The organism is Acidovorax radicis (assembly GCF_020510705.1).
Lineage (GTDB): Bacteria > Pseudomonadota > Gammaproteobacteria > Burkholderiales > Burkholderiaceae_C > Acidovorax > Acidovorax radicis_A.
Genome location: NZ_CP075184.1, coordinates 114773 through 345458, shown reverse-complemented (window position 1 = coordinate 345458; position 230686 = coordinate 114773). Strand labels below are relative to the sequence as shown.

Here is a 230686-nt window from a genome sequence, read left to right as displayed (position 1 = left end):
TGGAGCGCTGGCGCAACAGCCATGGCAACGAAAAAGGCGAGGTCACGCTGTGGCGCCACAAGGGCTGCAGCCAGTGCGAACAACATGGCTACCACGGGCGCCTGGGCATTCACGAGCTGATGCTGAGCAACGAGGCGATCCGCCAGCACATCCGCCGCCGCGCCTCGGCCTCTGACATCCGCCTCTCAGCCCTTGCCGACGGCATGCTCACCCTGCGCCAGGACGGCATCGAAAAGGTGCTGCAAGGCCTGACAGACATGTCCGAAGTGGTGGCCGCCACCAATCTCTGACCCTTCGCCCACTTTGCTTTGCGCATGCTGCAATACCTCACCGTCCCCGTTACCGCCTTTCAACAGAACGCCTCCCTGGTTTGGTGTGACGCCACCCAGAAAGCCGCCGTCATCGACCCGGGCGGCGACCTGGACAAGCTGCTGTCAGAAGCCAAACGCCTGGGCGTGCGCCTGGAGCAGATCTGGCTCACCCACGCCCACATCGACCACGCCGGAGGCGCGGGCGAACTGGCCCAACGCCTGCAGTTGCCCATCGTCGGTCCGCACCCGGGCGATCAATTCTGGATCGATGGCTTGCCCGAACAAAGCGCGATGTTCGGTTTTCCGCCCGCGCAGCCGTTCACGCCCACACGCTGGCTGGCGGACGGTGACCAGGTGCAGATCGGCAACGAAACGCTGAAGGTGCGCCACTGCCCCGGCCACACGCCCGGGCACGTGGTCTTTCACGCGCCGCAAATCGACCGGGCCTTTGTGGGTGACGTGTTGTTTGCGGGCAGCATTGGCCGCACCGACTTTCCACAGGGCAACCATCAGGACCTGATTGACAGCATCGTGCAGCGCCTGTGGCCCATGGGCGACCAGACCGTGTTCATCCCCGGGCATGGGCCAGAAAGCACGTTTGGGAGGGAGCGCCAGAACAACCCTTACGTGGGCGGCACCTAAGAACGTGTTCACGATCTAAGCCCCCAAAGCCGGATCACCGCAAGCGATGGCGCGCACCGGCCCACCTCGCCGCTGGCATCAGCGCCCACACAAGGCCTATGAAGGCCTCTGTTTTAGGGGCCAACGGGCAGCCCCATGCCTTCAAGGCACGCCATACGCCACCAACACCAGCCACATCGGGCGATAAAAGTGGGCGGGCTTTTCTAGAATGTCACATTCTGTTGCTTTCATCTTGCGGCGGCGCCTGCGCCTTTCGCTTGCACCCGACTCGAATGGAACATCCCGCATCCCCTCGCGCCCGCTCCCGGACCACGCCTCTGGCGCCACGGGCGTTCACCCTGCCACAGCGGGGCTCCAGCCTGGCGGGCAAGGCGTACTGGGCCATGGTGCAGCGGGTGGCGCTGACAGCTGCGGCCATCGACGCGGGCTACATCGTGCTGTTTCTGTGGCTGGGGTCGATGCCGCTGGCGGCGGTCAACCTCGTCAGCATTGCGATGTACCTCGCGGCATACAAGCTCATCCAGAACCGCTACAACATCAGCGCCCTGGCGCTGATCTGGCTGGAGGTGATCGCGCACTCGGCGCTGGGGTCGCTGCTCATTGGCTGGAACAGCGGTTTTCATTACTACCTACTGCTGTTCATTCCCGCCATCGTGATTGCCAATACCCGTGGCTTTGCGCTACCGGTGGTGGTGGCCTTGCTGGCTTATTACCTGGGCCTGCAGGAGCTGTGTGACCACCTGGCGCCGCTGGCGCCCCTGCCTGCGTTCAGCGTGAAGATCGTCAACTGGATCCACATCTGCATCGTGTTTGCGCTCTCGGCCGCGCTCGCCGCGTTCTATCGGCACACCATCCTGCGGGCCGAAAGCCGCTTGCGCAAACAGGCCACGCTCGACCCCCTGACCGGCCTGAGCAACCGCAGCCACTTCGAAGCGTTGGCCGCCCATGCGCTGATGCGCAGCCAGCGCGACGGCACGCCCGTCACGCTGCTACTGTGCGACGTGGACCACTTCAAACGCGTGAACGATCTGCTGGGCCACGCCGTGGGGGATGAGGTGCTGGTTGCCGTGGCCCACACGCTGAGCAGCAACCTGCGCGAGGGCGATGTGCTGGCGCGCTGGGGCGGCGAGGAGTTTCTGGCGCTGATGCCCGCCGCTGGGCGCGAGGCCGCGATGGCCACGGCAGAGCGCATTCGAGCGACCATCGAGCAAACACCTGTGCCTGTGGGCCAAGGCGCACCCGTCTCGCTCACGCTGTCATTCGGTGTGGCGCAGGTGCACGGCCCCGACGACTTGCAGGCCGCCACGGTGCGCGCCGACAAGGCGCTTTACCAAAGCAAACACGCGGGGCGCAATCGGGTGAGCCAAGGGTGAGTGAAGCCGCCCGGCGTTGCTGCGTGCACCCCCACGCTCTCGCTACACACAGAATGCGGGCGCCATCTGTCGTCAGCAAAAATCACAGTCAAAATAGGCTGTAGCGCTTACTCCATATGCGCAAGCAGCTATCAACTGCATAGCAAATGTTTACCCCTTGCGCCGCGCTGCCTCATACAGCCCCCGCACCCGGGGCACGTTCTGCTCCAGCTCGCGGATGCGCGCGGGGCCGGAGGGATGGGTGGACAAAAAGGCGAGACCGCCCTGTTTGCTCCCCGTGGCATTGCCCATCTTGTTCCACAGGCTCACGGCAGCCGAAGGGTCGTAGCCGCCGCGCGCGGCCAGCTCCAGCCCCACCAGGTCGGCCTCGCTTTCGTCAGACCGGCTGAACTGCAGCGACAGCAGTTGCCCGCCCAGGCTGGCGGCGGCATTGCCCAGATCACCCAGGCCCAAAAGCTGCGAACCCAGGCGCAACGCGAGATTGGTGCCCTGGGTCTTGGCGATGCGCTCGCGTGCGTGCTCGCGCAGGGCATGGGCCATTTCGTGCCCCATGACCATGGCGGTCTCGTCTTCGGTCAGCTTGAGCTGGTCGAGGATGCCGGTGTAGAAGGCAATCTTGCCGCCGGGCATGCAAAAAGCGTTGATCTGCTGGCTGCCAATGAGGTTGACCTCCCAGCGCCATTGGCGCGCACGCTCGTTCCAGGTGGATGCGAAGGGAATCAGCCGCTTGGCAATGGCGTGCAGGCGCTGCAGCTGTGGATGCCCGTCGGGCGCCAGCGCACGTTTGGCACGGGCCTGCTCCAGCATCTGCTGGTATTGCTGGGCAGCGGATTTTTCCAGCGTCTCGGCGGGCACGAGCTTGCGCAGGCTCGACGCGGAACCCACATCCACCTGCGCCCACACCGGTGCCGCAGCACTGGCGCCAGCGGCCAGCAAAAAAGCACGGCGCGCAGACCACGGGGCAGACCCTGAAGGGGAGGACGCGACACGGGGCGAGGGGCAGAGCAGACACATGCAGGAATAATAGACAAAAACCGCCCGCCCCCATGTCAGATATCTCCCCCAACCCCACCCCGTCTGCGCCCACGCGCACCCCCTGGCTGCAGACCCTGCGCGTGTACCTGGAGCCTGCCAGCCTGCGCATGCTCACGCTGGGTTTTTCCGCCGGGCTGCCGCTTTTGCTGGTGCTCGGCACGCTGAGTTTTCGTCTGCGCGAAGCCGGCATCGACCGCGGCACCATCGGGTACCTGAGCTGGGTCGGGCTGGCCTATGGCTTCAAATGGGTATGGGCGCCCCTGGTGGACCGGCTGCCCATCCCGCTGCTCACCCGGTGGATGGGCCGGCGCCGCAGTTGGCTGCTGCTGTCGCAGGGCCTCATCGTGGCCGGGCTGGTGGGCATGGCGCTGGCCGACCCGCGCATCACGCTGGGGCCCATCGTGTGGTGTGCGCTGGCGGTGGCGTTTGGCTCGGCCACGCAAGATATTGCGCTCGATGCCTTTCGCATTGAATCCGCCGACGCCAACCACCAGGCTGCGCTGGCCGCTTCGTACCAGACAGGCTACCGCCTAGCCATGATCTGGGCTGGTGCTGGGGTGCTGTGGATTGCGGCACGCGCAGAGGCGGCCCCTGCCATCGGGCAGGCTGTGGCCCAGGGCGCGGCGGCCTATCAGAACGGCGCCTGGCAGGCGGCGTACCTCACCATGGCGGCGTCCATGGCCGTGGGCGTGGTCACCGTGTTGTTCTCGCGCGAACCCGCGCGGGTGCAGCAGCCCCCGGCCAAAAACGCCACAGAGTGGCTCAAAGGCGCGCTGGTAGACCCGTTTGCCGACTTTCTAGGCCGCTACGGCTGGCACGCCGCACTCATCCTGGCATTGATCGCTGTCTATCGCATCAGCGACGTGGTGATGGGCATCATGGCCAACCCGTTTTATGTGGACATGGGCTTCACCAAAGACGAGGTGGCGGCCGTAACCAAGGTGTATGGCGTCATCATGACGCTGGTGGGCGCCTTCGTGGGCGGCGTGCTGTCGCTGCGTGTGGGCGTGATGCGCGTGCTGATGCTGGGCGCCGTTCTCAGCGCCGCCAGCAACCTGCTTTTTGCCTGGCTGGCCGGGCATGGGCACGACGTGACGGCGCTGATTGCCGTGGTGTCGGCCGACAACCTGGCCAGCGGCATTGCGTCGGCCGCGTTCATTGCCTACCTGTCGAGCCTGACCAACGTGAGCTACTCGGCCACGCAGTACGCACTGTTCAGCTCCATGATGCTGCTGCTGCCGAAGTTTGTGGCGGGCTTCTCGGGCGACTATGTCGATGCATTCGGCTATGCGCAGTTCTTTACGGCGACGGCCATGCTGGGGGTTCCGGTGTTGGTGCTGGTGGCGCTGGCTTCCAGAGTCAAAATGCCAGATAGCGCTCGATGAACATGCCGATAATGCTATTCATTTGATAGCATATGGATTTTGCCGGCGCGCGGGGTTTACCGCAACTTTACGGACGCTTCAACACAACGCGACGCCCACCGCCGAGCATGTCCCCTTGGCGAACCCGCCGGGCGAGGCGCAACACACCGCTGATGCCAGCCACCCGTTTCCCCTTACTACACTGCCCCCATGAGCTCGCAACTTTTGATGATCGAAGACGATGCCCGCCTCGCGCAGATGGTGGGTGAATACCTGGGCCAGTCGGGCTTGCAGGTCACCCATTGCGCAGACGGCAAAAGTGGCATTGACCAGCTGCAGGGGCCCGATGCCGGGCCGCTGCCTGATCTGGTCATTCTCGACCTCATGCTGCCCGACATGGACGGGCTCGAAGTGTGTCGGCGCATCCGCTCGCTGCAGGGCAACGCCGCGCAGGTGCCCGTGCTCATGCTGACCGCCAAAGGCGACCCGATGGACCGGATCATTGGCCTGGAACTCGGCGCCGATGACTATCTGCCCAAACCTTTTGAGCCCCGCGAACTGCTGGCCCGCATCCGCGCCATCCTGCGCCGGCGCACCGGCGGCGGTGCTAATACACCCGCCACGCAGGTCCTACGGTTTGGCACGCTGGAGATCGATCGCGATGCACGCGCCGTGACGGTAGCGGGCGAGCTGGCCGACCTCACCTCTTACCAGTTCGACCTGCTGGTGGCGCTGGCCGAGCGCGCGGGCCGCGTGCTCACGCGTGACCAGATCATGGAAGCCGTGCGTGGCCGCGAGCTGGAGGCATTCGACCGCTCCATCGACGTGCACATGGGCCGCATCCGCGCGGCTATCGAGCAAGATGCCAAAAACCCGCGCCGCATCCTCACCGTGCGGGGCGTGGGGTATGTGTTTGCAAAACAGCAGGATTGAGAGGGTTGCGCCCGTGACCCTGACCGTAACCCTGACCGCGACCCTGCTCAGCAGCCACCCCATGCCTTCAGCACGCCCGACGGCCCCATCTGCGCGCACTCCACACACCGTCGCAAACCGCTGAGATGTCCCTGTCCACCCCTTTTTCCCGCCGCCTTTATTTGCGCATCTGGCTCGCCGTGGTGGGCGGCATTGCGGTGCTGACGCTGACGGTGGGATGGGCCTGGCGCATCGCGGAGGAGCAAAAGGAAAAGGCGCAGACCACGCAGCCTTTTGTGCCACCCTCGCGCGAGATGGCGCTGCGCGACCCCGCCGGCAACCTGGTGTTGCGTGGCTCTGCCACTCGCCAGCCGACCGAGCCCGGCGAAGGCGCTGAATTTCACATCGAGTCAGAGTCTGGGCAAATCTTTACCCTGCAGATGGCGCCGCGCACGCCCCGGGGCGAACACGGCGGCGGCCGTCCCGGCGGGCCGAACCAGAGCGATGCTGCTTTCTGGACCCGGCCTCCGTTCGGTTTTCTGTGGTTGCTCGGCATCGTGGGGCTGGCGGTGGCGGTGGGCGTGTACCCCATCATCCGGCGCCTTACCTTGCGGCTGGAGGCCTTGCAGCGCAGCGTGCAAAAGTTTGGTGAAGGCGACCTCTCGGTGCGTGTGCCCGAGCACGGGCAGGACGAAGTGGCCGACCTCGCGCGCCAGTTCAATGCGGCGGCCGAGCGGGTCGAGACCCTGGTCAAGTCCCACAAGTCGTTGCTTGCCAATGCATCACACGAGTTGCGCTCGCCGCTCACGCGCATTCGCATGGGCATGGAGCTCATGAGTGGGCAACAGCCCTCCCCGGCGTTTCGCGCCGAAATTTTGCGCAACATCGCCGAGCTCGACCAGCTGGTGGACGAGATATTGCTGGCCAGCCGACTGGACGCACACGAAGCCGATGTGGGCACCGTGGAACGCGTGGACCTGGTTGGCCTGGCCGCAGAAGAATGCGCCCGCATCGACGCCGACCTGGACGTGGGCGCGAGCCCCGATTCGCTGGAAGTGCTGGGCGTGGCCAAGCTGCTGCGCCGCGCCCTACGCAACCTGCTGGAGAACGCACGGCGCTACAGCACGGGCGAGATCACCCTGGTTGTCCACCGCAGGCAGGGGCGCGCCGAAGTGCACGTATGCGACCACGGCCCCGGTGTACCTGCCGCCCAGCGCGAACGCATCTTCGAGCCCTTCTACCGCCTGCCTGGCGCCAGCGAACGCGCGGGCGGCGTGGGCCTGGGCTTGGCGCTGGTGCGCTCGATTGCAGGGCGCCACAAAGGCACCGTGCACTGCGCAGACCGCCCCGATGGCGCCAGCGGCGCGTGTTTTGTGCTGGCGTTGCCGCTGGCCCCTACGGTGCCAACCGCACCATCAACCCCAGCACCGCTTTAAGCGCCTGCGCAAAGATCTGCGCCGATTCAGCGACCAGATCATCAGAGAGACCTGTCGCAGCCGCTGCGGTGCTCCTGCGGGCGGTCTCAGCGCGCACGCAGTGGCCAGCGCCACACCATGGCCGCATACAACCCGGCGCCGACCACCAAGGCCGCTGCCGCAACGGCCAGCCCGTAGATGAACCCCTGGCTGGGGGTGATCGTGTGGCGCAGCATCCACGCCACCATGGGCGGGCCCACGATCTGCCCCACGCCGTAGGCGGCGGTGAGCAGGCCCGGAAAGCTGTCCCCCGCTGCCGGCCACACACGCCGCGCCTCTTGCAAGGCATAAAACGTGATCGCCGTGAACGGCAAACCCAGCAGCAGGCTGCCCAGCGCAAAACCCGCCGTGCCTGGCCACACCAGGCTGAGGGCAATGGCAGCGGCCTGCATCGCATAGGCGCCCAACAGCAGCCAACGCCGGTCCCACGCGGCGGGCGTGCGGGTGGTCAGCGCCGCCCCGATCGCCACGCCTGCGCCAAACAGGGGCCAGAACAGATCGGGCCACGGCGACCCCGCTGGCAGCGCTGCACGTGCAATCACCGGCAAAAACGTCGCCGTGACGATGTAACCCAGCCCGGCCAAACCGTAGGCCACTGTGAGCCCCGAGCGTGCCAAAACCCCTTGGCCCGGCGGCGCCATCGCGGGCGTCTGCGCCGCTGTGGCGGGTGTGGCGGGCGCCGCCCGGCCGCGCAGCACTGGCCAGATCGGCACACACAACGCGACCGACAGCAACCCGAAAACGGCCCAACCGGCCGCCGCAGGCCAGCCCCAGGCCACCATCGCGCTGGCCGACAGGCCCGAGAGCACGATGCCCAGCCCGGGGCCACAAAAAATCAATCCCCCCAGTGCGGGCTGGCCCAGCGACACCAGCCGCACCATGCACCACACCGATACGTTGAGGAACACCAGCGCGCTCGCCACACCCGCCGCAAAACGCAGCAGCGGCCAAGCCGCGGGCATGGGCAACGCCATGCCCAGTGTCAGCACCACCGTGGCGGCCAGCCCCAGGCGCGCCAGGCGTGCCGCGTGCCACACCTGGCGCACACGCGGTGCCACCCACGGCAACGCCATGCAGGCGAGCGCCCCCACCAGGTAGCCCACATAGTTCGCCGTAGCCAGCCAGCTGCCTCCCGCGAGGGTCACCACCCCGTCGTGCAGCATCATCGGCAGCAGCGGTGTGAAGGCGAAGCGCCCGATGCCCATGGCCACCCCCAGGGCGACCATACCCGCCAAGGCCACAGCCAGCGGCTGGCTCGACAGGCCCGTAGCGGCTTCGCTCAAGAACGCATTTTTTTCGGCGGCGGCGCCGGTGGGTGTTTGTGATTGCATGTCGGTGGGTCCGTACTATGATCCTATTTTAAGATTTATTTCAATTAAATCATCTTACACAGAGAACGATAATGGACCTCGCCGCACTGGATATCTTTCGGACCGTTGCCCTGGAAGGCAGCGTCACCCGCGCCGCCGAACGGTTGGGCCGGGTGCAATCGAACGTGACCACCCGGGTGCAGCAGTTGGAAGAACAGCTGGGCGCCCCCCTTTTCCTGCGCGAGGGGCGGCGCATGGTGCTCACGCCTGCCGGTGAACTGCTGTGCGGGTATGCCGACCGGCTGCTGGCGCTGGCCGAAGAGGCCCGCCAGGCCCTGCACCCCAGCGAGCCCAGCGGCCGCCTGCGCCTGGGGGCCATGGAGAGCACCGCTGCGGCACGCCTGCCGCACCCCTTGGCGCAATTGCACGCACAGTGGCCCGGCCTGGCTGTAGAGCTCAGCACCGCTCCCTCTCGGCAATTGGTCGAGCAGGTGCTGGCCCATGCGATCGACTGCGCGCTCGTGGCCTGGCCGCCACCGGGCCTGGACCCGCAAGCCCCCGTGGAGCATTCCGTGGTGTTCTCTGAAGCACTGCTGCTGGCCCTGCCCGCCAACCACCCACCAGTGCACGAGCCCGAGGATCTGCAACTGGACACCCTGGCCGCTTTTGGCAATGGCTGCACCTACCGCCGCGTGGGCGAAGCCTGGATGCAGCGGCGCAATGCCACGCCGCCCCAGGTGCTGGAGCTGGCCTCGTACCACGCCATCCTGGCATGTGTGGCGACGGGGCGCTGCGCGGCCGTGGTGCCGCAATCCGTCATTGATCTGATGCGGGAGCCGCCGGCCTTGCGCATGGTGCCGCTCGCGTCGTGCGACACGGTGCTGGTGCACCGGCGCGGCTATGCCTCGCCAGCCCTCACGGCGTTGCGCGCAGCGCTGCTGGCGCTACCTGCGCCACCTGCCCCCGCCCCAGCCCCAGCCGCTGGCCGCGTCACGCCCGCCTGATAACCCCCTCACCAAGGAGCCTTCCGTGTTGCCATCCACTCTCGTTGCCCGGTTGCAAATCACACTGCCCATCATCCAGGGCCCCATGACCGGCGCCGACACGCCCGCGCTGGCTGCGGCTGTGTCGCACGCTGGCGGCCTGGGCATGCTGGCCTCCGGCACGCGTTCGCCTGCCGCCATGGCGGAAGCAGCGGCGCAGGTGCGTCGCCAGACCGACAAGCCGTTTGGCATGAACATGTTTGTGCAAGCCACGCCGTCGCCCGACGACGCCACGGTGCGCGCCGCCCTGGAGCGCCTGGCGCCGCTGTATGCCGAGTTGGGCCTGGAGCCCACGGTGCCCGCGCAGTGGTGCGAAGATTTCGAGGCCCAGTTCGAGGCGCTGCTGGCAGCCCGCCCGGCGGTGGCAAGCTTCACCTTCGGCATCCTGAGCGCGGCCCAGGTCGAGCGGCTGCATGCCGCTGGCAGCTATGTGATTGGCACGGCCACCACGCTCGCAGAAGCCCGCGCCTGGGCGGCCGTGGGCGCGGACGCCGTGTGCGCTTCGGGCATGGAGGCGGGCGGTCACCGAGGCACCTTTCTGGGTGACTTTGTGGCCAGCATGGTGGGCACACTGGCGCTGGTGCCGCATTGTGTGGACGCCCTCACCATCCCGGTGATCGCGGCGGGCGCCATCATGGACGGCCGGGGCATTGCGGCCGCCCTCGCACTGGGCGCGCAGGCCGTGCAGATGGGAACCGCCTTCCTCGCCTGCCCCGAGTCCGCCATCGGTAGCGCGTACCGCGAAGCGCTGAACAACGCGCAGGCCACCGACACGCGCATCACCCGCATCTTCTCGGGTCGCCCGGCGCGCGGCATCGTCAACGCCATGATGGAGCGGCTGCAAGGGGACGAGGCTACCGTGCCCGCCTACCCGATTCAGAACGCATTGACCGGGGCACTGCGCCGCGCAGCGGCCCAGGCCGGGCGGGCAGACTATCTCTCGCTCTGGGCAGGCCAAGGCGTAGGCGCCGTGCGCCCCATGCCCGCAGCGGCGCTCATGCAAGTGCTGGCGCAGGAATGGCGCGCGGCCACCACGGCCCGCGCCACGTGAACGACCCCGTCCCGCGCCTTTGCTGAGCGAGCGGCCTCGCGCCGCCAAAACGATCCGGCACGCCTGGCGGCCAACGCCATGTCGGCACGCGGATGCCCGGGCGGGCAGCTGGTTGGTGGTGATCGGCAGACCGGCGTGCGCGACGCCGGACACCGGGAAAGCGGCCACCGACATGCGGCAGCACGGCTGCCGCGTTATTCTTCAAATTTGATAGCGCCTAGCGCTTTACCAGCAAGCGCTACAGGGCATTTTTATGCATATTCACCACCACCGCGTCTTGTCACGCGTGTGGCGCTGGCGAAAGCGCAGGTACACGTTGTCGTGGCCTTCTCGCTGCAGCCGATCAAAGACTTCCTGCACCACCAACCCGAGGGGATGCTGTGCGCACACCTCGTCCAGCCGCCAGCGCATATTGCGCAGCGTGTCATCCGTGCCGGCAATAAAAGCAGACAAACCATCAAACAGGTCTACACGGTGCGTGTGCAATGCCTTCAGGGCCTCGGGCTGATCAGGGGCAGCAGCCGCTTCAGGGCCCGACAAGAATCGCTCGGTCTCTTGAAGCTTGACGGTGTTGACCAATACAACCGCGCTCAGGGCCACGGCACGCAGCACCGGGTCCTGCGCGTGGTCCATGAACGTATCGCAGGCGGCCACGAGCCAGCGCAGGTCCAGCTGGGCGCACAGAAATTGCGTCTCGGCCAGCCACAGCCGCTCGAAACGCGCGTAATTGGCCCGAGTATCCGCCTCCCGGCGAATCAGCACGATGAGCTGCGCATGGCGGTACAGCAGCTCCGGCTGGCCCACGAACTCCCCACGCACGCGCATCAGGTGCTCGGGCAGATCGGGCGCCGAGCCGTGTGCATATACACGCTCCTGACCGTCCACGGCCGCCACCCGCTGGGTCTTGAGCGCATGCAGATCTTCGTGGTCCATCTCGGCGCCCAATGCACCAGCGCCAAAACGGCGCCGGTGGCGATTGAACGAAAACCATTTTTCAAAAGCGTTCTTGCGGCGTTTCATGGCGTGGCCCCGGTACGTTGCAAGGCAGCTCTCCACCCGCACAGCGTGCGCGTGCGAACTGGGCGCTGGGTCAGTTGTACGCTCGGGCTCGGGCTCGGGCTCATGGCTTTGGCCTCATGCCGTACCAGCGCAAAAACCGGTGTCTGCGCAGCCACCAGCCGCGCAGCAGGTAGGCGCGCGCCAGCGCCTGGGGCGCTAGCGGCGAGATGTCGCAGAAGTTCTGGCGCATGCGCGCGGCAATGCGCGAGGGGGCTTCGTCGGGTGTGGCGCCGCCCGAAGATCGGCACACATGGCGCAGCGCACCGATCAGGCTGCGCGCGGCCTGCTGCGCCAGCGCCAGGCGCACACCGGCATGGGTGTGGCACGGCGTCAGAGGCAATGCCTGCGCCAACGGGAGCAGCGCTGTGGACTGGTCGATCGCCTTGGGCAGACTCATGGTGGACAGAATGCTGCTGGCGCGCTGGCGGTAGGCCACCCAGGGCTGCGGTTCGTAATAAAAGCTCTGCGCGCGCAGGGCCATCAGTGGCATGGTCGCCATGTCTTCAAAATAACGGCCGGGCGGAAAACGCAGATCCTGCCCCCACAGCGCACGCAGCGAGATCTTCGACCAAGCGTGAAGTTGCCCCGTCGCCAGCATGCCCGCGACCAGCGTGCAGCGGTCGTTCACCAATTGCCTGGCCGGGCCCTGAAAGCTGCGCCGGTGACGCTCGCCGCGCAACCGGTGCTTGAACCGGGGGCGCTCGCGCCAGACGGAAAAGTCGCACAACACCACATCGGGAGCATGCGCCTGCACAATCGCGCGCAGACGTGCAATAGAGCCCGGCAAGAGCTTGTCGTCCGAGTCCAGAAACCACAAATAGCGGCCCTGCGCAGCGTCAATCAACGTGTTGCGCGCGGCGCTCAGGCCGCCGTTGCGCGCGTGCTGCAGCAATTGCAGCCGCCCGGGCCAGCGTTGGGCCAGTTCCTGCAACAGGGGCCAGGAGCCGTCGGTCGAGCTATCGTCCAACACCAGGATTTGTATGCCCGCATCATCGCCGGCCTGCTCGACAACCGAAGCCAGGCACTCGTGCAGATAGGGCTTCACGTTGTAGACAGGCACTAGGACGCTGAGCCAGACCATCAGCGGCCTCGCTCCACACCCTGCAGGGAAGACCACAACACGGCCACGTAGAACACGAAGCACATGATGCCGCTGTTGTGATTGAAAAATGGTTGCGACATGCCAAAGAACAGGTAGGCCACCGGCACCACACAGCCCATGACCCGCAGTGCCAGCGCATCGCGCCAAGGGGGCGAGTCCTCGGCGTAGCGGCTCAGCCGTGCGCGGCGGGGCCAGAACATGGCCAGCACCCAGGCAAAAAGCGCCGCCTGCAGCAGCACGCCCAGGATCCCGACCTTGACCCACACATCCAGGAAGTCGTTGTGGATCTGCGGGTAATGCATCATCTCCGGCCCATACTCTCCCGCGTCCACACGCCGCTGCATTTCGGCCACGAAGCCGTGCGCCCCCCAGCCCAGCCAGGGTTTTTGCGGTATGAGCTGGGCGACCAAGCCATATTGCGCAAGGCGCAGACCCAGCGACGTGTTCTCTTTGCCGGCTTCCACATACCCGGTGATCTCCGTCGTTGCCAGGTCAATGCGCTCTTTAAAGCGCGGTGTAAGGCCCAGCACCAGCGCCAGCACCACCAGCAGCCCCGCTGCGCCGGCCAGCAGCGGCACAAACAGCGGGCGATGCAGGCGCCAGACCAACAGCAGCCCCAGCGCCAGCACGCCGATCAGCGCCAGCCAGCCTCCGCGCGACTGCGACAGCAACGAGCCCGCCAGTCCGAGTCCGATCGCCAGCCCCATCACGGCGCGCCAGGGCTTGCCATACACGCGCCAGAACACCACCAGAGGCACGGCGGTCAGACAAGCCAGCAACAGGGACAGGTTGCCCCACTGGATGGTGTTGGTATAGCCCGTTGCACGCTCCATGCCCAAGCCCTGCGTTTGCCACAGCGCCAAAACCCCCATGCCGATACACCCAATGGGCAAGCCCAGGGTGAAGGCGCGCGGGCGCGGCGGATAGGCAACCGCAAAGAGCAGGCTCACCGCCCCGAGCAGCCATTTGAGGCCCTTATCCCAGTGGGCGGGGCCTGTGTCCAGCGACAGCAGAAACCACATGCCCCCCATGCCCGCTAATAGCAACGCCAGCCCCATGGTGGCGCCGTCGGGCTTGAGCCGCAGCCACACAGGGGCAAAACACAAAGCCCCCAACAGCAGCACCAGCGCGCCGTAGGAGTAGCCCGACGGCACCCACAGTGCCAGCGCAGGCAGCAGAAAAGCCGCCAGCGTGGTCATGTGGGATGGAACGGTCGCCCGTGTGATTGCTGTCGCCATTTGACTCATAGCCCGCATGTTTTCTTTTTTATATCTGCGCCCAACAGGGCGCGGTAGCGTAGCCACATGTGCTCACGGCCATAGGTTGACAGGGCACGCTGGCGCGCAGCCTGGCCCAAATACTCCGCCAGGGGCCAGTTTTGCAGGAGCCGGGCGATCGCGTCAGCAAGGGCCCCGGCATCGCCGGGTGGCACGAGCAGACCCGTGCGGCCGTTATCGATGACCTCGCGCACGCCCACCACATCGGTGCCGATACACGCACAGCCAGCAGCCATGGCTTCCACCAGCGCCAAAGGCATGCCTTCCCACCGGGTGGACAACACAAAAATCTGCGTCGCCGCCAGCCGCTGCGGCAGATCCGCCACATTGCCCAAAAAATGCACCTGCTCCTGCAGGCCCAGGTGCGCCACCTGGGCCTGGGCCTGGCGCTTCAGCCGCGCGTTGCCGGCACCGGCCAGATACAGGGTGGGGCTTACCCCCCGGGCGCGCAGCAACGCAAGCGCCTGGATCAGCGTGTCGTGGTCTTTTTGCCTCGCAAATCGCGAGGCCATGAGGATGCTGCCCGCACGGTCCTGCCAGTGCGCGGGCACCAGGCTGTCCGGAAAACGCTCCAGCGCGATCCCGTTGGGAATGGCCAGGCACTGCTGCGGCGCAAAACCCCGCTCGATCAGGCTGGTGCGCACGCCTTCGGACACGCCAATGCTGGCCTCGGTGTACGGCGCCAGCGCCAGCGCCTGCCGCAAGCGACGGGGGGTGTAGCGCTCGCGCGCGTTGTGCTCCACATGAAAGATGCGCGGCACGCCTTCGGCATGCGCGGCTTGCCGGCCCCAGATGTGGTCGCTGAAGCCGTGGGCAAACACCACATCGGGCGTCCACGCGCGGATGATCTGGCGGGTCTCCCAGACGGTCAGCGCGTGCAGCCAGTTGGAGACCACCTTGACCTGCAGGCCCTGGGCCTGGAGCGCGTGGACCCGCGCTGGCGACGTATTGCGCTTGCGCCGAAGCACCAGCAGCGTCTGCAAGCACGGGTCGCCCTGCGCGGCCAGACACAAATCGACCGCCACTTGCGTGGCACCCGAAAACCCGCCGGTGACGAAATGCATCACCCTCAAAGGCTGCCCCACCGCCTGCGTCAGCTCTCTGTGCGCAGCGTCGTTCACTGGATGTGTTTCATATGCCGCCCGCCGGGCACAACACCGTCTGCAGCGCGATCAATGCGCTCCCTGGACGACTTCCCCGGCCTTCAGGCGGTATTGCGTCCCGCAATAGGGGCACTTGGCCTCGCCGGTGTGGGCAATATCCAGATACACGCGGGGATGGGAGTTCCACAGCTGCATGCCAGCTTTGGGATTGGGGCAGAAAACACCGCCCTGTTCGGTCAGCTCTTTGGCGAGCAATTCAACAACAGCTTGGGACATGGTTCAGACCTTGGAGAGCCAGCGGGCGTATGCGGGGTTGCGGCCGTTCACGATGTCAAAGAACGCGTTCTGGATTTTTTCAGTGATGGGCCCTCGCGATCCGGCACCGATCTCGATGCGGTCCAGCTCACGGATAGGCGTCACTTCGGCGGCCGTGCCGGTAAAGAAGGCTTCGTCGGCGATGTATACCTCATCGCGCGTGATGCGCTTTTGCACAATCTCCAGGCCCAGGTCCTTGGCGATGTGGAATACCGTGTTGCGGGTGATGCCGTTCAGGGCGCCGGCCGACAGGTCGGGCGTATAGATCACGCCGCCCTTGATGACAAAGATGTTCTCGCCCGCGCCTTCAGACACAAAGCCGGAGCTGTCGAGCAGCAGCGCTTCGTCGTAACCATCGTCCAGCGCCTCCATATTGGCCAGGATGGAGTTGGTGTAGTTGCTCACCGCCTTGGCCTGCGTCATGGTGATGTTGACGTGGTGGCGCGTGTAGCTGCTGGTCTTGACACGGATGCCACGCTTCATGCCCTCTTCGCCCAGATAGGCGCCCCAGGCCCAGGCAGCCACCATCAGGTGGATCTGGTTGCCCCGGGGTGAAACACCCAGCTTTTGGGAGCCGATCCAGGCCAATGGACGCAAATAGCAGGATTCGAGCTTGTTTTCACGCACCACGGCCTTTTGCGCCTCGTTCACTTCTTCCTTGGTGAACGGAATCTTCATGCGCAAAATCTTGGCGCTGTTGAACAGGCGATCTGTATGCTCTTCGAGGCGGAAGATGGCCGTGCCGTTGGCCGTGTTGTAGGCACGTACGCCCTCAAAGGCGCCGCATCCGTAATGCAGGGTGTGTGTCAGAACATGGATCTTGGCATCGCGCCAGTCAACCATCTGGCCGTCCATCCATATCTTGCCGTCACGATCGGCCATCGAGGGAACTACGGGGCTCATGGGTATCCTTTGTTGCTGTAGGTCGCAAAACCGGGATTTTACGGGGCCTCGGGTGATTTACGCTCATCGGGCGTTGCGCCGTCAGCGTCGGGCCGGAAAAGCACCCACTTGACCAGCTTGCCCTGCCGAAACTCGCAGGTCACATGCGATTGTGTGCCGTCCGTCCAGCGATACACCTCGGGATCGGCGCCCTCTGGCGACCGCAGCTCGCCCAGCGCCTGCGTCATCGCCACCACATGCATCAGATTCACCCCCTCGGCAAGCCGTGCATTGAGCATGACGGCGCTGCCCACGTAGCCGATAGGGCGTTTGGCGGCTTTCTTCATCACGTTCACAAGCCGCGTGAAATGCAGCAGGGCCCACATGACCAGCCCGCCAGCGACCGCCGCCACGCCAGCCCACCCATAAGCGTAAAAACCAAACCCGATCAGAGCCACGCCCCCCAGGGGCAACAAGATATTGCGTAAATTCATGGCTCGATTGTCTTACGACGCGGTCCACGCGGTTGTGTGGGGATTGCGTAGATAGCCCGACATGGCACCTGCTCAGGCATGCCGCGAACCAGCGCCCCGCGAAAGGCCGCGCAGATAGGGCGTTCTTCAGCCGCCCCGGCCCGCATGGCCACGCCTTGCGCTGCCTTGCCGCGTAGACCACCGATCTGCACCACCCGCACAGAGGCCTCTTTGCAGGGAATCAACACGTTCTAATAGTGCCATTTCACCCACCACGCCTCCGCAGCCCAACCCATGCGCACAACACACCTCCTGCTCGCCACCCTGACCGCTGCGCTGGGCGCGCACTCCACCATCGCTCAGACCCTGTTCAAGTGCACGGACGACAAAGGACACACGACTTACTCCGACCGGGCGTGCCTGCAAGCTCCGCGCCCGAAAGCGCCCATGGCCCAGCGGCCTGTAGCATCTGCACCGTCTGCAGCAGCCAAGGCCGCGCCTGCCGTGACCCCACCAACCGCCGTTGCGGGCGGGAAGGTCGAGGGCAACGTCACCAAGCTCACGGTGGCCATCGTGGAAGGGGTGCTCCGGCGTGCGCTGGATCTGGGAGATCGGTCGGACCACCGGGCCCAATGTGCGCTGGCCGCGCCGGACCTGACCTTCAAGCTGACGGACCACAGCAGCAACCCTGCGAGCGTTTTTTCCGGCGGCCGCCGCGAGATCTGCGATCTGCAGCTGCAGTCCGCACAAGCCATGCAGGCGAGCGGCCTGAGTGCCTCCACCCGCCTTGGAAAAACCGATATTCGCATCAATGCCGACGGCACCCAAGCCGTCGCCAAGTCCGAAACGTCAACGGCCGTTTCCCTGCAGGGTCAGCAAATGATGACCCTGCATTGCACGCGCGAGGAGGTCTTCGGCATATACAGCGGCAGCGTCCTGTACCAGCGCGCCAACGCAACCTGCAGGCCGGTGGGCTGAGTCCCTGCTTCAGCCCAGACCGCGCACCACATTCATCGCCTCTTCCACCCGCTCCACCGCATGGATGGTGAGGCCCTCGATGGGCTTTTTGGGCGCGTTGGCCTTGGGCACCACGGCCACGCTGAAGCCCAGCTTGGCGGCCTCCTTCAGGCGCTCCTGCCCGCGCGGTGCAGGCCGCACCTCACCCGCCAGCCCCACTTCGCCAAACGCCAGAAACCCCCGGGGCAAGGCCTTGCCGCGCAGACTTGAGGTGATGGACAACATCACGGCCAGGTCGGCGGCGGGCTCGCTGATGCGCACGCCACCCACCGCGTTCACAAACACGTCCTGGTCCATGCAGGCCACACCCGCGTGGCGGTGCAGCACCGCCAGCAGCATGGCCAGGCGGTCTTTGTCCAGCCCCACACTCAGGCGGCGCGGGCTGGGGCCGCCGCTGTCCACCAGTGCCTGGATTTCGACCAGCAGCGGGCGCGTGCCTTCCAGCGTCACCATCACACAACTACCAGGCACGGGCTCGCTGTGCTGGCTCAAAAAGATCGCGCTGGGGTTGGTGACCCCCTTGAGGCCCTTTTCGGTCATGGCAAACACGCCAATCTCGTTGACCGCGCCAAAGCGGTTCTTGATGGCCCGTACCAGGCGGAACTGGCTGTGCGTGTCGCCTTCAAAATACAGCACCGTGTCCACCATGTGCTCCAGCACGCGCGGGCCGGCCAGCGCCCCCTCCTTGGTCACATGCCCCACCAGCACGATGGCCACGCCCGAGGCCTTGGCACAGCGCGTGAGATGGGCCGCGCACTCACGCACCTGGGCCACCGAGCCAGGTGCGGACGTGAGCTGGTCGGAATAGACGGTTTGTATCGAATCGATCACGGCCACCGCAGGTTGCATGGACTCGATGGTGGCCAAAATCTTTTCGAGCTGGATCTCGGCCAGCACGTTCACCTGGCTATGGTCCAGCCCCAGGCGACGGGAGCGCAAGGCCACCTGGGCGCCGCTTTCTTCCCCCGTCACGTACAACGTGGGCAGCCCGGCACGCTGCAGGGCATCCAGCGCCTGCAGCAGCAGGGTGGACTTGCCGATGCCAGGGTCACCGCCGATCAGCACCACGCCCCCTTCCACAATGCCGCCGCCCAGCACCCGGTCCAGCTCGTCAATGCCGCTGGGTGTGCGCTCGACATCGCTGGCCTCGATGGCCGACAGCGGCATCACCACCTGGGCCTGTGCCAGCCCCGCAAACTGCGAGCCGCTGTAGCGGTTTTTGCCCGGCCCGGCCTCGGCCACCGATTCGATCAGCGTGTTCCAAGCGCCGCAGGCCGGGCATTTGCCCAGCCAGCGCGGGCTGGTGCCGCCGCACTCGGTACAGGTGAACGTGGTTTTTTCTTTGGCCATGGCGATATGAAGGGGAAGCCCCGATGCAGGGGCAGCCGACTATAGCGGCCATGCCAGCACACGCCCGCCACAGCCCGTACGATGGCGGGCTTGGTAACGCCGCACGGAGCTCAGATTGCAGACACCCACCAACCGCTTCAAACAGGCCATGGCCCAGGGCCAGGCCCAAATCGGCCTGTGGCTCGGCCTGGCCGAGGCCTACAGCGCCGAAATCCTCGCCGGCACCGGCTACGACTGGCTGCTGGTCGATGGCGAACATGCGCCCAACGACCTGCGCTCCATCCTGCATCAGCTGCAGGCCATTGCCAGTGCGGCCAGCGCCCTGCCGCCCGGCGCGCAGGCACCCCACCCCATTGCGCGCGTGCCCGTGGGCGACACCGCGCTGATCAAACAGTACCTGGACATCGGCGCACAGACGCTGCTGGTGCCCATGGTCGATACGCCCGAGCAGGCGCAGCAGCTGGTGCGCGCCACGCGCTATGCGCCCGAAGGCGTGCGCGGCATGGGCAGCGCGCTGGCCCGCTCGTCGCGCTGGCAGGCGTACCCCCAGTATGTGCACGAGGCCAACCAGCAGATCTGCCTGCTGGTGCAGGCCGAAACGGTGGAAGCCATGGCCCACCTCGATGCCATCGCCGCCACGCCCGGTGTGGACGGGGTGTTCATCGGCCCGGCCGACCTGTCGGCCTCGATGGGACACCCCGGCAACCCGGGGCACCCGGATGTGCAGGCCGCCATCCACGATGGCATTGCGCGCATCCTGCGCGCGGGCAAGGCGCCGGGCATTCTGGCCACCACCGAATCGCAAGCGCGCCAGTGGCTGGCGGCGGGTGCGCTGTTTGTGGCCGTGGGCGTGGACACCATGCTGCTGACCAGCGCGGCGCAGGATTTGCTGGCGCGCTTTCGCAGCGCGACCGACGCGGCCCCCACCCGGCCCGCGGGCTACTGAATCTTTTTTCTTCCGGACCCAAGGACAGACATCCATGAAAGTTTGTATCTACGGCGCAGGCGCCATCGGCGGCTGGCTGGGCGTGGCCCTGGCGCAGGCGGGCCACCCGGTCAGCATGGTGGCGCGCGGCGACACGCTGCGCGCCCTGCAGGCCGAAGGGCTGCGCATGCGGCGCGCTGACGGCACCCTGGCGCAGGTGCCCGTCACCGCCCACAGCGACCCGGCCGCACTCGGCGTGCAAGACCTCGTCGTGGTCGCCGTCAAGGCCCCGGGCCTGCCCGACGTGGCACGCGCCATGGCGCCGCTGATCGGGCCCGAGACCATCGTGCTCACCGCGATGAACGGTGTGCCATGGTGGTTCCTCGACGGCTTTGGTGGCGCTGCGCAGGGCCATGCCCTCGAATCCGTGGACGCGGGGGGCGTGATTGCCAAAGCCATCCCTGCGCACAACGTGGTGGGCAGCGTGGTGCACACGAGCTGCTCGCTGGAGGCGCCGGGTTTCGCCCGCCAGCACTTCGGCAACCGCCTCATCGTGGGCGAGCCCGACGGCAGCCGCAGCCCGCGCCTGCAAGCGCTGGCCGAGACGCTGCAGCGCGGCGGCATCGATGTGGAGGTGAGCCACTGCATCCAGAAAGACATCTGGTTCAAGCTCTGGGGCAACCTCACCATGAACCCGATCAGCGCGCTGACCGGCGCCACGACCGACCGCATCCTTGACGACGACCTGGTTCTCGGTTTTGTGTCGGCCGTGATGCTGGAGGCCAAAGCCATTGGCGAAAAACTGGGGCTGCCCATCGACCAGCAGCCCGAAGACCGCCACGCCGTCACACGCAAGCTCGGCGCCTTCAAGACGTCGATGCTGCAGGACGTGGAAGCGGGCAAGCCCCTGGAGATCGACGCGCTGGTGGGCGCCGTGCGCGAGCTGGGCCAGATCACCCACACCCCCACCCCCCATACCGATGCGCTGCTGGGGCTGACGCGCCTGATGGCGCGCACGCGCGGCCTGTACTGATTTTTCAAGCCCAATCGGCTTACAGCGCTTATCCACCAATCGCAAATAGCTACCAATTTAATAGCAAACCAACCATGGCCACATCCTCTCTCACGCTTTACTACACCCCCGGCACCTGCGCGCAGGCCGTGCGCATCGCGCTGGAAGAAGCCGGCGCCCCCTACGAACTGGCCCGTGTGAATTTCGCCGCCGGCCAGCAACGCACGCCCGAATACCTGGCCGTGAACCCCAAGGGCCGCGTGCCCGCGCTGGCCACGCCCCACGGCACCCTGACCGAAACCCCCGCCCTGCTGGCCTATGTGGCACAGAGTTTTCCCGAGGCGCGCCTGGCCCCCACCGACGCACATGGCTTTGCACGTTTGCAGGAGTTCCACAGCTACCTCGCGTCCACGGTGCACATCGCCCATGCCCACCGCCCCCGCGCCAGCCGCTGGGCCGACGAGCCCGAGGCCCACGCCGCCATGCAGCGCAAGGTGCCGCAGAACATGACGGAATGCTTCAACCTCATCGAAAGCCACTACCTCGGCGATGGCCCCTGGGTGATGGGCGAGCAGTACACGGTGGCCGACGGGTATCTGTTCACCATCGGCACCTGGCTGCAAAGCGATGGTGTCGACATTGCGCAGTTCCCCAAGGTGCACGCGCACACGCTGCGCATGCTGCAGCGCCCCGCTGTGCAGCGCGCGCTGGCCTGAATTTTCTTGAGGCTAAACGTCCACGCAGCTAGAGTGCGCGGCTTGTCACACTGGCGCGGCACAGGCCAGCGCCGCCGCGCAAGGGCCGCCCCGCCGCGCTGGCGGCGTCCCCCTTCCCGAATTGCGCAGCAATTCGAGAGAAGGGGGAAGGCGCGAAGCGCCTCAGGGGGTTGTCACCCTCAGTTCACCTTCAGAAAACGCCAGTCGATGCGGTTGTCCGCACGGTGTGGCAGGTCCACCTTTTGGGTCGCGGCCCATGGAATCACCTGGTTGTACAGCGGGATGTGCGAGATCAGCGCGTGGTCTTCTACCAGGGCTTTTTCGATCAACCCGTTGCGCGTGCCCGCATCGGTTTCCTTCTTGATGCGCTCGATCAGGGCGTCCTGCTGCGGGTTCGAGAACCGCCCCAGGTTGAAGTTGCCATCGCCGCCCGCGCCGGGCGAGCGGATCAGCGACTGCAGCGAGTAGAATGCGTCAAACGTCGGCACACCCCAGCCCAGCAGGTAGATGCTGGCCTCGTTGCGCTGGATCATGGGGAAATAGGTGGCAAACGGCAGGGAGCGCAGCTTGGCTTTGACTCCCACCTTGGCCCATTGGGCTGCGATGGCCTGGCACAACTGCTCGTCATTGATATAGCGGCCCGCACTGCAGGCAAAGTCCACCTCGAAGCCTTGGAGGTAGCCCGCCTCGGCCAGCAGATTTTGTGCGGCCTTGGCGTCGTAGGGCCAGCGCACATCGGCCTTGGGCGTCCAGCCGTTGACCTGGTGCGCAATCAGCGTGCCGGTGGGCTGTGCCAGGCCACGCAGCACGACGCGCTGAATGGTGTTGATGTCAATCGCTTGGTACAGCGCCTTGCGCACCCGCACGTCCTTGAGCGGGTTTTTGCCCTTCACGTTCGAACCGGGCAACTCGTCGCGAAACTGGTCCAGGCCCAAAAAGATCGTGCGGTACTCGGCGCCTTCCAGCACCTTGAGCGTGGGGGTCTGGCGAATGCGCGCCAGGTCTTGCAGGCTGGGGTCGATCACAAAGTCGATCTCGCCCGACAGCAGCGCCGCCGTGCGCGTGGCGTCGGCCTTGATGGGGGTGTAGACGATCTCGGTCACGTTGGACGGGTATTTGCCCTTGCCCCACCAGTGGGGGTTGGGCTCCAGCACCGCGCGCTGGTCCGGCGACCACGACTTGAGCACAAAAGGCCCCGTGCCCAGCGCGTTGCGGTGGGCATAGGTTTCGTCTTTGTTCTTGATGTCCTTGGGCTCCACCGATTTGTTCTTTTCGGCCCAGGCGCGGCTCATGATGCGCAGCTCGGTGAGCTGGTTCACCAGCACCGGGTTGGGCACATTCGAAAAGAGGTCGATCGTGTGCGCGTCTACCTTTTCAATGCGGTCGATACCTTGGGCATAGACGGCGTAGTTGGAGTTTTTGTTCTTGGCGCGCTCCAGCGAAAACACGGCGTCATCGGCGGTGAACTCACTGCCGTCGCTGAATTGGACGCCCTTGCGCAAGCTGATGCGCAACTGCGTGGGACTGATGCGTTTCCACTCCGTGGCCAGCGAAGGCTCGGGCTTGAAGGTCTTGCTGTTGTATTCGACCAGGGTGTCGTACACGGCCGAATGCAGGGCGTTGTTCACGCCCACGTTTTGTGCATGGATGTCCCATGACGACACATCCACCGCCCGCGACCAGCGGAAGGTTTTGGACTGTACGGCCAACGGCAAGGCCATGGCCACAGCGGCCGCGAGCAAAAGGGTCTTGAAACGCATGAAGGAGTCACTCCAGATCAGTCAGCCCTCCACTATGTGCCAATTCGCTCTTTGAGGGAACGAACTTGTCTTTATTAGCTTAGAGCCTGTTTACGATCTAAAAACCATCACACCCGCCAACACCAGCATGGTCGCAGCGGTCACGCCGTCCAGCACCCGCCAGGCGCCCGGCGATGCAAACACCGGAGCCAGCCAGCGCGAGCCAAAGCCCAGCGTCAAAAACCACACGGCACTGGCCAGCGCACCACCGGTGGCAAAGGTGGCCCGGCCCCACACCGGGTACGGCGTGGCCATGGTGCCCAGCAGCAGCACCGTGTCCAGATAGACATGCGGGTTCAGCCAGGTGAGCGCCATCACCGTGAGCACCGTGGTGCGCAGGCTCGCGCCTGGCCCGTTGGCAGTCACCAGCAGATGGGCGGGCTTGAGTGCCCGGGCGCCGGCCTGCACCGCGTAGGCCACCAGAAACAGCCCCCCGGCCCAGCGCATGGCCTCGGCCCATTCGGGCCGCGCGGCCAACATGCCGCCCATGCCCCACACGCCCGCCTGCAACAGCACCGCATCCGACAACGCACACACCAGCACCACGGGCAGCACATGCTCGCGCCGCAGCCCCTGGCGCAGCACAAACGCGTTTTGCGCGCCGATGGCCATGACCAAAAAGGCGGTCGACGTGAACCCGTGAACGAAGGCGGTGGTGCTCATGGGCGGTGATTTTCAATCTCTCTACGCCGTCACGCCAGCTATACTTTTTAACCATCCGTCAGAATGGTTAACCCACCATGCCGCTCGACTCCGCCCAGCTCAACGCCTTTGCCGCCGTGATCGACGAAGGCAGTTTCGAGCGCGCTGCGGCGGTGTTGCATGTCACGCGCTCGGCGGTGTCTCAGCGCGTCAAGCTACTCGAAGAGATGGTGGGCCAGGTGCTCGTGCGCCGTGCCACACCCTGCACACCCACCGAGGCCGGGCAAGCGCTGTACCGGCATGCCCGCGAAGTCGCGTTGAGCGAAGCCGATGCGCTGGCCACCATCGGCGGCGGGCAGCGCCAGTCCACGCGGCTGGCCATTGGCGTCAATGCCGACTCGCTGGCCACCTGGTTTCCGCACGCCATGTCGCACGCCGCGCAAGGGCACCACATCACCTTCGATATCCATGTGGAAGACCAGGACCACTCGGCCAACCTGTTGCGCGAGGGCCGCGTGATGGCCGCCGTCACCGCCGACCCCCAGCCGGTGCAGGGCTGCAAGGTGTTGCCGCTGGGCACGCTGCGCTACCGTGCGCTCGCGAGCCCCGCCTTCCTGCAGCGTCACTTTGCAAAAGGCGTCAACGCCGCCGCGCTGGGGCAAGCGCCCATGCTGGTGTTCAACCGCAAGGACGCCCTGCAGACGCGGTTTGTGCAGCGCATCACGCGCCGCCCACTGGCGCAGCCTGTGCACTGGCTGCCCGAGGCGCATGCGTTTGTCATGGCCACGCGCGCAGGGCTGGGTTGGGGGATGATCCCCGACCCGTTGGCCGAGAGCGACCTCAAAGCCGGCACGCTGGTCGAGCTGATTGCCGGCAAACCCGTGGATGTACCGCTGTATTGGCAATACTGGCGCCTGAATGTGCAGGCACTTCATCACATGACGGGCGCCGTGCAGTCGGCGGCGGCGCAGGTGTTGTTGCCCTGATCTGCCGCACACCGGCCTGCGGCGTGCTCCGCCCCTGTCAATCCCTTATCGAAGGCCCAGCAACTCAGCCCAGGGCCTCGTGGTGGTCGGCCACGCCGCGTTTCCAGTACGAAGCGATGCGCATGTGTTTGGCGTCCACCCCCGGCTTGGCCAGCACGGCCGTGCGCACGGCCACCATGTCGGCACTTTCGCCAGCCGCCCAGATATAGCCCGCCCCTTGCGGCAGCACGAGGCTTTCCACGGCCTCAGGCAGGTGTGGCACCCATTGCACATCCAGCGTCGCCGCACTGGTCAGCGCGCGCCGGTCGCCCACGTGGCGCACCTGAATGCGCACCGTGGCGGCCGTGTGGGCAGGCAACTCGGCCAGGCGGCGGGCGATGGCAGGCAACGCGGTGTCGTCGCCGATAAGCCAATGCCAGTCAAAACCCATAGGCACCACCATGCTGCCACGCGGCCCGGCAATCCCCACCCATTGGCCGATGAACGCCGCCGCCGCCCAGTCGGACGCTGGGCCCGCGTCGTGCAACGCAACTTCGATGTCCAGCTCACCAGCGGCCGCGTCGAACCGTGCGGGGGTGTAATCGCGCAACACCGGGCGCGGCCCGGCAAACACGGGGCGGCCATCTTGAATCTCAGGCAGTTCGGGGCGCTCCAGGCCCGGCCGGGGCAGGATGAGCTTCACATGATCGTCAAACCCGGCGCTGACGAAACCATCGAGGTCGGGGCCTGCGAGGGTGAGCCGCACAAAGCCGGGGCTGATGTCGGTGCGGCGCACCACCTGCAGATGGCGGGCGCGCAAAGTGTGCCGAACCCGTTGGACAACAAGTTGGGAGGACGCAGAAGGGGTCGAAGGCGGAGGAGGGAAAGAAGATGTGTCCATGATTTAAAATGTTGATTTAATCAACCAATTATTTTCAAACAAGTTGATTTTGTCAACTTGTTTCACGCCATGAGCCCACGCAACCCCCGCGATGTTTTCGACGCCATGCACGACCTCATGCATGTGTACCGAGCGCACATGGTGCGCGCCATGGCCGCAGTCCACCCCGAGCTGACGCTCAATGAAGTGCGTGCGCTGTCCTTCATTGGCCGCCACCCCGGCGCCACCCAAAAAGAGCTGGTGGCCCACAGCGGCGCCGACAAAGCCCAGGTCGCACGGATGCTGGGCCTGCTGCAGGACAAGGGCTGGCTGGAGCGCGCGCCCCATGCCCAAGACAAACGCAGCCGCTGCCTAGCGCTCAGCCCCCAGGGCAGTGACTTGTACAAGGCATTGCGCGAATCACGGCAGGCATTGGCTGCGTCTGCGCTCAAGAACTGCGACAAAAATACCCAGGCGCAACTGCTGGCGCAGATCCAGCAGCTGCGCGACAGCCTGGATGCTCTGGACACATCGGGCGGGGCACCGTGCGCTGGCACACACCCGAGAGGTGACCACGGGAGCGGGCATTGATGCCACGGCACGCATCACCCTGGCAGACGCGTTGCAACGGATTTTTAGAAGAAAACGGGCTCTAGCGCTTATTGCACAAGCGCTAGCAGCTATGAAAAAATGAGTGGATTAGCGCCCCTGAATCGCCCGCACCGCCTGGGGCAAAGACTGCACACCGGGTAGAAAGTGGTCGATGGTGGCGCCCAGTGCCACGGCGCACACCAGCGCACCCAAGAGGGGTTTCCAGGTCAGGCGCACGGCAGCGCCCAGCCACCCGCCGCGCTCCATGCCCACCGCCGCGCGGGCCGTGACCACCGAGAACGCCAGCTCCACGGCCACGGCGAGCAACACGTCCCAGCCGAAGTACAGCATCGCCAGCGCACCGGCGCCCCCCACCAACAACACGCCCATCAGAAACACCGCCACCAGCGGCACCAGCACCACGGCGCCTTCATCGGCGCTGCCCGCAGCCTCCAGCGCGCCACCGGCCACGTCGCCAAGGTCTCCCAGACCGTCGCCAAAACCGCCCTCGGCCCCCGCGCCACCGAAGTCGCCACCGCCCGTGCGTGGCAGCGTGGCGCCCGAACCCCCACCCGGGGCCCGACCGGGCCAGACATCCGGCAGGTCCACGGACCCATCCCACTGCGCGCCCTCGCTGCGATGGCCGACCAGGCGCGCGGCCCACAGGCGCAGCACCAGCAGATAAGCGCCATAGCCCACACCCAGCGTGACCAGGTAGCGCAGCGCCAGTGAATCCACGCCCATCACCATCTGCAGGTGCGACGTGGCCCACATCAACGCCATCGTGAAACTGCCGATACACAGCCCGTGCCAGCGCAGGCTGTGGCGTGCCAGCAGGCGCTGGCGAAGGCCCGCAGCGGTGACCAACGGCGGGCGGGCTCGGCGCGATGAAGAAGCGGCTTTCATGGTGTTGTGATCCCCCCAAGGCGCCCACTGGCTGGGGTCCGCGCCATCGTAACGCGATGACACCTTAGAGCCTGTTTACGATCTCGCAGGAGCCGCGTTGGAACGCAATCGGGATGAGTGGATGCTTCGGGTGCGCCGCATGGGCTCATGCCCATGCAAGCAGCCGGGGCGTCCAATCGCCCGATTGCGCTCCAACCCTTCGGGCAGTGGTCTTTGCGGGCGGTCTGCGGCGTTGCGGCGCTTGTGAATAGCCATGCTATCCACTGCGCACCGCGCCTTGCATCCCATCCCGCAAAGACCGCTGCGCGACCCCTGGGAGATCGTAAACAGGCTCTAAGATCGTGAACACGTTCTTCTTATGACATGCGTCAGCAGCGGCACGATGGCCGCTTCCACACCGCACCGGTCGCGGGCATGATCGCGGCCATGGTGATTGCAGCCACCCTTCCCGCTCTCTCTGCCGAGCCCATGGCTGCGGCGCCCACGCCCATGCCGGCAGCGCCCCCCGCCATGCCGGGTTACCGCGCGATGTGGGTGGGTATCTGTCTCGAATTTCTGGAGTTCGCGGTTTTTTTTGCCGTGTACTTCAGCGCACGCTGGTTTCACCCGCAGGCCTTTCAAGCGGGTGCCGCACGGTTGTGGACGCTGGGCGGCGTGCTCATCACGGCGGCGATGGTGACCAGCGGCTATCTGCTGGTACGGGCGGTGCGCAGCATGCGCGCGGACCGGCGCACGCGCGCGATGGGCTGGCTGGCACTGGCGCTGCTGGTGGGCCTGGCCTACCCCCTGCTCAAGGCACTGGAGTGGCAATGGAACCGCGCACACGGCCTGAACGCGGGCTCGGGCATTTTTGTGGTCGTTTACTACTACCTCACGATCAACCATTTTGTGCATGCCTGCTGGGGGCTGCTCGGAATGGGGTGGGGCCTGCTGCGCCTGGGCACGGGCGGCTATTCAGCCAATGATTGCCGGGGCCTGGAGGCCCTGGCCACCTACTGGCACGCCACCGATCTGGTCTGGCTCATGCTCTTTGGCCTGTTCTACGCGTTCGCATGACCGCCGCACCCCGCATCCGCACACTTTGGGGCCGCCATGGCGCCACGCTGACCTGGTTGGCGTTGCTGGCGCTCACCGCCGCGAGCGTGGCCATGGCCGGCCATGCACAACACGGTGGCTCGCGCCTGTGGATGACCATCGCCGTGGCCGCCCTGGCGTGGACCAAGGGCTGGCTGCTGGTGCGCCACTATCTAGAGGCTCACCATGCGGGCCCGGTGTTTCTGCGCATCGTGATGTTGTTCGGCGCCCTGGCGCCGCTGGGGCTCATCGCCTGCGCGGTGCACGAGGCATTGCGGCACTGACGGGGCCGGGCCGGGCTGCGCCGGGCCGCAGCACAAAACCCGGCTTACACGCCCTGCGCCACTGGCACGCGCTGCGCCAGCGCGCACATCAACTCATACCCCACCGTGCCCGCCGCCCGGGCTACCTCATCGACGGGCAGCACGGTGCCATTGCTGGCGCGGCCCCACAGCGTGACCTCGCTGCCAAAACCAAGGTGGGTGCCGACCGCCATGCCGCTGGCGATGAGCGGGGTGAGGTCCACGGTGATCATGTCCATGCTCACACGCCCCACCAGGCGCGTGCGCACCCCGTTGACCAGCACGGGGGTGCCGGTGTCGCAGTGGCGCGGGTAGCCATCGGCGTAGCCGCAGGCCGCAATGCCAATGGTGAGCGGGCCGTCGGCCGTGAAGCGCGAGCCATAACCCACCGTGTCGCCCGCCTGCAAATGCTGCACCCCGAGCAGGCGTGTGGACAGGGTCATGGTGGGCTCCAGCGCCCAGTGCTGCGCGTCGCTTTCAGGAAAATCAGGCGCGCTGCCGTACAGCACGATGCCGGCGCGCACCCAGTCCGAGCGCAGCCGCGCATCGCCATGGTGGCGCAACGCCGCCGCGCTGTTGGCCACGCTGCGCTCGCCAGGCAGGTCTTGGGTGGTGGCGTTGAACGCATCGATCTGGTGGTCGATGCCCAGGGGCCCGTCCGCGTCGCTGAAGTGCGTCATGACCGAAATCTCGTCCACCTGCGTCAGCGCGTCGAGCCGTGCCCACGCGGCGCGGTAACTGCGGGGCGTGAACCCCAGGCGGTTCATGCCCGAGTTCATCTTGAGAAACACGCGATGGGGTACCTGGGTCTTGTGCGCCGCCAGCATGTCGATCTGCTCGTCGCAATGCACGGCATGCCACAGGCCCAGGCGCGAGCACAGCTCCAGGTCGCGCGCCTCGAACACCCCTTCGAGCAACAAAATGGGCCCGCGCCAGCCCAGGTGGCGAATGCGCTCGGCCTCGGCCAGGTCAAGCAATGCAAACCCGTCGGCACCGCGCAGCCCCTCGAACACCCGCTCAATGCCATGGCCGTAGGCGTTGGCCTTGACCACCGCCCACACTTTCGCATCAGGAACCGACTGGCGAACACGCCCCAGATTGTGGTGCAGTGCGGCAGTGTGGATGGTGGCGTGTATCGGGCGGGGCATAGGGTTTGACCAGATGAGAAGCACCGGATTTTCGCATCGTCGCCTTTTATCCGCGTGATATAACCGCCTGTCACTTGCTACGGTTACTCACATTTCACAGGGCATCAGCCGTGCTGATGCACCCACCAGCCATTCGATGAAGCGCGGTTTTTACACCATCATGTCGGCGCAGTTTTTCAGCTCGCTGGCCGACAATGCACTTTTCGTGGCCGCTGTCGAACTCCTGCGCACAGGGGGTGCCCCCGAATGGCAACGCGCTGCGCTGGTGCCCATGTTTGCGCTGTTTTATGTGATCCTGGCGCCATTCGTCGGCGCCTTTGCCGACGCCCTGCCCAAGGGCAAGGTGATGTTTGTCAGCAATGCCATCAAGATCGTGGGCTGCCTGATGATGCTGTTTGGCTCGCACCCGCTCATGGCGTATGCCGTGGTGGGCCTGGGCGCTGCGGCCTACTCACCCGCCAAATACGGCATCCTGACCGAACTGCTGCCCGCCTCGCAACTGGTCAAGGCCAACGGATGGATCGAAGGCCTCACCATCACGTCCATCATCCTCGGCGTGCTGCTGGGGGGTCAGCTGGTGGGGGCCTCCATCTCTCACTCGCTGCTCGCCATTGACCTGCCGTTGATCGACACGGGCATCGACACCGCGCCCGAAGCCGCCATTGCGTCGCTGATCATCGTGTACATCGTCGCCGCCTGGTTCAACACGCGCATTCCGCACACCGGGGTCGAGATGCGCCCGCTGCGGCAAGACCCCGAGCGCAGCGTCCTGAGCAACGCGCTGGCGCTGGTGCCCGATTTCTGGACCTGCAACCGCCGCCTGTGGAAAGACCGGCTGGGGCAAATCTCGCTGTCCACCACCACCCTGTTCTGGGGCGTGTCGGGCAATCTGCGCTACATCGTGCTGGCGTGGGGCGGGGTGGCCCTGGGTTACAGCACCACCCAGGCCTCGGCCCTGGTGGGCGTGGTGGCCATCGGCACGGCCGTGGGCGCGGTGGTGGCGTCCATGCGCATGCGCCTTGATGTGGCCACCCGCGTGATGCCGATGGGCATTGCCATGGGCGTGCTGGTGGTGTTGATGAACTTCATCAGCAACGTGTGGGTGGCCGTACCCTTCCTCATCCTACTCGGTGGGCTGGGGGGCTTCCTGGTGGTGCCCATGAACGCACTGCTACAGCATCGGGGCCACAACCTCATGGGGTCGGGCCGTTCGATCGCCGTACAGAACTTCAATGAACAGGCCTGCATCCTGGCGCTGGGCGCGTTCTACAGCCTGTCCACCCGGCTTGGCCTGTCGGCCTTTGGCGCCATCACCGTCTTTGGCATCGTGGTCGCCAGCATCATGTGGCTGATCCAGCGCTGGCACGCATACAACTGCGTGCACCACAGCGAAGAGGTCGAGCACCTGCTGCATATTGCGCGGCAGGATACGCACCACTGAAGCCCCCTGAGCGGCTGCGCCGCTTCCCCATTGGGGCACACCCGGTGGCCTGGCAGGGCCCGCTGCACGGGTGCACTGGCAGGGGAAGTCAGCACCAGTGTGGTTTGCCGCAGGCACCGTTTTACTACTATTTTTATAGCTGCCAGCGCTTACTCATTAATCGCTAGAGCCTGTTTTTCTTTGTAATGCAATCTCCTCTGCCCATCGCCGCCCTGCTGTTCAACGCCCTGGTCTGGGGCCTGGCCTGGTGGCCGTTCCAGCGCATGCACCAGGCGGGCCTGCACCCGTTGTGGGCCACGGCCTGCATGTATGCGCTGGTGCTTGTGGCCTTGCTGGCATGGCGCCCGGGCATCTTGCGCCAGGTGCGCCAGCACCCTGAGCTGTGGCTGCTGGCGCTGGCCTCGGGCCTGAACAACGTGGCCTTCAACTGGGCCGTGACCATTGGCGATGTGGTGCGCGTGATCCTGCTGTTTTATCTGATGCCCGCCTGGGCCGTTTTGTTGGCCTGGCGCATTCTGGGTGAGCGGCCCACACCTGCGGCGCTGTGGCGTCTGGCGCTGGCCTTCACGGGCGTGGTGCTGGTGCTGCTGCCCGAGGGTGCGCCCGCCACGCGCCTGCTGCAGAACCTGTCGCTGGCCGACGCGCTGGCCCTGTTGGGCGGCTTCATGTTCGCGCTCACCAACGTCACCCTGCGCCGCCTGCACACCGTGCCGGGGCCCGCACGCATGTTCTCGATGTTTGGTGGCTGCATGCTCATGGCGCTGGCCGTGGCTTGCATCGGCTTGCAAGTGGCCGTGGTGGAGCCCTTCCCCGCAGTCAACAGCACCTGGGTCGTCACCGGCCTGCTGCTGGCCGGGGTACTGATGCTGGGCAACTGGGCATTGCAATTTGGCGCGGCGCGCCTGGCGGCCGGCACCACCGCGCTGGTGATGCTGTCAGAAGTGGCGTTTGCCAGCGTGTCCTCCGCGCTGATGGGCGCATCCACCCTGGGCACACGCACCCTGCTGGGCGGGGCGCTGATCCTGCTCGCATCCTTGCTCGCCGCGCTGCAGTTCCGCCGCCGGGCCACCAGCGCCGCCAGCCACTGAGCGGCTGGCGCGCCCACCGCACCGTCGGTGCCCGGGTACCATGCGCCATCATTCCCCCTGGAGCGCGCGCCATGCCTGAGACCCTGTACGACTTTGAAGCCCTGCAGATGAACGGCCAGACCGTGCCCCTGTCGCACTATCAGGGCAAGGTGCTGCTGATCGTGAACACGGCCAGCGCTTGCGGCTTCACGCCCCAGTTTGGTGGGCTGGAAGAGCTGCACAAGCAGTACGCCGACCGGGGCTTGGTGGTGCTGGGGTTTCCCTGCAACCAGTTCGGTCGCCAGGACCCGGGCAGCAACGACGAAATCGCCAGCTTCTGCCAGCTCAACTACGGCGTGAGTTTTCCGATGATGGCCAAGATCGACGTGAACGGTGCCGACGCCTCACCCCTGTACAAATGGCTCACCGCCGAGGCCCCAGGCCTGCTGGGCAGCAAGGCCATCAAGTGGAACTTCACCAAGTTCCTCGTCGGCAAGGATGGCCGCATGATCCGCCGCTACGCGCCGCAGGACGCACCCAAGAAGCTGGCGGGGGATATTGAGGCGGCGCTGGCGGGTTGAGAGGGCACGGCCCCGTAGTGCGGCATCACTCGCGGGACAATGCGACGTCGGGGCTGTGAAACTCTTTTTACCAAGCTGGGCTCAACGGCTGTTTTCGGCCAGGAGCAGTCGGTGGCTCTTGGGTAAAGCGGACACTCAACGTTGGCGTTCAGCCGCCGTCGGAGATGGACGGCTGGAGCAGTGGGTTAGGTGGAGGGTTGCTCACGCTCCAAGTACTTCAGAAGAATGTCTCGGGTTAGAACCAGCATCTTCCAGCGCGTTGGTCCATCGGTCGGCTTTGCGTTGATCCAGTTTCCATGACGAACGGGATCAGCGTACACCTTTATGGTGTTGTCGATGCTTGCGCGATCTGTACCCAAGGCGTCGTGTAGAGGTTGCCAACTGTCCTTGCCGGTCTTGAAGGCAAATGCAGACTTGAGACTTTCAACAACGCGGAAGCAGTAGGTAGCGCAGTCAGTTGTGTCGTTGATAGCTCGCAGGTAGTCACGCAGTGCTAACCTGAAGAAGAGATCGTGATTCGCCAGTGTGAAAGCTCGATTGAAGACCGGACCATGTGGTTCAATTGCGAGCGTCTCGGTCGGCGATTCACCTGCGGGACGGACTCCAAATACATGCGGAGTTCCATCTTCCTCTGTAACTTGAATCAGTTCGACTGAGTAGCCTGAACCAAGCGAGAAGCCCAGCGCACCCACGACGATATGAGCAAAGTGCTCAGCAGCAATGTATGCGGTGATAAAGCCGTCGATTGACTTGAGATCTAGAAGTATGGTGACTTGGGATGAGTCACATTGCGCGACGGCCCGTCCATGATCGGGAATCTTCCATTCAATAGGACCGAAGCGAATACCTGCTCGCTCGGGGTGGATTCGACCAGTTGCAACGTATCGCATGAGACACCTAACGTAACTTAGACCGCATAACCTACGGGATAAACTGGACCGTGGGACACTCTGGACACTTGTTCCGCCAAGAAGTAGTTGCAGATTGGGCTGGAGGCATCAACTCAGCAAACTATAGGCTGACAGTGGACACCTAGACATCACGTTTTGAACTGTCAGGAAGCGGGTAGCATGTGAACGGCGGCTGTCCGGCATTATTGCCAATGGTCTGCTCAGGGCCCATACCCTTATTCCCGCGATTCACTCTTTCAGGAATTTACCGCGGCCCCTGGCGCAGTCGCGCATTCCGCTGATCGCCCCGCCATCTCCCCCTCCACCTTGCGCAGCAAGTCGGCCAGGGTCTTGCCGGGCTCCTGCCGAAACTGTTCGTCCAACACGCTGATGGCCGCAATGCGGTCGATGCGGAAGCCGCGAAAGTCATTGCGCAGCTCGCACCAGGCCGACAGCGTCCAGACCTTGCCCCAATAAAAGCACCCCAGCGGGCGCAGGCGGCGCACGCTCGCGCGGCCCTGCACGTCGGCGTAGTCGATCTGCACCACTTGGCGGCTGTGCACGGCTTCGCGCAGGGTTTGCAGATGGACCTGCACATGGGGCTCCAGCCCCACCGATGGGGCATACAGCGCCTGTGCCTCGGCGGCCACGCGGGCGGCCGGGGGCAACACCGACAGGATCTTGCCCAGGGCGGCCTCCACATCGCGCGCCATGGAGGTGTCGAGCCAGGCCTGGGCCAGCCGGGCCGCCGCCACCAGCGCGTTGGCCTCTGCCTGGCTGAACATCAGCGGGGGCAAATCAAAACCCGCACCCAAGCGGTAGCCCACCCCGGCCTCGCCTTCGATGGGGACGCCCTGGTGCTGCAAATCCGCCACGTCACGGTAGATGGTGCGGGGCGAGACCTCCAGCCGCTCGGCCAGAAAGGCAGCGGTGGTCAGGCGCCGCCCACGGATGAGCTGCACGATCTGGAACAGGCGGTCGGCACGGCGCATTGCAGGTTTCTAGGTTTTTAACGTTTTAGGCCTCTAGCGCTTATCCATCAAGCGCAAGCAGCTATCAAATAAAGAGTGAAAGAGGCGAGACATGTTCTGCCGGGGTAGCGTAACGGCTTCGGGCCGCACGGTGTGGCATGGCGCCGAACGGATGTATCGCCCAGGGCTTACACCACCAGAGCACGCCTGCAGCCGCAGACCGCTGCGGCATCAATCAAGCACACCGATGTGAATGGCCACCTTGTCGGGCCCCGTATACACCTCGAAATCGGTGCCAAAGCGGCGCTTGACGTGGGGATTCTGGGCAAAGTAGCGCCAGACATCCTTCCATGCCTCTATCACCGTCTGCGGCATCTCACCCTGGCCGACAAACACCAGGTAGTGCCCTGCCTGCACGTTCACCTGCACGGCCCCGGCCACCGGGGTGATGGGCGGCGGCACGGCGACGCCCGCGGTGACGTCAAACGCGCCGTGTTCGTTGGATTCGTAGCCGCTGTAGACCCCGAAGATGCGATCGTCTGCGGCGCCGCGCGCGGGCAGGCTGCGCTCCCAGCTCTGGCTGAAAAACCGCTCCCACAGGTCCCCAATGCGGGCCGTGGCAGGGTTCATTTCGTCGCTGTTGCGGGTGCGCACGGACAGGCCGGCGACGCTGAATGCGCCCATGTGGGTGCTGAAAGGTGAGGTCATCATGTGCAGGGCCCTTGCCGGTGGTTGGACGGTGAAGGTATGAGAACGTTGGTGTGGGCCGCGATAGTGCCGCCGCGCTACTGACAACCTCATGTCAGCAGGGATGCCCACGACCTGCACGCGCGGTGCATTCCGTGCGCCCGGGCAACCAGCCGGCGCGCGGCGCGCAGGCCAGCACACCGACGGTTTGGCCCTGCCCTCTGGCGAAGGCGCACGGGCATGCTGGCACACGGGCATACGGACACCCGGGCTGCCCTCAGTGAGCGGCAACGCACCCGACATCCGTGACGGGGGCACGTACCACCTCACCCGGCCTGGAAATCCCAGGCGCAAAAAGCACGGAGCCTGTGGAGCACGGCTGCGCGCAAGACGCTGGATCAGCGAGGCAAGGGAAAAGGGAGGGAAAGGGGGGGGAATGGCTGGCCGCGTCACGCGGTGGCCCAGCACGCACCGATGGGCTGCGGCATGCCGCAGCCCACGGCTCTGGCCAGCTCAGGCCTCGTCGGCAGGTGTTGCGGGCGTTGCGGCGACTTCAGTGGCGATTGCAGTGGCAGTTGTCGCTGCGGCCACCGCCGCCAGCTTGCGCGCACGCTCGATCTGTTGGCCCACCGTGCGGGCCACCATGCCGTACATGTCGGCGAAGGCCTCCAGCGTCTGGCCGCTGGCCTCAAACGCGCGCAGCAGCGCTTCGTCCTTGGCATTGCGGGCTGCCCACTCGGCAAAGGCCTCGTCGAGGATGGCATTGGCCGCCTCGTCGCGGCCTTGCACCAGCTCGGTGTAGGCCTCGCGCGTGAGGCCCGAGGCCTCGAACGCGGCCATCATGCGGTTGCGCAGCTTGGGCAGCAGGTCTTCGGTAGCGCGGGCCTTGCTGTGGCTCCTGCGGCGGTACACCTCCAGCAGCGCGTGGTGCACATGCTCGGGGGCCATGTCTTCCGCGGGCTGACCGGCCAGGTCGTGGCGCTTGTCGCCAGCGGCCACACTTTGCAGATAGCGCGTGGAGCGGGTGTGAATGCCCAGCGCCACCTTCAGCGCATCGCGCTTGAACATCTCGGGGTGTGCCGCCAGCAGATCTTGGAAGATGCCGCGTTTGAGAGGGCGGAACACCGCGCCAAACAGATGCGGGTACAGCGCGGCCAGCTGCTCCAGCGCCGGGTGCACGCGCTGGGGCGCGCGAGGGGCGCCGGGCGCCGAAGCATCCGCCACACCCGACGACGCCTGCTGCGCACCGGGATTGCGCCGGTTACGCCCACCACGGCGTGCACCGTCGGCACGCGGGCGGGGTGCGGCCCCATCCGTCGATGCGGCTTGTGCAGGTGCCGCTTCGGGCGCCTGTGCTGCTGCGCCAGAGGCAACCTCGGCGGAGGCAGGCGCTGCCAGCGGTGCGGCAGGGGCTGCGTTCGGTTGTTCTTGGGCGGACACAGAGTCGATCATGGGGGTGCGATTGGGGGGCAACAAAACCCTCAATCATGCCAGTGTTGGGCGCACACACTCCAAACCATGGCAATGCGCAGGCCATGGACTCACGCTTGCAGCGCCTCGTCCAGCACTTCAACCCAATGCCGCACGGGGATGCCCGTGCCGCTTTGCAGGTGCGTAATGCAGCCAATGTTGGCCGACAGGATCATGTCGGGCGGCTGTGCGCCAAAAGCCTCGCTCAGCCCCCCCAGCTTGCGGTCGCGCAGTTGGTACGAGAGCTCGGGGTTCAACACCGAATAGGTGCCCGCCGAGCCACAGCACAGGTGGGATTCGTTGCGCGCCGTGCGCAGCCTGAAGCCCAACTGGTTCAGATGCGACTCGACGCCGCCGCGCAGCTTCTGGCCGTGCTGCAGGGTGCAGGGCGGGTGGTAGGCGTACAGCGTGTCGGGCTGCTGCACGCGGCCTTGCAGCTTGTCGGCCAGCTCGGGCAGCATGGCGGGCAACAGCTCCGACAGGTCGCGCGTGAGGGCGCTGATGCGCTCGGCCTTGGCCGCGTACTGGGCGTCGTCCTTGAGGATGTGGCCGTACTCCTTGACAGTGACACCGCAGCCCGAGGCGTTCATGACAATGGCCTCCACGCCCTGCTCCACCAGCGGCCACCAGGCGTCGATGTTGGCGCGCATTTCGGCCTTGCCACCTTCCTGGTCGTTGAGGTGGAACTTCACGGCGCCACAGCAACCGGCCTTGGGCGCAATCACGGTCTGCACACCCACCGCATCGAGCACGCGCGCGGTGGCGGTGTTGATGTTGGGCATCATGGCGGGCTGCACACAACCGGCCAGCAACAACACCTTGCGTGCATGCTGGCGCGTGGGCCAGGCCCCCGACGGCTGGGGGGCAGGCACCTTGGCCTTGAGCGCGGCGGGCAGCAGGCCACGCACCAATTGCCCGGCTTTCATGGCAGGGGCAAAAAGCGGCGAGGGCAGTCCTTCCTTCAGCGCCCAGCGCAAGGTTTTTTCACCCAGCGGACGGGGCACTTTTTCATCGACGATCTTGCGGCCAATGTCTACCAGGTGGCCATATTCCACGCCGCTGGGGCAGGTGCTTTCGCAATTGCGGCAGGTCAGGCACCGGTCCAGGTGCCTCTGCGTGGCACGCGTGGGCTCGGCGCCTTCGAGCACCTGCTTGATGAGGTAGATGCGGCCGCGCGGGCCGTCCAGCTCGTCGCCCAGCAGCTGGTAGGTGGGGCAGGTGGCGGTGCAAAAGCCGCAATGCACACATTTGCGCAGAATGGCTTCGGCCTCGAGGCCATCGGCGCGGGCGGCGTATTCAGGGACAAGTTGGGTCTGCATGGGGCATGCCTGGAAAGAAAAGAAAACAAGAAAGGCGCCGGCTCAATGCGCGTCTGGCAACACGGGGGGCCGCGCCTTGCGCAATGGATGGCGCAGGCGCGCACGGTCAGCCCACAAAGGTGGCAGCGAAAAACCCAGCAGCAACAGCGCCAGAGGCAGCACAAACACAAAACCCACGTGTTTGAAGCCCGCCGCGCCCGCCACGCCACCCACCAGAAACATGCCCAGCAACCCGGCATACAGCCGCAGCCGCACATGGTTGGCATGCACCTGCGACTCCGGCGGGGCGCCGGTGCGGTTCCAGTAGAGCATCTTGCCCAGCTCGATGCCCACGTCTGTCACTATCCCCGTCATGTGGGTGGTGCGGATCTGCGAGGACGACATCTTGGTGACGGTGGCGTTTTGCAGCCCCATGATGAAAGAAAGCAGCAGCACCGTCATGGGCACGGCAAACGGGGTGGGCCAGTTGAGGGTAATGGCCCCCACCAGGCCAAACACCAGCATGAGCAGCGCCACCAGCAGCAGCGGCATGGCATAGCTGCTGTGCAGCTTGCGCTGGCGCGCCCAGTTGACCATGATGGCGGTAGTGGCCGCACCGCTGATAAATGCCAGCAGCGCCCCCAGCGCGCCCAGCACCAGCGCCATGTTGCCCAGCACCAGGTTGTCCGCCAGCATCGATACAAAACCCGTCATGTGCGATGTGTAGAGGTGTACCACCAGAAACCCGCCGGCGTTGACAGCCCCGGCGTTGAACGCGAGCAGCAACCCCAGCATGCGGTTGCTGGCCACAGTGCGGTGATGGCCGGTGAGATGGCGAAGGCGACGCATGCAGATGAAAGGCGGTTGAGCGAACGGTGGCGTTGCAGTGGAATGAAATGAAATGAAATGGAACGGAGGCGGTGACAGCCTACCCGCCGCGCTCCATGCGGCCGGGGTTGAAGATGCCCGCCGGGTCGAAGCTCTGCCTGAGCCGCGCATGGATCTGTCCCACGGCCCGTGATGCATGGTCAAAACCACCGCTAGCGCTTGATGCACAAGCGCTAGACGCTATAAAAACAGAAGCACTCCCACCCACAGCCTGCGCGGCCTTGCGCAGCTCCTCGCCAACGGATTCTGGCGCCTGCACCCAGCGCAGCGCTCCGTGCCACTCGACCAGCGGCTGCGCACCGTCGGGCAGGGCCAGCACCGGGGCCGTGGCGGGCACGGACAACCGCCACAGCGCATGGCCTGGCTGTGTGGCGCGGGCCGCAAACCAGGGCAACGTCTGCTCACGGCAGGCCGCCCAGTCGGGGGCCACGGTGGCGTTGTCCATGCGGGTGCCCCCCATCGTCCGGCAGGCAGCCTCTACCGCCGCCACCGCGCCACGAAGGCGCACATACAGCGTGCCGGCACCGGCACTGCCGTCCTGCACCCAGCAGCTCGCGTTCAGCGGCAGGGGTTGCCCGCCCCAGGCGTGCAGCTTGCGCAAGGCGTCGGCCTGGTTGCATTCAAAACGCAGCGTGGCCTCGGCGGGCGCGATGGGCAGCACCTTGAGACTGATCTCGGTGAGCAGGCCCAGCGTGCCCCAGGCACCCGCCATAAGGCGCGACACGTCGTACCCCGCCACATTTTTCATGACCTGGCCGCCAAAGGTCAGCAGCTCGGCACGCCCATTGAGCAGCGTGACACCCAGCAGGTAGTCGCGCACCGCGCCCACACTGGCGCGGGCCGGGCCTGACAAGCCGGCAGCCACCATGCCGCCCACGGTGGCCGCGTCTTCGGGGCCACGCGCAAAGTGGGGGGGTTCAAACGGCAGGCACTGCCCGTTCCCGGCCAGCACGGCTTCCAGTTCGGCCAGGGGGGTTCCGGCACGCACCGTCACCACCAGCTCACTGGGCTCGTAACTCACGATGCCGCTGAGGCCCCGGGTGTCGAGCACCTCGCCATGCAGGGCCAGCCCGTGGAAGTCTTTGGTGCCCCCGCCCCGGATGCGCAAAGGGGTCTGGTCGGCCGCAGCGGCGCGCACACGGTCAGCAATCGATGCAAGAGTGGAATCCATCTGCGCATCGTAGCGGCAGCGGCCGCAGGGCAGCCCGATACAGCGTGTGAATTTTTTGAACGCCCCCCGTGCAAATCGCTGTGGGCCGCGCAAGCAAACCCGCAGGGCCAACGTGTCTACGCAAAAAGGCCCGCCGTTGCCGGCGGGCCGAAACACCTGAAGGAGTAACTCGCTTGTTTTTGTTGCCACGCTGCGGTGCCACCAGACACCGCAGCACGTGGATGCCAGCGGTATCAGCGGTTGTACGCCGTTTCGCCGTGTGAAGTGATGTCCAGACCTTCGCGTTCCGCTTCTTCCGAGACACGCAGGCCCACCAGCAGATCGGCAATCTTGTAGGAGATGAAGGCCACCACACCCGACCACACGATGGTGAACAACACGCTCTTGACCTGGATCCACACCTGAGCGCCCATGGCAAAGGTGTCGGGGGTCAGGCCGCCGGTGCCGCCGAGGCTTTGCGACGCAAACACACCGGTCAGGATGGCGCCCAGAATGCCGCCCACACCGTGCACGCCAAACACGTCAAACGCGTCGTCCACATTGAGCAGGCGCTTCAAGCCACCCACACCCCACAAGCAGATCACACCAGCCAGCAGGCCGAGCACGATGGCGCCCATGGGGCCGACAAAGCCGGCGGCGGGGGTCACGGCCACAAGGCCTGCCACCGCACCAGAGGCCGCGCCCAACATGGATGCCTTGCCCTTGTGCAGGCCTTCACCGGCGATCCACGACAGCGTGGCTGCAGCAGTGGCCAGCACCGTGTTCACGAATGCCAGACCAGCGTTGGCGTTGGCAGCACCGGCAGACCCGGCGTTGAAGCCAAACCAGCCCACCCATAGCAGGGATGCACCCACCATGGTCAGCGTCAGGCTGTGGGGCGTGAGCGCCTCTTTGCCGAAGCCGATGCGTTTGCCCACCATGTAGGCACCCACCAGACCGGCGATACCGGCGTTGATGTGCACCACCGTGCCACCGGCAAAGTCCAGCGCACCGTCAGCACCCAGCAGACCGCCGCCCCACACGATATGGGCCATGGGCACATAGCTGAAAGTGAACCAGAGCACCGCGAAAATCAGCACCGCAGCGAACTTCATGCGCTCGGCAAACGAGCCCACCACCAGTGCAACGGTGATGGCGGCAAACGTGCCCTGGAACGCGAAGAACACATATTCGGGGATGGTGATCAGTGCACCAAAGGTCTCCTGGGTCACTCCCTTGAGGAAGATCTTGTCGAACCCGCCGAAGAACTTGCCCTCGCCAGAGAACGCCAGGCTATAGCCATAGATGGCCCACAGCAACGAGATCAGCGAGAAGATCACGAAGACCTGCACCAGCACCGACAACATGTTCTTGGAACGGCCCAGGCCGCCATAGAACAGTGCCAGGCCCGGGATGGTCATCAAGATCACCAACAAGGTGGAGGTCAACATCCAGGCGGTGTCGCCCGAGTCGATCTTGGGCACGGGGGCCGCAGGCGCAGCAACAGGGGCTGCCCCCGCAGGCGCCGCGACCGCAGCGGCAGGCGCGTCAGCAGCGGGCGCCGCGGTGGCCTCGGAGGCTGGGATGGCGGGGCTGACCGGGGTTTGGGCCAACACAGCCGAGCCACCCGACAGCAGACTCAGCCCCAGGATAAAGGAAGCAAGCAGTTTTTTCATGGCGTTTCTTCTCTTGTTTCGTGTGATGCGGCGGGCCCTTACAGGGCTTCCTTGCCGGTTTCGCCGGTGCGGATGCGCACCACCTGCTCCAAATGGGTCACGAACACCTTGCCGTCGCCGATCTTGCCGGTGCGTGCTGCGTTTTCGATGGCCTCGATCACGCGCTCGACCAGGTCGTCCGAGATGGCGGCCTCGATCTTCACCTTGGGCAAAAAGTCCACCACGTATTCCGCGCCGCGGTATAGCTCGGTGTGGCCCTTTTGGCGGCCAAAACCCTTGACCTCGGTTACCGTGATGCCTTGCACGCCGATGTCCGAGAGCGCTTCGCGCACCTCGTCCAGCTTGAAGGGTTTGATGATGGCTGTCACCATTTTCATTGGGAAATCCTCCGGTCGGGGCGCCGCTGGCGCCCATTGAGATACGACTGACGCAAAACGGGTTCAGGCAAGACGCTTACCCTGTGGGCACGCGCTTTGTGCATCCTTGTCGGCGTCAGTCCTGCGAGATTTACAGGGTTTTGGTCAGCGTGACGATCACGCGGGACTTGTTGATGGGACCGAAAAAGTCCTTCTTGTTGGCGCCCACAACGGCACCGCCCAGCGACAGGCCCGAGCCGAAGTCATAGGCCGCGCCCACGCTGTAATCCATGTAATTCGGCGCGGTGATGTCACTCGCAAACCGGGTGAAACCCACCGAGGCCTTCAGCGTGATGCTGGGCGCCACTTCCTGCGCAAACGCAAAGTTCAGATAGCCTGTGTTGCGCCCCTTGAAGCCTGGCCCCGCGTAGGCGAAGTAGTCTTTGGACAACGTGTGCGAATACTTGGCGGTCACGGGGCCGAAGGTGGCTGCGCCATAGGCCTCGGTGGTGTTGCCGTTGCTGTTGCCGGGGTAGATGTACGTCAGCAGACCGACATCCAGATCCGCCCCACCCGCCTTGAATTTGTAGCCGCCATACAGATCGGACTCGATGGAATTGCCCGACAGCCAGTCCACGCTGGAGTTCCAGTTGCCCACGTACCAGCCGGACTCTCCGAAGGCATAGTCAAACCCGCCTTGAATCGCTGGCTTGACGGTCTTGACCTTGGAAGTGTCCTGGTCCTGGCCACGGAACTTGTAGTTCGTAGTCAGGCTGATGTTGCCAGTGAGCTGGGCGCTGGCCAGCAGGGGAAGAGCTGCGACAAGGGCAACGCCCAGGGACTTGATGATGGCGTGGGTCATGATTCCTCCGGTGGACAAAGTAGGGATGACCGCTTTAAGCATGGACCGTGCCACACTGCATGGCGACCGCTCTTCGCCTTGTTGCGCCGAGTTACAACAAACGCCGGTACAGTCAGGCAACGCGGGCCCGCCACCCAGCACCCAACTGGTGCAATGCGTTGCCGGGACGCACTAAAAGCCCATAAAACGCACCCATCTGGGGAGAAACTACTTCATGAGTCTTGCTTTGGTGCAAAGTCGCGCGCTTGTGGGGCTGCAGGCCCCTGCGGTCACCGTTGAAGTGCACCTGGCCAATGGCCTGCCCAGCTTCACCCTGGTAGGTCTCGCTGAGGTCGAGGTCAAAGAAGCCCGCGAACGCGTGCGCTCGGCGCTGCAGAACGCGGGGCTGGAGTTCCCGACCAACAAGCGCATTACCGTCAATCTCGCCCCTGCCGACCTGCCCAAGGATTCCGGCCGCTTCGACCTCCCCATTGCCTTGGGCATCCTCGCGGCCAGCGGGCAGATCGATGGCGCGCAACTGGCGGGGTATGAGTTCGCGGGCGAACTGTCGCTGTCCGGCGAATTGCGCCCCGTGCGGGGCGCGCTGGCCACCAGCCTGGCGCTGCAAACGCAGCAGATCGACGCCCAACTGGTGCTGCCGCCCGGCAGCGCCGAAGAAGCGGCCCTGGTGCCCGCCGCCCAAGTGGTGCGCGCCTGCCATCTACTGGATGTGGTGCAGGCCTTTTTGCCACCGGGCAGCGTGGCTGGTGGCGATGCCGATATCCCCAACGACGGCTGGACACGGTTGCAGGCCACCCCCATGGCGGTGAGCAACACCGGCCCCGACATGGCCGACGTCAAGGGCCAGGCCGCCGCCAAACGCGCGCTGGAGATTGCGGCGGCGGGGGGGCACAGCGTGCTCATGGCAGGCCCGCCCGGCTCGGGCAAGTCGATGCTGGCGCTGCGTTTTGCGGGGCTGCTGCCTGCCATGACGGTCGAAGAAGCACTAGAGAGCGCGGCCATCGCCAGCCTGGCCGGGCGTTTCAGCCCCGACACCTGGGGCCGCCGGCCCACCGGAACACCGCACCACACCGCCAGTGCGGTGGCGCTGGTGGGTGGCGGCTCTCCACCCCGGCCCGGCGAAATTTCGCTGGCCCACCAGGGCGTGCTTTTTCTGGATGAATTGCCGGAATTCCCCAGGGCAGCGCTGGAGGCCTTGCGCGAGCCCCTGGAGACCGGGCACATCACCATTTCGCGGGCGGCGCAGCGGGCAGAGTTTCCGGCCCGGTTTCAGATGATTGCGGCCATGAACCCCTGCCCCTGCGGCTTTCTGGGCTCGCCCCAGCGCGCCTGCCGGTGCACGCCCGACCAGGTGGCACGCTATCAGGGCAAACTCAGCGGCCCGCTGCTCGACCGCATCGACCTGCATGTGGAAGTACCCGCCCTGCCGCCCGACCAACTGGTGCAGGCACCCGCAGGCGAGGCCACGGCCACCATGCGCGAGCGGGTGGAGCGTGCGCGGGCCCTGGCCATGGCCCGCCAGGGCAAAACCAACCAGGCGCTGCAGGGCCAGGAGATCGACGACCACGTGCACCTGGACGCAGCAGCGGCCAAGTTCCTCAACGTCGCTGCAGCGCGCCTGGGCTGGTCGGCCCGCAGCACGCACCGGGCGCTGAAGGTGGCGCGCACCATCGCCGACCTGGCAGGCGCGCCCACCACCGAGGTCAGCCATGTCGCCGAGGCGGTGCAATACCGCCGTGTGTTGCGTGCGCCGGGCTGAGATCGTGAACACGTTCTGAAGGCTGCTGCAGACCCGTGCGACCGGCCTGGTGTTGCCTGCGCGCCCGTGGCGGCCCTCACCCCAGGCTCAAAGAAACATGCCACCCGACGCTTCAATGCGCTGTGCGTTGACCCAGCGTGTGGCCGGTTGCAGCAGGGCTGCCACCAGCGGGCCAATGTCTTCGGGCTGGCCCACACGGCCCAGTGCGGTGTGGGTAGCCACGTAGGCATTGAGCTCGGCGTTGTCACGCACGGCGCCGCCGCCAAAGTCGGTTTCGATGGCACCAGGGGCCACCACATTCACGGCGATGCCGCGCGGGCCCAACTCTTTGGCCAGGTAGCGGCTCAGCACCTCGATAGCGCCCTTCATGGCTGCGTAGGCGCCGTAGCCCGGCAAGGCAAAACGCGCCAGGCCCGACGAAAAATTCAGGATGCGTCCGCCATCGTTCATCAACGGCAGCAATTGCTGCGTGAGAAAAAACACCCCCTTCAGATGCACATTCACCAGCGCGTCGAACTGCGCTTCGGTGGTGTCGGTGATCGGGGCATGCACGCCCATGCCAGCGTTGTTGACCAGAAAATCAAACCGCTCGCGTTGCCAGTGGGTCTTCAGGGCCTGCGCCAGCTCGCCGGCAAACCCCTCAAAACTGCGCACGTTGCCCACGTCCAGCGGCAGGGCCACGGCACGGCGGCCCAGGCGTTCGATCTCGGCCACCACGGTTTGCGCTTCGGTGGATTGCTTCAGATAGGTCAGCACCACGTCGATGCCGCTGCGGGCGGCGGCCAGTGCCGCGCTGCGGCCCAGGCCCCGGCTGCCGCCGGTAATGAGAACGATGGAGGCCACCGGATTTGAAGAAGTGGAAGCTGATGTCATGGCTGAATCCTTGGGGGTGTCATACGCCCGGCCACCCAACGTGGCCGGAACAGATGGGCACTTTATTGACATCCATCCACCGGATAAACAGCGCAAAATTGGATTGATTGTCCAATTATTGAAAACAATGAACCCTCTCGATCAGATGCAAATCTTCGCCCGCGTGGCAGAGCTGAGCAGCTTCACACAGGCGGCGCAGGTGCTGGGCATTCCCAAAGCCAGCGCCTCCCTGGCGGTGCAGCAGCTGGAGGCCCAGCTGGGCACGCGCCTGCTGCACCGCACCACGCGGCGCGTGCAGCTCACCCAGGACGGGCAGGCCTATCACGACCGGTGCAAGGACCTGCTGGACGATGTGGACGAGCTGCAAGCCATGTTCCACCAGCCCGAGGGCACGGCGCTGCGCGGCCGGGTGCGCATTGACATGTCTACGGGCGTGGCGCGCCACATGGTGTTGCCAGCACTGCCTGAACTGCTGCAGCGCCACCCGCAGCTGGAGGTGGAAGTGAGCAGCACCGACCGCCGCGTGGACCTGGTACGCGAGGGGTTTGACTGCGTGATCCGCGTGGGCCCGGTGGCCGAACCCGGGCTGGTGGCGCGGCCACTGGGCCATGTGCGGGTGGCCACCTGCGCCAGCCCCAGCTATCTGGCCCAAAGGGGCACACCGAGCACGCTGGACGACTTGGCGCAGCACGAACTGGTGCATTACGTAAGCACCCTGGGCACCCGCTCGGCAGGGTTTGAGGTGATGGAGGGCGGCAACGCCGCCTTCTTGCCCATGGCAGGCCGCGTCACCGTGAACAGCGCCGAAGCCTATCTGGGCGCCTGCCTTGCGGGGCTGGGCCTGATCCAGGTGCCGCTCCTGGGTGCACAAGACCTGGTGGAGCAAGGCCTGCTGGTGCCCGTGCTGACCGCACACCCTCCGCCGCCCATGCCCGTCACGCTGCTGTATGCCCACCGGCGCCACCTGCCCCAGCGGGTGCGGGTGGTGATGGACTGGCTCGCCAAGGTGGTTCAGGCTCGCCTGGTGTGAAGGTGGGGTGTCGCTTCGCTCACGGAAGCTCGCCAGGCCATGACAGACGAGGTGAGGTGAAGGGGAGCGGCGAAGGAGCTACCTTTTTGATAGCTACCCGCGCTAGATCAATCTCGCCTGCAGGCCAATTTCATTAAAATCGTCGCACGGGGTGCCTCTGCACCGCCGCCCCTTCAACCCCATGGCCCCCCGCACCCGTCTATTGCCCCCCCTTCCCCTGCCCGATGCCCCAGCGTGCGCGCAACCGGATGCTGTCGCGCCTGGCCAGTCGGTGGATGCGGTCAGCACCAGTTATCTGCGTACGCTGGTGGGCTACAACGCGCGCCGTGCATCGCTGTCCATCATTGACGTGTTCATGCAGCGCATGGCGGTGTATGGGCTCAAGGTGGTGGATTTTTCGGTGCTCTCGCTGGTGGCGCACAACCCCGGCGTTACGTCACGCCAACTGTGCGCCACGCTCAACGTGCTGCCGCCCAACATGGTGGGGCTGATTGCCTCGCTGGAGCGGCGCGGCCTGATCGAGCGCCGCCCCCACCCCAGCGACGGACGCGCCATGGGGGTGCACCTCACCCCTCAAGGCGTGGAGTTGACGGCACAGGCAGAGCAGACCGCCGCGCACCTTGAGGAAGACGCCACGGCCCGCCTCACGGCCACCGAGCGCAAGACGCTAATCCGCCTGCTGCAAAAGGTCTACGACTGACCAGGCGGCCGCAGCGGGCCTGGCTGTATCAAGCGGCAGCCACCGCCTGGGGCTTGTCCAGCCCCAGCAACCGCACCGCATTGCCCTTGAGGATGCCGGGCATGACCTCGGGCTTGAAGCCTGCTTCCTGGAAGTCCTTCATCCAGCGTTCGGGCGTGATGAGCGGGTAGTCGCTGCCGAACAGGATGCGGTCTTTGAGCAGCGTGTTGGCGTACTGCACCAGCTGCTTGGGAAAGTACTTGGGGCTCCAGCCCGACAGGTCGATCCACACATTGGGCTTGTGCGTGGCCACGCTCAATGCCTCGTCCTGCCACGGAAAACTCGGGTGGGCCATCACGATCTGCATGTCGGGGAAGTCGATGGCCACATCGTCCAGGTGCATGGGGTTGCTGTACTCCAGCCGCAAGCCGCCGCCGCAGCGCATGCCGCTGCCGATACCGCTGTGGCCGGTATGAAAGATGGCGGGCATGCCGTATTCGGCAATCACTTCGTAGATGGGCCAGGCCATCTTGTCGTAGGGGTGGTAGGCCTGCACCGTGGGGTGGAACTTGAAGCCCTTGATACCGAACTCTTCGATCAGGCGGCGGGCCTCGCGTGCGCCCATCTTGCCCTTGTGCGGGTCGATGCTGGCGAAGGCCGTCATCATGTCGCTGTTGGCCTTGGCGGCCTCGGCGATCTCTTCGTTGGGGATGCGGCGGCGGCCCATCTTGGACTCGGCGTCCACGGTGAACATCACCAGGCCAATCTTCTGCTCGCGGTAGTACGCCACCGTCTCGGCAATGGTGGGGCGGCGGCCGTTCTTGAAGTACTTGTCGGCGGCGCGGTCGTATTCCTCGCCGTAGTTGTCGAACGGGTTCCAGCAGCTCACCTCGGCGTGCGTGTGGATGTCGATGGCAATCAGATTGGCGTGGTCCATGCGTGTCTCCTGGGTTGGCTTGCTTTTGCGCCGTACTGTCCGTGATTGCGCACCACAGTACATGATGCAGATCAAGGGTAAGTACTGACGAAAAACAGAGCGTACTTGCTTGAATTGATTATGAACTATAACCACAATTCAACCATCTAGAAAGCCTTCATGATCCATCCAGACATCCATTTCGAGCTGCGCGGCGACGAGCAGGAAGTTGCCGTGATCCGCCTCACGCGCAGCGCCAAGCGCAACGCGCTCAACGACGGCCTGATCCTGGCGCTGCGCGACCTGTTCGAAAAAATGCCCGGCACCGTGCGTGCCGCCGTCATTGACGGCGAGGGCCCCCACTTCTGCGCCGGGCTCGACCTGTCGGAGCTGAAAGAACGCGACGCCGGCCAGGGCCTGCACCACTCGCGCATGTGGCATGCCGCGCTGGAGCGCGTGCAGTTCGGCCCCGTGCCCGTCATCGCCGCGCTGCATGGCGCCGTGGTGGGCGGTGGGCTCGAGCTGGCCAGCGCCTGCCACATCCGCGTGGCCGATGCATCCACCTTCTACGCGCTGCCCGAGGGCTCGCGCGGCATCTTCGTGGGCGGCGGCGGTGCGGTGCGCATCCCCAAGCTCATCGGCGCCGCGCGCATGACAGACATGATGCTCACCGGCCGCGTCTACAACGCGCAAGACGGCGAGAAGGTGGGCTTTGCCCAGTACCTCGTGCCCGAAGGCCAGGCGTTTGACAAGGCCTACGAGCTGGCCGTGCGCGTGGCGCAGAACGCGCCACTGACCAACTACGCCCTGATGCACGCGCTGCCGCGCATTGCTGAGCAGCCTGCCGACCAAGGCTTCTTCACCGAAGCCATGATGGCCGCGATTGCCCAGAGCGCCCCGGAAGCCAAGTCCCGCCTGGCCGACTTCCTCGAGGGGCGCGCCGCGAAGGTGAAGCCCGCCCCCTGAGCGGCAGCGCCGCGTCCCCTCCTCTCGCTGAGCGGGGATGGGGACGACGCCCTCGCCGCCGGGCAGCCCTTGCCAGGCGCCCGCGGGCCTGGGCCGCGCCCCACTCAAACGCAGCGCACTAGAACGATTTGGAGACAAGAACAATGACTGCCGCTATATCCACCGCCCGCTACCGCCCCGTGAGCTTCGGCGTGACCCGCGTCAGCCTGCGCGACGGTGCACCGGGCGTGCGTTACCTGCAGGCCAACCTGCCCCTGGGCGCCTTTGCCCGGCGCGTGACGGACTACCTGGTGCACTGGGCCGAGGCTACGCCCGACCACAGCTTTCTGGCGCGGCGCGAGCCACTGGGCGAGGGCAAGACAGGCGACTGGCAACACGTGAACTACGCCCAGGCACTCGACGCCGCGCGCAGCATCGGCCAGGCCCTGCTGGACCGGGGCCTGAACGCCGAGCGCCCAGTGGTGGTGCTGAGCGAGAACACTGTCGAACACGCGCTGCTGGCGCTGGGCTGCATTTACGCCGGTGTGCCCTACTGCCCCGTGTCGCCCGCCTACGCCACCGTAAGCCAGGACTACGACAAGCTGCGCCACGTCATCGACACCCTCACCCCCGGCCTGGTGTTTGCCGCCGACGGCGCACGCTACGGCAAGGCCATCGCAGCCACCGTGGCGGCCGATGTCGAAGTGATCCTGGCCCAGGGCGCGCTGGAGGGCCGCAAGGCCGGCACCTTCCAGAGCCTGCGCCACACCACCGCCACCCCGGCGGTGGACGCGGCCATGCACGCCACCGGCCCCGGCACCATCGTGAAGTTCCTGTTCACCAGCGGCTCCACCAAGATGCCCAAGCCGGTCATCAACACCCAGCGCATGTGGTGCGCCAACCTGCAGCAGATCACGCTGTCGCTGCCCGTGCTGGCCGAGGCCCCGCCCGTGCTGGTGGACTGGCTGCCGTGGAACCACACCTTCGGCAGCAACCACAACTTCGGCCTCACGATGATGCATGGCGGCACGCTGTACATCGACGACGGCAAGCCCACGGCCGCACTGATTGGCGAGACCCTGCGCAACCTGCGCGAGATCGCACCCACGGTGTACTTCAACGTGCCCACCGGCTTTGAAATGATTGCCGAGGCCATGAAGACCGACGCCCAGCTGCGCGCCAACCTGCTGTCGCGCGTGCGCCTGTTCTTCTACTCGGGCGCCGGCCTGGCCCAGCCCGTGTGGGACAGCCTGCACGCCACGCAAGAGGCCGCCATTGGCGAGCGCATCGTGATGTGCACGGGCCTGGGGATGACGGAATCCGCCCCCTCGGCCATGTTCTGCAACAGCCCCGACGTGCGCTCCGGCCACATCGGCGCGCCCGTGCCCGGCATGGTGCTCAAGCTGGTGGAGGTGGACGGCAAGACCGAGGTTCGCTACCGCGGCCCCAACGTCACGCCCGGCTACTGGCGCTCCGACGCCGCCACGCGCGACGCGTTTGACGACGAAGGCTACCTGTGCACCGGCGACGCCGTGAAGTGGATTGACGAGAACAACATCCACCGGGGCCTGGCGTTTGACGGCCGCATTGCCGAGGACTTCAAGCTCTCCACCGGCACCTTCGTGAGCGTGGGCCCCATGCGCGCCAAGATCATCGTGGCGGGCGCGCCCTACATCCAGGACGTGGTGCTCACCGGCCTGAACATGAAGGAAGTCGGCGCCCTGCTGTTCCCCTCCCCCGCCTGCCGCGCCGTGGCGGAAGCTGCGGGCCTGGGCCCGGACGCCCCCTGGGCCGACGTGGTGACCCACCCCGCCGTGCGCCAGCGCATCGAGGCCGTGCTGGACGGGCTGGCCCGCGAGGCCACCGGCAGCGCCAGCCGCGTGGCCCGCGCGCTGCTGATGGCCGAGCCGCCCTCCATCGACAAGGGCGAGATCACCGACAAGGGCTCCGTCAACCAGCGTGCCGTGCTCAAGCACCGCGATGCGCTCGTCACGGCCTTGCACGACGACTCGGCACCGGGCATCCTCAAGCCCGGCGCCTGAAACCCCACCCCGAACAGGACAGACCCACCATGCAGATTCAAGGACAAGCCGCCCTCGTGACCGGCGGCGCATCGGGCCTCGGCGAGGCCACCGCACGCGAACTCGCCCGCCTGGGCGCCAAGGTGGCTGTGCTCGACCGCAATGCCGAGTTGGCCGAAAAAGTCGCGGCGGCAATCAGCGCCGAATTTGGCAACGGCTGCGCCGTGGCCTGCCCCTGCGACATCACCGACGCCGCCAGCGTGACGGCAGCGCTGGAGAAGGCCGCCGCAGCCCACGGCCCCGCCCGCATCCTCATGAACGTGGCCGGCATCGGCAGCGCCAAGCGCGTGGTGCAGCGCGACGGCAGCGCGGCACCGCTCGAAGACTTTGTGCGCGTGGTCAATATCAACCTGATCGGCACCTACAACGTGAGCCGCCTGTTTGCGGCCGCCTGCAGCAAGCTGCCGGTGCTGGACAACGGCGAGCGCGGCGTGATGATGTTCACCGCCTCCGTCGCCGCCTTTGACGGCCAGGTGGGCCAGCAGGCCTACAGCGCATCCAAGGCGGGCCTGGCCGGCATGACGCTGCCCATGGCGCGCGACCTGGCACAGCACGCCATCCGCGTGTGCACCGTGGCGCCCGGCCTGTTTGCCACGCCGCTGATGAAGGAGCTGCCCGAGGCCGTGCAGCAGTCGCTGGCGGCCAGCATCCCCTTCCCGCCACGCCTGGGCAAACCCGAAGAGTTTGCCGAGCTGGCTTGCCATATCGTGACCAACGGCCACCTGAACGGCGAAGTCATTCGCCTGGACGGTGCCTTGCGCATGGCGCCCCGGTAAACAATCGGCGCCACACACCCATCAATAACAAGAGGGCGCGCAAGCGCCCCGGCTTGCCCCCCGAGATTTCCGTCAGACACACACCAGGAGACATCAGCATGACCACCACCCGCCGTCAATTTGTTCAGGCCCTTGGCGCCAGCGCCGCACTGGGCGCCTTCCACCCCTTTGCCGCCAACGCCCAGGTGGACCAGGTGAAGGTGTATTTCGGCTTCCCCGCCGGCAGCTCGGGCGACACCGTGGCCCGCCGCGTGGCTGAGAAGTGGGCCGGCAGCGCGTTCAGCAAGAACCCAGGCGTGGTGGAAAACAAGCCCGGCGCAGGCGGCCGCATTGCGCTGGAGACGCTCAAAGCTGCGCCCGCTGACGGCTCGGTGCTGGCCGTGGCGCAGGTATCGGCCCTGGCCAACTACCCGCACATCTACAGCAAGATGAACTACACCGACAAGGACTTCGCGCCCGTGTCGATCGCGGCCATCATGCACCACGGCCTGGCCGTGGGCCCCATGGTGCCCGCCAGCGTGAAGACGGTGAAGGACTTCCTGGCCTGGGCCAAGGCCAACCCCAAGGACGCCAGCTACGGCTCGCCCGGCGCGGGCTCCACGCCCCACTTTTTGGGCGCGCTGCTGGGCATCAACAGCGGCGTGGACCTGCGCCACGTGCCCTACCGTGGCTCCATCCCTGGCGTGACGGACGTGGTGGGCGGCCAGGTGGCTGCCATGGTCACGCCGCACGGTGACTTCATCGCCAACTACAAGGCCGGCAAGCTGCGCATCCTGGCCACCTCGGGCCCCAAGCGCTCCATCTACGTGCCGGATGTGCCCACGTTCGCCGAACAAGGCTTCCCCGAGCTGACCACCGAAGAATGGTTCGGCTTCTACGCCCCGGCCGCCACGCCCAAGCCGGTGATTGCGGCTGCCAACGCCGCCATCAACGCTGCGCTGAAAGAAAAGTCGGTCATCGACAGCCTGGCCATCGTGGGCCTGATGCCCCATGGCTCCACCCCTGAAGAACAGGCCCGCTGGCAAAAGGCCGAGTACGACAGCTGGGGTCCGCTGATCAAGAAGATCGGCTTCACCGCAGAGTCCTAAGCTCCCCCTGAGCGGCTTCGCCGCTTCCCCCTGAGGGGGACGCCACCCGTGGCCTGGCCAAGCCAGTTCCACGGTGGCACTGGTCTGGGCCACGCCCTGTGTTGCGGCCGGGGCGCAACACAGGGCGCTCTGCCCTCCTTGCAGCGGCCCACCCACCCGTTCGGGCTGAGCCTGTCGAAGCCAGGGCGCAAACAGCCGTCTTGCTTGCGCAGACGAAATTGAGAAGAAAACGGCCTCTGCCGCTTATGCAGCAAGCGCAAACAGCTACTAAATTGTGAGCAAACCATGCAAGCCCGCCAGACCCTTGCCGACATCCAGCACCTGCTGACCACTGTGCTGAAGGCGCCCACGCGCTGGCAGGGCCTGGCGCCGTTTGCGGATACCGATGGCGACCTGGCTGCCCAGGTGCTGGACGAGGCGGCCAAGTTTGTGGACAGCGCCATCGCCCCGCTGCAGCGCAGCGGCGATGAAGAAGGCTGCCGCTTTGATGCCGGGCGCGTGCACACCCCTGCAGGTTTTCGCGATGCGTACCAGGCCTTCTGGCAAGCAGGCTGGCCGTCGTTGTCATGCGCGCCCGAGGATGGCGGCCAGGGCCTGCCCGCAGTGCTCGAATGTGTGCTGTTTGAATGGCTGGCCGGTGTCAACCACGGCTGGACCATGGCGCCCGGCCTGCTGCACGGCGCGTACGAATGCATCAAGCACCACGCCAGCGACGCACTCAAGGCGCAGTACCTAGAGAAGGTCGCCACCGGCGAATGGCTGGCCACCATGTGCCTGACCGAAGCCCACGCGGGCAGCGACCTGGGCATGGTGCGCACACGCGCCGTAGAGCAGCCTGACGGTAGCGTGCGCGTGAACGGCAGCAAGATTTTTATCTCTGGCGGTGAACACGACCTGACGGACAACATCGTGCACCTGGTGCTGGCGCGGCTGCCCGATGCGCCTGCGGGGCCCAAGGGCCTGTCGCTGTTCCTGGTGCCCAAGGTGTTGGAAGACGGCACCCGCAATGTGGTCGTGTGCGAGCGCATCGAAGAAAAGATGGGCCTGCACGGCAGCCCCACCTGCGTGATGCGCTTTGACGACGCCACCGGCTGGCTGGTGGGCGAGCCCCACAAGGGGCTGAACGCCATGTTCGTGATGATGAACGCCGCGCGCCTGCATGTGGGCCTGCAAGGCATCGGCCTGCTGGAGGCCGCCTGGCAAAAGGCCAGCGCCTACGCCGCAGAGCGTCGCCAGATGCGCGCCCCCGGCGCCAAGGACACCAGCCTGATTCAAGACCACCCCGCCATCCGCCGCATCCTGCACACACAGCGCGCCTGGATCGACGGTGGCCGCGTGCTGGCCTACCACACGGCTTTGCAGCTCGATGTGGCCAAACACAGCACCGACGCGGGCGAACGCGCCGCCGCGCAGCGCTGGTGCGCGCTGGTCACGCCCGTGCTCAAGGCCGCGCTCACAACCGAAGCGTTTCACGGCGCCAGCGCCTGCCTGCAGGTGTTTGGCGGCCATGGCTATGTGCGTGAATGGGGCATCGAGCAGATCGTGCGCGACGCGCGCGTGGCCATGATCTACGAGGGCACCAACGAGATTCAGGCCATCGACCTGCTGGTGCGCAAGGTGCTGGCCGATGGCGGCCAGGGCCTGGGCGCGCTGCTGGGCAGCCTGCCCGGCGCGGCCCCCAGCGCCGCCGCCAGCGCGCGCCGCCATGCACTGGTGGAGATCACGCAGACCCTGGCGATTGCCGCCCAGTCCGACCCCGAACTGCCCTACTGGGTGGCCGACGACTACCTGCGCGCCGTGGCGCTGGTGCTGCTGGAATGGGCCTGGGCCCAGATCGGCGCCGCCCGCCCCCAACGCACAGAGCAGCCCACGGCCGCTACAGACCGTTGGACCGCACCCGCCCAGGCCTTCGCCCAGTGGGTGCTGCCCGAGTTCGACCTGCGCGCGGCCATCATCCGCCAGCGCATTGCCCAGGCGTTTGAATCATTGCCAAAAATGGCCGCTAGCGCTTTATAGATAAGCGCTGACAGCTATTGATTAAATAGCAAAAAGCCGAATCCTCGCTTGCCCTTCCGCAGCGTGCCGGGGCCGCATGGGGCGGCAGCGACTTGGCATCGCGGCACTTTTAGCTCCAAGTGGGGGGGATTGAAATTGCGAAGCCCGGCATATGCCGGGCTAATCTACGGACTACTTTGCAGGGCAGATTCAACCGGTCGATGCAACACATTCGCTGAACATCTCAGCGGGTGTGTGGAAGCCCAGCGTCTTGCGCGGCCTCTCATTCAATTGTCTCGCAATGGCGTTGAGCTGAAGCTGTGAGAGACCCGAGAGATTCATGCCCTTGGGCATGTACTGCCTGAGTAAGCCGTTCGTGTTCTCGTTGCTTCCCCGCTGCCATGGGCTTCGCGGGTCGCAGAAGTACACCTGGATGTCGGTAGCCATCGTGAATTGCTTGTGAGCATGCATCTCCGAGCCTCTGTCCCAGGTCAGTGACTTGTACAGTTCCTGCGGTAGCTTGCTGGCGCTCTTGATGAGTGCCTTGACGACCGACTGCGAGTCTTTGCCATTCAGCTTCACCAGCATCACGTATCGCGTTTGACGTTCAACCAGTGTCGCAATTTGGCTGTTGCCACTGCCAAAGACCAAGTCGCCTTCCCAGTGACCAGGCACTGCCCGGTCCTCGACGCAAGCGGGGCGCTCGCTGATCGAAACAGCGTCAACGATCTTTCCGTGAATTGCCGTCTTCTGTGTGTAGTGCCGTGATCGGCGCATTCCACGAGTGCGTCTGAGGTGCTCCAACAGCTCCTTCTTCAAGGCGCCACGCGCTTGAATGAACAGACTGCGGTAGATGGTCTCGTGTGACACGTGCTGGCTCTCGTCGCAAGGATAAGTTTGCTTGAGCCAACCTGCAATTTGCTCCGGCGACCACAGCATCCGCAGCTTGTGAGCCACGATCCGGGCCAATGCACGGTTCTGCCTGAGCTTGCAGCGCTTTGGGCGCTGCGCTCGATTCCAAGCCGCTTCATCTGCCTGAGTTGCACGGTAGCCATCACAGCCGCCATTGCGCTTGATCTCTCGGCTGATCGTCGACGGTGCTCGCCCGAGCCGCGTTGCGATGGAGCGAATCGATTCGCCTGACACCATCGCCCGCGAGATCTCCTCGCGCTCTGCCAACGTCAATGCAATTGCTGCACGTGATCGCTGCGCAGGCCGGAATCCGCCCGTCTCTGCAAGTATCCGATGGATCGACGAGTGGGCGCGATCAAAGAGCTTGCCGATCTCATGCAGCGTCCAGCCTTGCTTCCAGCGCTCCCACATCAGCGCCTTCTGGGTATCTGAATAGTAGATTCTTGGTCGCTGTTTCATCTGCAACACTCCTTGCGCCTACGCGGTGGTTAGTGTGTTGCATCGACCGGTTGAATCTGCCAGCGGGAGCGGACAGTGAAAGTCAATCGCTGAAAGACGGCTGATGCGCAAGGAGCGGTCCGCTTCCCGAGTCCGCTTTCAGTTCTGCACGCTGCGGCGGGATCAGTTAAGGCATGCAGCACTTTTTGTACTTAATCCCGCTGCCGCAGTGGCATGGGTCATTCCGTCCGAGCTTCATACGTCGCGCGTCTCGCACGAACTTTGGCAAGGCATCACGTACCTGTAGCGGTGCCTTCATGCCGGCCGTCAACTGTTCCATCTCATCTGATGCTTCCCATGGGAAGTCGAGCGTGACACCGAATTGGACGTCGCAAGCCGGACCGATAGAGATACCGAACCACCGAGGTGCCCGCAGCGCGTATTTCCGTCTCACACAGTGATTCTCTAGGGAGGCGACCGCTTCAACCGAAGGCTTCGGATTGCAATGGAAGGTGACTCCAGATGGGTCCGTGCTGGACGCTAGCGTGACGTCATGCCGCTTACCATCAGCCTGTGTTTTCCGAATGATTGTCTCGAGCAGCGAATGGACGTCTCTGCAAGAGTCCTCGGCCATTGACAACAAGTGGAAGCCAAGCTCCAGGGTTGCAGGGTCGGCCCGATCTTCAATCTGTTTGATGAGGCCCTCATAGAGGGTTCCGCGCATCTTCGTAAGGATGCCGGTCGGTGTGTCGGCGCCCGGCTGGTTGTCCCGTCGAACCATCATTGCAGCGTCCAGATCACGAGCAACCGAGTCATCGAGCACAACGAGGTCGTGCTCCCCATCGAGCCAGAGATTCTGCTGCAGGTGGTAGCCAAGTACGGTCAACTCGTGCCCACTCATCAACTTGTCGGTGACGTCGACGCGCAACTTGAGATAGCTAAGCAATCGCAGCGGGCTCGCCAACATCTCCGTCAGCGTGTCCAGTAGAAACACATCCATCACAAAGGGTGGTCGGATGACGTCGGTAGTCTTGAACTTCAGCGACTGCTTTACCTGGAACGCCAACGCTGGGTAATGGTCCGACACGAGGCTAACCAGGAATACCTCCTTGATGCTCTCCGGCAATGCGACCTCATTTCCTCCGTCATTGACCAACCGACATCCGCCCGCAAGCATCTCGTTCGCGCACAACCCTCCCTGGTCGTACGAGTCTTGGATAGCCGCGCCAAAGTCGGCTTTAAGTTGCTTATCGTTCCCCTTGCGGGCGGCGATCGTGAGCTTCTTCGCTTTCGCCTGCACGATGATGAGCCGATCTCCATAGATGACCAGAACATCCGCCTCTCCCGCGACATCCTTGCCACGAAACAGATTCACATTCGTGTGGACATGATGGCGCCCAAAAACTCCAGACAAGCGTCGCGCGGCGAACTGCTCAGTAAAGGCCCCACGATGCTTAGCAGCCATCGATCGGTAGGCCTTGTCTTCCAACATCCAGAAGAACGGGGATTCATACAGAGCTTCTAGTACAGCGTAGTGCGAGAACAAGAGCACAGTCCCGCGACCGGTTGGAAGCAGAGGCCAAGCGGCAACCTCATTGAAATCACCGGCCTCTTTGAACCCCGCGTTGTTCCCTGAGTACGTGAACGCGCGGAAGAAGGCATCCACCACCTCCTTGGCGACGCCACTATAGGAAATCACTTCCTCTTGAGAAAACTCAAACGCGGGTAGCCACGTTGCTGGGGGAGCCTTGGCTGCCCGTGACTCTACGAGCAGCCGTGTCACCTTCTGGTCCATCAGGTTGCACATGGTTCTTGCGACGGTTCGCGCCTGACCGCTAGTAAAGCCCTTGTTCTTGAGCATCCATTCGTCATCGGCACCGTACTTTTCAGGCACCAGGTCGCGGTATTGAAACGCATAGGCCGATTCGGTGCCATAGAAGATGGGTTCACGCATTCCGGGTCCGTGCCAAGGGTTAGGCCTGGCATCGCCAGACTTGGCTGCGTCAAACAGCGCCGAGAACATGGGGTAGGACATGGCGTTGTGCAGCTCTTTCATCAAGGCATCAGTGCGCTTGACGTAGCCCTGTATCACCTCGGGCCGCTGCTGAGCGACGTCAAGTGGCTTCTTTGCCATCAAACCGATGACCGTCGTCAGTTCCGTACGAATGAGGCGCTCTCTGCTGAAGAGCCAATCCATGTCCGCTGGCTTCAGCTTCCCCTGGATGTGAATGACGTTGTCCCGAAAACAGAGTTGTGCGACCGCGTGAGCAAACCCTGGTGATGCAGCTAACGCTTCAAGTTCTTCAAGAATCTGGATCTCTTCCCTCGGCTTCTTCATGACTCCCTCCCGTTTGGTGCGCTGACGTTCTGAAAGCTCATCACCGCGAGCCTCAATTGTCAGCTCTACGGCTGCTCGCGCTTGCAGTTCAGATCACCGCTCTGGGACAAAGCGGTCATTGGACGGAGCCACGGCGACGGCCAGCTACCAGCCTCAAGCTGTCGATCAGGCTTGGGCGAACGACATTGCTTTCCCCCAACGAGCCCGTGCGTTCTCTGGCGAAAACAGATATGCCCAATCCGTGTCCTGCAGCAATGGTAGTAGTCCAGCAAATCGGGAAAGGTTTGCAGCATGGCTGTCACCTCCCACGAGAAGCGCTGGGTCTTCCACACGCGTCCAGGGCTTTCTGCGAATACAGGTCTAGCCTGCTGCTGTCGCCGTTTTAGTCGGCGACTGGTGCGAGAGACTTTTCCATGTACGTGCAGATGATGAGCTGAATCCCCACCTCGTCTGACGCGCTCGACCCTCATCCGTTCGCGTGAGGCAGGCTGAAGCTTGGTGCGGTGGACCGCACCCGGCTCCGCACATCAACACGCCGCGACCCGCGTGACACCCTGCTGACACTCCGCTGTCAGCAACCCCCGCTCACCATAAGGGTTTCCTTTTCTTCACTCACACAAAGGAGCCCTTCATGAAAAACGCTATCACCTGGTTTGAAATCCCCACCACCCAGCTGGACCGCGCCCAGGCCTTTTACGAAGCCGTGCTGGGCCAGCCCCTGCGCCGCGAGAACATGGGGCCCAGCGAAGGTGCCGTGTTTGCCTACGATGGCGATGCAGACGGTGTGGGCGGTGCGTTGATGATGGGCCCGACAGCACCGCAGGTATCGGGCAGCGGCACACTGGTGTACTTGGACGCATCGCCCTCGCTCGACGCCGCGCTGGACCGGGTGGTGGCACACGGCGGCCAAGTGGCCCAGCCCCGCCAGGCGCTGCCACCGGGCATGGGGTTTTTTGCGCACATCCACGATCTGGATGGCAACCGCGTGGGTCTTCACGCACTTTTTTGAAGAAGGACAACCGCATGGAAACACAGGAACTGCACCGGGGCCGGCTGATTGACCACATCCAGCTCGTTGTGCGCGATCTGGCAGCCAGCCGGGCGTTTTACACGGCGGTGCTGGAGGCCCTGCAGGTGCCGATGGGCGGCACGGCAGATGACTACTTCTGGGCGGATGAGCTGTTCATCTCCACCGCCGACAGCGTGGCCGCGCAGGGGCATCTGACCGGGCGGCACCACCTGGCCTTCCAGGCGCAGGATCGGGCAATGGTGGACGCTTTCTACCGCGCCGCGCTGGCCCACGGTGGCACCGACAACGGCGCACCCGGCGAGCGCCCCTATCACCCCGGCTACTACGCTGCGTTTGTGCTGGACCCGGACGGCAACAACGTCGAAGCGGTGTTCCACGGTGACGCGCAGCGCAGTGCGGCTTCGGTGAAGATCACATTCTGAGGTGCGGTTTAGCCCGCCTTCGGCCGGGCAAGGCCGCGCAACGGGATAGGCGTGGAGAACACGATGGACGTGCGTGTTTCTCCATAGCCGTTGATGTCGCCCAGAAAGCGCTCCAGGTCGGGCAGGTCGCGCGCCACGACCTGCATCACATACGAGTCGTTGCCGCTGACGTGGTGGCATTCGAGCACCTGGGGTGACTGGCGCAGCTTGTCGATCAGCGCCTTCTTGCCGGGCTGCGACACGTTGATGCCCACCACGGCCCGCACGCCGTAGCCGACTTTGACGGGGTCGATGTCGGCATGCACACCGCGCACTACGCCCGCCTCTTGCAGGCGGCGCAGGCGCTCCAGCGTGGCGGGCACCGACAGGCCCACGGCCTCGGCCAGTTCCTTGAGCGAGGCGCGGCCATCGGCCTGCAGCGCGCTGATCAGGCGCCAGGCTTTGTCATCGACTTCCATAAAAGCCTTTATTGATCGACACAGAAAAAACCGAAACCAAATTCTGGAATCGCCGAATTTTCTGCATTCTCCACCGCCAGCCGCCGCCCTAGCATTGGTGCATGGACTTCACCTCAATCACCGTGTTTCTGCAAGCCGCCGTTATCGGCGTGCTCATCGCGGCCCCTGTGGGCCCCATTGGCCTGTTGACCATGCAACGCACCCTGGAGCGGGGCCTGGCGGCCGGGCTTGCCACCGGCCTGGGCGCGGCTGCGGCCGATGCGGTGTATGGCGCCGTGGGCGCCTTCAGCATGCGCTGGCTCATCGATGGGCTGACCCAGGCCAAGACGCCGCTGGCGCTGGGCGGCGGCGCACTGCTGCTGGTGCTGGCCTGGCGCACCTGGCACGCGCCGGTGGCCCACACCGCCGCACCAGCACGCGATGCGCGGGGGCTGCTGGGCCTGGCGGCCGGCACATTTGCACTGACGCTGGCCAACCCGGCCACCATCGTGTCGTTCATTGCGGTGTTTGGCTCGCTGGGCGGCGGCCGGCCCAGCCTACCGTCGCCGCTGTGGATGGTGGCGGGCGTGCTGGTGGGCTCTGCCGCCTGGTGGCTGCTGCTGACCGGCGCGATTGCTTACCAACGGCAGCGCTTTACGCCCGCCTGGCGCCAGCGCATCAACCGGGCGTCGGCCCTGCTGCTGGGCGGGTTTGCGTTGTGGCAGTGGGGGCAGCTGGTCTGAGAACGTGTTGGCGATCTCCCTGGGGTCGTGCGTTGCTGACAGGGATACTGCAAAGGTACTGACACTGCGGTGTCAGCAGCGCACCCGCACCATCGGTGGCTTCTATCCCCAGGAGCTTTTTCATGACCGACGCCGTGCTGCAACACACCCTTTGGACGGATGCCGAGCCTGCACGCAGGGACATGCCTATGTCGGCAGCGACCGCCGCCGCCACGGCGCGCCGCAACTGGATCGCCGTGGCCTGCGCCCAGCACGCCCGCAGGGGCTGCGCCACGCCCGGCGCGGGCTACATGCAGGTGTGTCATGGCAAGGCGACGCCGCTGCAGCGCATACGCCCCGGGGACCGCGTGGCGTATTACGCGCCTACCGTCACCCTGGGTGGCAAGGAGCGGCTGCAGGCGTTTGTCTCGATCGGCATCGTGCTACCCGGCGCGCCCTATGCGTTTGACATGGGCGGCGGGTTTGTGCCGTTCCGCAAGGACGTGGCCTATGTGCCCGCGCAGGAAGCTGCGATTGCACCGCTGCTGGACAGCTTCGAGTGGGTGGACGACCGCACGCACTGGGGCGGCAAGTTCCGCTTCGGGCTGTTCGCCGTCAGCGACCACGATATGCGGCTCATTGCGCAGGCGATGGGGGCGGATGCCGCATTGCTGCATCTGGCATAGCCACACGCCACCCTGCGGCAAACCCGGGCGCTCCCTTGCCCTTGCACCCTTGCTATAGGCGTCTCAAGGGGCCTACATCAAACGATGCAGCCCATCGATCAGCACACGGCCATCAATGCGTCAACAATTCTTCGTTGTGCTGCGGTGAGGGAGGCATAACCTTCGCGCAGCATCCGCAGCACGATCACGTGAATTTCCAGGTCGCCAGTGGGCATGGTGTTCTCCTTGGAGGAAAGTCTTCGGCCACCACGCGGGCAGGCCGACCGATCGGGGTGCATGCAGCGGGCCAGCAGACCCACCAGCACCCGGGCTTGCCCCACCCTGGAACAGGCCCGACACCACTGTGCCGACGTGGCGCGGGGGTGATGCGCCGATGTGGGGTGCAATGACGGCGCTGTTCGACGCTGCTAATGCCCAGGGGGGCGTCCACGGCCCGCAGGCGCGCGACTGCCGCGCCGCATTCTGGCCTTAATCACTCCTGTTTTTATAGCATTCAGCGCTTACCCATCAAGCGCTAACGATCAAAACACCCCATATCATCGATGCTCAGGCCCTGCGCGCACCCGCGCCAGGGCGCCCGGCAGGTCGTTCCACCCAGGCCGGCCCGGTGCATAGCGTTGGCGCATGTAGCCCGCCAACTCGGTGATCTGCGCATCGCTGAGCGCGTGGCCGAACGCAGGCATGAAGCCTATGTCCCGCCCGGCGGGCTCGCGGATGCCGTTCACGATGACCTGCAGCAGGTTGTCGGGCCGGTCGCTGTGCAGGTTGCTGTTGAGGGCCAAGGGCACATTCACGCCCAACAAGGTGGGGCCGTCGCCGTCGTGGTGGCAGGCAGCGCAGGCGCCATCGAACAGGCGCTGGGCCTGGCCGGGCTGTGGGGCCAGCGCGGCGGCACGGGCCACGGCGGCTTGTGCCAGCTGCTGGGGCTCGTCCGCAGGCTCATGGGCGGTGAACGACGCAAGATAGCTGGCCATGGCGCGGATGTCGTCGTCCGGCAGGTGCGCCAGCTCGCGCACCACCGGCGCCATGGGGCCGGATGCACTGCCGTGTTGCGGGCTGTGGCCATCGCGCAGGTAGCGGTACAGCGCATCGGCCGTCCAGGGCACCGGCGTTTTCGCCAGGCCAGTGAGCGCGGGCGCCTCCCAGCCATCCACCATCGCGCCCGACAGGAAGGCCGCACCACCCCACTCAGCCCCCAGCGCATTGCGCGGTGTGTGGCAGGCGCCGCAGTGGCCCACGCCCTGCACCAGGTAGGCGCCCCGGTTCCATTCGGGGGGGCGGGTGGGGTCGGGTTTGAACGGGGTGGCGTCATGGAACAGCGCGTTCCAGCCAGCCATCAGGGGCCGCACGCTGAATGGAAAAGCCAGCCTGGTTGGGGGCACCTCGGCGCGCACGGCGGGCTGGGCCATGAGATAGGCATACAGCGCGGTCAGGTCGTCGTCGCTCATCTTGGCGAACGACGTGTAGGGGAACGCGGGGTACAGGTGCTTGCCATCGCGCGAGATGCCTTCGCGCAGGGCACGCTGGAAGGCGCTGAACGACCACTGGCCAATGCCGGTCTCCGCATCGGGCGTGAGGTTGGTGGTGTAGACCTTGCCAAAGGGCGTGTCCATGCCGCGCCCACCGGTGTTGGGCGTGCCACCCGGGGCGGTGTGGCACACCACACAGTCGCCCGCCGCCGCCAGCAAGCGCCCGCGCTCAATGGTGGCGGCGTTGTACACCGACACGCTTGCCGTCTGCACCACGGGCGCAATGGAGGGGCGCCATCCCAGCAGCGAGGCCCCCATGGCAAAGACGCCAGCGAGCAGCGCCGCAGCACGCGCCCAGATGCCGCGGCGCAGGGGCCAGGGGGCATCGGCCGGCAGCGAGGGGGCTGGCAATGCAGGCGCAGGCAACACATCGGCCGGTGCCACAGGCGTGCCGCCAGCATTGCTACCCGCGTGGTTGCCCGTGCCGCCGTGGTGCCCCGTGGTGGCGGCCGCCCCTGCCTGCGTGAGTGGGCTCAAGCCCGCGCGCACCACCTCGGGGGTGAAGGGCGGCGCGCGAAACCGCACGCCCGTGGCGTCGAAGATGGCGTTGGCAATGGCCGCCGTGCCGGGCACCGACGATGATTCCCCCGCGCCCAGCGGGGCCTCATCGGGCCGGGGCATGTGCATGACCTCGATGACCGGCACCTCCCGAAAACTCAGGATGGGGTAGCTGCCCCATTCGCGGCTTTCCACGGACTGCTTGACCGGCTCGAACCGCACCTGCTCCTTGAGCGCGCGGCTGGTGGTTTGCAGCACGTTGCCATGCACCTGCTGGTCAACCCCTGCGGGGTTCACCAGCAAACCGGCATCGTGCCCCACCACCACCCGGCGCACATGCACCTCGCCCGTTTTCTTGTTCACGTCCACATCGGCCACCCAGGCGGACCAGGCGGCACCAAACCCCGGCCATTTGCTGTGGATGTAGCGGGCATAGGCAAAGCCCTGTCCGTGCAGCCAATCGCCGTCCGGTGCGTTGCCGCTGCACGGCCGGGGGGCCGTGTGGGGCACCCAGCCGGCCTTGTCGGCGGTGGCCTGCACCAGTTCGGCGGCGCGCGGGTCGTCGAGCAACTGCAGGCGAAACTGCACCGGATCAACCCCAGCGGCAATGGCCAGCTCATCCACATACGACTCGTGCGCAAACGAGTTAGGCAAGGCCGACACACCGCGCAGCCATGACGACCGCACGATGGGCGCCATGTCGTTGACGGCCACGCGCAGGTTGTCATAGGCGTAGGGCGGGCGCGCGGTGCGGTCGCCCATTTCGTAGGCCTGGGCGACGGGCTCGATGGTGCGCGTGAGCAGCAGCGCCAGCAGCGGGGCGCCGTTGGAGGGGTAGGAGGTCTCGAAGTCGTAGGCCGCCACGGAACCATCGCCGTTGAGCCCACCGCGCACCTGCATGAGCTGGGCAGCGCCCTTGGGCTCCCACCGGTGCTCTTGCTCACGCGTGAGCTGCACACGCACAGGGGCACCCACGGCGCGTGAGAGCAGCGCGGCGTCGGCCGCCACATCATCGGCCGCATTGCGGCCGTAGCAGCCAGCGGCCTCCATGCGGATCAGGTCCACGTCCACATCGGCCATGCCCATCAGGCGGGCCAGGTCCGCACGCAGTACATGGGGGTTCTGGGTGCCGGCCCACACGGTCATGCGCGGCTGGCCCGCACCATCGTCCCCCCGCCACTCGGCCACCGCGCACGAAGGGCCGATGGAGGCGTGCATCTGGTAAGGCCACACATAGGTGCGCGGCATGGGGTGCTCGGCACGTGCCAGGGCGGCATCGACATCGCCCTCGTCCACCAGACGCCGTTGTGTGAACGGGTTGGCACGGATGGCCTGGGCGATGGCCTCGGGGCTGTCCTGGCGCGGAAACCCGGGCCAGTCCCTCCACACGACATGCAGATCCTGCAGGGCCTGCTCGGCCTGCTCTTCACGCTCGGCCACGATGCCGACAAAGTCGCGGATGACCACCACCGCGCGGATGCCCGGGATGTGTGCAATGGAGCCCTGGTCCACCGACTCCAGCGTGTGGCCGATGAAGTCGCCGTGGTCGGCCCCGGCGTAAGGCGGGCGCACCACGCGGCCATGCAGCATGCCAGGCACACGCATGTCGTGCACGTACATCAGATCGCCGCGCACCTTGGCCGGAATGTCCACACGCGGCACCGACGTGCCCACCACGGTGTAGTCGCCTGGCGGCTTGGTGCGGGTGTTGTCATCGAGCTGCAGCACCTCGTGGCGGCCTTCGATCAGCGCGCCATAGGGCAGGCTGTGGCCGGGCTTGTCCGGATGACCTGCGGGGGTAATGGCCCGCACCACACCGCCTTGCAGCTGCAGGGCATCGGGTGCCATGCCCAGTTGCTGTGCGGCCTGCGCCTGCAGCCATTGGCGTGCCTGCGCCGCCGCCGTGCGCAGCGGCCTGGCATGGATCTGCAGAGACGCACTCGCAATGGTGGCGCCCTGGTTGGGTGCGCTGGCGGTATCGCCCAACACCATGTGCACCTGCGCCAACGGCACATCCAGCTCTTCGGCCACGATCTGCGCCAGGGCGGTGCGGATGCCGGTGCCCAGATCCACGTGGCCGTTGAGGGCCGTGACGCTGCCGTCATCCCACACCGCCAACAAAATCTCCAGCCCTTCAGCAGGATTGCCAGCCACCAGCACAGGCTGGCCCTTGACCGGGTTGGGCGCGGGCGGCGGGTTGCGCACCACCAGCAAGACGCTCTGCGCCGCATGAAAATCCGCACGCGTGTGCGGCATGCTGGCGCGCAATGGCCGCCCGGGGTCCACACGGGTCATGGCTGCGCCTCGCGCATCAACACCGCCGCGCGCAACACAGCGCGCATGATTTCCACGTGGGTGCCGCAGCGGCACAGGTTGCCAGAGAGCTCGCGCCGGATCGTGGCCTCGTCAGGGTCGGGGGTTCGTTCCAGCAAGGCCACGGTCATCATCACCATACCGTTCAGGCAATAGCCGCATTGCGCGGCCTGGGCGTCCACAAATGCCTGCTGCACCGGGTGCAACGCGGCCCCGGCACCCGCCGCCATGCCGCGTCGCGCAGGCAAACCCTCCAGCGTGGTGATGTCACGCCCGGCCACGCCGTCCGCCGGAATCACGCAAGCCCGGGCGGCCACCCCATCGACCAGCACGGTACACGCGCCACACTGGCCCAGACCGCAACCGAATTTGGGGCCGTTGAGGCACAGGTCGTTGCGCAACACGTGCAGCAGCGTGGCCGGTGCAGCGCCGTGGGCCGGCAAGGCGCATGCCTGGCCGTTGACCACTAGGCCCGGGCGGTGGGCTGCGCCGTTGCGCGGCAAGACAGCTTGCATGTTGAACACTCCGAAATCGGTGGCCACAGGAGCAGGGATGGGCTCGAAAAAAGCGGCAGGCAGCGGGCCGGATCGGCGGCTTGAACGCTTACACGCTCAGGTAGGCCCGGCGCACCTCCTCATTGGCCGCCAGATCGGCCATGGTGGCGTGGTAGCGGATCTGGCCCTTTTCCAGCACATAGGCGCGGTCGGACACCAGTTCGGCAAAGTGCATGTTCTGCTCGGACAGCAGGATGCTCACGCCTTGCTCCTTGAGCTCCAGGATCATGTGCGCCATCTGTTCCACGATCACGGGCGCCACACCCTCCGACGGCTCATCGAGCAGCACCAGATACGGGTTGCCCATGAGCGTGCGGGCCACGGTGAGCATCTGCTGCTCGCCGCCACTCATTCGGCCACCGGGGCGTTGGGGCATTTCGCCCAGGTTGGGGAAGAGCTTGAACAGGCGTTCGGGCGTCCACACCGGGGCGGCCGTGCCGTCGGGCCAGGTGCGGGCCGGCTGGCGGCCTACTTCAAGGTTCTCCATCACCGTGAGGTCGGTGAAAACGCGGCGGTCTTCGGGCACGAATCCCAGGCCCAGGCGGGCGGCGTCATGGGGGTCGCTTTTGGAGATGTCCTTGCCCATGAACTGGATCTGGCCCTTGCGCTTGGCCAGCATGCCCATCAGCGTCTTGAGTGTGGTGGACTTGCCCGCACCATTGCGCCCCATCAGCGCCACCACCTCGCCACGGCGCACGTCGAGATCCACGTCGTACAGGATTTGCGCCGCACCGTACCAGGCCTGCAGCCCCTTGGCCTGCAGCAGCACTTCTTTGGTTTCGCTTGTTGTCATGGTCATGCCGATTCCGCAGCGGTTGCGGCTTTCTTCTCAAACGTCTTGCCGGTGCCGAAGTACACCTCCTGCACCTTGGGGTGGTCGCGCAACTCCAGCGGCTTGCCCTCGGCAATGAGCCGCCCCCGCGCCAGCACGATCATGCGGTCGGCATAGGCAAACACCACATCCATGCTGTGCTCGGTGAACAGCACCGCCATGTTGCGATCCACCACCAGTTGCTTGGTCAGCGCCATGAGGTCATTGCGCTCTTTGGGCGCCATGCCGGCTGTGGGCTCGTCCATGAGCAGCAATTTGGGTGCATTGGCCATGGCAATGGCCAGCTCCACGCGCTTGACGTCGCCATACGCGAGCACGCTGCAGGGGCGGTCGGCCTGGGCCTTCATGCCCACCTGGTCGAGCAGCGCCAGGGCTTCGTCGCGTTGGTGGTCGCTGGCCGGCCGCCATAACGAGAACAAAAGTCGGTCGTGCGACAACAGCGCCATCTGCACGTTTTCGACCACCGTCAGCGATGCAAAGGTTTCGGCGATCTGAAAGGTGCGGCCCACCCCCATGCGCCAGATATCGCGGGGCTTGCGGCCTACAAGCTCCTGCCCGTCGAGCGTGATCGACCCGACATCGGCCGCCAGCTGGCCGTTGACCATGTTGAACGTCGTGGACTTGCCCGCACCGTTGGGCCCGATCAGCGCCAGCAGCTCGCCAGCGGCCAGCTCGAAGTGGATGCCGTCCACCGCCTTGACACCCCCGAACGCCTTGCCCAGGCCAGAAACTTTGAGCAGACTCATGGTGCCTCCTTGGATGAGCGCAGGTTGTCAAAGAGCTGTCGGATGCCGCCCGCGATGCCCTGCGGGAACAGCAACACCAGCAGCAAGATGATGCCGCCGAGCATGGCGCGCCAGTAGTCGGTGTTGCGCGCCACAGTGTCGTGCAGCCAGGTGAACGTCACCGCCCCCACCACCGGGCCCGCCAGCGTCTGGATGCCACCGAGCAGCACCATCACCAGGCCATCCACCGACTTGCCGACGGACAGGCTCTCGGGCGAAATGCTGCCCTTGGAGAACGCATACAATGCCCCCGCCAGGCCCGCCACGGTGCCCGAGATCACAAACGCCGCCCACTGCATGCGCTTGACGTCGATACCGATCGCGTCGGCACGCAGCACCGAGTCGCGCCCCGCCCGCAGGGCGTAGCCAAAGGGCGAATACAACACGCGCCGCATCCACCACACCCCAGCGCCCACCAGCACCAGCGTGAGCCAGTAGTAGGTGCGCTTGTCGCTCAGCCATTCGGCCGGCCACACGCCGGTCAGGCCGTTGCTGCCCCCTGTGAACGCATCCCACTGGTAGGTGATGGCCCAGGTGATCTGGGCAAAAGCGAGCGTGAGCATGGCCAGATAGACACCCGACAGGCGTACACAAAACCACCCATACACCAACGCACCCACCGCCGCCACCAGGGGCGCCGCGAACAACGCGACCTCCATGGGCAGCTGCAGCTGGCGCACCAGCAGCGCCGCGCCGTAGGCCCCCAGGCCAAAGTAGGCGGCGTGGCCAAACGAGTGCATGCCTGCGGGCCCCATGATGAAGTGCAGGCTGGCGGCAAACAGCGCGGCTATCAGCAGGTCGATCATCAGCACCAGCGTGTAGGGCGAATTGGCGGTGGCAAACGGCAGTGCCGCCAGCACCAACACCAAGACCGCAGCCACGGCAAGGTAAACCGGGCCCGAGCGCCGCAGCGGTGCTTCAGGCATGCCCACATAACGGCTGGGGGCCTGGGGTCGCCCGAACAAGCCCCAGGGGCGCCACACCAGCACGGCAGCCATCACCAGAAAATCCACCATCAGCGTGAGCTTGGAAAACGACACACTGATGCCAAAAATATCCACCACGCCCAGCCAGATACACACCGCCTTGATCTGTGCGATGAGCAAGGCAGCCACATAGGCGCCGGGCAGCGATCCCATGCCGCCCACCACCACCACCACAAACGCGGCGCCGATGGTGTTGAGGTCCATCTCCAGCGTGGCGGGCTCGCGCGGCAGTTGCAGTGCGCCACCCAGGCCCGCCAGCAAGGCGCCCAGGGCAAACACTGCGGTGAACAGCCATGCCTGGTTGACGCCCAGCGCGCTCACCATTTCGCGGTCTTGGGTGGCGGCGCGCACCAGCGTGCCAAAACGCGTGCGTGTCAGCAGCAACCAGATCAGCGCCAGCACGGCGGGGCCCACCACAATCAGGAAAAGGTCATAGGACGGGAACTGGCGCCCGAGGATTTCTACCGCCCCCCCCAGGCCGGGCGCACGCGGGCCCAACAATTCGTCGGGGCCCCACAGCCACAGGACGGCGTCCTTGATGACCAGCACCAGCGCAAAGGTGGCGAGCAGCTGAAACAGCTCGGGGGCCTTGTAGATACGGCGCAGCAGTACCACCTCGATGAGCGCACCGAGCACCCCGACAGCCACCGCAGCCAGCAGCAGCGCCGGCCAAAAGCCCAAGGTGCCACCCAGGCGCTCGACGAGGGTGTAGGCCATGTAAATGCCCACCATGAAGAACGAGCCATGCGCGAAATTGACGATGCGCGTCACGCCAAAAATCAGCGACAGGCCCGCAGCCACCAGGAACAGCGACGAGGCACCGGCCAGACCATTCAACAACTGGACAACAAAGCCTGAGAAGCTCATTCAGATTCCTCAATTGGGGGGGGCGTGGCCCGCTGTGCCTGCGACGAATTGCGGCACCACATGGTCGAATCCTGCGCAAAGCACCACCGGACCCAGCTCGGCGCCGGGGTGGTTGAGTGCAAAAGCGCACAGGCCGCTTAGACCGCTTAGACCGTTCAGTCGGCGGGACGGAGTTTTTTGACTTCTTCGTCGGTCGGCTGGAACTTGCTGCCATCAAGGTAAACGTAGTCCACCATGACACCCTTGCCGCCGTCGTTTTTCGTCTTGCCCACGTAGGCGCCCATGGTGGACTGGTTGTCCTGCGGGCGGTAGTGAAACTTGCCAAACGGACTCATCAGCTCCAACCCCTTGAAGGCGGCAATGAGCTTTTCGGTGTCGGTGCTGCCGGCCTTTTTGGCCCCTTCTGCAATCGAGTAGATGGCCGTGTAGCCCACCACCGAACCCAGGCGCGGATAGTCTTTGAACTTGGCCTGGTATGCGTCCAGAAAGGCCTTGTGCTCGGGCGTCTTCACACCGTACCAAGGGTAGCCGGTGACCACCCAGCCAGTGGGCGCTTCGTCCTTGAGTGGATCGAGGTATTCGGGCTCGCCCGTGAGCACGCTGACCACTTCGCGACCCTTGAACAGGCCCCGGGTATTGCCCTCACGCACGAACTTGGACAGGTCAGCGCCAAACAACACGTTAAAAATCGCGTCGGGCTTGGAATCTGCCAGGGCCTGCACCACGCTGCCGGCATCCACCTTGCCCAGCGGCGGGGCCTGCTCGCCCACAAATTCCACATCGGGTTGCGCCGCCTTGAGCAGCTGCTTGAACGTGGCGACCGACGACTGGCCGTATTCATAGTTGGGGTACACCACCGCCCAGCGCTTTTTTTTGAGCTTGACGGCCTCGGGCACGAGCATTGCCACCTGCATGTAGGTCGACGGCCGCAGGCGGTAGGTGTAGCGGTTGCCGCTGCTCCACACAATCTTGTCGGTCAGCGGCTCGGCGGCCAGGTAAAAGAACTTCTTTTGTTTGGCGAAATCGGCCAGCGCCAACCCGGTGTTGGACAAGAAAGCCCCCGCCAACACATCCACCTTCTCTCGCGAAATCAGCTCCTCGGCCACGCGCACGGCATCGCCCGGGTTGGCGTTGTCATCACGGCTGATGAGCTCAAGCTTCTTGCCATTGACGCCGCCTTTGGCATTGATCTCTTCAACGGCCATCTCCATGCCCTTCTTGTAGGGCTCCAGGAAGGCGGGCTGCGCCTTGTAGCTGTTGATCTCGCCAATTTTGATGACACCCTGCGCATACACAGGGGCCAGCGTGAGGGCCAGCGCGGCAGCCGCTGTGGCGCGCATGAGGTTTCGTCGCATCGTCATGGGGAAACTCCTGAAAAGTGGGTGGGCAGGGAGATCGTTGAGGGTGGGTGATGGTAGTGCGGTGCAACGCGCTGGCGCGGGCCGAAGGGCTCAGCGCAGCCCGTCCGCGCCCTGGATTTCAGAGGCCTTCAATCCCCCGACGCGAGCCAAAGGCCGTCCGCTGTCGGTCACGACGATGGCGACCACGATTTCATTGGCCCGGGGCGCATCGGCCACGCGTGCCTCCATGGCATCAAAGTGGCTGCGCACGTAAGCGGCATCCTTGTGGCCCAAAGGCACGTCGATGGAGGTGCCCAGGCCGCCGATCTTTTTGCTGGAGGGCACGAGCGCCGCCCCTTTTTCGACCGCCACACGCAGCGGCGCGCCCAGCTTGGGGTGCAGCAGCGCCGCAGCATGTTCAAGCTCGCCGGCCTCGCCCACGATAGCGGCCTTGCCGTAGCTTTGCGCCTGGCCCGGCTCGATGCCCAGGGCCTCGACACAACGGGCGCCCAGCAGCGCCCCCAGCTCTTCACCGATGGCCACCAGTTCATCGAGGTTCTCGACATAACGGCCCGCACACGGGTTTTCAATCACGGCCATGGCAAGCGCCTTGCGCGCAGGCGGCTGTATGTCACGTCCCATTTCCACGCGGACTTCGTCGGTCTGAACGATGATTTTCCGGATCTTGGCTGGCATGTGTGGCTCCTTGGCTTTTGTATGGGGGTTGTGGGCGACGCTCAGCGCAAGCCATCCCACTGGCTGATGTCTGCGGCCTTAAGCCCACCCACACGGGCGTGGATGCGTGCGCCAGTGGACATCGCGAGGATAAAAACAATCTCGTCGGACAAGGGCGCACCGGGCACCCGGACCTCGATGGCATCAAAGTGGCTGCGCACGTAGCTCGCGTTGATGTGGGTGAGCGGCACATCCAGCGCCGCACCGGGCGCGCCCACCTTCTTGGTCGATGGCACGATAGACAAGGCATTGGCCGGTTGCCCGGTCTTCTTCTCGGCCTCACCTTTGGCGTAGGCGTTGCGGTCGCCCTTCCAGCCCAGCAGTTCACGCATGGCATACCCCCCGGGCACATGCCACAGGGCCCCATGCTCCAGCTCACCCGCAGCGCCAATAATCGCGCCTTTGCCGTATGTCTCGATGCGCTCGGCAGGCACGGCCATGGTTTTCAGCAAGCGCCGCGCCATGTCCAGCCCCACGGGCTGCAAAGCGTCCATCATGGGAAGGATGTCGGGCTCATAGCGCCCGGCATAGGGATTGGTCAGCACCGCGCCGATGGCGCCACGCAGCAAAGGCACATCCGCCACGGGCCCGAACTCGTGCCTGATTTCTTCCACATGGGTAAAAACGCGTCGTATCTGGATCATGGTGGCAACCTGTGCAATTCGTTAAGCAAATACTGAACCAACTTCGGTACCGATGATGGAACCGGGCCACCCGGCTATCACCTGCGTGGCAACATTCTCATTCGCTGTTGTCGCCACCAGCTGCCCCTGGCAGGCGAGCAGCGCACACCACAACAAACCCCGGGACTGCAATTCTTGCGCTTTTTGCAACCCTTGCTGCAACGCCCGGCGCACCTGTGCATGGTGCAGCAGCGGGACATCCACCGTGACGGGGATATCCCCCAGGTCGCTGCCATCCCGCACTTGCCGTGCGGGCAGGCGTTGAATGCGAGGGTCGGCCACATCCACGGCATTGGCCACGATGGTGGCCGCTGCATCGGCCTCGGCCGCCGTGCGCGCCAGCACCGTCACGCTGTCGGCAATGCCCAGTGACTGGCTGCGCCCTCGCCAGCCACTGGTGGCCACCCCGCGCACCGGCATGGCGCTGGTGATGTGAATCTGGCCGTCCAGCAAGAGGCCGTCGCGCAGCTGCGTGGCGTCGAGGGCAGACAGGTCGCAATACACACCCACCGCCGCCGACTGCCCGGGCGCCAGATGCAGCGCAATATCCCCGCCATTGTTGACCCAGGCGCGGTCAATGCCCGCGCCCGCATAGCAGCCCAGTATCTCTTGCGCCACCGCCCCGGCCACGGCCGCCATGGGCGTGATGAATCCAGCGCGATAAGGCGCGCAGGCCGCCCACATGCGGCGCGCCACCACGCCGCGCAGACCACAAGGGCCACGCACTGGTGCGCGCAGGGCCGGCAGCTCGTCTACCAACTGTTGCAACAGGGCTGAGAAACGCAGCCACGCCTGTTCGTGACAAGCCGCCACCACCAGCGGCTCACCTTCGGCCTGAAGGATGAGATCGATGGGGCCATGCTGAAAATGCCAGCGGCCGCCGGGCAGCGTGTGACGGGTTGCATGCATACGAAGGCCCTGGCTCAACCCAACATCGGTGGTTGGCCCAATGGCCAGGGATTGCCCGACGGCAGTGCCTGCCAGACACGCGCCTGCGGCGCACCGTCGCTGTGCCATGCACCACGTTCAAGCACCTCGCGCAGCCCCCGGATCTGATGGACGTGCCCGCCCAGCGCCTCATAGTCTGCCCGCCGCATGCTGAACTCAATCGGCGCCACGATGGCAGGGGTGGGCACGGTGCCAAAACTGCTGTCAGGCATGCGCAGCACATCGGCCATCACCGTGATGCCGCCACCGGGCCAGACGTAAGCCGGGGCACCACCACAGGTCACGTTGACCAGTGCGTTCTTGATGGAGCGCGTGAGCAGCACCGGGTTTTCGGTCACCCCCGCCCGCAGGCTGCCACCGGCCCCACCCAGAAAAAGCACCGATGCCAGCGATGGTTCGCAGTTTTCACCAATGCGCTCCACGATGCGCCGCACTTCCAGTGGCATGTCGGTTTCAACAGGCGTGAGGTTGTCGTCCAGCACGTACCAGCTGGCGTGCTCGCCGGTGGTGGATGTCATGAGCAAACGCAGGCCGGGCCAGGCCACGGCGGCGTCCCAGCCATCGATGATGGCCAGCGGGTCTGCAATGTCGGTGCCGCCCCAGCCCGTGCCCGGGTTGGCCACCTGAAAATACCGCCCCGGCGTGGACTTGCGCCCACGCATCTGTATGCCCGAAGGCACCATGCCCAGGCAACGGCCCGCCTGGTGTTCGGTCAGCACGCCGGTGATGTGGTCGTCCACCACCACCACCTCGTCGGCGTGGCCATGGAACTGCCGCGCAAAAATGCCGATGGCAGCCGAGCCGCAACCCACGCGCATGCGCTGCTCGGCCACCCCATTGACAACAGGAGCCCGGCCCGCCTGAATGACCAACTGCGAGCCGCCGTCGATGGCCAACTCCACCGACTGCTTGTTACCCAGCAACTGCATCATCTCGGCGGTGATGCGGCCTTCCTTTTTGGTGCCGCCCGTGAGATGGTGCACGCCGCCCAGCGACAACATCTGCGAGCCATATTCAGCGGTGGTCACATGGCCCACCACCTCGCCCTTGCAGCGCACATTGGCCTGCTCGGCCCCGAGGAACCGGTCGGTATCGATCTTCACCTTGAAGCTGCAGTAGCTAAAGATGCCCTCGGTCACCACGGTCACCATGTCCACACCCTGCACCTGCGAGCCCACGATGAACGGTGCAGGCTTGTAGTCAGGGTAGGTGGTGGAAGAACCTACCCCGGTCACAAACACCTGATCGGCCAGCAACAGGTCACCCGACCAGGGCTGCGCAATGGCGGCAGGGCCAGCGGGCAACGCGGCATCGCCCCCCCCTTCCACCGTGCCGCCGCCTTCGCCCCCTGAAGCAGCCTGCACCGCACCCAGGGCGAACGGCACCAGCGTGGTCTCTGCCGCCTCCAGCGTTCTGCGCAGAAACACGACAGGGTCGAGCCGCACCAGCACACCGCCTTGGTTGGCATACCGGTCGCACGCGCCGACCCGGCCTTCCGATATCTGGCACAGAACCGGGCAGGCGTTGCACTCCACCTTGCTGGTGTGCATGCGCTCGTTGCGAGACAGAGCGCGCTCCAGCACCTGAGGCAACCCGGGGGCATCCATGCCCGGAAGTCCATCTGTTTTGGTGTGTTCAGTCATGGTGGCGGCCTGCTTTTTGCGGCTCTTGAAACGCTTGTACGGTCATGGCATTTTGTGTAGCATTCACTTAACTTAAATGTTGCGTTCACTACATTTGATGCCAATGTAGCGCAATCATTCATGGTCTGCAATGGTGTTTTTGCGCACCCAAAAATGGTGCAGAAGGAGCACGAAAATGAGGCGAATGGCTCACGCCATGTGCACTGTTTGTGGGCAGCCGGGCCGCCTTGGCATGGTCCCCAGCAAGGGGTTCACGGCACCCGCGAAATGCCGCCTTGGCGAGATGCGGAACAATGGAGGGTTGTGAGCCACAAGCTTTCCGGCCCCATCTCGCGCCATGAGACGCCTGAGAGACCGAACTTCAGCCAGTTTTTTGTTGTTTTCTTAACTTTGTCGACACCAGCACCATGAGCGCCTTTCTTGATGAACGCGTCCTGACTGTCCACCACTGGACAGATCGCCTTTTCTCCTTCACGACCACACGCGACACGGCCCTGCGCTTTTCCAATGGCCATTTCACGATGATCGGCCTGCGCGGCGAAACGGGCAAACCCCTGCTGCGTGCCTACAGCATCGTCAGCCCCAACTATGAAGAGCACCTGGAGTTCCTCTCCATCAAGGTGCCCGACGGCCCGCTGACGTCACGCCTGCAGCACATCAAGGTGGGTGACACCATCGTGGTGGGCAAAAAGCCCACCGGCACGCTGCTCATCGACTACCTGCTGCCCGCCAAGCGCCTGTACATGCTCTCCACGGGCACCGGTGTGGCGCCGTTTCTGAGCCTGATCCGCGACCCCGAAACCTATGAAAAATTCGAGGAAGTGATCCTGGTGCACGGTGTGCGCGAAGTGAAGGAACTCGCCTACTACGACTACATCACGCAAGAGCTGCCCAAACACGAGTTTCTGGGCGAGATGGTGAGCAAGCAGCTCAAGTACTACCCCACCGTGACACGTGAGGAGTTCAAGCACCAGGGCCGCGTCACCACCGTGATCGAAAACGGCCAGCTGGCGCGCGATCTGGGCCTGCCCGCACTGAACCCCACGGAAGACCGCGTGATGATCTGCGGCAGCCCGGAAATGCTGCGCGACCTCAAGCACATGATGGAAGAGCGCGGCTTCAACGAAGGCAACACCACCAAACCCGGTGACTTCGTGATCGAACGCGCGTTCGCGGAGCAGTGAACCCCGGCGGGCCCCACGCCTGAGGGCCCGCACCATCCACCAGGACCCGCCATGGCTGCCACACCCACCAGGACCCGGACAACGGCCGCCCCCTCCGCATCGGCTCGCAAAACGGGGGTGCGCGAGCAGGCGGCGCAGACCACGCGCGACAATATCCTGAAGGCCGCCACCAAGGTGTTCGCGCGGTATGGCTACGAAGGCGGCAGCGTGGAGAAGATCTCCAAGGCCGCCAAGTCGTACGACCGGATGATCTACTACTACTTCGGTAGCAAGGAAGGCCTGTTCATCGAGGTGCTTGAAGAAGCCTACCGCCGCATGAACGATGCCGAGTCGCGCCTGGACCTGGACACCGGCAACCCCCTCGAAGCGCTGCAGGCCGTCATTCGTTTTGTGGTGGGTTACTACCGCAAACACCCCGACTTCGTCACCCTGCTCAACACCGAAAACCTGCACAAGGGCAAACACATCGCCAAGTCGATGCGCGCCCGCGAATACTCGTCGCCGGCCATCGAGGTGATTCGCCGGGTACTGGACAGCGGCCAGGCACAAGGGGTGTTTCGCCAGGACATCGCGGCCCGTGACGTATACCTGCTGATTGCCGCCACGGGGTATTTCTACATGTCCAACCGGCACACGCTCTCGGCGTTTCTGGGCGAAGACCTGGAGGCACCCGAGGCGATGGCGAACTGGGAGCTGTTTGTCATCGACAGCGTGCTGCGCACGGTCGCCCCCGAACGCTCGCCGCCACGGCGCAAGGCGAACTGATCCCCCGTTTTCGGTAGTGGCCCGGCCAGGGCACTGCCAGTCACCCCACCCACGAGGAGAAACCATGGCAGAAGCAGCAGCAGGCGGCAAGTCGGGCAAGGTCGTCATCCAGAACATCGGCCTTTTATTGTCCGGTGACCTCGATCACCCGATTCTTGAAGCCGATACCATCGTGGTGAACGACGGCCTCATAGCGGCGGTGGGCCGCTACAAGGATTGCGACACCGAACACGCCAACACCGTGATCGATGCGCGCCAGACCTGCGTGGCACCCGGCCTCATCGACAGCCACGTGCACCCGGTTTTTGGCGACTGGACACCGCGCCAGAACCAGATCGGCTGGATCGACTCGACCATGAACGGTGGCGTGACCACCATGGTCTCGGCCGGCGAAGTCCACCTGCCCGGCCGCCCCAAGGACATCGTGGGCCTGAAGGCTCTGGCCATCACCGCGCAGCGCTCGTTCGACAACTTTCGCCCCGGCGGCGTGAAGGTGATTGCGGGCGCCCCCGTGATCGAAAAGGGCATGACCGAGCAGGACTTCAAGGACCTGGCCGATGCGGGTGTCACGCTGCTGGGCGAAGTCGGCCTGGGTTCCGTCAAGGCAGGCTACGAGGCCCAGCAAATGGTGGCCTGGGCGCGCAAGCATGGCATCCAGAGCACCATCCACACGGGCGGCCCGTCCATCCCGGGCTCAGGCCTGATCGACAAGGACGTGGTGCTCGAGGCCGATGCCGACGTGATCGGCCACATCAACGGCGGCCACACCTCGTTGCCCTGGAAGCATGTGTGCGAGCTGTGCGAGAAGTCGTCCCGCGCCATCGAGCTGGTACACAACGGCAACGAGAAGATCGCCATCCAGGCCGCGCGCGCCGCCATCGAGCTCAAGTGCCCGCACCGCGTGATCCTGGGCACCGACGGCCCGGCCGGCTCGGGCGTGCAGCCGCTGGGCATGCTGCGCATGATTGCGCTGATATCGAGCTTTGCCGACATCCCCGCCGAGCTGGTGTTCTGCTTTGCCACAGGCAACACCGCGCGCATCCGCAACCTGAACTGCGGGCTCATCGAAGTGGGCCGCGCCGCCGACTTTGTGTTCATGGACCGCGCCCAGCACACCGCCGGCGCCACGCTGCTCGAAAGTGTGCAGCTCGGCGACATCCCGGGCATCGGCATGGTGATGATCGATGGCTTGGTGCGCTGTGGCCGCAGCCGCAACACACCGCCAGCCACAGAGATCCCGGTGGTGCTGTAGCCCCGCGCTGCAGGCGCTCAGCACACCGCAGTCACCCACAAAAAAGGGCTCCAGGGTTGGCGCCCTTTTTTTGGAGGGGATGCGGGGCCGTGGCGGCACCCACACGGCGCAGGCCCCAGGGATCAGTAGGTATCTGCAACCCGCACGGCGCCAGGCTGGGCCTGCGTGTAGGACCCGGCACTGCGTCCGTCGCCGCCACCCTGGTCCACGCGAAAACCCTTGCCCTGCAGCACCACGGGCGTGCCCACGGCGGTGGGTTGCGCGCGCTGAAAGCGGCGCACCGATCCGTCGTCCATGCGCACCGACACCTCATACACCGTGTGGGTGCGCGTGCGCTGCTCCACCTTGTGGCCGACATACCCGCCACCGACCGCGCCCAGCAGCGTGGCCGCAGTGCGTCCGTTGCCCTTGCCCACTTGGTTGCCCACGACAGCGCCCAGGACGCCACCGGCGACTGCGCCCACGCCCGTGGCGGGGGCCGCCTGTTCCACTGCCTGCACCGACTCCACCCGGCCGCAGCTTTGGCACACCGGCGCTTGTGCACGCGCGGCTTGCATGGCCTGCGCGGGCGGCGCCCAGCCTGGCGACAGGCCCTGCCCCCCGGACTGTGTGCCTGCGCGTGAGGATGCCGCACCATTTGCTCCGTTATTGATAGCTGATTGCGCAGACTGCATAAGCGCTACAGGCCTTTTTTCATCAATAATTTGAGACTCGGGCGTGCGGGGTGCCAGGCTTGTTTGCGCGACCTGCACCGCCTCTGCTGCGCTGGCTGACGGTGGGCGCTGCTGCAGCACCAGCGTGGCCCCCAGTGCCAACACGCTCGTGCCCAGCACACCGATGGCGACCCACATCCATTTGAGGCTGTGGGCACCCGCCGGGGCGGCGGCCAAAGGGGTGGTCGGGGCGGTGCGGGGTTCTGTGGTGAGGTTCATGGTGGTTTTACTTCCCTGTTGTTGTGTGAGTGGCGCGAACGATCAGCAAACTGCCTAACGTGTCTAACGCGCGCGGTGGGTGCAAAGGTACACAGGCTGCGTCAACGCAGCGCCATCGCTTTGTAAGAGGGGGTAATCGTTTGGGGCCGCGTGGCAAGGCCCACGCCACAGCGGCAGGCGCAGTGCCGCCGACGCCAGCGCCTCGCGCCGCCCCCTATCGCGCGCCCCCACATTGGTTGCGAACATTTACAGCTCCCGCGCCTTCGGGTGCGGCGATACGGCCTCGAACGCCTGCGCGCAGCTAGCCGAAAAAAGCAGGATGGCCGACGAAAAATAGATCCACATCAGCAGCACCACCAGCGAGCCGGCCGCGCCGTAGGCCGACACCACGGCCGCCGTGGACAGATACCAGGCCAGCAGCTGTTTGCCCAACGTGAACAGCAGCGCACCCACCAGCGCCCCCATGACCAGGTAGCGCATGGAAGGCTTGGGGCCCATGCCGATGCGCATCAGCCCCACAAAAAGCGCCACCGCAAACCCAAAGGCCACGGCTTCATTGACGATTTGCAGCAGGGGGGCCAGCGGTGCAATGGACAAGCGCGATCCGGCCCAGCCGGCCAGCACATTGATCAGCGTTGAAAGCGCCAGCGACACCAGCAACAAGAATCCCAGTGCCAGCACATACGCCAGCCCACGCAGCCGCAGCGAGGCCATGCGCCACCAGGCGGCCCGTTGCTCGGGGGCTGCTCCATCGCGCCGCCACAGGCGCTCCAGGGCCGACTGCAGCTCGACAAACACCCCGGTGGCACCAGACAGCAGCACCACAAACCCCAGCATCGATGCCAGCCTGCCCTCGGCGGGCTCCCGCGCACTGGCCATGGCCTGGCGCACCACGTCGGCCACCTGTTGCCCCATCACCGACTGCACTTGCGAGACCAGGTTGGCCTCCAGATAGCTGCGATCCATCCACCAGCCCAGCACGCCCACCAGCAACAGCAGCAGCGGCGCCAGGCTCAACATGCCATAGAACGACATGGCCGCGCTCATGCGCAGGCCGTCGGCGTCCAGCCACATCTGCACGGCGCGCCAGAAAGGCTCCACCCACCGCCACAGGGGCATGAGCGGGCGGGAAAAACGCTGAAGAACGGGGGGCACAGTCATCGCACCACATTAACCCTTGCAGGCGTGATGGTCCATCCGCCGTTATCGCGGTCAGAGGTAGGCCCGATCCCACAACACCACCCGCAAATGCAAGTCGCAAGCCAACGGCAAAAAAGCGCCGGGCCATGCGCCATATCAATGCCGGGCTGTCGCGCAGGCGCCAGCGGCCCTCCGCCCATCGGCACGGCGAGTTTCGCAGGTGACAGCAACCGTTTTACAGGGCCTGCCGCGCCGCATAGCATGGGCTCCGATTCCCCGCACTGCCTTTGCACATCACGCCTGTTCAGACACCTGTTCACACGCCCCGCGTGCCGCCACCTCATGCATCACCGGCGAACGATGGCTCCCCAGCCCTTCTTTTCTTCTCATTTTTCACGAAAGCACTTTCCATGAGCGTCAAGCAACTCTTCGATCTCACCGGCCAGGTGGCCCTGGTCACCGGCGGCTCGCGCGGTCTGGGCCTGCAGATGGCCGAGGCGCTGGGCGAGATGGGCGCCAAACTCGCCATCACGGCACGCAAGGCCGATGAACTGGCCGAGGCCAAAAAACACCTGGAAGGCCTGGGCTATGAAGTGCTGACGGTGACCAACGATCTGCAAAAGACCGAAGACATTCCCGGCCTGGTGGACCAGGTCGTCGCTCGCTTTGGCACCATCGACATCCTGGTCAACAACGCGGGTGCGACCTGGGGCGCCAAGGCCGAGGACTACCCCGACGCTGCCTGGCACAAGGTGATGGACCTGAACGTGAGCGCGCCGTTTTTCCTGTCGCGCGAGGTGGGCAAGCGCTGCATGATCCCGCGCGGCAAGGGCTCGATCATCGTCACGGCCTCGGTGGCGGGCCTCAAGGGCACACCGCCGGGCATGAACACCATCGCCTACAACACCTCCAAGGCAGCGGCCATTCACTTCGCGCGGACGCTGGCGTCCGAGTGGGGTCACTACGGCATCCGCGTCAACGCGATCTGCCCCGGCTTCTTCCCCACCAAGCTCGCCAACGGCCTGATTGAAAAACTCGGCCCCGCCATGATCGAACGCACGCCGCTGCGCCGCATCGGCGGCGATGAAGACCTCAAGGGCACGGTGGTGTTCCTGGCATCCGCCGCATCGCGCCACATCACGGGCGAAGCCATCGTGGTCGATGGCGGCGCCAGTCTGATCTGACCACCCCGCACAACCCCACCCATTCCGCAGAAAGCGAACCCCCATGGATTTCACCTACCCCCCCAAGGTCGTCGCCTTGCAAAAGCGCTTGACGGCCTTCATGGACGAGCACATCTACCCGGCCGAATCGGTGTACCACCACGAAGTGGCCGCCAACCGCAAGGCCGGCAACGCCTGGCAGCCCACGAAGGTGATGGAAGAACTCAAGGCCAAGGCCAAGGCCGCCGACCTGTGGAACCTGTTTCTGCCGGAGTCGAACCTGGGCGCGGGCCTGACCAACCTCGAGTACGCGCCCCTGTGCGAAATCATGGGCCGCTCGCACATTGCGCCCGAGGCCTTCAACTGCTCGGCCCCCGACACCGGCAACATGGAGACGCTGGCGCGCTACGCCACGCCCGAGCAGCAACAGCGCTGGTTGCTGCCATTGCTCGACGGCAAGATCCGCTCGGCCTTTGCCATGACGGAGCCCGACGTGGCTTCGTCGGACGCCACCAACATCGAAGCCCGCATTGAACGCGACGGCGACCACTATGTGATCAACGGCCGCAAGTGGTGGACCTCGGGCGCGCCCGACCCGCGCTGCGAGATCCTGATCTTCATGGGCAAGACCGACCCCGACCATGCCAACCGGCACCAGCAGCAGTCGATGATCCTCGTGCCCATGGACACACCCGGCGTGACCATGGAACGCGCCCTACCCGTGTTCGGCTACGACCACGCGCCCCACGGCCACGGCGAGGTGAGCTTCGCGAACGTGCGCGTGCCGGTGGCCAACATCCTGCTGGGCGAAGGGCGGGGTTTCGAGATCGCCCAGGGCCGCCTGGGCCCCGGGCGCATTCACCACTGCATGCGACTCATCGGCGTGGCCGAGCGCGCGCTCGAGCTGATGTGCCAGCGCGCCCTGGGCCGTGTGGCCTTTCACCGGCCCGTGGCCGACCAGGGCGTGACGCGCGAACGCATTGCCAATGCGCGCATCCTGATCGACCAGGCGCGCTTCCTCGTGCTCAACGCCGCGCAGATGATGGACACGGTGGGCAACAAGGTCGCGCGCAAAGAAATCGCGATGATCAAGGTGGCCGCGCCCAGCATGGCTTGCCAGGTGATCGACTGGGCCATGCAGGTACACGGCGGCGGGGGCGTGAGCGACGACTTTCCGCTGGCAGCGGCCTACGCCCAGGCCCGCACCCTGCGGTTTGCCGACGGCCCGGATGAAGTGCACCGCAACGCCATCGCCAAAGACGAGCTGGCCCGCCACATGAAAAAGGGTTGAATACCCCGACGGATGACCGGGGCCGATGGGGGGCACGGGCGCATGACGCAGTCACGCAGTCACACAATGACCTCGGCCCTGCGCGCAGCCCCGCATTCCGCCATGCCCAGAGCCTGCACCCTTCACGGTGCACCCGCTTCCTATCCAACTTTCTCCACCTTTGCATGTCTGACCGCCACCTTGCCCACTGGCCCCCCGGGCTGTCACGCCACCTCACGCTGCCGCAGACCAACCTGTTCCACAACGCCGAGGTGTCTGCGGCACGCTACCCCGACAAGCCCTTTTTGGTGTTCTACGACACGCTGGTCACGTTCCGGCAGTTCCAGCAACAGGCCGAGCACATCGCGGGTTTTCTGCAGCAGGTGTGTGGCGTGAAGGCGGGCGACCGCGTGCTGCTGTACATGCAGAACAGCCCGCAGTGGATTTTGGCGTTCTACGGCATCCTGCGCGCCAATGCGGTGGTGGTGCCGGTGAACCCGATGAACCTCACCGACGAGCTGCGCCACTACGTACAGGACAGCGGCGCCACCGTGGCCTTTGTGCCTCAGGACCTGCATGCGCAGGCCCAGCCGCTGGTGGATGTGGCGGGGAGCGAAGGCACACTGCAGCACCTCATCGTGGCCGCGTACAGCGACTACCTGCAGGTGCCCACCGACCTGCCCGTGCCCGCTTTCGTGTCGGCGCCGCGCCAGGCCATTGATGCACCCGGCGTCACGCTGTGGAGCAACATGCTGGCGCAGCAGCGCACCCCCGGCCCCATCACCACCGGGCCCGACGACCTGTGCGTGATGCCCTACACCTCGGGCACCACGGGCCACCCCAAGGGCTGCATGCACACCCACCGCAGCGCCATGAGCACGCTGGTGGGCGGCGTGCAGTGGTTTTCGCGCACGCAAGACGCCACCTACCTCGCCGTGCTGCCGCTGTTCCACGTCACCGGCATGTCGGGCAGCATGAACGGACCGCTGTTCATCGGCGCCACCGTGGTGGTGCTGCCCCGCTGGGACCGCGACGCCACGGCCCAACTCATGCAGCGCTACCGCATCAGCATCTGGCAGGCCATATCGACCATGGTGGTGGACTTTCTGGCCAACCCGCGCATCGCCGACTACGACATCAGCAGCATCCAGGCCATACGCGGCGGCGGCGCGGCCATGCCCAAGGCCGTGACGCAGCGCCTGAAGGAGCTGACCGGGCTCGACTACGTGGAGGGCTACGGCATGTCCGAAACCATGGCCGCCACCCACATCAACCCGCCGCACCGCCCCAAGCCGCAGTGCCTGGGCATCCCTGTGTTTGACGTGGATGCGCGCGTGGTGGACCCGGCCACGTTCGCCGAACTGCCCCCGGGCGAAATTGGCGAGATCGTGGTGCATGGCCCGCAGGTCATGCAAGGCTATTGGAACAACCCGCAGGCCTCAGCCGACAGCTTTGTGACGCTGGACGGCAAGCGCTTTCTGCGCACCGGCGACCTGGCGCAGGTGGACGAGGACGGCTACTTCTTCATGGTGGACCGGCTCAAGCGCATGATCAATGCGTCGGGCTTCAAGGTCTGGCCCGCCGAGGTCGAGGCCATGATGTACGCCCACCCCGCCATCCAGGAGGTGTGCGTGATCGCCGCGCACGACGAGCGCCGGGGCGAAACGGTGAAGGCCCTGGTCGTGCTGCGCGACGCCTTCAAGGGCCAGGTGAGCGAGCAGGCCATCATCGACTGGAGCCACGACCACATGGCCGCCTACAAAAGCCCGCGCATCGTGCAGCTTGTGGACAGCCTGCCCAAGTCCGGCACGGGCAAGGTGCAGTGGCGTGAGCTGCAGGAGCAGGAGCGCAGCCGCGCCGCCAGTGCGTCGGCATGAGGCGCCCAGCCCGAAGTTCCTTCATATCGCTATTATTTTGATAGCTTCTTGTGCTTACCCTATTGCGCCAGAGGCCAAAAACACCTTAAAGCCTGTTCAAACCTTCGCTGACCCTCCATGAACCCCACCGCCCTCGCCCGCCTGCGCTCCGTGCTCCAAACCCATGTGGACCAGGGCCTTCTGCCCGGCGCCGTGGCGCTGGTGCACCACCGGGGCCATACCGTGCTGCACGAGGCCGTGGGCCACCAGCGCCCGCCCTCCACCGAGGCGGCGATGCCCGCGATGGCACCCGACACGGTGTTCCGCATCTACTCCATGACCAAGCCCATCGCCTCGCTGGTGGCGATGATGCTTATGGAAGAAGGCCGCCTGCTGCTGTCACACCCCGTGGCGCACTACCTGCCCGCGTTTGCCGGGCAGCAGGTGTTTGACCCCGCCACCGGCACCACCACACCCGCGCGGCGCGAAGCCACCGTGCACGACCTGCTGCGCCACACCGCCGGCCTGAGCTACGCCTGGGAGACCGGCACGGTGCCCGACGCCTACCGCACCGCCCGCATCGGCTCGCGCCGCCACAGCAATGCCGAGCTGGCCGCCGCGCTGGGCCCGCTGCCGCTGGTGCACCAACCCGGCACCTGTTGGGAATACAGCCGCGCCACCGACGTGCTGGGGGCCGTGCTGGAAGTGATCGAGGGCGAGAGCCTGAGCACCATCCTGCAACGCCGGGTGTTCGGCCCCCTGGGCATGCAAGACACGGGCTTTGCGGTGCCCGCCGCGCAGCAACACCGCCTGGCCGAACCCTTTGCGCGCGACCCGCAGACCGGGCTCAGCATGCCGCTGATCGACGTGACCGCCCTGTCCGCATTCGAGTCGGCCGGCGGCGGGCTCGTGTCCACCGCCAGCGACTACGCGCGTTTTCTGCAGCTCATGCTGGGCCGGGGCACAGCATCGGGGCCCAACGGCCCCGTGCGCCTGCTGGGCCGCGCCACCGTGGACTTCATGACCGCCGACCACCTGGACAATCTGCCCGTGGCGGGCGACATCCTGCCCACGGGCTACGGCTTTGGCCTGGGGGTGGCCGTGCGCACCGCCACGGGGCTGACCACACGCCCAGGATCGGCAGGGCACTACAGTTGGAGTGGCCTGGGCGGCACCTTCTTTTTTGTGGACCCTGCGGAAGACCTGTTTGCCATCCTGCTCACCCAGGCGCCCGGCCAGCTGCGGTATCTGTGCGAGCTGTACCCGGCGCTGGTGTATGCGGCGCTTCAATAGGACACCCCCCCTGAGGAGCTTCGCTCCTTCCCCCCGCTCTCGCGCTGCGCGCGGGCAGGGGGACGACGCCCTCGCTGCGGGGCGGCCCTTGCTCGGCGTCCCTCGACTGGGCAGCGCCAGTTGCAACCGCTGCGCATGGCAACGGGGGCACCGGCTTACACTCAACGCCCAGTCACGGCACGCGACACAGCCCCACCCGCAGTACGCAAGCCCGTCCCCCAGACCTCTTTTTTGAACCTATGCAGATTCGCTGCGCACTGGTCGGCATGCCCGGCTCGGGCAAATCCACCGTCGGCCGGCAACTGGCCCACCGGGCGGGTGTGCCCTTCATCGACCTGGACCACCGGCTGGAACAGACCCTGGGCACCACCATCCGCAGCTTTTTCGAGGCCGAGGGCGAAGCGCGCTTTCGCGACATCGAAGCCCAGGTGCTGGCCGACGTGGCCCGCCAGCCCGGCGGCATGGTGCTGTCCACCGGCGGCGGCGCCGTGCTGCGCCCCGAAAACCGCGAAGTGCTGCGCCAGTTCGGCAACGTGCTGTACCTGCGCGCCTCGCCCGAAGAAATCTACAAGCGCGTCAAACACGACAAGACCCGCCCGCTGCTGCAAGGCGGCAACCCCATGGACAAGCTGCGCGCGCTCTACGCCCAGCGCGACCACCTGTACCGCGAAACCGCCCATTACGTGATCGAGACCGGGCGACCCTCGGTGCATACGCTGGTCAACATGGTGATGATGCAGTTGGAGATGGCGGAGAGCGCGGGCGCGGGCGCTCCCGAAGCGCCCAGCCCCGGCGCCTGAGACCTCGCATTCACGGCTGCAGTGGGCGGGGCGTCTGCCTGCCGCAGGGGGCCCAAGGCTGGCGCCACCGCTTCATCGCCCCAAAATGCCACGCGGCGGCCCTCGCCGGGCCATCCCCAACACACGCAGGGCGCTATGCGGGCTGCCCAGGGGCCTCTGGGGCCTGCGCCCATTCCACGCGATTGCGCCCTGACCTCTTGCCCCGGTAGAGCGCGGCATCCGCTTGCTGCATGCTGGCGTCCAGCGCGTCCATGCTGGCAAAACTCCCGGTGAGGCCGAGGGTGACGGTGCATCGAATCGGTCCGTGCGGGCCGACTCCGGGAAATTCGCTGTGCTCAATCGCATCGCGCACACGCTCTGCCAGTTGCATGGCGCCAGCGCTGTCCGTGTCGAGCGCAATGACCACGAACTCCTCACCGCCCAACCGGCAGGTGAGATCGCCTTGGCGGGCCGTGCGTTGAATGATTGCGGCCACCGCGCGCAAAACGATGTCGCCCGCCTTGTGGCCGTAGGTATCGTTGATACGCTTGAAATGATCTATATCCACCATCAACAAGTGCGCCTTTGCTGCTGGGCGTGAGCGGAAATATGCATCCAGCGCATCCGCCAGACCGCGCCGGTTGAGCACCCCGGTGAGCGGGTCATGCACCGCCATGACCCGCAGATCATCCGTCAAGCGGTGCAGAACCAACCACACCACCGCCGGCGGAAGCACCGTCCCCAGGAACGACATGTAGATGTAGAACGCCGTCTGGAAGGGGTGACCCATGTCGAGGCTGTCCAGCCCGCCCGAGAGAATCAACACACACTTCGCCGCATTCATGGCACCGAGGCCACCGATCAGGGCGGCAAACACGGCCATCTCGGCACGCAGATGCCTCGCAAACGTGCGCATGCCATAGAGCAAGACCACCGCCATCACCACAAAGAGCAAGGCACATGCAGCGGCCAGCAATGCATAGCGGGCCTCCGATCCGAGCATTGCTTGCACCAACACCTGCGCTACGGTGTAGCCCCCGGCCAAGGCAAGCAGGGGGCGCACCACAGAAACCGGTCGATCAAAAAACCTGGCTGCGCCCAGCCCATAAGCCACGGGGGCGCACAGCGTCAGGGTGTGGTTGACGACGCTCATCAGCCCCCAGGTCCGGGGGGCGTCCAGAAGCTGCAACACGTAGGCCAAACCCAGCAAGAGACTGCCAATGGCAAAGACATCGGTACCCATCTTCCTGCCACGCAGCCGGGTGCTGATCAGCATGAACATCCCGCTAAAGCACAGAAGGTGCACGCAGAGCATGCCGAGGACAACAGTGGCAACCATGGATGAGCGCAAATGAAAAGGCAGCGGCGACGGCCGCAGATCCGCGGTGAGGGTGCCAAGGCGCGCCTGAGAGAAACCCCGATTAACGCTCCCAGAATGCAACAGCGCGAATCGCCACGCCAAGTGCGGCTGCAGCGCACGCGCTGCGCGATTCACACAACGGTTGCTTGGAGCGACAGGGATCCGTCGAGCGCGAATGGTAAGTGTGTGTAACACGCCCGTCAAGCCACGGTACGTGGGCTGCACACCAAGGGTTGTGGTTACTGCCTGAGCGCACCCATCAAGCGGGAGAAGCTATTGATTTGATAGCTTCATCCCTGAAGCGGCGCATGCAGCGCCATCAACCCCACCACCCAATCAATGAACACCCGCAACTTGGCGCTCACATGGCGTTGGGGTGGGTAGGCCACGTACAGGGGCATCGGCTCCAGCGTCCAGTCCTGCAGCAGGGGCACCAGTTCGCCGGTGGCCACATGGGGACGGGCCATGTAGTCGGGCAGCCAGAGCACGCCCAGGCCCGCCAACCCTGCGGCCAGGTAGGCGTTGCCGTCGTCCACCGCGCAGATGTCGTGGCCCTGGGCGCGCACGTGTTCGGTGCCACGGCGCATATCAAACGGCAGTGGCTGGCCCGTGCGCGCCCACAGAAACCCCACGGTGCGATGGTGCGGGCCTTCCAGCACCTGCGGGTGGTCCGGCATGCCAGCGCGCTGCAAGTAGCTGGGGGCGGCGTATACGCGCAACTGCAGGTCACCCACATGGCGCGCAACCAGCGAGGGATTGGTGATGGAGCCTCCGCGCACCACGCAGTCCACGTTGTCGCCAATCATGTCCACGGGGCGGTCGCTCACACCCATGTGGATGAGGATGTCGGGGTACTGCACGTGGAATGCGGGCAGCGCGGGGATGAGGACGAGCCGGGCCAGGGGGCTTGGCACATCCACCCGCAGGCGGCCGCGCGGCGCGCACGATGCTGCGGAGAGGCTGGTTTCGGCGTCATCCAGGTCGGCTAGCAAGCGCACCACACGTTCGTAGTACGCGGCGCCATCGACGGTGACTTGCACACGCCGTGTGGTGCGGTGCAGCAGCTTCACGCGCAGGCGGTCCTCCAGTTGCTGCACGAGCTGCGTGATGGTGGTGCGGCTCATGTGCAAGGTGTGGGCGGCCTTGGTAAAGCTGCCGGATTCCACCACGCGGGCAAAGGCCAGCATTGCGTCAAAACGGTCCATGGTGCACTTGTGTGGGAAGGCGCTTGGCGCCGATTGTTTGGATTCTAAAAACAGTGGTGGACAGGCTTGCCTGTTTATCCGGGCGGCGCGCGCTTCTACAGTGCCTTCATCGCATTTGATTGACGGACAGAAGGAGTTTTTGATGGCCCAACGTGATGTGGTGTTTCCTGCCGGGCGCCAGGCGCTGTATGAACGCAACCGCTATTCGCCGGCGGTTCGGTCCAACGGGTTTCTGTTTGTCTCAGGCCAGGTGGGCAGTCGCGAGGACGGCTCGCCTGAGCCGGACCTGAAGGCACAGGTCCGCCTGGCGTTTGTCCACCTGAACGCGGTGTTGCAGGCTGCGGGGTGCACGTTTGACGACGTGGTGGATGTAACGATGTTCGTGGTGAACCCCGAGGCGAATTTCGAGGCGGTGTGGAGCATCGTGCCCGAGTTCTGGGGCGAGGCGCCCTACCCCACGCTCACCGGCATTGGCGTGACGTGGCTGTATGGGTTTCAGTTCGAGATCAAGGTGATTGCGAAGCTGCCGTAACTCGGCGGAAGACGCGGCTCTGGCAGAAACCAAAAGGCGCATCCGCAGAGCCATTTATCAAGCCAAATTGGCCTTAAGCGCTTTATTGATAAGCGCCAACAGCTACACAATCAATAGCATCACAGAATAGGCGCCAGCAGCCGCGCCAACACCGCCTCATCCATGCCCCGGCGTTCGGCCATGTCGTGCAGCTGGTCCTCACCAATCTTGCCCACGTTGAAATACACGCTGTCCGGGTGGCCGATGTAGAAGCCGCTCACGCTGGCGGCGGGCATCATGGCCAGGCTTTCGGTGAGTTGCATGCCGATGTCTTCGCACTGCAGCACACGAAAGAGGTCGGTCTTGGCACTGTGGTCGGGGCAGGCGGGATAGCCGGGCGCTGGGCGGATGCCTTGGTATTTCTCGGCAATCATGTCGGCGCTGCCAAGATTTTCGTTGGCGGCGTAGCCCCACAGGTCCGTGCGCACGCGCTGGTGCAGGCACTCGGCAAAGGCCTCGGCCAGGCGGTCGGCGAGGCTCTTGAACAGGATGGCGGAGTAGTCGTCAAAGGCGTCGATAAAGGCCTTCTCGCGCTTTTCCACTCCCAGGCCACCGGTCACGGCGAACATGCCGGCATAGTCGGCAATGCCGCTGCTTTTGGGGGCCACAAAGTCGGCGAGGCACCGGCTGGGGCGCGTCACGCCGTCGATGACGTGTTTCTCGGCCTGCTGGCGCAGGCCATACCAGGTCATGGCGACCTCGGTGCGCGATTCGTCGGTGTAGAACTCGATGTCGTCATCGTTGACGGAATTGGCGGGGTACAGCGCCAACACACCCGACGCCGTGAGCCAGCGGCCTTCAATGATTTTTTTCAGCATGGCCTGGCCGTCGGCAAACACGCGCGTGGCCTCTTCGCCCACGATCTCGTCTTGGAGGATGGCGGGGTACGGGCCGGCCAGGTCCCAGGTCTGAAAGAAAGGGCCCCAGTCGATGTATTTGGCCAGCTCGGCCAGGTCGAAATTACTGAACACCCGGCGGCCCAGCGCGCGCGGCACAGTGGGCTGGTAATGGCTCCAGTCCACCGGGGTCTTGTTGGCGCGGATCTTGGTCAGGGGCCACAGCGGGGTCTGCTTTCTGTTGGCGTGCTGGGTGCGCACCTTGTCGTAGTCGGCGTTGACCTCTGCCACGTAGCTCTCGACGCCATCGCCCAGCAGGCTCTGCGCCACGCTCACGCTGCGCGAGGCGTCGGGCACATAGACCACGGGGCCTTCGTAGTGCGGGGCGATCTTGACGGCGGTGTGCACACGGCTGCAGGTGGCGCCGCCGATGAGCAGCGGGATTTTCTTGATGCGAAAGTGCTCGTCCTTCTGCATCTCGCCCGCCACGTACTGCATCTCTTCGAGGCTGGGGGTGATCAGGCCTGACAGGCCCACGATGTCGGCCCCTTCGACCTTGGCGCGTGCCAGGATCTCGTGGCAGGGCACCATCACGCCCATGTTCACCACTTCGAAGTTGTTGCACTGCAAGACCACGGTGACGATGTTCTTGCCAATGTCGTGCACGTCACCCTTGACGGTGGCGATGATGATCTTGCCCTTGCTGCGCACGTCGCGCCCGGCGGCTTCGTCCTGGCGTTTTTCTTCTTCGATGTAGGGAATGAGGTGGGCCACGGCAGACTTCATCACGCGGGCGCTTTTCACCACCTGGGGCAAAAACATCTTGCCGGCGCCAAACAGGTCGCCCACCACGTTCATGCCGTCCATGAGCGGGCCTTCAATGACGTGCAGCGGGCGGCCGCCCTTGGCCAGGATGGCGCGGTAAGCCTCTTCGGTGTCTTCGGTGATGAAGTCGGTGATGCCATGCACCAGCGCGTGCGACAGGCGCTCACCCACGGTCTTGGGGTGCTCGGGCGTTCCGCGCCATTCGAGCTTCTTGCTCTCGTCCTTGGCGCCGCTCTTGGCGGTTTCGGCGATCTCCACCAGGCGCTCACCCGCGTCGGGGCGGCGGTTGAGCACCACGTCTTCCACACGCTCACGCAGCACGGGCTCCAGGTCGTCGTACACGCCCACCATGCCCGCGTTGACGATGCCCATGTCCATGCCCGCCTGGATGGCGTGGTACAGGAACACCGTGTGGATGGCCTCGCGCACCGGGTCGTTGCCGCGGAAGCTGAACGACACATTCGACACGCCGCCCGACACCTTGGCCCCCGGCAGGTGCTGCTTGATCCAGCGCACAGCCTCGATGAAGTCGACCGCGTAGTTGTTGTGCTCTTCGATGCCGGTGGCCACGGCAAAGATGTTGGGGTCGAAGATGATGTCTTCGGGCGCAAAGCCCACTTCATCGACCAGGATGCGGTAGGCGCGCTCACAGATCTCGATCTTGCGCGCATAGGTGTCGGCCTGGCCTTGTTCGTCGAACGCCATCACCACGGCCGCCGCCCCATAGCGCTTGACGAGCTTGGCCTGGCGCTTGAACGCCTCGACGCCTTCTTTCATGCTGATGGAGTTGACGATGCCCTTGCCCTGGATGCAGCGCAGCCCGGCCTCGATCACCTCCCACTTGGAGCTGTCCACCATGATGGGCACACGCGCAATGTCGGGCTCGGACGCGATCAGCTGCAGAAAACGCACCATGGCCGCCTTGCTGTCGAGCATGGCCTCGTCCATGTTGATGTCGATGACCTGCGCGCCGTTCTCGACCTGCTGGCGCGCCACGGCCAGGGCCTCTTCGTACTGGCCGTTCAGGATCATGCGCGCAAACGCCTTGGAACCCGTGACGTTGGTGCGCTCGCCGATGTTGACGAACAGGCTGCCCTCGCCAATGGAGACGGGCTCCAGGCCGGACAGCTTCATGGGGGGGGGAGATACAGCGGACAAAACAGCAGACATAAGGCTCACCTGCGCAATCGGTTATTTGAAACAGGTGAGCGTCGTTCAATCGTGGCGGCCAAATCCTGCCCGAGCCTGACGGCACCGCCGAAGATGGTCGGCGGGCGTTGCAACGCTCCTCGGGGGGACGGCGGATTTTAAGGGAATGCAGAACCATGCCAGCGCCCCGCCTGCATAAGGCCCTGCGCGCGCCGTTGTTCGACGCTGCCCGGTTGCGCCGCAGTCGCTGCGGGTTCTCTTAGCCGTTTTCACCCACTCCGCTTTGATCGCCCAGCGCACGCAGTTTGCGATAGAGCGTGCGGGTGCTGATACCCAACGCCCGCGCCAGCTCCTGGCGTGTTGCGGCCGTGGTGCTCAGGGCCAAGCGCAGTGCCGCGTCTTCCACGCTGCGCAGCGTGGCATCGCGCCGTGCGTGGGATGCGTGAGGCCCGGCCGCGCCCTGGAATACCCCCACAAGCGCCTGTGCACCGCTGCCGTCGAAGGCATCGAAGGCGAGCGACCGTTCGATGGTGGGCGCGGTCACGATGGCGCCGTCTGTCAGCAGGGCGGCGCGCTCCAGCACGTTGCGCAGCTCGCGCACATTGCCCGGAAAGGGATGTTGCGCCAGGCGGCGCATGGCGGCGGGGGCCATGGCGAGCGCGCGGCCTGGTGCCACGCGCTCGAGCAGGGCGTGGGCCAGCAGGGCGATGTCTTCGGCCCGGTCACGCAATGCGGGCAGCAGGATAGGGAAGGTGCTGAGCCGGTAATACAGGTCTTCGCGAAACCGCCCCTCGGCCACCATGGCCTTGAGGTTGCGGTGGGTCGCGGCCACCACACGAATGTCCGCGCGGCGCAGCTCGGTCTGCCCCACGCGGCGGTAGGTGCCGCTTTCGAGCAGGCGCAGCAGCTTGACCTGCATGGTCATCGGGATGTCGCCCACTTCGTCCAGAAACAGGGTGCCGCCATGCGCGGCCTCCACCAGCCCGGCCCGCGCGGCGTGAGCGCCCGTGAAGGCGCCTTTCTCGTGGCCAAACAGCTCGCTCTCGAACAGGGTCTCGGGCAGGCTGGCGCAGTCCACAGCCACCAGCGCACGGGAGGCCCTGTGGCTCGCCTGGTGCACGGCCCGCGCCGCCAGCTCCTTGCCTGTGCCGGACTCGCCCAGCAGCAACACGCTGGCCTGCGATGGGCCCACGCGGGCGATGAGCTCCAGCACCGCCTGGAATGGCGGCGAACGCCCGATCATCCCCTGCGCGTCTGCCCTGCTCTGGGCGATAGGCAGGGGCTCCATCTTTTCCAGGAAATAGCTTGGTTGGCCGCGCGCGTCACGCAGCGGCACCAGCTCGATCTGCACATAGTCTTCGCCCCTCGGCGTGTGGTGCAGGTGCAGCACACGCTCGCGTTGCCCGCTCAACACGGAGCGGGCCAGCGGGCAGGTCTCGCCCGCCTGGTCGCAGGGCACCGGTGAGTGGTGCGACACCTCGTGGCAGGTGCGCCCAACCACCGGCGCCCCTTGTCCAAACTGGCGCCGGTAGGCTGCGTTGGCGGCCACGATGCGGTACTGGCGGTCGAACAGGATGTGGGGCTCGGGCAAGGCGTCGAGGTAGGCGGTGAGTTCGGGCAGCGCGGGGCTGCCGCTATCGGCGGGTAATGGGGCAGAGATCATGAAGACGGAGCCTGAGAGCAGCGCCCCAGGCAGGGACCGATGGCTGCGATGCGGGTGGCGGTAGTGCCCCCGTGGTGAGATGCCGGGTCGTGCATGTGCCATATCGTGACACCAATGGCATATGTTGTCACCCATCTGGCACCCATTTGGCCTGATGCCCGGCCACCAACCGCGGTTAAGTGCTTGTTTTCACAGGCTTTTTTTACTTGAGCGAGATGCCCGTGGGCTGGCACGGGTCTTGAGTTGCAGCAAGGCATGCACGACCTTTCGGCCATGCAACCCACTTTGCCCAGGAACCCGCCATGACCACCACTGCAATGCCCAGCCCCCATCTACCAGGCGCCCCTGACGCAAAAGACGTGCAGCGCACCCCCAACAAACCCCACGGCCCGCCCCACGCCGATATGGAACGCCGCAACCTCATCCAGGCGACGGCTGCGGCCGGTGGCGTCGCGGCGCTGGCGATGGCCGTGCCTTTTGTCTCCAGCCTGGCACCCAGCGAGCGCGCCCGCTCCTTGGGCGCGGCCATTGAGGTGGACATTGCAGACCTCGCCCCGGGTGAAACGCGCACGGTCGAATGGCGCGGAAAACCCGTCTGGATCGTGCGGCGCACGCCTCAGATGCTGCAAGCGCTGGAAGGGCATGACACGGAGCTTGCAGACCCCCGGTCTGCCAAAGACCAGCAACCAGCCTACGCGCGCAACGCGCAGCGCTCCATACAGCCGGATGTGTTTGTCGCCGTGGGCATCTGCACGCACCTGGGCTGCTCACCCACGCAAGTGCCACTGGGTTCGGCGCAACCGGGGCTTGGCGAGAGCTGGCCGGGTGGCTTCTTCTGCCCGTGCCATGGCTCCACGTTTGACAACGCCGGACGCGTGTACCGCAACAAACCAGCGCCTACCAACCTGGAGGTGCCGCCGCACCAGTTCATCACCGCCACCCAACTGCGGATCGGTGACGACAACAGCGCTTGACGAAGCGGGGGGCTCGCGGGCCGCGCCCCCGCCGCACCCCGGTGCCCCCTGCAACACATTGCACCTTCTCGCCCCCACACCCTGAAACGATGGCCCCAATGCCTGCCACCCTAAAGCCCCCCGCCCCTGCGCCCACCATCGACACAGCGGGCCCCGCAGCCGCCCCACCAGACGACTACATCGACCTGTACGCAGCCCACCAAAAGATCTATCCCCGCTCTGTGGATGGTGTGTTCGCGCGGCTGCGCTGGGCCATGGTGTTTCTCACGCAGATCGCTTTTTATGGGCTGCCATGGTTCGAATGGGGCCCACGGCAAATGGTGCTCTTCGACCTCGGTGCGCGGCGGTTTTACCTGTTTGGACTGGTGTTGTATCCCCAGGATTTCATCTACCTCACGGGCCTGCTCATCATCTCGGCGCTGTCGCTGTTTTTGTTTACCGCCGTGGCCGGGCGGCTGTGGTGTGGGTTTGCGTGCCCACAGACGGTGTACACGGAGATTTTCATGTGGCTGGAGCGCCGCTTCGAAGGCGACCGCAGCGCTCGCATGCGCCTCGACAAAAGCCCCTGGTCGCTGGACAAACTGTGGCGCAAGGCGGGCAAACAGGTGTCATGGCTGGCCGTTGCCGGCTGGACGGGGTTCACCTTCGTCGGTTACTTTGTGCCGATCCGGCTGCTGGGTGCCGAGCTGCTGGCGTTGCACGGCTCCTGGCAATTGTTCTGGGTGGGGTTCTATGGTTTTGCCACGTATGGCAATGCAGGCTACATGCGCGAGCAGGTGTGCAAATACATGTGCCCCTATGCACGTTTTCAGAGCGCCATGTTCGACAAGGACACCCTCATCGTGACCTACGACACCGAGCGCGGCGAACCGCGCGGCGCACGCAGCAAAAAAATGGATCCGAAGGCACTGGGCCTGGGCGACTGCATTGACTGCTCGTTGTGTGTGCAGGTATGCCCCACGGGCATCGACATCCGCAACGGCCTTCAATACGAATGTATCGGCTGTGGGCAGTGTGCGGACGCCTGCAACACCGTGATGGACAAGGTGGCCTACCCCCGTGGCCTGATTCGCTACACCACCCAGACCGGCATCGCGCAGCACCTGAACCCGTGGCAGATTCTGCGGCGCGTGTTTCGCCCCCGTGTGCTCGCCTACAGCGCCGTGCTGACTGCGCTGTGTATTGCCATGCTGGCCAGCCTGGTCACGCGCACGCCGCTGAAGGTAGACGTGGTGCGTGACCGCGCCGCCCTCTCACGCCTGGTGCCCGGCGGGCAGTTGGAAAACATCTACCGCCTGCAGATCATGAACGCCACCGAAAGCAGCGCGCGTTACCGCATCAGCGCACGGGGCCTGGACGGCCTGCACGTCGCATCGGACGCCGAGGTGGACATCGGCCCCGCCGAATCCCGCTGGGTGCCGGTGCGCCTGCAGGTGCCCGATGGCGCAGCCCCCGCGGGCTCGCACAGCGTGTATTTCGATGTACAGGCGCTCGGCAGCCAGGCCCAGGTGTCCGAGAAGTCGGTGTTTATCGTGCCGCGATAGGGCGCAGAGAGCGCGCGGAAACGGCATGCGCAGCGCTCGGCGGGCCAAGAGCCCTGCGGGGTGGCGGTATGTGCCGCTGTGCGGGCATGCGCGCACCCCAGCCCCCAGCTATGCGGCCTGCGCCGACGCTGGCAGGCCAAACACGCGGTCAAACCCCCAGTTGAAGACAAAGGTGTAGCAAAGAAAAAAAACAATCAGCGCCAGGTCCATCACAAAGGCGTCCCACAGGCTCACCTTGAACCACCAGGCAAACAGCGGCACCAGCGTGAAGACCAGCCCGCCTTCAAACCCGACGGCATGCGCAATACGGCGGCGCACGGAGCGGCCGCGCACGGCCTGGCGCGACTCCCAGCGCTCGAAGGCCCAGTTGAACAGCAGGTTCCAGACCACCGCCACGGCCGAGGCGGCCACCGACGCGACGCTGGAGTGCGCAGGGCTCTGCCCGGTCAGCACCGCCAGCCCCCAGGTCGCCACCGCGATGGCGATCAGCTCGTACAGCGTCACATACAGCACGCGGCGGCGCACGCCCTGCAGACCGATGGCGGCGGGGGATGGGGATGAAGAAACGGGCAGGGTCACAGGCGAATTCACGGTCATGGCGGCACTTTATGTTCACTTGACTGATATATAAAGTCAGCTTGTTTCAGATTTATTGATAGATTGGCAGGCCATGGCCTTTTCTTCTGACAGCGTGCAGGTGTTTTTGGCCGCGCTGGACCACGGCTCCTTCTCGGCCGCCGCGCGGACGCTGTCGCGGGTGCCTTCGGCGGTGAGCATGACCATCGCCCACCTGGAGGCCGAACTGGCCGTGCAGCTGTTTGACCGCAGCGGGCGCGAGCCACGGCCCACCGCTGCGGCGCGGGCACTGGAGCCCCAGGCGCGGCTGCTGGCCGGGCAACTGCAACAGCTCAATGCCCAGGCCCTGGCGCTGACGCAGGGGCTGGAAGAGCGCCTGACCCTGGCGATTGCGCCCGAGCTGCTGGCCTCGCGCTGGACAGCGCCGCTGGCCGCACTGGCGCATGAATACCCGCTGCTGCAAGTCGAGGTGCTGACGGCCCCGCAGGTGGACGCGCTGGCCCTGCTGCACAGTGGCCGTGCCCAACTGGCGCTGGTGTTTGAGCGCCCCAGCATCGACGGGCGCGAAGGGTTTCAGGAAGTGGGCACCGAAACCCTGGTGGCCGTGATTGCACCCGACCACCCCGTGCTGGCCGCCGCGCGCCAAGCCGCCCAGGCGCGCGGCGAGGCCCCCGCCAGCGCCATGCTGCGCGAGGAGCACCTGACCACCACGCGCCAGATCGTGGTGGCCAGCCGCGACCTGGCGCAGACCGACCCGCGCTTTGTGTTTGCCCGCCACCACTGGCGCACCGACAACCACCTGGCCGCGCTGGGGCTGATCGAGGCGGGCCTGGGCTGGGGCTGGCAGCCGCGCGCGCTGGTGCAGCCGCGCATCGCTGCAGGCACGCTGGTGGAAATGCCGTTCGAGAACCTGAGCAACGGCGCTGCGCTGTGGGTGGACGTGGTGTGGTCCAAAGAGCGCCCGCTGGGCCTGGGCGCGCGGCGCTTTGTGGCGCTGATGGAAGGGGCGGCAGCACCCGGGCTGCAGGCTTGACGCCAAGTCCAGGGCCAGTTGCCCATCGGCGCTCAAACACATCAAAAGCAAATACGAATTAGTTGCATTTACATAGATAATGGCGGCCCTTGCCTTTTTTAGGCCCGCCTCGGCGCGCAGACTGCCGTCCGGCGCGGCCTGTTCACTGTCCCATCACCATGCAACCCCTGATTCAACGGCCCGTACGTCGCCCTCGCCTTTCGGCTATTGCCTACCCCAGCCTGGTGCTGTGCGCCCTCACCACGACAGCGGCGCTGGCACAGTCGACAACGACCGACCCAACACCCGCGGCCCCTGCCGAGGCCAGCCCCGCCTTGTCTGAAGTGCAGGTGCGAGAAACCTCGGGCAGCAGCGGCTACCAGGGCGCGCAGCGCAACACCGCCGCCACCCGCTCCGACACCCCGTTGCTGGAAACGCCCCAGGCCGTGCGCGTGGTGCCCCAGCAGCTCATCGAAGACCTGGGCGCCCGCCGCCTGGCCGACACGGTGGACTTTGTCAGCGGCATCACCCGCCTCAACGACTTTGGCGGCACCTGGGACAACTTCGCCATTCGCGGCTTCAGCAACACCGATGGGGGCAGCCTGCTCAACGGCTTTGCGTCGGGCCGGGGCTATGGCCCGCAGCGCGATGTGGCCTCGGTCGAGCGGGTGGAATTCCTCAAAGGCCCGGCCGCCGCCTTGTATGGCAGCAGCGAGCCCGGCGGCACCCTGAATGTGGTGACCAAGAAACCCCAGTTCACCGCCGCGAACAAGGCGGGCGTGCAGGTGGGCGCGCTGGGCTATCGGCGTGCCACGCTCGACAGCACCGGCCCGCTGGGCACCGACGTGGCCTACCGCCTGAACGTGGCCGCTGAAGACGGCGCCAGCCGCACCAGCCTGGTGGACAACCGCAAGATGGTGGTGGCCCCGGCCATCACCTGGAACCTGGGCCCCAACACGGTGCTGAACTACGAGGCCGAGTTCATCCGCATCCGCACCCCGCTGGACCGGGGCATCGTGCAGGTCAATGGCAACGCAGGCGCGCTGCCGCGCGACCGCTACCTGGGCGACCCCAGCCGCGACAACCTGCACGTGAACGGCGACACGCACCAGTTCACGCTGGACCACGACCTGGGCCAAGGCTGGCGCACGCGCGTGGGCGCCTCCTACCGCGAGACCGACCTGTACGGCGAGGCCGTGGATCTGACCGGCACGCTGCAAGCCGATGGCCGCACCCTGACCCGGCGCGACAGCTGGCGCAGCCTGCCTTCGCGCGACACGTCCGTGCAGGCCGAGGTGGAGGGCAAGCTGCAGACCGGCGGCCTGCGCCACACCGTGCTGGCGGGCGTGGAGTCGTGGCGGCTGTTCATGGGGCAGGACATTCGCTATTCCACCCTGGCCAGCCAGCCGTTTGCCATCGACATTAATAACCCCACGTACGGCCAGGCCCCCGGCAACCTGACCCCCGGCTTTGACACCCGCGACCGCCAACGCGCCACGGGCCTCTTCGTGCAAGACCAGATGGACCTGAGCGAGCGCTGGAAGCTGCTGGCCGGGGTGCGCTTTGACCGCTACCACCAGGACTACGAAAACCGTCTGAACAACACGGTGCAGACCCAGTCGCACTCAGCCGCCACGCCGCGTGTGGGGGTGACGTACCTCGTCAACGACCGCACCTCGGTGTATGCGTCGGCCGGGCGCTCGTTCCGCCCCAACACGGGCGCCGACGAGAGCGGTCGCGCGTTCGACCCACAAGAGGGCAAAGCCTTTGAGCTGGGGGCCAAGTGGCAGTCGGCCGACCAGCGGCTGAACGGCTCGGTGACGCTGTTTGACATCCGCAAGACCAACGTGCTGACCCGCAGCCCCACCAACGCCAACTACAACGTGGCCGCAGGCGAGGTGCGCAGCCGGGGCCTGGAGGCCGACCTGGCCGGGCAGATCGACGCCCACTGGCGCATGACGGCCAACCTGGCCTACACCGACGCCGAGGTGGTGCGCGACAACAACCCCGCGCTGCTGGGCAAACGCCTGCTGAATGTGCCGCGCGTGAGCGCCGGGCTGTTCGCCATCCGCGAAGACCAAGCCCCCTGGGGTGGCCGCTACGGCATTGGCGGCGGGCTGGTGCATGTGGGCGAGCGCACCGGCACGGCCACCGACACCTACCGCCTGCCCGCCTACACCACAGCGCGCATCACCAGCTACTGGCAAATCGACAAGCGCACACGCCTGACGCTGGACGTGCACAACCTGTTCGACAAGACCTACTACACCGCCTCGTGGGGCAACCTGACGGTGATCCCCGGCCTGGGCCGCCAGGTGGTGGCCGGGGTGCAGGTGGCCTTCTGAGCGGCACAGGCCGAGCTATAGGCAAAAAATGCTGCTAGCGCTTATTCAACAAGCGCCAGGAGCTATGTTTTTAATAGCACTCAAGGACATGGATGCCCGGTGAAGGACTCGGCTGGTATCGTGGCGCAAACGCCTCTGCCAACCCCACACCGGAGAACCCCATGCCCTTACCCCATGCCCATGACGCCCTTTGGGGCGCCGTCCGCCACAGCCTGGCCCCACGCTGGGCACCCTGGCAGCCCGAGCCGGGCAAGCCTTTTGCGCTGGATGCCATCGACACTGGCGCCAAGCCCTTTTCCACAGGCAGCAAGGCCGAAGACAAAGCGGCCGTAGAGGCCCTGGCCGTGGAGCTGGATGGCCTGCAAAACCTGTTTTACGCCGACAAGCGCTACAAGCTGCTGGTGGTGCTGCAGGGCACCGACACCTCGGGCAAGGACGGCACCATTCGCGGCGTGTTTGGCCGCATGAGCGCTTTGGGCGTGCACACCGTGGGCTGGAAAGCGCCCAGCGAAACCGAGCTGGCGCACGACTACCTTTGGCGCATCCACCAGCAGGTGCCGCAGGCGGGTGACATCACCGTGTTCAATCGCAGCCACTACGAAGACGTGCTGGTGCCGGTGGTCAATGGCTGGATCACGCCCGCCCAACACCAGCAGCGGCTGGCACACATCAACGACTTTGAGCGCATGCTCTGCGAGACGGGCACCATCGTGCTCAAGTTTTTGCTGCACATTGGCTTTGACGAGCAGCGCGCGCGGCTGCAAGAGCGCCTGGACGACCCGGCCAAACACTGGAAGTTCAGCATGGGCGATATCGAGGTGCGCAAACAATGGACCGAATACCGCCGCGCCTACGGCACCCTGCTGGCCGCCACCCACACGCCCTGGGCACCGTGGACCATCGTGCCGGCGGACTCGAAGACCCACCGCAACCTGATGATTGCCACGGTGCTGCGCGCGGTGCTGCAAAACCTCAACCTGCGTTACCCCGAGGGCGATGCCGCGCTCAAAGGCTTCACCGTGGTGTAGGAGCCTGCCGGGCTCCTAGCCACGCCTGGGCGGCCCTGCGGGCACCCGTTTTTTTTACAACTGCTGCCCGCAGTGTTCGCAGAACCGGTCGTCCTTTTGCACCGCTTGCGAACACCGGGGGCAATGTGCTGTGGCGTGCGCCGCCGCCGCTGAAGGCATCTCGGCGGCAGTGGCCGCAATGACCGCAGGTGCCGCACTGGGGGCAGTTGCCATGGGCTGCGTGGAGTGGGCCTGGGCTGGGGACTGGGCTTTTTCCTTCATCTCGGCCACTTTGGCGTTGACTTCGCTGAGTGTCTTGTCGGTGGTGCTGCGGATGCGGCCCAGATCGACCTTTTCAGAAAACTCGCACCAGGTCAGCACGCCCACCATCAGCGGCAGCAAAAACACAAAGGCCATCGCCGTGACAAAAACGAGCGCATAACCAATGCCAGCGCCCAAGAAGTGCCCACCGCCGTAGCCTCCCATCAGGGCGCCCATGTCAAACCGCACGCCCATGCCCATCCCGATGATGGGGCCGCCAATGGCGGCCACGATGGCGCTGGCAATAGCGACCAGGCCAAACAGCATGGCGGCAAAAATGCCGGACAACAACAGGCCGCCAATGATCTTGCCGATGGCGGCAAATGGGTGGTTGCGGGTAATGCTCCAGGTGATCGACAGCGCATGCATGACACGCTCGCCGTCCCAGATCGCCGGCCCCACGATAGAACCCGCCACGTAGTTACCCAGCAACGCCAGCGCCACGGCCAGCACCAGCACCGGGATCGCCACCACCAGCAGCAGTGGGCCAATGCCTGGCAACTTGCACACCAGCAGCACCAGTGCGGCCCCCAGCAACACGGCGCCATACAGCAGCAGCATCAACAGGCCCGCACCCAGCAGCTTGGGCAAGCTGAACAGCCCGGCCACAAAGTAGCTGGGCACGCCGCGATAGGGGCGCGCCCGCGCTAGGTCGGTCAGGCACACGCCAGCGCCGCTGGTGCCCGCGAGCACCACGACAAACGCGGCCAGCCCCAGCAGCACTGAAAAAATCACCGACACCTGGCCGAGCATGCCACCCAGCGCCGCCAGCAGTGCCGCGCCGAAATAGGATGCGCCCATCACCGACACGGCCTGCCAGCAGGTCAGCGCCTCGGGCAGCCGAAAGATCGAATAGGGGTTGTCGGTGGCCAAAAGCCTGTCGTTTGTTGTCATGGTGTATCCCTCTCTTTGTTGGCAGTTATTTGGTAGCTATTTGGTCGATATCGCTCGCTCAGTGGCCCGCTGGGCATTCCGGGATGCGCCCCCAGGCATCACCGCAGAAGTTTTGGCGGGTGCGCGCCAGGCAGTTGCCGCGCGAGAGTTCATTGCTCATGGCGGCGCACTGCGCCAGGGCACCCCGCAAGTGGGCCACGGGGTCTGCAGGCGGCTGCGGCGCGCGCGCGGCGGGGGGCCATGGAGCATCGTCTTGCCGCGACGACAGGGCGGGTGCTGTGGGTGCCGGTGACGGTGCGGGCGCCGCATCGGGCACACGCGGCACGGTCACCGGGGTGAACGCAGGCACCGGTGCAGAAGGCGCAGGGGCAGAAGACGCAGGGGCCACCGCAGAGGCCGGCTGGGCGGGCGTGGATTCGAGCACCTCCTCCACGGGCTCGGCGCGCCCGGTGGCACCCTCGGAGGGTGCCGCCCCGTCAGTGGCGGTTGGCGCCGATGGCGCAGTGGCAGGGGCCTGGCTGGCGTCGGTTGCCAGGGGTGCGGCCTGTTCGGGCACGGCCACCACAGGCGCCGGGCCCTGGGGCTTTACCCAAAAGAACCAGCCCAACAGACCAGCGATCACCAGTAAGGACGCCACCACGCCCACATACACACCCACCGGCCGTGCGCGGGCCGCGTGGGGCGGTGCATCTTCAAACATGAACTGCATGGGCTGGGGCTGCGGGCGGGGTGCAGGGGCCGGCGGCAGCGCCGGGGTGGGCTGCGTTTCGGGCTCTGGCTCTGGTGCGAGAGCGGCTTCCGGCTCTTGTGCGGGCTCTGGCAGGGCTGCGGGCTGCGGGGCCAGCTCAGGCGGCGGGGCAACCACAGGTGGTGGAGCGAACACCGGCGCTGGCGCGGCCGCAGGCACAGGCGCCGCAACCACCGCCGTTGCGGGCGCGGCCAAGGGCCCCTCCGATGTCGCGTCCAACGGCGCGGCGATTGGCGTCTGGCCATCGGCAGCCATCGGGAACCGGTGCCCGCACTGCACACAAAAACGCGCGCCTACCTTGTTGCTGGCGCTGCACTGCGGGCAGTTCTGCACCAACGCGGCGCCGCAGGCGGTGCAGCAACGGGCCGTGTCGCGGTTGGCGGTATGACAGGCTTGGCATGTCACGCTCATGGCTCTCCCTCCCTCATTGATTGGACTGTCTGGATTGTTGTGTTGCTTGCACCTGGCCACCGGCGGCACCGTTGCGCGGGCGCCCTCCCCGGGCGCTGCTGCACCGAGCCGATGGCCTGGGTTACACACTCTCTTTGGGGCGAAGTCTAGAGGCAATCAGGCCCGGCGCGACAGGCATCTGGCCGCAGGTGTTGCGCTGTGAACGCCTGCAGCGCGCCGCCGGCCTGTCATTTTATGGTTATGCGATAGATGCATAACACGCAAACAAGGCGGCCTTGGACACGCTCAATGCCGAGGAATAAGCTGTGCGACCTGACCTGATCCCCCAAGGAAACTCACCATGTCGCAACCCGTCGGCACCCCTGCCGCACCCTCCCACCCCCTGCCCTCCCACCCCCTGCCCTCCTACCTGCAGGCCGACCACCTCGGCCCCTGGGGCAACTACCTGCAGCAGGTAGACCGCGTCACCCCTTACCTGGGCAACCTGGCGCGCTGGGTGGAAACGCTCAAGCGCCCCAAGCGCATCCTGATCGTGGACGTGCCGATCGAGCTGGACAACGGCACCATCGCCCACTACGAAGGCTACCGCGTGCAGCACAACCTGAGCCGTGGCCCCGGCAAGGGCGGCGTGCGCTTTCACCAGGACGTGACGCTGTCCGAAGTGATGGCCCTGTCGGCCTGGATGTCGGTCAAGAACGCTGCGGTCAACGTGCCTTACGGCGGTGCCAAGGGCGGCATTCGCGTGGACCCCAAGAAGCTCTCTCTGGGTGAGCTGGAGCGCCTGACGCGCCGCTACACCAGCGAAATCGGCCTGCTGATCGGCCCCTCCAAAGACATCCCCGCGCCCGACGTGAACACCAACGGCCAGATCATGGCCTGGATGATGGACACGTATTCGATGAACACCGGCGCCACCGCCACAGGCGTGGTCACCGGCAAGCCCGTGGACCTGGGCGGCTCGCTGGGCCGTGTCGAGGCCACCGGCCGCGGCGTGCACACCGTGGGCGTGGAAGCCGCCAAGCTGACCGGCTTGGCGCTGGACGGCGCCCGCGTGGCGGTGCAGGGCTTTGGCAACGTGGGCGGCATCGCCGCCAAGCTGTTTGCCGAAGCAGGCGCCAAGGTGGTGGCCGTGCAAGACCACACCGGCACCATCTTCAACAGCAAGGGCCTCGATGTGCCCGCACTGCTGGCCCATGTGAAGACCCGTGGCGGCGTGGGAGGCTTTGCTGGCGCCGACGTGATGAAGGCCGAGGAGTTCTGGGGCGTGGATTGCGAGATCCTGATCCCCGCAGCTCTGGAAGGCCAGATCACCAAACACAACGCAGGCCAGATCAAGGCCAAGCTCGTGATCGAAGGCGCCAACGGCCCCACGACCACCGAGGCCGACGACATCCTGCACGACAAGGGCGTGCTGGTGCTGCCCGACGTGATCGCCAACGCGGGCGGCGTGACGGTGAGCTACTTCGAATGGGTGCAGGACTTCTCCAGCTTCTTCTGGAGCGAAGACGAAATCAACGCCCGCCTGGTGCGCATCATGCAAGAGGCCTTTGCGGGCATCTGGCAAGTGGCGCAAGAGCACAAGGTGAGCCTGCGCACCGCCACCTTCATCGTGGCCTGCCAGCGCATCCTGCACGCCCGCGAAATGCGCGGGTTGTACCCATAAGCTCTGCGCAAACACGCTGCATAGCCTTCGCAACCGCCGGCCCATCACGCCGGTGGCCTGCCCCCAAAACCGCCAGATGCCGTGACCCGGCCCTGGCGGTTTTTTGCATGGCGAAGCGCGCCGGGCCGCGCAGCTCAGGCCAGCGGCACGGGCCCCACCGGTTCAGGCGGCAGCACGCCGCGCATTACCGAGCAAAACGGCTGCACGCACGCAGCCCGCGCGGCATACGGGCAGCCCACGGTTTCGCACAGGCCCGATGCGCCATTGCGCGCACGCTCATCCTCGCGCGGCACCTGGCCGCTGGCTTGCAGCACGGCCATCTGCGTCCATGGGTCCAGGCGCCCCGTGGCCTGCTGCAGCATGTCGCGGCCGTACACCGTGGCGGCCAGTTGCGGCTGCAGGTCCAGCACCAGCAACGCACTGGTGCGCGGCGCGGCGGCATCCATGCCCTGCAGCACCAAGGCCATCACGCCCGACTGCAGCGCCTGCCCGCCCCCGGCGAAAGGCACCTGCAATGCGCCCGCTGCACTGGACTGCGCCACCACCGCGCCAGCCGCTGGCGGTGCCTGGGCTGCCAGCCAGGGCACCGGCGCGCGCAAAGTCATCGCCAAGCCGCGCTGCCCCTCGGGCGTCAACACCACGCCTTGGCGCACCAGCCAGGTCTGCAGCGGCGACTGGTCGGCATCCAGCGCGCCGCTTTCCAGCGCCTGGGCCATGCCGATGGGCCACGGCTGCGCGGCCACCACACGCTGCGGCACCCCGGCCTGGGCCGTGACCTGCGCCACCAGCGCGCTGACCAAACGCAGCAGCGGTGCGCTCAGGCCCGATGCGGGCCATGCCGCCCCGCTGGCCGCCGTCGCCGCCGATGCGCCGGTGCTGGTGGGCGCCGCCGCCGGTGCACCCGGCAACGCGCCATCCCCCCGCGAGCCCTGCAAGCGGCCATCAGCCACGCTGCCCCGGCGCGGGTCAAAGCCCGCCGCCAGTTGCTCGCGTGCCTGGGGTGAAAAGCTGGCCTCGTCGGCCGGTGTGGGCAGCGGCCCGGCGGGTGGACTGGGTGAGTTGACCGAGGGCGGCGGCGCGCTGGGATCGGCCACTGGCAACGGCGCAGGCGCAGCGACAGGCTTTTGTTTGTCCAGCCCCGACAACGCCGATTGCCGCTGCAATGCCGCCTCGGCCAGGAACTGGGCGACGGGAGGCAGGGTGCTGCGGATGGGGTCGATGGGGAGGGACATGCGGAGTGAGAGGGGATGCGGGATTCTGGAACGATTCCGGTGACGTGAACAGGTTGACACTATGCGGGCGGTGCGTCTCACCGGGCCGATCTGGGGCTCACACAAGTCAAGCTATGGCAATGCGGCTTCGCGAGCTATAGTTTTGCCAAACTTTGTGCACGGTTACGTTGAAATTTCAATGCGCAATGCTTGGACCGCAAATATTGATTGCCATCAATTCTTGGCGAGCCAAAGAATATGCGGCAATTCTGCGGAACACAGATACCCACGATCATGGGGAAAGCGAACACATGAACTCTTCCGAGTACGCCAGTCACCCTCTTCGCAATTTGCTTGAGCGACTGACCGAATTACGAAAGTCGACGGAATTCACTGACCCTGATTTGCTAAGCAATGATGCGAGCGCAACCGCGCTTGAGACAACATTCGCTACTGTTGCAGTTGTCTGCTCAATGCTTGAAAGAACCCCAGCGCTACTGGTTAGCGAGTACGGGCTGACACAACTGCAGAACAGTTTCCAATCCATATTTAACGAGTTAACGCACTACCAATCTAATAGGAACCACGGGCACATCCAAAACGCGAAGGCTCAGATCGAACAGGTTGTGATGTCGCAGCTTTGGGCGTTCGGACCTATTCCGACAGCAGGAGACTTTGATCAATCCGATCTTGTTGAGGTAGTCAATCAAGCGACTCAGACTGCGCGGGATGCCGTACGGCAGTTAGTTGTGGAACGTGATAGCTTGCGTACGCGCCAAATGGATCTGACTCAGCAGGTGCTCAACGCAGAGGCCAAGTTGGAGAGCCTCAGCGAGACCGTCGCCAAGCAAAAAGCTGAAGCCGTGTCAGTAGTCGCTGTCGTACAGCAAATGTACGCAGAAAAGGAAGCAGAACGAGTCGCTGCATTTTCAACAATGCTGCAGGATCTTCGAGCTGACTTCTCCACCCTGCAAACTGACTCGGAGAAAACTCAGTCTGAGCGGCTCGATGCATTGCGGACAAGCCAAGAAGAAGCCGCGCGAATAGTTCAGGTGGTGGGCAATACCGGTATCACAGGGAACTACCAAAAGATTGCGAATGTGGAAGGGGCGCAGGCGGATATTTGGAGATGGATGACGATTGCGTTTTTTTCCGCAGGCATTGTTATAGCGGTAGCTACGTTCTGGAAATTTTGGCACGAGCCCTTCTCCCCCGAAACAGCATGGTCAGTTCTTATACGGCTTATGTACGCCATCGTCATTGCGACGCCTGCTTGGTATACAGCCAAGGAGTCAGCTAGACACCGCTCAAGCGCTGACCGCGCGCGACAAACAGAACTTGAGCTTGCGTCCCTTGGACCTTTCATCGAACTGATGCCCGACGATAGAAAACATCAAATACGCGAGGAACTAACCAAACGCTACTTTGGAAATCAACCGCCTGAGCACACCGCTGAGCCGCCAATAAGCATTCAGAAACTGAGTGACCTAGCCATCGAACTCATGAAAGCGGCGAAAAAATAATACCTCGGCCACGAGCTTACGTAGCCACCACAACTTCAGCTTCTGGCAATGCAGCCTGCCCCTCAACCACCCGCGCCAACAACGCCCCGCTGTACCGCCCAGCCAACTGAATCCACACCCGCACCGGATTCCCCTGCGCCACCTGAACGCTCTGGCCGAGCACGTCACGCATCTGCTCCAGCCGCACCGTGATATTCCCACTCGGGTGCACCACCTCAATCAGGTCGCCCACGGCAAAGTGGTTCTTGGTTTCCACCAACACCCAATCGCCTAACAGGCCCACATCGGCCTGCCCCTCGGCACCCAGCACCTCGCCCACATACTGGCTGCGCTGCGTTGCCGAGTGGCCGTTGATGTAGTTCTGGTAGTCGTTGCTGGGGCGGCGCTCCAGCAGGCCGCCGGTGTAGCCGCGGTTGGACAGGCCTTCCAGCTCAATCAGCAGCTCGGGGTTGAAGGGGCGGCCGGCCACGGCGTCGTCAATCGCGCGGCGGTAGACCTGGGCGGTGCGGGCCACGTAGTACAGGCTCTTGGTGCGGCCTTCGATCTTGAGCGAATCCACACCGATCTGCGTGAGGCGGGCCACGTGCTCCACCGCGCGCAGGTCCTTGCTGTTCATGATGTAGGTGCCGTGCTCGTCTTCCATGATGGGCATCATTTGCCCGGGGCGGCCGGCCTCTTCGATCAGGTAGACCTTGTCGGCCTTGGGGTGGCGCTCGCCGTTGCCGGTGGTCGATGCAAAGGCCTGCTCGGCCTTTTGCTGCGCGGCCTCGAAGTTGAAGTCGCCTTCCATCTTCTGCGCAATGGCTTCGCCGGTGGTGGGGTCGATGTCGGCGTCGTGCGTGGCGTAGTTCCAGCGGCAGGCGTTGGTGCAGGTGCCCTGATTGGGGTCGCGGTGGTTGAAGTAGCCGCTGAGCAAACAGCGGCCCGAGTACGCGATGCACAGCGCGCCGTGCACGAACACTTCCAGCTCCATATCAGGGCATTCCTGGCGGATCTTTTCGATCTCGTCCAGGCTCAGTTCGCGCGAGAGGATGATGCGCTCCACACCCATCTTTTGCCAGAACTTCACCGCCGCCCAGTTGGTGGTGTTGGCCTGCACTGAGAGGTGCACCACCTGCTCGGGCCACTTTTCCTTGACCATCATGATCAGGCCCGCGTCGGCCATGATGAGGGCGTCGGGTTGGCAGTCGATCACGGGCTCGATGTCGCGCAGGTAGGTGCGGATCTTGTCGTTGTGCGCAATCAGGTTGCTGGTCACAAAGAACTTCTTGCCGCGTGCGTGCGCCTCATCGATGCCTTGCTTGATCTGCTCCAGGCGGAACTCGTTGTTGCGCGCGCGCAAGGAGTAGCGCGGCTGGCCGGCGTACACGGCGTCGGCGCCAAAGTCGTAGGCGGCGCGCATCTTGTCAAGCGAGCCAGCGGGCAGCAGCAGTTCGGGGGCTTTGAGGATGGTCATGGGGTGGCCCAATCTAAAAATCGTCGGTGTCAGGTTCAGCGGGGCATGGCGGGCATCAGCGGCAAGCCCGCGAGCATGCCCACGGCCTGCGCGGGCAATTCTTCGGCGTCAAAGGCCTTGTCGCCATCGGCGTCGGCCACGCCGTTGGGTACCAACCCCTTGAAGTCGAACTGGCGCGGGTCCATGAAGTGCGAAGGCACCAGGTTGCGCAGCGCCACGGCCATGTTCTCGATGCGGCCAGGGTAGAGCTGCTGCCAGTCGCGCAGCATCTGGCCGATCTGCTTGCGCTGCAGGTTCTCCTGGCTGCCGCACAGGGAGCAGGGGATGATGGGGAAGTTGCGGATGTCGGCCCAGCGCGTGAGGTCGTCTTCGGCCACATAGGCCAGGGGGCGGATGATGAGGTGGTCGCCCCGGTCGCTTTGCACCTTGGGCGGCATGCCCTTGAGCTTGCCGCCAAAGAACATGTTGAGGAAGAACGTCTGCAGCATGTCGTCGCGGTGGTGGCCCAGGGCGATCTTGGTGGCACCCAGCTCGTCGGCCACACGGTAAAGGATGCCCCGGCGCAGGCGGCTGCACAGGCTGCACATGGTCTTGCCCTCGGGGATGTGCTCCTTGACGACGCTGTAGGTGTCCTGCGTTTCGATGTGGAAAGGCACACCCACCTTCGTCAAATACTCGGGCAACACATGGGCCGGAAAGCCGGGCTGCTTCTGGTCGAGGTTGACGGCGATCAGCTCAAAGCGGTTGCCGTTGCGCTGCTGCAGCATGCGCAGCACGTCGAGCAGGCCGTAGCTGTCTTTGCCGCCCGACACACACACCATCACCTTATCGCCGTCTTCAATCAGGCCAAAGTCGCCAATGGCCTGGGCCACCTGGCGCACCAGGCGCTTTTCGAGCTTGAGCGCGGCGTGGGCGGCGGCTTTGTCAGCGGCGGTGTCGTCGGCAGCAGGGGCCGTGTCAGCAGGCGAGATGGCGTGGTCGATCATGGTGGGCTGCCTGGGACGGCACAGGGTTGCCGCACATCAATGCAGCTTTATTGCTATTAATTAGATAGCTTGTAGCGCTTGACCATCAAGCGCTACAAGCCAATTTTCCTACAAACCATTCACTCACCGCGATTCCCCTCTCCTCGGATGCACGTTGCACGCCGCATCACGCTCGAAACTGGCGTGACCCAAGCCAGCGGCCACCGCGCAAGGGCCGCCCCGCCGCGCTAGTGGCGTCCCCCTTGGGGGAAGGCGCCGCAGGCGACTCAGGGGGGCCGCTACTCTAGGCTTCTGCGGGGTAAAACATCTTGCGCGTGGGCACGTTCTCCACCGCACGGGCGATGGCGCCGATGTGGTCGGGCGTGGTGCCGCAGCAGCCACCCAGAATGTTGACCAGCCCCTCGGCCGCGAACTCGTGCACCAGGCGGCTGGTGATCTCGGGGGTCTCGTCAAAGCCGGTGTCGCTCATCGGGTTGGGCAGGCCGGCATTGGGGTAGCAGCTGATGAACGTGTCCTCGGCCACACGGTTCAGCTCCTGAATGTAGGGGCGCATCAGCGTGGCGCCCAGGGCGCAGTTCAGGCCAATGGCCAGGGGGCGCGAGTGGCGCACGCTGTGCCAGAAGGCAGTCACGGTCTGGCCGCTCAGGATGCGGCCCGAGGCGTCAGTGACGGTGCCGCTGATGATGAGCGGCAGGCGCTGGCCGCTGTTCTCAAAGAATTCATCGATGGCGAACAGCGCGGCCTTGGCGTTCAAGGTGTCGAAGATGGTCTCGACCAGCAGCACGTCGGCCCCACCTTCGACCAGCGCTTCGGTCTGCTCGTAGTAGGCAGCGCGCAGGGTTTCAAAGTCGATGTTGCGGGCGCCGGGGTCGTTCACGTCGGGGCTGATGCTGGCCGTCTTGGGCGTGGGGCCCAGGGCGCCGGCCACAAAGCGGGGCTTGTCGGGCGTGCTGTATTTGTCGCAGGCGGCGCGTGCCAGCTGGGCCGATTTGAGGTTCATCTCGCGCGCCAGGTGGGCCATCTTGTAGTCCTCCTGCGCGATGGTGGTGGCGCCGAAGGTGTTGGTCTCGATGAGGTCGGCGCCTGCGGCCAGATACCGCTCGTGGATGTCACGGATCACATCGGGCCGCGTGATGCTGAGCAGCTCGTTGTTGCCCTTCACGTCGCGCGGAAAGTCCTTGAACCGGTCGCCCGCGCCATCGGGCCCGGTGTAGCCCTCGCCCCGGTACTGCGCCTCGCCCAGCTTGAAGCGCTGGATCATGGTGCCCGTGGCGCCGTCGAGGATGACGATGCGTTGGGCGAGGATGTCGGGCAATTGCGCGGCGCGGGTGTAGTGGAGGGCTTGCATAGCCCGCTATTGTAAGAAGCCGGGCTGCGCGGGCCGCTGGGCCGGTGCCCGATCAGGGCCAGCCAACGGATGACCCACAGCGACAAGGTGTACGGCGACCGCTGGTTGGCCCGCCGCGAGCGCAAGCCCTTAGCCACCATGGGTTTGCCACGGTTTGCCCCCGTTTGCCGCAACCCACGCGCGGCGCCAATGGCCCCTAGCCCTGGTCCCTGCGAGAGCCCATGGACCAAGCGCCGACTGACGCGCCCCGTCAGACCAACGCTGGGGCGCGACAGGCCGCTCGCCCCCCAGCGCCGCCCTGCTTTGTGGGCACAAAAGTGGGGCTTTTCCAAAGGCAAAGCGATTCGCTCCCAAACCCTAGGTACACATCGCGGCAGGCTTGGCTATGGTGGCTTCCATGCACCAAGACATTGAACAGCTGCTGGCGCAGCCCTTCGGATCGCTGCCCGAACTGATTGCGCAGCAAGCCGTGCACCGCCCGCACCACACCGCCCTGGTCCTAGACGGGCGCAGCCTCGACTTCACCGCCTTGTGCACCGGCATGGACCGCGTGGCCACCAGCCTGCAGCAGGGCGGCCTGCGGCCCGGCGACGTGGTGGCCCTCTGCGCCGGGACCTCCATCGAATATGTGCTGGCTTACCTGGGCGCTTTGCGCGCTGGCGTGGCCGTGGCACCGCTGGCGCCATCGGCCACGGCCGAGCACCTGAGCGCCATGCTGGACAACTGCGGCGCGCGCCTGGTGCTGCGTGACCGCGAGGTGGCCGCGCAATGGCCGCTGCACGCGGGCGCCGCACTGCGCTGCGTGGCGCTGGACGATGCGCCCGAGGCGGGCGAGCCCTGGTCTCTGTGGCTGGCCCCCGGGAATGCGGCGCCCGCACCCATAGCCCCCGCGCCCGACTGGCCGTTCAACGTGATCTATTCCTCGGGCACCACGGGCGTGCCCAAGGGCATCGTGCAATCCTGGGCCATGCGCTGGGCCCATGTGCGTCGCGCCGTCATCAATGGCTACGGGCCCGATGCCGTCTCGCTGTGTGCCACGCCACTGTATTCCAACACCACGCTGGTGGCGGCGCTGCCCACACTGGCGCTGGGCGGCACGCTGGTGCTGATGCGCAAGTTCGACGCCGCGCGCTACCTGGCGCTGGCCGAGCAGCACGGCGCCACCCACACCATGCTGGTGCCCGTGCAGTACCAGCGCCTCATGGCCTGCCCGGATTTCAACCGCACCGACTTGAGCCGGCTGCAGCACAAGTTCTGCACCAGCGCGCCTTTCAGCGCCACGCTCAAGGCCGAGGTGCTGCGGCGCTGGCCCGGCCGGCTCATCGAGTACTACGGCATGACCGAGGGCGGCGTGCGCTGCGAGCTGCACTGCCATGACCATCCGACCAAGCTGCACACCGTGGGCCGCCCCGGTGAGGGCGCCGACATCCGCTTCATCGACGAGCAGGGGCGCGAGTTGCCGCTGGGCGAGCAGGGCGAAATCGTCGGCCGCTCGGCCGGCATGATGAGTGGCTACTACCGCCTGCCCGACAAGACGCGCGAGGCCGAGTGGTTTGACGCAGAAGGCCGGCGCTACATCCGCAGCGGCGACGTGGGACGGCTGGATGCGGACGGCTTCATCGTGCTCGGCGACCGCAAGAAGGACATGATCATCACGGGCGGCTTCAACGTCTACCCAAGCGATATCGAGAGCGTGCTGTGCCAGCACCCGCAAGTGGCTGAGTGCGCCGTGGTGGGCGTGCCTTCCGAGCAGTGGGGTGAGACCCCCGTCGCCTATGTGGTGCCGCTGGCGGGCACGCAGCCCACGGCCGCAGAGCTGCGCGACTGGCTCAACGCCCGCGTGGGCAAGACCCAGCGCGTGGCCGACTTGCAACTGACCGAACGCCTGCCGCGCAGCGAGATCGGCAAGGTGCTCAAACGCACGCTGCGCGAGCAGTACCTGCAGACCACCCCCGTGAACGACTGACTTTTTCCCCACCCCGATCAGGAGACCGCCATGCCCATGCCCCACTCCACCCGGCGGCGCCGCGCCGTGCTTGCCACCCTGACGCTGAGCGCCACCGCCCTGCTGGCGCCCGCAGCCCAGGCCGCAGACCCCTGGCCCGCCAAGCCCATACAGCTGGTGATTCCCTACCCACCCGGCGGCAGCGCCGACCTGCTGGGCCGGCCGCTGGCCATGCAGCTGCAGCAGCAGCTGGGGCAGACCGTGGTGCTGGAATACAAGCCCGGCGCGGGCGGCACGCTGGCCTCGCAGTATGTGGCGCGGGCCAAGCCCGATGGCTACACCGTGCTCATGGTGCTGGCCGCGCATGCCATCAATGACAGCCTTTACCCCAAGCTGCCTTACGACACGCGCAAGGACTTCGCGCCCGTGTCGTTGGTGGCCAACCTGCCCATGGTGGTGGCGGCCAGCGGCAAGCTGCCTGCCCGGAACATGCAGGAACTGATCCAGGCGGCGAAGGCAGCGCCGGGCAAGCTCACCTTTGGCTCGGCCGGCAACGGCAACACCGGGCACCTGGCCGCCGAGTATTTCAGCAGCATCGCGGGGGTCAAGATGACGCATGTGCCCTACAAGGGCAGCGCTGGCGTGGTCAATGCCATGCTGGCTGGCGACATCGACCTCACGTTCGACAGCATTTCCACCTCCATGCCACACATCCGTGGCGGGCGCATGCATGCGCTGGCCGCCACCAGCCCGCAGCGCTCGGCCCTGGCGCCCGAAGTGGCGACGGTGCAGGAGCAGGGCATCGCCGGCTTCGACGTGACCGGCTGGTATGCGCTGATCGCACCGGCCGGCACGCCGCCGGAGATCACCCAGCGCCTGAGCCGCGAAATCGCCACCGCACTGCGCCAGCCCCAGCTGCAGGCGCAGATGGCCGCTGGCGGCTACGAACCCGTGGGCTCCACGCCCGAAGCGCTGCAGGCGCATATCGAGCGTGAGATCACACGCTGGGCCGCCGTGGTCAAGTCCACGGGCGCAAAAGTGGATTGACCCCCCTGAGCCGCTATGCGGCGAGGCGGCCCTTGCGCGACTGCCCGCCGCCTGGGCCGTGCCGTGCGGGCCCGCCATGAACAACTGACAATCCACGCCATGCAGCACCCGTCCACCGATCACGACAACATCCCCGCCAGCCCCTTCGTCGGCGAAGCCCCCGACATGTTCTTCGGCTTGCCCATGGCCATGGCCCGCGCCATGGCGCTGCGCGGCGAGCGCATCGGCAACGACATGGCCCAGGTGCGCATGGGCTTCCAGGCGGACCAAGCCAACAGCCGTGGCGAGGTCCACGGCGGCTCGATTGCCACGCTGCTGGACTGCACCTTGGCTGCGGCCGCACGTGCGCACGACCCGGCCGCGTATGGGGTGGCCACCATCGACCTGACGCTGCACTACGTCGCAGCGGGCACAGGGGATTTGATTGCCACCGCGCGTTGCGAGCGGCGCGGGCGCTCCATCAGCTTCGTGCGCGGCGAGGTGCGTGCCGAGGACGGCACCCTGGTGGCCCTGGCCACCGGCAGCTTCAAGCTGATGGCACGCCAGCCAGCCCCTGCAAGGGCGTAGGCGCCGCCACTTCGCTCTTGGCGTTGTGCCTTCGCGCGCACTGCAGCGTACAGCGCGCTAAGCCGTGGGCCACGCTGCGACAGCGCTTGGCAACGCATGCGAAACGTCAGCCCTGCATCCGTCCAATGGCCGGCAGACCGCGCCGGTGGATGCCCCGGAGCGGACCTCAACCGGCCTGTGGCAGCCTCCCTTTGAGGGGAGGCACCACAGACGATTCGGAATGCTTTAGCTGGGCTGCACGCCTGCGGCCTGCAGCAAGCGGCCCCAGATGGGGCCTTCCTGAGCCCATAGCTTGGCAAAGCCCTGCGGCGTGTCGTCATCTACCGGCACAAAGCCCGCGGCAATGATCCGGGCCGTGCCCTCACGGCTGGCCACGGCCTCGTTGGCGGCTTCAGCCCATTGGCGAGCCACCTCGGCCGGCATGTTCTTGGGGCCGGCGATGGCCAGCCAGCCCACGATGGACAGCGCATCGTGCTTGTATCCGGCTTCGATGAAGGTGGGAACATCCGGCAACAGGGGAACACGGCGAGGGCCGGTGACGGCCAGGGCGCGCAGCTTGCCCGCGTCGATATGGGGCTTGAGGTTGACCATGCTGCCCATGCCGATCTGGATCTGCCCGCCCAACAGGTCTTGCACCATGGGCGCTTCGCCCTTGTAAGCCACATGGGTCATGCCAGCGCTGGCCACCTCGCTGAGCGTGGTGCAGGCCAGCTGACCATGCGAGCCGATGCCGTAAGAGCCGTAGGACAGCTTGCCCTTATGGGCCTGTATCCAGGCCATGAACTCCTGCAGGTTCTGCGCGGGCGTGTCGGCCGCGACCACCAGGGCAATCGGTGCCAGGCACACGCGCACCAGCGGAGTCAGGTCGGTCAGCGGGTCGTAGGGCGTCTTTTTGTACAGGTACTTGTTGGTCAGCATCGACGAGGTGGTGCCCAGCAGCGCCGTCATGCCGTCGGGCGGGGACTTGGCCACCGCATCGCCAGCGATCAGGCCGGCCGCACCCGGTTTGCTATCCACCACGACCGGTTGGCCGAAGCGCTGCGCCATGCGCTCGCCCAGCACGCGCGCAATGACGTCGGTGGCACCGCCGGCAGCAAAGGGCACCACCACCCGCACCGGGCGGGTGGCGAAGCGGGCCTGCGCCTGCGCGTGGAGCGGACCAATGGCGGCTGCGCTGGCCGCTACCGCCAGCAGCTGGCGCCGGCTCCATCCAAGGGGGTGGGCTTCGTGGGTCATCGTGCTTTTCCCTGCATGGGGTGGTGGGGTGGTCGGGGCTCAGTCCATCGAGATCTTGGCCGCCTCGGCCACGCTCTTCCAATGCGCGGCATCCTTGTCGATCTGGGCCTTGAACTCGTCGGGCAGCGAGCCCACGGCAATCAGGCCCATCTCGGTCAGGCGCTTGTTCAGCTCGGGGGTCTTGACTATTGAACTCACCTCGGCGCCCAGCTTGTCCACGATGGCCTTGGGCGCCGTGGCGGGCAGGAACATGCCGAACCAGCCATTGGCCTCCAGGCCCGGGTAGCCCGCCTCGGTCATGGTGGGCACCTGCGGCAGGGCCGGATGGCGCTGGGCGCCGGTCACGGCCAGGATGTTGATCTTGTCGGACTTGATGTGCGGGTAGGCGGCCGTGGCATCGACGAAGGCCAGCGTCAGCTGCCCGCCCAGCATGGCTGCCATCTCGGGCCCCGAGCCCTGGTAGGGGATGTGGGTGATGTCGATGCCGGCCTTTTGCTTGAAGCGCTCGCCGTTCATGTGCGACGAGGTGGCGTTGCCATAGGTGCCGTAGTTGAACGTGCCGGGCGCGGCCTTGGCCTTCTGAACGAACTGCTCGAGCGTGGTCACGCCCGAGCTGCGCGGCACCATCAGCAGGTCCGCCGACTTGGCCACCTGCGACACCGGGGCCAGGTCGCTGAGCTTGTAGGGCACCTTCTTGTACAGCGCCGGGATCTGCACCACGGTGGTGATGCCCATGAGCACGGTGTAGCCGTCGCCCGGCGCCTTGGCCACGGTGTCGTTGCCCAGTATGCCGCTGGCGCCGGGCTTGTTCTCCACCACCACCGCCTGGCCCCACCGCTGGGTGAGTTGCGTGCCAATCAGGCGGGCAATGATGTCGGTGCCACCGCCGGCCGGGTAAGGCACGATGAGCCGGATGGGTTTGCTGGGGTATTGGTCCTGCGCCTGTGCGCCGCTGACGCCGCAGGCAGCGGCCAGTGCGATCAGGGGTAGCCAGTGGCCCAGGGTCTTGCGCCGGGTGAATGCCATGGTGATGTCTCCTTGAAGGTTGTGTAGGGAACGGATGGCTCGGGCTACAGCGTGCGGGCGATGATTTCCTTCATGATCTCGTCGCTACCGCCGTAGATTCGTCCGATGCGCGCATCGGTCCAGGCGCGGCCCACCTGGTATTCGGTCATGTAGCCGTAGCCGCCATGCAGCTGCAAAAACTCGTCGAGCAGGCAGTTTTGCAGCGCCGTGGCATTGAGCTTGACCATGGCGGCGCGCTCGGGCGTGAGCGCGCGCTGGAGGTGCAGCGCGATGCAGTCGTCCACAAACACACGCAGCATGGTGGCCTGGGCCTTGGCCTCGGCGAGCTTGAAGCGCGTGTTCTGGAACTCGAACACCGTCTGGCCAAAGGCCTTGCGCTCGCGGGTGTAGTCCACGGTCTTTTGCAGGAAGGTCTCGATGCACATGGCCGCGCGCACTGCCACCACCAGGCGCTCCTGTGCCAGCTCGTGCATCAGGTACTTGAAGCCCATGTTCTCTTCGCCCAGGCGGTTGTCCACCGGCACCTGGACGTTGTCGAAGAACAGCTCGGAGGTGTCCTGCGCCATGAGGCCGATCTTCTCGAGCTTGCGGCCCTTGCTGAAGCCAGGTGTGCCCTCCTCCACCACGATCAGCGACACGCCCTTGGCGCCCAGCTCGGGTGCGGTCTTGGCCACCACGATGACGAGCTCGCAATTGATGCCGTTGGTGATGAAGGTCTTGCTGCCGTTGAGGACGTAGTGGTCGCCCCCGCTGCTCTTGACCAACGTGGCCGTGGTGCGCACCGACTTCAGATCGCTGCCCGCGCCGGGCTCGGTCATGGCGATGGCGCCGATCAGCTCGCCCGCTGCCATCTTGGGCAGCCAGCGGTCCTTTTGCGCCGTGCTGCCATAGGTGTTGATATAGGGCGCGACGATGTCCGAGTGCAGCGGAAACCCCAGGCCGGTGGCCCCCGTGCGGCCCACTTCCTCGATCAGCACGGCCGCGTGGCCGAAGTCGCCGCCGCCGCCATAGGGCTCGGGCAGCATGGTGTTGAGCAGGCCCTCGCGGCCGGCCTTGCGCCACACCTCCTTGGGCACGATGCCCTGGCGCTCCCACTCGGCATGAAAGGGCACGACTTCCTTGTCGAAGAAGCGCCGCACCTGCTCGCGGAAATGCTCGTGGTCTTCGCGGTAGACGGTGCGCTGGATCAGGTCTTGCATGGTCAGTGTCTCAAGAAATAAAGGTCAAATATGGCTCTGGCGCTTACCTGTAAATCGCTGACAGCTATGGTTTCAGGAGTCACGCAGGGCAAACCCCGCCTGCGGCTCGTCGCGAAAGCGATCCTTGAGCGCGCGGCGCAGCAGCTTGCCGGTCTCCAGGCGCGGCAGGGCGTCGACGAACACCATGCGCTGGGGCAGCTTCATGCGCGCCAGCACTTCGGCGGCCTGGGCGGCGATGGCGCGGGCCGTTGCGAGAGAGCCGTCCGCCCCCAGGCGCAGCACCACAGCCGCCAGGGGCTGCTCGCCAAAGTCGGGGTGGGGCACGCCCACCACGGCCACCTCCTGCACGTCGGGGTGGCGCATCAGTGCGTTCTCGATCTCCTGCGGGTACAGGTTGACGCCGCCCGAGAGGATCAGGTCGGCCCGGCGGTCGCTCAAATACAGATAGCCCTCGGCGTCCACATGGCCGATGTCGCCGTAGGTGATCCAGCCGCGCTCGTTGATGGCCTGGCGGGTCTTCTCGGGGTCGTTGAGGTAGCTGAACTGGCCGCCGCCCGAGAAGTACACCTGGCCGATCTCTCCCACGGGCAGCTCCTGCCCGGCGTCGTCCACGATGTGCAGCTGGCCCGTGGTGGGCCGGCCCACCGAGCCGGGGCGCAAGCGCCATTCCTGCGACGAAATCATCGTGGTGCCGCAGCCCTCGGAGCCCGCGTAGTACTCCATCAGGATGTCGCCCCACCAGTCGAGCATGGCGTGCTTGACATGAACGGGGCACGGTGCGGCGGCATGGATGGCCACGCGGTGGTTGGACAGGTCGTAGCGCCGCCGCACCTCCTCGGGCAGCTTGAGCATGCGGCCGAACATGGTGGGCACCCACTGGCTGTGGGTGACGTGGTGGCGCTCGATGAGGCCCAGGGCGGTTTCGGCGTCAAAGCGCTCCATGATCACGGCCTGCCCCCCCAGCTCCAGCACGCGCAGCGTGTAGCGCAGCGGCGCCGCGTGGTACAGCGGCGCGGGCGACAGATACACGGTGTGCTCGTCCATGCCCATGAGGCGGCCCGTGCCCAGCGCCTCGGGGTCGGTCTGGCCGCGCAGGTGGCTGGGCTGCAGGGGCTTGAGCACACCCTTGGGCCGGCCCGTGGTGCCCGATGAATACAGCAGGTCACGCCCCAACGGGCGGTCTGCAAAGTCGGCCGGCAGGCCCTGCAGGGCCTGCAGCGCGGCCTGCAGCGACTGGGCCTGCGGTGTGGCGTCGTCCACGGTCCAGCATGGCAAGGGGTGGGCCGCCTGCGACTCCGCCAGCTGGGGCAAGGTCTTGTGCGATGCCACCACCAGCCGCGCACCGCAGTCCTGCACGATGTAGGCCACCTCGGCCGGCATCAGGTGGGTGCTGAGCACGGCGGCATATAGGCCCGCCCGCCGGGCCGCCAGGGCCAGCGCCAGGATCTCGACGCGGTTTTCCAGCACCACCGCGAAGCGCTCGCCCGCCTGCAGCCCCTGGGCATGGAGCCACTGCGCCATCTGCAAGGCGCTGCGCGCCACTTCGCCAGCGGTGTAGTGCGTGCCGGTTTCGGCCATGACCAGTACCACCCGCTCGGGAGCCGTCGCCGCGCGGCCGAAAAAGTCCTGCATACCTGTCACCTGTTGCTCCCTGGCAAGACGCCGTGGTGGAGAAGTCCACCCAAAAGCAAAATGCCTGTCTCACAAAACCGATGTGTTGGCGGATTTTTTCAGGCTGACACGCTAAAAAATACCGGGTAAACACGGCCTTTAACACAAACTAACGCGGGCAAAATCATTTTTAATGGATCATTAGTCTCATAAACACATGGAGTGAGTATGAATATTCCTGTCATCGTCGATGCCATCCGCAGCCCCATGGCCCGGGCCAAGCCCGATGGCGCACTGGCCGAGGTCCATCCCGTGGACCTGCTCTCGCAGGTGCTGGAGCAACTGGTGGCCCGCAACAAGCTCGACCCCGGCACCGCGGACGACGTGATCTGCGGCTGCGTCAGCCAGGCGGGCGAGCAGGCAGGCACGCCCGGGCGCCTGGCCTGGCTGGCCGCCGGTCTGCCCGCGCATGTGCCTTCCACCACCATCGACCGCAAATGCGGCTCCAGCCAGCAGGCCGTGCACTTTGCGGCCCAGGCCATCATGGCGGGCACGCAGGACATCGTGATCGCCTGCGGCGTGGAGTCGATGAGCCGCGTACCCATGGGCAGCTCGCGCATGGGCAAGAACACCACCGGCCCGCGCTTCGATGCGCGCTTCGCCCCCGGCCTGGTGGGCCAGGGCGTTTCGGCCGACCTGGTGGCCGCCCAATGGGGCCTTTCGCGCGCCGATCTGGACGCCTATGCCGTGCGCTCGCACCAGCGCGCCCATGCCGCGCAGTCGGGCGGCGGCTTTGCACGCGAGATCGTGGGCATAGCCACCCCGGCCGGCCGCGTGACGCAGGATGAGACGATCCGCGCCGGCACCACGGTGGAAAAGCTCGCGGGCCTGAAGGCCGTGTTCGAGAGCGAGGAGCTGTCCGCGCGCTTCCCGCAGATCCAGTGGGCCACCACGGCCGGCAACGCCTCGCAGATGACCGACGGCGCCAGCGCCATGCTCATCATGAGCGAGCAGCGTGCCCAGCAGCTGGGCCTGCGCCCGCGTGCGCGCTTCGTGGCCTTCGACGTGGTGGGCGACGACCCGCTGTACATGCTCACCGCCCCCATCCCAGCCACGCAACGCGCGCTGGCCAAGGCCAGGATGAAGCTGGACGACATCCACCACTACGAGATCAACGAGGCCTTTGCCTCGGTGCCTCTGGCCTGGCAAAAGGAGCTCAAGGCCGACGGCGAGCGCCTGAACCCGCGCGGCGGCGCCATTGCCCTGGGCCACCCGCTGGGCGCCTCGGGCATCCGCCTCATGACCACCATGCTGCACGCCCTGGAAGACAGCGGCCAGCGCTACGGCCTGCAGTCCATGTGCGAAGCCGGCGGCATGGCCAACGCCACCATCATCGAACGCCTGTAACTATCAATTCAATAGCTGCTTGCGCTTGATGGACAAGCGCTAGAGGCCAAAAAGGAAAGAATCATGAAGCTGCAACAAGGAATGACCGCCCTCGTTACCGGCGGCGTCTCGGGCCTGGGCGAGGCCTCGGCCATCGCGCTGCTGGAGCGTGGCCTGAACGTGGTGGCCGTGGACCTGAACGACGAACGCGGCCAGGCCATGGAACAACACTACGCAGGCCGCCTGCGCTACGTGAAAGCCGATGTGGCGGACGCCGAGCAGATGGCCCAGGCCATTGCCGCGGCCGAGGCCTTTGGCAACTTCCGCGCGCTGGTGCACTGCGCGGGCATCGGCGGGCCGGTGCGCCTGATCGAAAAAGATGGCAGCCCCGGTTCGCTCGAAAAGTACATCAACATCATCCGCGTCAACCAGATCGGCAGCTTCAACACCCTGCGCCTGGCGGCCGTGAGTATGGCCAAAAACGAACCGATCGACGGCGAGCGCGGCGTGTGCGTGCTCACCGCGTCGGTGGCGGGCTACGAAGGGCAGATCGGCCAGATCCCCTACGCCTCGTCCAAGGCGGGCGTGATCGGCATGACCATCGTGGCCGCGCGCGACCTGGCGTCCAAGTTCATCCGCGTGTGCACCATTGCCCCCGGCCTGTTTGACACGCCCATCCTGGCCAAGCTGCCCGAGAACGTGCGCCAGTCGCTGGCCGCCTCGGTGCCCCACCCGGCACGCCTGGGCCACCCCAGCGAGTACGCGCTGACTGCCCTGCACATCCTGGAGAACCCCATGCTCAACGGCGAGACCATCCGCCTCGATGGGGCCATTCGCATGGCACCGAGGTGACAACCCCCTGAGGCGCTACGCGCCTTCCCCCTTCTCTCTGCGCGCTTCGCCCTCCGGGAAGGGGGACGCAGCCAGCGCGGCAGGGCGGCCCTTGCGCGGCTGCCTTGGTCTGGGCAGCGCCAATGTCAGAGGTCGGGGCTACGCAATGCGGTGAACAACGCCGCGAAGCACTGAAAGGATTTTTTGATGGCATCCACGGTACTGGTCGAAGTGCGCGGCAACGTGCAAATCATGACGCTGAGCAACGCCGAGGCACGCAATGCCGCCACGCTGGAGATGGCCGAGGCCATGGTGGCCGCGCTCGATGCGCTGGACAGCAACCCGGCGCTGCAGGTAGGCATCGTCACCGGCGCGGGTGGCACCTTCTGTGCGGGCATGGACTTGAAGGGCTTCCTGCAGGGCAAGCGCCCGAGCATCGCCGGGCGGGGGTTTTGTGGCCTCACGCAACAGCCGCCGCGCAAACCGCTGATCGCCGCCGTCGAGGGCTACGCGCTGGCCGGTGGCTTCGAGCTGGTGCTGGCCTGCGACCTGATCGTGGCCGCCCGTACGGCCAAGTTCGGCCTGCCCGAGGTCAAGCGGGGTTTGGCGGCCACCGCTGGTGGCCTGTTGCGCCTGCCCAAGCGCCTGCCCTACCACGTCGCCATGGAATGCATCCTCACCGGCGACATGTTCGGCGCCGAGCGCGCCCAGGCCCATGGCCTGGTCAACCGCCTGGTCGAGCCCGGCCAGGCGCTGGACGCCGCCCTGGAACTGGCCCAGACCGTGGCAGCCAATGGCCCGCTGGCGCTGATCGCCAGCAAGCGCGTGGCGCAAGAGTCGGCCGACTGGCCGCAGGCCGAGATGTTTGACCGCCAGGCCGTGATCACCGCGCCGGTATTCGCCTCGCAAGACGCACGCGAAGGGGCCACGGCCTTTGCCGAAAAGCGCCCGCCTGTCTGGCAAGGTGTTTGATGAAATAAGAGGCTCAAACGCCCGTCCATAAAGCGCAATACGCTATTTATTCAATAGCAATTGACAGCCCAGCACTACCAGGACCGAAGGAGACAAAACATGCCTTTCCACCATCACCGCCAAGCGCTGCGCCTGGCGGGCGCTAGCGCCCTGCTGGGCCTGGCCGCGCTGGCGACGTCGCAGCCCGCCCGGGCCGACGCCGCGTGGCCCACGCGTCCCATCACCTTCGTCGTGCCCGGTGCGGCCGGCGGCACCACCGACACGCCTGCACGCTTCATGGCACAAAAGCTCAGCGAGCGGCTGGGCCAGCCCATCGTGGTGGACAACAAGCCCGGCGCGGGCGGCTCGTTGGGCAGCAGCCTCGTGGCGCGCTCCCAGCCTGACGGCTACACCGTGCTGGTGGGCAACACCGGCTCCAACGCCATCAATTACACCGCCTACCAGAAGCTCCCCTACAAGGCCGAGGACTTCATTGCGTTGACCGACATGATCTCGTTCGCCAACGTGCTGGTCGTGCCGGTGAAGTCGCCCATCAAAAGCCTGAAAGACCTCGTCGCCGCCGCCAAGCGCGAGCCGGGCAAGCTGGCGTTTTCGTCTGCGGGCGTGGGCCAGACCACGCACCTGATGGGTGAGCTGCTGCGCCAGAGCGCGGGCGTCGATGTGGTCCATGTGCCCTACAAGGGCTCCGCCCCGGCCACCATGGCCATCGTGGGCGGCGAAACGCAATTCATGTTCGACAACCTCACGGGATCGCTGGGCCACGTCAAGGACGGCAAGCTGCGCGCGCTGGCCGTGACCGGCGCCACGCGCGAGCCCGAGCTGCCCGACGTGCCCACCATGGCCGAGCTGGGCATGAAGGACTTCGACAAGGTGGGCTGGATGGGCTTTTTCGTGCCCGCCAAGACGCCACCGGCGGTGGTGAAGAAGCTCACCGACAACCTCATCGCTGTGTTGCAGGACCCGGCCGTGGTCCAGCGCTACCGCGAACTCGGTGGCCGCCCCGGCGGCATGGCGAGCGAGCAGTTCTCGAAGATCGTGGAGCGCGACCGCCAGGACTGGGGCGACTTGATTCGCAGCCAGAAATTGCAACTGGATTGAGGACACACCATGCACATCCCCCCAACCTTCGCAGGCCGCCACGTGTTCGTGGCTGGCGGCAGCAGTGGCATCAATCTCGGCATCGCCCAGGCGTTTGCCCGCGCGGGCGCCCATGTCACCGTGATGAGCCGATCGCCCGACAAGGTGCAGCAGGCGGCCGACGGGCTGCGCGCGCTGGGTGCGCAGGCGCTGGGCATCAGCACCGATGTGCGCGACCCGGTGGCGGTGGAAACCGCGCTACGCCAGGCGCATGCGCAGTTCGGTGACATCGATGTGCTGGTCTCGGGCGCTGCGGGCAACTTCATTGCCCCCGCCAAGGACTTGTCGCCCAACGGCTTCAAGACCGTGATCGACATTGACCTGAACGGCACTTTCCACGTGTTGCGCCTAGCCTATCCGATGCTGAGGAAGCCAGGTGCCAGCGTCATCAACATTTCGGCGCCACAGGGCGTCAACCCCACCATGTACCAGGTGCACGCCTGCGCGGCCAAGGCCGGCATCGACATGATGACGCGCGTGCTGGCCATGGAATGGGGCGAGGCAGGCGTGCGCGTGAACGCCATAGCGCCCGGCCCCATTGCCGATACCGAAGGCATGCGCCGGCTTGCGCCCACCCCTGAGGCGCTGGCCAACGCGGTCGCCACCGTGCCGTTGCAACGCATGGGCACGCTGGAGGACATTGCCCACGTGGCGCTGTTCCTGTCGTCGCCGCAGGCCAGCTTTGTGACGGGCGCCGTCATCCCCGTGGACGGTGGCTCATCGCTGCACGGTGGACGCGACATGCGCGCGTCCTATGTGCCCCGGAGCGCGGCATGACCACAAGCTATGAACGCATCGCTTTCGAGGTGCAGGACGGCGTGGCCACGCTGACCCTGAGCAACCCCGACAAACGCAACGCCTTCGACCCCGCCATGCGCGGTGAGATGGCCGAGGTGGTGCGCCAGGTGCAGGGCGACCCGGCCATTCGCGCGCTGGTGCTGACGGGCGCGGGCGCACATTTCTGCTCGGGCGGCGACCTGGGCAACATAGCGGCCAGCGGCCTGGACAACGGTGGCTGGCGCCGCCGCCTGACCAGCCTGCACGACTGGCTCAAGGACCTGATGCTGCTGGACAAGCCGGTGGTCGCGGCCGTGGATGGCGCGGCCTATGGCGCGGGCTTCAGCTTGGCGCTGGCGGCCGACTTCATCATCGCCAGCACACGCGCGCGCTTTGCCATGTCTTTCATCCGCATGGGCGTGGTGCCGGACTGCGCGGCGTTCTATACCCTGCCGCGCGTCGTCGGCGTGCAGCGTGTGCGTGAGCTGATGCTGTCGGGGCGCGAGGTGTCTGCGCAGGAAGCGCTGCGGCTGGGCATTGCCTTTGAACTGGCCGAACCCGAGGCACTGCAAGCACGCGCCCACGTGATCGCGCACAGCTTTGTAAACGCCTCGCCGGTGGCGCTGAGCCTGATCAAGCGCTCGCTGAGCCTGACCGCCAGCGACCTGCCTTCGCTGCTGGAGCAGGAAGCCAACGCCCAGGCCCTGGCCATGGGCACGCCCGAACACCGCGAGGCCGTGCACTGCTTTCTGGAGAAAAAACCGCTGCCCTTTCAGTGGCCGCAGGCGTGAGAGCGTGGGCTGCCAATGAATCAAGCGAAAATCAGCGGTTTTTCGAGGTCCATGTGAACGTGAACGCAGATCCAGACGGCAAATTGGTCAGCGCCCTGGTGCGCGGCGTTTCCATATTGCGGTGCTTTTCGAACAAATGCCAGGAGCTCAGCGCCAAGGAACTGATGGACCTGACCGGCCTGCCCAAGCCCACGCTGTTCCGCCTCACGGACACCTTGTGCGAGTTGGGCCTGCTGCGCTACTCGGAGCGGCTGTCCAAGTACGTGCCCGGGCTGGGCCTGCTCGGCCTGTCCTCGCCGGTGCTCACCCGCCTGGCCCTGCGGCAATTCGCCCGGCCGCAGATGCAGGCGCTGGCCGACCTGACCGAGGGGCAAGTGCAGCTGGCGGTGGGCTTTCGGCGCGAGCTGTGCCTTGTGGAGCAGGCCAACAGCCTGGGCAACCCCATCTTCCGGCCCGAGGTGGGCGTGCGCACCTCGCTGTCGCGCACCGCCTCGGGCCGCGCCTATCTGCTGGGCCTGCCCGATATGGAGCGCAACGCCTACCTGCGCGACCTGCGCGCCACAGACCCGCAGCGCGCCGATTGGCTGGATCAGCGGCTCGACGATGCACGCCACGATCTGGCCGCGAACGGCTTTTGCCGCAGCCACGGCGACCTGCACCGCGAGCTGGAGTCGATCGCCGTGGCCATGTCCAAGCCGCAGGACGGCGAGCTGTGGGTGTTCGCCGTGACGCTGCCCGTCTACAGCCCCCTGTGCGGCAAGCTGGAGACCGAGGTCGGCCCGCGCCTGCGCACGCTGGTGCGGTCGGTAGAGAGCGTGCTTGGGACCTCGGGCCTGTCGTGACGCGCCCTCTCCAGCAACACACAACACAACCGAAGGAGACATCGTGAAGGTTCTGGACAGCGTACGTGTGCTGGAGATTGGTGGCCTGGGGCCGGGGCCGTTTTGTGCCATGCACCTGGCCGACCTGGGGGCGGATGTGATCTCGGTGGTGCGCGAGGCCAAGGGCAAGACGCCCACGGGCCCGCTGCTCAACCGGGGCAAGCGCTCGGTGTTCGCCGACCTCAAGACCGAGGGGGGCCGCCAGCTGGTGCTGGCGCTGGTGGCCGAGGCCGATGCGCTCATTGAGGGCATGCGCCCCGGCGTGATGGAGCGCCTGGGCCTGGGCCCCGAGGAGTGCCAACGCATCAACCCCCGCCTGGTGTACGGGCGCATGACCGGCTGGGGCCAGAGCGGGCCGCTGGCGCCGCGTGCCGGACACGACACCAACTACGCCGCCGTCAGTGGCGCGCTGTGGGGCTGCGGCCCCTTTGACGCGCGGCCCGTGTCGCCCTTTGCCGTGCTGGGCGACATCGGCGGCGGTGCCCTCTACCTGATGACGGGGCTGCTGTCGGGCATCGTGCAGGCGCGCGCCACGGGCCGCGGCACGGTGGTGGACGCGGCCATCGTGGACGGCTCGGCCCACATGCTGAACCTGATGCTCAGCGCGCGCCAAAATGGCCTGGTGGCCGACGTGCGCGGGCAGAGCATCCACGACAGCGCGCCGTTCTACGACACCTATGTCTGCGCAGACGGCAAGCACATCACCATCGGCGCCCTGGAGCCGCAGTTCTACGACGTGCTGCTCGATGCGCTGGGGCTCGCGGCAGATCCTGATTTCGTGGGTGCGCAATGGGACAAGCCCGTCTGGCCCGTGCGCCGCGCGCGCCTTGCCACCCTCTTCCTGGCGCAGCCACGCGCGCACTGGCAGGCGCTGCTGGAGCCCACGGATGCCTGCTTTGGCGCCGTGCTCAGCCCCCTGGAGGCCGCGCAGCACCCCCACATGCGTGCGCGCGGCGTGTACGCCGAACACCAGGGCGTGCTGCAGGCCACCCCCGCACCGCGCTTCGATGGCGCGGCCTATACACCCGCAGACGCCTGCCTGCCGGGCGCGCACACGCAGGCGATCATGGAAGGGCTGGGCCAGGCTGGCGCGCAGGCGGTGTGGCGGCAGCGCTCAGCACCCTAGGCAGCGCGGGGCAGCGCAAGGCAGGCTCCCCGCCACGGTGTGCCCATCAACGCGGGGATTCAACGTGGCTTTAACAGCGGCGGCGCTGGCAGCAACCGAAACGCCAACGAGGCCAGCGCGAGCCAGGCGGCAATGGCCAAGAGCACCACACGGTAAGGCTCCATGCCCCGGGCCCCGGCCCAAGCGCCCAGTGCGCCCGTCACCGATTGCATCAGGGCCACGCCCAGGAACATGGCCATGGTGAAAAGGGAGAGCGCACGCCCGGTCAACTCGGGCGGATAGGACGACCGCGCATCGCTGTATTGCAGGATGCTGTAGCCGGAAAGCAGCCCCATCAGAATCATCAGCGCCACGGTGGCGCCACCGTGGTGCAAAAAGGCCATGACCGCAAACAGGCTGGCCATCAACAGCGAGGCGTTGCCCACCCAGGCCCGGCGCCGATGCATGCCCGGGTCCATGCGCCCGAACACGGCCGGCGTGAACAGGGCGATCAACGACAGCGCCAACGCCACGTTGCCGCTGTCGAGCAGCGAGAAGCCAAAGCGATCCATCAGCAGCGGCCCCAGCCACAGGCCGCGCAGCGACAGGAAAGCCGCGTAACACGACATGCCCAACACGATGACGCCCCAGGTGTGGGGCAAGGTAAGCAGCGCGGCAAAGCCCGCCAGGGCCTGCCCCCAGCTTTCTGGGGCGCGCGGCGGGGCGTCAGGGTGCACAGGCTCACGCACCAGCGCGAAGATCAGCAGCCACGACAGCGCGCTCAGCGTGGAGAGCACGCCGAAACCCGCGCGCCACCCCCAGTGCTGCACCACCCAGGCCAACGGCGTGCCGGTGAACAGCAGGCCCAGGCCGCCCACCCCCATGGACATGCCCGAGAAAAAAGCAAACCGCTCGGCCGAAAAATGCCGGGCAATGAACAGCGTGCAGGCCACAAAGGCCGGCGAATAGCCAACCCCGATAAGCACCTGCCCGGCCATGAGCCAGCCGTAGCTGGGCGCCAGGGCCGACAAGGCGGCGCCAGCAATGCCCAGGGGCGCAGCCGCAAGCACCGTGCGGCGCAAGCCGTAGCGGTCCAGGCCAATGCCCATGAGCAATTGCGCCACGCCAAAGGACAGGCCGAACAGCCCCGCAAATGCGCCCAGCGATGAGGCCTGCAGGCCGAAATCCACCTGCAGGCCCTGGGCCACGATGGAGGTGGTGGTGCGGTACGCCTGGCTCAGTGCAAAGCCCGACAGCAGGGCCAGCAACATCACCCAAAGAGGTTGCGCGGGGGACGGTTTGACCGTGGAGGAAGTGGACGTTGATGGCATGGAGTGATTGTGCGGGCGCGGGGTGCGGTCTGCGGCTTCGCGCTGCCTTGCGCACACGCGGTATGCACTTGCGCGCTTTGGCCGGTTTCAGCGAAAGGCCAGGCGCTGCTGCGCGCGGGCGTGGCGCTGCAGGGTGTGCTGCGCCTGCGCCAGCACCGGCGCATCCACCATGCGACCGTCAAGCACGCAGACGCCGCCACCGGCCTGCTGCAGCGCCTGCTGCACGCGCAGCGCGTGGGCCACGGCCGCTTCGTCGGGGTCGAAGGCGGCATGCAGCACCGGCACCTGTGCCGGGTGGATGCACAGCTTGCCGCCAAAGCCCATGCGCCGGGCGCGCTCGGCGTCGCGGGCCATGCGCTCGGGGTTGCGCGTGTCCACCGTCACGCCGTCAAGGGGTGCGGCCAGCCCCGCGCGGCGCGAGGCGAATACCAGGGCCAGGCGCACGGGCAGCAGTTCTTCTTCGGTGTCACCACAGGCCATGCCGGCATCGACCTGGAAGTCCAGGTGCCCGAAGGCCAGGCGAACCACCTGCGGCGCGGCCGCCAGCGCGTCGGCGGCGGCAAGACCCGCCACGCTTTCCACCAGTGGCACCAGGGCCGCCTGCGGCCCACCCGCCTGGACCACAGCCTGCAGCGTTGATGCGCGCTCGGCCTTCGGCACCACGGCACCGGCAAGTCCCTGCGCCGTGAGTTGCGCCAGGGCCTGCAGGTCGGCAGCAAACCACGGGGAACCCTCGCTGTTGATGCGCACCAGCAGGCGCGCACGCGCCGATTTCTCCAGCGTGCCCACGGCCTGCGCCAGTGCGGCACGGGCGCGTTCCTTGTCGGCGGGGGCCACGGCGTCTTCCCAGTCGGCGATCACCACGTCGGCGCCGCTGGCCAGGGCCTTGGGTAGCCGCTCGGGCTGGGTGGCGGGCACGAACAGAAAGGAACAGGCCTGGGCCATCGAATCAAACATGGAGGCTTTCTTTTTTGGAAAACGGGGGTCACGCCAGCAGCGTTTGCACGCGCGGCCACTCCTGCACCCGCCACAGGTGCTGCACGGCGGCCTCGGCCTGCACGGCAGGCACCGCGCCGCCATAGGCCGCCAGGCGCAAGGCCTTGGCCGTGATTTCCTCGCGCGACAGGGTGTTGCCGGGATCGCCCTTGGGCTCGTCCACCCGGCCGTGCAGCATGCGGCCGTCGGTCGTCTGCACGGTGACCTTGCCGATCCAGCGCTGCGGGTAGGCGCCGTCCACCTCGGGGTCCAGCTCCATGCGCACCTTCTCGCGCAGGGCCACCGTGTCCGGGGCCAGGAACTGCGCGTCGAATTCGGTCAAACCCGCATGGCCAAAACGCGCCGCCAATGCCAGCACCGTACCCATGGAGAACTTGCTCTGGTGCACCGTGGCGGGCGAGACCACCGGCCCCAGCACGTCGATGGCGCCCTGGTGCACATGGCAGACCACCTGCGCGATGTCGGCGGGCGCCAGGCCGTGCTCGCGCATGACCTGCTGCAGCGCGTCGGCGGCCGGGTGCGTGTGGCGGCATGAGGCATGCCATTTGAACGACGTCTCGGCCGTGGCCCAGCGCCTCACCTTTCCACCCTCCAGCCCGTCCGTCAGCCTGGCCGGGTTGGCATCGCTGGACATGCCCGCGGCCATGCCCTGCGGCCCGGTGAAGATGTCCTGCGCACCGGTGAAGCCGTCCTTGGCCAGGTAGGCGGCCATCAGCCCCGCTGCGGCGGCGTGCGCGGTGTGCAGCTGCTTGCTGTCGGCTGCGGTGCGCAAAAATTCCCACAGCCCCGCCGACTGCGTGCCGGCCGAGCCAAACGCATGCTGCATCTGCGCGGGCGTCAGCTCCAGCAGGCGGCCCACGGCGGCGGCGGCGGCCAGCGTGCCGGCCGTGGCCGTGGTGTGGAACACCTTGTAGTGGCTACGGCCCAGAAATTCGCCCACGCGGATGCCCACCTCGTAGCCCGCCACGCAAGCGGCCATGAGCTGCGCGCCGCTGGCGCCAATGCTTTGTGCCACGGCCAGCGCGGGCGGGAACACTACGGCCGCCGGGTGGAACACCGAGCCGTTGTGCACATCGTCCTGCTCGGCCACATGCGCGGCGGCGGCGTTGGCCAGCGCAGCCATCATCGGCGAGCTGCTGGCACCGCGACCAATGACTTCGCTGGGGCCCGAGGCCGGGCCCTGCGACAGCGCAAAGCGCGCGATGCTGGCCACGGGCCGCGCCTGGCAGCCGGCCAGCACCGAGCCGAACCAGTCCACCCACAGGTCTTCGGCGCGGCGCTGCACGGGTGCGGGCACGTCGCTCCATTGCAGCGTGGCGGCCAACTGGGCCAGAGGGTGGATGGCGGCTTGGGTTTCTTGCTTCATTGAGGGCTCCAGGGCAGGCAGGAAAAGCGCTGCCAGCTATGTTTTTTGAATCAGAGGGGTTGGGGCGCCTGCAGTGCGTCGATCTGCTCGGCGCTCCAGCCCAGCTCGGCCAGGATGGCGGCGTTGTGCTGGCCCACAGCGGGCACGGCGTCCATGCGGTAATCGAACGCGCTGTTCACACCCGGTGGCAGCAGCGCGGGCACCGCGCCCGCAGGCGTGCCCACGCTGCACCAGCGCTGGCGCGCGACCAGCTGTGGGTGCGCCCACAGGTCGGCCATGTCGTTGACGCGCGCGTTGGCGATGCCGGCGGCGTCCAGACGCTCGACGACCTGGGCGGCGCTGAGCGTGGAGAACGCTTGCAGGATCAGCGCCTGCAGCGCGTCGCGGTGGGCGTTGCGCTGGCCGTTGGAACAGAAGCGCGCGTCTGTGGCCACCTCGGGGCGCTGCAGCACGGTGTCGCAAAAGGCCTTCCACTCGCGCTCGTTTTGCAGGCCCAGCATCACCGTCTTGCCATCGCCCGCCACGAACGGCCCATAGGGGTAGATGCTGGCGTGCGATGCGCCGGTGCGCGGCGGCGGGGGCGCGCCGTCGTAGGCGTAGTACATCGGGTAGCCCATCCACTCGCCCATGGCTTCGAGCATGGACACGTCAATATGGCTGCCCTCGCCCGTCTTGCCGCGCAGCAGCAAGGCCGACAGGATGTTGGTGTAGGCATACATGCCTGCGGCAATGTCGGCCACCGAGATGCCGGATTTGGAGGGCGTCTCGGGCGTGCCCGTCACGGACAGAAACCCTGCCTCGCTCTGGATCATCAGGTCGTAGGCCTTCTTGTCGCGATACGGCCCGTCGGCACCATAGCCGCTGATGTCGCAGACGATGAGCCGAGGGTTGTGGGCCTTCAGGGCTTCGTACGACAGGCCCATGCGCGCGGCCGCGCCGGGCGCCAGGTTCTGCACCAGCACGTCGGCCGTCTTCAAGAGCTGCAGCAGCGCGGCCTTGGCCTGCGGCTGCTTCGCATCGAGCGCCAGGCTCTCCTTGCTGCGGTTGATCCAGGTGAAGTGCGACGACTGGCCCCTCACGCGCTGGTCGTAGCCACGCGCGAAGTCGCCGCTGCCGGGGCGCTCGACCTTGATGACGCGCGCACCCAGGTCGGCCAGCTGGCGCGTGCAAAACGGCGCGGCCACCGCGTGCTCGAGCGAGACGACGGTGATGCCGTCGAGGGGGCGGGTCATAAAAGGCCTTTGCTCGGTTTCAGAAGGAGCGTGGAAGCCCGAGGATATGCTCGGCCACGTAGCTGTAAATCATGTTGGTCGATATCGGCGCCACCTGGTACAGGCGCGTTTCGCGGAATTTGCGCTCGATGTCGTATTCGCATGCGAAGCCAAAGCCGCCGTGGGTCTGCAGGCAGACGTTGGCGGCCTCCCAGCTGGCCTTGGCCGCCAGGTACTTGGCCATGTTGGCCTCGGCGCCTGCGTTCTGGTGGGCGTCGATCTTCTCGCAGGCCTTCCAGCGCATCAGGTTGGCGGCTTCCAGCTCGATGAAGGCATCGGCAATCGGGAACTGCACGCCCTGGTTCTGGCCGATGGGGCGGTTGAACACCACACGCTCCTTGGCGTACTTGGTGGCGCGGTCGATGAACCAGTAGCCATCGCCAATGCACTCGGCGGCAATCAGGGTGCGCTCGGCGTTCAGGCCGTCCAGCAGGGTCTTGAAGCCCTTGCCCTCTTCGCCCAGCAGCGCGTCCTCGGGGATTTCGAGGTTGTCGAAGAACAGCTCGTTGGTCTCGTGGTTGACCATGTTCAGGATGGGGCGCACGGTGAGGCCGTTGCCAATCGCCTGGTGCAGGTCGATCAGGAAGCAGCTCAGGCCGTCGGAGCGCTTTGTCACCTGGTCGGCAGGCGTGGTGCGGGCCAGCAGAATCATCAGATCGCTGTGCTGGATGCGCGAGATCCAGACCTTTTGCCCGTTGATGACCCAGCGGCCGTCCTTCTTCACCGCCGTGGTCTTGAGCTTGGTGGTGTCGCTGCCGGTGGTGGGCTCGGTCACGCCCATGGACTGGATGCGCAACTCGCCCGAGGCGATCTTGGGCAGGTACTTTTGCTTTTGCGCCTCGCTGCCGCTGCGCACGATGGCGTTCATCACGTACATCTGGCCATGGCAGGCGCCGGAGTTGCCGCCGCTGCGGTTGATCTCTTCCATGATGACCGAGGCCTCGGCCATGGTCAGGCCCGAGCCGCCGTATTCCTGCGGGATCAGCGCGGCCATCCAGCCGGCCTTGGTCAGGGCATCGACAAACGCCTCGGGGTAGCCTCGGGCCTCGTCGACCTTGCGGAAATATTCGTCGGGGAACTGGGCACAGAGGGCGCGCACGGCGTCGCGGATTTCCTGGTACTGGTCGGGCTGGTGGATCATGGTGGTTTTCAAGTGTTTTTGGGCTCTAGCGCTTTCGTAGCAAGCGCTAGCAGCTATTGATTTGGTAGTTTTCAGGCCAGCGTGGCCGTGCCCTGCATGGTCAGCCAGCCCTCGTGGTCCTGGGCCCACAGCTCCACGGTCTTGCCGTCGGCCGATGGCTTGCCGTGCACGCTGAAGGGGTGCAGATCGAAGGTGGGGCGCACCGCGCGGAAGTCGAACGTGGCCACCTGCACGCCGGGCAGACTGCGACGCAGCAGGTCCAGCAGCAGCGTGGCGATCAGCGGGCCGTGCACGATCAGGCCGGGGTAGCCCTCAACCTCGGTCACGTACTTGCGGTCGTAATGGATGCGGTGGCCGTTGAAGGTGAGCGCGGAGTAGCGGAACAGCAGCACGTCGTCGGGCACGATGGTGCGCGACCAGGCGGCCTGGCCGTCCAGGGGCGGCTTTTGCGGTGCGGGTGCCGGGTCACCGGGCTGGGCAGCACTGCGGTAGACGATGTCGTGCTCTTCGGTCAGCGCCAGACCCTGGGCATTGCGGTATTGGTGCTCCACCAGCACAAAAAGCAGCTCGCCCGTGCGCCCGGCCTTGTGCTTGACCGACTGAATGGTGGACGTGCGCTGCACCTCCTGGCCCACGCGCAGCGGGTTGGCGCCATCGCCCTGCATTTCCCAGCGCAGGCGCCCGCCCGCCCACATGCGGCGCGGCAGCGGCACGGGTGGCAAAAAGCCCCCGCGCTTGGGGTGGCCGTCGGGGCCGATCTCGCTTTGCCGGGCGTGCGGCAAAAAATACAGCCAGTGCCACAGCGGTGGCAGGGCGGTGCCAGCGGCGGGCGCCGGGTCGTCACGGTCCAGCGTGGCCGACAGCGCCGCCACGGGCATCGCCGTGAGGGTGTCGCCCAGGGTTTCGCTTTGGCCCTGCCAGGTCTGCAGGTGCGCGAGCAGGGCGTTGTCAATGGTGGGTTCTGTCATGGTCGCCATCGTGCGGGCTGGCGGTCGGCGGTGCAATCCGCGTTTGTGGAAGCGTGTCTTCGGCGCCCATGAAGCCCCTGCCCTTGCGCGACTGCTTTCATGCGGCCAAAGCCCGCCCTCTTGATTGCCGAATAGCGCACCGGGGCCTTTGCGTTCATGCTCGCAGCCATTGATTTCCATATCGCTAACGAAGGACGACAAACATGACGCAGAAGATGGTGCAGGACAAGGTAGTGGTGGTCACGGGGGCTGGCGGCGGCATCGGGCGCGACATGGCGCTGGCCCTGGCGGCGGCCGGCGCCAAGGTGGTGGTGAATGACATCGGGACCTCCACCACGGGCGAAGGCACCGACGCCGGCCCCGCGCAGAAGGTGGTCGATGAGATCAAGGCCGCTGGCGGCCAGGCCGTGGCCAACATGGACAGCGTGGCCGAGTCTGCTGCCGCCGGCCGCATCATCCAGTGCGCGCTGGACCACTTCGGCCGCATCGACGGCGTGGTCAACAACGCGGGCATCCTGCGCGACCGGTTCTTTCACAAGATGAGCCTGGACGAGTGGGACGCCGTGATCAAGGTGCACCTGTATGGCAGCTATTTCATGGCGCGCGCCGCCGCCAACCACTTCAAGGAACAGGAGAGCGGTGCCTTCGTGCACATGACCTCCACCTCGGGCCTGATCGGCAACCTGGGCCAGGCCAACTACAGCGCCGCCAAGCTGGGCCTGACGGCCCTGTCCAAGAGCATTGCGCTGGACATGCAGAAGTTCAACGTGCGCTCCAACTGCATCGCGCCGTTTGCCTGGAGCCGCATGATCGGCTCCATCCCCACCGACACGCCCGAGCAGCAGGCGCGCGTGGCCAAGATCCAGCAGATGACACCCAACAAGATCGCGCCGCTGGCCGTGTACCTGCTGTCCGACCAGGCCAAAGATGTGAACGCCCAGGTGTTTGCCGTGCGCAACAACGAAATCTTTTTGATGAGCCAACCGCGCCCCCTGCGCTCGGTGCACCGCAGCGAGGGCTGGACGCCCGAGTTCATCGCCGAGCACGGCATGCCGGCGCTCAAGGCCTCGTTCGTTCCCATGGACCGCTCGGCCGACGTGTTCAGCTGGGATCCGGTGTAGCAGAAGCAACCCCCTGAGGCGCTGCGCGCCTTCCCCCTTCTCTCGCATCGCTGCGCGCTGCGGGAAGGGGGACGCAGCCCTCGCTGCGGGGCGGCCCTTGCTCGGCTGCCCTGGCCTAGGGGAGCGCCGGTTGCCGGGGTTGTGCAGAGACGCAAAGCGTCATGGAAGATCGAAATGGCTATTGACTACCAACACTTGAAAAACCGGGCCTTTGCCCCCGTGCACCAGCACTACACCGAACGCGAAACCATGCTGTATGCGCTCAGCCTTGGGCTGGGCAACGACCCGCTGGACGCCGCCGCCCTGCCCTTTGTCTATGAGGGCCTGGAAGGCGGCCTGCGCGCCCTGCCCACGCAAGCCGTGGTGCTGGGCTACCCCGGCTTCTGGGCGCGCGAGCCGGACACGGGCATCGACTGGGTGAAGCTCTTGCACGGCGAGCAGCGGGTGCGCTGGCACCAGGCGCTGCCTGCCAGCGGCGACGTCGTGGGCCACAACCGCATCACGCACCTGACCGACAAGGGGGAGGACAAGGGCGCCATCATGATCACGGAGCGGCGCCTCGAATCCGCCGCGGGCGAGCTGCTGGCCACCGTGCAGCAGGTGACCTTCTTGCGCGGCGACGGCGGCTACAGCCAGCAGGGCGGCGGCCAGCCCAGCGACGCACCGCTGCCCGCGCTGCCCCCCACGCCCGAGGACCGCGCGCCCGACGTCACCAACACGCAAGCGATCCGCCCCGAGGCAGCGCTGCTGTACCGCCTGATGGGCGACACCAACCCATTGCACGCCGACCCGGCCGTGGCCACCAAGGCGGGCTTTGAGCGCCCCATCCTGCACGGCCTGGCCAGCTATGGCCTGGTGGCGCACGCGGTGCTGCGCCAGTGCGCGGGGGGCGACCCCACGCGCCTGAAGGCGCTGGACATCCGCTTTGCCGCGCCGGTGTACCCGGGCGAGACCCTGGTGACCGAGATCTGGCGCGTGCCCGGGCAAGCGGGGCAATTTCAGTTGCGCGCCCGTGTGGCGGAGCGCAACAAGGTGGTGCTGAGCCACGGGTTTGCCGAGCTGGTCTGAACTATCAAAAAGTGAGCTAGCAGCGCTTTCTGCACAAGCGCCAAAGCCCATTTTCATCCATAACAATCCCAGGAGAACGCCATGAGCGCATCCCCCGTGTTGACCTCGGTGCTGGACGGCATCGGCACCATCACCCTGAACCGCCCCGAAGCGCGCAACGCGCTCAGCATGGACATGCGCCCGGCCCTGGCCGCCGCGATTGCACAGATGCGTGACGACGCGCAGGTGCATGCCGTCATCCTCACCGGCGCGGGCGGCGCCTTCTGCTCGGGCGGTGACATCTCGGCCATGCTCGACACCAGCCGCACCGGCCTGGCGTTTCGCACCGGCATGCGCGAGCTGCACCAGTGGTTCCCCGAGCTGGTGAACCTGGAAAAGCCCGTGATCGCCGCCGTGGACGGCCCGGCCTTTGGCGCGGGCCTGAGCCTGGCGCTGGCGGCCGATTTTGTACTGGCCACACGCCGTGCCAAGTTCTGCGCGGTGTTCGGGCGCATCGGCCTGGTGCCCGACCTGGGCGCCCTGCACCTGCTGCCGCGCATCGTGGGCCAGCAAAAAGCCAAGGAGTTGGTCTTCACCGCGCGCACGGTCGATGCTGACGAGGCCCAGCAGCTCGGCATGGTCTACGACATCGTCGAAGACGGGGCCGCGCTGACCGAGGCCGCGCGGGCGCTGGCGCGGCGCTTTGGCGAGGCGTCCACGGCCGCCATCGGTATGGCCAAGACCATCATGAACCAGTCCTTCGAGAGCGACGCGCGCACCATCGCCGAGCTGGAGTCCTACGCCCAGTCCATGTGCCGCGGCTCGGCCTACCACCAGGACGCGGTGCAGCGCTTCAAGGCCAAGGAGCCGCTGCGGTTCGACTGGGAAAAACTATGAGGCATCCCCCTGTGGCGCTGCGCGCCTTCCCTCTTCTCTCGCATCGCTGCGCGCTACGGGAAGGGGGACGCCGCCCGTGCGGCGGGGCGGCCCTTGCACGGCGGCCCTCGCCTGGGTTGCGCCAGTTACAGCGGATGCTGGCGGCGCGCAACGCCGTGGAGTATTGACATGAGCTTATTGGCAGAGCGGCTACAGGCGCTGATCCGCCCCGGCGACACGCTGTGGTGGGGCCAGGCCACGGCCGAGCCGCTGACGCTCACGCGCGCGCTGGTGGCGCACCGCCATGCGCTGGCGCAGGGCGGGCGGCTGCGGGTGTTCGTGGGCATTGGCGCATCGGACACGCTGCAGCCCGAGCAGGCCGATGCCATCGATTTTTTTGGCTACGCCGCAGGTGGGCCGCACCGCCGCCTGGCCGAAGCCGGCGTGCTCGACATCCTGCCCAGCCACTACTCGCACCTGCCCGGCCTGATCCGCGCCGGTGTGCTGCCCGTTGACGTGGTGCTGCTGCAGGTCTCGCCCCCCGACGAGGAGGGCCGCTACAGCCTGGGCCTGGCGCAGGAATACCTGCCCGCCGCGCTGGAGCAGGCGCGCGTGGTGATCGGCGAGGTCAACCCCGCCATCCCCTGGACCCACGGCAGCGTGCACCTGCAGGCCGGCGATTTCGCGCTGCTCATCGACGCCGAGCACCCACCGCTGGAGCAAAACCGCACCGCGCCCGGCCCGGTGGAGCAGGCCATTGCACGCCATGTCGCCGCACTGATCGATAACGGCGCCACGCTGCAGCTGGGCGTGGGTAACCTGCCCGAGGCCGTGCTGGCCGCGCTGCACGGCCACCGCGACCTGGGGCTGCACAGCGGTGCGGTGGGCGACGGCGTTGCCGCCCTGGCCGAAGCCGGAGTGCTGACCAACGCGAAGAAGAGCCTGGACACCGGCGTGGGCATCGGCGGCATCCTGATGGGCAGCGAGAAGCTGCGCCGCTGGGCGCACCGCAATCCCCAGTTGGCCTTGCGCGGCACCGACTACACGCACGACCCCGAGGTGCTCGCCGCCAGCCAGCAGCTGGCCGCCATCAACGCGGCCATCGAGGTGGACCTGACTGGCCAGATCAATGCCGAAGTGGCCGCTGGCGTGTATGTGGGGGCCGTGGGTGGTGCAGTGGACTTTTTGCGCGGCGCGGCGCGCAGCCACGGCGGCCTGCCCATCGTGGCGCTGCCCGCCACCGCCAAGGGCAAGACCCGCATCGTGGCCCGGTTGTCGGGCCCCGTGAGCACACCGCGCAGCGACGCGGGCCTGATCGTCACCGAGCATGGCGTGGCCGACCTGCGTGGCCAGCCGCTGTCGCGCCGCGTGCGCCGCCTGATCGACATTGCCGCCCCCGAACACCGCGAGGACCTGGAGCGCCAGGCCCACGAAACACTGCGCCACTGTGGCGCGGCGTTTCATCAAACTTGATAGCTAGTGGCGCTTATCTGATAAGCGTCAGCGGCCATTTTTATTCATATTCCAAGGAGACCCACCATGCGCAGAGCCGCCATCGTCACCCCCGTTCGCACCCCTGTCGGCACCTTCGGCGGCAGCCTGCGGCCCGTGCCCGTCGAGGAGCTGGCCGCCACCACCGTGCGTGCCGTGGTGCAGCGCAGCGGCATCGACCCCGCGCGCATCGATGACGTGGTCTTGGCCCAGTCGTACGCCAACAGCGAGGTGCCCTGCGTGGGCCGCTGGGCCGCGCTGCAGGCAGGGCTGCCGGTGTCGGTGCCGGGCATGCAGCTGGACCGCCGCTGCGGCGGCGGCCTGCAGGCCATCGTCACGGCCGCGATGATGGTGCAAAGCGGCGCCGCCGACGTCGTGATTGCCGGCGGCGTGGAGAGCATGAGCAACATCGAGTACTACAGCACCGACATGCGCTGGGGCGCTCGCTCGGGCAACGTGCGCTTTTTTGACCGGCTGGACCGCGGGCGCGAGCGCTCACAGCCAGTGGAGCGCTTCGGCAAGATCAGCGGAATGATCGAGACCGCCGAGAACCTGGCGCGCGACTACGGCATCACCCGCGAAGAGGCCGACGCCTATGCCCTGCGCAGCCACCAGCGCGCGGCGGCGGCCTGGGCGGCGGGGCGCTTTGCCGACGAGATCGTTGCCGTACCGGTGCCCCAGCGCAAGGGCGACCCGGTGCTTTTCAGCCAGGACGAGGGCTTCCGGCCCGAGACCACACCCGCAAGCCTGGCCAAGCTGCGCGCGCTGATGCCGGGCGGCACCGTCACGGCCGGCAACGCGAGCCAGCAAAACGATGCGAGCGCCGCCTGCCTGATCGTGGCCGAGGACAAGCTGGCCGAGCTGGGCCTGACGCCCATGGCCACGCTGGTAGGCTGGGCGGCGGCGGGCTGCGAGCCCTCGCACATGGGCATTGGCCCGGTGCCGGCCGTGAAAAAGCTGCTGGCGCGCCTGAACCTCCAACTCGAAGACATGGACCTGGTGGAACTCAACGAGGCGTTTGCCTGCCAGGTGCTGGCCGTGCTCAAGGGCTGGGAATGGCAGGACCAGGATGCCATCGCGCACAAGCTCAACGTCAACGGCTCAGGCATCTCGCTGGGCCACCCCATCGGCGCCACCGGCGTGCGCGTTCTGGCCACGCTGCTGCATGAGCTGCAGCGCCGCAAGGGCCGCTACGGGCTGGAGACGATGTGCATCGGCGGCGGCCAGGGCATTGCGGCGGTGTTCGAGCGAATCTGAAACAACCCCCTGAGGCGCCGCGCGCCTTCCCCCTTTTCTCTCTGCGCGCTTCGCGCTCAGGGAAGGGGGACGCAGCCCTTGCTGCGGGGCGGCCCTTGCTCGGCTGCCCTGATCTCAGGGTGCGCAAGTTTCATGCATCGCGGGTGAGGCGCACCGCAATAGGTCACGGACCTGCCGTCCTAAGAAGACCTGAACCCTGGCTTTGGCAAAAGCAGATTCCCACGGCGCTGGTTGGCGTTCACCATCGCTGTCCACAAGACCTATCGGAGACAAACCATGCATTCTTCCCACCGCCGCCTTGCCATGGCCGCACTGGCCCTGGCGCCCCTCGCCTTGGCCATGTCCCCCGCCGCCGCCCAGGACACGCAGCCCGTGCGCCTCATCGTCGGCTATGCCGCGGGTGGCCCGGTGGACCAGGGCGCGCGCCTGTTTGGCCAGGCACTGTCCAAAGAGCTGGGCTTGCCGGTCACGGTGGATAACAAGACCGGCGCCAACGCCACCATTGCCGGCAACGAGGTGGTGCGCGCCAAGCCCGATGGCCTCACGCTGTGGTTTGCCGCCAGTCCCACCATCACCATCAGCCCCAACGTGATGACCAAGATGCCGTTCGACCCGGCCAAGGACCTGGCGCCGGTGGCCCCCATCCTGAGCTACTACAACGTGCTGGTGGTCAACAACAACGAGCCCTACAAGAACGTGCGCGAGCTGGTGGCCTATGCCAAGGCCAACCCCGGCAAGCTGGCCTACGGTTCGGCCGGCGTGGGCGGCTCCAACCACCTGGGTGCGCTGCTGTTTGCCAACCGCAGCGGCATCGAGATGAACCACGTCCCTTACCGGGGCAACGCGCCAGCCATGACCGACGTCATCGGCGGCCAGCTCAACATGATGCTGGACATCATCAGCACGGCCAGCACCTACATCCACAGCGGCAAGGTGCGCGCGCTGGCCGTCACCTCGCCGCAGCGCAATGCCTCGCTGCCCGATGTACCCACCTTCGCCGAGTCGGGCATCGAGGGCCTCAAGGGCTTTGACGTGGGCGGCTGGTACGGCGTCTATGGCCCCAGGGGCATGGCGCCCGAACTGGTGGCCAAGCTCAACCAGGCCGTCAATGCAGCCCTCGCCCAGCCGGATCTGAAAAAACGCTACAAGGAACTGGGGTACGACGAATGGACGGGCAGCCCCCAGAAACTGGCCGAACGCGCCGCCAAGGAGCGCGCCATGTGGGCCACGGTGACCCAGGGCATCGTGGTGGATTGAGGGGCCATGACAGCACGCATTCACCAGCTGCTCGACCGCTGGCTGGTCGAGGCGCCCCAGCGCCCCTTCATTCACCTGCCGGACGGCACCAGCCTGAGCTTTGCCGACCTGGCCGCGCTCACCGACACGGCCGAGGCCGAGCTGCGAGCGATCGATGTGCGCCCCGGCGACCGGGTGCTGGTGGTGGCCGAAAACTGCCCCGAGCATGCTGCGTTGATCCTGGCCTGCAGCCGCGTGGGCGCCTGGTCGTGTGGCGTCAACGCGCGCATGGCCAACGGCGAGATCGATGCCTTTGCCACCAAGGCCGATGCACGCGTGGTGTATTTCACTGCAAGCGCCTCGCGCAGCGCGGTCGCCCACGCGTTGCGCTACAGCGCCTTGGGCTCTGCCCTGCCGGGTATGCAGCACAGCCCCGTGCGCACCGATGCGCAGCCCGAGCCAGCGCCGCTGCGGGATGACGTGGCGGCCCTGATTTTCACCTCGGGCACCACCGGCGCGCCCAAAGGCGTGATGGTGACGCACGACGGACTGGCCCTGTTTGCGCGGGTGTCGGCGGGTTCGCGCCAGCTGGGGCCGCAGGACCGCAGCTATGCCTTCGTACCCATGACGCACATCTTCGGTCTGGGCACGGTGCTGATGGCATCGCTGCACGCGGGCGCGCAGCTCGTGATGCGGCCCCAATTCGATCCCGCCGACCTGCTCGATGCGCTGGCGCACCACGGTATTTCGCAACTGCAAGGGCCGCCCGCGCTGTACGCGCGGCTGCTGGCCTGGCTGCATGAGCAGGGCATCACCCACCCCACGGCGCCCGCGCTGCGTTACGTGTACACCGGCGCGGGCCCGCTGGACCTGACGCTGAAAAAGCGCATCGAAGCGGCCTTTGGCCAGACGCTGCACCATGGCTACGGGCTGTCGGAATATGCGGGCTCGGTCTACCTCACGCGCCTGTCCGAGCAGCGGCCAGACACCAGTGCAGGCTACGTCGTCGAGGGCGCCGAGGTGCAGGTCACCGACCCGATTACCGGCCAGCCTTTGCGCGTGGGTGAGCGCGGCGAGCTGTGGATACGCGGGCGCGGCCTGATGGCCGGCTACTTTCGCGACCCGCAGGCCACTGCCGCCGTGATGCGCGATGGCGGCTGGTACGCCAGCGGCGACCTGGGCGAGCTGCATGCCGACGGTGCGCTGTTTGTCGTCGGGCGGCTCAAGGAAATGATCATTCGATCAGGCTTCAACGTCTATCCGGCCGAGGTCGAGCTGGTGCTCAACGCGCTGCCCGGCGTGCAGCGCAGCGCCGTCATCGGCCGCCCGGAGCAGGACGGCAACGAGGAGGTGATCGCCTTTGTCGAGCTGGCGCCCGGCGCCCGCTTTGACGAAACCGCCGCCCGCGCGCGGCTGCGCGAGCAGCTAGCGCCCTACAAGCAACCCAGCCACATCGTCACCGTGACCGAACTGCCCACCAGCCACAACGGCAAGGTGCTCAAGCGCCAGTTGCAAGAGCGCGCCGCCACCCTTTAAGGAGACACACCATGACCACCCCCTCCATCCTCTCCCTCACTCGCCGTCACCTTGTCGCGGGTGGCCTGCTGGGCGCCGCCACGCACGCGCTGCCGTCTTTGGCCGCCGATGCCTGGCCGAGCAAGCCGGTGCGCTTGATCGTGCCCTTTCCGCCCGGCGGGCCCGTGGACACCACGGCCCGCGTCGCGAGCCAAAAGCTGTCCGAGATCTGGAAGACCCCGATGGTGATCGACAACCGCGCGGGCGCGGGCGGCGTGGTGGGGGCGCAGGCTGCGGCCCGCGAGGCGCCCGACGGCTACACCCTCTTCCTGGGGGCCATCCACCACTCGGTCAACCCTTCGCTGATGGGTAACCTGCCCTACGACATCGAGAAAGACTTCGCGCCCATCAGCTTCGCCGCCATGTTCCCCGTGTTCATCGTGGCCCATCCGTCGGTACCTGCCAACACCATCCAGGAGCTGATCGCACTGGCCAAGAAGGGCACGCCGCTGGCCTATGGCTCTTCGGGCAACGGCGGCGGCACACACCTGGCGGGCGAGCTGTTCAATATGGAGGCAGGCACCAAGCTGCAGCACATTCCCTACAAAGGCAGCGCACCGGCGATGAACGACCTGCTGGGCGGGCAAGTGCAGCTGATGTTCAGCGATGCACCCACGGCGCTGCAGCACATCAAGTCCGGCCGCATCAAGGTGCTGGGCGTCGCCAGTCGCCAGCGCTCGGCTATGCTGCCCAACGTGCCCACGGGCGTGGAGTCTGGCCTGCCCGGCTACGAGGCGTATTCGTGGGCGGCCCTGTTCGCCCCCGCCAAGACGCCGCAGGCCGTGCTGGACAAGATCAACACCGACTTCAACACCGCCTTCAAGGACCCCGCCGTGCGCCAGCGCCTGCTCGAGGCCGGAGCCGAGGCCGATCCGGGCACACAGGAGCAGATGCGCAAGCGCCTGCGCAGCGAGCTGGACAAGTGGGCCAAGGTCATCAAGACGGCGGGGATTACGGCGGGGTGAGCGGGAGGGAGGGGCGGGGCCGCCTGGGGTCAATTGAAAGCACGGGCACACCAACGGGTGGTTGGCCAGAGGCGGTTCACCCGCTCCCGTTCTCACGACTGGGTTCAGCGGTAGCAATGGAGGTTGATGCCGCCCGCGCAGCCCTTGCGAACGGGTGCTGTCGGCCAAGAGCGGACGTTCCGTCAGTGCCCAGAATTTGAGGCTCTTTCAGGGGTACGCGCCAGTACGCCTTACCCCCTTTGCGGATTCAGACGCGCATCACTTTGCGGCGACGCCAGCGAGCGGGTTCGGCGCACCGCGCAGCGCGTCGCTCGCCGCCTTCCACGCCGAGTCTGCCGGATTGAGCGCGGTGCGCAGATAGGCCCACGTCAGCTGTGCCACCGCCTCCACGCGCGCCGGGTTTTCGTCGGTCGTCTCCGCCGCGTCATAGCCAGAGATCCCACCAAGGATGTGTTCGCCTCCGAACACGGTGAGCAGGTCCTTGGGGCCCGGGCTCAGGGTGTACGCGCCGGCCCGATACTCTGCCTGGTCGGAGAACATCGGGTTGACGTCCCGGTCGCCGACGACTACGAGCGCGGGCGCGGTCATTGCGGAGAAGTCAAGCGTGCGCAGGATCGGATAGCGGTCCCGCGCGGCCCCGGTGAGAAATGTCGGATTGCCCGGCCCGGCGATGATGACACCGGCGGTGATCCGCTGGTCGCGCAGATCGACCACGGAACCATCGGCGTCGGTGACACGCTGGCCGAGCAGCATTCCCGCCGTCATGGCGCCAAGCGAGTGCCCCGCTACAGCCACCCGAACGCGGTCCATCCGACCGCTCAGCCCCGGCACGGCCTCCTCGATCACATCAAGCGCGTCGAGGATACGGGTCATGTCCTCGGCGCGAGAGCGCCAGAAGAGCGCTCCCTCGGGTCCGTTGGGATCGACGACGCCGCGCAGGGTGGCCGACGACAGGTGCGTCGGCTGGATGACGACGAAGCCGCGCGCGGCCCAGTAATTCGCTAGCGGCCCGTACCCGTTGAGCGACGACAGGTTGTTGGACGCGCCGTGTCCGTGGGAAAAAAAGACGATCGGGAGATCGCGGCCGGTCACTGGCGCGGACACACGCACCTGCAGCGGGACGGCGCGCCCCGGCGCCGACAGCACGATGGGGCTGACGGACACGACGGGCACCGGCGCGACGGACGGGAGAGTGACGACGGACGATATCGATGTGGACATGAGACGGTTTCCTTTAGAGGTTTGGGATCGAATGGCTTCGCACACCACGGGCGGTGCACTCGGACAGGCAAACGATACCGCTTGCCGACAGGACTGAATACAATGCAAAGTCCTAATTAAGTGTTTAATAGTCCAGAAATGATTGATCCGCTCACGGAGGTCGTCACGCTCCTGCGCCCGAGTGCTCCGTTCGCCAAGATGGCCACCGCCGCCGGAAAATGGATAGCGCGCCGCGCGGAGACAGGGCTCCCGTTCTTCTGCGCAATCATCGCGGGGGCAGCCCGGCTGACCGTCGAGGGGCAGGAGCCCCTGGTGCTCGATCAGGGTGATTTCGTCCTCGTTCCAGCCGCATTCGACTTCACGGTGTCAAGCCTCGATCCGCCAGCGGACGGGGAGGAGACGGCGTACGTCTTCCGCCCCGACGGTGAGATCCGGCACGGCGATCCGAACGCGTCGCCAGATCTGCGGATGCTCATCGGCTACTGCGTTTTCGCCTCGCCTGACGCGGGGCTATTGGTGTCGCTGCTGCCGCAGGTTGTGCAGGTGCGCGGCGAGCCGGCGCTCACCACGCTCGTGTCGCTCATCTATGCGGAGTTCCGCGCCCGGCGCCCCGGGCGCGACGTCGTGCTCGCGCGCCTGCTGGATGTGCTGCTGATTGAGGCGCTTCGCTCGGCGCCGGGGAGCGCGGCCTCGCCAGGCCTCGTCCGCGGCCTTGCCGACGACCGGCTGGCTGTGGCGATGCGGCGGATGCACGAGCAGCCGAGCGCGTCGTGGACCGTCGCCGAGCTCGCGCGTGAGGCCGCGATGTCTCGGTCTGCGTTTTTCGCCCGGTTCAGCCGACTCGTCGGCGTGACGCCAATGGAATACTTGCTCGGATGGCGCATCGCGCTCGCCAAGAGCCTGCTCCGCGAGGGTGTGACGGTCGGTGACGTCGCCGCGCGCGTCGGGTACAGCTCGGCCAGCGCGTTCAGCGTCGCATTCACCCGAAATGTCGGTCGTCCCCCCGCGCACTTCGCTCGCCGCGATCGAGAGACGCGCACGACGGTACCCCCGGCAGGTGGCGTCGACTACGGACGGACGGAAGAAGGCCGCGCCATTGCGGTCAGCGCCCATGTCGCGCAGCCTGAATCGTGAGCCTGTTGAGCGGCAGTTGCGCGCCGCTGATCAAAATCTGAGGCCGAGCTGTCAGGTTTATCAATCGATCGAGTTGATGCAACTTCGCAGCAGAGTGAACGCCCGTTGTTGCGAAAATCGAACCTCTGCTTCGGCCCCAAGCCACCCCGTCACCTTTCCCAAGCCGCGCCTAAAGCCTACCTCCACCGCGCAATACAGGGCCCCGTCGCTTCGCGCCGTCAAGCCAATTTAGACCTCGTCGTCAACAACCCCAAGCCCAGTGCAATGAAGGTGCCGCCAACGATGCGGTTGAACAGCTTCGCGCGCGCCGCCACGTGCTGCTTCACCATGGAAATGAGGACCACGTAAAAGGCGTGTGAGATCAGTGCGCAGACTGCGAATGTGGTGGTCAGCAGCAGGTACTGAGTGAACAGCGGCATATCGGACACGATGAACTGCGGAAACAGCGCCGAGAAGAACAGGATGGCTTTTGGATTGGTCAACGACACGCCCAGCCCCTGGGCCACCAATTGCCAGTTTTTGCGCTCACGGCGTTGCGTGGTTGCCTGGCCGGCATCGTTGTTGATCAATGCCTCGTTGCTGCGCCAGCGCTTTACGCCAAGCCATGCCAGGTAGAGCGCACCCACCACCTTCATGGCCAGAAACGCGCTCGCCGACGTCGCCAGGATGGCCCCCATGCCGATCATCGCCAGCCCCGACACGGCGAAGATGCCCGCCGAACTGCCCATCGAGCTGAACACGGTGCGCCTGGCGCCCACGTCCATCGAGTTGGAGACCGCCAGCAGCACGGCCGGACCGGGGGTAAAACACATCAGCAGAGAGACGCTGCAGAAAAAAAGCCAGTGGGTTAACGCCATGGTGGATGCGCTTGAGTTGCCATAAACAGCGCCCATTTTCGTTCACGCCGGGGCTGCCACGCTTCGTTGTGGGTGACGTGTGAAGCGCAAAAAGGGGCAGCCTTCAGCCGCTGCCGGGTCCGCAAACGTGAATGCCGCCCGCCCCCGCCAAAGGAGGTCTTAAGCATTGCCAAATTGAATCGCACCGCCCTTGCAGGCATGCTGCATTCCACAAAGCCATAGACCGCCCAAAGGCCTGAGACGAATACACCATGCACCTGAGCGCACATACCCATTACCAGGCCGAGCTAGACGCCGGCCGCATTTGCATACAGCACTGCCCGCAGTGCCAAAGCCACGTATTCACGCCGCGCGAGCTGTGCCCGCACTGCGGCGCCAGCGGCCTGCGCTGGGTGCGCGCCGGCGGCCTGGGCACTGTCTATTCGACGAGCACGATCGCGCGCAAAGTGGACGCTGGCGGCCACTACAACGTGGCACTGGTCGACCTGGATGAAGGCGTGCGCATGATGAGCCGCGTGGAGGGCGTGGCGCCCGAGGCCGTGGTGATTGGCCTGCGCGTGTTGGCCCATGTGGCACACAAGGACGGGCGCGGGCTGGTGCTGTTCACGCCAGTGCGCGAAGGGGGTGCCCCATGAGCCGCGTGCCCCAATCCCACCTGGACGCCGCTGCCGTGAACCGCCCGCTGCGCGGCCGCGTGGCCATTGCCGGCGCCGCCACCTATGGCTGCGGTGAGTCGCCCGGCATGGACGACATGACGCTGCTGGTGCGCGCCGCACAGGCGGCCGTGGCAGATGCAGGCCTGACCATGCAGGACATCGACGGCCTGGCCACCTGCAGCGTCAACGCCAGCATGTGGACCATGCCGGTCATCGAGCACCTGGGTATCAATCCGACCTATGTGGACGGCACCATGATCGGGGGCAGCAGCTTCATCGCCCACCTGCTGCCGGCGATGCGCGCGCTGGAGGCCGGCCAGTGCAAGGCCGTGCTGGTGTGCTACGGCAGCGCGCAGCGCTCGGCCACTTTCGGGCGCAAGGAAAGCGTGGCGGCACGCCGCTTCATGGACCCGCAGCCTTACGAATATCCGTATGAGCCGGTGTTACCCGTCACTGCCTACGCATTGGCCGCCGCGCGCCACATGCATGAATTCGGCACCACGCGTGCGCATCTGGCCGAGGTGGCCGTGGCCGCGCGCGCCTGGGCACAGCTGAACCCCGAGGCCTTCATGCGCGACGCGCTCACCATCGAAGACGTGCTCTCGGCCCGGCCGATGGCCAGTCCGCTCACCGTGCGCGACTGCTGCCTGGTGACGGATGGCGGCGGCGCCATCGTGCTCACGCGCGCCGAGCGTGCACGCGATCTGCCCAGGCCCCCGGTCTACGTGCTGGGCAATGCCACGGCGATCTGGAACCGCCAGATCTCGTGCATGCCCGACTTGACCACCACCTCTGCCGCGCAGTCCGGCGCCCAGGCCTTCGCGATGGCGGGCATGAGCGCCGCCGACATGGACATGGCCCAGGTGTACGACGCCTTCACCATCAACACGATCCTGTTCCTGGAAGATCTGGGCTTTTGCGCCAAGGGCGAGGGCGGCGCCTTCGTCGCTGGCGGCGGCATCGCGCCCGGAGGGCGCCTGGCCGTCAACACCAATGGCGGTGGCCTGTCGTGTGTGCACCCGGGCATGTACGGCATCTTTGCGCTCATTGAGGCCGTGCGCCAGCTGCGCGGCGAAGCGGGCGCGCGCCAGCTCAGCCAACACCACACGGCCGTGGTGCATGGCAACGGCGGCACGCTGTCGAGCCAGTCCACCGCCGTGCTCGGCACGACCGAAACCCTCTGATCTACCCATCTCGAAGAAAGAACCTCTCACCATGATCCGCGACCCAGAAACCCTGGAAGCCCTGCTCGACAGCGTGCGCCGATTCGTGCGCGAGCGCCTGGTGCCCGCCGAAAACGAAGTGGCCGAGACCGATGAAATCCCCGAAACCATCGTGCAGGAGATGCGCAACCTTGGCCTGTTCGGCATGACCATCCCTGAGCAGTTCGGTGGCCTGGAGCTGACCATGGAGGAGGAATGCCGCGTGCTGCTGGAGCTGTGCCAGACGGCCCCTGCCTTCCGCTCCATCATCGGCACCACGGTGGGCATTGGCTCGCAGGGCATCCTGATGGATGGCACGCCCGAGCAGCAGGCCCAGTGGCTGCCCAAGTTGGCCACGGGCGAGGTCATTGCCTCGTTCGCGCTGACCGAGCCCGAAGCCGGATCGGACGCGGCCTCGCTGCGCACCACTGCCATCCGCGACGGCGACCACTACATCGTCAACGGCACCAAGCGCTACATCACGAACGCTCCGCATGCGGGCATGTTCACGCTGATGGCGCGCACCAACCCCGAGGACAAAGGCGCGGGCGGCGTGTCCTCGTTCATCGTGGACGCCAAGACGCCCGGCATCAGCTTTGGCAAATACGACAAGAAAATGGGGCAGCGCGGCGCCCATACCTGCGACGTGATCTTCGATAACGTCAGGGTGCCGGCCGCCAACCTCATCGGCCTGCAGGAAGGCCGCGGGTTCAAGACGGCGATGAAGGTGCTGGAGAAGGGCCGCATCCACATCGCCGCAGTGGCCGTGGGCGTGGCCAAGCGCATGCTGCGCGATGCGCTGCAGTACGCGCTGGAGCGCAAGCAGTTTGATCAACCGATCTGCGACTTCCAGCTGGTGCAAGCCATGCTGGCCGACAGCCAGGCCGAGCTGTACGCGGCCGAGTGCATGACCCTCGACGCTGCGCGCCGCCGCGACGACGGGCACAACGTCTCGACCGAGGCCTCGTGCGCCAAGATGTTCGCCACCGAGATGTGCGGCCGCGTGGCCGACCGCGCGGTGCAGATCCTGGGCGGCGCGGGTTACATGGCCGAGTACGGCATCGAGCGCTTTTACCGCGACGTGCGCCTGTTTCGCCTGTACGAGGGCACGACACAGATCCAGCAGATCATCATCGCCCGCAACATGGTGCGCGAGGCACGCAACGCATGAGCCACCCAGCCGTTCCAACGGCTCATGGCACTGCAGCCGGTCAGGGCGAAGGGACTCCCGCGAGCGAGGCGCCACGGCCAGTGGACCGCAGCGCCTTCATGCGGCTCATCGGCGCCGCGCAGGTGCCGGCGCCGCAGGGCAAGGTGCATGTGCGCCTGCCCCACCTGCGCGAGGAGCTGCTCAACCAGCTGCCGGCCGCGCACGGCGGCGTGGTCATGGCCCTGCTCGATTCGGTGATGTCACGCGCTGCGGGCGAGCTGCCGGATGCGCCGTCGCAAACCGCTGTGACGGTGGAGATGAGCAGCCGCTTTCACCGCCCCGCACGTGGCGCGCTGCTGGCTGAGGGCTGGGTGGTGCATGCCACGCGCAGCCTGTGCAGCTGTGCGGGCCAGCTGATCGACGAACAGGGGCAGGTGGTGGCCACGGCCAGCGGCACCTTCAAGTACTGGCTGGCGCCGACCACGCTGCTATCAAAAAAGTGAGCTGCAAGCGCTTGATTGACAAGGGCTAGCGGCATTTTTCGCTCAAAACACCGCCACCCGGCTGGAAGGTGGGCGCAGGGCTTATTCCAGCTGCAGCCGCCCTTGCGCATCCGCCACCAGCAGCCCCACCAGTTCCTGCGCAAAGCTGGGCAGGGCCTCCAGGCTGCGCACACAGATCTGCATCTCGCGCACCGACCACGCATCCGACAACGGCACGATCGCGATGTCCATGGTCTGGGCGTGGCGGCTCGCGGCCGACTCGGGCAGCACGCCCACGCCCACGCCTGATTCGATCATGCGGCAGGCGGTCTCGAAGTTGCCGACCTGGATCCGCAGCTTGATCGGGCGGTGTAGCTGGTCGCTGGCCTGGCGAAGAAACGCATGGATGGCACTGGACTCGTGCAGGCCCACGTAGTCAAGCTCCAGCGTGTCGGAAAAATCGATCTGCATCTGGCCGTCGAGCGCGTGGCCGCGCGGCACAACCAGCACCAGGCGGTCACGGTGGTAGGGCAGGGTCTCCAGGTTTTCGGTGCGCACCAGGCCAGCGACGATGCCAATGTCGGTCTGCCCCTCGGTCACCGCGCGCACGATATCGTGGGACAGGCGCTCGCGCAGGTCGATGTTCACATCGGGATGGCGGCGCAGAAAATGCCGCAGCACGGGCGGCAAAAACTCCCCCAGCGAGGTGGTGTTGGCGAACACGCGCACATGGCCTTTGATGCCACGCACGTACTCCTGCATGTCCCCGCGCAGGTGCTCGATCTGCCCCACCACCATGCGCGCATGGGTGACAAAGGCCTGGCCCGGCGGTGTCAGCGTCACGCCCTGGCTGGTGCGGTATAGCAGCTTGGTGCCAATGCTCTCTTCCAGGTTCTTGATGCGCGTGCTCGCGGCAGGCAAGGAAATAAAAGACAGCTCTGCTCCGCGCGTCATGCTGTTTGCTTCAGCAATACGCACCATCAAACGCAGATCCACAAGATCGAAATGCATGGCCATGCACGCATTGTAGGAAAGCCCACCCCCTTCCCGTCGCGCCAGCCACGGCGTGCACAAACGCCGCCTTCAAAAATCACGAAGCCGCCCCCAGCGCAGCCGCCCTAGGATGGCAACCTTGCCTGCACGGTGCAGGCCACCCGACAGGCACCACCGAAAGAACGCCATGACCGCCAGCGAGCACGCCACCGCCCCTGCCACCCCTGCCCCGCACGGTGCGGCCCCGCAACGCCCCGGCGCCCTGGGCCACCTGCGCGTGCTCGACCTCTCGCGCGTGCTGGCGGGCCCCTGGTGCACGCAGAACCTGGCCGACATGGGCGCCGACGTGATCAAGGTCGAAAAGCCCGGCGAGGGCGATGACACGCGCCACTGGGGCCCGCCCTTTTTTGCCGATGCGGCCGGCACACCCACTGACAACGCCTGCTACTTCGCCGCCTGCAACCGCAACAAGCGCTCCGTCACGGTGGACATGGCCACACCCGAGGGGCAGGAACTCATCCGCGAACTGGCCTGCCAAAGCGACGTGCTGGTGGAGAACTTCAAGACCGGCGGCCTGGCGCGCTACGGCCTGGACTACGCGAGCCTGAGCCGCCTCAACCCACGCCTGATCTACTGCTCGGTCACGGGCTTTGGCCAGACCGGGCCGTATGCGCCGCGCGCTGGGTACGACCTGCTCGTGCAGGCCATGAGCGGGCTCATGAGCATCACGGGGCGCGCCGACGCCGAGCCCGGCGGCGGGCCTTTGCGTGTGGGCGTGGCGGTCATCGACCTGTTCACCGGCATGTACGCCACCAGCGCCATCCTCAGCGCCGTGGAGGCGCGCCACCACACGGGCCGCGGCCAGCACATCGACATGGCCCTGCTGGACGTGGCCATGGCCGTGCTGGCCAACCAGGGCATCGGCTACCTCAACACCGGCAGCGTGCCCCAGCGCCAGGGCAACACGCACCCCAGCGTTGTGCCCTACCAGGACTTTCCCACGCAGGACGGCAACATGCTGCTGGCCATTGGCAACGACGGGCAGTTCGCGCGCTTTTGTGAAGCTGCCGGCATGGGCTGGGCGCAGGAGGCACGCTTTGCCACCAACGCCGGTCGCGTCACCCACCGCGAGACCCTGATTCCCCTGATGGAGCAGCTCACGCGCACGCGGCCCACGGCCGACTGGATTCGCCTGCTCGAAGACAAGGCCGTGCCCTGTGGCCCCATCAACCACATCGGCCAGGCCTTTGATGACCCCCACGTGCAGCACCGGGGCCTGCGCGTGGAGCAAGAGCGCTACCCGGGCGCCCAGCCGCCTGCGGGCGAGCACATCAACCGCGTGCTGACCACGGCCAGCCCCATGCGCCTGTCAGACACGCCGCCCACGCTGCGCCATGCACCGCCAGCCCTGGGCCAGCACACCGAGCAAGTGCTGCGCGAACGCCTCGGCCTAGACCCCGAGCGCCTGGCCGCGCTGCGCGCCAAAGGCGTGGTGTAGTGACATAACCGGGTAGCCGTTCAGCGCGGCATTCGCCCACAAGGCACCAGCGCGCACGCTGCACGGCAGGGCCGTGGCTGCAGCGCCCACACTGCCCACGACCAACGGCAGGTCTGCGCCAGCCGGCCGCTGGCGTGGTGCAACCCGGGTCTGTTCCGTGACCGCTGCCACCGGGGCTATCCACTGCGCTGCCTGGGAGCGCGCGCAGCGGCGCTGCGCCCGGCGGGGGCATGGGCGGGTCGACATCGGGGGTATCGGACAGGGGGAGGGTCATGCGGGTATGGGCGTTGTGACAGCACCCGCCAGCGCACAATATGCGCCTTCGGTCGCCCGGGCTCCCCGCACGCTGGCGCCGGCTGAAACATCGGTCAAATCGGCCTTCAGCGCCTGTCAATCAATCGCTGCAAGCTATCAAAAAAAGAGCATCCATTTGTCCCCCGCGCACTCTGTCCTGCAGGACGTCTTTGGTTATGAACAATTCCGCGGCCCGCAAGCGGCCATCGTCGAGCATGTGATCGCTGGCGGCGATGCCCTGGTGCTGATGCCCACGGGCGGCGGCAAATCGCTGTGCTACCAGGTGCCGGCCATCGTGCGCCAGCAGCAGGGGCGCGGGGTGACCATCGTGGTCTCGCCGCTGATCGCGCTGATGCACGACCAGGTGGGCGCGCTGCACGAGGCGGGGGTGTCTGCTGCGTTTCTGAATTCCACGCTGAGTTTTGACGAATCGCAGGACGTGGAGCTGCGCCTGCAGACCGGCGACATCACGCTGCTGTATGCGGCGCCCGAGCGGCTGAACACGCCGCGTTTTCTGGGCCTGCTCGACAACCTGTACAACGAGGGGCACCTCTCGCTCTTTGCCATCGACGAGGCGCATTGCGTAAGCCAATGGGGCCACGACTTCCGGCCCGAGTACCGCGCGCTCACGGTGCTGCACGAGCGGTATGCGGGTGTGCCGCGCATTGCGCTCACCGCCACGGCCGACGACCTCACGCGCGCCGACATCATCGAGCGGCTGCAGCTCGAAGACGCGCGGCTGTTCATCAGCAGTTTTGACCGGCCCAACATCCGCTACCGCATTGAGGAAAAGAAGGACGTCACCACACAGCTGCTGCGCTTCATCGAGCGCGAGCATGCGGGCGAGGCGGGCGTGGTGTATTGCCAGTCCAGGAAGCGCGTGGAAGAGCTGGCCGCCACGCTGAGCGACGCGGGCATCACCGCCCTGCCTTACCACGCGGGGCTCGATACCAAGGTGCGCCAGAAGAACCAGGACCGTTTTCTGCGCGAGGAAGGCATCGTGATGGTGGCCACCATCGCGTTCGGTATGGGCATCGACAAACCCGACGTGCGCTTCGTGGCGCACGTGGACATGCCCAAGAACATCGAGGGCTACTACCAGGAGACCGGCCGCGCAGGCCGCGACGGCCTGAACGCCGATGCCTGGATGGCCTATGGCCTGAACGACGTGGTCAACCAACGCCGCATGATCGACGAGAGCCCGGCGGGCGAGGAGTTCAAGCAGGCGCTGCGCGGCAAGCTCGACGCGCTGCTGGCGCTGGCCGAAGCCACCGACTGCCGCCGCGTGCGGCTGCTGGCCTACTTTGGCGAAGCCTCCACACCCTGCGGCAACTGCGACAACTGCCTGAACCCACCCGCAGTGTGGGATGCGACCGACGCGGCGCGCAAGCTGCTGTCCACCATCTACCGCGTGAACCAGGCCAGCGGCATCAGCTTTGGCACGGGCCACATCATGGACATCCTGCGCGGAAAGAAGACTGAGAAGGTCGCGCAGTTCGGGCACGAAAAAATCTCCACCTTCGGCATCGGCGCGGACCTGACCGAGCCCCAGTTGCGCGGCGTGCTGCGCCAACTGATCGCCACCGGCGCCCTGGGCCTGCAGAAGGTGATGCTGGACAGCGGCCACAGCTTTGACACGCTGTGCCTCACCGAAGGCTCGCGCGCCGTACTCAAGGGAGAGGTGCCGGTGCAACTGCGTGAATCGGTGTCGTCCGCACCCGCCAAACGCAGCCGCAAAAGCAGTGCGCCCCCCGCTGCTGCCGCCAACCTAGGGCCCGACGCGCAGGTGCGCTTCATCAACCTCAAGGCCTGGCGCGCCGAGGTGGCACGCGAGCACAACCTGCCCGCGTATGTGATCTTCCACGATGCCACGCTGGCGGCGATCGCCGAGCGCAACCCGGACACGCTGGAGGACCTGCAAGGCATCAGCGGGATGGGGGCGAAGAAGCTGGAGGCGTATGGGGCGGAGGTGCTGCGGGTGGTAGAGAAGAGCTGACATGCGCTCAAAAGAGCCTGCAATCACGCCGCTCAATTCTCTTGTTGAATTTTTCAGTTACACAAATCCGTATTCCCGATACATTTGGATTGGCACTTCAAGCGTCAATGCAATCTTTAGAGAGGGGATATTTTTTTATGTCTTTCAAAAAACTGGTAGCCGCCGCGTTATTTATGGGCGCTGGCTTGGCCCACGCGTTCGCGCCACAGGCAGGAACGTGGGTTGTCACATCGGAAGTCGACGGCAAGCCCGGCCGTGGTTTTGGCATCGATGTGCAAAACACCACCCTGGTAATGCAGATGTATGCGTACGAGAGCACCGGCCAAGCGACGTTCTATCTGGCAGTCGGAGATGTCGCCGACAACAAGGTGAATACGCCACTGACTAAGTACACCGGTGGTCGTCATTTCGGTAGCGGAGCCCGCTCGGGCACCGCAGCAGGAAGCCCTGGCAATGTGAACATCCGTTTTACGTCTGGGACCACTGGATTCATTACCTTCCCTAACGAAGGCGAAGTGGCGATTTCGCGTTTTAACTTCGGCTACGGCGCCGTCGCTGACAGTCTGCGTGGCTTCTGGACCTTTAACTCTATTGGTTCAGAAGGTCTGCAATCGGACTTGGTCGAACTCAGCAAAAACCTGGGTGCAACGGCTAATGGAAATGGGCTGATGTCCAATGCCAACGAGCTTTTCGGTTGCGAACATCAAGTGCGCGGGTCAATGGCCGGTACGGTGTTGTGCGTCAAAATCAGCAGCGGCGGCCAGTTGCTGCGGTCCTATTCCTTGGTCTACAGCGTGAATGAGGGTGAGGGTTACTCACAAGCCACGGCCACCAGCGCTCAACAAATGCTTCAGGTTCGCCGCCTCACAACGCCCCAGGGGGTCGGCACCGGTCTGGTCTACAAGGATTCAGAGCTTGGTGCGGGAAATTCGTCCCTGCTGCACCACATCGAGCAAATCTCTAACTTCGGCCTGCCCCAATAAGCCGAAAGGACTGCGGTGCAGCGCCTTCAGGCACGCCGCACTTTAGTAGTCAGAGGCCACGGCGTGTGTGCAAGCGCATCGTGCCACGGTGGCGCATCGTCAGACCGGCACTCTTGCACGACCCATTGGGTGACTCCAAAGTCGCGCAACGTCTGGCCCATGGCCTCAAGCTCTTCAAGTCCAAACAGCCCCGCATGCCAGGTGGTTCGGCATTCGTACGGCACACCGCTTTGCACGACGTGCTGCAGCGACACCCACGCACGGTCCCCGCTGCCTGGAACGCCGGTAATGGCGTCGTAATGGTGCTTGGGCGCCTTGATGTCCAGCCCCACCCAGTCGAGCAATGGCAGCACAGCTGCCAGGCGCTCGGGGTACATGCCGCCGGTGTGCAGGCCGGTGGCAAAGCCCATGGCACGCACCTCGGCCAGCGCTGCGGGCAGCGCGGCCTGCAGGGTCGGCTCGCCCCCGGAAAACACCACGCCATCGAGCAGGCCTCGGCGGCTTTCAAGGAATGCCAGCACCTGCGGCCACGCGATAGCGGCTGGCGCCGTGGCGTCGAGCAATTCGGGGTTGTGGCAATAACTGCAGCGCCAGGGGCAGCCCTGGCAATACACCACCGCCGCAAGCCGGCCGGGGAAGTCGATGGTGGTGAGCGGTGTGAGGCCGCCCACACGCAGGGGCTGCGCCGCCGGGGCGGCTGCCGGTGTGGGCAGCCCGCTGCGGATGGCCATCGGCACGGTGGTGCCGAGGGTGCGCCGGTGCGGGCTGGCGCCGGGGGTGGCCAGGTCAGCGGCCACAGGCCGATTCAGCGAAGAACTGGCGCTCGTGGTGCTCGCCCTGTTTGCCAATGTTGAAGCTGGCCACGGGGCGGTGGTAGCCCATCACGCGGGTCCAGACCTCGCAGGGCTGGCGCTCGGCGTCGGTCAGTTGCACGTCGGCCAGGGCTTGGTGTTCGGTGGTTGAAAAGTGGCTCATTTGTGTGTGCTCCTTGGGGTTGAAGGGCGTGCCACAGCGGTTGCTGCGCCACCCGGTGGCAACGGGGCAAGGGCTGGACTCGTCCGGCTTGCCTCGTTGATGAACTATCAAATTGATAGCTGCTTGCGCTTTATGCATAAGCGCCAGCGGCTTATTTTGCACAAATAACCGCAGGCACACCGCTCAGGCAGCCAGCGCGGCGCGCTTGGCGACCAGACGCTCTTCATCGCACGCCGGGCAGAACTTGTGTTCCCCCGCCAGGTAGCCGTGGGTGGGGCAGATCGAGAACGTGGGCGTGATGGTGATGTAGGGCAGGCGAAAGCGCGTGAGTGAGCGTTTGACGAGGTCGCGACAGGCGGCGCCGCTGGACAGGCGCTCGCCCATGTACAGGTGCAGTACGGTGCCGCCGGTGTATTTGGATTGCAGCACTTCCTGGCGCATGAGGGCCTCGAACGGGTCGTCGGTGAAGCCCACGGGCAACTGCGAGGAGTTGGTGTAATAGGGCTGCTCGGCCGTGCCCGCCTGCAGGATGGCGGGCCAGCGCTTTTTGTCTTCCTTGGCGAAGCGGTAGGTGGTGCCCTCGGCGGGCGTGGCCTCCAGGTTGTAGAGGTGGCCGGTTTCCTCTTGAAACTGCGTCATGCGTTCGCGCACGTGGTCGAGCAGGCGCACGGCGAAGGCATGGCCCCAGTCGCTGGTGATGTCGTGCTGGCCGGCTGTGAAGTTGCGCACCATCTCGTTGATGCCGTTCACGCCCAGTGTGCTGAAGTGGTTGCGCAACGTGCCCAGATACCGCTTGGTATAGGGGAACAGCCCCTGGTCCATGAGGCGCTGGATGAGCTTGCGCTTGGTCTCCAAGCTCTGCTTGCCCAGTTCCATCAGGTGGTCAAGCGCCGCCAGCAGGCCCGGTTCATCGCCCGCATGCACAAAGCCCAGGCGCGCGCAGTTGATGGTCACCACGCCCAGGCTGCCGGTCTGCTCGGCGCTGCCAAACAAGCCGTTGCCGCGCTTCAAGAGTTCGCGCAGATCCAGCTGCAGCCGACAGCACATGGAGCGCACCATGTTGGGCTCCAGCTCGGAGTTGATGAAGTTCTGGAAGTACGGCAGGCCATACTTGGCCGTCATCTCGAACAGCAGCTGCGCGTTCTCGCTCTCCCACGGAAAATCCTTGGTGATGTTGTAGGTGGGGATGGGGAAGGTGAACACGCGGTCCTTGGCATCGCCCGTGGTCATCACGTCGATATAGGCGCGGTTGATGAGGTCCATCTCGGCCTGCAGATCGCCGTAGCAAAAGGGCATTTCCTTGCCGGCAATCACTGGCACCTGCTCGCGCAAATCGTCGGGGCAGATCCAGTCGAAGGTGAGGTTGGTGAACGGCGTTTGTGTGCCCCAGCGGGACGGCACGTTGAGGTTGTAGACCAGCTCCTGGATGCACTGGCGCACGGCGGCGTAGTCCATCGCATCCACCCGCACATACGGCGCCATGTAGGTGTCGAACGACGAGAAGGCCTGCGCGCCGGCCCATTCGTTTTGCAGCGTGCCCAGGAAGTTGACGATCTGCCCCACGGCTGACGACATGTGTTTGGGCGGGCCCGCTTCGACCTTGCCGGGCACGCCATTGAGCCCTTCATTGAGCAGCGTGCGCAGCGACCAGCCCGCGCAGTAGCCACTGAGCATGTCGAGGTCGTGGATGTGGATGTCGCCATTGCGGTGCGCTGCGCCGATCTCGGGCGTATAGACGTGCGAGAGCCAGTAGTTGGCCGTGACCTTGCCCGCCACGTTGAGGATGAGCCCGCCCAGCGAGTAGCCCTGGTTGGCGTTGGCGTTGACGCGCCAATCGGCACGCGTGAGGTATTCGTTGATGGAGCTTTCCACATCCACCAGCGTCTGTTTGTCGGCCCGCAGTGTGGCGTGTTGCTCGCGGTAGACGATGTAGGCGCGCGCCGTGGCCAGGTGGTTGGCGGCGATCAGCGTCTGCTCGGCCACGTCCTGGATCTGCTCGACCGTGGGCGCCTCGCCATGGAAGCGGTGGATCAGCACCTTGGTGACCTGCGCGGTGAGCAGCGCCGCTTCTTCGACACCCAATTCACCCGAGGCCTGGCCGGCGCTGGCCAGCGCAGCGCGGATGCGTTCGGCGTCAAAAGGAACGCGTTGGCCACTGCGCAGAACAACATCGCGGGGCAAGGTGACAAGGGTGGACGCCATGGGTTCGACCAATCTATGCAAGGGATTAAAAACACTACCTATGGTGTCTACGATACTCATCAAACACTATAGGTAGTTTGATAAAACACAAACGCAGCGGCCGGCAACGGTCAGCGCGGGCAAAAAAAAACCGGCTCAAGAGCCGGCAAAAGGAAGGTGCCGTCAGGCCCTACCGATGGATGGGGGTGCGTGCCGTGGCACGCGGGCGCGGTGTTTGGCGCCGTGGTGGCAGTGGTTCCGCTTCTGGGCTGATCTTTTGTGATCTGTTGTGTATGGATTGCTTGCGGGGCCGTGGCTGGAGGGCCTCGTCAATGACAGGCGGCGGTTTCGTCCTCTTCGATACGGGGATAGAAATCGTGGTCTTCGCGCTGCATGCGCTCGTACACCTTGCGCAGCACCACATTCGCCTGCTCGCGAAAGCCCTGGGCGTCGCGGCGCACGCTGTCGGCGGTGTTCCAGCGGCGCGCAAACGTGTCGTAGGCGCTGGCGATCGATGCCATCTCGCTCTGGTACTGGCGGCCCATGCGCGCCAGCTCGGCGTTGTCGCCGCGTTGCAGGGCGGGGTACAGCACCTGGTCTTCCACCGCCAGGTGCAGCTTGATGGTGCCGCTCATGGCCACAATGCCTTGCGCGATGGCGGTGGCATTGCCCTCCACCCCCGCGTGGGCCAGTGCGCGCAGTGTGGCTATGCCGCGCAGGATGTCGGTGTGCTGGTGTTTGAATTTGTCGATGTTCATGGCCGGTGTCCTGTCCTTATGGGAGATGTGGAGATGTGAAGCGGTGGTGATGTTGCCACGGCTTGTGGCGGCGGCAACATCGGCAGGGGTTCAGGGTCGGGCCGATGCGAGGTAGTTGGCCCCCGGTGTGGCGGGTGCCCGCGAGCCAAACAGCCCGCTCACCACTTGCCAGGCCACCGACAGCGCGCCCACGATAAAGACCACGTCGCCCACCGTGCGCACCCAGCGCAAGGTCACGATGAAGGGCTGCTGCATGAAGGCTTCGCTACGGGCGTACCACAGGCCTTCGCTCACGCTGGCGTGGAACTGGAACAGCGCGATGGGCAGCAAGCTGGTGGCAATCATCAGCACGAGACCGGCGTTGAGCGACCAGAAACCCACCTTCATGAGGCGTTGGCTGAACACCAGTTGCGGCCGGATGTAGCGCAGCACCAGCAAGGTAAAGCCCAGCGCCAGGAAGCCATACACACCAAACAGCGCGGCATGGGCATGCACCGGCGTGGTGTTCAGGCCCTGCACGTAATACAGCGAGATCGGCGGATTGATCATGAAGCCGAAGACGCCCGCACCCAGCATGTTCCAGAAGGCCACGGCCACGAAGAACATCAGCGGCCAGCGCAGGTTGGCCATCCAGGGCGCGCGGTGCTGCAGGCGCCAGTGCTCCCAGGCCTCATGGCCCAGCACCACCAGTGGCACCACTTCGAGCGCACTGAAGGCCGCGCCCACGGCCATGACCGGTGTGGTGGTGCCTGCAAAGTACAGGTGGTGGAAGGTGCCGGGCACGCCGCCGAGCATGAACAGCGAGGCCGAGGCCAGGCTGGCGGCCGTCGCCATGCGGTAGGAGACCAGCCCCAGGGTCGAGAAGATGAAGGCCAGCGCCGTGGTGGCAAACACTTCAAAGAAGCCTTCGACCCACAGGTGCACCACCCACCAGCGCCAGTACTCCATCACCGACAGGTGCGTGCGTTCGCCGTAGAAGAAGCCCGCGCCGTAGAACAAACCAATGGCGATCACCGATGCGGTCAGCAGGGCCAGCAGGTTCTTGTCGCCGCCCGGTGTGCGCAGCGCCGGCACAATGCCGCGCAGCATGAGCACCAGCCAGAAGGCGATGCCGGTGAACTTGCCGATCTGCCACAGGCGACCCAGGTCCACGTACTCATAGCCCTGGTGGCCCAGCCAGAAGTTCCACTCGGGCGGCATGATCTGCGCAATGGCCAGGTAGTTGCCGACGAACGACCCCACCACCACGACCACCAGCGCCCAGAACAGGATGTCCACGCCAAGCTTTTGATGGGCCGGATCTTTGCCGCCGTTGATCAGCGGTGCGAGGAACAGGCCGGCGGCCAGGAAGCCCGTAGCGATCCAGAACAGCGCGCTCTGGATGTGCCAGGTGCGCACCAGCGAATACGGGAACCACTGCGACACGTTGATGCCGTAGAACTGCTGGCCCTCCACCGTGTAGTGGGCCGTGAAGCCGCCCAGCAGCACCTGAAAGCAGAACAGCGCCACGATGAGGAACAAATACTTGCCCAGTGCACGCTGCGACGGTGTGAGCGGCACGCGCGAGAGCGGGTCGTGCTGGGGGGGCGTTGGTTCCACCTCATCGTGCTTGCGCAGGAAGGCCCAGGCCCACACCAGAAAGCCCACCCCCGCCATCATCACCACCACGCTCATCACCGACCACACCATGTTTTCGGCCGTGGGCTTGTTGCCCACCAGCGGCTCGTGCGGCCAGTTGTTGGTGTAGGTTGCCGTGGTGCCAGGCCGCTCGGTGGCGGCGGCCCAGGCTGTCCAGAAGAAGAAGCCCATCATCTGCGTGCGCCGCTCGGCGCTGGGCAGGGTGTTCTCTTTCATCGCGAAGTGCTCGCGCGTGGTGTGCAGTGCCGGGGCGTCGCTGAAAAGCTGGTCGTAGTACAGCGCGGTCCTGGCGATCGCATCTGCGCGCTCCGTGCTCACCGTGGCCTCACCCGTTTCGGGGTGGTAGGTGTTGGTGCGGTACTCGGTCTTCATGCGGTCGCGCAGCACGGCCTGGGCGGCGGCGTCGAGGTCGGCAAACGGCTTGCCATGCTTGCGTTCGGCCACCACGTCGAGCCAGTTCAACAGCTCGCGGTGCAGCCAGTCGGCCGTCCAGTCGGGCGCTTGGTAGGCGCCGTGGCCCCAGATGGAGCCCAGTTGCATGCCCCCCACCGACTGCCAGGCGGTCTGGCCGTCCAGAATACTTTCGTGGGTGAACAGCACTTCACCACCCGCGGTGGTGATCTTTTCAGGGATGGGCGGCGCCGTGCGGTACACCTCGGCGCCGTAGTAGCCCAGCAGGCTGAAGGTGACAATCAGCACGCCAATCAGCGTGAACCACAGGTTGCGGTACTTACCCATGGCCCACCTCCCCCGCGCGCAAGGCGCTCAGAAGGACAACACAGTGCGCCCGGGGTGCGGCTGCAGGCCACCGGGGGACATAAATTCGAGGTCGAGGGTTCATGACAGTCTTGCGAAGTGAATCGGTTCGCTTTCTGTATTGCAAGCCTTGGGCCCGGTTTATGTCCCTTAAAAATCAACCACTTAGCAAATGAATGGTAAATTTCACCATCTACATTCATGGTAATATTCACCATTGAATGGTATAAATCACCATGAATTACCAGTCCCTGCTGGACGACCTTGCCGCTGACCTGCCCCAGGCTGTGCGCCTGCAGCGGCTGGTGGGCACCCTGCGCGCGCGCTTTGGTTGTGGTGCGGTGGCCTTGCTGCAATTGGAGGAAAACCACCTGCGTCCGGTGGCGGTGGATGGCCTGGTACGCGAGGCACTCGGCCGTCGATTCGCCGTCAGCCAGCACCCGCGCCTGGCGGCCATCCTGGCGCGGCGCGACGTGACCTGTTTTGACCACGACAGCACCCTGCCCGACCCGTACGACGGCCTGCTCGACACCCTGGTGGGCGAGCCCCTGCCCGTGCACGACTGCATGGGCATCAGCCTGCAGGTCGAGGGCCAGCCTTGGGGGCTGCTCACGCTGGATGCGCTCCAGACCGGCACGTTCGGCGCCGATGCCCGCGCCGCGCTGGCCGACTGCCGCGTGTTGGTGGAGGCCGCCGTGCGCATTTCGCGGCTGGAGCGCGAGGTGCAGGCGCTACGCAGCGCGCCGCACACGCGCGGCGTGGACGACGAGCGTATTGCCCGCACGGGCGATGGCGAGATGGAAATCGTTGGCCAGAGCGAGCCCCTGCTGCGCCTGCTGCACGAACTGGAGGTGGTGGCGGGCTCGGACCTGCCCGTGCTGCTGCTCGGCGAAACCGGCGTGGGCAAGGAGTTGTTCGCACGCCTGCTCCACCGCCGGTCTACGCGCGCCACCCGCCCGCTGGTGCACGTCAACTGCGCGGCGCTGCCCGAGTCGCTGGCCGAGAGCGAACTCTTCGGCCATGTGCGCGGGGCGTTCTCGGGTGCGGTGGCCGACCGGCCGGGCCGCTTTGAGGCGGCCGAGGGCGGCACGCTGTTCCTGGATGAGGTGGGTGAGTTGCCGCTCGCCGTGCAGGCCAAGCTGCTGCGCACGCTGCAAAACGGCGAGATCCAGCGCCTGGGCGCCGACCGCCCCCGCCGCGTGGATGTGCGCGTGATCGCCGCCACCAACCGCAACCTGCGCGAGCAGGTACGTGACGGCGCCTTCCGCGCCGACCTGTACCACCGCTTGTCGGTCTACCCCGTGCCCATCCCCCCGCTGCGCGAGCGCGGCAACGACGTGCTGCTGCTGGCGGGCCGTTTTCTGGAGCTGAACCGCGCACGCCTGGGGTTGCGCAGCCTGCGCCTGTCAGTCGGCGCGCAAGACGCCCTGCGCCGCTACCCCTGGCCCGGCAATGTCCGCGAGCTGGAGCATGTGATCAGCCGCGCCGCCCTCAAGGCCATCAGCCGGGGCGCGCTGCGCGCCGACATCGTGACGCTGGAGGCCGCCCTGCTTGACCTGGATGCCGACGCCGTCGGCATGGCGCCCGCGCCCGCGCCGGCCCTGCCCGGCCACCCAGGAGCCGCCGTGCCCGATGCGACGGCGGCTGCGGCAACGGCTGCTGCTCCACCCGTCACCACCGCAGCAGAAACGCCCTTGCGCGATGCCATCGACGCTTGCCAGCGCCAGGCCATCACCACCGCGCTGGCCCACCACCAGGGCAACTGGGCCCAAGCGGCACGCGCGCTGGACGTGGATGCCAGCAACCTGCACAAGCTCGCAAGGCGGCTGGGGATCAAGTAAACAGTCAAGATGGCCTGATGAGCGACCAGCCTCAGACGCCTTCTCTTCCCCGCCCGAACGGATCGATTGGTATCTGAGGGATGCAGCCAAGCATGCAAAATTGATAGCTGCTTGCGCAATGTGTACGGGCGCTAGCGGCACTTTTTACTCATATTTCAGCGCTATGGCGCCATGCGCCCGCCTTGCGCCACAATCGGCCCATGCTGACCCTCCAAGACATCCGCGACGCTGCCACCCGCTTGCAAGGCCAGGTGCTCGACACCCCCTGTGTGGAATCCCGAACCCTTTCCGACATCGTGGGTGCGCAGGTGTTCCTTAAGTTCGAGAACCTGCAGTTCACCGCGTCGTTCAAGGAGCGCGGTGCCTGCAACCGCCTGGCACTGCTCACCGACGACGAGCGGGCGCGCGGCGTGGTGGCGATGAGCGCAGGCAACCATGCGCAGGGCGTGGCATACCACGCGCAGCGGCTTGGCCTGCGCGCGGTGATCGTGATGCCGCGGTTCACGCCCGGCGTGAAGGTGGAGCGCACCCGCGGCTTTGGCGCCGAGGTGGTGCTGCATGGCGACACACTCGAAGAGGCGCGCTCGCACGCCTATGCGCTGGCCGATGCGCAGCGCCTGACGTTTGTGCACCCCTACGACGACGAGGCCGTGGCCGCCGGCCAGGGCACGCTGGGCCTGGAGATGCTGCAGGCCGTGCCCGACCTGGACACGCTGGTGATCGCCGTGGGCGGCGGCGGGCTGATCTCGGGCGTGGCCACGGCGGCCAAGGCCATCAAGCCGGGCATCGAGGTGATTGGTGTGCAGACCTCGCGGTTTCCGGCCATGGTCAATGCGGTCAAGGGGACGCACCATCCACAGGGCACATCAACAATAGCCGAGGGCATTGCGGTGGGCACGCCCGGCAAGATCACACAGGAAATCATCAAGCGCCTGGTGGACGATCTGGTGTTGGTGGACGAGGGCGACATCGAGCAGGCCGTGCTGATGCTGCTGGAAATTGAAAAGACCCTGGTCGAAGGTGCGGGCGCCGCAGGCCTGGCGGCGCTGGTGCGCTACCCCGAACGCTTCAAGGGCAAGAAAGTCGGGCTGGTGCTGTGCGGGGGCAACATCGACCCGTTGCTGCTGGCCGCCATCATTGAGCGCGGCATGGTGCGCTCGGGGCGCCTCGCGCGCATCAAGGTCAGCGCGCGCGATGTGCCCGGCGTGCTGGCGCGCATCACCGCCACCGTGGCCGACGCGGGCGCCAACATCGAGGAGGTGCACCACCAGCGCGCCTTCACCATGCTGGCCGCGCAGAACGTGGAGATCGAACTGGTGCTGCAAACCCGGGGCAAAACCCATGTCGATGAAGTGCTGGGCCTGCTGCGGTCGGCGGGCATGCAGGCCGACCTGATGTGACCCCGCGTTGACCCCCCGCAAGGTTTTGTGCCGCGTGCGCACTGCCGGGGCTAGAATTGCGCAAGTTTTAAGCATCCGGAGCCATCACATGTCTGACCACAGCACCTCGCACTCCCCCGCTACGCCATCGAGCGACCCCGTGGAGAAAATCATTCATCTGGTGCCAGTGGTGCTGCCTGTGGTGGGTGGCATCATGATCTTCCTGCTGGCATTTATCGCCGTGATGATGGCCTGATCGCACCGGCCCGAGCCCCCCAGCCCCGCAGCGCGGGGCTTTTTTTCGTCCCGCACCACCTGTTTGACCTGGAGAATGCCCATGAGACCCGGACACGCACTCGTCCTTTTTTCCGGTGGCCAGGACTCCACGACCTGCCTGGCCTGGGCGCTGGAAAACTTTGCCCACGTGGAAACCATCGGCTTTGACTACGGCCAACGCCACAGCGTGGAACTGCAGGCCCGCCAGACCGTGTTGTCCGCCTTGCGCGCGCAATTCCCGCAGTGGGCGGGCAAGCTGGGCGACGACCACATGATCGACCTGGCCGTGCTGGGCCACATCAGCGACACGGCATTGACCAGCGACACGGAGATCCAGATGACCGCCGCCGGTTTGCCCAATACGTTTGTGCCTGGTCGCAACCTGCTGTTCTTCAACCTGGCTGCCGCCGTGGGCTACCGGCGCGGCCTGCACACGCTGGTGGGCGGCATGTGCGAAACCGATTTCTCGGGCTACCCCGATTGCCGCGACGACACGATCAAGGCCTTGCAGGTGGCGGTATCGCTGGGCATGGGGCAGCGGTTTACCTTTGAAACGCCGCTGATGTGGATCGACAAGGCCGACACCTGGGAGACGGCCCGCTCGCTGGGCGGACAGGCGCTGATCGATGTGATCGTGAACGACTCACACACCTGCTACCACGGCACGCGCGACACCTTGCACCCCTGGGGTTACGGCTGCGGAACCTGCCCGGCTTGCGCGCTGCGCAAGGCCGGCTTTGAACTCTGGAGCCAGCGGGCGGCAACTGTCTGTAAGCGGTTCGCAGCGCTATAGAACACATAACCCCATGCTGTTTTTGCATGATTTTCACCCCAATGGAACAGACAAGCGGGCGGCAGGTTCATAAAATTGCCATCCCAGTCGACCCGCGGAATCCGTGGAGTAGCCGCCACAACGTGTGGCTGCCCCGTGATTCCGCCCGCCGACTGAGCACATAAGCCGTTTTTCAAAGGCAGCGCTCAGCATCTGCACCTGCGCCAGGCCTTGCCGAGATTCTTCGAGGCGCTTCCTTTGAAAAACCGTTTTTCAACTTAGGAAGCTCCCGATGAACGCACCCACGATGCAGGGCCTGAATCTCAACGCCCCCGCTTACGTCAAAAACGCCCGGCTGCTCGCCTGGGTGGCCGACATGGCCGCCCTGTGCAAGCCCGACAGCATCCTCTGGTGCGATGGCTCCAAGGAAGAGTACGACCGCCTGTGCCAGCAACTGGTGGACGTCGGCACCTTCAAGAAGCTCAACCCCGCCAAGCGCCCCGACAGTTTTCTCGCCTGCTCGGACCCCTCGGACGTGGCCCGCGTGGAAGACCGCACCTACATCTGCTCGGCCAAGAAGGAGGATGCCGGCCCCACCAACAACTGGATGGCGCCCGCCGAGATGCGCGCCACACTGCAGCCCCTGTTTGACGGCTGCATGAAGGGCCGCACCATGTACGTGGTGCCGTTCAGCATGGGCCCGCTGGGCAGCCACATCGCCCACATCGGCGTAGAGCTGACCGACAGCGCCTATGTGGCCGTGAACCAGCGCCTGATGACCCGCATGGGCAAGGCCGTGTACGACGTGCTGGGCGTGGACGGCGAGTTCGTGCCCTGCATGCACACCGTGGGCGCCCCGCTGGCCAAGGGCGAAAAGGACACCACGAGCTGGCCCTGCAACCCCAAGGTCAAGTACATCGTGCACTACCCCGAGACCCGCGAGATCTGGTCTTACGGCTCGGGCTACGGCGGCAACGCACTGCTGGGCAAGAAGTGCCTGGCCCTGCGCATTGCATCCACCATGGGCCGCGACCAGGGTTGGCTGGCCGAGCACATGCTCATCCTGGGCGTGACAAACCCCCAAGGCAAGAAATACCACGTGGCGGCCGCCTTCCCCAGCGCCTGCGGCAAGACCAACTTTTCCATGCTGGTGCCACCCGAGGCCGGCTTTGCGGGCTGGAAAGTCACCACCATTGGTGACGACATCGCCTGGATCAAGCCCCATGCCGACGGCAAGATGTACGCGATCAACCCCGAGGCTGGCTACTTTGGCGTGGCCCCCGGCACCAACATGCACACCAACCCCAACTGCATGCGCAGCCTGGACAAGGACGTGATCTTCACCAACGTGGCCCTGACCGACGACGGCGACGTGTGGTGGGAAGGCATGGAGAAAGACGGTGGCGGCATTCCCGCCCACCTGATCGACTGGCAAGGCAAGGACTGGACCCCCGAAATCGCCAAGCAGACCGGCGCCAAGGCCGCCCACCCCAATTCGCGCTTTACCGTGGCCGCCACCAACAACCCCGCGCTCGACCCTCAATGGGATGACGCCAACGGCGTGGCCATCGATGCCTTCATCTTCGGCGGCCGCCGCTCCACGACCGTGCCGCTGGTGACCGAAGCCCGCACTTGGATGGAAGGTGTCTACATGGCCGCCACCATGGGCAGCGAAACCACGGCCGCCGCCTTTGGCGCGCAAGGTGTGGTGCGCCGCGACCCGTTCGCCATGCTGCCGTTCTGCGGCTACAACATGAGCGACTACTTCCAGCACTGGCTGGACATGGAGCACAAGCTCGAGGCCACGGGCCACACGCTGCCCAAGATCTTTTGCGTTAACTGGTTCCGCAAGGGCGAAGACGGCAAGTTTGTCTGGCCCGGCTATGGCGACAACATGCGTGTGCTCAAGTGGATGATCGATCGCATCGAAGGAACGGCGCAAGGCCACGAAACCATGTTCGGCACGGCTCCGCAGTACGCAGAAATCAACTGGACCGGGCTGGAGTTCAGCGCGGCGCAATTCAACACGGTCACCGCCATTGACAAGGCGGCATGGCAAGACGAGCTGAAATTGCACGATGAACATTTCGCCAAGCTCGCATACCACCTGCCCAAGGAGTTGCTGGCAACACGTGCCGCCATCGAAACGCGGCTGGGTGCCTGCTGATCTGAGGGGTCAGCAGGAGGCGCGGCCACAGCCGCCGCCTCTTGTTCGCATTACAAAGCCACCTTCGGGTGGCTTTTTTGTGGGCGCCAGAACCACCCTGCAGCCCCATTGAGCGCTGGTGCGCCCTCCGGTGTGCAGCGGATGGGGGGCCGCACCTCCCCTGTTTGGCGGTTTGGCGGCACGCCACCGTCCAGACCATTGAATTTCTACGCGGTCTGGTCCTGGTCCGCACAGAATTCGGGGCAAAAAAAGCCGTGGCATGCCACGGCTTTGACTTTGACATCACCTCAGTGCTGCCTGGGCAGCGCAGAGGTGATGTGGGGCTCAGTAGTACTTGCGGATGTCCGATACGGTGGCAACACCCATGGCATGGTTCAGTTCGGCCATGATGCGGGGATCCTTGATGGCAACGTTCCATGTGCGTTGGTCTTCTGCTGCGCGGCGGCGGCTTTCGGCCCACGCATAGGCGCCAGCACGCAAAGCGATGCCCGCACGGCGCGCAGGGCCTGTCATCAGCGCCAGCGCTGCAAACGCCAGCACCCACATGACCATCCAGCCAGCCAGCAGGTGACCGTCGGTCCACATGTCGATCACCTGGTTGGCGACCACAAAAACGGCCGACACCACGGCGGCCAGCAAAAGGGTGGCAGCGCCACGCGCGCCATCAAAATTGGCAGCTGCACTCTTCAAGTTGGCAGCGGCGTTTTCGGCGCGGATCACGCCGGGATGTTCGGTAGGGTAGCTAACGTGTGCAAAGCTGGTCATTTCGGTTTCCCATTTCTAACGCTTTTGGCGAGATTGCCGGGCGATGGGGTGATATTAGGGTTAACCCTTTACATATTCAAGTTTATATTCTGAATCATTGATATTCACAACAGTGATGAATCGATCATGACTCCCTTGAACTTTCGCGCCCTTGATCTGAACCTGTTGCGTGTTTTCGACGAAGTAATGGCCGAGCGCAGCCTTACCCGCGCCGCCCACAAGTTGTCCATCACCCAACCGGCGGTGAGCAACGCCATGCGGCGTTTGCGCGATGTGGTGGGAGACGACCTCGTGGTGCGCAGCGGCCAGGGGGTCGAGCCCACGCCCATCGCCCTGGCGTTGTGGCCCCCTGTGCGCGAGGCGCTGACACGGCTGCAGGAATCCCTGGCACCGGGGCGGTTCGAGCCCGCCACGACGGAGTCCACCTTCGTGCTGGCGATGGCAGATGCCACGGCGGCAACCCTGGTGCCCGCGCTGGTCGAAATCATCGAACGCGAAGCCCCCGGTGTGTCCGTGCGCATCTTGCCGCTCACCACACGCGACCCACGCCGCCTGCTGGAAGACGAGGCCGCCGACATGGCGGTTGGTTACTTCCCGGCGGTGCTTGCCGACCTGACCGCCCGCGCGCAGTCGGGCGACGTGGTCGCTTTCGACAGTCGGCGTCTCTATGACGGGGAATATGTATGCGTCATGCGGCAAGGCCACCCTTTGGCCGGAACATCGCTGACATTGGATGCGTATTGCGCCGCGCGCCACATGCTGGTGAGCTTTTCGGGCCGCCCTTTTGGATTTATCGACGAGGCCCTGGCGTCGCTCGGGCGCGAGCGCAAGGTGGTCGTCACCGTCAACCAGTTCGTCACTGCGGGGCGGGTGGTATCCGGCTCGGACCTGCTGACGGTGCTGCCGCGACACTTCGTGCCCGTCACGGGCATTGCCGACGCCCTGGTGCTCAAGGCTTTGCCGCTCAATGTGCCGGCGGTGCATGTGGATGCCTTGTGGCGCCGACGCGGCGCGCAACAGGCCGCAACCACCTGGTTGCTGCATGCGCTCACGCGGTCTGCGCGCCGGACTTTCCCTGAGCAATGACCAAGCCTTGCCCGTAGACTGTGCGTTGCATGAATATCCAGCTTTTGTCCGACCTTCACCTGGAGGCACACCCTTATTTCGCCCCGGAACCCGCCCCCCGCGCCGATGTACTGGTGCTTGCAGGTGACGTGGGCTCGTACCAAGAAGGCTCACAGCTGGGCGATGAGGACTTTGGCCTCGCCCGGTTTTCGCCACTGCCACAGTATGCGGGCTGGCCCACCCCGGTGATTTTTGTGCCCGGCAACCATGAATATGACGCGCAGGACTTTGATGCCGCCCACCTGCGACTGCGCCAAACCTGTGATCGCCTCGGCATCCAATGGCTCGAACGCGAAACGTTGATCCTGGATGGCGTGCGATTTGTCGGTACAACCTTGTGGAGTGATTTTGATGCGCTCGCCGACCAAGCGGGCATCACCGACCTCGGGGCTCGCCTCAAACTGCGCGACAAGGCCTATCGCGCCGCGAACTTTTACCTGCGCAAAACCGATGGAACGCGGCACGGAGAGCCCTTTTTGGCCGAACCAATGCGCCAGCAGGCGCTGGTCTGCCAACAATGGCTTCGCGCCGCGCTGCAAGAACCTTTTACGGGCCCGACCGTGGTGGTCACCCATTTCGCGCCCAGCCTGCGCAGCGCCGACCCCCGCTATGGGCTGGTGCCGGGGACGGCGGGTTTTTGCAATGCGCTGGATGACCTGTTGCCCGATGCACAACTGTGGTTGCATGGCCATCTTCACGCACCCAGCGACTACCGGGCGCAGGGCACGCGCAGCGATGGCACCCCGTGGGAATGCCGCGTGATCGCCAACCCGCTGGGCTATGCGCGCAAGGGCGAGCAGGTGGCGTTCCAGCCGCAGTGTGTCGTGACCGTATGATCGGGCCGCGCGCCATGAGACCGCGCCGCGCAGAAAAAACATGACGCACATCAAGACAACAGGCATCCGCGCAGAGTAGTCTGACTCATCCCTTATTGGAGAACCTATGAACATCCTGCTTGCTGTCGATGGCAGCGCCTACACCAAGAAAATGCTGGCCTATCTGGCCACCCACGAAGAGCTGCTGGGCGGCACCCACACCTACACCGTGCTGACGGTTCAGCCCCCCTTGCCCCCGCGTGCCCGCGCCGCGCTGGGCAAGGAAGTGGTGGACAACTACCACGCCGAGGAAGCCGAAAAGATTCTTGCGCCCGTGTGCAAATTCCTGAGCCGCCATGGTGTGGACGCCAAGCGTACGGTCAAGGTTGGCGCGGTAGGCGAAACCATTGCCAAGGTGGCAGACACCGGCAGGTTTGACCTGCTGGTGATGGGGTCACACGGCCATGGCGCCATCGCCACATTGGTCATGGGCTCTGTGACGACACAGGTTCTGGCCAACAGCAAGGTGCCCTTGCTGATCGTGCGCTGAGTCTGCCGCGCCAGCCACAAACCGCTGCCAACGGCCGTGCTGACCCACCACGTGCTCTGGTCTCGGCGCGTTTATTGAAGGCCAAAGTGCCTGTCAACACGCCGTTATCGCCGTGCAGGGGCAAACCTTCACCGTCAGCGCAGGCCTGGTCACCACCGATCAGTGCACGCGCCAGAGCCACATCGTTGCGACCAACGTTTTCACCCGCAACGGCGTGATTCACGTGGTGGACAAGGTCATCTCGCCCAAATAGGCACGCGTTGGTGCGAGGCGCACGCAAGCGACAGGATGGAACAAAGCAAAAGAGCCCGGCATGCCGGGCTCTCTTTTTTGATTTACGAGCGTGCACAAGAGCCCGCTGATAACTACCTCGCAGACAGGCCGTCGAAACAGGTTCGCACGACCAGGTCGACAATCTCTGTGTCGGAGTGCTGGCCGCCCTCTTTGAGAAAACTCACCACCGGGTCGCATGCACGCGCATACAGCGTGTAAAGCACGACCAGCGGCGGCAATGCCGGGTCGATCACCCCTTGCGACTGGGCCTCGGTGATCCATCCGCCAATCTGGTCACTCACCGACACCAGTCCGTTGAGGTAATCCTTGTTGGCCATCAGGACCGCACGCAGCGTTGAATTGCGGCTGGGCAACAAAGGCATCTCGTTGGCCAACAAACGCTCCAGCGACCAACGCACCAGCTCGCGGAGCTTGTCAAGCGGCGGCATCTCGGCCGGCAGCCCCGCCAGATACGCCTGCACGCGTTCGAGGATCTGCACCATGGCAGCGCAGCACAACTCCTCCTTGCTGGAAAAGTGCTTATAGAGGCTGGCTTTGGCAATGCCCACGGCGTTGGCGACGTCGTCCATCGTCATCGCATCGAAGGCTTTTTCGCCCAACAGGCGGCAGGTGGCCTGAAGGATCGCGTCCTCGCGTGCCAGATGCATCTGTTCTTTGAACGAAACTTTGGGTGGCGGGGTTTGCATGGCGTTCATTTTATACATTGCGGTATAAAAACAAATGCTCCAGTTGGAATGCAGCCACGTCGTTCACGTTTCAGCCAGCTGAATATCGCCCTGAGGCCAGAGACAGTCAGTGCACCAGGGCCTGAGCGGCGGCGCCCGTCAGGGCTGCAGAAAGGGCATCGAGCAACTCGGATTCCAGGTTCCAGCAATGCCAAAACAGCTGGACGGGCAACGAATGCCCCGGCGCCAGATCGACCATGCTGCCATCGGCGATGGCGCTGCGCGCCATCAGTTCGGGCATCACACCCACCGCCCAGCCTGCGGCCACGGCGCGCATCTGGGCTTCCGAGCCGGGCACAAACAGGTGATTGAGCGCCACGCGCTTGAGCCCGAATGCGCGGGCCACGAACTCTGCGGCCATGTCGTCCTTGCGGTTGAAGGACAAGAACGACACCTCGCGGAAGTTGTGGGGAGAGAGACCCTGTGGCAGATGCGCCTGTGCGTAGCTCGCTGACGCCACGGCCACATAGTGCATCGCTCCCAGGGGCACCATCTTGCAGCCCCGCAACGCTTGCTTGAGGGTGGTCACACAGCCCAGCACCTGGCCCGAACGCAGCCACTCCTGCGTGAAATCCTGGTCGTCCACGATGATTTCGAGCGGCAGTCGCTGGCACACCAGGTCGTGCAGCGCACCCATGGCCCAGGTGGCGATGCTGTCGGCGTTGATGGCGATCGAAATGCGTTCGTCTTCGCGCGTGCCGCCCGGTGCGCTGGGCGCCAGCTCCTGCAGGTCGCGTTCCAGATCGGCACGCAGCAGCCGCATCTGTTTGGTGTGCTTGAGCAACAGTTGCCCCGGCGGCGTGGGCCTGAGCGGTCGGCTGCGCACGATGAGCACGGAGCCCACCTGCGCCTCCAGGGCGCGAAGGCGCTGCGAAACGGCCGATTGCGTGACATTGAGGCGCTGTGCGGCGCGCTCGAAACCACCCTCTTCAACGATGGCGGCAAGGCATTCCAGGGCGGCAGGGTCGTAGGTACTCATGGGTTTTTCACTCCAGCAAAAGTATTGTCTCGGCATCGCAATTTATTAGACGTGCTGATGTTTTTGGAGGAAGTTTAATTTTGCTTTTAGTTGCACGCAATGTCGAGCACACTGCGCCCCATGAAAACCATTGTTTTGGGCGCCGGCATCATCGGCATCAGCACGGCATGGCACCTGCTGGAGCGCGGTCACGAGGTCATCGTGATCGACCGCCAGCCCGATGCTGCGCTAGAAACCAGCTTTGCCAACGCGGCACAGATCTCGGTGAGCTACTGCGAGCCGTGGGCGAACCGCGAAGCGCCACTGAAGGCGCTCAAGTGGATGTTCGACAAGGAAGCCCCGTTGCTGTTCCGCCCACAGATGGATTGGCAGCAATGGCGCTGGGGTCTGCAGTTTCTGGCCCAGTGCAACGACACCGCGTTTGAGCGCAACGTAGCGCAGATCGTGGCGCTGGGCGCCTACAGCCATGCTGCGTTGAAGGAGGTGGTCGGCGCCACCGGCATCGAATACAACCGGCTCGAACGCGGCATCGCCCACTTCTACACCGATCAGAAATCGTTCGACGCCGCTGGCCACGCGGTGGAACTGATGCGCAAGCACGGCGTGCAGCGCCGCCTGGTCAGCCGCGAAGAATTGCTCCAAATCGAACCGGCCTTCAAGGCCTATGGCGACAAGATCACCGGCGGCACCTACACCAGCACCGACGAAAGTGGCGACGCCCGCGTCTTCACACAAGAGCTGGCCCGCCGCTGCATCGCGCGCGGTGCACAGTTCCTCTATGGCCACGATGTGCTGCGCCTGAACAAAATTGGCAATGCTATTGATTCAGTAGCTGTTATGCCACGCCAATTAAGCGCTGGAAGCAAAAAAGACTTCATACTGAAAGGTGACGCTATCGTGGTGGCCTGCGGCTCTTACAGTGCGCCGCTGCTGCGCAGCGTGGGCGTGGACCTGCCCATTTACCCCGGCAAGGGCTACAGCGCGACCTTCCCGCTGCTCAAGCCCGAGGGCGCGCCCATGGTCTCCACCATCGACGATGGCAAGAAGATCGCCATGAGCCGCCTGGGCAACTACCTGCGCGTGGCAGGCACCATCGAGCTCAACGGCTGGGACCTGACGCTCGACAGCTCCCTGGCCCGCGCGCGCTGCCATATGCTGTCGCGCCGCATCGAGGCCATCCTGCCCGGCGTGTGCGACACCCGCACGCCCGAGCAGGGTGGCGATCCGCAATACTGGACCGGCCTGCGGCCCGCTACGCCCACCAACATCCCGTTCATTGGCCAAACGCGCGTGGGCAAGCTCTGGGTCAATGCCGGTCACGGCACACTGGGCTGGACGCACGGCGCGGGCTCGGGCAAGGCACTGGCCGAGCTCATCAGCGGAGAGCAACCGGCCATGAACTTCGGCTTTCTGGGGGAACAGGCGCCCCGCGCGCCACGCACCGTGGTCGCAGCCTGAAAAAGCCGAGGGCTGCAGACAACAACCCGGGCCGGTAGGATCCTGGCATGTCTGCACCCCACACCCTGTTTCTCACCACCTCCACCCGCGAGCCGGGCCATGTCGGCAACACCGAATGGCTGGCGCGCCAGGCCGCACAAGCACTGCCGCCCGGAAGCCCACAGACCTGGCTGAACCTGGCGCACATGGCGCTGCCACCCTTTGTGGACCAGCGCCACACCACCGGCACCTACGCGCCGCCCGAGGGCGACATGAAGACGCTGCTGGAAGCCACGCTGGCGGCCGACCACATCGTGTTTGTCTCGCCCGTGTACTGGTTCAGCATCCCTTCACCGCTCAAGACTTATCTGGACCACTGGAGCGCCTGGATGCGCGTGCCCGGCCTGGCCTTCAAGGAGCCCATGGGCACCAAGACGCTCTCGCTCATCACCACCAGCGGCGACCGCGCCAAGGCGCAGCCGATAATCGACTCGGTGGCGCTGTGTGCGCAGTTCCTGTCCATGACCTGGGGCGGCGCACTGTGGGGCAAGGGGGGGCCGCCAGGAGCGGTGCAGGCGGATGCGCAGGCCATCGCTGAGGCGCGCAAGTTCCTGCTCGCGTCGGCCACGGCCTGACCCTGTCAGTCCGCGCGCGGCGATCCGCGCTGCACAAGAATGCCCAGCCATTCATGCAAGGCCAGACTGCTGTCGGCCAGGGCGGACGCCCGGGGCAATGCGCGGTAGAGCTTGCGGGCCTGCCCTCCCTTGAACCCCATGGGTGCAGGCAGCACCTGCAACCCCGCCCGCTCAAAATCCCCGGTGGCACGCACCATATGCCAGCCATGGGTGACAAGGGCAATGTGTTGAATGCCCACCGCCTTGAGCATGGCGGCGGAGTGTTCGGCGTTGCTGCGGGTATCGAGCGATTGCGCCTCCGTCCAGCGCACCCGGCCTTTGAAATCACGCTCCACCACGTCTTTCATAACGAGCGCCTCGGCCCGCATGCCACCACTGGAGCCTCCAGTCGCCAGCAGAGGCAACCCTGTCTGTTGCTGCAGGTACGCCGCATAGCGCACCCGCTCGCGGGAGCCCCGGCTGAGCACGTCCACCCCATACTCCGGCGCCACGATATCCGCCCCACCGCCCAACACCACAATGGCTTGCACCCGGGCCAACTGTGCAGGGGTCACCGCGGGATACCGCTCCAGGCTGCGCACCAGCGCATCGGACACCGGCGGCCACGACAGCGCCAGCACGGACAGCAACGACAGCACCATCACGGTGAGGCCCGTGCGGCGGTGATAGCGGGCAATCCACAGTCCGACAAACGCGAGCAGGACGCTCGACACGGGTGGCAGCAGCAACGCTGACAGAATTTTCTTGAGGGCAAACAACATAGAGGCGGCGATCCTGCCTGTGCAAACAGACCCTATTTTCTTCGAGCCCGGGCGCACAGTGGCCGGGGTGGCAGCACGCCGCCGCAGAGCCCCTCGCCCGCCTGACACCCACTTTCGTCCTCAGTTGGGGGTTGCTGTCGCTGCCGATGAATCTGTGGCTGGGGTGCGCCACGATGATTGCGCTGGGCAGTGTGATGGGCCTGCTGGGCAGGCGTATTCCTTCACTGCCCCAAAAGCCGCGCTGCTGCGGCTGCCCTTGTGGCCAGCAGCCCATTCCGCCCCGACCTCTAAAGCGCACGTGTCGATCAGACGCGTCGCTCAAAAAAATGCCTGCGGTGACAGGTGGCAGCGCTCAATGCCACACCCGCTGACGGGCCAGGAAATCCAGCAGAGCGCCGTCAAACCCCTCAGGGTCTTCCAGCTGCGGCCAGTGCCCCACGTGGGGCAGTACGAGCGTGCGCGCGTCGGGCAACACCTGCGCCAAGGCCTCCAGTGCGGCGGCAGGTGCACAGCGGTCCAGGGCTCCCGCCACCAGCAACGTGGGCATGGTCAGGTGGACAAAGTCCGACACGTTGCGGTCGAAGGTCGGCAGGGCTTCCAGCGCGCGCCGGTAGACCCCTGCGTACACCTGGCCCAGCGCGTGCTCTGCCAGCCGTGCACCCTCAGGCAAGGCCCCTGCACCGATGAATTGCGGCACCAGTATCTGTGCCAGTTGCTCCATGGTCGATCCACCCCCGAGCGCGTGGACGGCCCGCAGGCGCGGCGCCACCCAGTCCTGCGTCGACTGTGCGTCCAGCGCGGGCCCGCCCGCGCACAACACCAGTCGGTGTGCAAGCGCTGGGCGTCGCACGGCGGCCTCCAGCGCTACCATCGCCCCCATGCCGTGCCCCACCAGCGTGACCGGCCCACACTGCAGGGCGTCAATCAGTTCGAAACAACTCTGGGCCAAGGCCTTGAAGGTGTAGGGTTCCACGGGGGCGCTGTAGCCATAACCAGGCATATCCCAGGCCACGGCGCGGTAACCGGCGGCGGCCAGCGTTTCCACCTGGGGCGCAAACGTGAGATGGCCGCCATCGGCATCGTGCAGCATCAAAACGGTGTGGCCGGAGCCCAGCAAAGTGAAGGTTGGTAGAGCAGCCATGCAGTCAAGGGTGGAAAACAGAAGGAAACCCCGCGACAGCGCGGTGGCGGGCAGCGCCCGATAATAGTTGCATCCCCCCTTGCGCCACCATCGCGCTGCTTTTGTGAACCCCACGCCTCCCCGCCCTGTTCTTGCACTGCCTCCGAGTTTCTCGACCCGCGAGTTTCGCGACGCACTGGGCATGTTCGCCACGGGCGTGACCATTGTTACGGCCCGCAATGCGAAGGGAGAGCTGGTCGGGTTGACCGCCAGTTCGTTCAATTCGGTGTCGCTGACACCCCCTTTGGTGTTGTGGAGCCTGTCACACGGTGCCAGCACCATGCCCGCATTCGCCGACGGTTCGCATTACGCCATCCATGTACTGGCCGCAGACCAGAAGGCGCTGGCCGACCGTTTTGCCACACGCGGCATTGACCGCTGGGCAGGCCTGGAACACCACCCCGGCATCAGCGGAGCCCCGCTGCTTGCGGGTGCCGCCGCCACGTTCGAGTGCTTCAACCGCAGCCAATACAAGGAGGGCGATCACACCATCTTTGTGGGCGAGGTAGAGCGCTGCGAGCACCGCGAGGGCGCATCGCCCCTGCTGTACCACGGGGGCAAGTTCTACACCGAGCACCCGCTGTGATGACCACCACCATCACCGTGCGCCAAGTCAATATCGGCTCGGCACGGCGCTTGAAAGTAGGTGAGCGCTCGGTGCTCACCGCGATCGGCAAGGCTTCGGTCACGGGCTCGGTGGCTGTGGGCCCGCTGGGGCTGGCAGGCGATGAACAGGCCGACCTGAGCGTGCATGGCGGCCTGGGTAAAGCCGTGTATGCCTACCCTGCCTCGCACTATGCCTTCTGGCAAACCCAGCGCAGCGAACGGGGGGTGAGCTTGTTCGACGAAGCACTGCCGCCGGGCTTCCTGGGCGAGAACCTCACCATCGACGGGCCGCTGGAGCATGACGTGTTTGTCGGGGACGAATGGCATTTCCCCGACTGCGTGCTGCGTGTGACGGCGCCCCGCGAGCCCTGCTTCAAGTTCACCGCAGTGATGGGTTTTGCCCAGGCAGGCCGTGCCATGGCCGTGGCGGGTTGCTGCGGCTACTACCTGGCTGTGGACCGGCCCGGCACCATCGCCGCCGGGCAGACCGCCACACTCGTGCCCGGGCAGCGTGGGCTGAGCATTGCGCAGGCCTTTGCGGGCAAGTTCGCCAAACACGCGCGATGACGCGGCTGCGGCCGCCTTCGTAGCCTTAGCAGGTAGATGGGTGCACTACACATCCGCACTGCCTCACACCGCACCGCATCACGCAACGCTATTCCGCCGTCACCAACTGGCGCGCGTGCGCCTGGAGTTGCGGAAACACCTTGCCTACCAGCTGCAGTTGCGCCGCCATGAGGCTGTGCGCGCTGGGCGCAGCGGGCACCGTGCCCCACTCGCGCAGCACCTGGGCCACCGCCGGGGCGCTGTGGGTCTTGCGAACCCGACCTGACTGCTGCGCGCGCTCCAGCTCCAGCGCCAGCTGCTGCAGGGACACCAACAGGGTTTGCGCCATCTCGCGCGTGGCCTCGTCCATGGGCTGGGCCGCTGCGCCACCGCGCTGGGCACCCAGGGCCGACAGGTAGTTGAGCTGGGTGTGCGACAGGCACAGGAAATGCGCCACCACATCGGCGTTACCCCGTACCCGCAAGGGCTCCTTGAGCATGGCGCTGTACGAGTTGGACAGCGCGGCATCGGCATTGTGGGCGTTGCGCCGGGCCAGGCGGTAGGCCAGGTGGTCGCACTTGCCGCTTTGGTACTGGGCCAGGATCTCCCGCAGGTAGAGGGCCTGGGTCTGCAGCACCTGGGCGGCCAACTGGGGCCAATGGCGCGACTGCCATGAAGGCAGCACCAGCCACGAAGCCACGGCGGCAACCACGCAGCCTACGATGGTTTCAAGCAGGCGCGCAGAAATCACGCCATCGGTGGTGCCCAGCTGGTGGAAGCTCAGCAGCAGCAAGGTGGTGACGGCCGCCGTGGCCAGCGTGTAGCGGCTGTGCCGTGCGCCAAAAAACACCGCGCCCCCCAGCACCAGCAGCCCGGCCTGTACCAGCTCGCCCGGGAACAGCTGGATGGCCGACCAGCCCAGTGCCAGCCCGATGGCTGTGCCCTTGGCGCGCTGCATGAGGCGGGTCTGCGTGGCGGCGTACTGGGGCTGGCTGACGAACACGATCGTCAGCAGGATCCAGTAGCCATGTGGATCTGAAGTGGCCTGCATGATGCAAAAACCCGCCGCTAGCGACAGGCTCAGGCGCAGGCTGTGGCGCAGCCACGGCGACTGAAGCCGCCAGTGCGAACGCACACGCCCCCAGGCATCGCGCAGGCTGCGGGGCTCGCGGTCGAACAGTGCATAGTCCAGCACCCCCTCGGCTGTGTTGTCAGGCAGCGCCAACGCACCCGCAAACACCCCGGCCAGCGCCGTAAGGTTGTCACCCAACGCATGCAGGGACCGCAGCGCCCGGGACTGGGTCGGAACTGTCGTGGGGCTATTGGCCGTCGCCGCAACCTCGGCTGCCTGTGCCTCCAGGTACGCCACGGCGGCCTGCATGTCTTCAATGGCGCGGGCCGTGACGCCCCAGTGCTGTGGCACCGACTGCGCCTCGATGGCCACCGACAGCTTGAGCGCCTGCTCGCCCAGCAGCGTGAGCACCCGCTGGCAGCGGTACAACACGTCGCTGTGAAAGAACGACTGCGCCAGCAGGTCGTAATGCTCGTGCGAGGAGCTGACTCGCTCGTGCACATCCTGCGCGGCCAGGTACTGGTGCATGGCCGTCTGCAGCCACAGCGGCGGCGTGCCCCGGCCCATGCGGCTGATCAGGCTCTCCTTGGTGGCGTTGAGGGCATCGACCACCCGCCCGTTATGCAAGGCCAGCGCCATGCGCCGGCGCTCCAGGTCCACGTCGCGCACAGGTTCGAGCAGCAACGCCTTCAGGCGCAGGTACTCCCCCAGCATGGCGTACAGCTGGGCCAGCCGGTAGCGCACGGGCGCGCGGGGCATCGCGGCGTTCCACAGCACCGACACCACCCCATACCAGGCGGCGCCCGCCAGCATCAGGGGGACGGCCTCGCCGGCCCCCTCGCGGCTGCTGTGGGCGGCCAGCCCCGCGTAGATGAAGAGGATCAGCGAGCCAAAAGCAATGGCGCGGTAGCGCTCACTCAGGGCACCCAACATGGTGAAGGCAAACGCCGACACCGCCATCACCACCATCAACACCCAGGGCCAGGACACCGTGGCCCAGACCGCCCAGGCCATGAAGGCGAAACACACCAGGGCCAAGCACTGCGCCCGCAACCGCCCGCGCCAGCTGTCGTCGGTCTCGGTCAGCGCGCTGGCAATCACGCCCAACAGCACCGGCATCAGCTCGGCCTGCCAGTCAGCACACCAGCCAAAGGCCAGCACCATGGCCAGCGCCAGAAAAGCGCGCGCACCGCGGGTGAAACCCTCGTGGTGACGTGCGCGCTGCCAGCTGAGTTTCCAGGTTGTATCCACTGAATTGCCTTGGACTAGGGTTAACCCTTAATTCCAAGCAATTATCGGGCCGCCTGACCGGGGCGATGCATGGCTTGGGGCTGAATCAGGTTCTCAGGCTGCGTCGTGGCAGCACACGCACAGCTTGTTGCCTTCGGGGTCGCGAAAGTACGCACCGTAATAGTTCGCGTGGTACTCGGGCCGCAGGCCGGGCGGCCCCTCGCACCGTCCGCCATGGTGCAAAGCAAGGGCATGGGCCGCGTCCACCGCCGCACGATCCACCGCCAGCAGGGCATTCATGGCGCCATTGCCCGGATGGGCGGCGTGTCCGTCGAACGGCTTGCCGACAAGAAACAGTGGGCGGGCGACACCGGGCGTCTGCCACCCCGCCCAAGGCCGGGCGGGCTCGGTGAAACGCAGCACCAGACCGAGGTGGGCCAGTACCGGGCCATAAAAGGCCATGGCCCGGTTGAAATCGTTCACACCGATGAACACATGGGACAACATGGCCAGACCTTTCGCGCGGTTCACGCCGTTTGTGCCACAAAACAGCGGGGCGCCAAGGCGCCCCGGGGTGAGACCCACACACAGCCGCAGAACGGCTGGCGGGCAACGCCTCAGCGCACCGCGTCAGGCAACTCGATCTTGACTTCGAGCACTTCCAGGTTGTCCTGGCGCTCCAGGTGCACCTTGAGGTCGTCAGGGTTGATCTTCACGTACTTGGAGATCACGGCCACCAGCTCGCGTTGCAGCGCGGGCAGGTAATCGGGCTCGGCGGCGTTGCGGCCATTACGCTCGTGCGCCAGGATGATCTGCAGCCGTTCCTTGGCAACACTGGCGGTTTTTTTCTTCTCGCCGAGCAGGAAGGACAGGAAAGAAGCCATCGCTTATTTGCTCCCGAACAGGCGTTTGAAGAAGCCCGGCTTTTCCGCATCGATGAAACGCAGCGGCTTGTCCTGCCCCAGGAAGCGGTCAATCACGTCTTTGTAAGCCTCGCTCACATCGCTGCCCTGGGCGTGGATGGCGGGCGTGCCCTGGTTGGACGACTGCAGCACCACTTCCGACTCCGGGATCACGCCGATGAGTTTGATGCGCAGAATGTCCTGGATGTCTTCCAGGCTCAGCATCTGACCGTCTTCGACGCGACTGGGGTTGTAGCGCGTGATGAGCAGGTGCTCCTTGATGGGCTCGCCGCCTTCGATGGCCCGCTTGGTCTTGCTGCCCAGCATGCCCAGGATGCGGTCGGAGTCGCGCACCGAAGACACCTCGGGGTTGGTCACCAGCAGCGCCTCATCGGCAAAATGCATGGCCATGAGCGCACCGCTTTCGATGCCGGCGGGTGAGTCGCAGATGATGTATTCGAAGCCCATCCCGGCGAGGTCCTTGAGGATCTTCTCAACGCCCTCTTGCGTGAGCGCATCCTTGTCGCGCGTCTGGCTGGCGGCCAGCACGAACAGGTTGTCGCACTGTTTGTCCTTGATGAGCGCCTGGTTCAGGTTCGCCTCGCCCTGGATCACGTTGATGAGGTCATACACCACGCGGCGTTCGCAGCCCATGATGAGGTCCAGGTTGCGCAAGCCGACGTCAAAGTCGATCACGGCGGTCTTGTGGCCGCGCAAGGCAAGGCCGGTGGCAAAGCTGGCACTGGTGGTGGTCTTGCCCACGCCACCCTTGCCGGAGGTCACGACGACGATTTTGGCCATGTGTTGCTGATTCTCTGTGGGGTTGGTACGAATGAAATAGGGGCTCAGTTGAGCGGCTCGATGATGAGCTTCTCACCGTCGAGCCGCACCTGGGCCGGCTTGCCGCGCACGTCGGCGGGCAACTCGGTTTCGGTGGTGCGGTAGATGCCCGCGATGGAGACCAGTTGAGGCTCCAGGCAGGTCGAAAAGATGCGGGCGTCGGTGTTGCCGCGCGCACCGGCAATGGCACGGCCGCGCAGCGGGGCATACACATGGATGTTGCCGTCGGCAATCACCTCGGCGCCAAAGCTCACCACGGCCATCACCACCAGGTCGGCGCCGCGCGCATACACCTGCTGGCCCGAGCGCAGCGGTTTGTCGACCACCACAGTGCCAGGGCCTGCAACGGGCACTTCGCGCACCACTTCACGCACTTGCGGCACTGCAGGGGCGCTGGCCTCGGCGCGCACGGGGATGGTGGAGGCATCGGGAGCCCAGCTCAGGCCGACCGCCCGCGCCGCATCCATCTGCTCGGGGCTGCCGCCGCGCACCGCCACGGGCAAAGTGCTGTGGCTGCGCAGCTGCTCGATGATGGCGGCGAAGTCGATGGGCTCGTCGGCATCCTTCACGGGCGCCAGGTCGATCAGCACCGGGTCGTTGTCGAAAAACCCCGGTGCATCGGCCACGCGCTCGGCCAAATCGGCGGCGAACCGCGCGGCGTCAGTGGTTTTGAGCAGCACGGCCACCACCGGCAGCGAAGCGCTTTTGAGATCAAAACTGGTGCGGGCCTGGGCCGCCGTTGTAAGGGCCATGAAGAAGGTAAAAAGGAAAAAGACGCAGAGAGCCAGCGTCGGAAGCCGCAAAGTGTACCGTGGGCCTGTGTAAGAACGTGTTCCGGGTCACACAGGAACCACGCAGCGGTGCTTGAGAAGATCGTGAGCACGTTCGGAATTAGCCGTAGCGGTTACCGTGGATCGGCAGCTACGTATTTTCCTGGGTCCGGCTGCCGCCGTGGCGGTGATGAGAGCTTACAGAGTGTTAGCAGCCTCTGGCCGAGGAGTATTCGGTAATCTGGGTGGCGTCCGCCGGGCTGTGCTGGGCGGCTGCGTTTGGCCCGTTGTGTCTTTTTGTAGCGCCGGTGTTATGGCGGGTGGGGGTGGATGGCCGATCGGGGTGTGACGGGTAGGAACTCGCTCGGACTTGGCAGATTGCGCCAACCACGGCATTTTCGAAAACAACTGACATCGATTGATCGCTCACTTGCGCGCAAGACGCTGCTGCCTGCGCCAGCCCATAAACCCCAGCATAGCGGACAGCAATCCCAATGCCCACGGCGCATCCACAGGAATCCCCACGGCATCGCTCGCCACAGGCCCCACCACCGGTGCAAAGGGATCGCTGATGCTGCCGACCGTTGCGTCTGAGTCCCCCACGCCGTTGTCGGTAATGCTGTACGTCACCGTCTTTCGGTCACCGCTCAGTGTGACTCCGCCGAACTGGAACCACGTGGAAGCAGCCACCACGCCGCCCACTGCCGCTGTAGGAGGGCCGTACTTCCAGAATTGCATGCCGGCCGGCAAGGCCTGTGGATAGGTGATCTCCATCGTCACCGTACCCACGCAGCTTGTGGACTGGAAAGCGTATTCCCCATAGGGCATGGTTTTGCCTGCAGGCGCTGGGTTGGACAAACTGGCAAAACCGCTGGTGGGGTTCAGTGTGCAGGATGCACCTCCCCCCGAAAGGGTCGCAGTGGCCGGACCTGCCATGCCCGGCACTGTGCCCGACACGGTGAGCAGCTGCGGGGTTACGGCGGTGGATGCTAGGGACGCCGTACCTGTACCAGCCAGATTGGTTGCAGTGACTGTGAAAGTGTATGGCGTTCCGTTTGTCAGGCCGGTGACGACCAATGGGCTGGTCGCGCCGCTGACAGTCGCACCACCAGGGCTCGCAGTAACCGTGTAGCCTGTGATCGTGCTACCGCCATTGGACGCTGGTGCAGTAAAGGCGACAGACACTTGTCCGGTTGCAGCTGTGCCTACGACACCGGTAGGCGCACCCGGTACAACGGGATTCACGGCAAATGTTCTGCTGATTGTCGTTGCTGCCCCATAAGTGCCGTCTCCGGCCTGATCCGCATTAATCGTACAAGTGCCAGTCGTGACGAACGTCAACGCACCACCGGAAGTAATAGTACAGACACCGGTTGTTGTGGAGGTGAATATTGGTGTCAGACCGGAAGAAGCCGTAGCGGACAAGGTTGGTGTTGTACCAAAAGCCTGATCACCAGGAGGGTTAAAGGTAATGGTTTGCGTTGCCTTAGGCGTCACTGCCGTGGATGCTGTGGATGCCGCGCCTGTACCTGCCAGATTGGTTGCCGTAACTGTGAAAGTGTATGGCGTTCCGTTTGTCAGGCCGGTGACGACCAATGGGCTGGTCGCACCACTGACATTCGCACCACCGGGGCTCGCAGTCACCGTGTAGCCTGTGATTGCGCTGCCGCCGTTGTAAGCTGGCGCAGTAAAGGCCACGGATACTTGTCCACCTCCTGCTGTACCAACGGCGCCGGTTGGGGCACCTGGAACAGTCGCATTAACCGCAAATGTTCTGCCGACGGTAGTCGCTGCCAGGTATGTGCCATTACCGGCCTGATCGGCGTTAATCGTGCAAGAGCCGGCCGTGACAAACGTCAACGCACCACCGGAAGTAACCGTACAGACCCCGGTTGTTATGGAGGTGAAAGTCACAGGTAAGGTGGAACTGGCGGTTGCCGTCAAGGTCGGTGTCGTGCCAAAAGTCTGTGCGCCGGGAGGGTTAAAGGTAATGGTTTGTGCAGCCTTAGGTGTGACTGCAGTGGACGCCGTAGATGCCGAACCAGAGCCAGCCGAGTTTCTGGCGGTAACAGTAAAAGTATAAGCCGTTCCGTTTAACAGACCCGTGACGTTCAGCGGACTGGCTGCACCGGTAACCGTGGCTCCGCCGGGGCTGGCAGTCACCGTATAGTCAAGAATGGCGCTGCCGCCGTTGGAAGCTGGCGCGGTAAAGGCGACGGAGACCTGAGTGTCTCCTGGTGTACCGACAGCAGCCGTTGGTGCTCCCGGCACGATAGCGTTGACAGTAAAAGTTTGCGGAACCGTTGTTGCTGCTGAAAAGGCAGCATTACCAGCCTGATCGGCGTTAATCGTACAAGAGCCTGCCGTGACAAACGTCAACGCACCACCGGAGGTAACCGTACAGACCCCGGTTGTTGTGGAGGTGAAAGTCACAGGTAATGTGGAACTGGCGATTGCCGTCAAGGTCGGTGTCGTGCCAAAAGTCTGTGCGCCGGGAGGGTTAAAGGTAATGGTTTGTGCAGCCTTAGGTGTGACTGCAGTGGACGCCGTAGATGCCGAACCAGAGCCAGCCGAGTTTCTGGCGGTAACAGTAAAAGTATAAGCCGTTCCGTTTAACAGACCCGTGACGTTCAGCGGACTGGCTGCACCGGTAACCGTGGCTCCGCCGGGGCTGGCAGTCACCGTATAGTCAAGAATGGCGCTGCCGCCGTTGGAAGCTGGCGCGGTAAAGGCGACGGAGACCTGAGTGTCTCCTGGTGTACCGGTAGCGCCCGTTGGTGCACCCGGAGCAATGGCGTTGACAGCAAAAGTTTGAGGAACCGTTGCTGCTGCCGAATAGGTTGTATTGCCTGCCTGATCGGCATTAATCGTACAAGACCCTACCGTGACAAACGTCAACACGCCACCGGAAGTGATCGTACAGACGCCGGTTGTCGTTGATGTGAATGTTGGCGTCAGACCAGAAGAAGCCGTAGCAGTCAAGGTCGGTGTTGTACCAAAAGTCTGCGCACCGGGAGTGTTAAAGGTAATGGTTTGCGTTGCCTTAGGCGTCACCGCAGAGGAAGCGGTGGAAGCAGCGCTGGAGCCATTGGCATTTCTTGCCGTGGCCGTAAAAGTATATGGCGTTCCGTTTGTCAGGCCAGTCACGACCAGCGGACTGCCCGCACCGGTAGCAGTAAAGCCGCCGGGACTTGATGTGACGGTATAGTCAAGAATGGTACTACCACCATCGGAGGCGGGAGCCGTAAAGGCAACCGACGCCTGCGCATTTCCTGCTGTAGCGGTAACACCTGTTGGTGAGCCGGGTGCGGGCGCAACCACTGTGACGTTGACCGTATAGGGAGAACCGTTGAAATCGTAGAAAGTAAATGAATCTGGTCCAGAGTAGCCATTTGGCGGCGTGTAATAGAACGCATCAATATTTGTTGGACCTGTGGAACCGCCGATCGACATGATGTAAACGTTGTTGGTTCCATGCGCACTCGACGACGGGAAAGTTTTGTTACCGGCGCTATTCTGGTTGCCTATTGCATCGACGTAAATACCCAGACTGCTGCCAGTTCCATCCGTTTTTCCGCCCGGATCACAGTTCGCATAATCTGTCGCTGAAAACGTATATTTATATTCACCGCCACTTTTCGTGACCTGCCCACCCACAGTCGTTGAAAAACTGAGATTACAAGCAGCAGATGCTTGCCCATAGGCCAGCAAGGAAATAATTATAAATATCAGCTTACCAAAGTTTCTCAGACTCTTATTTTTAAATTTCCTCATTAATTCACCCACCAATAAAAACGCAAATGAAAATAGTGCCGCCCAATTGGGGTGAAGCACAGTGCTTTGCAAAGCAGATCGGCTTGGTATTTTTGACGTGCCCATTTAGAAAATTTCTAATTTGTTAAAACAATTCACTAATTTTCGGGTATTTCTTAGGTAAAAATCAAACTCATTGATTACTACCCCAATACGTCACAAAAAATAGAATAACCACAGATGTAACTGACGGTGATTGTTGGTGCATGTTGCTTCGGGTGTCCAGCATTTTTTTTCACACGGGGTGACTTCAACAGTGCATTGCACTTCAGATCGGTGAAAGGAAGGTGACGCGCCCTCCAAGCTATAAGCGGCCTCTACCCCCGCAGATAGCCACCTTCCGCTCGGGACGCCCACTGGAACCGTTCAAATGAACACCGATGCCGGATCAAGACGTCCAATATCAAGGGGCGGCACCAGCTACCTTGAGCACCCCAACCTGGGTATCACCCAATCGAAACAGAAAAAAGCCATCGCTGGATGGCGTTACGGTTCCTGGGCTGTGTCAGCCAGGAACAGCGGAGCAGAATATTCGACAGGCCGGGCTTCCATGGCCGGGCCACCTCAGCTCCACCCGCCGTTCAACACGCGACAAGCTCCGCGCGCAACCCCTTTGATAATGGCCCCATGCGCACTTTGAGAAACACCCACCTCGACTCCCTGGCCGTGGCACTGCTTTTGGCCTGCTGCATGTTCTGGGGCTTTCAGCAGGTGTTGGTAAAGGCCACGGTGGCCGAGGTGGCGCCGGCGTTTCAGGCGTTTGTGCGGTTTGTACTGGCCACGGTGGCGGTGGTGGCCTGGTGCGTGTGGAGCGGCGTGCCGCTGCGCAGCACGGCCGAGCCCCCGGGCGCGTTACGCGCGGGGCTGCTGGCGGGGGCGCTGTTTGCGGGCGAGTTTGCGTGTATCTACCTGGGGTTGCAGTACACCACCGCGTCGCGGCTCACGGTGTTTTTGTACACGTCGCCGTTTTGGGTGGCGCTGTTGTTGCCGCGTTTTATTCCAGGCGAGCGGCTGCAGGGCTGGCAGTGGGTGGGGCTGGCCGCCGCATTTGTGGGCGTGGGGCTGGCGTTGGGCGACGGTTTTGTGGGCCCTGCCAATGTGGCCTTGCCCCGCGCCTGGCTCGGCGACCTGATGGGCCTGGCGGGTGGGGTGATGTGGGCATTGACCACGGTGACGATCCGCAGCACGCCGCTGTCACATGTCGCCCCGGCCAAGCAGTTGCTGTACCAGGTGGGGGTGAGCGCGGCGATGCTGCCGCTGTTGTCACTGGCGCTGGGTGAAACCTGGTCGCTGCAGCTGTCGATGTTTGCCTGGGGGTCGCTGCTGGTGCAGGCGCTAGTGGGCGCGTTTGTGAGCTATCTGGCGTGGATGTGGATGCTGGCGCATTACCCGGCCACCAAGATCTCAGTGTTTGTGTTTCTCACACCGGTGTTCGCGCTGATGACCGGTGCATGGTGGCTCGGCGAGCCCGTCACACCAGGGCTGGTGGGCGCACTGGTGCTGGTGGCGGCCGGCATCGTGCTGGTGAACCGGCGCCCCTTGGCACCCTGATTTCGATTGAAATTGGGCGCTAGCGCCTACCCCATAAGCGCTATAAGCTATATTGTTTATAGCAAACAACCAACAACCCACCTAGCAGTCACAAGCTACTGGCCCGATGGATTCAAAGCTTGGGGATACGAATCCGGCTGATCATCAGCGAGCCCGACACGGCAAACAGCAGCACCAACGGGTGCAGCGTGAAGCCGCCGATCAGCAACTTGCCAAACCACAGGCCTTCGCGCACGGCGCCCATCCATGCGGCCAGGGCGAGCAGGCCCACCAGCACGATGGAGGTGGGGATGGGTGTGCCTTCGAAGTATTTGACCTTGCCGTCGTCGCCCGACAGGGTTTCGGCGGTGACGTTGTAGCGCGCCAGGCGCGACACACCGCAGGCCACGAAGTACGCCAGCACGATGCGGTCATACAGCCCTTGCATGCCACAGCCGTACGCAATGATGGCGGGGGCAACGCCAAACGAGATCACGTCGGCCAGCGAATCCAGCTCACGCCCCATGGCCGAGCTTTTTTGCCGCCAGCGGGCGACGCGGCCGTCGAGCACATCAAACACCAGGGCCGCCAGCACCAGGGCGCAGGCAAAGTACACGTGCAGGACATTGCCGGTATCAAGGTACGACATGGCAGAGAACAGCGCGCCCACGCCGCAGACCGCGTTGCCCAGCGTGAACCAGTCCGCCAGATGGAACTCGCGGATCATCGAAAAGCGCTTGGGCGGTTGTTGGGGTTGTTGAGACGTCATCGGCACTCCTGGTCAACGGGTTTGGCAGCGGCCCGGCGCACGCTGCCCAGACCCACGGCCGATTATGAAGGGCGCATGTCAGCCCCCGGTGTCGGGATATGCCGCACATTGTGGGCGGGTGCAACCGTTGGTCGCAACGCTAGGGATTTGCATTCCATGGGGTAACCAGGCAGCAGGCAGCGGCCGCAGACAGTGCCCTCACACAGCAAGGCGGCCTAACGACGTTATCCGGTTGAAAGCCCATCCGTATCAGAGCCGCATGCGCACGGCGGCGGCAAACCGCTCCATGGTCCAGCCCTGGCCCAGCATCACGCGCCGCACCGACAGCGCTTCGCGGGCGGGGCCCGGTACGTCGGGCCCCACGTAGCCCATGGGCTTTTGGGCCAGATCGACAAAGCCGGTGTCGTACTCACGCGCCAGCGACTCCCACAGCGCGTGGGCCCCGGGCGACTGGCGCGCACCCGAGACCAGGCACAGGCCCCGGCCCAGCGCCCAGCGGTACACGGCGCTGGCCAGGCCCCGGCGCTGGTAGCCGGTGTCATAGCGCGAGTGCGGCGCGCGCACATGTTCGTCGGCGTAGCGGTCCACCTCGATCAGGCGGTTGAACACGGTGTAGCCCGCCAGGCGGTTCGCATGCAGGTCTTCGACATACACATACCACTCGCCATCGGCCTCGCGGTAGCGCATGGCGAAACCGGCGTGGGGCAAGGGGATGCGCGGCAAGCCATACAGGCGGTCGCCGGGCGTGTGCAGCCGCCCGTGCAGGGTGTCGAGCTCCTGGGGCAGCGGGCGGGTGGCGGTGGGGTCCACATCAATGCGCAGCTCGGCCGGGCGCAGCCACGCCAGGCCCCGCCGGGGCCATGGCAAGCCCCAGCGCGCGGGCGTGAAAGGGGAATGAGCAACAAGGGCGAGGTCCATCACGGGCTCCCGGAGATGCCCCGGCGCGTGGCGCCGGTGGCCACATGGCACAACCACCACCCCGAACGGCGGCCAGCGGCCCGGGGTGTCCAAAATCGGTGTGTGGAAAAGGGCCCGAGGCGTGGCCGCCGCATGCGCTGGCGCCCACCTGCCTCAAGCCTGATGCGCCGACCTGTCACACCCAGGCCGGCGCGTTATCAGCTGCGGGCCAGCGGCCCGTGGGTGTGACGGGAGTGGGAGGCGTGCACGGGCGTAAAGCCCCACCGCGGCCCCGAACACGCGGCGACCCGCACCTGCGGGGGGCGCGTGTCAACGGTGGCGGTCTGGTGCGGCATGTCGGTGCAAGCGGGTGTGGGTGTGAGTGTGGATGGGTGTGTACGAAAACGCGTGAAAGTGCGGAAACGCGAAAACGTGGGGGCGTGAACACCGAAAGGCGGAATGCGTTCCGGGCAGCGCGGCAATGGTAGCCCGCTAGCGATATCGCACTGTTGCAGTGCGATATCGCGGCGCAAACCCCAAGAGCCACCCAGCGCGCATCAGCAGCTCTGCGCCCCGCATGGCTGGTCAGCGGGCTCGGGCGGCCCAGCGATTCAATCCAGGGTGATGCCTGTCGACTTCACCACACCGGCCCAGCGCTGGAGCTCCTTGCCGATGTAGGTCCGGTATTCCGCAGGCGTGGAGCCCAATGGCTCAGCGCCCTGCACGGCCAGCTTGGCGCGCACCTCCTCGCTCTGCAATGCCTTGTTGATCTCGGCGTTCAGGCGCTGCACCACCTCCGGCGGGGTTTTGGCCGGCACCATCACCCCCTGCCAGGCACCTGCCTCAAAGCCAGGCATCACGGTTTCCGCCAGCGTGGGCACGTTGGGGAAAAGGGACATGCGCTTGGCGGTGGTGACCGCCAGCAGCTTCAGGCGCTTGTCCTTCACGAACGGCATCACCGAGTTGATGGTGTCCGTCATGAACTGGATCTGCCCCGCCACCAGGTCAACGTCTGCCGGGGCGCTGCCCCGGTACGACACGTGCGCAGCGTCGATGCCCAGGCTCTTGGTGAACTGGAACGCCGCCAGATGGGTCACGTTGCCGTTGCCCGCCGAGCCATAGGAGAGCTTGTCAGGGTTGGCCTTGGCGTACGCCACAAACTCGCGCACGGTGTTGGCAGGAACGCTTGGGTGCACCACCAGGGCCAGCGGCACCACGGCGGTCAGGGCCACGGGCGCCAGGTCCTTTTGCACGTCGTAGCTCAGGTTCTTGTAGAGCGCAGGGCTCAAGGTGATCGACGAGGTGTTGTAGAGCAGCGTATAGCCGTCACCCGCCGCTTTGCTGACCTGGGTGCCGCCAATGTTGCCGTTGGCACCGGGTTTGTTGTCCACCACCACGGACTGCCCCATTTGCTCGCTCAGCTTCTGCGCCAGCACGCGCGCCACCTGGTCGGTGGGCCCGCCTGGTGGGAACGGCACCACCAGGGTGATCGGCTTGGAGGGGTAGGTCTGCGCCTGTGCCAAGCCCATGGGGGCAATCGCAGCCACTCCAGCCGCGCAACTGAGCACGGTCAGGCACAGACGCCGCATTTTGTGTATTGGTGCGGATGTTTTATGGTCGTTTTGCTTCATGGTGCTTGTCTCCTGAGTGGTTGTATGTAATTGGGGAATCGATTCACGTGCGCCCGGCCAGCAGCCGGGTGGCGGTGTAGGTCATCACCATCACCCCCTGGTGATTGAAGACGTCGATGCGCGAGGTCACGACAGCGCGGCCGCTTTTGGATGTGGGGCGAATCTCCGTCACCTCCACCACCGCCTCGATGGTGTCGCCCACCAGCACGGGCGCGAGGATCTTCTGGTGCAGCTCCAGCATGGCGAGGCCCGTGCCCTGGATCAGGGTCTGCAGGATGAAGCCCTCGATGAGCGCGTAGGTCAGCGCCCCCGGCACCGGCCGCCCGGCCATGGCGCCGCCTTCGTAGCCGTCTTCGATGAAGATCGCCTCCAGCATGCCGGTCACGCCGATGAAGCTGACCAGGTCCGTCTCGGTGACGGTGCGCCGGAAGGTGCGAAAGCGTTGCCCCACGCTCAGGTCCTGCCACACAAAACCTTGTCCGAGGCGCGGCAATTGGCGGTCCACGCCGGCAGTGGCGGCATGGCGGTGGGGGGGTGCAGGTGTGTTCTGGCTCGTCATGGAAAGTGTCCTTGTCAAGAAGCGGGGGCAATGGCTGCGCGGGTGCCCCGCAAGGCCTCGATCTGCGCATCGCTGAGCCCGGCCTGGGCCAGCAGCTCCTGGGTGTGTTCCCCCAGACGGGGCGGCATGGTGATGGCGGGGCGCTGCCCGTCAAAACGCACCGGAACGCCCGGAAACCGCAGCTCCCCCAGGGCCGGGTCGGCAATGGTTTCAAAAAATTCAGTGGCCACCAGGTGCGGGTCCTGCGGCAGGTCCTGCAGCCGGGCCACGGGCGCTGCAGGGATCTCCAGCCGCTCGCACACCGCGATCCAGTGGGCCGTGGTGTGGCGCTCGGTAAAGCCCGAGGCAAGCTCCAGCAGCTCGGCGATGTGCCACGTGCGGCTGGCGATATCCACAAAACGCGCATCGCGCGCCAGCTGTGGGGCGCCCACTTCGGTGAAGAAGCGCTGCCAGTGTTGATTGGTGTACGGCATCATGGCCACCGCCCCATCGGCCGTGCGGTAGGGCCGCCGCCAGGGGGCCAACACGCGCGGATAGCCGGGCTCTGACAGTGGCGGCTCGAAGTGTTGGCCGTAGTAGTGCTCGACCAGGTTGAAGCCCACCATCGACTCGAACATGGGGATTTCCACAAAGGCGCCTTCGCTCGTGCGCTCGCGCTGCCACAGCGCTGCCAGGATGGCATGCGCGGCCACATGGGCGCAGGTCTTGTCGGCGGCAATGGTGGGCAGGTAGCGCATCTCGCCGCCCTGCCGTTCCATCAGATCGGCCAGCCCTGACATGCCCTGGATCACGTCGTCATAGGCCGGTTTGCCGGCATAGGGGCCCGGCAAAAAGCCCACCAAGCTGGCGTACACCAGGCGCGGAAAGCGCTGGCGCAGCGCTTCGGGCGCAAGGCCCAGGGCCGCCAGCTTTTGCGGCCGCATGCTGTGCATCAGCACATCGGCCGTGGCGATCAGGGCGCGCAGCGCCTCTTGGGCGCCGGCCTGCTTGAGGTCCAGCGCCACGCTTTTCTTGCTGCGGTTGGAGCCGAGGAACATGGCCGCCATGCCCGCCTCTTTGGAGGGGCCGGTATGGCGGGTCGAGTCGCCCTCGGGCGGCTCGATCTTGATCACCTCGGCCCCGTAGTCGGCCAGTATCTGGCTGGCCAGGGGGCCAAAAATCACACTGGACAAATCCAGTATGCGCAGGCCTTGCAGCGGCTTCATCGTGGGATCTCCGGGAACGCTTGGGTGGGGCGGGTCGAGGCCGGTGCAGCCTTTGTTTACTGGAACTTCGGCGTGCGTTTTTCAATGAAGGCGGTCACCGCTTCACGGTGGTCGGCCGTCTTGTGGGCGATGGCCTGGTAGCCCGCCGAAATCTCCAGCAGCGAGGCCAGCGAGGCGCTTTGCCCTTCACGCAGCAGGCGCTTGGTCATGCGCATCACGGCGCCAGGGTTGGCGGCGATCTTGGCGGCCAGAGCGCGGGCGGTGGGCAGCAGCTGGTCAGCAGCCACCACGCGCGACACCAGGCCGCAGGCCAGCGCCTCTTGCGCGCTGATGGCCTCGCCTGTGAATGCCATCTCGGACGCCTTGGCCATGCCCACGGCGCGCGGCAGCAGCCAGGCGCCACCGTCGCCGGGCACGATGCCCACGCGCACAAAACTCTCGGCAAAGGTGGCCGTCTCGCTGGCGATGCGGATGTCGCACATGCAGGTCAGGTCCAGCCCCGCGCCGATGGCCGGGCCGTTGATGGCGCAGATCACGGGCACGTCAAGCTGGACCAGCGCATTGGGGATCTGCTGGATGCCCTGGCGGTACTCCTCGCGGATCAGATCGGGCGTGAGCGCGTCGTCGAAGAAGCGCTTCATGTCCTTGACGTTGCCGCCCGAGCTGAAGATGGGGCCGGCGCCCGTGAGGATCAGCACCTTCACGCTGGCGTCCTTGCGCACGTCCTCGCACAGCTGCACGAACTCCTGCACGGCCGTGTTGCCCGTGAGCGCATTGCGCGTTTCGGGCTGGTTCATGGTGGCGGTGAGAATGCCGCCGTCGCGTTCGATGGTCAGAAAGGCCATGGGATGTCTCCAATATCAAAAAAATGAGCTAGCAGCGCTTGATAAACAAGAATTTCCAATGGATTTCATGTTGAAACCCATACAGATAAAGCGCTAGCCGCTATGGTTTTTAAAGCACTGCGTCTACGTCGGTGATGCGCCGCACGGTGTCCAGCGTCATGCCCGGGTGCTGCAGCAGGGCCTCGCCCGCCACGCCATACCAGTAGGCTTCGCTGCCTGCGGTCTGGCGCCAGGCATGCAGGCGGCGCGTGAACAGCTGCAGGTCGTACTCCTCGGTGAAACCGATCGCACCGTGGATGGCGTGCGCCAACTCGGCCACCACCAGCGCCGCCTCGCTGCAGCGCGCCTTGGCCGTGGCCACGCGCAGGCGCTCGGGCACCACACCCGCACCGCTGCAGCCCAGTTGCGCGGCCATGCGCGCGGCAAACACGTGCTCGCTCATCACCGCCAGCTGGTGCTGGATGGCCTGGAACTTGCCGATGGGGCGGCCAAACTGCTGGCGTTCATTGGCGTACTGCAAGCTGCGCTGAAACACGCTGCTGAGCGCCCCCGCCATGGGTGGCGCCACCACGGCGGCCTGCAGGGTGCGCACGTCCAGCGCGCCATCCACCGCGACGGCGGGTGCGGCCTGCACCTGCGCGGCCGTCCAGGCCAGCGCGGCATCAAGCGCCAGGGCCTGCGGGGTGGCCTGTGCGTCCCCGGTGCCCAACAAGCGCCATGCGGTGCCCGCCTGCACCAGCACCGCGGCGGCCACCTGGCCACTGCGCACCAGCGCACAGCGCAGGCCGCCATCGGCCAGGCGCTCGCCGCGTGCCAGCGCGATACAGCCTGCCGGACGCGCCACGCCGGCCTGCGCCAGCAGTGCGCGTGCCACCATGGTTTCGCCCAGGGGCAAGGGCAGCGCATGTGCGCCACACTGCTCCAGCACGCCGAACACCTGGCCCAGCCCCAGGCCGGCGCCACCGTCGGCTTCGCTCAGCAGCGCATCGGCCAGGCCGGTGGCTTCGAGCTGCGCCCACAAGGCGGCGGTGGCCCCGGCGGTGCGGCCACCCGCTTCAATGGCGCGCACCACGTGGGGGGTGCACTGGTCCGCCAGCACGTCGCGGGCGGCATCGGCAAACATGTCGTTGTGGTTCGTGGTCATGGGTGTCTCCGATTCAACGCAAGCCGAGGCCGCGGGCGATCATTCCGCGCAGGATGTCGCGCGTGCCACCGCGCAGCGAGAACGAGGGCGAGGCCTCCGTCACGTACTTGAGCGTCAGCAGCAGCTCGACCGGCACGTCTTCGGCATCGCGCGCAAACAGGTCTTCCGCAATGGCGGCGGGGATCATCTGCTCCAGCGTGGTGCCCAGCTCCTTGACCAGTGCGGCCTCGACGATGGGGCTGGCGCCCTGGGTGAGATTTTCCTGCACCGACACCGACATGGCGCGCAGCGGCGCGAGCTGGGTAAGCACCTTGCCAGCCAGTTGCCGGGCCGATTCGGTGCGGCCCTGGGGCGTGCGCACGTAGTCGAGCCACTGGTCGAACAGCACGATGCTGGAGTACAGGCGTTCGGGCCCGCTGCGCTCGAAGGCCAGTTCGGCGGTTACCTGCGCCCAGCCCTGGCCTTCGGCGCCGATGAGGGCGTCCGCACCCAGCTGCACGTTATCGAAGAACACCTCGCAGAAATGGCTGTCGCCCGAGAGGTCTTCTATCGGGCGCACGGTGACACCGGGCAGCGACAGGTCGACGATGACCTGCGACAGGCCCTTGTGGCGGTCTTCGGTGGTGCCCGAGGTACGCACCAGCGCAATCATGTACTGGCAGTGGTGGGCGTTGGTGGTCCAGATTTTCTGGCCGTTGAGTACAAAACCCTGGTCGTTGGCGACGGCGCGCGTCTTCACGCTGGCCAGGTCCGAGCCCGCGTTGGGCTCGCTCATACCGATGCAGAAAAAGGCCTCGCCACGGCACACGCGCGGAATGTAGAACTGCTTTTGGGCCTCGGTGCCGAATTTCAAGATCAGCGGCGCGCTCTGGCGGTCGGCGATCCAGTGCGAGCCCACGGGCGCGCCGAAGTTGAGGAACTCTTCGACCAGCACATAGCGTGCGAAGGCGCTGCGCCCGCCGCCGCCGCCGTATTCCTGCGGCAGCGTGATGCCAATCCAGCCCTTGGCGGCCAGCTGGCGGCTGAATGCGGTGCTGTAGCCGCTCCAGGAACGCGCGCGGATATGCGCGGGCATGTCGCGGGTGGCCTCGGCCAGAAAGGCGCGCACTTCGGCGCGCAAGGCTTCGTCCTGCGCAGGGATGCGCGTGAGCGTGAGCGTGAGTGAATCCAGGGTACTCATCCCAATACTCCGTTGTCTCTGTAGGTTTGCAGCGCCTGGGCCGTGAGGCCTAGGTGGCGGGCGAGCACCTCGTTGGTGTGCTGGCCCAGCTGCGGGGGGGTGTGGCGGTAGGTGACCGGCGTGTCCGACAGGCGAATCGGGCTGGCGACCAGGGGCACCGCGCCCGCTTTCGGGTGATGCATGGTCATCTGCAGGCCACGGGCCTTGACCTGCGGGTCTTCGAACACGTCGCGCACGGTGTTGATGGGGCCGCAGGGCACGGCATGCTGCTCGAGCAGCGCAATCCAGTCGCGTGCGCTGCGCGTGGCGGTCACGGCGCGGATGCGCTCCACCAGCTCGGTGCGGTTTGCCAGCCGCGCCGCGTTGCGCGTGAAGCGTTCGTCCTGCGCCCAGCCCGGCTCGCCGATGGCTTGGCAGAAGCGCGCGAACTGGCCGTCGTTGCCAATGGCGAGGATCATGTGGCCGTCGGCGGTCGGAAAGTCCTGGTAGGGCACGGTGTTGGGGTGCGCGTTGCCCATGCGCTGCGGCACCCTGTCGCCATACAGGTAATTCATGCCCTGGTTGGCCAGGCAGGCCACGCCTACGTCGAGCAGCGCCAGATCAATGTGCTGGCCCCGGCCCGTGTGCTCGCGCGCCTGCAGGGCGGCCAGAATGGCCGTGCTGGCATACAGGCCGGTGAGGATGTCGGTGAGGGCCACCCCCACCTTCATGGGGCCGCCGCCAGGCTCGCCATCGGGGCGGCCGGTGATGCTCATGAGCCCGCCCATGCCCTGGATCAGAAAGTCATACCCGGCGCGGTGCGCATAGGGTCCGTCCTGGCCGAAGCCGGTGACCGAGCAATACACCAGGCGCGGGTTGAGCGCGCGCAGGCTCGCGTAATCCAAGCCGTACTGCGTGAGGCCGCCGGTCTTGAAGTTCTCAATGAGCACGTCACACCGCGCCGCGAGCTGGCGCACGATCTGCTGGCCCTCAGGCCGCGTGAAATCCACCGTCACCGACTGCTTGTTGCGGTTGGTGCACATGTAATAGGCCGACTCGCCCGTGGGCTGGCCTGCCGGGTCCGTCACATACGGCGGGCCCCAGGCGCGGGTGTCGTCGCCGGTGCCGGGGCGCTCGACCTTGATCACTTCGGCCCCCAGGTCCCCCAGCGTTTGCGCGGCCCACGGACCTGCGAGCACACGCGAAAGATCGAGCACCTTCACGTGCTGGAGCGCGCCTGGCGGCTTGGCGGCCCCGTCGCTCATTGCTGCGGCACCTTGGCTTGCTGCACGATGCGCGTCCACAGCGCGATCTCGTTCTTCTGGAATGCGTGCATCTGCGCAGGGCCACCCGTCATGGGCGTGGCGCCAATGCGCTCATAGAAGGCGCGGGTTTCGTCCGTTTTGGAGATCGCCGTGAACAACTCCGCCAGCTTGGCCGTCTCGGCCACCGGTGTCTTGGCGCTCACCATCGCGCCCACCCAGGTGTAAGCCTCGAACCCGGGCAGACCGGCCTCGCTGGCGGTGGGCACGTCGGGCGACGAGGCCACGCGCTTGTCGGCCGCCACGGCGAGCACCTTCACGCGGCCCCCCTTGGCCAGCTCCTGCACGGCGGTCACCTCGGCAAAGGCATAGTCCACCGTGCCAGAAGCCACGGCCGTCATGGTCTCGCCAGCGCCCTTGAACGGCACATGCACGGTCTGCACCTGGGCGGCATCGTTGAGCAACTCGCCCATGAGCTGGTAGCCCGCCGAACCGGCGCCGAAATTGATCTTGCCGGGGTTGGCCTTGGCGTAGGCCAACAAGCCTTTGAGGTCTTGATACGGCGCCTGCGGGGTGACAGTGAGCATGGCGGGCGAGCGCATCATCATCGTCAGCGGTGCGAAATCCTTGACCGGGTCATAGGGCAGCTCCTTGAACAGCGCGGCGTTCACGGCCAGCGTGGAATTGCTGCCGATGAACACGGTGTAGCCATCGGCTGGCGCCGCGAGCACCTGCTTGACGGCGATGAAGCCGTTGGCGCCGGGTTTGTTCTCGACCACCACGGCCTGGCCCGTGAGGTCCTGCAACTTGCGCGCAAAGTACCGCGCCGAGGTGTCGGTGCCGCTGCCAGGCCCGAAGGGGACGACGAACTTGATGGTCTTGGATGGGAAGGTCTGGGCCTGGGTCTGGGCCAGGGCAGAGGGCGCGAGTGTGGCGCCCACGGTGATCAGGGCGGCGCTACCGAAGGCGCCCAGAATGGTTCTGCGCTTTTGCATGGGGTTTGTCTCCGTGAATCGTTGGCAGGTTTGTTGGCCCTTCGGAGGGCTCTGGCTTGCACTCTAGTCACCAGGACTAGTGCCGTCTAATATTAAGAATTGAAAAGCCAATACCATTTGGATATCACATGAACCTGCGCCAACTGCGCCAATTCGTCACGCTCGCGGAAACGGGCAACTTCCACCGCGCGGCCGAGCTGCTGCACATGGCGCAGCCGCCGCTGTCGGTGTCCATCCGCAAACTCGAAGAAGAACTCGGAGACACGCTGTTCACGCGCCGCTCCACGGGCGTGTTCCTCACACCCGTGGGCGAGGCCATGCTGGCCGATGCGCGGCTCGCCCTGTTCCACGCCGAGCAATGCCGCCAGGCCGTGATGGATGCGCGCCAGGGCCAGGGCGGGCTGCTGCGCATGGGCATCATCGGCTCGGCGACATATGCACTGCTGCCCGAGCTGATCCCCTCGCTGCGCGAGCGTTTTCCCAAAATTGAGCTCGACCTGACCGAGGCCACCTCGTCCGAGATCCTGGATGGCCTGGTCTCGCGCCGCTTTGACGTGGGTTTTGTGCGCTACCCGGTGTTGCACCCGGCACCGTTCGAGCTGCTGCCCATGGACCGCGACGACTTCGTGCTCGCCGTCTCGGAACACAGCCCGCTTGCGGCGCACGAGGCCATCGCGTTGTCCGACGCGGCACACGAGCCTTTCATCATGTACCCGCAAGACAAGGTGCCCAGCCTTTCGGCCCTGGCACTGATGCGCTGCCAGCTCTCAGGCTTTACGCCGCATGTGGCCCAAGAGGCCATGCAGGTGCAGACCATCATGAGCCTGGTGGCCTCGGGCCTGGGTGTGGGCCTGGTGGCGGGCGTGGCGCGGCAGGTGGTGCCGCGCGGCGTGAAATGCCTGACACTGACCGACAACCCGCCGGGCTTTCATGTGGGCATTGCGCTGGCCCGGCTGCAGGGCAATGCCAGCAGGCTGGTGGAACGTTTCACCGAACACGCCCTGCGTTTTTCCACGGCGCCTGGCCTGGCGCCGCCAGCCGATGCGCCTGCGGCCGGCTGAACGACCGAGCCACGCGCAACAACAGCCCCCTCCCCGCCGTTCAGTCTTTCACCCTTCATGCGCGCGGTGGTGACGCCACCTGCACCTGGTCCCGTCCCTGGCGTTTGGCCGCATACAGGGCGTCATCGGCCCGGGCTAACAGAGCGTCTAGCGTGTCGGCGGGCTGCAGCGCGCTCACGCCAAAGCTTGCGGTGATGCCCACTTCCTCGGCGCCGCTTTCGGCCGGCAAAGGTACGCGCAGCGACCGCAGGCTGATCCGAAGCCGCTCCAGCAGCGCCACGGCGCTGTGCATGCCGGTATCGGGCATCAGCAGGGCAAACTCTTCGCCCCCCACGCGCCCCACCATGTCGTGCTGGCGCATCGCTTCCACACAAACCCGGGCCACGGCGCGCAGCACCTCGTCACCCACCGCATGGCCATATTGGTCGTTGACGCGTTTGAAATGATCAATGTCGAACATGGCCAGCGCCAGCGGCCGCCCATGGCGCCGGGCGCGCGCAAGCTCGGCCTCGGTGCGGTCCATGAAATGGCGCCGGTTGGCGATGCCGGTGAGCACATCGGTAGTGGCCGCCTTGCGCAGCGCGTCCTCCATGGTCTTGCGCTCGGTGATGTCCACCACGGTGGTGAGCGTGCAGGGCTCGCCGTCGTATTCGATGGGCACCATGGAGATCAGCACCCACAGCGTACGCCCGCCGGCCACCACCAGGCTGGTTTCGTGGTCGCGCACCACACCGTCGCGCAAGAACTGCTCGCGCAGCCGCTCGCGTTCGGTCGGGTCTGCATAGATGACGTTGGGGTGTGTGCCCAGCAAGGTCTGCGCGCCCATGCCCGATTCAAGCGCCGCGCGGTCGTTGACGTACACAAAGGTGTTGCTGGACAGGCGCGTCACCGTCATGGGCACGGGCGCATTGCGCAGGATGGACAACAAACGCGACTCGCTCGCGGCCAGCGCGCTCGTGCGCTCGGCCACGCGCTGCTCCAGCGTGTCGGCCAGACCACGCAACTCGGCATACAGGCGCGCGTTGTCGATGGCATTGACCACGCTGCCCAGCAGCAGCTCCAGAAACCGGATGCGCTCGCGCGAGAACGCCCCAGCCATGGCATTGTTGTCAAGGTACAGCGCACCGACCACCTGCCCCATGCGCGCAAACGGCATACACAGCACCGAGCGCGTGGTCCGCGCGCTGAAGTACGCGGCACGCAGCCATGCATCGCTGGCGCACACGTCGTCGATCACCACCGCTTCGCCCTTGTTCAGCACCGTGCGCAGCACCTCAAGCGGCAGGCGGTTGGCGGCGGCCTCAAGCGCCAGGGGCGGACTGTGCAGCTGCGCTCCGTCGGCATGCAGCAGCCACTCCCCCTGCGGGCCACGCAACACGATGGCGGCGCGGCCTGCACCGGCGTTTTGCCGCAGCACTTCCAGCATGCGTGCCAGCAACGCATCCAACGCGATCTCGGCCGTCACGGCCTGCACCGTGGCCATCAGGGTGGCCATGTCGAGCGCCTGCGCGCCCGCCGTGGCAGGCGCACCGTGGTGCGCCGTTGGAACCACAGGCCCCAAGGCCGAGGGCTTGGGCGGCTGCGCCAGCATGCCCAGCCCACCTGCCAAGGCGCTGCCACCCCAACGCAGAAAAAGGGCCCGGGCCTCGGCCACTGCGTTCGAAGCGGCGGGCGTGTCACCGCGCTGGTACCAGGCCCGCGCCTGGTGCCAGTGCACCAAGCCTTGCAGGAACAGGTTGCCCGTGGCCAAGGCTGCGGCGTGGGCCGCCCCGAACGCCGCATCGGCCACACCGGCATCCGTCGCCCGGCGGGCGTGCAGCAGATGGGCCAGCGGTTGCACGTCCGCACAGGTGCGGGCCCAGCGGTCCAACCGCTCGCTGCCCTGCTCGCCATGCCGCTGCGCCTGGTCGATCGGCAGGCGACCCGCGTCGGCCTCGTCCAGGGCCGCCACCGCGGTAAAGAACACACAAAAAGGCACCATCACCATGCCCCGGCCGGCAGCGAACAAGGGTTGCGCCTTCAGGCCCGACGCCAGCGCCTGGGCTGATCGCCCGGCCAGCGCCGCCAACAGGCAGCGCCAGGCATGCAGGAACATCGCGCCGGTCTGGTCCACGCGCGCGTTGTAGGTGCGCTCCAGCGATGCTGCAGAAAAAATCCCCTGTTCGAGGGGCTCTGCGCCCCAATGGTCCTGCCGCAGCGCCCGCACCACCGCGCGCAGGGCGTTCAGGTAATCGAGCGCCACGGGCTGCCGAATGCGCTGCAGCGTGATGGCGTCGCCATCCAGGCGTTCTTGCAGGTCGGCCAGCGGCATGCCGCCGAGCAGGCAGTGGTAACCATGCACATACAAGCCCAGGCCCGCGTGGCGCAGGTTGCCGGTTTCCAGGCCACTGTGGTGCACCGCCAGCAAGCCTGGCAGGCCCTGGTTGATGCCCTCGATCCAGTGGCGCAGGAAGGCGTTGAACGAAAAGCCGGCATGCGCGTACACCGCGCGCCAGTGGTAGCGTTCGATCAGTCCCATGGTCATGCGGCCCAGCCGGTATCCAAAGGCATAGTCGCCCAGGAACTCGGCCACCATCAACCCTGCCACCGAATAAGCCGAGAGCGCCACAGGCGCATGGCCGCGGGCCACCATCAGGCGCACCTGCACCAGCGTCAGAAGCGGCAGCAGCGCCGGGCGGGCGATGTAGGCAGCGGCCGTCATCTTGGCCATGACGGCCATCTGCTGAAGACACGGAGCGTCGGTCATGGGTGGACGCTCGGCCAGCACCTCCAGGCCCAGGGCTTCGATCTCTTCGCGCAGGCCGGCGATAAGCCGGCCCACATCGTCGGGGGTCGCGGCCTGGGGCAGCTCGGTGCCCAACAGCCGCAGCACCGACAGGCCCAGCTCCAGCGTCTTGTGAAGCTGGCCCGATGTATAGAACGACTCAATGCGCACGTCCAGCAGCCGCGCCTGCGCCACCGGGCCCAGCCCTGTGGCATGGTGCAAAGCGGCGTCGATCAGCGCCTCGGTGGTGGCGCCATCGCCACGCAATGCCGCCATGCGTGCAGCATGCACCCGCAGGGCCAATGCGGCGGGCGCGTCGGTCTGCCACTGGGCCTCGCCCCGCAGCTCCACGGCCTGTAACGCGTACCCGGCAGCCAGATCGAATGACGCGGCCTCCGCGGCCCGGTGGCTCGCCTGCTCGTTAAGGCATGCCAGCTGCGCGCGTTCTGCGGCATTGTCGATCCAGGCGCGTCCCGCATTGAGATGGTTGACGATGGGAAAGTCCACCACGGCGCCATCGGGCACGGCATCACGCAGCATCCGACCGATGTCCAGATGCAGCAAGGGGCGTTCGTCCGCAGGCGCAAGGGCATAGGCCGCTTCCTGAACACGGTCATGCGCAAAGACAAATTCCGCCTGGATGGACCGGCCTTCGTTCTCATCGAGCACCGCCATCCATTGATGGCGCGCATCGCGTGGAAGCACCAGTCCAGCCACCATCGCCGGGCGCAGGGCCTGCAGCAACTGGGCCGGTGTCTGACGGCACGCCATGGCCAGCGCACGCAACTCGAAGCGGCTGCCCATGCAGGCGGCCCGCACCAGCGCATGGCGCGTGGCCTGGGGCAGGCTGCGCAGTTGCCCCAGCATGAACTCGGCCACGTTCTCGGCCACCTTCTCGCGGTGGATGTGGTCGATGGACCAGCGCCAGCACGGTGCCGCACGGTCCAGCCAGATGTGCTGGCGCGCATGCAGGTCCAGCAAAAAGCGCCCCAGAAAGAACGGGTTGCCTCCGGTTTTGGAGTGACAGGCTGCCGCAAGCGGCTGCACTTCGCTCACGGACTGCTGCAAGGAGTCACTCAACCACTGGGCGACGTCGCGCACCTCCAGAGGGCCCACAGACAGGGCCACACGGCGTTCGCCCACGGCCTGCAGCGCGGCCAGATCACGTGCGATCAGGCTGTCGGGCGGCACTTCGTTGGAGCGATAGGCGACGATGAACAGCAGGTGGTGCAGGCCCTCGTCCAGCACCAGTTCGCGCAGCAGCCGGCGTGAAATGCGGTCAGACCACTGCAGATCGTCGATGAACACCACCACGGGCTCCTGGGCGCTGGCCAACGCGGCAAAGCACATCTGCATGGTGCGCACAAAGCGGTTCTCGCTCTCGGCGGGGCCGGGCGCTGAGTCCACCGGGGCCACGCCGCCCAGCAGCTCCACCAGCGCAGGCAGCACGGCTTGTGCCACGCCCGCGTTGGGCCCCAGCAGGGCCGTCATCCGCTCGCGCCACAGGGACCGCTGCGGCAGCGGCTGCGCCATGACCTGTTCGATGCGCTGCGCGAGCGCCTGCACGAAGGCTGCACAGGGGTCACCCAGCCCCAGGGGGTTGAACTTGCCGCTCACCATCTGCCCCCGATGCGCCAGCAAGCTGCGCTGCACGTCCTGCACCAGCGCCGTCTTGCCAATGCCCGACACGCCGCCAATGGCCACCAGACGCGACGCCCCCCCAGCGGCGGCTTCAAAGGCCTGGTGGAGCTGGCTCGCCTCGTCGCTGCGTCCATAGAGCCGGCCCGACAGGCGAAATTGCTCCGACAGATCACCCTGGGCGAGCACCACCTGCTGCTGCAGCGCTGGGTCGCGCAAACCATCGCGGATGGCGCGCAGGTCCCGACGCAGCACGTGATGGCTCTGGTAACGGTGCTCCGGCTCCTTGGCCAGCAGGCGTGCGATGAGTCGCGCCAGCACAGGGGGCGCCTCGGGGCACAAGGCCAGCACCGGATGCGGCGCGAGCGCCAGGTGGGCATGCACGGCCTGTAGCGGGTCGTTGATGTGGCCGAACGGCGGCTCACCTGTCAACAGTTCCTGCAGCGTGGCGCCCAAGGCATAGAAATCGCAGCGGTAGTCCACGTCGCGTGCCAGGCGACCTGACTGCTCGGGCGCCATGCTGGCGAGCGTGCCCTCAGGATCGGGGCTGCCCAGGGCCAGCGCGCGCTCGAAGACGGTGTCTGCGGCAATGCCGAAGTCGATGAGCCGCACCAGGCCTTGCTCGGGCTCCATGACGATGTTGGCGGGTGCAATGTCTTTGTGCAGGATGCCGTGGATGTGCAGCGCCTCCAGCGCATCCACCACCGCCAGCGCGATCTCGATCACCTGCGCCACGGGCAGCGGGCCAGCGCGGCGCAGGCGCTCGTCCAGGGCCATCGCGCCGTCATCGGGCAATACGATGAACAGAGCGCCTGCATGGCTGTCCAGCGCGATGGCGCTCACGATGCCCGGATGGCTGACACGGCGCGAAAGCTCAAACTCACGCCGCAGCCGCGCCACATCGACGGGCCCCAGAATTTCGCGGCGCAGCAGCTTGATGACCGCCCGCGTGCCATCCGCGTGCACGCAGCGCACCACGTGGGACGTTGGCCCCTGGTGCAGGGTCTCCAGCACCGTCCAGCCAGCAAACTGCAGCCCCGGGAGGGCAAAGGCCAGGTCGGCCGCATGAGCCACGCCGGAGGCCGCGCCTGAAGCGGGGCCGGGAATCGTTTCGAGGTGCATGTGCAGCGGACCTTGGGTGGCAACACCATCATAGTGCTGGATGTGGCGGCCGCCACCCTCCGCTCAGTGCATAGATCCGCAGGTTATCGGGCGTCTGCCAGGCGACCGGCTGCAAACGCCACATACCAGTCCAGGCACCCCGGGTTGGCCATCGCGTCCTTGTTCACCACCTTCTCGATGGGCTGGCCCAGCAGCAGTTTCTTGATCGGCAGCTCCTGCTTCTTGCCGCTCAAGGTGCGCGGCACCTCGGCCACGGCAAAGATGTCGTCGGGCACAAAGCGTGGGCTCAGGGCCGTGCGGATGGCCGCGTTGATGCGCTCGCGCAGTGTCTCGTCCAGCGCGTGGCCAGGGCGCAGCACCACAAACAGCGGCATGTAGCTTTCGCGGCCCAGGTATTCCAGGTCCACCACCAGGCTGTCGAGCACCTCGGGCAATGATTCGACCGCGCTGTAGATCTCACTCGTACCCATGCGCAGGCCGTGGCGGTTGATGGTGGCATCAGAGCGGCCGTAGATGACGCAGCCGCCGTTGGCGCCGATCTTGAGCCAGTCGCCATGGCGCCACACCGCGCCCATGCTGGCGGGGCCGTCGCCACCGCCGGGCTGGCGGCCGTGGCCTGCGGGGTACATGTCGAAGTAGCTCGACAGGTAGCGTGATCCGTCCTTGTCGCCCCACAGGTACAGGGGCATAGACGGAATGGGCTGCGCGCAGACCAGCTCGCCCACCTCGCTCATCACTGGCAAGCCCTCGGCATTCCAGGACTCCACCGCCGCGCCCAGCATGCGGCATTGCATCTCGCCGGGCACCTGGGGCATCTCGCGGTGGCCGCCGATGAAGGCGCCGCAAAAGTCGGTGCCACCGGAGATGTTGTTCCACCAGATGTCATGCGTGCCCAGCGCCTCGAACTGCGCCGTGCCCCATTGCTGCACCTCGGGCGATAGCGGCGAGCCCGTGGTGCCCAGCGCGCGGATGCGGCTCAGGTCGCCATAGTCCTTGAGCGTGATGCCCGCCTTCATGCAGTTGGCAAAAAACGCCGCGCCCGCGCCGAAAAAGGTCACGCCCGTCTCGGCCGCAAAGCGCCACAGCACGCCCCAGTCCGGGTGGTCCTTGCTGCTGCCGGGGTTGCCGTCGTAGATCACGCAGGTGGTGCCCGACAACAGGCCGCTGAGCTGCGCGTTCCACATCACCCAGCCGGTGGAGCTGTACCAGTGGTAGCGCTCGCCAAAGCTGTTGGGCTCGTAGCTGCAGCCGATGTCGTTGTGCAGCACCTTGAGCTGCAGCGCCACCAGCACCGTGCCGCCGTGGCCGTGCACGATGGGCTTGGGCAACCCTGTGGTGCCGCTCGAATAGACGATCCACAGCGGGTGGTCAAACGGCAGCCACATCGGCTCAAAGGCGGCGTTTTCAGCATCATTTCGGGCTGTAGCGCTTGTCCAACTTGCCCAACCAGCTATCGAAACAGAAGCATCCAGGTTACCCAGCAACACCGCGTGCTGCACGCTGGGCAGGGCCTCGCGCAGTTCGGCCAGCACGGTGCGGCGGTCGTGGTCGCGCCCGCCGTAGCTCACGCCGTCCACGCCGATCAGCACCTTGGGCTCGATCTGGCGAAAGCGGTCGAGCACCGCGTGGGTGCCCATGTCGGGCGCGCAGATGCTCCACACGCCGCCAATGCTCACCGTGGCCAGGAAAGCGATCATGGCCTCAGGCACATTGGGCAGGTAGGCGGCCACGCGGTCGCCGGGCTGGATGCCCTGGGCCTTGAGGTGCAGGGCCAGCGACGCGACCTGGCGCCGCAGCTCGGGCCAGCTCAGTTCGCGGTGGTGGCCTTTTTCATTGCGGCTGATGATGGCGGGCAGGCCTGCGGCATGCGCGGCATCCACATGGCGCAGCGCCTGGCGTGCGTAGTTGACCTGGGCGCCTGGGAACCACAACGCGCCGGGCATGGTGTTTTTGGCCAGCACGGCGGTGTGGGGGGTGGGCGACTCCAGCTTGAAGTAGTCCCAGATGCTTTGCCAAAAGGCGTCGAGATCGGTGGTGGACCAGCGCCAGAGGGCGTCGTAGCTGTCGAACTGCAGGCCACGCGTGTCGCGCAGCCAGTTCTGGTACAGGCGGATCTGGGGAATGAAAGGCAGGGTGTTTTGTTTTGTCTCCATGGCGACGCAGCGTACCAGCGCGCTGGGGTGTTGACCACGCCACGCCGTCTCCGAATTGACATGGCAAGCCACGCGACGGGCCATGCGGAATGTGCAGGGCAGATGGCCTGCGGACCGCACGCGCCAAAAGTCCCCGTCCGCAGGCACGTGCCAGGTGTGTGGCAGGTACCTATACTTCGCGCCACGGCCCGGCGGGGGCGTGGCACCGGGGCAGCGTGGTTGCGCCCTGCCAGCGCACCCCCGTGGCCGGGAATGCGCGCATGCGCGCTGTGGTCGATTTTTTTGTGGGGCCCCTGGCCCGTCGCTCTGATGCAAATGCTCCTGTCCGCCTGGCCCGTTCTGGCCCTGTTGTTGCCTGCACTGTGGCTGGTGTCGGCGCTTGTTTTTCTGGCCAAGGGCAACCGGCGGGCGTTTGCGCACCTGATGGCCCTGTTGGCCTGTTTTCTGATCGGCGCGCTGCTGATGGAGTTCTTCACCTTCATGGGCGCCCTCATGGCCCGCTCGGGCAGCCAGCACGCCACGCCCACGCTGGGCACCGGCACGCGCCAGTTGCTGGAGACGATGGCCAACCCGCGCTCCATCACCGCGCCGCCGCTGTCGCTGGCGGCTTTTGCGGCGTACAGCATCCCCGTGGCCTACCTGTGCCTGCTGGTCATCTGGGGGCTGCATCTGCGCGGCAAGAAGTCGGGTCCGGCCAAAAAGAAATCAGCCACCAAAACGCCGCGCAAGACGGCAAAAGCCTGAGTCGGCACAGCGGCGCTCGGGGCTGTTGCGGCCACATTTGGGCATTTTTGGCCTCCAGCGCTTTATCCATAAGCGCAAGCAGCTATTGATTACATAGCAAACCAGGCGCCGCGACTTGATGCAGGGCAAACCGTTGTGCGCCACAGGCGCCCACAATGGCCCGCTGCTTTTCCCTTGTTTTGTGCCATGACTCCACACAGCGACGTCCTCATCGTCGGCGCAGGCCCGGCCGGCCTGTCGCTGGCCGTTTCCCTCGCCCAGGCCGGTTTTGCCACCACCGTGGTCGAGCAGCAGAGCGACAGCGCGCTGGCCGCGCCCGCGCCTGATGGCCGCGAGATTGCCCTGACCCACCCCAGCAGAGACACCCTGCAGCGGCTGGGCAGCTGGGCGGGCCTTGCCGCCCACGAGGTCGGTGAAATCCGCGAAGCGCAGGTGCACGACGGCCCTGTGGGGCTGCACAGCGCCTTGCAGCTGCACACCCCGGGCGCACCCGGTGCCTCGGATACCACGGGGCACGGTGCGCTGGGTTTTATCGTGCCCAACTTCGCGCTGCGCCGCACCGCTTACGAGGTGGCGGCGCGCACCCGCGGCGTGCACATCATCAGCAACGCCCAGGTCACACGCGTGGCCACGCAGGGGGCCCAAGCCGAACTCGACTACCTGCCCGTGGGCGCGGCAAGTGACGCGGTGCCCGCCACACCCGCACAGCCCCAGCGCCTGTGCGCCCCGCTGCTGGTGGCGGCCGACAGCCGCTTCTCGGCCACCCGCCGCCAGCTGGGCATTGGTGCACAGATGAGCGACTTTGGCCGCACGGTCATTGTCAGCCGCATGCGCCACACCCTGCCCCATGGCAACGTGGCGCACGAGTGTTTTGGCTACGAACGCACGCTGGCCGTGCTGCCGCTGCCCGATGCACCCGACGGGCACCCCCTGTGTTCGGTGGTGGTCACTGCGGGCACGGCCGATGCCGCCGCCCTGATGGCGCTGAGCCCCGAGGCCTTCGCCGCCCAGGTGCAAGCGCAGTTCAACGGGCGCCTCGGCCCCATGGCACTGCAAGGCGAGCGCCACGCCTACCCTTTGGTGGCCACGTATGCACAGCGTTTTTCAGGCCACCGCTGTGCCTTGCTGGGCGATGCCGCCGTGGGCATGCACCCGGTCACGGCGCATGGCTACAACCTGGGCCTGGCCGGTGTGGAGCGGTTGACCGCCGCCCTGGTCAGCGCACGCCAGCAAGGGCAGGACATCGGCAGTACCGATGCCCTGGCCGTGTACGCCCGGGCGCACCACCGCCACGCCTGGCCGATCTACCAGGGCACCAATGCCATCGTGCGCCTGTACACCGACGCCCGCCCGGTGCCGCGCCTGCTGCGGCAGTTGGTGCTGCAGGGAGCCCGGCGCCTGCCGCCGCTGCAGGCCGCCATCGTGGGACAGCTGACAGGCAAGGCCCCCGCGTGGACGCGGTTGCTGGCGCCTGGGCCGACGGCAGACCTGCGCAAGGTGTAGCGGCCAGCGCCAACCTCTACGGGCTTTCGGACAGTGGCCCCTCAACATCCACACGGACAGCGACTTTTCAGCAGCACACACTCTGCAACTGGCGCAGCCCAAGCCAGTGCCACCGTGGAACTGGCTTTGCCAGGCCACGGGTGGCGTCCCCCTACGGGCGAAGGCGCCAAAGGCGACTCAGGGGGGCTTCAATCCTTCACGCCCAGCGTCGCCAGGCCATACAGTGGCGCGCCGAGCCAGGGGCGCCACAGCGTGTCCATGGCCATGCCCGCCCAGCCATATCCCTCCGCAGCGCTCTGCTCGCGCAACAGCTGCAGGCGCGGGTGCACAGCGGCCAGCTCGGCCATGCGGCCCACGCCCCAGCAAAACGCCGCGCCCGTGGGGCGCATGCTGGGGCAACGGGCAGCAAAGCCCACGGTATGGCGCGCCATCACATCCAGCACCATGCGCGACCCAGGGGGTGCGCACTGCGCAAACTCGGCCAGCACGGCGTTCGCCTGCTCGGGCTGCAAGTACATCAGCACCCCTTCACACACCAGCAGCACGGGAAGCACCGGCAGCCCATGGGCCGACTCAGGCAGCCCCAGCCGCTGCCACCAGCCCGGCTGCGCCAGGTCCACCTCGGCCTGGCGCGCGCGCGGGCAACGCAGGGGCAGCAACTGCTGGCGCAGCGCTATCACCTCGGGCAGATCGGCGTCCAGCCAGTGGTTGGCACCCGTATCCAACCATTGAAAGTGATGGGCCAGGCCGCACCCCAGGTTAACGCCCAGCGCGTGTGGATGCTCGGCAAAAAAGGCCCGCCCCGCCTCCTTGATGGAGCGGGTGCGCCACAGCACATTGAGCACCGTGGGCAAGTCGTCCAGGGTCGCATTCACGTCGGCGCCCAACTGGGTCAGCAACGCCTGGGCCACGGCATCGTGGCAATCGAGCCAGGGAAAATAACGCCCGCCATAGGCGCGCGCGGCCAGCGGGATCAGCAGGGTGCTGGGCACGGGGTGCAGTTGCGCGCGCTGCAGCAGGCTGGAGGCGCGGCCGGCCGGGCCTGCAGGTGGCGCAGGGCTGCGCGGCGGTCGGACACGGCGTCGGGCGGGGGGCTGCGGCACGGGGCGCTCCTCCAGTGGCAGCGGGCGCCACGGTTGCGTGGGATGCGTGGGATGCGGTATGGCCCAAAACACAGGCCTCGCGCCATTCTGAACGGTTTACCGCCGTCTGCGGTGAATGGCCGCAGCGCGTGCTGCGGTATGTCAAGGCGCTGGCGGGGCTTGCCGCCAGCGAGACGCTGAAAGTCTAGTCCTTGACCAGCGCCCACACCAACGCCACTCCCGCGGCCAGCAAATCCCCGGTGAACGAGCTGTCATCCACATCGCTGCTGCTGGTGAACGCACGCTTTTGGCGCTCACGCTCGGCACGCGTGCGGTCGCGTTCCAGGGCCACCAGGGCGTCGCCGATGTCCATGGGCGATGCAGGCGCCGCCGCAGAGGCCGTGGCGCGGGCGCCCGCCTGGGCGTAGCCCTCCATGGCGCGCACCACGGCCTGGGGGTCGATGAGGGAAAACGCGGCGCGGCAATAGGGGCAGGCGTGGTCCTTGCGGATGTCCACGGGGGCGCCGCAACTGGTGCAATAGATGGCACCCACGCGCTTGGCGAGGTCGTCGATCTCGGGCCGCGTCATGTGGCGCACAAAGCCCTTTTCGACCATGAATGACGAAAACGTGCTGAACCGGCCGTGCTGGCGCGCACAGCGATAGGTCATGTAGCGGCCACTGCGCACCAGATCAAAACCTTTCTCCAGCGGGCGCACGCAGCGCGGGCAGGCCATGTGGTCGCCCAGCGGCTGGTGCTGGTCCACACGGTGCTCATGCATCAGGCGAAACAGCTCGACCACCGAGGCAGGTGTGAGCTTGAGGTTTTCGTGCCGGTCAAACCACAGGCCCTGGCAGGCGAAGCAGATGTCCAGATCCAGCGTGTCGCCCAGATTGCTGGCGAACGAATGCGACTGCATGGGCTGGCGGCAGGAGGGGCACGAGGGAAATGACGGGCTGGGCGGTAGGAGTGGCATGTGGCTGTGCGATAAAAAAAGCGATGCAATCACCACCTTGGCCTTTCGCCGGGCCTGAAGGTGCGCTCAAATCGTAACCCGGCACGAATGCACACGGAACCGGGTCACCACACCGCGACAGCCACCGCTGCGCGGCGGTAGCATTCGCGCCTTAACCACAAGGAAGAACAACATGGGTTTCATGAACTGGCGGGTGCGAAGCGCGGAACAACTACAGCATGGCGGCGTGATCGCGCCGGACGAGCGGCTGCCCTGGCCGCAGACGGCGGTGATGGGCGTGCAGCACGTGATTGCCATGTTTGGCGCCACGGTGCTGGCCCCCATCCTGATGGGCTTTGACCCGAACGTGGCGATCTTGATGAGCGGCATCGGCACGCTGATCTTCTTCCTGATCACCGGCGGCAAGGTGCCCAGCTACCTGGGTTCGAGCTTCGCCTTCATCGGCGTGGTGATTGCAGCCACTGGTTATGCAGGCCAGGGGCCCAACGCCAACATCGCCGTGGCGCTGGGCGGCATCATTGCGTGCGGGCTGCTCTACACGCTGATCGGCGTGCTGGTGCAGGCCATCGGTACGGGCTGGATCGAACGCTTCATGCCGCCCGTGGTCACGGGTTCGGTCGTGGCGGTGATTGGCCTGAACCTGGCGGGCATTCCCATCAAGAACATGGCGGCCAGCAACTTTGACAGCTGGATGCAGGTGGTGACCTTTGTGAGCGTGGGCCTGGTGGCGGTGCTCACACGCGGCATGGTGCAGCGCCTGCTGATTTTGGTGGGGCTGATCGTGGCCAGCATCATCTACGCGGTGCTGACCAATGGCCTGGGCCTGGGCAAGCCCATGGACCTGTCTGCCCTGGCCAACGCCGCCTGGTTTGGCATGCCCCACTTTGCCACCCCGCAGTTCAGCGGCAATGCCATGCTGCTGATTGCACCCGTGGCCATCATCCTGGTGGCCGAGAACCTGGGCCACATCAAGGCTGTGACGGCCATGACGGGGCAGAACCTGGACCGCTTCATGGGCCGTGCGTTCATCGGCGATGGCATTGCCACCATGGTCAGCGGCAGCGCGGGCGGCACGGGCGTGACCACCTATGCCGAGAACATTGGCGTGATGGCAGCGACCAAGATCTATTCCACCGCCGTGTTTTTGCTGGCGGGCGTGTTTGCGCTGGTGCTGGGCTTTTCCCCCAAGTTCGGTGCGTTGATCCAGACCATTCCATTGCCGGTGATGGGTGGCGTGTCCATCGTGGTGTTTGGCCTGATCACCGTGGCCGGGGCCAAGATCTGGGTGGACAACAAGGTGGATTTTTCGCAGAACAAGAACCTCATCGTGGCAGCCATCACGCTGATCCTGGGCACGGGCGACTTCACGCTCAAGTTCGGCCAGTTTGCACTGGGCGGCATTGGCACGGCCACCTTCGGGGCGGTGTTGCTGTACGCGCTGCTCAACCGCAAGGGATGAGCCCTCAGGGGGCCAACGGACTGGTGCAGGGAGGCGGTCAAAAATGTAAGGGTTAACCCTTTATCTGTAAGGAACGCTTGCTAACATCTTTGGCACTTGTGGGGCCGCCCGTTCAACAAAGGGCTGCCCCTTTCCATTTTTGTGTGGAGCTTTCTTCATGACCTTGGCTCATCGGGTGCTGTACCCCGACTTTCTCTCTCGCACCCTGTCTGCCGACGAGGCAGCCGCCCTGATCCCCGCAGGCGCCAATGTGGGCATGAGCGGCTTCACCGGCGCGGGCTACCCCAAGGCGCTTCCGGCAGCCATCGCGGCCCATGCCAGGGCCGAACATGCAGCCGGCAAGCCCTACCGGATCAATGTATGGACGGGCGCATCCACCGCGCCGGAGGCCGACGGCGTGATGGCCGACGCCGATGCGATAGGCCAACGCCTGCCGTTCAACACCGATCCGATCGCGCGCAGGAAGATCAACGAAGGCTCGATCGATTTCATCGACATGCACCTGTCGCACGTGGCCCAGCATGCGTGGTTTGGCTTTCTGGGGCACATGCACGTTGCGGTGATCGAAGTGCTGGGCGTCACGGCCGACGGCCTGCTGATTCCCTCCACCTCCGTGGGCAACAACAAGACCTGGCTGGAGATTGCCGACAAGGTGATTCTGGAAGTGAACACCCGACTGCCCGCCGAGATGGAAGGCATGCACGACATCTACTACGGCACGGCCATCCCGCCGCGCCGCATGCCCATTCACATGACGCAGGCCGACGACCGCATTGGCGAGGCCTACCTGAAAGTGGACCCGGCCAAGGTGATCGCCGTGGTGGAAACGCACCGGGGCGACCGCGACAACGTATTTGCCGCGCCCGACGCGAACTCCAACCGCATTGCCCAGTACATCATCGACTTTCTCGCGCACGAGATGAAGATGGGCCGATTGCCCAAGGAAATGCTGCCCATCCAGTCGGGGGTGGGCAACGTGGCCAACGCCGTGCTGGCCGGTCTGCTGACGGGCCCGTTCGAGAACCTGCTGGGCTTCACCGAGGTGCTGCAGGACGGCATGCTGGACCTGCTGCGCGCGGGCAAGATGAGCAAGGCGTCTGCCACGGCGATTTCCCTGAGCCGCACGGCCTTTGAAGACTTCGAGAAGAACATCGACTTCTACCGCGAGCGCATCATCCTGCGGCCGCAGGAGATCTCCAACCACCCCGAGCTGGTGCGCCGCCTGGGCATCATTGCCATGAACTCGATGATCGAGGCCGACATCTACGGCAACATCAACTCCACACACATCATGGGCTCGGGGATGATGAACGGCATCGGCGGCTCGGGCGACTTTGCGCGCAATGGCTACCTGTCGTTCTTCGTGACGCCGTCGGTGGCCAAGGACGGCGCCATCAGCTGCATCGTGCCCATGGTCTCGCATGTGGACCACACCGAGCACGATACGCAGATCATCGTCACCGAGCAGGGCCTGGCCGACCTGCGCGGCCTGAGCCCCAAGCAACGCGCCCAGGTCATCATCGACCAGTGCGCCCACCCGGACTTTCGCCCTGCGTTGCATGACTACGTGGCCCGCGCCCAACGCAACCCCGTGGGCCAGCACACCCCCCATCTGCTGAACGAAGCCCTGTCGTGGCACCAGCGGTATGTAGACACAGGGTCGATGCGCCAGGACCTGCCCGTCTGAGCAGGCAAACCAAGCCGCCCGTCGGCCCGCCACCGGTTTGCGCAGGCGGGTGCATGGGCCCTGGCTAGAATTGGGGTTAACCCTAGGCCACACAGGCCCTACGCAGGTCTCCCCTCCGCTCCCGCACCAGCCCCTCTTCGGGGCTGGCTGCTTTTACTCAGGTCTTTGCCATGCAACGTCGTCAGTTCACCCATTCTCTCGTGGCCGCCAGTGCCGGTCTTGCCTTTGCCCCGTGGTCGCATGCCGTGGGTGTGCAGGACGCCATGGATGCCAAGGTGGTCACCATTGGCTGCTCGGTGGGCCTCACGGGTCCGCTGGCCAGCCTGGGGCGCGAACTCAAGCAGGGGCTGGATGCGGGCATCGCACAGGCCAACACGCGGGGCATCAACGGCCGCGAACTGAAGCTGCTGGCCATCGACGACGGCTATGACCCGGCCCGCTCGGAAGACAATGCGCGCAAACTGATTGCCGACAGCAACGTGGTGGCGCTTTTGTCGTGCATGGGCACGGCCAACAACCAGCGCATCCTGCCACTGGTGGATGAAGCGCAGATCCCCTACGTGGCCCCACAAAGCGGCGCCACGTCGCTGCGCAAAGCCGAATACCGCTCGGTGTTCCACGTGCGCGCCAGCTACTCGGACGAGGCCCAGCGGCTGACACAAAAGCTGGTGACCATGGGCATTTCGGACCTGGCCATCGTGTACCAGGACACGGCCTTTGGCCGCGAATTTCTGGCGGACGTGAAAAGCGCCCTGCTCGCCGCCAAACAGCCCGCCCCCAAAGCCTTCAAGCTCGACGCAGCGGGCGCGCAAGTCAACGACGTGGTCAAACAAGCCGTGGCCGCCAAGCCCAATGCGGTGCTGCTGGGCACAGCAGGGGACGTCTCGGCCACGCTGATCAACGAATTCAAGAAAGTCTCGCCCAGCACCCCGCTGGCTGCGACCAGCGTGGCCCTGAGCGGCGACAACCTGCGCCAGCTCGGTGGCAAGGCCTCGGGGGTGGCGCTGTCGATGGTGCTGCCCGATGCAGGACGCACCAGCGTGGCCCTGGTCCGCGAATACCAACGCGCCATGCGGGCACTGGGTTTTCAGGAGTTTTCGTCGCGCAGCTTTGAGGGGTATGTGAATGCGCGCGTGTTGACCGACGGGCTGGAACGCGCCGGCCGCGACCTGACCCGCGCCAAGCTACGCACGGCACTGGCCGGCATCCGCAACAGCGATCTCGGCGGCCTCACCATTGACTATGCGGGCAGCGCACCCTATGTGGGCTCGCGTTTCATGGACCTGGGGATTCTGGGCGCCAACGGCCGCTTCATCGGCTGACAAGCGCCCTGTGCGCACGGCCTGGCTGGAGAACACGGCCCCCGGAAATTCAGCACAATGGCACCACCCGGGAACGCTGTGAACAAAATGCTGACCCGGCAAGCCGCCGCCCGGGACACCCCGGCATTCTCATCTGGCGTGGTGCTGCACCAGCGTGCAGCACCACCTACTGCTTTGCCCACCACGCCATGCCCATCTGGAAAAAACCCATCGATCTGAGCACCCTCAACGCCACCAACGACCAGACCGCCTCGCAGCACCTGGGCATCGAGATCGTGGAGCTGGGTGACGATTTTCTGCGGGGCCGCGTGCCCGTAGACCACCGCACCAGGCAGCCGTTTGGCCTGCTGCACGGCGGCGTGAGTGTCGTACTGGCCGAGACCCTGGGCTCGCTGGGTGCCTATTACGCCAGCCCCGAGGGCCACAACGCGGTGGGCCTGGATATCAACGCCAACCACCTGCGCTCGGCCACCAGCGGCTGGGTGACCGGCACGGCACGACCCGTGCACCTGGGCCGCAGCACCCATGTGTGGGCGATCGAACTGGTCAACGAGGCAGGGGAGCTGACCTGCGTGTCGCGGCTGACCATGGCGATCCTGGCGCCGAAATAAAGTACATCCCCTTGAGGCGCTAACCGCTCGGTGCTGGTCGCCAGAGGCGACAGCTCTTCGGGCCGTCCAAGCCTGCGCAGGCAGGCTCGGAGCCGCGACCCTCAGCCCCTTCTCTCTGCGCGCTTCGCGCTCCGGGAAGGGGGACGCAGCCCTCGCGGCGGGGCGCCCCTTGCTCGGCTGCCCTGGCTTGGGCAGCGCCGGTTGCAAAGGCTGGGGTTGAATTTTGAGTGAAATCAGCCTCTATCGCTTATTGAATAAGCGCCAGCAGCTATCTATTCAGTAGCGTTCTGCTGCGCCAGGCGCTCGCTTTTCCAGTACACGTCATCACCGCCATCCATGCGGTTGAGCACGCGGGCGAGGACAAACATCAGGTCCGACAGGCGGTTGAGGTACTGGCGCGGCGCGTCGTTCAGGGCCTCTTCGTTACCCAGCGCCACCACCATGCGCTCGGCCCGCCGTGCCACGGTGCGGCACACGTGGGCTTGCGATGCGGCACGGGTGCCGGCTGGCAAGATGAATTCCTGCAATCGCGGCAGCGCCGCGTTGTGGTGAGCCAGGGCCTCGTCAAGCTGCAGCACCGCCTCGGGCTTGAGCAACTCAAACCCGGGGATCGACAGCTCGCCCCCCAGGTTGAACAGCTGGTGCTGTATCTCGACCAGCAGAACACGCACATCGCCCGGCAAGGGCTCGCACAGCAACAGGCCGATGTGTGAATTGAGTTCGTCCACATCGCCCAAGGCGTGGATGCGCACACTGTTTTTGGACACACGTTCATTGTTGCCCAGGCCCGTGGTGCCTGCATCGCCGGTGCGCGTTGCGATCTGAGTGAGTCGGTTGCCCATGATGGTGCCCTGGTTGCGTGGTGCTTGGTGGTGAGGGAGTGGCACGGACAACGGTGGCGCAGCCCGCGGCAAGGAATGCACTATTTTCCGCCAGCCTCTCATTGCCGTGCCTAAAGCCCACAGACAGAGCACAGCACGCCCACAAAGCACCGACCAGAAACGCTTCACCGGGCCGCACCCGGCAGGCACGCAGGCAGGCCGTGCGCTCAGGTTTTCGTGCGATGCCATGGAGGCAAGCGGCGTACGTCTCGCTACATCATCGCGACACAGCGACATAAACAGCGCCTTTGCCGTTACACCGCGCTGGCAAATGTTGATCAAGGCAACAGCAGGCAAGAGTGCTGGCGTCCATCGCCATGCTGCGGTGCAATGCACTTCTGTTCAACTTCGAAGGAGCTTAGCTTCCATGAAAGCACTGCAACGACGCACTTATTCGTTCGACACACGCAGCGTGATGCTTTTCGCGGCCCTCTCGCTTGGCGGCGCGGGTGCGATGCACGCACAAGCACAAACCTCTTCATCAGGCCCTCAATTTGGTCCCGGGAGCAAAACAACCTCGCAGGCCGCTCCCTCCTATTCCGTGGGCCCCGGTTCATCCCATCCCGCAGTTGCCGCTGCTTCCGCCTTTGATCGCGCCGATAGCGACAAGGATGGCCAACTGAACGCCAAGGAGGCCACCAAGCTGCCTGCGATCAGTCAACGCTTCAACGAACTCGATACCGACAAAAGCGGAACGCTGTCCCGCGCCGAATTCGACAAGGGAGTCAACTCCTGATACTGACCCTCCCTATGAACTTCCTCTGAGGCAGTCATGCCAGAGCAGGAGGCGCAACTACCCATCCGTTAGCAGGTCGTAGACCTCTTGAGCCCGCCCACACTGGAACTCCAGGGTGTGGGCGGGCTCTCGTTTTGTGCATCCACGGACTGCCGCTTTTCGCAGCGCAGGTTGCCGCCAATGGCCCCGGCGCTCAGTCGTGCAACGACGACAAAAACTGCTGCAACTCAGGCGTTTTCGGGCTACCAAACAAATCCGCCGGAGAGCCCTGCTCATGCACCCGCCCCTGGTGCATGAAGATCACGCGGTCGCTCACCTTGCGCGCAAACGCCATCTCGTGCGTGACCATCATCAGCGTCATGCCTTCTTGCGCCAGCGACTCCACCACGCGCAGCACTTCGCCCACAAGCTCCGGGTCGAGCGCCGAGGTGATCTCATCGCACAGCAGCACCTGCGGCTCCATCGCCAGTGCACGCGCAATGGCTACGCGCTGCTGCTGTCCGCCAGAGAGCTGGTCGGGCATGGCGTCAAACTTTTCGGCCAGGCCTACGCGCTCGAGCAGCTTGCGCGCCTGCACTGCAGCGGTGGCCGCATCGCGCGCCTTGACCAGCGTGGGGGCCAGCATGATGTTGCGGCCCACCGAAAGGTGCGGGAACAGGTTGAAGCTCTGAAAGATCATGCCCACCTGCTGGCGCAGCGCGCGCATGGCGGTGGGGCTCTCGTGCATGAGCTTCTGGCCGTCCACGCTGAGCGCACCTTCCTGGAACACTTCCAGCCCGTTCACGCAGCGCAGCAGCGTGCTCTTGCCCGAGCCGCTCTTGCCGATGATGGCGATCACCTCGCCCTTGCGCACCTTGAGGTCGATACCTTTGAGCACCTCGTTCGTGCCATAGGACTTGCGCAGCGCCGTGATCTCGACGATGGGCCGGCCCACGGGCGAAGCGTCTTTGGCGGCCGCAGGGGATGTGCTGGTTTCAGTGGCGGTTGCCATGGAGTTTCCTTTCAAGGAACTGCGCCACCAGGCTGACCGGGAAGCACAAGAAAAAGTACAACAGGGCCACGCAGGCATAGACGAGGAAGGGCTTGTAGGTGGCGTTGGAGATCATGCTGCCGGCCTTGGTCAGCTCCACAAACCCAATCACCGACGCCAGCGCCGTGCCCTTGATCACCTGCACCAGAAAGCCCACCGTGGGCGGCACCGCAATGCGCAGCGCCTGCGGCAGCACCACGTGGCGCAATTGCTCGCCAAAGTTGAGCGCCAGGCTCTGCGCCGCCTCCCACTGGCCCTTGGGGATGGAGGCCACGCAGCCATGCCAGATCTCGGTGAGGTAGGCGCTGGTGTAGAGCGTGAGCGCCACGGCGGCGGCCGTCCACGGCGAGGTCTGGATGCCAAACAGCGCAATGCCGAAGTACGCGAGGAACAGCTGCATGAGCAGTGGTGTGCCCTGGAACACCTGCACATAGGCGCCCACCGCGCGGTCGGTGCCACGCAGTTTGGACAGCCGCAGCACCAGCAGCACCAGGCCCACCAGGCCGCCGCCGATGAAGGCGATGAGGGAGAGAGATACCGTCCAGCGCGCTGCCAGCAGCAGGTTGCGCAGGATGTCCCACAGAGAGAATTCGACCATGGCGGCTTACCTCCCGACCAAGAAACGTGCGCCCACCCACATCAGCAGGCGGCGGGTGAGCATGGACAGCACCAGGTACACCAGCGTGGCCAGGATGAAGGCCTCGAACGCGCGGAAGGTGTTGCTCGAAATCAGGTTGGCCGCATAGCTCAGCTCGGGCGTGGAGATTTGCCCACACACCGCCGAGCCCAGCATCACGATGATGATCTGGCTCACCATGGCGGGCCACACCTTTTGCAGTGCCGGCGGCAGCACCACGCGGCGGAAGGTCTGGCCCGGCGTGAGCGCCAGGCTGTGTGCCGCCTCGATCTGGCCGCGCGGCGTGGCCTCGATACCGGCCCGGATGATCTCGGCCGAGTACGCCCCGAGGTTGATCACCATGGCCAGCACCGAGGCGAACTCGGGCGACAGCTTGAGCCCCATGGCGGGCAGCCCGAAGAACAGGAAGAACAGCTGCACGATGAAGGGCGTGTTGCGCACCAGCTCCACATAGCTGGCCACCACCCAGCGCAGGGCCAAGGGCCGGTGACCCAGGTTGCGGGCACGTGCCCAGGCACAGGCCGTGCCCAACAGCAGGCCCAGCACGGTGCCCACGATGGTGAGGCCGATGGTCCAGAGCACGCCGCGCACCAGCAACGGCCACGACACGAGGACGGCAGAAAAATCGAGCGCAATCAGCATGCTTGTGCCCTGCGCCGCTTGTCGCGCCACAGGCCCTTGGGTTTCAGCGGTTCATCCTGTGCGCAGCATCACAGAGGCAGGTCGCCCGCAGGGCGGCCCAGCCACTTGCTCGACAGTTTGTCGATGTCACCCGACTTCTTCGCCTCGGCAATGATCTCGTTCACGCGCAGGCGCAGCTTGTCTTCGCCCTTGGCTACGCCGATGAAGTTGGGGCTGTCCTTGAGCAGCAGCTTGTATTCGGTGGCCAGGTTGGGGTTCTTCATCATGATGGTCCCGGCCGTTGACGCGCTGGTAGCAATGGCCTGCGTCTGGCCCGACACGAAGGCCGAGATGCTGGCGGCATGGTCCTCGAAGCGCTTCACGTCCACGCCAGCGGGCACCACCTTGCCCAGCTCCTGGTCTTCCATAGCGCCGCGTGTCACGGCCACCGACTTGCCCGCCAGGTCGGCAAAACTCTTGATGATCAGGCTCTTGCTCGCGAACACGGCCTGGAAAAACGGTGCGTAGGCAGCGGTGAAGTCGATCACCTTCTCGCGCTCGGGGTTCTTGCCCAGCGTGGAGATAACAAGGTCCGCCTTCTGCGTCTGCAGATAAGGAATGCGGTTGGCGCTGGTCACGGGGATCAGCTCGACCTTCACGCCCAGCTTGGCGGCGATATAGCCGGCCATCTCCACGTCCAGGCCCTGGGGCTTGAGGTCGGTGCCAACAAAGCCGTAGGGCGGGTAGTCGGTGGGGATGGCGATCTTGATTTCTTTGGCCTTGAGGATGTTGTCCAGCGCGTTCTGCGCATGCGCGGCGGGTGTCAGCAGCGCGGCCGACAGGCCGACGGCGGCCAGCAGGCCCAGGGTGGAACGGCGGGTGGTGGCACGGGTGGCGGTGGCACGGAGGGTCATAGCAGGGCTCCTAGGTAGGTGGATGCGTTGTCGGACGGTGGGGAAACGGGTTTCTTGGCAATTGCCTTGCTCGGTGCCCGAACCTTGGCGGGCCCGGCAGCGGGTGCCGAGGCGCTCTTGCGCACGGGCGCCAGCGCATCGCGCAGCTCGGCCAGCGGGTCGTGGCTCGCCTGCAGGCGCAGCGCGTCCTGGACGGTGCCGATGTGTTCGGACATGAGGACCTCGGCGCGGGCGATGTCGCCGGCCTCCAGCGCCTCGACGATGCGCACGTGGTCGGCGCACGACTGCGCCGCGTCATGCGAGGACTGGTAGAGCATGGCGATCAGCGTGGTGCGCGCCGTGAAGTCGCGCAGCGTGTCGGCCAGCAGGCTGTTGCCCAGGCATTCGGCCAGGCACACGTGAAAGTCGCCCAGCAAAAAGCTGCGCACCCCCACATCGGCGCCCGCCAGGGCGGCCTTTTCGCGCTGCAGGTGGCTCTTGAGCTGCCGCACGGCGGCCTTGTCCACGGCCTTGAGCTGGTGCAACAGGCCCAGCTCGATCACGCGGCGCGCCTCGAAGGCCTCGCGGGCTTCGTCTTCCGAGGGCTCGATCACATACCAGCCGCGCCGCGCGCTCACCGTAACGATGCCGCGTGTGGACAGCCGCGTGAGCGCCTCGCGCACGATGGTGCGGCTGCAATCGAACAGCATCGCCAGTTGCTGCTCGCCCAGGCGGGAGCCCGGGGCGAGTTTTTGCGCCATCACGGCTTCGATGATGCGGTTGCTGATCTCGGTGGCGGTGGTCATTGCCTGCGGTATCGCAGGTTCCGTGCCAACTGGTATACAAGTGCGATGCACCACTGTGGCGCACCAACGCATCCCGCCCCCCTGCCCTGGCCACGCGTGCACAGGGCGCGTGCCTCACGATGGCGGCGCCCGCCCACCACTCCCACCACCCCCGCCTCTTTTGTTCGCCCCGCTTGGTGCCTCTTTACCCAATCTCCACAAGTTCTCCTCAATTGATTTGTAGGCTCTGCACCACTTTTGACCCATGCACTACAAGGAAACACGCCGTGTCCCACCCTACGCCAATCGACTCTGCAGCACTTGCACACGCCCCCGGGCGACGCCGCCTGCTGGTATCTGCACTGGGGTTGATCGGCAGCGGCGGCCTGCTGACTCTGGCGGGTTGCGGCGGCGGGCTTGGCAGCGAAGCCAACGTGCGGTTCATCAACGCCACGGTGGATGACACCCAGGCGGACTTCTATCTGGGCAGCACCCAGGAGGTCTCCAAGCTCTCCAACGGCGGCTCCATCACCAGCTGGCGCACCGTGGATGCCGACTCCACCCAGTTTGCTCTGTACAACGGCGGGGGCTCGTCAGCGCAGCTCACGGAAACACGAACGCTGGACGAAGACAGCTACACGAGCGTGCTGGCGTATGGCTCACTGGCCAACAACATGAAATTTCGCTTTTTTGCCGAGACCAACAGCAGCGCAGGCAGCGGCAGCGTGAAGGTGCGCCTGTTTCACGCGGCTGAAAGCCTGACGGGCCTGGACCTTTACGTCACCAACACCACAAGCCTGAGCGGCTTGAGCCCGACGGCCACCGTGAGTGCCTATGGAGAGCTGAGTGACTTTGGAACACTCAATGCGGGCACCTACCGCATCCGCCTCACCACCAAAAATGACCAGAGCAACGTGCTGTTCGACTACACCACGCAGATCAACCTGTCGAGCACCTCGGTGCACACGCTGGTGGTGGTGCCACGCCCCAGCGGCTCATACCCCAACGTGAGTGCGCTGCAAGAAAAGGGCGACTCGGCCTTGCTGGCCAACGCGCTGGCGACCAGCTGACCAGACAACCCGCGCCAAGGCGCGTGGGGTGCAAGCAGGTGCATGCCCCGCGCGCTTGGCGCGTTGGGTGCGAAAGCATGCGAGCGCCGCCCGTGTGCACACACACTGCCCATCTCCCCCATGGACGTGACGGGGCCTTTGGTAGCGCCGAGACCCTGGTGGTATTCTTTTCGGCTTACCCAGGAGACCCGCCCATGAACGCCCCCACCGCTGCCGCCCACCTGCTGCCCGAAATCAAACTGCGCGACGTGCCCCCCGCACTCATCGACGCACTGCAGGCCCGCTTTGGTGCGCAGTGCTCGCTGGCACAGGCGGTGCGCGAGCAGCATGGCCGCGACGAAGGCTCGCTGCAGGCACCACCGCCCTCGGCCGTGGTGTTTGCCGAGAGCACGCAGGACGTGGCCGATGCGGTCAAGCTGACCAGTCAATACGAAGTGCCGGTCATCCCCTACGGCGCAGGCTCGTCGCTCGAAGGCCACCTGCTGGCCGTGCAGGGCGGCATCAGTATCGACGTGAGCCGCATGAACCAGGTGCTGAGCATCAATGCCGAAGACCTCACGGTGACGGTGCAGCCCGGCATCACGCGCAAAGCCTTGAACGAGGCCATCAAGGACACGGGCCTGTTCTTCCCCATCGACCCCGGTGCCGACGCCAGCATCGGCGGCATGTGCGCCACCCGCGCCAGCGGCACCAACGCCGTGCGCTACGGCACCATGCGCGAGAACGTGCTGGCGCTGCAAGTGGTCACTGCCAGCGGCGAAGTCATCCACACCGGCACCCGTGCCAAAAAGAGCAGCGCGGGCTACGACCTCACGCGCCTGATGGTGGGCAGCGAGGGCACGCTGGGCATCATGACCGAGATCACCGTGCGCCTGTACCCCCTGCCCGAGGCGGTCAGCGCCGCCATCTGCTCCTTCCCCAGCATCGAAGCGGCCGTGCGCACCACCATCCAGACCATCCAGCTGGGCGTGCCCATTGCCCGCGTGGAGCTGATTGACCGCCACACCGTGCGCATGGTCAACGCCCACAGCAAGCTAGGCCTGCACGAAGAACCCATGCTGCTGATGGAGTTCCACGGCTCGCCCGCCAGCGTGAAGGAGCAGGCCGAAACCGTACAGGACATTGCCAACGAATTTGGCGGCCAGGCCTTTGAATGGGCCAGCACGCCCGAGGAACGCACCCGCCTGTGGACCGCCCGGCACAACGCCTACTTTGCCGCCGTGCAAAGCCGCCCCGGCTGCCGCGCCATCAGCACCGACACCTGCGTGCCCATCAGCCGCCTGGCCGACTGCCTGCTCGAATCGGTGGACGAGGTGGAAGGCAGCGGCATCCCCTACTTCCTCGTCGGCCACGTGGGCGACGGCAACTTCCACTTCGGCTACCTCATCGACCCCAACAGCGCCGAAGAACGCACGAAGGCCGAAGCCATGAACCACACCCTGGTCGCCCGGGCCCTGAGCATGGGCGGCACCTGCACGGGTGAGCACGGTGTGGGCATTCACAAGATGGGCTTTTTGCTGGACGAAACCGGCGCAGGCGCGGTGGACATGATGCGTGCCATCAAGCGCGCGCTGGACCCGAAGAACATCCTGAACCCGGGGAAGATTTTTGCACTGTGAAGCAGCAGCCGAACTTCAGAACAACAGCGCCGCTTGCGGCGCTTTTTTCATGCTCGTTAAGCCTCTCACGTCGGCCATAGACAAGGGAACGAAGCTCACCTTAGCGATACATTTTTTGACAAAAGCCTGCGAACCCAGACAATGAAAAAGCCTGGCAGGTTGCCCTGCCAGGCTTTTGGGTACGGACGGGGCGTTTCGGCCCCTCCTTATTGCAGCAACGGCTCTCACCCCGGATAACTACAAACGGAGCGAGTGTAGCAGGAAGACCACATGAATCAAGCGGCAAACGACACGCCTCCCACCCCCCAATTTCTGACCCTGGGCCTGGACATTGGCATTGCATCCGTCGGCTGGGCCGTCTTGAACGAGGCGCGCATTGTCGACATTGGCGTGCGCTGCTTCGACAAGGCAGAGACTGCGAAAGAAGGCGAGTCATTGAACCTGGCCAGACGCCAGGCCCGCCTTTTGCGCAGGCGGCTGTACCGCAGAAGCTGGCGCCTGACGAAATTGGGGCGGTTGCTCAAACAGGAAGGCTTGATCGACAACGCAGCGTTTTTCAAACAACAGCCATCCGCTTCGATCTCCACCTGGCAATTGCGCGCTGAGGGACTGGATCGCCTGCTTTCAAAACAAGAGTGGGCCCGCGTGATCTACCACCTGTGCAAGCACCGCGGGTTTCACTGGGCCAGCAAGGCCGAGGAGATGCAGGCCGAAGGGGACGGCAAGGGTGAAAGTGGCCGCGTGAAAAAGGGCCTGGCCGACACCGCCGCCAAAATGACCGCCAAGGGCTACCGCACCGCTGCTGAAATGGTGCTGGCGGAATTTCCGCACGCCCAGCGCAACAAACGTGGCGAGTACGACAAGGCGCTTTCCAGGGTTCTGCTCGACAAAGAGTTTTCCTTGCTGTTTGAGCACCAGCGCAGGCTTGGTAACCCGCACGCCGGAGCAGAGTTTGAACAACGCGTGCGCGGCAACGGCGACCAAAGAAGTGGTTTGTTCTGGCGCCAGAAGCCCGCACTGGCGGGCGCGGATCTGCTCAAAATGCTGGGTCACTGCACATTTGAGAAATCCGAATTTCGCGCACCCAAAGCCAGCTATTCCGCAGAGCGACATGTCTGGCTCACCCGGCTGAACAACCTGCGCGTGGTGGTGGATGGTGTATCGCGCCCGCTGACGCAAGACGAGCGCGCGTTGGCGCTGCCGCTGCCCTACCAAACCGAGCAGTTCAAGTACAAAACGCTCAAGGCGGCGCTCGTCAAGGCAGGCTACATACCCGACACTGCCCGCTTCGGTGGCTTGGCCTATCCCAGCGAAGCGCAAAAAGAAGCAGGCAAAGTCAAGGACCCAGAAGACCAGCCCCTGGTGAAACTGCCTGCTTGGCACGACCTGCGCAAGGC

At 65.7% G+C, this 230686-nt stretch carries 201 protein-coding genes and 1 riboswitch (2 of these 202 cut by a window edge); of the genes, 99 read left to right on the top strand and 102 right to left on the bottom strand.

Annotated elements, in window-relative coordinates; genetic code table 11:
• The 3 genes from KI609_RS01510 to KI609_RS01500 all read left to right on the top strand — a co-directional run.
• A protein-coding gene (locus KI609_RS01510) for a GspE/PulE family protein (RefSeq protein WP_226446419.1) crosses the window boundary here: on the top strand, positions 1-290 show its 3' end. Its footprint begins 1651 nt before the window's first position; the window shows 290 of its 1941 coding nt (coding positions 1652-1941); the start codon falls outside the window, past its left edge; it ends in the stop codon at positions 288-290.
• Positions 291-314: 24 nt separating this feature from the next.
• Positions 315-953, top strand: coding sequence for an MBL fold metallo-hydrolase (locus KI609_RS01505; RefSeq protein ID WP_226446417.1), 639 nt, complete (start codon positions 315-317; stop codon positions 951-953).
• Positions 954-1225: 272 nt separating this feature from the next.
• Positions 1226-2326: a GGDEF domain-containing protein gene (locus tag KI609_RS01500; protein WP_226446415.1), complete on the top strand. Its 1101-nt coding sequence runs from the start codon at positions 1226-1228 to the stop codon at positions 2324-2326.
• A gap of 150 nt (positions 2327-2476) precedes the next feature.
• Here the strand turns inward: KI609_RS01500 and KI609_RS01495 are convergent, their stop codons facing one another.
• Positions 2477-3340, bottom strand: coding sequence for a M48 family metallopeptidase (locus tag KI609_RS01495; RefSeq protein ID WP_226446413.1), 864 nt, complete (start codon positions 3338-3340; stop codon positions 2477-2479).
• Positions 3341-3372: 32 nt separating this feature from the next.
• On the opposite strand from KI609_RS01495, the gene KI609_RS01490 reads away from it, so the two are divergent.
• The 3 genes from KI609_RS01490 to KI609_RS01480 all read left to right on the top strand — a co-directional run bounded on the left by KI609_RS01490 (position 3373) and on the right by KI609_RS01480 (position 7073).
• Positions 3373-4746 carry an AmpG family muropeptide MFS transporter gene (locus KI609_RS01490; protein WP_226446412.1) on the top strand — a complete coding sequence of 458 codons (1374 nt, stop codon included), beginning with the start codon at positions 3373-3375 and terminating at the stop codon, positions 4744-4746.
• A gap of 189 nt (positions 4747-4935) precedes the next feature.
• On the top strand, positions 4936-5658 hold the full coding sequence (locus KI609_RS01485; RefSeq protein ID WP_226446409.1) for a response regulator: 723 nt from the start codon (positions 4936-4938) through the stop codon (positions 5656-5658).
• Positions 5659-5783: 125 nt separating this feature from the next.
• Entirely contained in the window at positions 5784-7073 is a 1290-nt protein-coding gene (locus KI609_RS01480; RefSeq protein ID WP_226446408.1) for an ATP-binding protein, read from the top strand.
• 86 nt (positions 7074-7159) lie between these two features.
• Here KI609_RS01480 and KI609_RS01475 read toward each other — a convergent pair whose 3' ends face one another.
• Positions 7160-8338 (bottom strand): YbfB/YjiJ family MFS transporter, encoded by a 1179-nt coding sequence (locus KI609_RS01475; protein WP_226450127.1) that lies wholly within the window; start codon positions 8336-8338, stop codon positions 7160-7162.
• 176 nt (positions 8339-8514) lie between these two features.
• Here KI609_RS01475 and KI609_RS01470 point away from each other — a divergent pair, with 176 nt between their 5' ends.
• Both KI609_RS01470 and KI609_RS01465 read left to right on the top strand, forming a co-directional pair.
• Positions 8515-9426 carry a LysR family transcriptional regulator gene (locus tag KI609_RS01470; protein ID WP_226446407.1) on the top strand — a complete coding sequence of 304 codons (912 nt, stop codon included), beginning with the start codon at positions 8515-8517 and terminating at the stop codon, positions 9424-9426.
• Positions 9427-9451: 25 nt separating this feature from the next.
• The gene (locus tag KI609_RS01465; protein ID WP_413463360.1) at positions 9452-10516 is read left to right on the top strand and encodes an NAD(P)H-dependent flavin oxidoreductase; all 1065 of its coding nucleotides are present in this window, start codon (positions 9452-9454) and stop codon (positions 10514-10516) included.
• 261 nt (positions 10517-10777) lie between these two features.
• On the opposite strand, the gene KI609_RS01460 is transcribed toward KI609_RS01465, so the two are convergent.
• The 7 genes from KI609_RS01460 to KI609_RS01430 all read right to left on the bottom strand — a co-directional run bounded on the left by KI609_RS01460 (position 10778) and on the right by KI609_RS01430 (position 16748).
• Positions 10778-11536 carry a hypothetical protein gene (locus KI609_RS01460; RefSeq protein WP_226446404.1) on the bottom strand — a complete coding sequence of 253 codons (759 nt, stop codon included), beginning with the start codon at positions 11534-11536 and terminating at the stop codon, positions 10778-10780.
• Between the two features lie 100 nt (positions 11537-11636).
• Positions 11637-12656, bottom strand: a complete 1020-nt coding sequence (locus KI609_RS01455) for a glycosyltransferase family 2 protein (RefSeq protein ID WP_226446401.1) — start codon at positions 12654-12656, stop codon at positions 11637-11639.
• Complete coding sequence (locus KI609_RS01450; RefSeq protein WP_226446400.1) at positions 12656-13876, bottom strand: O-antigen ligase family protein; 1221 nt, start codon at positions 13874-13876, stop codon at positions 12656-12658. The genes KI609_RS01455 and KI609_RS01450 overlap by 1 nt, the downstream gene beginning before the upstream one ends.
• A 44-nt stretch (positions 13877-13920) precedes the next feature.
• On the bottom strand, positions 13921-15027 hold the full coding sequence (locus KI609_RS01445) for a glycosyltransferase (RefSeq protein WP_226450125.1): 1107 nt from the start codon (positions 15025-15027) through the stop codon (positions 13921-13923).
• A gap of 99 nt (positions 15028-15126) precedes the next feature.
• Positions 15127-15333 carry a zinc-finger domain-containing protein gene (locus tag KI609_RS01440; RefSeq protein ID WP_226446397.1) on the bottom strand — a complete coding sequence of 69 codons (207 nt, stop codon included), beginning with the start codon at positions 15331-15333 and terminating at the stop codon, positions 15127-15129.
• 3 nt (positions 15334-15336) lie between these two features.
• Complete coding sequence (locus tag KI609_RS01435) at positions 15337-16275, bottom strand: branched-chain amino acid transaminase (protein WP_226446395.1); 939 nt, start codon at positions 16273-16275, stop codon at positions 15337-15339.
• A gap of 38 nt (positions 16276-16313) precedes the next feature.
• Positions 16314-16748 (bottom strand): glycerate kinase, encoded by a 435-nt coding sequence (locus tag KI609_RS01430; protein WP_226446393.1) that lies wholly within the window; start codon positions 16746-16748, stop codon positions 16314-16316.
• Positions 16749-17021: 273 nt separating this feature from the next.
• On the opposite strand from KI609_RS01430, the gene KI609_RS01425 reads away from it, so the two are divergent.
• Positions 17022-17705, top strand: coding sequence for a DUF4124 domain-containing protein (locus tag KI609_RS01425; RefSeq protein WP_226446391.1), 684 nt, complete (start codon positions 17022-17024; stop codon positions 17703-17705).
• A gap of 9 nt (positions 17706-17714) precedes the next feature.
• On the opposite strand, the gene radA is transcribed toward KI609_RS01425, so the two are convergent.
• Complete coding sequence (gene radA, locus KI609_RS01420; RefSeq protein WP_226446390.1) at positions 17715-19094, bottom strand: DNA repair protein RadA; 1380 nt, start codon at positions 19092-19094, stop codon at positions 17715-17717.
• Between the two features lie 115 nt (positions 19095-19209).
• On the opposite strand from radA, the gene hpaI reads away from it, so the two are divergent.
• From hpaI to KI609_RS01405, 3 genes are all read left to right on the top strand, one after another.
• Positions 19210-20040, top strand: coding sequence for a 4-hydroxy-2-oxoheptanedioate aldolase (gene hpaI / locus KI609_RS01415; protein ID WP_226446389.1), 831 nt, complete (start codon positions 19210-19212; stop codon positions 20038-20040).
• A gap of 34 nt (positions 20041-20074) precedes the next feature.
• Positions 20075-21052 (top strand): 2-dehydropantoate 2-reductase, encoded by a 978-nt coding sequence (locus KI609_RS01410; RefSeq protein ID WP_226446388.1) that lies wholly within the window; start codon positions 20075-20077, stop codon positions 21050-21052.
• A 74-nt stretch (positions 21053-21126) separates the two neighbouring features.
• On the top strand, positions 21127-21747 hold the full coding sequence (locus KI609_RS01405; RefSeq protein ID WP_226446387.1) for a glutathione S-transferase family protein: 621 nt from the start codon (positions 21127-21129) through the stop codon (positions 21745-21747).
• 179 nt (positions 21748-21926) lie between these two features.
• Here KI609_RS01405 and KI609_RS01400 read toward each other — a convergent pair whose 3' ends face one another.
• Positions 21927-23507 (bottom strand): ABC transporter substrate-binding protein, encoded by a 1581-nt coding sequence (locus tag KI609_RS01400; RefSeq protein WP_226446385.1) that lies wholly within the window; start codon positions 23505-23507, stop codon positions 21927-21929.
• A 90-nt stretch (positions 23508-23597) separates the two neighbouring features.
• Positions 23598-24209, bottom strand: a complete 612-nt coding sequence (locus KI609_RS01395; protein ID WP_226446383.1) for a LysE/ArgO family amino acid transporter — start codon at positions 24207-24209, stop codon at positions 23598-23600.
• Positions 24210-24286: 77 nt separating this feature from the next.
• Between KI609_RS01395 and KI609_RS01390 the strand changes: the two genes are divergently transcribed.
• Entirely contained in the window at positions 24287-25174 is an 888-nt protein-coding gene (locus KI609_RS01390) for a LysR family transcriptional regulator ArgP (protein ID WP_226446381.1), read from the top strand.
• 64 nt (positions 25175-25238) lie between these two features.
• On the opposite strand, the gene KI609_RS01385 is transcribed toward KI609_RS01390, so the two are convergent.
• Complete coding sequence (locus KI609_RS01385) at positions 25239-26054, bottom strand: siderophore-interacting protein (protein WP_226446377.1); 816 nt, start codon at positions 26052-26054, stop codon at positions 25239-25241.
• A gap of 69 nt (positions 26055-26123) precedes the next feature.
• Between KI609_RS01385 and KI609_RS01380 the strand changes: the two genes are divergently transcribed.
• On the top strand, positions 26124-26624 hold the full coding sequence (locus KI609_RS01380; protein ID WP_226446374.1) for a MarR family winged helix-turn-helix transcriptional regulator: 501 nt from the start codon (positions 26124-26126) through the stop codon (positions 26622-26624).
• 108 nt (positions 26625-26732) lie between these two features.
• Here KI609_RS01380 and KI609_RS01375 read toward each other — a convergent pair whose 3' ends face one another.
• Entirely contained in the window at positions 26733-27530 is a 798-nt protein-coding gene (locus KI609_RS01375) for a hypothetical protein (protein WP_226446371.1), read from the bottom strand.
• 363 nt (positions 27531-27893) lie between these two features.
• Here KI609_RS01375 and KI609_RS01370 point away from each other — a divergent pair, with 363 nt between their 5' ends.
• Positions 27894-28586, top strand: a complete 693-nt coding sequence (locus KI609_RS01370; protein ID WP_226446368.1) for a cytochrome c oxidase subunit 3 — start codon at positions 27894-27896, stop codon at positions 28584-28586.
• Positions 28583-28888, top strand: a complete 306-nt coding sequence (locus KI609_RS01365) for a cytochrome C oxidase subunit IV family protein (protein ID WP_226446367.1) — start codon at positions 28583-28585, stop codon at positions 28886-28888. The genes KI609_RS01370 and KI609_RS01365 overlap by 4 nt, the downstream gene beginning before the upstream one ends.
• Before the next feature lie 44 nt (positions 28889-28932).
• Here the strand turns inward: KI609_RS01365 and alr are convergent, their stop codons facing one another.
• Positions 28933-30054 carry an alanine racemase gene (gene alr, locus KI609_RS01360; protein ID WP_226446365.1) on the bottom strand — a complete coding sequence of 374 codons (1122 nt, stop codon included), beginning with the start codon at positions 30052-30054 and terminating at the stop codon, positions 28933-28935.
• A 136-nt stretch (positions 30055-30190) separates the two neighbouring features.
• Between alr and lplT the strand changes: the two genes are divergently transcribed.
• The 3 genes from lplT (at position 30191) to KI609_RS01345 (ending at position 33143) form a co-directional block, all read left to right on the top strand.
• Entirely contained in the window at positions 30191-31495 is a 1305-nt protein-coding gene (gene lplT / locus KI609_RS01355; protein ID WP_226446364.1) for a lysophospholipid transporter LplT, read from the top strand.
• Between the two features lie 185 nt (positions 31496-31680).
• Positions 31681-32583 carry a DMT family transporter gene (locus KI609_RS01350; RefSeq protein ID WP_226446363.1) on the top strand — a complete coding sequence of 301 codons (903 nt, stop codon included), beginning with the start codon at positions 31681-31683 and terminating at the stop codon, positions 32581-32583.
• 71 nt (positions 32584-32654) lie between these two features.
• The gene (locus tag KI609_RS01345; protein WP_226446360.1) at positions 32655-33143 is read left to right on the top strand and encodes a glutathione peroxidase; all 489 of its coding nucleotides are present in this window, start codon (positions 32655-32657) and stop codon (positions 33141-33143) included.
• Between the two features lie 185 nt (positions 33144-33328).
• Here KI609_RS01345 and KI609_RS01340 read toward each other — a convergent pair whose 3' ends face one another.
• From KI609_RS01340 to KI609_RS01295, 10 genes are all read right to left on the bottom strand, one after another.
• Positions 33329-34033 carry a hypothetical protein gene (locus tag KI609_RS01340; protein ID WP_226446358.1) on the bottom strand — a complete coding sequence of 235 codons (705 nt, stop codon included), beginning with the start codon at positions 34031-34033 and terminating at the stop codon, positions 33329-33331.
• Positions 34034-34290: 257 nt separating this feature from the next.
• Positions 34291-35025, bottom strand: a complete 735-nt coding sequence (locus KI609_RS01335; protein ID WP_226446352.1) for a helix-turn-helix transcriptional regulator — start codon at positions 35023-35025, stop codon at positions 34291-34293.
• A gap of 210 nt (positions 35026-35235) precedes the next feature.
• Positions 35236-35715 carry a GyrI-like domain-containing protein gene (locus KI609_RS01330; RefSeq protein WP_226446351.1) on the bottom strand — a complete coding sequence of 160 codons (480 nt, stop codon included), beginning with the start codon at positions 35713-35715 and terminating at the stop codon, positions 35236-35238.
• A gap of 489 nt (positions 35716-36204) precedes the next feature.
• A complete protein-coding gene (locus KI609_RS01325; RefSeq protein ID WP_226446350.1) occupies positions 36205-37143 on the bottom strand; it encodes a ProQ/FINO family protein in 939 nt (312 codons plus the stop codon).
• A gap of 89 nt (positions 37144-37232) precedes the next feature.
• Positions 37233-38480 carry a glycolate oxidase subunit GlcF gene (glcF, locus tag KI609_RS01320; protein ID WP_226446346.1) on the bottom strand — a complete coding sequence of 416 codons (1248 nt, stop codon included), beginning with the start codon at positions 38478-38480 and terminating at the stop codon, positions 37233-37235.
• 42 nt (positions 38481-38522) lie between these two features.
• The gene (locus KI609_RS01315; protein WP_226446344.1) at positions 38523-39308 is read right to left on the bottom strand and encodes a YoaK family protein; all 786 of its coding nucleotides are present in this window, start codon (positions 39306-39308) and stop codon (positions 38523-38525) included.
• A gap of 79 nt (positions 39309-39387) precedes the next feature.
• A complete protein-coding gene (gene glcE / locus KI609_RS01310) occupies positions 39388-40518 on the bottom strand; it encodes a glycolate oxidase subunit GlcE (RefSeq protein ID WP_226446343.1) in 1131 nt (376 codons plus the stop codon).
• Between the two features lie 233 nt (positions 40519-40751).
• Complete coding sequence (gene amt / locus KI609_RS01305; protein WP_226446342.1) at positions 40752-42173, bottom strand: ammonium transporter; 1422 nt, start codon at positions 42171-42173, stop codon at positions 40752-40754.
• Between the two features lie 38 nt (positions 42174-42211).
• Complete coding sequence (glnK, locus tag KI609_RS01300) at positions 42212-42550, bottom strand: P-II family nitrogen regulator (RefSeq protein ID WP_226446341.1); 339 nt, start codon at positions 42548-42550, stop codon at positions 42212-42214.
• Between the two features lie 130 nt (positions 42551-42680).
• Positions 42681-43391 (bottom strand): TorF family putative porin, encoded by a 711-nt coding sequence (locus KI609_RS01295; RefSeq protein ID WP_226446339.1) that lies wholly within the window; start codon positions 43389-43391, stop codon positions 42681-42683.
• A gap of 214 nt (positions 43392-43605) precedes the next feature.
• Here KI609_RS01295 and KI609_RS01290 point away from each other — a divergent pair, with 214 nt between their 5' ends.
• Positions 43606-45150 carry a YifB family Mg chelatase-like AAA ATPase gene (locus KI609_RS01290; protein ID WP_226446337.1) on the top strand — a complete coding sequence of 515 codons (1545 nt, stop codon included), beginning with the start codon at positions 43606-43608 and terminating at the stop codon, positions 45148-45150.
• A gap of 87 nt (positions 45151-45237) precedes the next feature.
• Here KI609_RS01290 and KI609_RS01285 read toward each other — a convergent pair whose 3' ends face one another.
• Positions 45238-46023: an SDR family oxidoreductase gene (locus KI609_RS01285; protein WP_226446335.1), complete on the bottom strand. Its 786-nt coding sequence runs from the start codon at positions 46021-46023 to the stop codon at positions 45238-45240.
• 127 nt (positions 46024-46150) lie between these two features.
• On the opposite strand from KI609_RS01285, the gene KI609_RS01280 reads away from it, so the two are divergent.
• Both KI609_RS01280 and KI609_RS01275 read left to right on the top strand, forming a co-directional pair.
• The gene (locus tag KI609_RS01280) at positions 46151-47053 is read left to right on the top strand and encodes a LysR family transcriptional regulator (RefSeq protein WP_226446332.1); all 903 of its coding nucleotides are present in this window, start codon (positions 46151-46153) and stop codon (positions 47051-47053) included.
• A 181-nt stretch (positions 47054-47234) separates the two neighbouring features.
• A complete protein-coding gene (locus KI609_RS01275) occupies positions 47235-47753 on the top strand; it encodes a MarR family winged helix-turn-helix transcriptional regulator (protein ID WP_226446331.1) in 519 nt (172 codons plus the stop codon).
• A 28-nt stretch (positions 47754-47781) separates the two neighbouring features.
• Here the strand turns inward: KI609_RS01275 and KI609_RS01270 are convergent, their stop codons facing one another.
• Positions 47782-48669, bottom strand: a complete 888-nt coding sequence (locus tag KI609_RS01270; protein ID WP_226446330.1) for an amidohydrolase family protein — start codon at positions 48667-48669, stop codon at positions 47782-47784.
• A gap of 159 nt (positions 48670-48828) precedes the next feature.
• Here KI609_RS01270 and KI609_RS01265 point away from each other — a divergent pair, with 159 nt between their 5' ends.
• The 5 genes from KI609_RS01265 to KI609_RS01245 all read left to right on the top strand — a co-directional run bounded on the left by KI609_RS01265 (position 48829) and on the right by KI609_RS01245 (position 55554).
• Positions 48829-49614: a crotonase/enoyl-CoA hydratase family protein gene (locus KI609_RS01265; protein WP_226446328.1), complete on the top strand. Its 786-nt coding sequence runs from the start codon at positions 48829-48831 to the stop codon at positions 49612-49614.
• Positions 49615-49757: 143 nt separating this feature from the next.
• A complete protein-coding gene (locus KI609_RS01260) occupies positions 49758-51635 on the top strand; it encodes a feruloyl-CoA synthase (protein ID WP_226446326.1) in 1878 nt (625 codons plus the stop codon).
• Between the two features lie 29 nt (positions 51636-51664).
• A complete protein-coding gene (locus tag KI609_RS01255) occupies positions 51665-52450 on the top strand; it encodes an SDR family NAD(P)-dependent oxidoreductase (RefSeq protein WP_226446324.1) in 786 nt (261 codons plus the stop codon).
• A gap of 98 nt (positions 52451-52548) precedes the next feature.
• Positions 52549-53538: a Bug family tripartite tricarboxylate transporter substrate binding protein gene (locus KI609_RS01250; RefSeq protein WP_226446322.1), complete on the top strand. Its 990-nt coding sequence runs from the start codon at positions 52549-52551 to the stop codon at positions 53536-53538.
• 285 nt (positions 53539-53823) lie between these two features.
• Positions 53824-55554 (top strand): acyl-CoA dehydrogenase family protein, encoded by a 1731-nt coding sequence (locus tag KI609_RS01245; protein ID WP_226446321.1) that lies wholly within the window; start codon positions 53824-53826, stop codon positions 55552-55554.
• Between the two features lie 189 nt (positions 55555-55743).
• Here KI609_RS01245 and KI609_RS01240 read toward each other — a convergent pair whose 3' ends face one another.
• A complete protein-coding gene (locus KI609_RS01240; protein ID WP_226450124.1) occupies positions 55744-56904 on the bottom strand; it encodes an IS30 family transposase in 1161 nt (386 codons plus the stop codon).
• 166 nt (positions 56905-57070) lie between these two features.
• Positions 57071-59221, bottom strand: coding sequence for an SEC-C metal-binding domain-containing protein (locus tag KI609_RS01235; RefSeq protein ID WP_226446320.1), 2151 nt, complete (start codon positions 59219-59221; stop codon positions 57071-57073).
• A 631-nt stretch (positions 59222-59852) separates the two neighbouring features.
• On the opposite strand from KI609_RS01235, the gene KI609_RS01230 reads away from it, so the two are divergent.
• A complete protein-coding gene (locus KI609_RS01230) occupies positions 59853-60230 on the top strand; it encodes a VOC family protein (protein WP_226446319.1) in 378 nt (125 codons plus the stop codon).
• A gap of 14 nt (positions 60231-60244) precedes the next feature.
• Positions 60245-60673, top strand: coding sequence for a VOC family protein (locus KI609_RS01225; RefSeq protein WP_226446317.1), 429 nt, complete (start codon positions 60245-60247; stop codon positions 60671-60673).
• 8 nt (positions 60674-60681) lie between these two features.
• On the opposite strand, the gene KI609_RS01220 is transcribed toward KI609_RS01225, so the two are convergent.
• Positions 60682-61131, bottom strand: coding sequence for an Lrp/AsnC family transcriptional regulator (locus KI609_RS01220; RefSeq protein ID WP_226446316.1), 450 nt, complete (start codon positions 61129-61131; stop codon positions 60682-60684).
• A 101-nt stretch (positions 61132-61232) separates the two neighbouring features.
• Between KI609_RS01220 and KI609_RS01215 the strand changes: the two genes are divergently transcribed.
• Positions 61233-61853, top strand: a complete 621-nt coding sequence (locus tag KI609_RS01215) for a LysE family translocator (protein ID WP_226446314.1) — start codon at positions 61233-61235, stop codon at positions 61851-61853.
• A gap of 122 nt (positions 61854-61975) precedes the next feature.
• The gene (locus tag KI609_RS01210) at positions 61976-62518 is read left to right on the top strand and encodes an EVE domain-containing protein (protein WP_226446312.1); all 543 of its coding nucleotides are present in this window, start codon (positions 61976-61978) and stop codon (positions 62516-62518) included.
• 536 nt (positions 62519-63054) lie between these two features.
• On the opposite strand, the gene KI609_RS01205 is transcribed toward KI609_RS01210, so the two are convergent.
• The 10 genes from KI609_RS01205 to KI609_RS01160 all read right to left on the bottom strand — a co-directional run bounded on the left by KI609_RS01205 (position 63055) and on the right by KI609_RS01160 (position 76231).
• The gene (locus tag KI609_RS01205) at positions 63055-66840 is read right to left on the bottom strand and encodes a molybdopterin cofactor-binding domain-containing protein (RefSeq protein ID WP_226446309.1); all 3786 of its coding nucleotides are present in this window, start codon (positions 66838-66840) and stop codon (positions 63055-63057) included.
• On the bottom strand, positions 66837-67373 hold the full coding sequence (locus tag KI609_RS01200; protein ID WP_226446308.1) for a (2Fe-2S)-binding protein: 537 nt from the start codon (positions 67371-67373) through the stop codon (positions 66837-66839). Before KI609_RS01200 ends, KI609_RS01205 begins: the two co-directional genes overlap by 4 nt.
• A gap of 88 nt (positions 67374-67461) precedes the next feature.
• The gene (locus KI609_RS01195; protein ID WP_226446307.1) at positions 67462-68211 is read right to left on the bottom strand and encodes an ABC transporter ATP-binding protein; all 750 of its coding nucleotides are present in this window, start codon (positions 68209-68211) and stop codon (positions 67462-67464) included.
• Positions 68208-68990, bottom strand: a complete 783-nt coding sequence (locus tag KI609_RS01190) for an ABC transporter ATP-binding protein (RefSeq protein WP_226446305.1) — start codon at positions 68988-68990, stop codon at positions 68208-68210. The genes KI609_RS01195 and KI609_RS01190 overlap by 4 nt, the downstream gene beginning before the upstream one ends.
• Positions 68987-70882, bottom strand: coding sequence for an ABC transporter permease (locus KI609_RS01185; RefSeq protein WP_226446303.1), 1896 nt, complete (start codon positions 70880-70882; stop codon positions 68987-68989). Before KI609_RS01185 ends, KI609_RS01190 begins: the two co-directional genes overlap by 4 nt.
• A gap of 155 nt (positions 70883-71037) precedes the next feature.
• Complete coding sequence (locus KI609_RS01180; RefSeq protein WP_413463359.1) at positions 71038-72243, bottom strand: ABC transporter substrate-binding protein; 1206 nt, start codon at positions 72241-72243, stop codon at positions 71038-71040.
• A 90-nt stretch (positions 72244-72333) separates the two neighbouring features.
• Complete coding sequence (locus tag KI609_RS01175) at positions 72334-72918, bottom strand: amino acid synthesis family protein (RefSeq protein WP_226446302.1); 585 nt, start codon at positions 72916-72918, stop codon at positions 72334-72336.
• Positions 72919-72959: 41 nt separating this feature from the next.
• The gene (locus KI609_RS01170; protein WP_226446301.1) at positions 72960-73601 is read right to left on the bottom strand and encodes an amino acid synthesis family protein; all 642 of its coding nucleotides are present in this window, start codon (positions 73599-73601) and stop codon (positions 72960-72962) included.
• 21 nt (positions 73602-73622) lie between these two features.
• Complete coding sequence (locus KI609_RS01165; protein ID WP_226446300.1) at positions 73623-74549, bottom strand: UPF0280 family protein; 927 nt, start codon at positions 74547-74549, stop codon at positions 73623-73625.
• A gap of 14 nt (positions 74550-74563) precedes the next feature.
• The gene (locus KI609_RS01160; RefSeq protein WP_226446299.1) at positions 74564-76231 is read right to left on the bottom strand and encodes a 6-hydroxynicotinate reductase; all 1668 of its coding nucleotides are present in this window, start codon (positions 76229-76231) and stop codon (positions 74564-74566) included.
• A gap of 407 nt (positions 76232-76638) precedes the next feature.
• Between KI609_RS01160 and KI609_RS01155 the strand changes: the two genes are divergently transcribed.
• The 3 genes from KI609_RS01155 to KI609_RS01145 all read left to right on the top strand — a co-directional run bounded on the left by KI609_RS01155 (position 76639) and on the right by KI609_RS01145 (position 79432).
• Positions 76639-77415: a ferredoxin--NADP reductase gene (locus KI609_RS01155; RefSeq protein WP_226446297.1), complete on the top strand. Its 777-nt coding sequence runs from the start codon at positions 76639-76641 to the stop codon at positions 77413-77415.
• A gap of 51 nt (positions 77416-77466) precedes the next feature.
• The gene (locus KI609_RS01150) at positions 77467-78180 is read left to right on the top strand and encodes a TetR/AcrR family transcriptional regulator (RefSeq protein ID WP_226446295.1); all 714 of its coding nucleotides are present in this window, start codon (positions 77467-77469) and stop codon (positions 78178-78180) included.
• A gap of 64 nt (positions 78181-78244) precedes the next feature.
• On the top strand, positions 78245-79432 hold the full coding sequence (locus KI609_RS01145; protein ID WP_226446292.1) for an amidohydrolase family protein: 1188 nt from the start codon (positions 78245-78247) through the stop codon (positions 79430-79432).
• A 122-nt stretch (positions 79433-79554) separates the two neighbouring features.
• On the opposite strand, the gene KI609_RS01140 is transcribed toward KI609_RS01145, so the two are convergent.
• Together KI609_RS01140 and KI609_RS01135 are read right to left on the bottom strand one after the other, a co-directional pair.
• Entirely contained in the window at positions 79555-80364 is an 810-nt protein-coding gene (locus tag KI609_RS01140; RefSeq protein WP_226446290.1) for a glycine zipper 2TM domain-containing protein, read from the bottom strand.
• Between the two features lie 246 nt (positions 80365-80610).
• On the bottom strand, positions 80611-81483 hold the full coding sequence (locus tag KI609_RS01135) for a YihY/virulence factor BrkB family protein (RefSeq protein ID WP_226446289.1): 873 nt from the start codon (positions 81481-81483) through the stop codon (positions 80611-80613).
• Between the two features lie 431 nt (positions 81484-81914).
• Between KI609_RS01135 and KI609_RS01130 the strand changes: the two genes are divergently transcribed.
• From KI609_RS01130 to KI609_RS01110, 5 genes are all read left to right on the top strand, one after another.
• Positions 81915-82688: an SDR family oxidoreductase gene (locus KI609_RS01130; RefSeq protein ID WP_226446288.1), complete on the top strand. Its 774-nt coding sequence runs from the start codon at positions 81915-81917 to the stop codon at positions 82686-82688.
• A 43-nt stretch (positions 82689-82731) separates the two neighbouring features.
• Positions 82732-83958, top strand: coding sequence for an acyl-CoA dehydrogenase family protein (locus tag KI609_RS01125; protein ID WP_226446286.1), 1227 nt, complete (start codon positions 82732-82734; stop codon positions 83956-83958).
• Between the two features lie 164 nt (positions 83959-84122).
• Positions 84123-85814 carry a long-chain fatty acid--CoA ligase gene (locus KI609_RS01120; RefSeq protein WP_226446285.1) on the top strand — a complete coding sequence of 564 codons (1692 nt, stop codon included), beginning with the start codon at positions 84123-84125 and terminating at the stop codon, positions 85812-85814.
• A 117-nt stretch (positions 85815-85931) separates the two neighbouring features.
• A complete protein-coding gene (locus KI609_RS01115; protein ID WP_226446284.1) occupies positions 85932-87086 on the top strand; it encodes a serine hydrolase domain-containing protein in 1155 nt (384 codons plus the stop codon).
• A gap of 239 nt (positions 87087-87325) precedes the next feature.
• Positions 87326-87886: a shikimate kinase gene (locus KI609_RS01110; protein ID WP_226446282.1), complete on the top strand. Its 561-nt coding sequence runs from the start codon at positions 87326-87328 to the stop codon at positions 87884-87886.
• Between the two features lie 133 nt (positions 87887-88019).
• Here the strand turns inward: KI609_RS01110 and KI609_RS01105 are convergent, their stop codons facing one another.
• Together KI609_RS01105 and KI609_RS01100 are read right to left on the bottom strand one after the other, a co-directional pair.
• Complete coding sequence (locus KI609_RS01105; protein ID WP_226446280.1) at positions 88020-89204, bottom strand: sensor domain-containing diguanylate cyclase; 1185 nt, start codon at positions 89202-89204, stop codon at positions 88020-88022.
• A 311-nt stretch (positions 89205-89515) separates the two neighbouring features.
• Positions 89516-90430 (bottom strand): LysR family transcriptional regulator, encoded by a 915-nt coding sequence (locus KI609_RS01100; RefSeq protein ID WP_226446279.1) that lies wholly within the window; start codon positions 90428-90430, stop codon positions 89516-89518.
• Positions 90431-90572: 142 nt separating this feature from the next.
• Here KI609_RS01100 and KI609_RS01095 point away from each other — a divergent pair, with 142 nt between their 5' ends.
• A complete protein-coding gene (locus KI609_RS01095; protein WP_226446277.1) occupies positions 90573-90962 on the top strand; it encodes a RidA family protein in 390 nt (129 codons plus the stop codon).
• A 119-nt stretch (positions 90963-91081) separates the two neighbouring features.
• Here KI609_RS01095 and metH read toward each other — a convergent pair whose 3' ends face one another.
• Together metH and KI609_RS01085 are read right to left on the bottom strand one after the other, a co-directional pair.
• Positions 91082-93796, bottom strand: coding sequence for a methionine synthase (gene metH, locus KI609_RS01090; RefSeq protein ID WP_226446273.1), 2715 nt, complete (start codon positions 93794-93796; stop codon positions 91082-91084).
• A gap of 65 nt (positions 93797-93861) precedes the next feature.
• Positions 93862-93959: riboswitch (S-adenosyl-L-homocysteine riboswitch) on the bottom strand.
• Positions 93960-94070: 111 nt separating this feature from the next.
• Positions 94071-95474, bottom strand: coding sequence for a sigma-54 interaction domain-containing protein (locus tag KI609_RS01085; protein WP_226446271.1), 1404 nt, complete (start codon positions 95472-95474; stop codon positions 94071-94073).
• Positions 95475-95878: 404 nt separating this feature from the next.
• Between KI609_RS01085 and petA the strand changes: the two genes are divergently transcribed.
• On the top strand, positions 95879-96448 hold the full coding sequence (gene petA / locus KI609_RS01080; RefSeq protein ID WP_226450122.1) for a ubiquinol-cytochrome c reductase iron-sulfur subunit: 570 nt from the start codon (positions 95879-95881) through the stop codon (positions 96446-96448).
• Between the two features lie 98 nt (positions 96449-96546).
• Positions 96547-97992, top strand: a complete 1446-nt coding sequence (gene ccoG / locus KI609_RS01075) for a cytochrome c oxidase accessory protein CcoG (protein ID WP_226446266.1) — start codon at positions 96547-96549, stop codon at positions 97990-97992.
• A 108-nt stretch (positions 97993-98100) separates the two neighbouring features.
• On the opposite strand, the gene KI609_RS01070 is transcribed toward ccoG, so the two are convergent.
• A complete protein-coding gene (locus KI609_RS01070; protein ID WP_226450120.1) occupies positions 98101-98526 on the bottom strand; it encodes a PACE efflux transporter in 426 nt (141 codons plus the stop codon).
• 136 nt (positions 98527-98662) lie between these two features.
• Between KI609_RS01070 and KI609_RS01065 the strand changes: the two genes are divergently transcribed.
• From KI609_RS01065 to KI609_RS01055, 3 genes are all read left to right on the top strand, one after another.
• Positions 98663-99601, top strand: a complete 939-nt coding sequence (locus KI609_RS01065) for a LysR family transcriptional regulator (RefSeq protein WP_226446264.1) — start codon at positions 98663-98665, stop codon at positions 99599-99601.
• Positions 99602-99759: 158 nt separating this feature from the next.
• Entirely contained in the window at positions 99760-101925 is a 2166-nt protein-coding gene (locus KI609_RS01060) for a TonB-dependent siderophore receptor (protein ID WP_226446262.1), read from the top strand.
• 161 nt (positions 101926-102086) lie between these two features.
• Positions 102087-102953 (top strand): PPK2 family polyphosphate kinase, encoded by an 867-nt coding sequence (locus tag KI609_RS01055; protein WP_226446260.1) that lies wholly within the window; start codon positions 102087-102089, stop codon positions 102951-102953.
• Between the two features lie 54 nt (positions 102954-103007).
• Here the strand turns inward: KI609_RS01055 and KI609_RS01050 are convergent, their stop codons facing one another.
• A complete protein-coding gene (locus KI609_RS01050) occupies positions 103008-104147 on the bottom strand; it encodes a zinc ribbon domain-containing protein (protein ID WP_226446258.1) in 1140 nt (379 codons plus the stop codon).
• 58 nt (positions 104148-104205) lie between these two features.
• Positions 104206-105306 carry a zinc ribbon domain-containing protein gene (locus tag KI609_RS01045; protein ID WP_226446256.1) on the bottom strand — a complete coding sequence of 367 codons (1101 nt, stop codon included), beginning with the start codon at positions 105304-105306 and terminating at the stop codon, positions 104206-104208.
• A 340-nt stretch (positions 105307-105646) separates the two neighbouring features.
• Here KI609_RS01045 and KI609_RS01040 point away from each other — a divergent pair, with 340 nt between their 5' ends.
• Complete coding sequence (locus KI609_RS01040; protein WP_226446255.1) at positions 105647-106969, top strand: Glu/Leu/Phe/Val family dehydrogenase; 1323 nt, start codon at positions 105647-105649, stop codon at positions 106967-106969.
• 134 nt (positions 106970-107103) lie between these two features.
• On the opposite strand, the gene KI609_RS01035 is transcribed toward KI609_RS01040, so the two are convergent.
• Complete coding sequence (locus KI609_RS01035) at positions 107104-108201, bottom strand: hypothetical protein (RefSeq protein ID WP_226446253.1); 1098 nt, start codon at positions 108199-108201, stop codon at positions 107104-107106.
• Positions 108202-108491: 290 nt separating this feature from the next.
• Between KI609_RS01035 and KI609_RS01030 the strand changes: the two genes are divergently transcribed.
• On the top strand, positions 108492-109703 hold the full coding sequence (locus tag KI609_RS01030) for a hypothetical protein (RefSeq protein WP_226446250.1): 1212 nt from the start codon (positions 108492-108494) through the stop codon (positions 109701-109703).
• A gap of 16 nt (positions 109704-109719) precedes the next feature.
• Here KI609_RS01030 and yegQ read toward each other — a convergent pair whose 3' ends face one another.
• The 3 genes from yegQ to KI609_RS01015 all read right to left on the bottom strand — a co-directional run bounded on the left by yegQ (position 109720) and on the right by KI609_RS01015 (position 113493).
• A complete protein-coding gene (gene yegQ, locus KI609_RS01025; RefSeq protein WP_226446247.1) occupies positions 109720-111159 on the bottom strand; it encodes a tRNA 5-hydroxyuridine modification protein YegQ in 1440 nt (479 codons plus the stop codon).
• 35 nt (positions 111160-111194) lie between these two features.
• On the bottom strand, positions 111195-112145 hold the full coding sequence (ttcA, locus tag KI609_RS01020; protein WP_226446246.1) for a tRNA 2-thiocytidine(32) synthetase TtcA: 951 nt from the start codon (positions 112143-112145) through the stop codon (positions 111195-111197).
• A 283-nt stretch (positions 112146-112428) separates the two neighbouring features.
• Positions 112429-113493: a homocysteine S-methyltransferase family protein gene (locus KI609_RS01015; RefSeq protein WP_226446245.1), complete on the bottom strand. Its 1065-nt coding sequence runs from the start codon at positions 113491-113493 to the stop codon at positions 112429-112431.
• 397 nt (positions 113494-113890) lie between these two features.
• Here KI609_RS01015 and KI609_RS01010 point away from each other — a divergent pair, with 397 nt between their 5' ends.
• The 3 genes from KI609_RS01010 (at position 113891) to KI609_RS01000 (ending at position 117052) form a co-directional block, all read left to right on the top strand.
• A complete protein-coding gene (locus tag KI609_RS01010) occupies positions 113891-115459 on the top strand; it encodes a class I adenylate-forming enzyme family protein (protein ID WP_226446241.1) in 1569 nt (522 codons plus the stop codon).
• Positions 115460-115489: 30 nt separating this feature from the next.
• The gene (locus KI609_RS01005; RefSeq protein ID WP_226446240.1) at positions 115490-116485 is read left to right on the top strand and encodes a tripartite tricarboxylate transporter substrate binding protein; all 996 of its coding nucleotides are present in this window, start codon (positions 115490-115492) and stop codon (positions 116483-116485) included.
• 99 nt (positions 116486-116584) lie between these two features.
• Positions 116585-117052: a PaaI family thioesterase gene (locus tag KI609_RS01000; RefSeq protein ID WP_226446237.1), complete on the top strand. Its 468-nt coding sequence runs from the start codon at positions 116585-116587 to the stop codon at positions 117050-117052.
• Between the two features lie 225 nt (positions 117053-117277).
• On the opposite strand, the gene KI609_RS00995 is transcribed toward KI609_RS01000, so the two are convergent.
• The 4 genes from KI609_RS00995 to KI609_RS00980 form a co-directional block, all read right to left on the bottom strand.
• Positions 117278-118288 (bottom strand): Bug family tripartite tricarboxylate transporter substrate binding protein, encoded by a 1011-nt coding sequence (locus KI609_RS00995; RefSeq protein WP_226446234.1) that lies wholly within the window; start codon positions 118286-118288, stop codon positions 117278-117280.
• A 39-nt stretch (positions 118289-118327) separates the two neighbouring features.
• The gene (locus KI609_RS00990; RefSeq protein WP_226446233.1) at positions 118328-119314 is read right to left on the bottom strand and encodes a Bug family tripartite tricarboxylate transporter substrate binding protein; all 987 of its coding nucleotides are present in this window, start codon (positions 119312-119314) and stop codon (positions 118328-118330) included.
• Between the two features lie 44 nt (positions 119315-119358).
• Positions 119359-120513, bottom strand: a complete 1155-nt coding sequence (locus KI609_RS00985) for an acyl-CoA dehydrogenase family protein (RefSeq protein WP_226446231.1) — start codon at positions 120511-120513, stop codon at positions 119359-119361.
• 72 nt (positions 120514-120585) lie between these two features.
• Positions 120586-122145, bottom strand: a complete 1560-nt coding sequence (locus KI609_RS00980) for an AMP-binding protein (RefSeq protein ID WP_226446229.1) — start codon at positions 122143-122145, stop codon at positions 120586-120588.
• Between the two features lie 207 nt (positions 122146-122352).
• Here KI609_RS00980 and KI609_RS00975 point away from each other — a divergent pair, with 207 nt between their 5' ends.
• The 8 genes from KI609_RS00975 to KI609_RS00940 all read left to right on the top strand — a co-directional run bounded on the left by KI609_RS00975 (position 122353) and on the right by KI609_RS00940 (position 130025).
• Positions 122353-123531, top strand: coding sequence for a thiolase family protein (locus KI609_RS00975; protein ID WP_226446227.1), 1179 nt, complete (start codon positions 122353-122355; stop codon positions 123529-123531).
• Between the two features lie 63 nt (positions 123532-123594).
• On the top strand, positions 123595-124362 hold the full coding sequence (locus tag KI609_RS00970) for an SDR family NAD(P)-dependent oxidoreductase (protein WP_226446216.1): 768 nt from the start codon (positions 123595-123597) through the stop codon (positions 124360-124362).
• A gap of 186 nt (positions 124363-124548) precedes the next feature.
• Positions 124549-125313, top strand: a complete 765-nt coding sequence (locus KI609_RS00965; RefSeq protein ID WP_226446193.1) for a crotonase/enoyl-CoA hydratase family protein — start codon at positions 124549-124551, stop codon at positions 125311-125313.
• Between the two features lie 99 nt (positions 125314-125412).
• Positions 125413-126411 (top strand): Bug family tripartite tricarboxylate transporter substrate binding protein, encoded by a 999-nt coding sequence (locus KI609_RS00960; RefSeq protein ID WP_226446191.1) that lies wholly within the window; start codon positions 125413-125415, stop codon positions 126409-126411.
• Positions 126412-126420: 9 nt separating this feature from the next.
• Positions 126421-127227, top strand: a complete 807-nt coding sequence (locus tag KI609_RS00955; RefSeq protein WP_226446189.1) for an SDR family oxidoreductase — start codon at positions 126421-126423, stop codon at positions 127225-127227.
• A complete protein-coding gene (locus KI609_RS00950; RefSeq protein WP_226446187.1) occupies positions 127224-128018 on the top strand; it encodes an enoyl-CoA hydratase/isomerase family protein in 795 nt (264 codons plus the stop codon). Before KI609_RS00955 ends, KI609_RS00950 begins: the two co-directional genes overlap by 4 nt.
• Before the next feature lie 53 nt (positions 128019-128071).
• Positions 128072-128860, top strand: coding sequence for an IclR family transcriptional regulator (locus KI609_RS00945; protein WP_413463358.1), 789 nt, complete (start codon positions 128072-128074; stop codon positions 128858-128860).
• Positions 128861-128903: 43 nt separating this feature from the next.
• A complete protein-coding gene (locus KI609_RS00940; RefSeq protein ID WP_226446175.1) occupies positions 128904-130025 on the top strand; it encodes a CaiB/BaiF CoA transferase family protein in 1122 nt (373 codons plus the stop codon).
• A gap of 59 nt (positions 130026-130084) precedes the next feature.
• Here KI609_RS00940 and KI609_RS00935 read toward each other — a convergent pair whose 3' ends face one another.
• From KI609_RS00935 to KI609_RS00910, 6 genes are all read right to left on the bottom strand, one after another.
• Positions 130085-131335 carry an MFS transporter gene (locus KI609_RS00935; protein WP_226446164.1) on the bottom strand — a complete coding sequence of 417 codons (1251 nt, stop codon included), beginning with the start codon at positions 131333-131335 and terminating at the stop codon, positions 130085-130087.
• 87 nt (positions 131336-131422) lie between these two features.
• A complete protein-coding gene (locus KI609_RS00930; protein WP_226446162.1) occupies positions 131423-132292 on the bottom strand; it encodes an HpcH/HpaI aldolase/citrate lyase family protein in 870 nt (289 codons plus the stop codon).
• A 28-nt stretch (positions 132293-132320) separates the two neighbouring features.
• Complete coding sequence (locus KI609_RS00925) at positions 132321-133697, bottom strand: MmgE/PrpD family protein (RefSeq protein ID WP_226446160.1); 1377 nt, start codon at positions 133695-133697, stop codon at positions 132321-132323.
• A gap of 50 nt (positions 133698-133747) precedes the next feature.
• Positions 133748-134929, bottom strand: coding sequence for a CaiB/BaiF CoA transferase family protein (locus KI609_RS00920; protein ID WP_226446149.1), 1182 nt, complete (start codon positions 134927-134929; stop codon positions 133748-133750).
• A gap of 19 nt (positions 134930-134948) precedes the next feature.
• The gene (locus KI609_RS00915) at positions 134949-136109 is read right to left on the bottom strand and encodes an acyl-CoA dehydrogenase family protein (RefSeq protein WP_226446146.1); all 1161 of its coding nucleotides are present in this window, start codon (positions 136107-136109) and stop codon (positions 134949-134951) included.
• Between the two features lie 71 nt (positions 136110-136180).
• On the bottom strand, positions 136181-137086 hold the full coding sequence (locus KI609_RS00910; RefSeq protein ID WP_226446144.1) for a MaoC family dehydratase N-terminal domain-containing protein: 906 nt from the start codon (positions 137084-137086) through the stop codon (positions 136181-136183).
• A gap of 194 nt (positions 137087-137280) precedes the next feature.
• On the opposite strand from KI609_RS00910, the gene KI609_RS00905 reads away from it, so the two are divergent.
• From KI609_RS00905 to KI609_RS00870, 8 genes are all read left to right on the top strand, one after another.
• Positions 137281-138198: an SDR family NAD(P)-dependent oxidoreductase gene (locus KI609_RS00905; protein ID WP_086910946.1), complete on the top strand. Its 918-nt coding sequence runs from the start codon at positions 137281-137283 to the stop codon at positions 138196-138198.
• Between the two features lie 174 nt (positions 138199-138372).
• The gene (locus KI609_RS00900; RefSeq protein ID WP_226446142.1) at positions 138373-139266 is read left to right on the top strand and encodes a MaoC family dehydratase; all 894 of its coding nucleotides are present in this window, start codon (positions 138373-138375) and stop codon (positions 139264-139266) included.
• Between the two features lie 81 nt (positions 139267-139347).
• Positions 139348-140142, top strand: a complete 795-nt coding sequence (locus KI609_RS00895) for an enoyl-CoA hydratase/isomerase family protein (RefSeq protein ID WP_226446131.1) — start codon at positions 139348-139350, stop codon at positions 140140-140142.
• 168 nt (positions 140143-140310) lie between these two features.
• On the top strand, positions 140311-141594 hold the full coding sequence (locus tag KI609_RS00890; RefSeq protein ID WP_226446121.1) for an acetyl-CoA hydrolase/transferase family protein: 1284 nt from the start codon (positions 140311-140313) through the stop codon (positions 141592-141594).
• 66 nt (positions 141595-141660) lie between these two features.
• Complete coding sequence (locus KI609_RS00885; RefSeq protein WP_226446103.1) at positions 141661-142869, top strand: acetyl-CoA C-acetyltransferase; 1209 nt, start codon at positions 141661-141663, stop codon at positions 142867-142869.
• 276 nt (positions 142870-143145) lie between these two features.
• Positions 143146-144126, top strand: a complete 981-nt coding sequence (locus KI609_RS00880) for a Bug family tripartite tricarboxylate transporter substrate binding protein (protein ID WP_226446092.1) — start codon at positions 143146-143148, stop codon at positions 144124-144126.
• Positions 144127-144132: 6 nt separating this feature from the next.
• Entirely contained in the window at positions 144133-145641 is a 1509-nt protein-coding gene (locus tag KI609_RS00875; RefSeq protein ID WP_226446090.1) for a class I adenylate-forming enzyme family protein, read from the top strand.
• 11 nt (positions 145642-145652) lie between these two features.
• Positions 145653-146645, top strand: coding sequence for a tripartite tricarboxylate transporter substrate binding protein (locus KI609_RS00870; RefSeq protein WP_226446088.1), 993 nt, complete (start codon positions 145653-145655; stop codon positions 146643-146645).
• Between the two features lie 258 nt (positions 146646-146903).
• On the opposite strand, the gene KI609_RS00865 is transcribed toward KI609_RS00870, so the two are convergent.
• The gene (locus KI609_RS00865; RefSeq protein WP_226446086.1) at positions 146904-147866 is read right to left on the bottom strand and encodes an alpha/beta hydrolase family protein; all 963 of its coding nucleotides are present in this window, start codon (positions 147864-147866) and stop codon (positions 146904-146906) included.
• 138 nt (positions 147867-148004) lie between these two features.
• On the opposite strand from KI609_RS00865, the gene KI609_RS00860 reads away from it, so the two are divergent.
• Positions 148005-149000, top strand: coding sequence for an AraC family transcriptional regulator (locus KI609_RS00860; protein WP_226446084.1), 996 nt, complete (start codon positions 148005-148007; stop codon positions 148998-149000).
• Positions 149001-149218: 218 nt separating this feature from the next.
• On the opposite strand, the gene KI609_RS00855 is transcribed toward KI609_RS00860, so the two are convergent.
• On the bottom strand, positions 149219-149857 hold the full coding sequence (locus KI609_RS00855; protein WP_319003143.1) for a LysE family translocator: 639 nt from the start codon (positions 149855-149857) through the stop codon (positions 149219-149221).
• 251 nt (positions 149858-150108) lie between these two features.
• Between KI609_RS00855 and KI609_RS00850 the strand changes: the two genes are divergently transcribed.
• The 4 genes from KI609_RS00850 (at position 150109) to KI609_RS00835 (ending at position 153368) form a co-directional block, all read left to right on the top strand.
• Positions 150109-150492, top strand: coding sequence for a Zn-ribbon domain-containing OB-fold protein (locus KI609_RS00850; RefSeq protein ID WP_226446072.1), 384 nt, complete (start codon positions 150109-150111; stop codon positions 150490-150492).
• Positions 150489-151697 (top strand): thiolase, encoded by a 1209-nt coding sequence (locus KI609_RS00845; protein WP_226446060.1) that lies wholly within the window; start codon positions 150489-150491, stop codon positions 151695-151697. The genes KI609_RS00850 and KI609_RS00845 overlap by 4 nt, the downstream gene beginning before the upstream one ends.
• A 31-nt stretch (positions 151698-151728) precedes the next feature.
• On the top strand, positions 151729-152886 hold the full coding sequence (locus KI609_RS00840; protein ID WP_226446058.1) for an acyl-CoA dehydrogenase family protein: 1158 nt from the start codon (positions 151729-151731) through the stop codon (positions 152884-152886).
• 98 nt (positions 152887-152984) lie between these two features.
• Positions 152985-153368, top strand: a complete 384-nt coding sequence (locus KI609_RS00835; RefSeq protein WP_226450118.1) for a PaaI family thioesterase — start codon at positions 152985-152987, stop codon at positions 153366-153368.
• Between the two features lie 81 nt (positions 153369-153449).
• Here KI609_RS00835 and KI609_RS00830 read toward each other — a convergent pair whose 3' ends face one another.
• Positions 153450-154364, bottom strand: coding sequence for a LysR substrate-binding domain-containing protein (locus KI609_RS00830; protein ID WP_226446047.1), 915 nt, complete (start codon positions 154362-154364; stop codon positions 153450-153452).
• A gap of 163 nt (positions 154365-154527) precedes the next feature.
• Here KI609_RS00830 and KI609_RS00825 point away from each other — a divergent pair, with 163 nt between their 5' ends.
• From KI609_RS00825 to KI609_RS00815, 3 genes are all read left to right on the top strand, one after another.
• Positions 154528-155838, top strand: coding sequence for a CaiB/BaiF CoA transferase family protein (locus tag KI609_RS00825; RefSeq protein WP_226446038.1), 1311 nt, complete (start codon positions 154528-154530; stop codon positions 155836-155838).
• A 430-nt stretch (positions 155839-156268) separates the two neighbouring features.
• Positions 156269-158128 (top strand): DNA helicase RecQ, encoded by a 1860-nt coding sequence (gene recQ, locus KI609_RS00820; RefSeq protein ID WP_226446028.1) that lies wholly within the window; start codon positions 156269-156271, stop codon positions 158126-158128.
• Between the two features lie 41 nt (positions 158129-158169).
• The gene (locus KI609_RS00815; protein WP_413463357.1) at positions 158170-159111 is read left to right on the top strand and encodes a hypothetical protein; all 942 of its coding nucleotides are present in this window, start codon (positions 158170-158172) and stop codon (positions 159109-159111) included.
• A 26-nt stretch (positions 159112-159137) separates the two neighbouring features.
• Here the strand turns inward: KI609_RS00815 and KI609_RS00810 are convergent, their stop codons facing one another.
• The 5 genes from KI609_RS00810 to KI609_RS00790 form a co-directional block, all read right to left on the bottom strand.
• On the bottom strand, positions 159138-159842 hold the full coding sequence (locus KI609_RS00810; protein WP_226450114.1) for an anaerobic ribonucleoside-triphosphate reductase activating protein: 705 nt from the start codon (positions 159840-159842) through the stop codon (positions 159138-159140).
• Positions 159843-159897: 55 nt separating this feature from the next.
• A complete protein-coding gene (gene nrdD, locus KI609_RS00805; protein WP_226446026.1) occupies positions 159898-160086 on the bottom strand; it encodes an anaerobic ribonucleoside-triphosphate reductase in 189 nt (62 codons plus the stop codon).
• A gap of 183 nt (positions 160087-160269) precedes the next feature.
• A complete protein-coding gene (locus KI609_RS00800; protein ID WP_226446016.1) occupies positions 160270-162288 on the bottom strand; it encodes a ribonucleoside triphosphate reductase in 2019 nt (672 codons plus the stop codon).
• Between the two features lie 308 nt (positions 162289-162596).
• On the bottom strand, positions 162597-163025 hold the full coding sequence (locus KI609_RS00795) for a hemerythrin domain-containing protein (protein ID WP_226446007.1): 429 nt from the start codon (positions 163023-163025) through the stop codon (positions 162597-162599).
• A 90-nt stretch (positions 163026-163115) separates the two neighbouring features.
• Complete coding sequence (locus KI609_RS00790; RefSeq protein WP_226446005.1) at positions 163116-165401, bottom strand: nitric-oxide reductase large subunit; 2286 nt, start codon at positions 165399-165401, stop codon at positions 163116-163118.
• 254 nt (positions 165402-165655) lie between these two features.
• On the opposite strand from KI609_RS00790, the gene norR reads away from it, so the two are divergent.
• The 5 genes from norR to KI609_RS00765 all read left to right on the top strand — a co-directional run bounded on the left by norR (position 165656) and on the right by KI609_RS00765 (position 171854).
• Entirely contained in the window at positions 165656-167260 is a 1605-nt protein-coding gene (gene norR / locus KI609_RS00785) for a nitric oxide reductase transcriptional regulator NorR (RefSeq protein ID WP_226445995.1), read from the top strand.
• 200 nt (positions 167261-167460) lie between these two features.
• Positions 167461-168660 carry a threonine ammonia-lyase gene (locus tag KI609_RS00780; protein ID WP_226445992.1) on the top strand — a complete coding sequence of 400 codons (1200 nt, stop codon included), beginning with the start codon at positions 167461-167463 and terminating at the stop codon, positions 168658-168660.
• Positions 168661-168748: 88 nt separating this feature from the next.
• Positions 168749-168895 carry a hypothetical protein gene (locus KI609_RS00775; protein WP_226445990.1) on the top strand — a complete coding sequence of 49 codons (147 nt, stop codon included), beginning with the start codon at positions 168749-168751 and terminating at the stop codon, positions 168893-168895.
• A gap of 81 nt (positions 168896-168976) precedes the next feature.
• A complete protein-coding gene (gene queC / locus KI609_RS00770) occupies positions 168977-169708 on the top strand; it encodes a 7-cyano-7-deazaguanine synthase QueC (RefSeq protein WP_226445987.1) in 732 nt (243 codons plus the stop codon).
• 271 nt (positions 169709-169979) lie between these two features.
• Positions 169980-171854: a phosphoenolpyruvate carboxykinase (GTP) gene (locus tag KI609_RS00765; protein ID WP_226445976.1), complete on the top strand. Its 1875-nt coding sequence runs from the start codon at positions 169980-169982 to the stop codon at positions 171852-171854.
• A 324-nt stretch (positions 171855-172178) separates the two neighbouring features.
• Here KI609_RS00765 and KI609_RS00760 read toward each other — a convergent pair whose 3' ends face one another.
• Complete coding sequence (locus tag KI609_RS00760; RefSeq protein WP_226445973.1) at positions 172179-172619, bottom strand: hypothetical protein; 441 nt, start codon at positions 172617-172619, stop codon at positions 172179-172181.
• A 126-nt stretch (positions 172620-172745) separates the two neighbouring features.
• Between KI609_RS00760 and KI609_RS00755 the strand changes: the two genes are divergently transcribed.
• From KI609_RS00755 to KI609_RS00740, 4 genes are all read left to right on the top strand, one after another.
• Positions 172746-173705 carry a LysR family transcriptional regulator gene (locus tag KI609_RS00755; protein WP_226445971.1) on the top strand — a complete coding sequence of 320 codons (960 nt, stop codon included), beginning with the start codon at positions 172746-172748 and terminating at the stop codon, positions 173703-173705.
• A gap of 29 nt (positions 173706-173734) precedes the next feature.
• Positions 173735-174580, top strand: a complete 846-nt coding sequence (locus KI609_RS00750) for a metallophosphoesterase (RefSeq protein WP_226445969.1) — start codon at positions 173735-173737, stop codon at positions 174578-174580.
• 106 nt (positions 174581-174686) lie between these two features.
• A complete protein-coding gene (locus KI609_RS00745) occupies positions 174687-175109 on the top strand; it encodes a universal stress protein (protein WP_226445944.1) in 423 nt (140 codons plus the stop codon).
• A gap of 112 nt (positions 175110-175221) precedes the next feature.
• Positions 175222-175362 carry a fasciclin domain-containing protein gene (locus tag KI609_RS00740; protein ID WP_226445942.1) on the top strand — a complete coding sequence of 47 codons (141 nt, stop codon included), beginning with the start codon at positions 175222-175224 and terminating at the stop codon, positions 175360-175362.
• Positions 175363-175474: 112 nt separating this feature from the next.
• Here the strand turns inward: KI609_RS00740 and KI609_RS00735 are convergent, their stop codons facing one another.
• Positions 175475-176098: a TetR/AcrR family transcriptional regulator gene (locus KI609_RS00735; RefSeq protein WP_226445939.1), complete on the bottom strand. Its 624-nt coding sequence runs from the start codon at positions 176096-176098 to the stop codon at positions 175475-175477.
• Between the two features lie 97 nt (positions 176099-176195).
• Positions 176196-177107: a LysR family transcriptional regulator ArgP gene (locus tag KI609_RS00730; RefSeq protein ID WP_226445937.1), complete on the bottom strand. Its 912-nt coding sequence runs from the start codon at positions 177105-177107 to the stop codon at positions 176196-176198.
• Between the two features lie 120 nt (positions 177108-177227).
• Here KI609_RS00730 and KI609_RS00725 point away from each other — a divergent pair, with 120 nt between their 5' ends.
• Together KI609_RS00725 and KI609_RS00720 are read left to right on the top strand one after the other, a co-directional pair.
• Positions 177228-178565: a D-amino acid dehydrogenase gene (locus KI609_RS00725; RefSeq protein ID WP_226445935.1), complete on the top strand. Its 1338-nt coding sequence runs from the start codon at positions 177228-177230 to the stop codon at positions 178563-178565.
• Between the two features lie 47 nt (positions 178566-178612).
• Complete coding sequence (locus KI609_RS00720) at positions 178613-179179, top strand: flavodoxin family protein (RefSeq protein WP_226445934.1); 567 nt, start codon at positions 178613-178615, stop codon at positions 179177-179179.
• A gap of 5 nt (positions 179180-179184) precedes the next feature.
• Here the strand turns inward: KI609_RS00720 and KI609_RS00715 are convergent, their stop codons facing one another.
• The gene (locus KI609_RS00715; RefSeq protein WP_226445933.1) at positions 179185-179940 is read right to left on the bottom strand and encodes a YdcF family protein; all 756 of its coding nucleotides are present in this window, start codon (positions 179938-179940) and stop codon (positions 179185-179187) included.
• A 352-nt stretch (positions 179941-180292) separates the two neighbouring features.
• Positions 180293-181081: an alpha/beta fold hydrolase gene (locus KI609_RS00710; RefSeq protein WP_226445932.1), complete on the bottom strand. Its 789-nt coding sequence runs from the start codon at positions 181079-181081 to the stop codon at positions 180293-180295.
• A gap of 103 nt (positions 181082-181184) precedes the next feature.
• Between KI609_RS00710 and KI609_RS00705 the strand changes: the two genes are divergently transcribed.
• Positions 181185-181706: a flavin reductase family protein gene (locus tag KI609_RS00705; RefSeq protein WP_226450112.1), complete on the top strand. Its 522-nt coding sequence runs from the start codon at positions 181185-181187 to the stop codon at positions 181704-181706.
• Positions 181706-182293: an MOSC domain-containing protein gene (locus tag KI609_RS00700; RefSeq protein WP_226445931.1), complete on the top strand. Its 588-nt coding sequence runs from the start codon at positions 181706-181708 to the stop codon at positions 182291-182293. Before KI609_RS00705 ends, KI609_RS00700 begins: the two co-directional genes overlap by 1 nt.
• A gap of 88 nt (positions 182294-182381) precedes the next feature.
• Here the strand turns inward: KI609_RS00700 and yccS are convergent, their stop codons facing one another.
• The 6 genes from yccS to KI609_RS00670 all read right to left on the bottom strand — a co-directional run bounded on the left by yccS (position 182382) and on the right by KI609_RS00670 (position 190965).
• Positions 182382-184595, bottom strand: a complete 2214-nt coding sequence (yccS, locus tag KI609_RS00695; RefSeq protein WP_226445930.1) for a YccS family putative transporter — start codon at positions 184593-184595, stop codon at positions 182382-182384.
• A 93-nt stretch (positions 184596-184688) separates the two neighbouring features.
• Positions 184689-185081 carry a VOC family protein gene (locus KI609_RS00690; RefSeq protein ID WP_226450110.1) on the bottom strand — a complete coding sequence of 131 codons (393 nt, stop codon included), beginning with the start codon at positions 185079-185081 and terminating at the stop codon, positions 184689-184691.
• 110 nt (positions 185082-185191) lie between these two features.
• On the bottom strand, positions 185192-185458 hold the full coding sequence (gene minE, locus KI609_RS00685; RefSeq protein WP_226445929.1) for a cell division topological specificity factor MinE: 267 nt from the start codon (positions 185456-185458) through the stop codon (positions 185192-185194).
• 3 nt (positions 185459-185461) lie between these two features.
• On the bottom strand, positions 185462-186277 hold the full coding sequence (gene minD / locus KI609_RS00680) for a septum site-determining protein MinD (RefSeq protein ID WP_226445928.1): 816 nt from the start codon (positions 186275-186277) through the stop codon (positions 185462-185464).
• A gap of 44 nt (positions 186278-186321) precedes the next feature.
• Entirely contained in the window at positions 186322-187068 is a 747-nt protein-coding gene (gene minC, locus KI609_RS00675; RefSeq protein WP_226445927.1) for a septum site-determining protein MinC, read from the bottom strand.
• 444 nt (positions 187069-187512) lie between these two features.
• Positions 187513-190965, bottom strand: a complete 3453-nt coding sequence (locus tag KI609_RS00670; protein ID WP_226445926.1) for an IPTL-CTERM sorting domain-containing protein — start codon at positions 190963-190965, stop codon at positions 187513-187515.
• A gap of 561 nt (positions 190966-191526) precedes the next feature.
• Here KI609_RS00670 and KI609_RS00665 point away from each other — a divergent pair.
• On the top strand, positions 191527-192450 hold the full coding sequence (locus KI609_RS00665) for a DMT family transporter (RefSeq protein ID WP_226445925.1): 924 nt from the start codon (positions 191527-191529) through the stop codon (positions 192448-192450).
• A gap of 112 nt (positions 192451-192562) precedes the next feature.
• On the opposite strand, the gene pssA is transcribed toward KI609_RS00665, so the two are convergent.
• The 10 genes from pssA to KI609_RS00615 form a co-directional block, all read right to left on the bottom strand.
• Positions 192563-193198: a CDP-diacylglycerol--serine O-phosphatidyltransferase gene (gene pssA / locus KI609_RS00660; RefSeq protein WP_226445924.1), complete on the bottom strand. Its 636-nt coding sequence runs from the start codon at positions 193196-193198 to the stop codon at positions 192563-192565.
• A 249-nt stretch (positions 193199-193447) separates the two neighbouring features.
• Positions 193448-194116, bottom strand: a complete 669-nt coding sequence (locus KI609_RS00655) for an N-acetyltransferase (RefSeq protein ID WP_226445923.1) — start codon at positions 194114-194116, stop codon at positions 193448-193450.
• Positions 194117-194706: 590 nt separating this feature from the next.
• Positions 194707-195684: a Bug family tripartite tricarboxylate transporter substrate binding protein gene (locus KI609_RS00650; RefSeq protein WP_226450108.1), complete on the bottom strand. Its 978-nt coding sequence runs from the start codon at positions 195682-195684 to the stop codon at positions 194707-194709.
• An 85-nt stretch (positions 195685-195769) separates the two neighbouring features.
• The gene (locus tag KI609_RS00645; RefSeq protein WP_226445922.1) at positions 195770-196285 is read right to left on the bottom strand and encodes a MaoC family dehydratase; all 516 of its coding nucleotides are present in this window, start codon (positions 196283-196285) and stop codon (positions 195770-195772) included.
• A gap of 14 nt (positions 196286-196299) precedes the next feature.
• Positions 196300-197490, bottom strand: coding sequence for a CaiB/BaiF CoA transferase family protein (locus KI609_RS00640; protein ID WP_226445921.1), 1191 nt, complete (start codon positions 197488-197490; stop codon positions 196300-196302).
• A gap of 56 nt (positions 197491-197546) precedes the next feature.
• On the bottom strand, positions 197547-198335 hold the full coding sequence (locus tag KI609_RS00635; RefSeq protein ID WP_226445920.1) for a crotonase/enoyl-CoA hydratase family protein: 789 nt from the start codon (positions 198333-198335) through the stop codon (positions 197547-197549).
• Positions 198336-198444: 109 nt separating this feature from the next.
• Positions 198445-199479, bottom strand: coding sequence for an acyl-CoA dehydrogenase family protein (locus KI609_RS00630; protein WP_226445919.1), 1035 nt, complete (start codon positions 199477-199479; stop codon positions 198445-198447).
• A gap of 13 nt (positions 199480-199492) precedes the next feature.
• Positions 199493-200659, bottom strand: coding sequence for an acyl-CoA dehydrogenase family protein (locus tag KI609_RS00625; protein WP_226445918.1), 1167 nt, complete (start codon positions 200657-200659; stop codon positions 199493-199495).
• Entirely contained in the window at positions 200656-201903 is a 1248-nt protein-coding gene (locus KI609_RS00620; RefSeq protein WP_226445917.1) for a CaiB/BaiF CoA transferase family protein, read from the bottom strand. Before KI609_RS00620 ends, KI609_RS00625 begins: the two co-directional genes overlap by 4 nt.
• Positions 201900-202895, bottom strand: a complete 996-nt coding sequence (locus KI609_RS00615; RefSeq protein ID WP_226445916.1) for a Bug family tripartite tricarboxylate transporter substrate binding protein — start codon at positions 202893-202895, stop codon at positions 201900-201902. The genes KI609_RS00620 and KI609_RS00615 overlap by 4 nt, the downstream gene beginning before the upstream one ends.
• Positions 202896-203023: 128 nt before the next feature.
• On the opposite strand from KI609_RS00615, the gene KI609_RS00610 reads away from it, so the two are divergent.
• The gene (locus KI609_RS00610; protein WP_226445915.1) at positions 203024-203956 is read left to right on the top strand and encodes a LysR family transcriptional regulator; all 933 of its coding nucleotides are present in this window, start codon (positions 203024-203026) and stop codon (positions 203954-203956) included.
• A gap of 55 nt (positions 203957-204011) precedes the next feature.
• Here the strand turns inward: KI609_RS00610 and KI609_RS00605 are convergent, their stop codons facing one another.
• A complete protein-coding gene (locus KI609_RS00605) occupies positions 204012-209480 on the bottom strand; it encodes a diguanylate cyclase (RefSeq protein WP_226445914.1) in 5469 nt (1822 codons plus the stop codon).
• An 83-nt stretch (positions 209481-209563) separates the two neighbouring features.
• Complete coding sequence (locus KI609_RS00600) at positions 209564-211633, bottom strand: acetoacetate--CoA ligase (protein ID WP_226445913.1); 2070 nt, start codon at positions 211631-211633, stop codon at positions 209564-209566.
• 309 nt (positions 211634-211942) lie between these two features.
• Between KI609_RS00600 and KI609_RS00595 the strand changes: the two genes are divergently transcribed.
• Positions 211943-212377 (top strand): hypothetical protein, encoded by a 435-nt coding sequence (locus KI609_RS00595; protein ID WP_226445912.1) that lies wholly within the window; start codon positions 211943-211945, stop codon positions 212375-212377.
• 186 nt (positions 212378-212563) lie between these two features.
• Positions 212564-213880, top strand: a complete 1317-nt coding sequence (gene ubiM / locus KI609_RS00590) for a 5-demethoxyubiquinol-8 5-hydroxylase UbiM (RefSeq protein ID WP_226445911.1) — start codon at positions 212564-212566, stop codon at positions 213878-213880.
• Positions 213881-214068: 188 nt separating this feature from the next.
• Here ubiM and KI609_RS00585 read toward each other — a convergent pair whose 3' ends face one another.
• Positions 214069-214983 (bottom strand): class I SAM-dependent methyltransferase, encoded by a 915-nt coding sequence (locus KI609_RS00585; RefSeq protein WP_226445910.1) that lies wholly within the window; start codon positions 214981-214983, stop codon positions 214069-214071.
• 184 nt (positions 214984-215167) lie between these two features.
• Positions 215168-215938, bottom strand: a complete 771-nt coding sequence (locus tag KI609_RS00580) for a zf-TFIIB domain-containing protein (RefSeq protein WP_226445909.1) — start codon at positions 215936-215938, stop codon at positions 215168-215170.
• Between the two features lie 172 nt (positions 215939-216110).
• Between KI609_RS00580 and KI609_RS00575 the strand changes: the two genes are divergently transcribed.
• From KI609_RS00575 to KI609_RS00560, 4 genes are all read left to right on the top strand, one after another.
• Entirely contained in the window at positions 216111-217397 is a 1287-nt protein-coding gene (locus KI609_RS00575) for a solute carrier family 23 protein (RefSeq protein ID WP_226445908.1), read from the top strand.
• Between the two features lie 157 nt (positions 217398-217554).
• Entirely contained in the window at positions 217555-219084 is a 1530-nt protein-coding gene (locus KI609_RS00570; RefSeq protein WP_226445907.1) for an acetyl-CoA hydrolase/transferase family protein, read from the top strand.
• 170 nt (positions 219085-219254) lie between these two features.
• Positions 219255-220406 (top strand): ABC transporter substrate-binding protein, encoded by a 1152-nt coding sequence (locus KI609_RS00565; protein ID WP_226445906.1) that lies wholly within the window; start codon positions 219255-219257, stop codon positions 220404-220406.
• 188 nt (positions 220407-220594) lie between these two features.
• Positions 220595-221017, top strand: a complete 423-nt coding sequence (locus tag KI609_RS00560) for a hotdog fold thioesterase (protein WP_226445905.1) — start codon at positions 220595-220597, stop codon at positions 221015-221017.
• 272 nt (positions 221018-221289) lie between these two features.
• On the opposite strand, the gene KI609_RS00555 is transcribed toward KI609_RS00560, so the two are convergent.
• A complete protein-coding gene (locus tag KI609_RS00555; protein ID WP_226445904.1) occupies positions 221290-221859 on the bottom strand; it encodes a cob(I)yrinic acid a,c-diamide adenosyltransferase in 570 nt (189 codons plus the stop codon).
• 406 nt (positions 221860-222265) lie between these two features.
• Between KI609_RS00555 and KI609_RS00550 the strand changes: the two genes are divergently transcribed.
• Complete coding sequence (locus KI609_RS00550; protein ID WP_226445903.1) at positions 222266-222634, top strand: EF-hand domain-containing protein; 369 nt, start codon at positions 222266-222268, stop codon at positions 222632-222634.
• A gap of 193 nt (positions 222635-222827) precedes the next feature.
• On the opposite strand, the gene KI609_RS00545 is transcribed toward KI609_RS00550, so the two are convergent.
• The 5 genes from KI609_RS00545 to KI609_RS00525 form a co-directional block, all read right to left on the bottom strand.
• Positions 222828-223625, bottom strand: a complete 798-nt coding sequence (locus KI609_RS00545) for an amino acid ABC transporter ATP-binding protein (protein WP_319003122.1) — start codon at positions 223623-223625, stop codon at positions 222828-222830.
• Entirely contained in the window at positions 223609-224262 is a 654-nt protein-coding gene (locus KI609_RS00540) for an amino acid ABC transporter permease (protein WP_226445902.1), read from the bottom strand. The genes KI609_RS00545 and KI609_RS00540 overlap by 17 nt, the downstream gene beginning before the upstream one ends.
• A 6-nt stretch (positions 224263-224268) precedes the next feature.
• Entirely contained in the window at positions 224269-224943 is a 675-nt protein-coding gene (locus tag KI609_RS00535; protein WP_226445901.1) for an amino acid ABC transporter permease, read from the bottom strand.
• Positions 224944-225011: 68 nt separating this feature from the next.
• Positions 225012-225836, bottom strand: coding sequence for a transporter substrate-binding domain-containing protein (locus KI609_RS00530; RefSeq protein WP_226445900.1), 825 nt, complete (start codon positions 225834-225836; stop codon positions 225012-225014).
• Entirely contained in the window at positions 225833-226621 is a 789-nt protein-coding gene (locus tag KI609_RS00525; protein ID WP_226445899.1) for a GntR family transcriptional regulator, read from the bottom strand. The genes KI609_RS00530 and KI609_RS00525 overlap by 4 nt, the downstream gene beginning before the upstream one ends.
• A gap of 266 nt (positions 226622-226887) precedes the next feature.
• Here KI609_RS00525 and KI609_RS00520 point away from each other — a divergent pair, with 266 nt between their 5' ends.
• The 3 genes from KI609_RS00520 to cas9 all read left to right on the top strand — a co-directional run.
• A complete protein-coding gene (locus KI609_RS00520; RefSeq protein WP_226445898.1) occupies positions 226888-227670 on the top strand; it encodes a DUF4397 domain-containing protein in 783 nt (260 codons plus the stop codon).
• 194 nt (positions 227671-227864) lie between these two features.
• Positions 227865-229289, top strand: a complete 1425-nt coding sequence (locus tag KI609_RS00515; RefSeq protein WP_226445897.1) for an FAD-binding oxidoreductase — start codon at positions 227865-227867, stop codon at positions 229287-229289.
• A gap of 270 nt (positions 229290-229559) precedes the next feature.
• Positions 229560-230686, top strand: partial view of a type II CRISPR RNA-guided endonuclease Cas9 gene (cas9, locus tag KI609_RS00510; protein ID WP_226445896.1) — the 5' end (the start) only. Its footprint extends 2263 nt past the window's final position; the window shows 1127 of its 3390 coding nt (coding positions 1-1127); it begins with the start codon at positions 229560-229562; its stop codon lies off the right edge, out of view.

Coding starts and splice junctions, on each gene's coding strand:
- KI609_RS01485 (WP_226446409.1), top strand. CDS start 4,936: ATGAGCTCGCAACTTTTGATGATCGAAGACGATGCCCGCCTCGCGCAG.
- KI609_RS00715 (WP_226445933.1), bottom strand. CDS start 179,940: ATGTTGTTTGCCCTCAAGAAAATTCTGTCAGCGTTGCTGCTGCCACCC.
- KI609_RS00575 (WP_226445908.1), top strand. CDS start 216,111: ATGGGTTTCATGAACTGGCGGGTGCGAAGCGCGGAACAACTACAGCAT.
- KI609_RS01335 (WP_226446352.1), bottom strand. CDS start 35,025: ATGCGCCGTGCCGACCGCCTGTTCCAGATCGTGCAGCTCATCCGTGGG.
- glcF (WP_226446346.1), bottom strand. CDS start 38,480: ATGCAGACCCAACTTGTCCCTGAATACGCCGCCCGCGCCGATGGCCTC.
- KI609_RS00970 (WP_226446216.1), top strand. CDS start 123,595: ATGAAGCTGCAACAAGGAATGACCGCCCTCGTTACCGGCGGCGTCTCG.
- KI609_RS01295 (WP_226446339.1), bottom strand. CDS start 43,391: ATGACCCACGCCATCATCAAGTCCCTGGGCGTTGCCCTTGTCGCAGCT.
- KI609_RS01470 (WP_226446407.1), top strand. CDS start 8,515: ATGGACCTCGCCGCACTGGATATCTTTCGGACCGTTGCCCTGGAAGGC.
- KI609_RS00865 (WP_226446086.1), bottom strand. CDS start 147,866: ATGTCCACATCGATATCGTCCGTCGTCACTCTCCCGTCCGTCGCGCCG.
- KI609_RS01450 (WP_226446400.1), bottom strand. CDS start 13,876: ATGACCACGCTGGCGGCTTTTCTGCTGCCTGCGCTGGCACTGTGGGTG.
- KI609_RS00835 (WP_226450118.1), top strand. CDS start 152,985: ATGCGGCTCATCGGCGCCGCGCAGGTGCCGGCGCCGCAGGGCAAGGTG.
- KI609_RS00645 (WP_226445922.1), bottom strand. CDS start 196,285: ATGACGAGCCAGAACACACCTGCACCCCCCCACCGCCATGCCGCCACT.
- KI609_RS00780 (WP_226445992.1), top strand. CDS start 167,461: ATGCTGACCCTCCAAGACATCCGCGACGCTGCCACCCGCTTGCAAGGC.
- KI609_RS01475 (WP_226450127.1), bottom strand. CDS start 8,338: ATGGTCGCCCTGGGGGTGGCCATGGGCATCGGGCGCTTCGCCTTCACA.
- KI609_RS00725 (WP_226445935.1), top strand. CDS start 177,228: ATGAAAACCATTGTTTTGGGCGCCGGCATCATCGGCATCAGCACGGCA.
- queC (WP_226445987.1), top strand. CDS start 168,977: ATGAGACCCGGACACGCACTCGTCCTTTTTTCCGGTGGCCAGGACTCC.
- KI609_RS00620 (WP_226445917.1), bottom strand. CDS start 201,903: ATGAGCGACGGGGCCGCCAAGCCGCCAGGCGCGCTCCAGCACGTGAAG.
- KI609_RS01175 (WP_226446302.1), bottom strand. CDS start 72,918: ATGCCAGCCAAGATCCGGAAAATCATCGTTCAGACCGACGAAGTCCGC.
- KI609_RS01155 (WP_226446297.1), top strand. CDS start 76,639: ATGAGCGCCTTTCTTGATGAACGCGTCCTGACTGTCCACCACTGGACA.
- alr (WP_226446365.1), bottom strand. CDS start 30,054: ATGCCCCGCCCGATACACGCCACCATCCACACTGCCGCACTGCACCAC.
- KI609_RS00545 (WP_319003122.1), bottom strand. CDS start 223,625: ATGGCAACCGCCACTGAAACCAGCACATCCCCTGCGGCCGCCAAAGAC.
- ttcA (WP_226446246.1), bottom strand. CDS start 112,145: ATGATCGACCACGCCATCTCGCCTGCTGACACGGCCCCTGCTGCCGAC.
- KI609_RS00905 (WP_086910946.1), top strand. CDS start 137,281: ATGACGCAGAAGATGGTGCAGGACAAGGTAGTGGTGGTCACGGGGGCT.
- KI609_RS01425 (WP_226446391.1), top strand. CDS start 17,022: ATGCGCACAACACACCTCCTGCTCGCCACCCTGACCGCTGCGCTGGGC.
- KI609_RS01255 (WP_226446324.1), top strand. CDS start 51,665: ATGCAGATTCAAGGACAAGCCGCCCTCGTGACCGGCGGCGCATCGGGC.
- minD (WP_226445928.1), bottom strand. CDS start 186,277: ATGGCCAAAATCGTCGTCGTGACCTCCGGCAAGGGTGGCGTGGGCAAG.
- KI609_RS00635 (WP_226445920.1), bottom strand. CDS start 198,335: ATGGCCTTTCTGACCATCGAACGCGACGGCGGCATTCTCACCGCCACC.
- KI609_RS01065 (WP_226446264.1), top strand. CDS start 98,663: ATGGCCTTTTCTTCTGACAGCGTGCAGGTGTTTTTGGCCGCGCTGGAC.
- KI609_RS01265 (WP_226446328.1), top strand. CDS start 48,829: ATGATCCATCCAGACATCCATTTCGAGCTGCGCGGCGACGAGCAGGAA.
- KI609_RS00925 (WP_226446160.1), bottom strand. CDS start 133,697: ATGAAGCAAGAAACCCAAGCCGCCATCCACCCTCTGGCCCAGTTGGCC.
- ccoG (WP_226446266.1), top strand. CDS start 96,547: ATGCCTGCCACCCTAAAGCCCCCCGCCCCTGCGCCCACCATCGACACA.
- KI609_RS00790 (WP_226446005.1), bottom strand. CDS start 165,401: ATGGGTAAGTACCGCAACCTGTGGTTCACGCTGATTGGCGTGCTGATT.
- KI609_RS01325 (WP_226446350.1), bottom strand. CDS start 37,143: ATGATCGACTCTGTGTCCGCCCAAGAACAACCGAACGCAGCCCCTGCC.
- KI609_RS00670 (WP_226445926.1), bottom strand. CDS start 190,965: ATGGGCACGTCAAAAATACCAAGCCGATCTGCTTTGCAAAGCACTGTG.
- KI609_RS00560 (WP_226445905.1), top strand. CDS start 220,595: ATGCCCATCTGGAAAAAACCCATCGATCTGAGCACCCTCAACGCCACC.
- KI609_RS01180 (WP_413463359.1), bottom strand. CDS start 72,243: ATGACGATGCGACGAAACCTCATGCGCGCCACAGCGGCTGCCGCGCTG.
- KI609_RS00540 (WP_226445902.1), bottom strand. CDS start 224,262: ATGGTCGAATTCTCTCTGTGGGACATCCTGCGCAACCTGCTGCTGGCA.
- KI609_RS00515 (WP_226445897.1), top strand. CDS start 227,865: ATGAACGCCCCCACCGCTGCCGCCCACCTGCTGCCCGAAATCAAACTG.
- KI609_RS00900 (WP_226446142.1), top strand. CDS start 138,373: ATGGCTATTGACTACCAACACTTGAAAAACCGGGCCTTTGCCCCCGTG.
- KI609_RS00555 (WP_226445904.1), bottom strand. CDS start 221,859: ATGGGCAACCGACTCACTCAGATCGCAACGCGCACCGGCGATGCAGGC.
- KI609_RS00950 (WP_226446187.1), top strand. CDS start 127,224: ATGACCACAAGCTATGAACGCATCGCTTTCGAGGTGCAGGACGGCGTG.
- KI609_RS01030 (WP_226446250.1), top strand. CDS start 108,492: ATGAACTCTTCCGAGTACGCCAGTCACCCTCTTCGCAATTTGCTTGAG.
- KI609_RS01280 (WP_226446332.1), top strand. CDS start 46,151: ATGAACCCTCTCGATCAGATGCAAATCTTCGCCCGCGTGGCAGAGCTG.
- KI609_RS01235 (WP_226446320.1), bottom strand. CDS start 59,221: ATGAAGAAGCCGAGGGAAGAGATCCAGATTCTTGAAGAACTTGAAGCG.
- KI609_RS00980 (WP_226446229.1), bottom strand. CDS start 122,145: ATGCAGGACTTTTTCGGCCGCGCGGCGACGGCTCCCGAGCGGGTGGTA.
- KI609_RS01190 (WP_226446305.1), bottom strand. CDS start 68,990: ATGAGTCTGCTCAAAGTTTCTGGCCTGGGCAAGGCGTTCGGGGGTGTC.
- KI609_RS01500 (WP_226446415.1), top strand. CDS start 1,226: ATGGAACATCCCGCATCCCCTCGCGCCCGCTCCCGGACCACGCCTCTG.
- KI609_RS01015 (WP_226446245.1), bottom strand. CDS start 113,493: ATGCAAGCCCTCCACTACACCCGCGCCGCGCAATTGCCCGACATCCTC.
- KI609_RS00625 (WP_226445918.1), bottom strand. CDS start 200,659: ATGAGTACCCTGGATTCACTCACGCTCACGCTCACGCGCATCCCTGCG.
- glcE (WP_226446343.1), bottom strand. CDS start 40,518: ATGGATTCCACTCTTGCATCGATTGCTGACCGTGTGCGCGCCGCTGCG.
- KI609_RS00615 (WP_226445916.1), bottom strand. CDS start 202,895: ATGCAAAAGCGCAGAACCATTCTGGGCGCCTTCGGTAGCGCCGCCCTG.
- KI609_RS01195 (WP_226446307.1), bottom strand. CDS start 68,211: ATGACCATGACAACAAGCGAAACCAAAGAAGTGCTGCTGCAGGCCAAG.
- KI609_RS01495 (WP_226446413.1), bottom strand. CDS start 3,340: ATGTGTCTGCTCTGCCCCTCGCCCCGTGTCGCGTCCTCCCCTTCAGGG.
- KI609_RS01370 (WP_226446368.1), top strand. CDS start 27,894: ATGCGTCAGCAGCGGCACGATGGCCGCTTCCACACCGCACCGGTCGCG.
- KI609_RS00880 (WP_226446092.1), top strand. CDS start 143,146: ATGCATTCTTCCCACCGCCGCCTTGCCATGGCCGCACTGGCCCTGGCG.
- KI609_RS01460 (WP_226446404.1), bottom strand. CDS start 11,536: ATGAAACGCCGCAAGAACGCTTTTGAAAAATGGTTTTCGTTCAATCGC.
- KI609_RS01290 (WP_226446337.1), top strand. CDS start 43,606: ATGAGTCTTGCTTTGGTGCAAAGTCGCGCGCTTGTGGGGCTGCAGGCC.
- KI609_RS01340 (WP_226446358.1), bottom strand. CDS start 34,033: ATGCGATACGTTGCAACTGGTCGAATCCACCCCGAGCGAGCAGGTATT.
- KI609_RS00765 (WP_226445976.1), top strand. CDS start 169,980: ATGAACGCACCCACGATGCAGGGCCTGAATCTCAACGCCCCCGCTTAC.
- amt (WP_226446342.1), bottom strand. CDS start 42,173: ATGAAAAAACTGCTTGCTTCCTTTATCCTGGGGCTGAGTCTGCTGTCG.
- KI609_RS00855 (WP_319003143.1), bottom strand. CDS start 149,857: ATGGCGTTAACCCACTGGCTTTTTTTCTGCAGCGTCTCTCTGCTGATG.
- KI609_RS01480 (WP_226446408.1), top strand. CDS start 5,784: ATGTCCCTGTCCACCCCTTTTTCCCGCCGCCTTTATTTGCGCATCTGG.
- KI609_RS00580 (WP_226445909.1), bottom strand. CDS start 215,938: ATGCCACTCCTACCGCCCAGCCCGTCATTTCCCTCGTGCCCCTCCTGC.
- KI609_RS01270 (WP_226446330.1), bottom strand. CDS start 48,669: ATGGACCACGCCAATCTGATTGCCATCGACATCCACACGCACGCCGAG.
- KI609_RS01250 (WP_226446322.1), top strand. CDS start 52,549: ATGACCACCACCCGCCGTCAATTTGTTCAGGCCCTTGGCGCCAGCGCC.
- KI609_RS01455 (WP_226446401.1), bottom strand. CDS start 12,656: ATGGTCTGGCTCAGCGTCCTAGTGCCTGTCTACAACGTGAAGCCCTAT.
- KI609_RS00935 (WP_226446164.1), bottom strand. CDS start 131,335: ATGCCATCAACGTCCACTTCCTCCACGGTCAAACCGTCCCCCGCGCAA.
- KI609_RS01385 (WP_226446377.1), bottom strand. CDS start 26,054: ATGGACACATCTTCTTTCCCTCCTCCGCCTTCGACCCCTTCTGCGTCC.
- KI609_RS00595 (WP_226445912.1), top strand. CDS start 211,943: ATGCAAATGCTCCTGTCCGCCTGGCCCGTTCTGGCCCTGTTGTTGCCT.
- KI609_RS01170 (WP_226446301.1), bottom strand. CDS start 73,601: ATGATCCAGATACGACGCGTTTTTACCCATGTGGAAGAAATCAGGCAC.
- KI609_RS01215 (WP_226446314.1), top strand. CDS start 61,233: ATGGACTTCACCTCAATCACCGTGTTTCTGCAAGCCGCCGTTATCGGC.
- KI609_RS00535 (WP_226445901.1), bottom strand. CDS start 224,943: ATGCTGATTGCGCTCGATTTTTCTGCCGTCCTCGTGTCGTGGCCGTTG.
- KI609_RS01390 (WP_226446381.1), top strand. CDS start 24,287: ATGCCGCTCGACTCCGCCCAGCTCAACGCCTTTGCCGCCGTGATCGAC.
- KI609_RS00630 (WP_226445919.1), bottom strand. CDS start 199,479: ATGACCACGAACCACAACGACATGTTTGCCGATGCCGCCCGCGACGTG.
- KI609_RS01330 (WP_226446351.1), bottom strand. CDS start 35,715: ATGATGACCTCACCTTTCAGCACCCACATGGGCGCATTCAGCGTCGCC.
- KI609_RS00885 (WP_226446103.1), top strand. CDS start 141,661: ATGCGCAGAGCCGCCATCGTCACCCCCGTTCGCACCCCTGTCGGCACC.
- KI609_RS01435 (WP_226446395.1), bottom strand. CDS start 16,275: ATGAGCCCCGTAGTTCCCTCGATGGCCGATCGTGACGGCAAGATATGG.
- KI609_RS00800 (WP_226446016.1), bottom strand. CDS start 162,288: ATGGCGTCCACCCTTGTCACCTTGCCCCGCGATGTTGTTCTGCGCAGT.
- KI609_RS01000 (WP_226446237.1), top strand. CDS start 116,585: ATGCAGCACCCGTCCACCGATCACGACAACATCCCCGCCAGCCCCTTC.
- KI609_RS01120 (WP_226446285.1), top strand. CDS start 84,123: ATGTCTGACCGCCACCTTGCCCACTGGCCCCCCGGGCTGTCACGCCAC.
- KI609_RS00755 (WP_226445971.1), top strand. CDS start 172,746: ATGACTCCCTTGAACTTTCGCGCCCTTGATCTGAACCTGTTGCGTGTT.
- KI609_RS00840 (WP_226446058.1), top strand. CDS start 151,729: ATGATCCGCGACCCAGAAACCCTGGAAGCCCTGCTCGACAGCGTGCGC.
- KI609_RS00810 (WP_226450114.1), bottom strand. CDS start 159,842: ATGGCCATCCGCAGCGGGCTGCCCACACCGGCAGCCGCCCCGGCGGCG.
- KI609_RS01375 (WP_226446371.1), bottom strand. CDS start 27,530: ATGAAAGCCGCTTCTTCATCGCGCCGAGCCCGCCCGCCGTTGGTCACC.
- KI609_RS01005 (WP_226446240.1), top strand. CDS start 115,490: ATGCCCATGCCCCACTCCACCCGGCGGCGCCGCGCCGTGCTTGCCACC.
- KI609_RS01100 (WP_226446279.1), bottom strand. CDS start 90,430: ATGGACCGTTTTGACGCAATGCTGGCCTTTGCCCGCGTGGTGGAATCC.
- KI609_RS00700 (WP_226445931.1), top strand. CDS start 181,706: ATGACCACCACCATCACCGTGCGCCAAGTCAATATCGGCTCGGCACGG.
- KI609_RS00720 (WP_226445934.1), top strand. CDS start 178,613: ATGTCTGCACCCCACACCCTGTTTCTCACCACCTCCACCCGCGAGCCG.
- KI609_RS00845 (WP_226446060.1), top strand. CDS start 150,489: ATGAGCCGCGTGCCCCAATCCCACCTGGACGCCGCTGCCGTGAACCGC.
- KI609_RS00920 (WP_226446149.1), bottom strand. CDS start 134,929: ATGACCCGCCCCCTCGACGGCATCACCGTCGTCTCGCTCGAGCACGCG.
- KI609_RS00605 (WP_226445914.1), bottom strand. CDS start 209,480: ATGCACCTCGAAACGATTCCCGGCCCCGCTTCAGGCGCGGCCTCCGGC.
- KI609_RS01150 (WP_226446295.1), top strand. CDS start 77,467: ATGGCTGCCACACCCACCAGGACCCGGACAACGGCCGCCCCCTCCGCA.
- KI609_RS01405 (WP_226446387.1), top strand. CDS start 21,127: ATGGCCACATCCTCTCTCACGCTTTACTACACCCCCGGCACCTGCGCG.
- KI609_RS01380 (WP_226446374.1), top strand. CDS start 26,124: ATGAGCCCACGCAACCCCCGCGATGTTTTCGACGCCATGCACGACCTC.
- pssA (WP_226445924.1), bottom strand. CDS start 193,198: ATGACGTCTCAACAACCCCAACAACCGCCCAAGCGCTTTTCGATGATC.
- KI609_RS01400 (WP_226446385.1), bottom strand. CDS start 23,507: ATGCGTTTCAAGACCCTTTTGCTCGCGGCCGCTGTGGCCATGGCCTTG.
- KI609_RS01210 (WP_226446312.1), top strand. CDS start 61,976: ATGACCGACGCCGTGCTGCAACACACCCTTTGGACGGATGCCGAGCCT.
- KI609_RS00530 (WP_226445900.1), bottom strand. CDS start 225,836: ATGACCCTCCGTGCCACCGCCACCCGTGCCACCACCCGCCGTTCCACC.
- KI609_RS00600 (WP_226445913.1), bottom strand. CDS start 211,633: ATGGAGACAAAACAAAACACCCTGCCTTTCATTCCCCAGATCCGCCTG.
- KI609_RS00650 (WP_226450108.1), bottom strand. CDS start 195,684: ATGCGGCGTCTGTGCCTGACCGTGCTCAGTTGCGCGGCTGGAGTGGCT.
- KI609_RS01225 (WP_226446317.1), top strand. CDS start 60,245: ATGGAAACACAGGAACTGCACCGGGGCCGGCTGATTGACCACATCCAG.
- KI609_RS00655 (WP_226445923.1), bottom strand. CDS start 194,116: ATGGACCTCGCCCTTGTTGCTCATTCCCCTTTCACGCCCGCGCGCTGG.
- KI609_RS00915 (WP_226446146.1), bottom strand. CDS start 136,109: ATGATCCACCAGCCCGACCAGTACCAGGAAATCCGCGACGCCGTGCGC.
- ubiM (WP_226445911.1), top strand. CDS start 212,564: ATGACTCCACACAGCGACGTCCTCATCGTCGGCGCAGGCCCGGCCGGC.
- KI609_RS01220 (WP_226446316.1), bottom strand. CDS start 61,131: ATGGAAGTCGATGACAAAGCCTGGCGCCTGATCAGCGCGCTGCAGGCC.
- KI609_RS00955 (WP_226446189.1), top strand. CDS start 126,421: ATGCACATCCCCCCAACCTTCGCAGGCCGCCACGTGTTCGTGGCTGGC.
- KI609_RS00875 (WP_226446090.1), top strand. CDS start 144,133: ATGACAGCACGCATTCACCAGCTGCTCGACCGCTGGCTGGTCGAGGCG.
- KI609_RS01245 (WP_226446321.1), top strand. CDS start 53,824: ATGCAAGCCCGCCAGACCCTTGCCGACATCCAGCACCTGCTGACCACT.
- KI609_RS01285 (WP_226446335.1), bottom strand. CDS start 46,023: ATGACATCAGCTTCCACTTCTTCAAATCCGGTGGCCTCCATCGTTCTC.
- KI609_RS00735 (WP_226445939.1), bottom strand. CDS start 176,098: ATGAACGCCATGCAAACCCCGCCACCCAAAGTTTCGTTCAAAGAACAG.
- KI609_RS01125 (WP_226446286.1), top strand. CDS start 82,732: ATGGATTTCACCTACCCCCCCAAGGTCGTCGCCTTGCAAAAGCGCTTG.
- KI609_RS01130 (WP_226446288.1), top strand. CDS start 81,915: ATGAGCGTCAAGCAACTCTTCGATCTCACCGGCCAGGTGGCCCTGGTC.
- KI609_RS00995 (WP_226446234.1), bottom strand. CDS start 118,288: ATGACCCACGAAGCCCACCCCCTTGGATGGAGCCGGCGCCAGCTGCTG.
- KI609_RS00930 (WP_226446162.1), bottom strand. CDS start 132,292: ATGTTTGATTCGATGGCCCAGGCCTGTTCCTTTCTGTTCGTGCCCGCC.
- KI609_RS01145 (WP_226446292.1), top strand. CDS start 78,245: ATGGCAGAAGCAGCAGCAGGCGGCAAGTCGGGCAAGGTCGTCATCCAG.
- KI609_RS01135 (WP_226446289.1), bottom strand. CDS start 81,483: ATGCCCCTGTGGCGGTGGGTGGAGCCTTTCTGGCGCGCCGTGCAGATG.
- KI609_RS00895 (WP_226446131.1), top strand. CDS start 139,348: ATGAGCGCATCCCCCGTGTTGACCTCGGTGCTGGACGGCATCGGCACC.
- norR (WP_226445995.1), top strand. CDS start 165,656: ATGAATTACCAGTCCCTGCTGGACGACCTTGCCGCTGACCTGCCCCAG.
- KI609_RS01060 (WP_226446262.1), top strand. CDS start 99,760: ATGCAACCCCTGATTCAACGGCCCGTACGTCGCCCTCGCCTTTCGGCT.
- KI609_RS01200 (WP_226446308.1), bottom strand. CDS start 67,373: ATGCAAGCTGTCTTGCCGCGCAACGGCGCAGCCCACCGCCCGGGCCTA.
- KI609_RS00610 (WP_226445915.1), top strand. CDS start 203,024: ATGAACCTGCGCCAACTGCGCCAATTCGTCACGCTCGCGGAAACGGGC.
- KI609_RS01365 (WP_226446367.1), top strand. CDS start 28,583: ATGACCGCCGCACCCCGCATCCGCACACTTTGGGGCCGCCATGGCGCC.
- KI609_RS00910 (WP_226446144.1), bottom strand. CDS start 137,086: ATGGCGACCATGACAGAACCCACCATTGACAACGCCCTGCTCGCGCAC.
- KI609_RS00975 (WP_226446227.1), top strand. CDS start 122,353: ATGAATATTCCTGTCATCGTCGATGCCATCCGCAGCCCCATGGCCCGG.
- KI609_RS01345 (WP_226446360.1), top strand. CDS start 32,655: ATGCCTGAGACCCTGTACGACTTTGAAGCCCTGCAGATGAACGGCCAG.
- KI609_RS00985 (WP_226446231.1), bottom strand. CDS start 120,513: ATGCAAGACCTGATCCAGCGCACCGTCTACCGCGAAGACCACGAGCAT.
- KI609_RS01350 (WP_226446363.1), top strand. CDS start 31,681: ATGCAATCTCCTCTGCCCATCGCCGCCCTGCTGTTCAACGCCCTGGTC.
- KI609_RS01185 (WP_226446303.1), bottom strand. CDS start 70,882: ATGAGCTTCTCAGGCTTTGTTGTCCAGTTGTTGAATGGTCTGGCCGGT.
- KI609_RS00795 (WP_226446007.1), bottom strand. CDS start 163,025: ATGAACATCGACAAATTCAAACACCAGCACACCGACATCCTGCGCGGC.
- KI609_RS01205 (WP_226446309.1), bottom strand. CDS start 66,840: ATGACCCGTGTGGACCCCGGGCGGCCATTGCGCGCCAGCATGCCGCAC.
- nrdD (WP_226446026.1), bottom strand. CDS start 160,086: ATGAGCCACTTTTCAACCACCGAACACCAAGCCCTGGCCGACGTGCAA.
- KI609_RS00565 (WP_226445906.1), top strand. CDS start 219,255: ATGCAACGTCGTCAGTTCACCCATTCTCTCGTGGCCGCCAGTGCCGGT.
- KI609_RS01105 (WP_226446280.1), bottom strand. CDS start 89,204: ATGGTTGCCACTGTTGTCCTCGGCATGCTCTGCGTGCACCTTCTGTGC.
- glnK (WP_226446341.1), bottom strand. CDS start 42,550: ATGAAAATGGTGACAGCCATCATCAAACCCTTCAAGCTGGACGAGGTG.
- KI609_RS01410 (WP_226446388.1), top strand. CDS start 20,075: ATGAAAGTTTGTATCTACGGCGCAGGCGCCATCGGCGGCTGGCTGGGC.
- KI609_RS01430 (WP_226446393.1), bottom strand. CDS start 16,748: ATGAATTTACGCAATATCTTGTTGCCCCTGGGGGGCGTGGCTCTGATC.
- KI609_RS01035 (WP_226446253.1), bottom strand. CDS start 108,201: ATGTCCCTCCCCATCGACCCCATCCGCAGCACCCTGCCTCCCGTCGCC.
- KI609_RS00745 (WP_226445944.1), top strand. CDS start 174,687: ATGAACATCCTGCTTGCTGTCGATGGCAGCGCCTACACCAAGAAAATG.
- KI609_RS01315 (WP_226446344.1), bottom strand. CDS start 39,308: ATGCGTCGCCTTCGCCATCTCACCGGCCATCACCGCACTGTGGCCAGC.
- KI609_RS01165 (WP_226446300.1), bottom strand. CDS start 74,549: ATGCATGCAACCCGTCACACGCTGCCCGGCGGCCGCTGGCATTTTCAG.
- KI609_RS00730 (WP_226445937.1), bottom strand. CDS start 177,107: ATGAGTACCTACGACCCTGCCGCCCTGGAATGCCTTGCCGCCATCGTT.
- metH (WP_226446273.1), bottom strand. CDS start 93,796: ATGAAGCTGTCCGGCCTGGAGCCCGTCTCCATTGGCGAGGGCAGCCTG.
- KI609_RS01010 (WP_226446241.1), top strand. CDS start 113,891: ATGCACCAAGACATTGAACAGCTGCTGGCGCAGCCCTTCGGATCGCTG.
- minC (WP_226445927.1), bottom strand. CDS start 187,068: ATGGCCCTTACAACGGCGGCCCAGGCCCGCACCAGTTTTGATCTCAAA.
- KI609_RS00665 (WP_226445925.1), top strand. CDS start 191,527: ATGCGCACTTTGAGAAACACCCACCTCGACTCCCTGGCCGTGGCACTG.
- yegQ (WP_226446247.1), bottom strand. CDS start 111,159: ATGACCATCCTCAAAGCCCCCGAACTGCTGCTGCCCGCTGGCTCGCTT.
- KI609_RS00570 (WP_226445907.1), top strand. CDS start 217,555: ATGACCTTGGCTCATCGGGTGCTGTACCCCGACTTTCTCTCTCGCACC.
- KI609_RS00890 (WP_226446121.1), top strand. CDS start 140,311: ATGAGCTTATTGGCAGAGCGGCTACAGGCGCTGATCCGCCCCGGCGAC.
- KI609_RS01490 (WP_226446412.1), top strand. CDS start 3,373: ATGTCAGATATCTCCCCCAACCCCACCCCGTCTGCGCCCACGCGCACC.
- KI609_RS00870 (WP_226446088.1), top strand. CDS start 145,653: ATGACCACCCCCTCCATCCTCTCCCTCACTCGCCGTCACCTTGTCGCG.
- KI609_RS00965 (WP_226446193.1), top strand. CDS start 124,549: ATGGCATCCACGGTACTGGTCGAAGTGCGCGGCAACGTGCAAATCATG.
- KI609_RS01505 (WP_226446417.1), top strand. CDS start 315: ATGCTGCAATACCTCACCGTCCCCGTTACCGCCTTTCAACAGAACGCC.
- KI609_RS01085 (WP_226446271.1), bottom strand. CDS start 95,474: ATGATCTCTGCCCCATTACCCGCCGATAGCGGCAGCCCCGCGCTGCCC.
- KI609_RS01260 (WP_226446326.1), top strand. CDS start 49,758: ATGACTGCCGCTATATCCACCGCCCGCTACCGCCCCGTGAGCTTCGGC.
- lplT (WP_226446364.1), top strand. CDS start 30,191: ATGAAGCGCGGTTTTTACACCATCATGTCGGCGCAGTTTTTCAGCTCG.
- minE (WP_226445929.1), bottom strand. CDS start 185,458: ATGGCTTCTTTCCTGTCCTTCCTGCTCGGCGAGAAGAAAAAAACCGCC.
- KI609_RS01395 (WP_226446383.1), bottom strand. CDS start 24,209: ATGAGCACCACCGCCTTCGTTCACGGGTTCACGTCGACCGCCTTTTTG.
- KI609_RS00690 (WP_226450110.1), bottom strand. CDS start 185,081: ATGTTGTCCCATGTGTTCATCGGTGTGAACGATTTCAACCGGGCCATG.
- KI609_RS01240 (WP_226450124.1), bottom strand. CDS start 56,904: ATGAAACAGCGACCAAGAATCTACTATTCAGATACCCAGAAGGCGCTG.
- KI609_RS01050 (WP_226446258.1), bottom strand. CDS start 104,147: ATGACAACAAACGACAGGCTTTTGGCCACCGACAACCCCTATTCGATC.
- KI609_RS00990 (WP_226446233.1), bottom strand. CDS start 119,314: ATGGCATTCACCCGGCGCAAGACCCTGGGCCACTGGCTACCCCTGATC.
- KI609_RS01115 (WP_226446284.1), top strand. CDS start 85,932: ATGAACCCCACCGCCCTCGCCCGCCTGCGCTCCGTGCTCCAAACCCAT.
- KI609_RS00550 (WP_226445903.1), top strand. CDS start 222,266: ATGAAAGCACTGCAACGACGCACTTATTCGTTCGACACACGCAGCGTG.
- KI609_RS01160 (WP_226446299.1), bottom strand. CDS start 76,231: ATGACTGAACACACCAAAACAGATGGACTTCCGGGCATGGATGCCCCC.
- KI609_RS01055 (WP_226446260.1), top strand. CDS start 102,087: ATGCCCTTACCCCATGCCCATGACGCCCTTTGGGGCGCCGTCCGCCAC.
- KI609_RS00830 (WP_226446047.1), bottom strand. CDS start 154,364: ATGGCCATGCATTTCGATCTTGTGGATCTGCGTTTGATGGTGCGTATT.
- KI609_RS01440 (WP_226446397.1), bottom strand. CDS start 15,333: ATGTCCCAAGCTGTTGTTGAATTGCTCGCCAAAGAGCTGACCGAACAG.
- KI609_RS00710 (WP_226445932.1), bottom strand. CDS start 181,081: ATGGCTGCTCTACCAACCTTCACTTTGCTGGGCTCCGGCCACACCGTT.
- KI609_RS00760 (WP_226445973.1), bottom strand. CDS start 172,619: ATGACCAGCTTTGCACACGTTAGCTACCCTACCGAACATCCCGGCGTG.
- KI609_RS00775 (WP_226445990.1), top strand. CDS start 168,749: ATGTCTGACCACAGCACCTCGCACTCCCCCGCTACGCCATCGAGCGAC.
- KI609_RS00825 (WP_226446038.1), top strand. CDS start 154,528: ATGACCGCCAGCGAGCACGCCACCGCCCCTGCCACCCCTGCCCCGCAC.
- KI609_RS01230 (WP_226446319.1), top strand. CDS start 59,853: ATGAAAAACGCTATCACCTGGTTTGAAATCCCCACCACCCAGCTGGAC.
- petA (WP_226450122.1), top strand. CDS start 95,879: ATGGAACGCCGCAACCTCATCCAGGCGACGGCTGCGGCCGGTGGCGTC.
- KI609_RS01140 (WP_226446290.1), bottom strand. CDS start 80,364: ATGAACCTCACCACAGAACCCCGCACCGCCCCGACCACCCCTTTGGCC.
- KI609_RS00750 (WP_226445969.1), top strand. CDS start 173,735: ATGAATATCCAGCTTTTGTCCGACCTTCACCTGGAGGCACACCCTTAT.
- KI609_RS00525 (WP_226445899.1), bottom strand. CDS start 226,621: ATGACCACCGCCACCGAGATCAGCAACCGCATCATCGAAGCCGTGATG.
- KI609_RS00850 (WP_226446072.1), top strand. CDS start 150,109: ATGCACCTGAGCGCACATACCCATTACCAGGCCGAGCTAGACGCCGGC.
- KI609_RS00640 (WP_226445921.1), bottom strand. CDS start 197,490: ATGAAGCCGCTGCAAGGCCTGCGCATACTGGATTTGTCCAGTGTGATT.
- KI609_RS01040 (WP_226446255.1), top strand. CDS start 105,647: ATGTCGCAACCCGTCGGCACCCCTGCCGCACCCTCCCACCCCCTGCCC.
- KI609_RS00960 (WP_226446191.1), top strand. CDS start 125,413: ATGCCTTTCCACCATCACCGCCAAGCGCTGCGCCTGGCGGGCGCTAGC.
- KI609_RS01095 (WP_226446277.1), top strand. CDS start 90,573: ATGGCCCAACGTGATGTGGTGTTTCCTGCCGGGCGCCAGGCGCTGTAT.
- KI609_RS01110 (WP_226446282.1), top strand. CDS start 87,326: ATGCAGATTCGCTGCGCACTGGTCGGCATGCCCGGCTCGGGCAAATCC.
- KI609_RS00860 (WP_226446084.1), top strand. CDS start 148,005: ATGATTGATCCGCTCACGGAGGTCGTCACGCTCCTGCGCCCGAGTGCT.
- KI609_RS01275 (WP_226446331.1), top strand. CDS start 47,235: ATGGCCCCCCGCACCCGTCTATTGCCCCCCCTTCCCCTGCCCGATGCC.
- radA (WP_226446390.1), bottom strand. CDS start 19,094: ATGGCCAAAGAAAAAACCACGTTCACCTGTACCGAGTGCGGCGGCACC.
- KI609_RS01045 (WP_226446256.1), bottom strand. CDS start 105,306: ATGAGCGTGACATGCCAAGCCTGTCATACCGCCAACCGCGACACGGCC.